Genomic DNA, 222539 nt, shown 5'->3' with positions numbered 1-222539 from the left:
GTTGCCGCTTGGCCTTCTCGCGCAGCGCGTGACCTACGCGCTGGACAGCTTCCCGCTCGTCGCCGTGCCGATCTTCATCTTCGTCGGAAACCTGATGAACCTCGCGGGCGTGACCGAGCGAATCTTCAAGTTCGCAGATACCCTCGTGGGACGGATCCCCGGCGGGCTCGCCCAGGTGAACATCTTCTCGAGCCTCATATTCTCGGGGATGTCCGGCGCCGCGCTGGCCGACGTGGGCGGCCTGGGGCGGATTGAAATCGAGGCCATGAAGAAGCGCGGCTTTGCTGCGCCCTTTTCGGCAGCGGTCACCGCCGCCTCCGCCGTTGTGGGTCCGATCTTTCCGCCGTCGATCCCGCTGATCGTCTACGGGTCGGTGACAAGCGTTTCCATCATCCAGCTGCTGATTGCGGGTATCGTTCCGGCGCTGATCTGCATCGTTCTCCTGATGTCGACCGCGGCTGTAATCGCGATCCTCCACGACATGCCACGTTCCGAGCGGTGGCCCACGGCGCGTGAGCTGGGCGCTTCGCTGCTCCCCGCGCTTCCCGCTCTCATGGCGCCGGTCCTGATGATCTCGGGCATGATGCTGGGTCTCTTCACGCCGACAGAAGCCGCAGCCGTCACGGCCGCGTACGTCCTGCTGGTCAGCGGCCTCATCTACCGCGAGCTCACCTTCGCCCATCTCTGGAACGCGATGCTGATGACGCTGAGGTCCACCAGCGCCATTCTCGTGATTGTCGCGGTCGCCTCGCTCTTCGGCTGGATCCTGGCGGTCGAGCAGATCCCGCAGGACTTCTCGAAGTTCATCCTGCAGTTCTCGAGCGATCCGATGGTTCTTCTCCTGATCGCCAACCTGATCTTCTTCATCGCAGGTATGTTCCTGGATTCCACGACGGCGACCCTCCTCGTCGTCCCGGTCATCGCGCCGCCACTCGTCGCTGCAGGAATAGACCCTGTGCATCTTGGCATCGTCGTGATCTTCAACCTCATGCTGGGACTTCTGACCCCGCCCATGGGCCTGTCGTTGTTTCTCGTCTCGCAGATTGCAGGCGTCACATTGAGACAGCTTCTGCGCGCCCTTCTGCCCTTCTATGTGCCGCTGCTCGTGACGCTCGGCATCATCACCTTCGCGGACGATCTCGTCCTTTGGCTTCCCAGAATGCTCCGCTAACCGAAAGAGGTTTCTATGCGCATCGTCGTCGGATCAGACCACGCCGGGTTCCCCCTCAAGGCATCCGTCATCAAGCACATTCAGGACCTCGGCCACGAGGTCGAGGACGTCGGCAGCTTCGACGACAAGCCCGTCGATTTTCCCGACATCGCCCAGAAGGTCACGCAGGCGGTGACGGCTGGCAAGGCAGAGCGCGGGATGCTGGTCTGCGGGACCGGGGTCGGCGCCTCGATCGCCGCCAACAAGGTCAAGGGCATCCGGGCCGCTGTCTGTCACGACATCCACTCGGCCCATCAATCGGTCGAGCATGACGACGTCAACGTCATGTGCATCGGAGCCCAGATCGTCGGCCCCTGGCTCGCCCACGACCTGGTGGAAGCGTATCTGAAGGCCGAGTTCTCGACCGACGAAGATTTCCGCCGCCGTGTCGAGAAGCTTCACAGGATGGACGACGCCCGCTGAGCCTCCACGCGAACCGGCGCATTCTGCGACGAGGCGAGCCGGAGGATGGTCTGGCAACGTGCTCTCTCTTGAAGGACGCTGGCAACCTGGGCGATCCCTGCCTTTCCACCTGGAAGAAGGTGGGCGGGAGCGCCCCTGCCCTCGCAAAGGTGCGTTAGCCTGCCCCATCGTCGATCAGTGCCTTGCCCAGTCGCGCGACCTCTTCGACCAGAATGTCCAGATCGGACGGTGTCGTCCGGTGATTGTTGATGGCGGCGCGCAAGCTATGGCGGCCCTGCACGGTCGTGTCGGACACGGCGGCGATGCCAGACTCCTGCATCCGCACCATGATCTCGATGTTCAGTCGTTTGAGCGCGTCCTCTGACAGACCGCCGGGATCGTAGCGGAAGCAGACGATGTTGATGACAGTCGGAGCACACAGCGTCAGGTTCGGCGTGGCCGCGATCCGTTTCGAAAGATGGCGTGCATGGGCGAGGTCCTGATCGATGAGCCGCCCGAACTTCTCGAGTCCGTGTTCCTTCAGCGCCATCCAGACCTTGAGCGCGCGAAAGCCACGGGATGTCTGGAGCCCGAAATCGTGCAGCCAGGCGCCCGAGGCAATGCCCCTCGGCGCGGCTTCAAGATATTCCGGCGTGACGGAGAAGGTGGCGAGATGCGCCTCGGCGTCCCGCACCAGCGCGCAGCCGACCTCGAACGGCGCATGCAGCCATTTGTGCGGATCGAGAGCGATGGAGTCCGCGCGCTCGATCCCGCGCACCAGCGCACGTCCTTCCGGCGCGATGGCCAGAAGCGCGCCGATGCAGCCGTCGACATGCATCCAGAGGCCTTCCGCGGTGCAGAGATCGGCAATGGCCTCAAGGTCATCGATGGCGCCCGTGTTCACCGTTCCCGCCGTCGCGATGACGGCGGCCGGGTGAAGGCCGGATGCCCGGTCCTCGGCTATTGCCGTGCGCAGCGCGGAGAGGTTCATCTGACATGCCGCGTCGGACGGCACGCGACGCAGCGCCCGGTTCCCCAGCCCCATCGCTTCGACCGCGATCCGATGACAGGAATGGAGTTGATCGGACCCGTAGAACCGCATGGCTGCCGTCATCCCGCCGACACCCAGTTCTCTCAGGTCGATGCCCGACATCCGGTTTCGCGCAACCGTCAGGCCAATGAGATTTGCCATCGAGCCGCCCGAAACCAGAGTCCCGCTGGCCGACTCCGGATAGCCCACCATCTCCTTCATCCAGCACACGACCTGCTTGTCGATCTCGGCCGCCGAATGGTCGCCGCCACCGAGATTGGAGCCCAGGATGGCGGCGAGAAAATCGCCGAGCGCTCCGGTGAAGTTGCTCGCCCCCATGAACCACATCCAGAACCGCGGATGGATGTTGCCCATCGGGTAAGGCAGAACGTCCGCGACGACCTGGCGGTAAACCTCTTGCAGCGGCTGGCCTTTCTCGGGAACCCCGTCGCGAAATCGCGCGCGCACGTCCTGCGGCATGTCCTGCCAGACGGGCCGAGAACGGACGTCCCGAACATAGTCGACGGCATCATCCACCATCTGGTGCGCAACGGCGCGGTGGGCGTCCCAATCCGATGGATCAAGCGTTTCCGTCGAGTCCGGCATGGCTCACACCAACCGGTAACCGGGTGTCGAACGGGACAGACCGACCTCTTCCTCGGTCATCTCTTCGGGAATTGCCTCGAAGAGCGGTGTGGACATGTAGCGTTCGCCGGTGTCGGGCAGCATGCACAGGATCACCGTGCCGGCGTCCGCCCGCTCGGCGATCTTCATGGCGACGGCGAAGGTCGATCCACCGGAGACGCCAGTGAGGATGCCCTCGGATCGCGCCAGTTGCCGCGCCCAGGCCATGCCATCCGGGCCGGCAATGGGAACCAGCTCGTCGTAGAGCCGGTCGTCCACCGCTTCCTGAAGCACGTACGGAATGAAGTCCGGCGTCCAGCCCTGAATCGGATGCGGCTCGAAGGCCGGGTGGCTTTCGGCGGGCGAGTGATCCGCATTCCGCGCCTGGACATGACCGCTGCCGAGGAGCTGGGCGTTTGCGGGTTCGGACAGCACGATCTTCGTCTCGGGGCGCTCACGGCGAAGCACGCGGGCCACGCCTGTCACAGTCCCGCCGGTCCCATAGCCGGTGACCCAGTAGTCGAGGCGATGGCCCCTGAAATCGGCGAGGATCTCTTGCGCCGTGGTCGTTTCGTGAATTCTGGCGTTGGCGTCGGTCTCGAATTGCCGGGCGAGGAACCAGCCGTTCGCCTCGGCCAGCTCTACTGCCTTGCGATACATGCCCAGTCCCTTTTCAGCCCTTGGCGTGAGAACGACTTTCGCGCCCATCATCCGCATCAGCTTGCGTCGCTCGACCGAAAAGCTGTCGGCCATAGTCACCACCAGGGGATAGCCCTTTGCCGCGCAGACCATGGCGAGCCCGATCCCGGTATTGCCCGACGTCGCTTCGACAACCGTCTGGCCGGGTCGCAGGCTGCCATTCCGTTCGGCTTCCTCGATGATGCTTAGCGCCAGCCGATCCTTCACCGACCCGGCCGGGTTGAAGAACTCGGCCTTGACGTAAAGCTCCACGCCCTTCGGTGCGATGCGGTTGATCCTGATCGCGGGTGTATTGCCGATCGTGTCGAGCAGGCTGGCGTAAAGACGGCCGCGGCCCGTGGTGGTGTGCGCTGTCATGGCATCCATGGCCATTCTCCGGTTCTGTTCAGGGTTGTCGGCAGGCTGTCACGGCACCCGTGCCGGATCAGTGCTGATGATCGGGTGGGGCGAAGAGGATCAGTTCGACCCGCTCGTCCCCATCCACGTAGGCGTCATGACCGGGCGGTATCTCGAAGAAGTCGCCCTTGACGATCGTCGTCTCGACGCCCGACTCGAGCATTCGCACCACGAGCGTTCCTGACATGCAGTAACCCGTGTGGCGCATCGGGCAGGAATCGGGCGATCCGAGCAAGGGCTTCTCGTCGACCTCCCAGGTCCAGCCCTTCTCGAAAATGGCGTGCATCCCGGTGCTGCCATCCGCCATCTGGAGGATGGAGATACCGCCCCGATCTTTCATATCGAGGCGTTGATCCGGCGTCTCGAACCGGCGGGTTTCGATTGCTGCTTGCGGCATGTCTCTTCTCTCCCTCTCTGACTGCTGGCGGGAGATATCCGCCCACTGAGGTCAAGGTTACCGACTGTTGCGCCCCGCGCTTGATGAGACCCTGAAGAACTCCTGTAGAACGCCGCAATTTTCTTGTATTCATGCGTATGGACTGGACTTTTGGAGAGTTTCATCTCGACGCGGAGCGGTTCCAGCTGGTCCGCCGCGGCGTCGCCGTTGCGCTCGAGCCGCAGGTGCTTGTCCTGTTGATTCACCTCGTCAAGAACCGTGACCGCATGGTCTCAAAGGACGAGGTCGTGGAGGCAGTCTGGCAGGGAAAGGCCGTTTCGGACGCCAGCATCTCGAGCCGTATCCGTTCGGCGCGTCAGGCCCTCGGCGACGACGGTGCGCGTCAGGAGATGATCCAGACGGTTCATGGAAGAGGATTTCGTTTCATTGCGGCGGTAACGGAGAAGACACCGGCGCGCGCGGACGCAGCCTCAGCGGCGCCGTCCGTCTCCGATCACCTTCCAGGAATGCCATCGATTGCAATTCTGCCTCTCAGGCAGCTTGGCGCAGATCCGGACCTCGAGGTGCTCGCCGAGGCGATCCCTCACGAGATCATCGAAGCGATGTCCCGGCTCCGTTGGCTCGCCGTGATTGCGCGTGGTTCCTCGTTCCGCTTCGGCATCGGTGAGGCCAATCTCGCTCTGGTCGCGGAAGCCCTGTCGGCGCGCTACATTCTGAGCGGAATCATCGAGAGCCGCGGCGGCGGGGCCGCGGTGAGCCTCGAGCTGCTGGAGGCCGGATCGCGGCAGGTGCTCTGGGCCGACCACCTCGTCTCGCCGCTCGACGCGATAGACGACCTCAGATCGCGGATCGTCGCCCAGCTCATTGCGGCGCTCGAGATGCATATACCGTTCAACGAGGCCCGCATTGCTCAACGGAGCACGTTTGAAAATCGCGATGCCTGGGCCAACTACCATGTCGGTTTGCGGCATCTCTACCGTTTCACCGCAACCGACACGGCGGTCGCGCGGGCGTGTTTCGAACGCGCCGTCGCAGCCGAACCGCACTTCGCCCGCGCGCATGCGGGTCTGTCCTTCACCAGCTTCCTGACCGCGTTCCTGCGCCTCGATCCCGAAACATCCGCGGCGGCGCGTCTCGCCCGGCAACACGCGGAACGCGCGCTGGAACTGGACGCGCTCGACCCGTTCGCGAACTTCACCATGGGCAGATCGTTCTGGCTGACCGACCAGCCGGAGATTGCTGCGCACTGGCTATCGAGGGCGACAACCCTCAATCCGAACTACGCCCAGGGTTTCTACGCTTCGGCCTTCACCGCGATGCTGACGGGCAACGCTGACGCTACGACTGGGGCGCTCGACACGTCGCTGCGCCTCAGCCCTCTCGATCCGCTGCTCTACGGCATATACGGCGTCCGGGCACAGTTGCTGATGCAGCAGGAGGACTACGAGACCGCTGCCGACTGGGGAGACCGGGCAGCGACGCAGCCCGGCGCGCATTACCTGATCGGGATGATCGCTCTTGCTGCCAACGGGCTGGCCGGACGGCAACAGCGCGCGGAGCATCTGCGTCAGGATATTCTTCGGAGCAAGACGGACGCGAGCGCGGCCGATTACTTCGCGGCCTTCCCAACCCGCCACTCGACGTCCCGCGCACGCATCGCGAAGGAACTGACCAGGCATGGGTTCTGATTCAACGCTGCTGTCACAGGGTGACGAGAATTGGCGTTCCGGCCCACTCAATCCCGCCAGCCTAAGCATCTCGAGCAGGAGGAATCGATGACTGACCCCAAACGGGAAGAACTGCACATCGAACGAGAGGAAAACGAGAGCAAGGGACGGTACGTCGTCCGCATCGACGGGGCCGAGGCCGAGATGACCTATTCGCGGGCGGGCGAGACGATGATCATTATCGATCACACGGAGGTTCCCGACGCCATGCGCGGCCGCTCGGTGGGACAGGCCCTGGTACGACGTGCCGTCGAGGATGCACGTACCGAAGGCCGCTCGATCATCCCCCTCTGTCCCTTCGCCAAGGCGCAGATCGCGCGCCACGCGGAATGGCAGGACGTGCTGAAAGGCTGAAGCTGGAGACAATGTTATGAGCTGGAGCCCCTGCCCCGACCCGAAACCTGGCGCGCCCGACACGGTCGATGCCGTCGAGACGCTGATCGTGCCCCGCGCCGTGGACCTTGGCGGGATGGAGGTGCGCCGCGCGCTGCCATCCACCAAGCGCCAGATGGTGGGTCCCTTCATCTTCTTCGACCAGATGGGCCCGGCCGAATTCCTGACCGACGAGGGGATCGATGTGCGTCCGCACCCGCATATCAACCTTGCCACCGTTACCTATCTGTTCGAAGGCAAGATCCGACACCGCGACAGCCTTGGCACGGATCTCGACATCGAGCCTGGGGCCGTCAACTGGATGAAAGCCGGTCGCGGGATCGTCCACTCGGAGCGCACGGACGAAGCGAGCCGGAGGACCGGCCAGCGCCTCTTCGGCATCCAGACCTGGGTGGCGCTGCCTGAGGCCCAGGAAGAAAGCGATCCAGACTTCATTCATCACGGCGCATCGGCTCTGCCCGTGATCGAGGACGGAGGCATGACGGCGCGTCTCATCGCCGGGCAGGCCTTCGGATCGCGCTCACCGCTCGTGACGGCATCCGAGACGCTGTACGCCGACGTGCAACTTGCACCGGGTTCGAGGTTTTCGGTCGAGCCCTCGGTGACGGAGCGCGCGCTCTACACCATCGCGGGCGAGATCGACGTTGCGGGCCAGTGCTTCGGGCCGGCGCAGCTTCTGGTGCTCCGACCGGGCGACCAGATCGTCGTCAAGGCCATGACCGCTTCGCGCGTGATGCTCTTCGGGGGCGAGCCGATGGAAGGTCCGCGCTGGATATGGTGGAACTTCGTTTCCTCACGAAGGGAACGGATCGAGCAGGCGCAGGAGGAGTGGCGACGCGGCCGCTTCGATACCGTGCCCGGCGATGAGGCCGATTTCATCCCGCTTCCCGAGACGGCTACCAAGCCGCGACCAGCGGTCGGCGGCGTACTGTACCCCTAGGCACGGCGAGACTGTCCCGCAGGGACAGGAAGCAACGCTTTCGCAGGTAGAATCTTCCTGTTCTTTCACCAGGCGTGTCCCTTACGTCAGGCTCAGGACTGCCATCAGCATCATGCTCACGCCTCGGGCGAGTTGGCCGTAGGCCGGCGGCCCTTCGTATTTTGCTGCCGATCTCCAGACGCCGACCAGCGCCACCACGTTGTAGGGCACGGAAAGGCCATAGCCCACGAACACCGCGGGCCAGGCAAGATCGGCGCTGATCAGAGCCAGGAAGCCGATGCTCGTCGAGATGTTCACAAGCAGCCCCCCAAGCACTGTCCAAGACCAGAACGCAACGTCCAAAGGGAGATCGCCTCTCCAGAGAGCAAGCATCTTTGACATAACTCGAATGTCGCACGGGAACTAGCGCCGACCAACCAGTTGGCTGCGTGGCCGACGTTACTGGATCAGAATAACCTTGGAGAGCTGTTCAATGCCCGAGGCTCGGGATGACAAAGGTGATGGGCGGGGGGACCGTCGCGGGCCCCCAACTCCATCTGCCGGGTCTCGACTTATCCTTCCGTTGACCTGCCGCAAGGCGCAGCTTCGCCCTTGGGCGCATAGTGCGATGCAGCCAGTGAGACTAGGAGTGCCGTGATGCCTTTCTCGGTCGAGGAGTTCTTCGCCGTATTCGCCGCCTACAACACGGCGATCTGGCCACTTCAGATCGCGGCTTATGTCGGCGGGTTCGCTGTTGTCGCGATGTTGTGGCGTCCGTCGAGGATGGCCGACACGGGCATCTTCCTCGTCCTGTCTGCGATGTGGGTGATGAATGGCATCGGGTATCACTGGATGCACTTCGCCCCGGTCAATCCGGCAGCCAGAGTGTTCGCCGCGCTTTTCGTGGTTCAGGCCGTCCTGCTTGCCGTAGCGCCACTACTCTCCCGCGAGCGCGCAGTGTTCGGACATGCCGGATCGGGAGTCCGGTGGATCGCGGGTGCCCTCATCGTCTTCGCGATGATCCTCTATCCGCTGCTCGGGTTCGCCTTCGGCCATCGCTATCCCGCGATACCTGTCTTCGGGGTCGCGCCCTGCCCGACGACGATCTTCACCATCGGTGTGCTGCTTCTTGGGGACTGGAAGACCGTGCGCTGGTTGCTGATCATTCCCGCCAGCTGGTCGGTGATCGGCGGGTCGGCGGCTGTCCTGCTGGCGGTGCCTCAGGATTACGGGTTGATCGCAGCGGGCTTCATCGCATTAGGCATCGCCTTAGCGGGTCGCCGCCTCCGAGCGAACGGGACCGGCGCCTGACTCCACCGACGACGGGCGTCCAGCAGGGCTCGCCGCCCGTTGTCTTGTAGATCAGCGGCATGTTCGCTGTCGCACTTGCGCCGGAACCACCCACGCTCGCCATCGCAGTCGGCGACGATCTCCCCGTTCGCCAACACAAGGATAGCTAAGGCGGAAACCGCTGCGACGAGTGTCGAGCGCAGCAACCGGGCCGGACTCGGCAAGTCTTCCGGGTTTCAGTTTCTGTGCGCTCAAGCCCTTTCTACCGGTCGCTCGACTCGGCCGTGGTTCGCGTGTCCTCGCCAGGTCTTCTCCGCATCGCCACCCAGAGCAGCGGCACCCCTGTCACAAGGCCAAGGCCCAGCACCGCCCATGTCGCCCGACCAAGGTCTCCGCCCACCGCCACATTCCCGAAGTGGGCGAGAAGGAAGCTCGCCGGGACGATTCCTGCCAGTGTCGCCAAGGCAAATCGCCAGGCATGGAGCCGACTGAGGCCGGCCGCGTAGCTGATCATGTCGAAGGACAGGAAGGGCATCAGGCGGCTGGCAAATACCGTCGCCGTCAGCGCCGTCTGCGACCCGAGCAGTCCCACATCGACGCGGTCGCCAAAGGCCCGCCGCAGGACGTCACGTCCCAGAACCCGGGCGAGGCCGAACGCGACCAGCGCACCAAGCTCAGCGCCGATCACGACCTGCACGGTGCCCCAGAGCTGCCCATAGGCCGCGCCGGCCGCCATCGCAATTGGCGCGCTCGGGATTGGGCTGGCGACGACGGCCAAGGTCATGAGCGCGACGACCACCACCGGCCCCCAGACGCCGGCGCGTGCCACCAGCCTCTCCAGACGTTCCCCGTCCAGAAGGTCACGTGCCTCGTCGAACACCGAAGGCTCGACCGCCCAAAGGCCAAGAAGAACGACCCCGAGTATCGCCAGACCTGCGAGGGTGCGGGCGCGCGAACTCATCTAGATCGCCTCGACGGCCTTCCTCAGCAGGTCTCGGACCTGGCCCGCGACGGCCGTCAGCGCGGCATTCTCGACCGCCTGCATCGATGCCACAGGGTCGATGGCACTGATCTCGACGCCACCCTCGACCTCACGCAGGATGACGTTGCACGGCAGCATCGCGCCAACCCGCGGCTCTATCCCGATGGCCTGATACGCCATCTTCGGATTGCAGGCGCCGAGGATTCGATAGGCTGGCATCTCGACGTCGAGCTTCTTTTTCATCGTCGCCTTTACGTCGATCTCGGTCAGGACACCGAAGCCGTGGTCCGCCAGTGCCTTTCGCGTCCTGGCGTCGACGTCGTCGATCCCAGCGCCGGAGATCGTTCGATCGATAGTGTAGGTCATTGCGCAGTCCTTTCTTTCATTTCCGAAGATACTTGATCAGCGCCGATATGGCCAAGACCACCAGCACAAGGATCAGCAGGCCGAACAGCCAGCCAAACCCCATTTCGAAACCCATTCCGAAGTTCATGTCGTTCCAGTTCATGTCTCATCCTCCTGATTTTCAATCCTAGGATGCGCCTTTTGCACCGACCTCACGACAACATGGGGCAGGACATTACATGATCACTATCGTGAGATCGGGACGCTGGGTCCGAACAACCACTCCGGATCAGGCTGATGCCGTGACTGCCCGCACGGTCATCATGCCGCTGGCAAGGTGCGGCATGTGGTGACAATGCAGCATCCAGCGTGCGGTTTCGCCTGGATCGAGCGACACATCGACCGTCGACTTCGGCGGGACGCAGACGGTGCCTGCAAACGACAGCCGGTGTTGACCCCAAGTCGCCCAGGTGATCGTCCAGACATAGGGCTGCTTCGAGCGCAACGAGTCTCGCCTCCCATGCTACTCGCGCCAAGCTCGTTCGCAGACTGAATAAAGGAAGGTCGCCGACCAGGTCAGCACCATGAATCCGCCCAGGGACTGCATCATGTTGATCATGCGTATCGGTCCGCTGGTCTCGATCTGCGTGTAACCGAGGGTGGCGAAGTTGATGCCGGAGAAGTAGATCAACCCATCCCAACTCGCGTCGTAGCTGCCGCCGAGGTCTCCCAGGCCGCCCCAGCTCAGCAGCACCTTGTAGACTCCGGCGAAGGCCAGGATCTCGATCGTGTGGAGCGCCAGCAGGCCGAGAAACGTCACGATGATCGCCGCCTGCGGTCTGTCGTCCGCATCCGGCTTTATCCCGCGAACGGCGAGCATGCCGTAGTGGTGGCCGATCCCGAGCGCGGCAACCAGCAGGAACCCGTAGACTAGAGCCATTTCTCATCTCCTTCACGAACGTTGCACTGACGCCAGACGAGCCAGTGGCGTCGTCTCGCCCAAGTCTGACACTGAGGCAATCGAAGAACTCATGGATGGACTTCCGTACTGCAACACATGCGGCACAGAAAATCGAACCCGGAACGAACTTGTCCAAAGGTAGCGAGCGTCCGAAGAGCTTCTTCTTGCGGCCCCCGGTCGGGGTTTCGGGCACCAAGCCCCGCGTCAACTCATGCGGATCAATCTTGCGAGGACGTCCGACCGTTCGACGAGCCCGACAATTCCTGTTCCGTCGCTCACCGGAAACACGCGGTGAGGGTGGTTCAGAAACATCTCGGCAACTCTCACAAGCTCGTCCTTTACGTCCACGAAAATGACTTCGCGCGTCATGTGATCCGCAACGCAGCCTTTCCACTCCCGGTAGTAGCTTGCATGGAGCGCGGCGCGGAAGCAGTCCTTTTGAGTAAGGATTCCCATAAGGCGGCCGTCGTCCCCAAGGACAGGAGCGGCGGCGGCGCCGGTTTCCACCAGCAGCGCGGCAGCGCGACGTATAGGCGTGCCCGCAACCAGGTCCGGAAAGTCCCGACGCATGATGGACGCGATGACTTCTTCGGTCATTCAGGCACGTCCCTGTCGGATCGGCGCAAGGGACAATCGGTGCAGCGACCCTCGGGCAGGCAGGACGCGGCGCTGCAACTGGTCAGAGCCGGTCCTCGCCCGAGAAGCAGGCCCAGTCCGAGTCCTGCCACCGCGAAGACCATGACCAGCGTTGCCAAGATGATTTCCATCATGGACGTTTTCCTTTCACGCAAGCACGTCTTTGATGCTGCCCGTCTCGATGCGGCGCAGAGCCATTTCTTCCTCGAACAGGAACAGCGCGGCAATGTCGCGGTCCCGGGCCAGCGCCGGCCCGGCGTCGTCGCCTGCGGCAAACAGGGCCGTGGCCCAGCCATCTGCGGTCATCGCGTCGGCTGCCAACACCGTGACCGAGCGCAAGCGTCCCTGCACCGGAGCGGCGGCAGCCGGGTCGATGATGTGACCCCATATGCTTGCTCCGACCGAGTAGCTTTGCTGAGACAAGCCTGACGTGGCGACAGCCATGCCGTCCGGCAGGTGCAGCAGTGCCGCGGCGGACTGGGACCGCACAGGATGTTCCACGGCGACCTGCCAGTCACGCCCGGAGGGATGGCGACCTAACGCAGAGAGTTCGCCGCCCAGATCGAGCAGGGCAGTCTCGAGGCCGTGCGATCGCGCCAGTTCGGCAGCCCTGTCGAGGGCGCGGCCCTTGGCAATGCCGCATAGATCGAGTGTCAATTCGCCCCGCGACTTGACGATGGTGCCGCCCTCGATGCGAATGCCGCGCCAGTCCGGTCCGCCGCCGCGCAGGATAGGGCCAAAACCCCAGCGAGCGACGAGAGGGCCTACCGTGGGATCAAAGGTGCCGCCGCTGGCCCCGGCAAGTCCAAGTGCAGCCTGCGTCACCCGGAGCATCTCTTCACTCGCCGCTCCGCCTTGCGCGCTGGCATTGAAGCGGCTGATATCGCTGTCGGTTCGCCACGGCGACATTTCCGCGTCGATGCCGGCGAACAAGTCGTCAAGTGCGGGCCTGAGCCGGGCGAGCCCGGCGTCTGACGGGCCGACAATTCGCCAGGTCGTGCCGAATGCATTGCCCTCCAGCCTTTCTGGCGTTGCAGAGTGGGCCAGTGAGGGACAAGCGAGCGCCGCACCCAGCAGTCCGATAGCTTCGCGCCGTGAGAAGTTGGCTCTTTTCATGGTCAGGCTCCGAAATCGTCGTAGAAGATGGCATCAGGCTCCACCCCAAGCCTCTGCAGCGTGGCAAGCACGGCAGAAATCATCACCGGAGGTCCGCAGAGGTAGTATTCGCACTCCTCCGGCGAGGCATGACGGGTCATCTCTGCCTGCAGGATCTCATGTATGAAGCCGGAGGCTCCGGTCCAGCGGTCGCCCGGGGCGGGGTCGGACAAGGCCGGTCTCCAGCTGAAATGTTTGTGCTGACGGGCAAGCGCCTCGAATTCCTCGGAATAGAACAGGTCGGCCGCCGCGCGCGCGCCGTAGAAGTATCGAATGCGCCGGTCGGTGCCGCCCGCAAGTTCCTGATGTATCATCGCGCGCAGCGGTGCCATCCCGACGCCACCGCCGACGAAGATCATTTCCCGCGTGCCGGGCCGGACGTGGAAATCACCGAAAGGGCCGGAGGCCGTGACGCTGTCGCCCGGGTTGACCGTGAACAACCAGGACGAGACAAGGCCTGGCGGGATCTCGGTCTCGCGCCCCGGCGGCGGAACGGCGAGGCGGATGTTGAACACGGCGGTGCCGGCATCCTCGGGCCTGTTGGCGAGAGAATAGGCCCGGGTCACGGCAGCCTCGGAAGAGACACGCATTTCACTCCAGCCCGCGATCTCCCAAGGCTCACGGAACGGCTCCGGCAGCTCCAGTGTCGCAAAGTCCAGTCGATAGGCCGGCGCGGTAATCTGCATGAAGTCACCGGCACGGAACGTCGATAGCCGGTCGTCAGGCATGTTCAGAACGATTTCGCGGATGAGCGGCGCCAGCATCCTGGCAGACGCGACAGTGCAGGCAAAACCGCTTCCGGCGCTGAGGATGCCATCCGGCACCCATACGGCACAATCCCCACTCAGCGTGGTCTGGCAGGCGAGTCGGACATGGGCGCGGCGCTCCCTGGGCGACAGCACGCCGCGTTCTGTGGCTTGCGGGGTGCCCGCACCGTCTCCCAAGACCGTGACGCGGCAAAGTCCGCAGGTGCCCTTCCCGCCGCACGCCGCCGGAATGGGGATGTCGAAACCGTGCAGCACGTCCAGAAGTCTCACACCCCGTTTCGCGCGCAGATGCATCCTGTCGTTGACGTCCAGGCCGATATCGCCGGAAGGAAGCAAACGGGACCGAAAGGCCAGCAGTCCCATTGCAAGGCCGACCACAAGGCCCATGATCACCAGGCTGCCGAGGAGGATCTCGGTCATTGCGACATCGCCATCTGTGCGAAGGAGGCAAAGCCCAGAGACATGAGCCCGGTCAGGATGAAGGCGATGCCAAGCCCCCGCAGTCCTGCAGGCAGATCGGCATAGGCCAGCCGACCGCGAATGGCGCCCAGCATGACGACAGCGACAGCAAATCCGAGCCCGCTACCCAAACCGAAGACCACGGATTCACTAAAGCCATACGAACGGTCAACCATGAAGAGGCTTCCCGCGAGGATCGCGCACTGCACGGTCAGCAACGGCAGAAACACACCGAACGAGGCATGCACGGCCGGAAAGAAGCGATCGAGCAGCATCTCCAGGAGTTGGACGGTCGCCGCAATAACACCGATGAAGGCGATCAGCGACAGGTAGGAAAGATCAAGCTCGGGCATGCCGGCCCAGGTCCAGGCTCCCGGCGCGAGCAGTCCGCGGTAGATCAGCCAATTCAACGGCACTGTCACGCCCAGCACGCCGGTCATGGCAATCCCGAGGCCAAGTGCGCTTTCAGGGCGCTTCGACAGAGCCAGAAAAGTGCAGAGCCCCAGAAACAGCGTCAGCGGCATGTTGTCGACGAAAGCCGCAGACAGGAAAAGGGACCAAAGATCCGTCATTCGACCGTCATCGTTCGCGCAGGCGGCACATGTTCAAGCGCTTCGGTTTGTTCGACACGCCACGACCTGATCGCCCAGACCAGCCCACCCAAGAGAAAGAAGGCCGAGGGTGCCAAGAGCATCAGGCCCAGCGGCGTGAACCAGCCACCGGCATCGGCCAGGGGAAATGCCTGCCAGCCGAACAGCTGACCCCGGCCGAAGAGTTCGCGCACCCCGCCGAGAGTTAGCAGTATAAGGGAATATCCCAGCCCGTTGCCGAAAGCATCCACGGCGGCGGGCACCGGCGCATGGTGGCGCGCATAGGCTTCCGTGCGGCCCAGCACCAGGCAGTTCGTGGTGATGAGGCCGACGTAGATCGAGAGGGCGCGGCTGATCTCGGCGAAATAGGCTTGCAGGATCTGGTCGATCACGATCACCAGCGACGCGACGATGACAATCTGGACGATGAGCCGGATGGTGTCGGGAATGTGACGGCGTATCAGGCTGATGAGAACCGCCGACAGCGTGAGAACCAGGGTCAGCGACACCGACATTGTCAGCGCAGTCGCCAGCGATGTCGTCACCGCCAACGCCGAGCAGATGCCCAGGATCTGCAGCGTCACTGGATTCTGGCGAAGCAGCGGGTCCGTCAGTGTCGCCCAGAAATCTATGCGCGCGGCCATGACTTAGAACTCCCCTCGTTCGATGGCGCGGATCAGCGGACCATAGCCATCGGGCCCAAGCCAGAAACGCACCATGTTCGCGACCCCGCGGCCGGTTCGCGTTGCGCCGGTGATGCCGTCGACCTCGTAGGGGCCCGATGCCTCGCCGCGTGCTACTGCAAAGCGCAGATCCCCCGACGCGTCGCGCAACTCGGTTCCAGCAAAACTGGACTGCCAGGATGACTCCTCGATCCGTCCGCCAAGACCGGGAGTTTCGGAATGTCCGGTGATGGCGATGCCCGCGATGGTGTTCAGGTCACCACGCAGCGCGAGTATCGCGTCAATGCGCCCGCCATAGCCCTGACCGGTGAGAGGCAGAAGCAGCAGCGAGATGTCGCCGCCTTCGCGCAGCAGAAATATCTGGGCAAAGTCGGGTCGCTGCCGGAGCCCCGCGATGTCTGCGCTCGCCTCGAGCGCGGTCCAGTTCGACGTATCGGCCAGCGCGTCGTCGAGCGTGGCGGCTGTGACGTCCGATGCCGCGCGTCCCTTGGCAAGCTCGACCACGACGGTGGAGAGCGCGCCACCCGACTGCGCCAGAAGGTCGGTCATGCCCGGAATGCCGCGGAGCAGAGCTTCGATCCGGGCCTGCTCCTCAGCCGCGCGGTTGGCCGTCTGGATCGGGCGCAGCAACACGGTGGCGCCGCTGACCAGGAGAGCGCAGATGGACGCGACGAGGAACGCGACGATCAGGGTCTTCGCCCGGCTTTCGTTGGGCAAGGCAAGGAACCGCCGCCAGGGGTTCCGGTCAGTTTCGGCCATGTCGTCTCCGTCTCTGTTCATACCAGATCCCCAGCGCCATCTCATCAAGCAGAGGCGCCGCGAGCGAAGTCAGAAGGGCTGCGGCCACGGCGACCTGTACCGGCGCGGCCCCGTGCCAGCCCCCGGCGAACAGGGTCACGAGGCTTGCGTAAAGCGCCCCGTTCAGCCAGCGCCCGAACAGCGTCGTGGCGCTGGTGACCGGATCTGCCACGAGCAGCACAAGCACGATCCCCGCAACAGGCGCGACTGTCGGGGGCAACGCACCCGTCGCCACGGCGCCGACTGCCACAATGGCAGCGCTGGCGACGACACCAAGAGACATCGAGCCGGTTGCCACCCCGATGAGCGCTGCCGGTATGGCGGCCCAGGTCACAGGCGCAGCGAGTTCGGGCCAGGGAAATCCGGGAAAGCCGAAGCCCAGGAACGACAGCGTCACGACCGCCGGGTTCACCACATTGCGGCCCCAACCCCCGAAGACCAGCTCTCCCATCACCGCGCCAAAGCTGATGGCGAGGGCCAACCGAAGCACCCCCAGCCCTTCCGGCGCCAGCATCGCGACCGCCAGGGCCGTGATCAGGAAAGCCAGCGAGATCGGCTGCGCCCGTGCCAGCAGAAAGACAAGGTTCCAGAACGCCAGCACGAGTGCGACAAAACCGAGACGCAGAAGGGCCTCGACGCCGCCGAACCACAACCAGAACAGTGTCAACGGCAGGTAAGACGCCAGCAACATCAGCACGACCGTCTCACGGGTCCAGATGCCGCGAGTCATTCGGCGAACTCCGAGCGGACGCGGTCGAGCATGGCACGCAGAGCCGCAGCGAGATGCATCTCGCCTCCAAGCACATAATCCGCGAGCGCCACGTCCTCCTCGAGAAGTGACAGCAGCCCCATTTTCATTGCCGTTTCTTCGTCGCCGGACATCAACGCCCGGACGAAGGCCACTGCAGGAAGCGCATTGGCAAATGCCTGATCGATGGCCGCGTTTGGTATGACCGGTTTCGGTGCAGCGGATCGGGTCAGTGCGCCAATCAGCCAATGCCGTTGCGGGCCCTTCTTCACGCCCGGCAGAACCGTGACCTGCCGGTGACGCGGTGCGAGCCAACGAGCCGGATGTCCGTCGAGCGGCGATCCCGACAGGACCACATGGGGACCCGGCTTCGTGACGCGGTGCGTCAGGCCTCGGAGGTCCGCGCCGGGTTGTGTGCGCACCAGTCGTCCTTCACGGAGCGCCGCCCCGCCTACACTGACGAGGCGCGACATGGGCAGGGTTCCGGTCGCGATCAAAGCCCCCAGATGAGCGACATCCTCGGCGTGGAGGTCCCAGACCGACGCCTCGATGCTGGCCTGGAAAAGTGTGTGGATGCGAAGACCGGGCGCGCCCTGTGGATGGCGCGGACCGCTGTCGACGGAGCGCAGACGACCGCGCGCGGGTACGCCGTCAAAGAGCGGCGGCCCCGGCTGCTGGCAGACGAAGACGGGACCGTCAGTCAGACGGGTCAGCGCGTGAAGCCCGCGCCCGAATGCCTCCTCCTGCCCTTCGATCGCCATACGCGGGTCGGGCGCAAGCGGGGACGTATCGGTGGCCATGACGAAGATGGCGGCGGGCCGTTCGTCCGCTCCCGGCATTCCACCGAAGGGTCTGCGCCGCAGCCACGGCCAGAAGCCGGCGGTCTGCATCAGTCGGCGCAATCCCGCCTCGTTGTCAGCGCCGGATGTGTCGTGACGGACGGCCTCGTCTTCAGGCTCGCGAAACAACACGATCTCAGCCAGCCTGTGCCCCTGCAACAATTCAATGCGAGCGACGCGCGCCCGCATTGGCGCGACGAAGCAGACGTCCGACGCCTTGTGCAGACGGGCCAACGCTGCGCCCTGCTGCACCAGCGCTCCTTCCGCGACCTCGACGGAAACGCGCGGCGCTTCACCGGGAGACGGGCGAATCCCGGCTTCTTCAGTAATCGAGACCTTTTCTTCCAGCGGTCCAAGAGAAGGAGAAGGGAAACGAGGGGCAAGACCCGAGCGGATAGACAGTGCAGCCATGCAGCCCGTGTAACACACTCCGGCGCGGAGTCATTTGATACGCCTCAAGTCACGGGGAGCGAACTCTGCTAGAGTGGCTAGTGTTATCCCGATGCCGGAGGTTCCAAGATGCCCGATATCCAGAGAGTCATTCGTCCTCTTGTCATCGTCATGGCGGGCTTCGCGGTCTTTGCAGGCGGCCATGCGGTGCTTGGTCAAGCAGAGACCGAAGCGCCGGGCGCAGCCGAAGAGGAAGTGACGATTCCTTTCGCGATTCCGGAAGCGGGACCGTTCAACCCAGCGGAAGTCGAGGTGGAAAACAGCCAGGCGATCTCCGACTGGTTTCGCTCTGCTCATGCCGATGCCGCTGCAGAGGCGTTCCGTCACTGGGACGCGGAAGAGGAAATCACTGCGGTCTGCGCGACGTGCCATTCCGGTGAAGGCTTTCGTGACTACCACGGCCTCGACGGAACCGAGGCCGATGTCGTCAACGGGCCGATCAACACCGGCGGTGTCGTCGATTGCGGCACCTGCCATCACGCCGGTCTGGCAGATGTGACGGAAGTGGCCTTTCCCAGCGGTCTCCTGCATCCGGTGCTGGGCGTCGAGGCGTCGTGCATGACTTGCCACCAGGGGCGCACGGCAGGCAGGGACGTGGTCGAGGCAGTTGCCGGGCTCGACGTCGACACCCCGAACCCCGACCTCCGGTTCATCAACCCGCACTACGCCACTGCCGCCGCGACGTGGCTCGGGGGCTATGGCGGCTCCGGTTTTCACTACGACGGGAAGGACTACTCCGGCCGGTTCTTCCATGCTCGTCCGGTGGCGAGCTGCAACTCCTGTCACGATCCCCACACGCTGGAAATCGCCTTCGAGCCGTGCCTGACGTGCCATCAGGCCGACGATCCGCAGAGCATCCGCATCTCGCGACAGAGTTACGACGGCAGCGGCGACACGTCCAAGGGCATCCGTGCAGATATCCAGGCTAACGCCGCCGCGCTGCTCGAGCTGGTCAAGACTTATTCAGCCGAAGTGGCAAAGGCTCCCCTCGTCTACGACGGCACACGCTATCCCTACTTCTTCGCGGATGCGAACGGCGACGGCGTCATGGATCAGACGGCAAGCGGACCCGCCGCCTACAAGTCATGGACTCCCCGCAGCTTGCGTGCTGCCTATAACTGGAAGCTCGTGACGGCGGACCCCGGAAACTACGCGCACAACCCGCCCTACATGCTGGAATTGCTCTACGATTCCATCGAGGACATGAGCACCGCGCTTGGCAGGGACATGGATGCCATGGGGCTGTTGCGCTAGTGGTCGATGCACGCCGGTCGACGCTCCGCCGGCCCGGACCAGGGCGCCGGTGACGTGGAGCACAGCGTCTTTCTGATCACGCTGGGGATGCTTTTCATGGGCGGACTGGCAGCCGACCAGGTCAGTCGAGCGATCCGGCTGCCGCGTGTGACCATGCTGCTCCTTCTCGGGTTGCTTGTCGGCTCATCGGGCCTGGACATGCTGCCGACATCCACCTGGGCAGCCTCGTTCGAGGCGATCTCGGCGGTTGCCCTGACCATGGTCGCTTTCCTGATCGGCGGCGAATTGACCCGCGAGAACCTGAGCCGTCACGGTCGAGCCATCATGGCGATCTCTCTGTGTGTGGTGGCCGGAACCACTGTCCTTGTCTGGGGAGGACTCGTCCTCCTGGGTCTGGATCCTGGTCTCGCCCTTCTGCTCGGTGCCATTGCGACAGCAACGGACCCGGCAGCCATCGCGGATGTGATCCGCCAGTCCGGCGTCCGCAACAGGTTCACCGAGACTCTGAACGGCATCGTCGGAATAGACGACATCTGGGGTCTGCTGGTCTTTGCTGTCTGTCTCGCTCTGGTCACGCAAACGAGCGGCTGGGTCGAACCACTCGCCGGGGCTGCCCATGACATCGGCGGAGCCATCCTCCTTGGCGCCGCGATGGGACTACCTGCGGCGCTCCTTACAGGGCGACTGGCACCGGGCGAACCGTCTCAGACCGAGGCTGTTGCAGTGGTCTTCCTGACGACGGGCCTTTCGATGTGGTTTGAAGTGTCCTTCCTGCTCGCAGGCATGACCGCGGGTGCCCTGATCGCCAACCTGGCCCGTCATCATGACTACGCCTTCCACGAGATCGAAAACATAGAGTGGCCGTTCATGATCCTGTTCTTCGTGCTGGCCGGCGCATCCCTGGAGCTGGATGCGCTGACGTCGATGGGCTGGATCGCCGTCGCCTATATCTTACTGCGCCTCGTCGCGCGTCTGGCTGCGGGCGAAGTCGGCGCGCGCCTCGGCCGCGTACCGGGATCGGAACGCCATGCCTACGGCCCGGCTCTTTTGCCCCAGGCGGGTGTCGCGGTCGGAATGGCACTTGTGGCGGCGGAAACCGTGCCCGAGTGGGGCCCGGCCATTCTCACGCTGACCGTCGCCGGCACCGTCGTCTTCGAGGTTGTCGGTCCGCCCTGTGCCATGGCGGCCATACGACATGTCGCAAGGGCACCGCTCGATGGGCATTAGGGGCCTGATGCGTCCCGGTTCCCGGGGCTCGATGAGACTATGCGGCGCGCTGCGATGCGCTAGGCCAAGAACGGGACCGGGCACCGGTAGCACGGCCATGTAAGAAGAGCTTGATCTGCCAAGCCCGTCGCGGCTCGGTTTGTTGTCCTCGGCGGCGGTTTGTAAGGCAATTTCCGGAGGTGCACCCATGACGGCCCTGATCCTCGCCCTGCAGGTTGCCCTGCCGCTTGCTCTGATCGCATGGCTGGCCTTCCTGCCCGCCGGCAGTCTTGCCGGTCGCGGGTTGCAAGCGGTGGGCACCGGCGCGTTCCTCTTCGCGCTGGCGCGGGTTGCGTCATGGGCAGTTCCGGTCTGGTGGCTTCCTTGGGTCTATGGCGGTCTCTGGCTGGTGGTCGTTCTGGCCTGGGTCCTGCGCAGGCCTGGCGCGGGGGCGCCGCTGCTTCCCGACGAGCCGAAAGGATACGCCGGCATCGCCCTGTCGGCGATCCTGCTAGGGCTTGGCGGATGGTACGGCGCGCAGGCACTGGCAGGACGCAGCCCCCCGCCCGTCGAGGTCGTCGATATCGCCACCCCCTTCGGACCGGGGCGCTATCTCGTGGCCAGCGGAGGCTCGACCCCGCTGGTCAACGCGCACATGCGCACGCTCGATCCAGGCGTCGAACGCTACTTGCCGTGGCGCGGCCAATCCTATGCGGTCGATTTCATCGGTCTGGGTCGGTGGGGGCTGCGGGCCAGCGGCTGGTCGCCGGCCGACCCGGCTGCCTATGCGATCTTCGGCGCCGAGCTTCGCGCACCCTGCGCCGGAACGGTGGTCGCCGCCGAATCCGGCATGCCGGACTTCGAGGTGCCGCAGCAGGATTCGGTCAACCGACTGGGAAACCATGTGATCGTGCGCTGTGGAGACGCTGAGATTGTTCTGGCGCATATGCGGCGGAACAGCGTCACGGTCGCTCCGAGCGACCCAGTGGCCGTCGGCGACAGGCTGGGCGAGGTCGGCAATTCCGGCGCCTCGGCCGAGCCGCATCTCCACATCCACGCCCAGCGCCCCGTGGCCGAGGGTGCGCCCCCGATCTCAGGCGAGCCGTTGGCGTTGCGCATCGACGGGCGCTTCCTCGTGCGCGGCGACCGCCTGTAGGACGAGAGGAGGAGACCCGCCATCCGTCCGGCTCTCGATCCCGACGCGCGCTGGCCATTCGGCGCAAGGGTGGGCGTCTCCTCGAAAGGTCAGGCGCGCGGTTCCCTGATGAAGGCGCTGATGTCGCGCATCAGGTCGGCATCGTGGCCAAGCCAGATGTGCCCGCCGTCCGGATAGACGACCAGTCGAGCGCCTCGGATGCGACCGGCGAGCAGACGCGCCGTGTCGGCCGTGCCAAAAAGATCGTCTTCGCAGGACAGGATCAGGGTGGGTACGGCGATGCTTTCGAAAGCCGACAGCGTGGGCGCACCTGCCCAGAAGCCGTCGTTACGCAGACCATCCGTCTTGCGGCTGATGGGCATCAAGCCTTCGCGGATGAGATCGGCCCGCCGTCGCTCCTCGGGCGAAGCTCGGTCGAGCAGGGCCGGATCGGTCGCAAGCAGAGTGCGCAGCAGCATGTCCGGTGCGAGAGTGGCGAAGGCCCAGAACCAGGCATCCGAGTTCAGGATACGCTCCACCGCCGCGCGCTGCAGGGCGGTGAACGCCACCGGATCGCGCCCCGTCAGGTTTGCCGCCGGCACGATCAGGACCAGATGGGTGCAACGTTCTGGGTGGCGGAGTGCGAATTCCGCGGCCGTCAATGCCCCCGCCGAGCCGCCCGCGACAGCGATCTGGTCGAGCCCAAGGTGGTCAAGCATTTGCATCAGCACATCCGCCTGACGGGCCGGCGAGGCGTCCTCCGGAAAGCTGCTGCGCAGATACCCGAAGCGCGACGGCGTCACGATCTGGAAGCCGGCTTCCAGCAAGCCATGGCCAAAGAGCAGGCCCTGGTCGAACCCGCCGCCCGTGCCGTGGATCATCATCACTGGCGGCCCGTGGCCCGCTACAGCGAATTCGAGCTGGCCCGCGCTCGTCCGGATGACGGTGCTGCTCCGGGCGATGCGGGCCTCTGCCCCCGCCATCGTAGCGCGGTAGGCACCGGCGCCCCACGCCCCGGTCGCAAGCGCGACGCCGCAAAGGCCGGTTAGCAGCTCACGACGCGCGATCATTGCCAAACCTCGGTCACGGCCGTTTCCCTGGAAAACATCGTGCTGCGGTTCCACCATACGACGAGGAGGGCCACGACGGCGAAGAGGCCCGTATCCCAAGGCTGCGCATCGGGCCAGAAAGGGTTGATGAGTTGCCAGTGAAACAGCATCGGCCAAAGCAGGCTGCCCCGCGCGCTGTTGAAGATCGGCGTAACCAGAACCGCGAGCGCCACGTTTCCTATGAAGAACGGAAGGAAGTCCCAGTCCGCATAAACCGTGCTGGACAGAAAGAACGCGGGCAGGTGCCAGAAGCCCCAGGTCGCACCGATAATGAGGCCTGCCCATAACGGCGCCATGTGCCGCTGAAGAAGGGGCTGCATCACACCGCGCCAGCCGAACTCCTCGATCGGGCCGAGCAGGAGCATCGTGAACAGAAGCGCCACCATCGATCCGAAGCCCTCGGGGGGCATCGGCGCCAAGACAGGCCCGCCCTTGATCAGCGAGCCGGCTACGAAGACGAGAGGCACGAGGATCAGGATGAAGGCCGCCCAGCCGCTCGCACAACGCCACAACACGAGCCGGGAGAGAAACGAGCGGATGCCGGAGGCACCACCGTGAGACGCGACCACCAGAAAGGCAGCGATAGCCGGCGCCCAGGTGGCGAGAAAGAAGAAGGGGTGCGTTCCGCTGATCTCACCCAAGGTCGCGGCAGCTGTCTCTGGGGCGAGGATGTAGATTCCGATCAGTCCCCAGGTGATCAGGAACGTGGTCGCGAGAAAGGGAAAAAGCGCCGAGGCGCGTAATCGGTGCGCGGAACGTGCGCGTAGCTTGATTGGCATCCCAACGAACTCCAGCGCGGCAGATGGGAAGGACTTCGCAAATGACAGCCGGAGCGTCGCTGACATGGATCAACGGGGAGCGTCGGTCTCAGCCGTCGCTCGACGCGGAAGTCTGGCAGCCCGCGAGCCTTTCCTCAGCTCGCAGAGAATGGGGCTTCTGCCGGAACTTGGCAGCCTGCTTTCGGGTCGCGCCGAATGCTCTCGCCATCCTTCCGCGCGAAACCTGCGATCCACTCGTCATGTACGTCGCGCTCCTGCCGCATCGTCAGGATACCGCGCAGCATATGGACGACCGGGTTTGCTACGAGGCCTTCGACCTAGTTCGGCGTTCGGTCGCAAGGGTCCGAACCCGCTCCGCGAGGGCGCGGAACGCACGGCCTTGTTCTTCCAGGATGCCAATCGCAGAGTGGCTTCCGCTCTGCAGGTCCGTCCGCCGAGTAGCCAGAAGCGACCGCATCTCGTTCAACGGCGTGTCGACCCGACCCAGCAGGTCAGCCATCTTCACCTGCTCGCCCGCCAGGATCCCGGCCAGATTCTCTGCGCCGACTCCGAGGGCCGCTTGAGATTGGCAGGAGACCTGCTTCCATCCGCGACAGGCTCCGGTCCAGCGCCTGATGCGTTGTCTGGGCCGATGCTGCGAGGGTTTGCAACTGCAGCGCAGTCTCTTTCAGCGCCAGGCCCTGCGGTCCGAGGTTGGCGCAGGCGATCACGGCATTCATGCCGACCAGTTGCATCTGGCCGCCCAGCCTTCGCACGCCCTCTGCCTGGTCGATGATCTGCCGGTAAGCCAGGCTCAGGGCGTCGGTGCGGGTGCTGAATGCGGACTGGGTGGCCTCCGGCGCCCGGCGCCCTGTCCGAGAACGCACCGTAGAGATCGGCCAGCAGCGCAAGCTTTCCCAGGCCCGTCCGGTCGAGAGCCGTGCAGGCCTCGTCTAGGTTCCGCAGGTGCTCGGCCGAGACGCTGTCGACTTGTCGCCGAGCCAGATCGAGCAGGGCAACCCGGACGCCGGAATCGCAGGCGTCTGCCGCCGCGTCCAGAATGGCGGCGACGTGGTCGAGCCTCTGCCGCGTCGCGTCACCCGACTGCAGCGACATCACGGTCGCCGACATGTCGCCGCGGACCGTCATCACCCGCTTCGACAGCGCCCACTGGACGGCACAGTACGCTTCAGCCAACCTTCGGTCACCTGAAGCCCGCTTTCCAGCTCGTGCAGCCGAGACGAGATGGTCTTGTCGAGCGTCTTTGTGAACACATCCGCCGCGATTCTGTCTGTTTCGAGGTCGCCGAGAGAAGGTCTACTGGAGTCATCATCCGCCTGAGAAGATCGACGGCACTTTGGGCATCCAGTCCCTGGCCGTCGTCGCGCACCTCGATCAGCACCTCGGCCCCGGAATACGCGGCCAAAGCACGATCCGCCCTGCAGCCGGCTTGCCTGCGGCGCGTCGGACCTCGGCTGTCTCGAGCCCGTGGTCGGCCGAATTCCGGAGAATGTGAACCAGGGGGTCTGCCAGCATCTCGATCACGGTCTTGTCGAGCTCGGTCTCTTCGCCGCGGGTCTCGAACTGGATGTCCTTGCCGAGTGTTCCCGACAGGTCGCGCATCAACCGACGGAACCGGCCTGTGATCGATCCGATGGGGACCATCTGCATCGACATTGTCGAATCGCGCAGACCGGCGGCGAGACGTTGGATGTCCTCTGCCACGGCCAGCAACTGTGAAGGCCTACCAAGCATCATTACGCGTTCGCTCCGACGCGGCCGACCAGGCTGCCAACGCCCTCTCAGACTTTCAGTCTAAGCTCGTCAGAGATGGTCAGAGATGGTCAGGCGACCAGTTATCCGCAGCTGGCGAGCCTAGCGAACGCGGCGGGGCTTCTGACATCGCGTGGTGGTGCCTGGACCTCCTCATCGGCTCACCGCGCTCTCAGGCGATTGAGCCGCATAAGTTCGAAACGCTAAGACGACCCGATGCGGGCCTTCACTCAAAGGCTACGATACTGCCTGAAAACGCACCCGCAATTAGAAGTTCTCTGGGAGTGCACAGGCGGCAACTAGGTCGAAGCTAGCAATGCGGAATAAGCGGAGCTTATCGCTTTAACGGTTACGCCTCCCGCGCAGCCGAATCCTTGTTTGTGCCGAGGCGCCTAGGGTGCCCCGGTCGAGGGCGTATGACGACTTATGCCGTCATTTTTGGGCGTGCTCGCAGGATACGTTCGGGTTGAAAGGCATAAGGTCGCCCATCGGGTTCTCCCTGAACAGCCAGACGTGCTGATCGTAATGAGGCATGAAGCCATGTGCTTCGTCTCCCGGCGTGTTTGGATCGTCCGCCATATGATCCCAAGCGCGGCCGTTTAGAACCAATTCCTCGCCCGTCGCGGCCGCAGTCCAAGCCGCCTCAAAAACGAGGTTCTCGACTGCCACGAGTTCCATGGAGCCGTCTGCTTGCGGCTCGTAGATCAGGACACTGGGCTGAGACCAGTCGGTGTAGGTCGACTCTCCATCAACTTTCGGGTCGGTTCCGGTAATCTTGAGCAACGCTGGATGGATGTAGTGGAACCCCATGGCGCCCAAGTCTGCCGGAAGGCCCTCACCTTCGGCTGAAACGCAGTGGTTGTCGGGCGAGATGTAGCCGTCCGCCATGGCCATAGCGATGTCTCGGTATTTCTCGACACTGGCTCGCATCGTATCCAGGTCCACGTCTGCAGCAGACAACGCCAACGGTGCGCAGGCGAACAGTAACGCCGTTATTGCAGTTCTTCTCATTGATGCCTCCCCCAAGGCTGCCTCGCGGGCGAAGTGTCCGCGTCGGCACAATCATGCTAGCGCAGAATCAGCACGAATTGGTGTAGCTTCGGTGCAGAAGCGAAGATGGCAGTCGCGAGGGAGAAATCTCGGTCTCGTTCGGGTTTCAAGCGTCATGAGGCGGTCGGTAGTCAGAGCGCTAGCCGTGACGGCTCTGGTTTGCGGCCACGCGTTGGCGGGCAGCGACGTATCTCCCGGCTGGGCAGAGGTCAGCGCGGTCTTCACCGAGCGCTGTATAATGTGTCACTCGGCGATTGCCGGTGCCTCAAAAGGACTGCGACTGGACGACTACGACGCCGCACTGATCGGAAGTGAACGGGGCGTGGTTCTCATTCCCGGCAAGGCGGAGGAGAGCGAGCTGATCCGACGCCTGCGCGGACAAAGTGTTCCACGAATGCCGTTTCTCAGCCGCCCATTGGCCGAGGAAGAGATCGTCCTGATTGAAGGCTGGATAGCGGCCGGGCTGCCGAAGTAGCGGCAGTGTGATGTGATAGATCCTCTCGCCATCATTTCTATGCGTCCGTCGGGCCTATTCCCTGTTCTTAAACAAAAAAAATCGCTAGTCCACCCCCACCCAAACCCTACGCGAACCCTATAAATACATATGTATTGGCAAGTCAGAGGTCGATCCGCCTCAACCGCAGGGCGTTCGTGATCACCGAGACGGAAGACAGACTCATGGCCGCGGCAGCGATCATGGGAGAGAGAAGAAGACCGGTGAACGGGTAAAGCAAACCCGCCGCAATCGGCACCCCGAGAGCATTGTAGGCGAAGGCAAAGAACAGGTTCTGCTTGATATTGCGCAAGGTGGCCCGGGCGAGCTTCCTCGCACGGACGATGCCCATCAAATCGCCGCCCAACAGGGTGATCCCCGCACTTTCCATCGCCACGTCCGCGCCCGTGCCCATGGCGATGCCTACGTCGGCGGCGGCCAGCGCGGGCGCGTCGTTCACCCCATCGCCTGCCATCGCAATCTTGTGGCCCTCGCGGCGCAACTGGTCGATCAGCTCCTTCTTTGCCTCGGGCAGCACGCCCGCGCGGACCTCGTCGATTCCGAGCTTGCCGGCCACCGCCTGCGCCGTGCGTTCGTTGTCGCCCGTCGCCATGATCACCCGTAGTCCCTGCGCGTGCAGTTCGCGGATTGCCTTTGCAGTGCTGTCCTTGATCGGGTCAGCCACCGCCACGATGCCGGCGAGCGCGCCATCGACCGCGACGAACATGGCTGTCTTGCCCTCGTTGCGCAGAACGTCGGCTTGTGCCTCGGCCGCAGCCGTGTCCAGCCCCATCGCTTGCATCATCGCCGAGTTGCCGAGTGCCACTGCGCGCCCCCCAACGAGACCTTGCACCCCCTTGCCGGTGACGGCATCGAAGTCCACAGCCTCCTGACGCGGAGCGCCCTGCGCCTCGGCACCTTCGACGATCGCCTCGGCCAGCGGATGCTCCGATCCGCGCTCGAGGGCTGCGGCCAGCGAGAGGATGTCGGCCGCCGGCAGCGAGCCGAGGGCAACGGTATCGGTCAGCTTTGGCTTGCCCATGGTCAACGTGCCGGTCTTGTCCACGATCAGCGTATCGACCCCGGCCATGCGCTCCAGCGCTTCAGCATCCTTGATCAGCACGCCGGCCTGGGCTCCTCGCCCCGCCGCCGTCGTGATGGAGATTGGCGTCGCGAGACCCAGAGCACAGGGGCATGCGATGATTAGCACCGACACGGCGGATGCGATGGCGAAGACCAGAGCAGGTTCGGGGCCTAGAAATAGCCAGACCAGGAAGGCAATGATGGCGATTGCCACAACCGTCGGCACGAACACTGCCGAAACGCGATCGGCCAGACCCTGGATCGGCGCGCGGGATCGGCGTGCGTTCGACACCATCGCCACGATTTGCGCCAGCACCGTGTCGGACCCGACCTTGCCGGCCTCGATCACGAGACTGCCGTTCTTGTTGATCGTGGCACCGGTCACTGCATCGCCCGGTCCCTTTTCGACAGGCATGGATTCGCCGGTCAACATGCTTTCATCGAGCGATGACCGCCCCTCGATCACTGTCCCATCGACCGGGACCGCGTCGCCAGGACGAACGCGAAGCCGATCGCCTTCCATGACGTTTTCCAGGGGGGCATCATACTCCGTGCCGTCCTGCAGGATGCGCCGTGCCGTCTTGGGTGCGAGGTCGAGGAGCGCGCGGATCGCATCGCCCGTTCGCTCGCGCGCGCGCAGTTCGAGAACCTGGCCGACGAAGACCAGCGTCACGATCACAACAGCCGCCTCGTAGTAGGTGCCGACGCCGTGTCCCATCCGGTATTGCTCAGGGAAGACGCCCGGAAGGAAGGTCGCGACCAGAGAATAGAGGTAAGCTGCCGCCACGCCTAGGCTGATCAGCGTCCACATGTTTGGGCTGCGGTTTGTCAACGACTCCCAGCCACGCCGGAAGAACGGCAGCGCCGCCCAGAGGATGATCGGCGTCGCGAGAATAAACTCGAGGTAGCTGGCCGTCTGATGCCCGACCCAGTCGCGCACCGGCAGAGCCACCAACTCGCCCATGGTCAGGACGATGAGCGGCACGGCCGCCGCCGCCGATATCCACATCCTGCGCGTGAAGTCGACCAGCTCGTGGCTTGGCTCATCCGTGGGCACCATAGGCTCAAGCGCCATGCCGCAGATCGGGCAGGTTCCCGGCGCGTCCCGCACGATCTCGGGATGCATCGGGCAAGTATACTGCACGTTGGCCGGAGCAGCCTTCTTGTGTTTCCCGGCCCGCCCGGAAGCGTAGAACCAGGGATCCGCCCCGAACTTCGTTTGGCACGACTCCGAGCAGAAATGGAAGGTCTCTCCCTGGAACTCGGCATGACGCCCGTCCGGCTTGATCGCCACCGTCATTCCGCAGACAGGGTCCTTCGCCGTCTCGGACCCTGCCGGGATATCGTGTGCCGCGTGATGATGATCGTGATCCATCGTCTTCCGCCTTTCCATGGTCGCACCTACCTGGGGCTTCCAGTTACTGTAAGCTCAAGCCTTTTCTAGCGGTCGCTGGAATCGGCAGTGGTTCGGGTGTCCTGATGCGCCTTTTGCCCGGACCTCACGACAACATGGGGCAGGACATCACAGGATCGGTATCGGGCGTCGGGGCGCCCCGGACAGGGCGCCCCGTCTGGATCAGACCAACGCCGTGACCGCGAACTCGGTCATCATGCCGGTCGCAAGGTGCGGCATGTGATGGCAATGCAGCATCCAGCGCGCGGCCTCGCCGGCGTCCAGGGCGACATCGACCATCGACATCGGCGGGACGTAGACGGTGTCGCGCAGCGCGCCTGCAACCGCCCGTCCGTTCAGTCCGACGACCTGGAACGCATGTCCGTGCAGATGCATCGGATGGCCCATCATCGACATGTTGTGGAACGACAGCACTACACGTTCGCCGCTGCGCGCGATTATCGGCTGGTGCCGGCCCCAGACGGACCCGTTGATCGTCCAGACATAGGGCTGCATCGAGCCGCCCAACATCAGCATCTGGCTACGGTCCACAGGTCGATCCGGCAGGGCATCCAGCGCGATCAGGCTCGCCTCCTGAGCAAGGTCGGTGTCGAAGGCGGGCGCTTCCACCTCTGCGACACTTTCGATGCGCCGAACTTCTGCACCCGGCGTCGCGAGGATCAGGCCGGTCCGCTCCCGTGCGCCCTCGCGCAGGGCGAGGATCGGCCAGGCTCCGCCTTCGTTTGGCAGGTCGATCTCGATGTCCAGCCGCTGACCCATCGCCAGCCCGAACCGGGTGCCAGAAACGGGCTGAACGGCGTGCCCATCGACGGCGACAAGTCGCCCCCGCGCGCCGCCGGTATCGATCCAGAGCACCGTGGCCGCAGAGGCGTTGATCACGCGAAGCCGGATGCGGCCACCGCGCTCGACCTGCACCACCTCGGGGTCGGAGAGGGTGCGGTCATTGGCGAGATAGGCGTCCCAGTTATAGTCATTCAGGTCCATGGCCATGCCGCCCATGCCCATCATCCCGCCCATTCCCGGCATGTTGCCCATCATCCCACCCATGGCGCCGTGGCTCATCGCGCCATGATCCATGCCGGGCACAGCGCCCACGCCTTTCATGGGCATGCCTTGCTCGGGCGGCGCACCGGAATCTGCGCCATGACCCGCACCGTGCCCGCCGCCATGGCCACCGCTGATGTCCGCGAGAACCTCATCAGGTGACTTGAAGGAGAAATCATGCAGGAACAGCACGACCTCCTGCCTGTCGGCAGCCAGGTCCTCCTGCGAGCGCACGATGAGCGGCGCGGCGAGCAATTGCATCTCTTGGATCGGCACGTGGCTGTGCATCCAGTGCGTGCCTGGCCGCGCCTCGAAGTCGTAGGACCGGGTTTCGCCCGGCGAGAGCAAGGGCATGGGCATGTCAGGCACGCCGTCCTGCGCGTTCGGCGGAATCTGACCGTGCCAATGGATGATCGTGCCGACGTCGAGGTCGTTTGTAAGATCGACCCGGAAACGCTGTCCGGGGTCGAGCACCAGCCCCTGACCGCCGGGACCAGCGAGGCCGAAGACGGTGGCCGCACGACCGTCGATTTCGAGCGTGCGGCTTGCAGCGGACAGGGCGATAGGGGGCAGCGCCTGCGCGGAGGCAAGACGGGGCATCTGTGCCGCACCAACGGTGGCAGCACATGCGGCGATAAAGCCGCGTCGCGAAAGGGTGTTCATGGTCGTCTCCTCGGGACATCTGTCCCGTTCATCAAAGTTGATGGGACGCCGCGGACGTCAGCCCGGGCGCGTTCAGAGGAGACGGAGCTTCGGTGGTCGTTCGTTCAGATCCGGCGCATGGCCGAAGTGGCTTGCCTCCGACGGAAAGCCATGTCGAGCGGGACCGTATGCCGGCCCGGAATCAGCGACCGGCGACGTCAAAAAGGCCGAAAGAGACGCGCAGACGAACTCACACACCCCGGCATCGGCCGATCCACAGTGATCTTCACCTTCACAGGCAAGTTGAGCAGGATCGGGAGAATGCATCGCCCCGCCAACATGGCTTGCGTGCTCCGGACCGGACGCGTAGCTCATGCGCGCAGCGTGCGCAGAGGCCGCCGTTGTCACCACAGTGATCGCGAGTATGGCAAGCATCGTGACGAGGCGATCAAACATGACGCAGAGATAGGCGCTGCTCACGAGAATGTCTATGTTGCCGACGGCGCCCCTCTGGCAGAATGCACCTCTGCTGCGATGGGGACCCAACTCTTGAGAAAAGGCCATCGAAATACCGCGATGATCGGTTCGCTCATCGGAGGCTTGACCGTCCTGATCCTCACCGATGGGGTTAGTGCCGCATCGAGCTCTGTGGCACCGGCGGAGGTCATCGCTGAAGGACGGCAGATCTATGTGGATCAGTGCTCGGCGTGCCACGGTGCGACCCTCGAAGGCCAGCCTGATTGGCGGTCGCCTCTCCCCTCGGGCCGGCTGCCGGCGCCACCGCACGACGCTACCGGTCATACATGGCACCATCCCGACGACGTCCTGTTGCGGATCGTGAGGGAAGGCACGGCCGCGATCGTCGGGGGCGGATACGAGAGCGACATGCCAGGCTTCGGAGATGTGCTGAGCGACGCGGAGATTCGAGCGGTTCTCGAATACATCAAAAGCACTTGGCCGAAACGCGAGCGCAGCTATCAGGAGAGCGTGTCAGCGACAAACTGACTATTCACCTGATCTTCCTATGCTACCCGCGCCAGGCTCGTTCACAGACTGATAGAGGAAGGTCGCCGACCAGGTCAGCACCATGAATCCGCCCAGGGACTGCAACATGTTGATCATCCGTATCGATCAGCTGGTCTCGATATGCGTGTAAACCGAGGGTGGCGAAGTTGATGCCGGAAAAGGAGATCAGCCCTTCCCGACTCGCGTCGTAGCTGCCGCCGAGTTGTCCCAACTCGCCCCAGCCAAGCAGCACGTTGTAGACCACGGCGAAAGCCAGGATCTCGATCGTGTGGAGAGCAAGCAGGACCAGGAACGTGACCATGGCCGCCGCTTGGAGTCTCTCGTCCGCGTTCGGTTTGATGCCGCGAACGGCAAGCAGGCCGCCCGTGGTGATGGCGCACACCAAGCGGGGCAACGAGGACGAATCCGGAAACTGGCGCCATTTCTCAGCTCCATCACGAACGTTGCTTTGCCGCCAAGGGCGCCTGCGGCGCCGTCTCGCCTAAATCTGACCCTGAGGTAATCGAAGAACTCATCGACGGGCTGCCGCAATGCACCATGCGGCACCGAAACCGGAAAGAGGAGAAGACGTTACTCGCCTCTTGGCACCAGAATTCAGGCTGGGTTGAGCCTCGGGTGGGTTTCCTCACCGAGCCAGAAGAGCAGACCGCCCGAGACGAACATCGAGATCGCGACGAACCAGAAGGCGGCCTCGGCTCCACCCGTCAGGTTTGCCGCCAGCCCGAGGCCGAGCGCGCCGATGGCATAGCCGAGGTCGCGCCAGAAGCGGTAGATGCCGATGGCCGAGCCGCGCCAGGCGGGAGGGGTGATGTCGGCGACCGCCGCGGAGAGGTTGGGGTAAAGCAGCGCCATGCCGAAACCCGCCACGCCCGCCGAGACGGACCACCAGAGCACGCCCGAACCCATCACCACCATTGCCACGCCCACGCCGCAGATCCACATGCCCAGCACGTTCGGCCAGAACCGGCCGACGTGGTCCGATAGACGCCCGGTGAAGAGCTGTGAGCCGCCCCAGACAAGACCATAGGTCCCGACGATCCAGCCGACCTCGGTCAGGCTGGCGCCCTGGGCCACGAGGAAGACCGGGAAAAGTGCCCACATGAGAGCATCGACGAACTTCTCGACGAGCCCCGCCTGGCAGATCGCGAAGAGGCGCCGGTCTCGCCAGGTCATCAGCGCGAAGACCTCGCCCATGCCGGGATGATCGGAGACGCCCCGCGGATAGCGAGGCAGAGATTTCGGCGGTGCGGCCCTGTGCGCAGCAGTCTCCGCCTTTGCCCACGGGAGCGTATCCCTCACCCAGACAACGGTGAGAAGCAGCGCGAGCAAGACGACGGCCATGCCGAAGACCAGGAGCCCGACGCGTGCCCCCAGCCACTCCGCGGCATAGGCGGTCAGTATGCCCGCGACTGCGACGCCGACATAGCCCGAGAACTCGTTCAGCCCCATCGTCAACCCGCGTTCATCGGCGCGTGTGATGTCAAGCTTCGCGGTCTGCGTCATCGACCAGCAGAGACCCTGGTTGACCCCCAGCAGCACCGTCGCCGCCACGATCCAGTTCCAGTCGGGCGCATACCAGATCATCATCGGGATCGGCAGCGCCACGACCCAGCCCCAGAACAGGACGCGCTTGCGCCCGATCCGCTCGGACCAGCGCCCGGCTACGAAGTTCATCACTGCCTTCACCGCACCGAAGGCCACCACGAAGGAAGCGAGCAGCAGGAACGAGCCGCGCTCGAGCCCGAACTCGCTTTCTGCCAGGGCCGGAACCACCGTGCGGGTCATGCCGATGGCGAAGCCGACCAGCATGACCTGGATCAGCTGGTGCGTGACCTGGCCTGCATTCTCGCGGAGGCCATGCTGAAGGTCTGTTGCAGTCATTCCGCAGGCTCCTTGGAGGTAAGCCGTGGATCAAATCGGGCCGCAGGTGGCCGGGAAGCGGTCAGGGTTTCGGAACCCTAGGTCAACTCATGCGGATCAAGTAGCCGAGGACGTCCGACACATCCACACGTCCCACGATCCGTGTTCCGTCGCTCACCGGGAACATGGTGAGGGTGGCTTAGAAACATCCCGGCAACTCTTGTAGGCTCGTCCTTTCACGTCCAGTACAACAACTTCGCGCGTCATAGGGTCTGCTACCAGCCTTTCCCTCCCGGTAACAACTTGCATGAAGCGCGGCGCGAATGCGGTCCTTTTGAGTGTGGGTTCCTACAAGGCGGTCGCCGAGACAAACCTGACGTGGCCATTGGGAGGAGGGCTGGTAGTCATTCTCTCCTGCGAGGAAGCAGTCATCTTCTCGCGCGGTGCTCCTTCTGACTTCCGGCGCTCGGCTGAGCGTCGGTTCCTTCGTTTCCCGACATGAGAACATGTTCTCCACATGACGATGGAACCGACGCTCAGTTCCGCCCTCGTGACCGAGAAAGTCGCTTGAGTTTCGACAACCCGACGGGACGAGGACCAAATCTGACTGACAGAGGATTGCCTACGACGCGGAGGTGGACGGAAGCAGGCGTGCCCTCCGGATCTGATCCGGCGCGTCATGGGCAAGACTGTAACACCTAACGAACTCCACGATGTCTGATCCGGCATAGAGTGAGCTTGCGATTCTTCCGAGCTAGAATGCTTGCCAGAGGCTGTGAGCGCCTCGCTGGCAGCGAAGTCGGCCCTCGCTAGGGTCGGAAGCGTAAAAGGCGTCATGCCGCTGTTGGAGCCGCCCAGTTCGGGGAGCGACATCGAACAGGGCTCTCCGAGAGCCGCAGTGCGAAGTTGCTGCCGCCAAGAACTCTACGAGCCGGTGGCGCACAAGACAGGGGACAGGTCGCGGGGTTCTTGGACCGGGGCCTATCAACTCTCGTCTGTTGCAGATCAATGCGCCGGGACGCGCAGGTCGCGCAACGGTCATCGTCTTCATGGCACGCTCACGCGACGCTGGCTCAGGTTGCGACGTCAAAGGAGGCTCCCGGAGGGTAAGATGAGCTCTTGCATGACACCGCAATCTGATGGAGGCAGCCTGCGGCATAGTCTTGCTGAAGGAGGGACAGAGGCGAGAGTCTTTCGCGCTAAGCCGATCCCGCCCGGGTGTCGCGCATCGCGCCGCCGCAATCGGCCTCTCCCTCTCTCACTGGCTCTCTGAAGCGCGCTCGCTGCGCTCACGCTTCACCACTCTCTCACTGCCTCTCGGAAGCGTTCGCTTCGCTCACGCTCCACCCATCACTACCTCCGCTCTCTTAAGTGCTCGCTTCGCTCACGCTTCAGCCATCTATGGGAGAGGAAGAGGCTTCTATGCTCGTTGTTGAACGGTCTGGATGAACACTGACAACACCGAAGCAAAGAGAGGAAGCGCCAGAGGGGAGAAGTAAGGGAGGTGGAAGGAGGATGCGTTGTGGGGAGCGGACGGTGAGCGTCGACGCTCTGATGCGCCCTGCCTCCGCCAAAGCTTCGCAATTGCTCTCATCCGGAGACGGAGATCTTACTCTGCAAAGCTGTGGCGAAGGGTCTTGACCGAAGCGTCGCAAGCGGCCCGTCCCTGCTCACGGCTCTCAGCCGTGGAACTCGCAGTAGATCACCTGGTGGTCAGGCTTCGTTTCGTCAAGGTTCTTGAGGACGTAGTCGATGACTCCGGCATCACGATACGGTTGAACGTCCACGGTTCCAGACGGCACTAGTTCCTCCCAGTCACGCCGTGCATGCACACCCAGCTCCGATCAGCGGTCGGCGTGCTCAGGGTCGACCTCTATAAGGAGGTGCCAGTGAGGGTTCACGTCAGCATCTTCCAGGAATGCGAACCAGAGCATGCGCTCGTCAGGCCGCTCCTTCCAGCGAGACCCAACGAACTCTCGATTGATGCGAGCGTCCCATTCCCGGAGCCGACGTCTCACGTAGGCGACGGAAAGATCGGCGCGGTTCGTCGTAAGAGTAACGTAGTGAGTAAACGCGTGCTTCATCAGCCGTGTCTTCCATGCGTCACGGTAGGCGATGGTCTTTTGCAGCATGTAGGTCTCCGTTCTGGGATGTCGGGTTGGACGTCAGCTATGATGGAAGCCTGCTCCCTGCGACTCCTTCAGCAAAACCGACAGCTGCGGAAAATGCCGATGAGACAGTGGCTTGAGTCGGACTCGCGACGCGATACGCATCCTGACGACGCACCCTCCTGAGGCAGCCGCTTGTTCAAAGTGCCGACGAACTTCCGCCTGCTTTAGGATGGAAGCCGTCGGCATCCGTTTCAGCTTTGTGAAGGACAGCTCAGCATGACCGCGTCCTTCGCCCTTCCGTGCCTAAGCCTGCCGGATGAGGCCGTGACGCATGAGGGCCGCATCATATCGCGGATCAGTCGTGCGTTCCGAAAGGCGCGGGCTGGCAGCACCGCTTCGTCAGGCTGACGGTCTGTTTGATGCTTGGCGCAGCAGGAGGCCGCTGCCAAGAAACAGTCTGAAGGAAAAATTTGGGGCCGATAAAACCGTCGCAAAAGCAGACCCATGAGCGCTTGTAGGCGCGCGCTGGAACCTCATCCGTCGTGCTGTCTGTCCAGCGCCCGACATCTGTCTGAAGAGTAGTTTCAGTTCGGATGGTCCAAGGTGGGCAGCCGCCGGATCGATGGCAGCCCGCCGACCCAACTTCCGGCTTGACGGTCTCTGCCCCAGCCTCTACCTAGCGCCTCGCCTGTGGCGGAGTAGCTCAGTTGGTTAGAGCAGCGGAATCATAATCCGCGTGTCGGGGGTTCAAGTCCCTCCTCCGCTACCATCGCTTCCCTGGATCATTTGCTGGATGTCCGCCCGGCGGACTTCGTGAGCCCGCCGAGCCAGGTTCGTTTTCAGGCGGCTGCGGCTTGGGCGAGGGGCGGCACGAAGCGCAGCGAGAACCGGGCGGCGAGCGCGTCGATTGCCGCCGGCGTCGCGGGAGCCTCGGTCTCGACGGCGGAGAAGAACCCCTCGAACCCGCCGGGCGTCATCATGACCATCAGGCGTCCGGTCGTTTCGCCGATGTTCTGGAAGCGATGCACCGCGCCGCGGGGTACCACGATCAGGCCTCCCTCCTTGAGCTCGACGCGCGCGCCGTTGCACCAGAACGCGAAGCGGCCCTCGAGGACGCGAAAGAATTCCTCCTCGTTCTCGTGGATGTGGGGCGGCGGACCTTCACCGGCCGGCACCTCGGCTTCGAACACACCGAGGCAACCACCGGTCTCATCGGCGGAAATGCGGATCATGTGGGGTCCGAAGCCGAGCGCGAGCGTGCCGGCGCCGGGGGCCGATACGACCGCTTGATCAAAAGTCTTCATCTGTAGCTCCATCAGGATTGTTTGCGACTGGGAGGGCGTATATTCCGAGGGAAACGTTCCGATAAGCCGCCTGCATTCCGAAACATTGTCCGGAAGACTTGACAGATGAAGACGGTCGATCCCCTGCACGGCGTCGCGGCGTTTCTTGCGGTGGCCGAACGCGAGAGCTTCACCGGAGCCGCCGAGGCGCTTGGTCTGACACGATCCACGGTGAGCGCGCAGGTAGCCGATCTGGAGGCTCGGCTGGGCCTGCGTCTGTTCCATCGCTCCACCCGCATCGTCCGGATGACAGCGGCAGGTCAGGCCTATCGCGACCGCCTCGGCGATCTAGCGGAGCGGGTCGACCTTGCCGAGCGTGCGGCGCGGGCGGAGCATTCGGCGCCGGAGGGTCGGCTGCGCATCACCGCGCCGCCCGACCTGGCGCAGAGGTTCCTCCTGCCCTGGGTCGCAGAGTTCCTGGCGGGCCATCCCGGCATCCGCATCGAGCTCGACCTGTCGAACGCGGCACACAACCTGATCGAGCGCCGGCTCGACCTCGCGATCCGCGGAACGATCGCGGTCGAGCCGAACCTCATCACCCGAAAGCTGGGCGTCTCCCCCCTTCTGACCTGCGCGCACCCAGACTACATCGCGCGGCGCGGCCAGCCCGAGACGCCCGCCGACCTTGCCGATCACGACCTCCTGCACTTCGCGAGCCTGCGTCGGGGACGCATCTGGACCATGACGCGGGGCCCAGAACGGGTCGAAGTCCCGATCCTGCCGAGGCTCGAACTGAACGAGGGATGGGCACTGCGGACGGCCGCTCTCGAAGCGACGGGCATCTGCCAGCTTCCGGCCTTCATTGTCGGTGAATTGCTCAGGGCGGGCGACCTCGTCCATGTCCTGCCGGAGTGGAGCGCGGGCGAGGTGCCGCTTCACGCCGTCTATCCGGACAACCGCCTCATCGCCGAGCGTGTGCGAGCCTTCGTCAGCTTTATCGCCCGGAAGGCGAAGGGCGAGCCGGACCTGGGCGGCGGCCAGGCGGCCTAGTCGGTCCGCTCGAGCCGCGCCGCCATCGCACCGAAGCCCAGCCTCTTTGCGTGGTCGAGCGGCGTCAGTCCGTTTCGGTCCGCAAGGGTCCGGTCCGCGCCGGCCGAGAGCAGCACGTCGAGCACGGCGAGGTGGTCGGAGCCCCCGTCGCCGAGCACGACGGACTCCATGACGGCCGTCCAGTGAAGGTTGTTGACGTGGTCGAGCGGCGCGCCGGCGGCGACGAGCCGGCGCACGACCTCGACATGTCCGAGGTGAGCCGCCGCGATGAGCGCCGTGCCGTCGTACGGGCTGGTGACGAGCCCGGGTTCGTTGCCGAGTTCGATCGCGAGCGACATCAGCTCGGGATCGTCCGCCACGGCGGCGATGGTCACGACGTCATAGGCGTCGCCCTCGAGCGCGTTCATGTCGGCGCCGGTTTCGGCCAAGGCATGGAGGGCGTCGTCATGGGAGGCGAAGGCCACGACATGTGCGGCTGTACGGCCCTTGGCGTCACGGGCTTCGAGGTCCGCGCCCTCCGCAACGAGCCGACGGATCGCACTCACGTCGCCGTTGTGCGCGGCGGCAAAGAGCCCGCCATAGCCTGCGATGTCTCCTGCGGACGGCGGCACCTGCGCCCTTGCGGCCTCGGCAGAAAAGGCCAGAAGGAATGAGAAGACGACACGTCGCATGGCTGATCCTTTCCCGCGCGGCTCAAGACACGTTCGTTGTACCCTAGCACACCTCTGGCCGGAATGCCGGTGGCCCCCCGCCCCCGCCTGATGCTAGGTGTGCAGGATACTGGAGGTGCGCCAGGGAGAGCGGCTTGCTTGTCTTCACGATCTGGCCCCTCTTCGCCCTGATCTGCCTCGGCTATGTTCTGTCGCGCAACAGGTTTCCCGACACCGGATTCTGGCCGGCGGCGGAACGGCTGAACTATTTCCTGCTGTTCCCTGCCCTTCTGGTGTCGAGCCTCGCCGAAGCTCCGATACGGGACCCGCAGATACTTCGGTTGGGTCTGGCGGGCGTGGCGACGGTCCTTGTCGCCACCTTTGCATTCTGGATCGCGCGGCGGGTCAGGCCCGTCCCCTCGGCACGCTTCGGGCCGGGTCTGCAAGGCGTGATCCGGTTCAACACCTACCTCGGCCTCGCCACGACGACGGCCTTGGCGGGTGCCGCGGGGGTGGAGAGAGCAGCGGTCTATCTCGCCATCACCGTCCCCTTGGTGAACGTGCTGTCGATCCTCGCCCTTACCGAACGCGGTACGGAGCGTAAGGCCATCGGTCTGGCGAAGACGGTACTTCGCAATCCCCTGATCCTCGCCTGCCTCGCGGGTCTCGCCATCGCGGCGGCGGGGATCGGATTGCCTTGGGGGATCGGGAGATTTCTCGGCCTCGTGGCGCAGGCCAGCCTTCCCCTCGGCCTTCTCTGCGTCGGCGCGGCGCTGCGGCCCCAGGCGGTGCGGCAAGAGATCGGCGTGCTGGCCTTCAACAGCGCGCTGAGGCTTCTCGCCATGCCGCTTCTCGCGCTGGTCGTGGGCAAGGCGTTCGGTCTCGACAGTACCGAGGCGCTGGTACTCGTGGTCTTCTCGGCCATCCCGACCGCGCCCACCGCCTATGTCCTGACCAAGCAACTGGGCGGCGACGGGACACTGATGGCAGGCCTCGTCACACTCCAGACCCTCGCCGCCGTGGCGACGATCCCGCTCGTCCTGCTGCTCTTCGGCTTCGCCTAGGCCGCGGGCAAGGCTGATCGGCGGACGTGGTCAATCCAAGGTCACTTGCCTTGCCAGATACTGAAGCCGCATTCTTGTGGAAGGCCGTGGTTCTGCTTCCGGTTCTTTGATGCTTTTCGCGATAAGCGGCCGGAATTTTGCATTGTCACGATGTAATATAAGCGCGTCTATTGCTGCATTTCTCACGAGGACAGATCGATCGCAAAGACCATTGGCGATTGCCGCGATCAAGTCAGGTTCAGCCGTCAAGGGCCGGCTTCCAAACGCCTCACGCCAAACAGGTTTTCCCATCGGCCCGTCCATCCACACCTTCTTGCGAATGGCAAGTGGCCAGATGACACGCGCCTTGGAAAGGCACGTGAGAGCGGCTGCGCGAAGATGAGGTTCGTGTGCATCTGACGCTATTGCCGTCAGGTGCGTGTCGAAAGCGGGGCTTCGACTTAGAACTCGAAACACGCGGCTTGCGCCTTTGCGGCTGACGCCGAGCAACATAACTGACAATGCATCGACCAAGCCACAATGCTTCACAACGTCCTCGACGAATGGCTCGTAACCACCACTCCATCTATTCCACAGATGTCTTTTGGTCAGGAACGCCCAGACCGCCGGCGCCAGAACGTCCCCGGACGACGTAGAAAAACATCTTGCTAGGGTGGCACTCGCCGCGTCGCGCACTTCGGGTACCCAGTCGTTCAGGCGCGCAAGAAGCCCGAATGCGGCAATTGGGCCGTCCAGAACTTCGATTGAACGGAGTGCCTCCTCTCGGATGAATCCGTCTCTGTGGTAGAGGTATATGTCCGCGAAGCCGGAATTCTCCTTCAACTGCGCTCTAGCAACGCGACGTTGCCAAGCGGCGTTCCCTCGCATGCCGTAAAGGTCGCAGCGGTGCCGCGCGAGTTTTTCGAACCTCTGGATTTCGCCACGCCTCAACAGCGACTCGAGTTCAATCCGAAATTCACTGTCAATTATTTTAAAGCTGCGACGCGGACCCTGCCGCTGCCAGCAGCCGCCAACTAAAGCACGAAGTTTGGAAGCCCACCCAAAGGCGTGCGACGTCCGAAGTCGACTCATGTCGTCAAGCTAGACCAACGGCCTGAGCCCGATAACAATAAAGGCCGACTGGTTTCGTCATGGCACGAAACGGCGACCAAGCCACGTCCTAGGCCGCGACAGCCTCAGGCACCTTTGCGCCGGTCATGAAAGCCACCGCGTCCGACATCGTGTAGTCTTTCGGGTCGATGACGCAAAGCCGACGCCCGAGGCGGTGGATGTGGATGCGGTCCGCCACTTCGAAGACGTGCGGCATGTTGTGCGAGATCAGGATGATCGGGATGCCGCGCGAGCGCACGTCGAGGATCAGTTCCAGCACGCGGCGCGACTCCTTGACGCCGAGCGCCGCCGTGGGTTCGTCGAGGATGATGACCTTCGACCCGAAGGCGGCGGCGCGCGCCACGGCGACGCCCTGCCGCTGGCCGCCCGACAGCGTCTCGACCGCCTGGTTGATGTTCTGGATCGTCATCAGGCCCAGGTCGGAGAGCTTCTGGCGCGCGAAGTCCTCCATCTTCTTCCGGTCGAGCTTGCGGAACCACTTGCCCATGATTCCCTCGGCCCGGATCTCGCGACCCATGAACATGTTGTCGGCGATCGACAGCGCGGGCGACATCGCCAGCGTCTGGTACACGGTCTCGATCCCGGCCTTCCGTCCGTCTATGGGCGAGGTGAAACTCACCTTCTGGCCGTCGAGCCAGATGTCGCCCTCGTCCGGCACCACTGCGCCGGAGATGGCCTTGATCAGGGTCGACTTGCCTGCCCCGTTGTCGCCGATCACCGCCAGGATTTCGCCCGGCATGAGGTCGAAGTCACAGTGGTCCAGCGCCGTGACGCGGCCGTAATGCTTGACGAGGTTCCGGCCCTTGAGAATGGGTTCCATCAGCCCGACACCTTTCTGATCCACTGGTCGGCCGCGACGGCGGCGATGATGAGAATGCCGATAAGCAGGAAGGTCCACTGCGCGTCGGCCCCGAGAAGCCTGAGTCCCAGCGTGAACACGCCCACGATCAGTGCCCCAAAAAGACTGCCCAGGATCGAGCCGCGCCCGCCGAACAGCGAGATCCCCCCGATCACAACGGCGGTGATGCTTTCGATGTTGGCCAACTGTCCGCTGGTCGGCGAAACCGCCCCGATCCGGCCGATCAAGGCCCAGCCAGCGAAGGCGCAGATCAGTCCCGACAGGGCATAGACCTGGATCAGCACCTTGTTGGTGTTGACGCCGGACAGCTCGGCCGCCTCCTTGTCGTCGCCGACAGCATAGACGTGGCGCCCCCAGGCGGTGTGGCGCAGGACGTAGGCGAGGACAAAAATCAGCGCAAGCATGAAGACGACGCCCACGGTGAAGACTGCGCCTCCCACGTTGAACTTGGCGCCGAAGAGCTGAAGGAGCGGCGCCTGGGCTTCGATGTCCTGGGCGCGGATCGTCTCGTTCTTGGAATAGAGGAAGTTCGTCGCCAGCACGATCTGCCACATCCCGAGCGTGACGATGAAAGGCGGCAGCTTCACCTTGGCCACCAGCCAGCCGTTCAGCGCGCCGATCGCGGTTCCGACGGCAAGGCCGGCGAGGATCGAGACCGGCGCGGGAATCCCGTAGCGGAAGGTGAACTGGCCCATCACGACAGACGAGAACACCATGATCGCGCCGACGCTGAGGTCGATGCCTGCAGTCAGAATCACGATGGATTGCGCCGCCGCGACGATACCGACGATCTGCACCTGCTGGAGAATCAGTGTCAGCGCGAAGGGCGAGAAGAACTTCGATCCAAGAAGGAGCCCAAAGGTCACGATCGCCAGCACGAGCACGAACAGCGGAACCAGCGACGGATTCATGTGCAGGATGTGTTGCACCTTGCCCATCAGCGTCGCGTGGCGAGCGTCGTGGAACTCGGCGACCGCTTCGGAACGGTTCAGCGCGCCTTCGTAGTTGTCGGATCTTGCCGTTGTGTCAGCCATGGATCTCCCCTCCCCACGGCAGCACCTGCCGCGCGTGAAAGCCTAACCGCGATGACCTGGAAAAATCAACGAAAGGGAGGCGGGCGACCCGCCTCCCTGCGCGGGGGCATCAGCCCCAGCAAAGTTCCTTGCCTTCGGCGACCGAGATCGACTCGACGCCTTCGACGGGTTCGTCGGTCACCAGCGCGACGCCGGTGTCGAAGAAGTCCTTGCCTTCGGTCGGCTCGGGCTTAACGCCCTCGTCGGCCCATTTGGCGATGGCCTCGACGCCAAGCGAGGCCATCAGCAGCGGATACTGCTGGCTGGTCGCGCCGATGACGCCGGCCTCGACGTCCGCGATGCCGGGGCATCCGCCGTCAACCGAAACGACCAGCACATCATTCTCGCGACCGACCGACTTAAGCGCCTCATAGGCGCCGGCGGCGGCGGGCTCGTTGATGGTGTGGACGACGTTGATCGTCGGGTCCTTCGCGAGGAGGTTCTCCATCGCGCGGCGGCCACCCTCCTGGTTGCCGTCGGTCACGTCGGAGCCGACGAGACGCGGATCCTCTTCGTCACCGATGACGTCGGGGTTGTTCAGCTCGACGCCGAAGCCATCGAGGAAGCCCTGGTTCCGCAGAACATCGACGGTCGGCTGGCTGACGTTGAGGTCGAGTGTCGCGATCTTGGCATCGGTCGCGGCATCGCCCATCTTGCCCTTCGCCCACTGGCCGATCAGCAGACCGGCCTTGTAGTTGTCCGTCGCGAAGGTGGCGTCGGCGGCGTCGATCGGCGAGAGCGGCGTGTCGAGCGCGATCACGAGGATGCCCGCGTCGCGTGCCTGCTGGACGGCGGGAACGATGGACGAGGTATCCGACGCGGTCAGAAGGATGCCCTTCGCGCCGTCGGCGATGCAGGTCTCGATGGCCTGGACCTGGGTCTCGTGGTCGCCGTCGATCTTGCCGGCGAAGGACTTCAGCGTCATGCCGAGTTCTTCGGCCTTGGCTTGGGCGCCTTCCTTCATCTTGACGAAGAAGGGGTTGGTGTCGGTCTTGGTGATGAGGCAGACGGTCGCCCCGCCGTGGGCGGCGGCCATTGCCGACCCCGCCATGGCGAGCGATGCAAGCGCCGTGCCAATCAGAATTTTTTTCATGTGGTCCTCCCAGAAATTACCCACCGTCCGGTTGGGGACGGCTGCGGAATCGTTGCTACACCGCAACGCCGGGTCGGGTCAATAAGTAAATCAATTTGATTTATTAATTGACAGACGCACGCAGCGCGCAGCATTCTCGGTGATCATGGGAGGGTCAAGCCCTTGACAACCAACGAAACATTTATACGCGTCTCTGGGAGCGGCGCAAATCAGTCAGGCCTGCGCGATCAGAACGCGAGGGTCGTGCTGTCATTTATCCGTCGTCATGGCGAGCTTCCGAGCGCCGAAATCGCGCGGCGTTCCGGGCTGTCCGCACAGACGGTTTCGAACATCGTGCGTGCGCTCGAAGCCGAGGGCCTTGTCCGGCGCGGCATGTCCATCAAGGGCAAGGTCGGCAAGCCGTCGGTGCCGATGGCGCTGGAACCTGGCGGCGTCACGTCGCTTGGTCTCAACATCGGCCGGCGTGCGGCCGAGATGGTCCTCGTCGACTTCACGGGCTCCGTCCTCGCCGAGCGAATGACACCCTATTCCTACCCCACCCCCGACGCCGTGCGCGCCTTCGTCCTCGACGCGATCGGCGCGATCTTCGCCGACCGCCCCGGCGACCTCACCCACCTTGCCGGTCTCGGCATCGCCATGCCCTACGAGTTGTGGAACTGGCTCGACTACGTCGATGCCCCTGAAGAGCTGATGAACGAGTGGCGCACCATCGCCATCGGCGCCTATCTGGGCGAGGCGACGGGGCTGGAGACCGTGGTCGAAAACGACGCGACCTCGGCCTGCGTCGCCGAGCATCTTCTCGGACGCGGACACGAATACGCCGACTTCGCCTATTTCTTCCTCGGCGCCTTCCTCGGCGGCGGTCTGGTGCTGAACGGCAAGGTCTATTCGGGCCGAAACGGCAACGCGGGCGCCTTTGGCTCGCTTCTGGTGCCCGATGGGACGGGCGACGTGGCCCAGCTTCTGGACGTCGCCTCGAATCATGTGCTCGAGCGGAGCCTGGCCGAGGCCGGCATCGACGCCAGCGTCCTGCGCACCCGTCCCGACGACTGGAGCGCGCTCGAACCTCACCTTTCCGAGTGGATCGCCGCGACCGGCCGCTACCTGGCGCTCGCCGCCACCTCGATCGCGGCAGTCGTCGACGTCGAGGCGGTGCTGGTCGAAGGTGCCGTGCCCGCCCCCGTGCGCGCCGCTCTCGTGTCCCGGGCGCGAAGCACCCTCGAAACGCTCGACCGCACGGGCATCGCCACGCCCGACATCCGCGAAGCCAGCGTCGGCCGCGCCGCGCGCTCCATCGGCGCCGCCCTCCTGCCGATCCACGCGCGCTACTTCCTGGCCTGACCCGAACGAGTACGTTGCGCTGAACGCGCCAGCCGGCCCCAATTCGCCGGTCCGCAAATATCCCGGGGAGGTCCGGAGGGGCAGCGCCCCTCCGGCGCTCACCCGCCGCGGTCGACCCGCTGCAGAAGCTTCCGCGCTGCATCCTGCTCCGCCGCGCGTTTGGAGGAGGCGCTGGCGCTTTCGCTCTCGCCCGTGGCGAGCCGCGCCTCGACGGTGAACACCGGCGCGTGGTCCGGCCCCTGCCGCGCGGTTTCGGCATAGGTCGGCGGTACCTGCCCGCGCGCCTGCGCCCATTCCTGAAGCGATGTCTTGGGGTCGCGCGCGTCCGTCTCTACGGTGCGGATCCGGTCACCCCAGAGCCGCACGACAAGATCGCGCGCTGCTTCGAAGCCCGCGTCGCGGTAGACGGCGGCGATCACCGCCTCCATCGCGTCGCCGAGAAGCGCTTCTTTCCGCCGTCCGCCCGACATCGTCTCGGACCGACCAAGCTTCAGCACCGCGCCCAGGTCGATCTGACGGGCGACATCGGCGCAGGTCTCCTTCCGCACAAGGGCGTTGTAGCGCGGCGCAAGCACCCCTTCCGCAGCATCCCTGTCGGTCTCGATCAGCGCCTCGGCGATCACGAGACCCAGCACCCGATCACCCAGGAACTCGAGCCTCTGGTTGTCGGGCCTCGTGACGGACGAGATGGAGGAGTGCGTGACAGCGCGGATCAGGAGGTCGGGTCGGGCGAAACTGTGGCCGAGGCGGCGCTGGAAGGCTTCGAGCTCGGCCGAGAGCCGCATCAGTCGATCCGCTTGAAGAACCGGTCGGGCCGCCAGGTCCAGACGAAGAAAAGGCTGCGACCGGCAGAAGAGAACATGACCCGGTCGGCACGTCCGATCAGATGATCGAAAGGCACGAAGCCTACGCCTCCGGCGGCCTGCGGGACCCGGCTGTCGGTCGAGTTGTCACGGTTGTCGCCCATGAAGAAGAACTCGCCCTCGGGCACCGTGTACACGCCGGTATTGTCGAGACGTCCCGCGGTGGCGTCCAGCGTCGAGTGCTGCACGCCGTTCGGCAGCGTCTCGACGGCCTTGTCCTTGGTGCAGGCATCGCCCTCGCGCGGTGCGCGTTCCTGGCAAAGCGGATAGGACCCGATCGGCCCTTGCCGCTCGTAGGTCTCGACGAACTGGCCGTCGGCGACCTGCGGCACGGGACTGCCGTTCAGGAAGATCTGGCCCGACTGCATCTGGATCGTGTCACCGGGAAGGCCGATCACGCGCTTGATGAAATCCTGTCCGTTGACCGGGTGGCGGAAGACCACAACATCCCCGCGCTCGGGCATCTGGCCCATGATCCGGCCCTCGATGGGGCACATCGCGAAGGGACAGGAGAACTGCGAATAGCCGTAGGCCATCTTGTTGACGAACAGAAAATCGCCGATCAGCAGCGTGTCCTTCATCGACCCTGACGGGATCCAGAACGGCTGGAAGAACAGCGTCCGGAAAACCCCCGCGATCAGAAGCGCGTAGACCACCGTCTTGATGGTCTCGACGACCCCGTCCATCAGGGATCCCTCGGTCTCGCCGCCGCTCATGCTGGTCCTGCCTCTGCTAGCTTCGCGTTTCATGGGTGGTGGGCCGGAGAGTGTCAAGTTGGACCCTGGGTCCAACCCTCGGTCCAGAGCTTGCGCAGGCGGGCGCCGTCTCCGCGGAAATGGCCGCCGGCAAGGCGGGCGTCGGTGACGCGATCGGGCCGGAAGTGGCGGATCGCCTGGCGCAACTCGCACCAGGCGACGAGGTTGGCCGTCTCGGAGAAATAGACCAGCGCAAAGGGTCGCAGGACGCGATCCGTCGTCCGCCCTGTCTCGTCGCGGTAGCCGCGCTCGCCCTCTATCGGGATGCGCATCGCCTGAAGCGCGGCCACGTCGCGGTAAACCGTGCGCGGCGTGACCTCCAGCCGCTCGGCGAGATCGGCTCCCGTCATCGGACGCCGGGCCGCCGCCAGCATCTGCACGATCTCGAACAGCCGCGTCATCTTTCGCAAGGGCGCCTCCCTCTACTGACAGGCCGTTGTCAGTTCGACCCTGCTAAGGGACGGCCGAATGACATCGATCTCAACGGAATTCGCCCCGCTGCGATGGAAGAATGCAAGGAGCCAACTGACATGACCTACGCCCACAGCCTTGCAATCTTCTGGCTCCTGATCTTCGGGATCGTCGTCGTACCCGGCATGGATATGCTTCTCGTCCTGTCGCAGTCGCTGACCCGCGGCGTGCGCGGGGGACTGTCGGCCGTCGCGGGCATCATGGCGGCCGGTGCCGTCCACACGCTTTGGGGCGCCGTTTCGGTCGCGATCGTGCTGTCGCTGCCTCCTGCCGTCCTGTCTGCGATGCTGGTCGCGGGCGCGCTTTATCTCGCCTGGATCGGGATCTCCCTCGTCCGGTCTGCGATAACGGTCGCGGCGGAGGACACGCGGGCGGCAGGCGGACGCGCATTCCGGCAGGGTGCGGTGACCGCCCTCCTGAATCCGAAGGCCTATATCTTCGTCGCCTCGGTCTTCCCGCAGTTCGTCCGGCCCGAATATGGCGCGCTCTGGCGGCAGGGGCTGGTCATCGGCGCCATGGTGGCGGCGACGCAACTTGCCGTCTATGGCGGGATCGCGGTGGCGGCGGGGCGGATCAGGGGCTGGCTTCTCGGCTCGCCCGGCGCCACGATCCTGACGGGGCGCATCACGGGCGGGCTGTTCCTTGCCGTCGCAGCCTTGACGCTGGCAGGCGCGATCAGCCGCTGAGGGGACGCGCCTCGATCACGACGAAGGCCTGTGCCCAAGGGTGGTCGTCGGTCAGGGTGACGTGGATGATCGCCTCGTGGCCCGCCGGCGTCATCTCGGCCAGACGCTCACGCGCCCAGCCCGTCACGGTCATCACCGGCTGACCGGTCCGCAGGTTAGATACGGCCATGTCACGCCAGGCGATCCCCATGCGCAGGCCGGTCCCAAGCGCCTTGGAGCAGGCTTCCTTCGCCGCCCACCTCTTGGCATAGGTGCCCGCGGTGTCGCGGCGGCGCTCGGCCTTCCTCTGCTCGATCTCGGTGAAGCATCGGTTCCGGAACCTGTCCCCGAAGCGCTCGAGCGTGCGTTCGATCCGCTCGATGTTGCAGAGATCGGTCCCGATGCCGAGGATCACGAACCGAAGTCCTCGGCCGCGATCTCTCCCGTCGCCTGATCGAGAACGACCTCGAGGATCCCCTCGTCGAACATCGTCGTGTCGGGATTGTAGACCCGCATCGGAACGCCAAGCCGCAGACCCGTCGCAGGATCGTAGTCGGTTTCGAGACCTTCAAGCGACATCGACGCGTAGCCCATCGTGCCGTCGAACGACACGAGGCGGCACTGACGGATCCCAAGCTCGTCGTAGGGCGGCGAGACGATCATCAGGTGGAAGGGCGCGGCGGCGGGCTCCACCGTGTCCATCAGCGCGATGCGCACCGCACCGCTCGCGAAGGTGCGGGTGTTGTCCTCCCAGGGTTCGGCGATGGCTTCCGCGCGCGAGGCATAGCTGTCGTCGCAGGGCCGCACCTCGGCTGCGGCGGCGGGAAGCGCGAGGATGGCCACAAGGGCCGGGGCGGCGAGGCGGCGCATGGGCTGTCTCCGGTAACGGGTTCTTTGTGATCCAGAGATAAACCGGGGCGGCTGGAACACAAAGGGGCTCCTCATGCGCCGTCTCCTTCTCCTCGCCGCCCTGGCCCTCGCCGGCTGTGGCGGGCAGGCCTGGAACACCGCCGTCGCCGATCATCCACAGGTCCGCGAGGCGATGCTGGCCAGCGTCGTTCCGGGTCAGACCACCGAAAAGCGTTTCGTCGCTCAGTGGGGAATGCCGACCCAGAAGATCAACGAAGGGGCGCAGATCTCGTACGTCTATCGAAACATGACGAACCCGCCCGGCTATTACGCGCCGCAGTTCGGGACCAGCGCCGAGTTCGTCGTGGCGATGTTCCAGTACGGGCTCGCCATCGGCGCCTTTTCCTCGGACACGCAGGGCTGCCGCGCGACCTTTGCGCCGCGTCCGCCGGGGCCGAACCTTGACAACCCCTCGACGGTCCACGCCGTCAATTGCGGCGTCGTCTACGACGGATCGACCGAGCATCACCCGATCCGCGAGGGGATCGCATGGATCGTGAACGGCGGTCGCGCCGGCAAAGGACAATCGCCTGTCGCGCGGCCGGCGCCGCCTGCGGGCGTGACCGACGACAGTTACGGCGGTGGCAAGCTGAAATAGCCGCCAGGGGCCTGCGGTGCTGGACAACACCCTGACTTCCTTGGCACACAAGCGCGTCAAGGGAGGCTCGGACATGGTCGACATCGCCGCGCGCGTCTGGAACCACAAGTGGAAGATCGACCCGATCGTCCGCTCCCTGATCGACACCGACTTCTACAAGCTTCTCATGTGCCAATCGGTGTTCCGCAACCGGTCCGACACGCGCGTCACCTTCAGCCTCATCAACAGAACCAAGGACGTCCGCCTTGCCGAGCTCGTCGACGAAGGCGAGCTGCGCGAACAGCTCGACCACATTCGCTCGCTATCGCTGAGCCGGGGAGAGTCGACCTGGTTGCGCGGCAACACCTTCTACGGCAAACGACAGATGTTCCGCCCCGACTTCATGGAGTGGTTCGAGGGCCTGCGCCTGCCGCCCTATGAGCTGGAGAAGAAGGATGGCCAGTTCGAGCTTACCTTCGAAGGCGCCTGGCCCGAAGTGATGATGTGGGAGATCCCGGCCCTGGCTGTCCTGATGGAGCTGCGGTCCCGCGCAGTGCTGAAGGACCTCGGAAAATTCGAGCTTCAGGTCCTCTACGCCCGCGCCATGACGAGGACATGGGAAAAGGTCGAGCGTCTGCGCGCCATCGACGCCCTCAAGCTGGCGGACTTCGGCACGCGGCGGCGACACAGCTTCCTGTGGCAGGATTGGTGCGTGCAGGCGCTGCAAGAGGGTCTGGGACAGGCGTTCATCGGCACGTCGAATTGCCTCATCGCCAAGAACCGCGATCTCGAGGCCATCGGCACGAACGCGCACGAGCTTCCGATGGTCTATTCGGCGCTGGCCGACAGCGACGAGGAACTGGCGCAAGCTCCCTACAAGGTCCTGGCCGACTGGCACGAAGAGCATGATGGCAACCTGCGCATCATCCTTCCCGACACCTACGGTACGGTGCAGTTCCTGAAGAACGCCCCCGACTGGCTGGCGGGATGGACCGGCATACGTATCGATTCCGGTGACCCCGCCGAGGGCGCCGAGACCGCCATCGCCTGGTGGAAGGCGCGCGGCGAGGATCCGCGCCGCAAGCTCATCATCTTCTCGGACGGCCTCGACGTCGAAAAGATCGTCGAGCTTCACGACCGGTTCGCGGGACGGGCGCGCGTCAGCTTCGGCTGGGGCACGATGCTGACGAACGACTTCCGCGGCCTCGTGCCGGGCGACGGGCTGGCGCCGTTCAGCCTCGTCTGCAAGGCGGTCAGCGCGAATGGCCGCCCCACCGTCAAGCTGTCCGACAACCCGCGCAAGGCCATGGGCCCCGAGGACGAGATCGCGCGCTACAAGCGCGTCTTCGGCGTGGGCGCTCAGGACGAGATCGAGGTCGTCGTGTGAGACTTCAGAAGCGCACCCGCGCCTTGATCGGAAGGTGATCCGAAGCGACGCGGGTCACGCGGTTCTCGATCACCGAGGCGTCGGTCAGCGTCACGCCGCCGTTCAGGGCAAACCGGTCCAGGGCCGCGACGGGACGCGAAGAGTGATAGGTCCGACCGGGGGAGTGGACCTCGAAACCCGTCAGCGCTTCGAGCCCGTGCTCGGTCGACCACTCGTTGAAGTCGCCCATGATGACGGTCGGCATCTCGTCCATCGCCTCGAGACGCGTGCGGATCGTGGCAAGCTGCTGTCGACGCGACGATCGCATCAGTCCGAGGTGGACCGCAACGATGCGAAGGCTCTTCCCCTTGCCGGACACGTCGATCGCCAGCGCCCCGCGAGGTTCGATCCCCGGCAGGTGGATAGAATGGCGTGCCGCGACCTTCAGGTGCGGTGCCAGAAGGATCGCGTTGCCATGCCAGCCGATCGAGCAGTCGTGGCCGCCCGCGTCGGCGGGCTCCATGCCGATCTCGCGCTCGACGATGTCGGTGGTCAGCGCAGCCGGACGCCGCCCGAGGCGCTTGTCGGCTTCCTGAAGCGCCACGACGTCGGCCTCGAGACTGGCGATCACCGAGGCTATGCGATGAGGATCCCGCCGACGGTCCAGTCCGATGCACTTCCGTATATTCCAGGTCGCCAGCGTGAGGGACGTCATGCCGCCCTTTTCCTTTCGCTTTCGCGTATCATATCTGAACCATGATCGACCGCAGGGACATTCCCTACACCACCTGGGTTATCTGGGGCGTGCTCGTCGCCTCAGCAACCTGGGGTCTGTTCAGCCTGCACTGGACCAACACCATCGTGTCGATTGCGGCACTTCTTCTGACCGTCCTGCCGGTCACCTTTGCGGAACGCTACAAAATTCGGCTCCCCCTCCCCTTCATGGCGGCGATCTCGATCTTCGTGTTCTCGACGCTCTTCCTGGGCGAGGTCTTCGACTTCTACGAGCGATTCTGGTGGTGGGACCTTGTGCTGCACGGCATCTCGGCCGTGGGCTTCGGGATTGTCGGCTTCCTGTTCGTCTTCTACCTGTTCCAGGGCGATCTCTACGCAGCACCGCCTTGGGCGCTTGCCCTCTTTGCCTTCTCCTTCGCCGTGACCATCGGGACGATGTGGGAAATCTTTGAGTTCGCCATGGACCAGTCGTTTGGCCTCAACATGCAGAAGAGCGGCCTCGTCGATACCATGTCGGATCTGATCGTCGACGCCTGCGGAGCGTTCATCGGTTCCTTCTCGGGTTTTCTCTGGCTCAAGGGCATCCAGCACGGTCTGTCGCCCCTGATCGAGGAATTCGTCCAGCGCAACCGCACCGGCTTTCACAAGCTGCGCCGCCGCGACCGCACGTCCTCCGAATGATGCCGCCGCTCGTCCGCCTCTACGTCCGCGAGACGCTGCTGGGGCTGGCGCTTGGGATCCTGTTCAGCATGGCGCTCGTGGTGCTGAACATCGGCAACCTGCGCCATCTGATCGACACGGTCGAAGGGGGCTGGCTTGCGTTCCTGCTGCTGTCGTTCTTCAACGGCATCGTCTTCGCGGGGGTGCAGTTCGGCGTCCGCGTCATGCTGATGGCCGACCCCGAGGACTGAGCCTCACCCACCGAAGGCCAGACGATAGCGCTCCAGTTCTTCGGGGATGAGGACATAGATCTCCTCGGGCGGCGTCGTCAGTGCGTGCTGCATCAGCAGAGGGTCGACGCCCATCTCCTCGAGGAAGGCCATCACCATCCCCTGCCCCCGCTGCACGTCCTCGACCGCCATGAAGGCGGGCAGAAGGGAATTCTCGCCGAAGTAATACTGATGGACCCCAACGCGGGATGACCTCGGCACGTCGCGCGTGACGCCGCCCGCAAGCATGTAGGGACAGGCCGAAAAGCAGACGCCTCCGGACGCGATAGCGCTCGAGGCGTCGGCCTCGCGGATGGCGCGTCCGATCTCGAGCGCGTCCATGACCGATCCGCCGGGGCTGTCGAGCGTCACGGCCTCGATGCTGCGGGCGGCAAGCGCCTCGGCGACCCGCGCGCCGTCACCGGCGGCAATGGTTCCGCGCAGCGTCAGGCGCTCCCCCTCGGGCAGGATGGACAGACGGTCGGGATAGGTCTCGCCGCCCGGCATGGCTTCGCGTCGCGCGGGATCGCCCGGAACGGCAGAGGGATCGTACTGCCGGCGCTGGTCGCCGGGCCGTATCGGTTGCTCGAGGGAGGGCGCGTCGGCCGAGCGGAAGGGGGACCCCGTATAGGCTCCACCGAGATCGCCGACGACGAGGGCAAGAGCTATGAACGCCTGGAAGCCCAGAAGCCACCTAAGGCTGCGCGAGACGGTCAGTTCCCTCATTCGGGTTTCGTCCGGATCGGAACAGGTGGCGCCGCGGGCCGCGCGGGCGGGTCGTCGGTGTGGTTCAGCACGTCCTCGACATCCCGCGCGGCGCGAAGGGCGGCGCGCAGTTCCGCAAGCGTCAGCGTATCCTCGACGCTAACACGGTCCCGGCCCGCCCGGATCGCCGATTGAACGATGGTCAGGATGAAGACGAGAACCGCCGGCAGAAGGTCAATGGCGATGGCGCCGGCCCAGGACGGGATGAAGTTGCCGGCATAGCGGATCACGGCGTCGGCTGTGGAAACGGGGGTGTAGACCGTCTCCTGCGGCTGCTCCATCGCCATGACCTCGGCGGACGCGGCGCGCAGGGTTTCGGCACGCTGCCCCAGAACGTCCAGGACGCTGGTGATCGTCTCGGCCTGTCCGGTGCGGATGTCGTCGGTGGCGCCATCCAGCCTCGGCATGACGACGGTGGCCGACAGATCCTGCGCCGCCCTCTCGACCAGGGGTGCCACCGACAGTTGACGAAGCTGTGTGACGATCCCTGCAAGGCGCACGGCCTCTTCCGAGAACTCCACTGAACGCGCCTCGACCGGCCCCGGCTCGACCGTCAGGCCGCGCATCCGCGACAGGATCTCGTTGCCCTGCTGAAATGCGGCCTCGACCAGGGGTTCCTGCGCCACGATCTGGGCTTCCAGCGCCTCCAACTCATCGGCCTTCTGGGTCAGGACCCGGAAAACCGCGCCCCGGCCGGCGACGCCAGACAGGTCGCCCGTAGCCTCCTGTGCGCTGAGATCCTCGAAGGACGTCCGGACGCGCTCGACGTCGCGGCTGAGGCCTTGCCCCGAGACCGCAATGGCGTGGGCGCGCTCGAGCGAGGCCTGGTAGTCCTGCACCGTCCGCGCAAGGTGCTGCTCGACCGCAGCCGCGCCGGCCAGCGCCGCCGCATTCAGCCAGGACGACATCGCCACGATTGCGACGCATCCAAGCGCCATCGACAAGAGAAGACCCATCCGAGCCGACGCGCCGCGCACAGCAGGGAGAAGGCGCATCATGTATGACCAGAAGACGAAGATGCCGACCGACACCGCGACCGAATAGGCGAGCGCCGCGAAGGTCGTCAGAGCGCCCGTGTCGTCGAGGAGGCCTCGGACGCCCAGGTAGGTGTAGATGCCCGACGCCGCCGCAAGCACACCGAGCGCCGTGCCGGTGAAGGTGTCGAGCCAGCCGAGATGGCCCTCGAGCGCTTTCGCGTCGCGGGCCGCGCGGGCCTCCGCCTCGCTCATCTTCCTGTCGTCCATGTAAAATCTCCCGACGGGTCCGCTTTATATGGGGCCGGGCCGGCAGGATAAAAGTGACGGGACCACCGCAACCGTAGGGGCAACTAAATTCCCGAGGACCCGTTTTCACAGGTGGGCACCAGGTAGCCGGACCACGGTCCGGTCAGAGCCAGCTCCCTCGGAAGTATTTAAGGCCACCGGAATTTGACCCCGGCACGGGAAGGGCAGTACCCGCCACGGCCGAGATGTAGGCGTCACGCGCGCATCCGGCAAGGGGCTCCTTGGGGCTTGTCAACTGTTTACCTTTTGTTCACACTTGAGGGCATGCCTGACGATCTTCAGATGAAACCCGGACAGCTTCTTGCGCGAGGTGTGTGCCGCCACCTCGTCAGCCACGATTTCGTGACGGTCGAGGAGCTGACGCCCGCGCCTGGACTGCGCGTCGACATCATGGCTCTTGGTCCCCGTGGAGAAGTCTGGATCGTCGAATGCAAGTCCTGCCGAACCGACTTCACCTCCGACGGCAAGTGGCACAATTACCTCGAATGGTGCGACCGGTATTTCTGGGCGGTGGACGAGGCCTTTCCGACCGACCTGCTGCCGGACGGCACGGGTCTCATCATCGCCGACCAGTACGATGCCGAGATCATCCGCATGGCGCCCGAGACGAAACTCGCAGGGGCGCGACGGAAGGTGATGGTGCAGAAGTTCGCGCGCCACGCCGCGCTCAGGTGGCACGCGGTCCGTGATCCGGGGTTCAGCGTTTCCTGGGGCCTCTAGCGGAGGTGTCCCCCTGCGCCCTCGCCTTGGCGGCGGCGGCGCGGATCTCGTCAGCGATTTCCTCGGCCTCTTCAGGCTCGAAATCCATCGGGATCTGGATGCCGTTCCCCTCGATGTAGAGCCGGACCATGCCGAGACTTGTCGGCCCGATCTGGAGGTTCGCCTCGACGTTGCTTTCCTTGTTGATGCCCATGTCGCTGTCTCCGTTCCGCGCGGCAGGTAGCGCGAGGCCGAACGCCCGGCAAGCGCCATTCGCTTGACTCAGTCAAGCGTTCTGATCATCGTCGAGCCATGACACTCGACGCCATAGACCGGATTCGCGCCTTCAACCGAAGCTACACCGCAAGGATGGGGCTTCTCGAACGCGACTACCTTTCCTCCGACATGACCGTCACCCAGGTGCGCGTCCTTTATGAGCTCTGCGAGGACGGTCCGGTCAGCCTACGCGACCTCGCGACCCGGCTGGATCTCGACGAAGGGTATCTCAGCCGCCTCGTCGACCGTTTCGTGCGGCGAGGCTGGGTCCGCAAGCAGACCCCGCGCGACGACGCCCGCCGCCGCGTGATCGTGCCGCTGGACGCCGGCCGCGCCGCCTTCGAGCCACTCAAGGAACGCTCGCGCGCCGAAGTCGCCCGCAGGCTCGGCGGCGCCGAGGCCGGGGAAGTAGCCGCCGCCATCGCCGCCGTGGATCGCTCGCTCGCGGGCATCGACCCGGCGGATGTCTCTCTGCGCGACCTGGCCATCGGGGACGCGGGTTGGCTGGTCCAGCGCCACGGCGAACTCTACGCCCGCGACGAGGGCTTCGACGCCACCTTCGAGGCGCTGGTGGCCGAGATCCTCGCCACCTATATCCGGACCCGAGACGCCCAGGTGGAACGCGCCTGGATCGCCGAGCATGAGGGCAGCCGATTGGGCTCGATCTTCTGCGTCCGGTCCGGCGAACCCGGCGTGGCGAAGCTGAGGCTCTTCCTTCTCGAGCCCCGCGCACGGGGCCTGGGCCTGGGGCAGCGGCTGCTTGATGAATGCGTGGCCTTCGCCCGCAACAATGGGAATCACGCACTTCGCCTCTGGACGCATGAAAGCCACCGTGCGGCCTGCGCGCTCTATGCCCGGAACGGCTTTGCACTGGTCCGCTCCGAGCCGAAAACCTCGTTCGGCGTACCGGTGGTCGAACAGGAATGGGAGCTCGACCTAAGCTGATCTCGCGTCTTGCAATCGAAGGCGACGGGCGCTAGGGAAGCTGTCGTGCCGCCTTAGCTCAGTTGGTTAGAGCGCTGGAATGTGGATCCAGAGGTCCCCTGTTCAAGCCAGGGAGGCGGTACCATCCTCCCCTCTCCGATTACCCGGCGATGATGCCGATCCCATGGAAGATCACAGCCGACAGGATGGCCGCCGCCGGCACCGTGATGATCCAGGCGGCGATGATGGTCAGGAAGTGCGAGCGCCGCACCAGCTTGCGGCGGCGCCGTTCCTCGGGCGCGATCTCGGCGCGGTCGGGCATGGCGACGCGCATCTTGCGCATGCGCCTTTCGGAATGCCACTCGCGGAAGAAACCGACACCGAAGACCGCTCCGACCGCGATGTGGGTCGAACTGACGGGCAACCCCAGCCAGCTTGCAAGGATGACGGTGATTGCCGCCGACAACACGACGCAATAGGCGCGGACCGGGTTCAGCTTGGTGATCTGGCTTCCCACCATGCGGATCAGCTTGGGCCCGAAGAGGAACAGCCCGAACGAGATGCCGAAGGCGCCGATGATCATCACCCAGACGGGGATCGTGACGGCGTGGGTGAAGTCTCCCGTGCCCGAGGCCTGCACGATGGCCGCCAGAGGCCCGACCGCGTTGGCCACGTCGTTTGCTCCGTGTGCGAAGGACAGCAGGGCGGCGGACACGATAAGAGGGATGCCGAACAGGACCTTCAGCGAGCGGTTGCGGTTCTCGAGCCCCCGCGCCTGGCGTCGGGTCACGGGGATCATGCCAAGCCAGAAGGCTACGCCCACAGCAACGCCGATCAGCAAGGCCGCCGATAGCGAGAGGTCGATGAGCGACTTCAGGCCCTTCAGCGCCAGATACGCCGCGAAGGTTCCCGCCATGATGCCGACCAGCACCGGCACCCAGACCCGCGCCGCCGCGATCTTGTCGTCGCGGTAGACGATGCGCGACTTGATGAACCACAGGAATCCCGCCGCCACGGCGCCGCCGAGGACCGGCGAGACGACCCAACTCGCCGCGATGGCGCCCATGGTGCCCCAACTGACCGCACCGAAGCCCGCGGCAGCGATGCCCGCGCCCATGACGCCGCCGACGACGGAGTGCGTCGTCGATACGGGCGCACCGACCCAGGTCGCGAGGTTGACCCAGAGGGCCGAGGATAGAAGTGCGGACATCATCGCCCAGACGAAGACCTGGGGCGACCCCATGCTTTCCGGCGCGATGATGCCCTTGGCGATGGTCGACACGACGTCGCCCCCGGCGAGGAGCGCGCCGGCGCTTTCGAAGATCGCCGCGATGGCGATGGCGCCGCCCATGGTCAGCGCGTTCGCGCCCACGGCCGGACCCATGTTGTTGGCGACGTCGTTCGCCCCGATGTTCAGCGCCATGTAGGCTCCGAACACGGCGGCCACGACGACCACCAGCGTGTTCGACGTCTGACCGAAGAAAAGGGCGGCGGCGAGACCGGCAACGATCACGAAGATCAGGGCGACCCCGGTTCCGACCATGGGCCGTGCGACATAGGCCGTCGCGACCTCGAGGTTCGAGAACCGGCCCAGGTCGCGGTCCAGCGTCTCGAGGTGGCGTGCCTCGAAGTCCCTGCTTTCCATCGTCTAACCCCGCTCGAAAGGTAGGGGCCATGACTAGTCGGGAACGCAAGCCGGATCAACCGGCGCGGGATCAGAGCGCGAGAAGGATCGACTTCAACTCGGGCTCCTGCACCAGGTTCGCGGCCTCTTCCGGGCTGACCCACCTGCGGCTGCGCTGGTGCGCTTCGGGAAAGGATGTGGCCAGGCTTCGCACCTCGACCGGGAAGACCAGCGTTTCGACCGGGACGCCCCAGCCTTCGTCATAGGTCTTGGTATAGGTGTACCGGCCGATCGCCTCATCCCGCGCGTCGCCGTCCGAGACGCCGGCTTCCTCCCACGCCTCCTGAAGCGCCGAGCCGGACGCGTCCTTGCCCGGGATCGGCCAGCCCTTGGGCAGGATCCACCGCCCCGTGCCGCGGCTGGTCACAAGCAGGACTTCGCGCCCGGCATCGCCCGTGCGCCAGCACAACGCGGCCACCTGAAGCCGCGGCGGTCGCCGCAGCATGGGACGGACAAATCCGTCCCAGGCGTGCCTGAGGTGTTGGAGCATCGAGTTACCTGCCATATGTCTTTATTCTGATTGCAAAAAACATATAACATCGGATGAAGAAACGCAAACCGGCGGCCGTCCGACGACGTTCGGGAGTGGCGCGGTTGCACAGCTCCCTTGGGCGAGACCGATGGAACTTCTCTGCGACGGCCCCGAGACGGCTCCCATTACACTGCTTTTCGCCCATGGCGCCGGCGCGGCGATGGACAGCCCCGCCATGACGCTTTTCGCCAATGCCTTCGCCGCTGCCGAGCTCCGTGTCGCGCGCTTCGAGTTCGGCTACATGGCCGCGCGACGGTCGGGCGGCCGCAAGCCGCCGCCCAGGGCCGAGACGCTGATCCCCGAGGTTCTGAAGGCCGTCGACGCGGTCAACGCTTCCGGCAAGCTCCTTATCGGCGGCAAATCCATGGGTGGGCGTGTCGCAAGCATGGCCGCGAACGACCTGTCAGCCTCTGGCGGGATGGCGGGCCTCGTCTGCCTCGGCTATCCGTTCCATCCGCCGGGAAAGCCCGACCGACTGCGAACGGGGCATCTCGAGACGATGGTGACGCCCACGCTCATCTTCCAGGGCACGCGCGACCCCTTCGGCAGCCGGGACGAGGTCGACACCTATGCGCTGTCCCCCGCTATCGAAGTCCGCTGGATGGAAGATGGCGACCACGACCTCAAGCCTCGCAAACGCGAGACGGGCGCCACCCACGCCGACTATGCCGCTCGGATCGCCGGCGCCGTCGCTGTCTGGGCCTCTGCCTTGCCCTAGGCGTTTGCCTTGTCCCAGTCGCGGCGGATCTTCTTCGCCAGCGACCAGCGGTGGACCTCGGAGGGACCATCATAGATGCGGAAGGCCCGGACCTCGCGGAAGATCTGTTCCACGACCGTTTCGTCAGAGACGCCCGTCGCGCCCATGACCTGCACGCAGCGGTCGGCGACCCGCATCAGCGCTTCGCTGACCGCCACCTTCGTCATCGAGCTTTCGACAATGGCCGCGTCGCCCCGGTCGAGCGCATCTGCGCACCAGTCGATCATCAGTCCGCACTGGCGCAGGTCGATCATGTTGTCGGCCAGCATGAAGCCCACGCCCTCGTGGTCGATCAGGCGCTTGCCGAAGGCCTCGCGCCGGCAGACGTAGTCGGTCGCAATCTCCTGTGCCCGCAGGCAGGCGCCAAGCCATCTCATGCAATGCGTCAGCCGCGCGGGTGCAAGGCGGACCTGCGCATAGCGAAAGCCCTCGCCCGGCGCCCCCAGCATCTGGTCCGCTGGCACGCGAAGGCCGTCCAGCGCCACTGTGCAGTGTCCCCCGGGCAGGGAATTATCGATCGTGTTCGGCACGCTTTCGATTCGCACGGCCGGATCGGGCAGATCGATGACGAACATGCAGGCGCCCTCGTCGGCCTTCGCCATGACGATGCCGATGCCTGCCTGCGCGGCCTGCGTGATCCAACGCTTGCGCCCCTCGATCACCCAGTGGTTGCCGTCCTTCCGGCAGGTAGTCTTCATCATCGACGGGTCGGACCCTGCACCGCCCTCGGCGGAGGGTTCGGTCATGAAGAAGGCCGAGCGCACGCGGCCCTCGAGCATCGGCGCCAGGAACCGCGCCTTGATGTCGGCGCTGCCGATGGCGCCCAGAAGGAACATGTTTCCTTCGTCGGGCGAGGCCGTGTTGACGGCCAGAGGCCCGAGCGGCGACAGCCCCGAGGCGATCAGAACCGTGGCGGTATCGCGGTGCGACAGATGACTTCCGTCCGCGCGAATGTGAGGCGTCATCACGCCATGCTCGCGGGCGAGCGCGCGCAGGTCCTCGGTCAGCTCTGGCGCGGGCGCCCCGTGGTGATCCCGCCGGGGATCGCGTTCGAAGGGGACAACGATGCCGCGGACAAAGCTCTCGACCCGCTCGGCAATGGTTTCGGCCTCGGTCACTTCGGCGCCATGCGGATCGCTCCGTCCAGTCGGATGACTTCGCCGTTCAGCATCGGGTTCGTGACGATGGCCTCGACCAGTTGCGCGAATTCGTCGGGTTCTCCCAACCGCGACGGAAAGGGCACCTGCGCGGCGAGCGACGTCTGCGCCTCCTCGGGCAGAGAGGCGAGAAGGGGCGTCAGGAACAAGCCCGGCGCGATGGTCATCATGCGGATGCCGTAGCGTGCGAACTCTCGCGCCAGCGGCAGCGTCATACCTGCGATGCCAGCCTTGGAGGCGGCGTAGGCCGGCTGTCCGATCTGGCCGTCATAGGCGGCGACAGATGCGGTGGCGACGATCACGCCCCGCTCCTCGCCCACAGGATCGGCGTCGTGAAGACGAGCCGCGAACTTGGACAGCACGTTGAAGGTGCCGAGGAGGTTCACGTTCACGATCTTCGAGAACTCGGCCAACGGAAGCGCCTTGCCTTCGCGCGAGATCACCTTGGCGGGTGGCCCGATGCCGGCACAGGAGACGAGGATGCGCTGCTCGCCGGAGAATGCTTCCGCCGCGTCCAGACTCGCCTCGACCTGCGCCTCGTCGGTGACGTCCACACGCACGAAGCGGCCGCCGATCCTCTCGGCCAGCTCCTCACCCATCTCGGCGTTCAGGTCGAAAAGCGTGACCGTTGCCCCCGCCTTCGCCAGACGCTTCGCTGTCGCGGCCCCAAGGCCCGAGGCCCCGCCCGTCACGACCGCGCCCGCACCTTCGATCCGCATTGGCGCTCCTCCCTGTTTCTCCCGGTATAACCGACGGGCACGTCCGGGCAAGCTTGCGGGAGGCATCGTTCCGCGTCAGACATCGGGGATGGCGCTTGCGGTCATCGCGGACATCCACGGCAATCTCTCGGCGCTCGATGCTGTGCTCGCCGACATCGCGCGGCGCGGCGTGTCGCGGACCGTGAACCTCGGCGACTGCCTGTCCGGTCCGCTCGACGCCCGGGGCACGGCAGACCGGCTGATCGCGCTGGACCTGCCCACCGTGCGCGGCAACCACGACCGCCAGCTCGTCGACCGCTCCGCCGACCGGATGGGGCTTTGGGAGCGCTGGTGCATCGAGGATCTCGACCAAAGCCACCTGGACTGGGTCCGAGACCTTCCGCCCGTCCTCGAGGTGGACGGCGCTCTCCTGTGTCACGGCACGCCGGAAAGCGACGAGACGAACTGGCTGGACGAGCGCGACGGAACGGGTCTCGTCCTGCGCCCCGCAGAGGAGATCGCCGTCAAGGTTGCGGGTCTGCCGCAGTCGCTTTTCCTGTCCGCCCACACCCACGTCCCGCGCGTCGTGCGGCTGTGGGACGGACGGCTTTGCGTGAACCCCGGTTCGGTCGGATGCCCCGCCTACGCCGATACCCGCCTCGACCCGCCCTTCAGAATGGAGACCGGCGCGCCCGACGCGCGCTATGCCGTCGTTGAGCGGACCGGCGACACCTGGAGCGCCACCCTGATCGCCGTCCCCTACGACACGACACCGATGGTCACGCTGGCCGAGAAAAAGGGTGCCGACGACTGGGTCCACGCCCTGACCACCGGCCGCGTCCCGCTCTAGTCCGTCTCGACCTCGACCCTCTGCCTGAGCGCTCCGGTGACGCGGTCGTAGATCAGAATCTCGCCCCCATCCGTCACGACGGCAAACCAGCCCTCGCCCTGCGTGAAGGCCGTGGCGGTCGCACCCTCGGGCAGCACCACGTTCGAAGGAACATCGACGCGCGTCGCATCCGCGAACCGCATGACAAACAGCGCGACGATGGTTAGAACGCCCAGGATCATGGTGAGGGTCAGGACCGTCACCAGCCCCTTGAGGAACCTCACCGTTCCTTCCCCTGGAGACCCTGCCCCGCCGATGTCGTCGCCTTCTTCCCGCATCGTCCTCGTCACCATCGCGGCGGATCCTCCGCCGCGACTTGATAAGGCGCTGGCCCGCGATGTGCCAGAGGAGGCGCACCTGTCGCGCTCGCGGCTCGCGCGCCTGATGGCCGACGGAGCCGTGAAGAAAGACGGTGCGACCGTCACCGACATCAAGGCGAAGGTCGCGGAAGGCGAGACTTACGAGATCCTCGTTGAGGAAGCGACCGAGACCGAGATGGTGGCGGAAGACCTTCCGCTAAGCATCGTCTACGAGGACGCCGACCTCATCGTCATCGACAAGCCCGCGGGTCTCGTCGTCCACCCTGCGCCCGGATCGCTCTCGGGCACGCTGGTGAACGCGCTCCTGCACCATTTCGGAGGCGACCTTTCAGGCGTCGGCGGCGAGAAGCGGCCGGGCATCGTTCACCGGATCGACAAGGACACCTCGGGCCTGCTGGTGGTCGCGAAGTCCGACGCCGCGCACCACGGCCTCGCCCGCCAATTCGCGGCACACACCGTCGAGCGAAGCTACCTCGCGCTTTGTCACGGTGTCCCCAGTCCCGGCGATCCGAGGCTTGCCGGTGTGCGGGGCGTGTCCTTCGAAGCGGGCGGCGTCCTGAAGATCACGACGCAGCTCGCGCGCCACAAGACGGACCGCCAGCGGCAGGCTGTTCTGTTCGATGGCGGACGGCACGCCATCACGCGCGTCTCTCTGCGCGAAGCCTTCGGCAGCCACGCCGCCTTCGTCGAGTGCCGCCTCGAGACAGGGCGGACGCACCAGATCAGGGTCCACATGGCGCACGCCGGACATGCACTGATCGGCGACCCGACCTATGGCGGACGACGGAAGCTGCCCCAGGACGCCCCCGGTGCGGCGGAAGCGCAAGCTTTCCGGCGGCAAGCTCTGCATGCTGCGTCGCTCGGCTTCGTCCACCCTTTGACTGGCGAGGCCGTAAGGTTCGAAAGCCCCCTACCTGAAGACCTTTTCACGCTTCTCGCCGCCTTGCGCGGCACTCGCGGCGACTGAAACACTCGACGCAAAATCCGCACAACTGCGTGAGCCCGGACGGATTCGGTGGTCTGCCCTGCCTTGGCGCTACATGCTGTCCCTCGAACGGAGAGGCCGACCTCTTGCAGTCTTCACCCCTTGAACTGAACAGATCAGTTCACTATTTATGTTAAGCGCCCTAACATGGGTGCGGACAGGGAACGGACGACATGGCAAATTACAGCACACTTCCCGCGCCTTCTCCCGAGGGAGGCCTCAACCGGTATCTCCAGGAGATCCGGAAGTTTCCGATGCTTGAGCCGGAACAGGAATACATGCTCGCGAAACGGTGGGTCGAAGACCAGGACACCGAGGCCGCGCATCAACTTGTGACCTCGCACCTGCGTCTCGCTGCAAAGATCGCAATGGGGTATCGCGGCTATGGCCTGCCGCAGGCCGAGGTGATCTCGGAGGCGAACGTGGGCCTGATGCAGGCCGTGAAGCGCTTCGACCCCGAAAAGGGCTTCCGCCTCGCGACCTACGCGATGTGGTGGATCCGCGCCTCGATCCAGGAATACATCCTGCGGTCCTGGAGCCTCGTGAAGCTGGGCACGACCTCGGCGCAGAAGAAACTGTTCTTCAACCTGCGCAAGGCCAAGGCCCGGATCGGGGCACTCGAAGAGGGTGACCTCCGCCCCGAGCATGTCGAGCGGATCGCGAACGACCTGAACGTCACGCACGAGGAAGTCATCTCGATGAACCGCCGCATGTCGGGCGGCGATGCATCGCTGAATGCCACCATCTCGGCCGACGGCGACGGCGCGGCGCAATGGCAGGACTGGCTGGAAGACGAGGATGCCGACCAGGCCTCGGACTATGCCGAGCGGGACGAGTTGGAAATCCGGCGCGAACTGATGGCCGAGGCGATGACCGTCCTCAACGAGCGCGAGCAGGACATCCTGACGCAGCGCCGGCTGATGGACAGCCCCGTGACGCTCGAGGAGCTGTCGGGCCAATACGGTGTAAGCCGCGAGCGCATCCGCCAGATCGAGGTGCGCGCCTTCGAGAAGCTGCAGCAGAAGATGCAGGACCTTGCGAAGCAGAAGGGCATGCTCGAACCGGCGTGATCCTTCTCCAGCGAAAACCAACAGGCCCCCGGATCGCTTCGGGGGCCTGTTGCATATGAGCGGACGGTGGCTGTCGCCGGTCAGAGTTCCGGAACTATCGCTTCGCCGACCGTGTTTTTCCTGAAGCACCGCAAGGAGAGATACGATGACCGAGCAGAAACCCATCGAGGACGAGATCGTTGGTCTGGAGAAATCCTATTGGGATGCGATCAAGCGGAAAGACGGCAAGACGACCGCCAGCTTGTCAGGTAAGACCAGCCTCGTGACTGGCGCCAATGGCGTGATGTCGATCGAGAAGGACAAGATGGGTTCCATGACGGAAGAGGGATCGTGGGAGCTTAAGTCCTATGAATTCTCTGACGTTTCGGTCGTGACACCGTCGCCCGACGTCGCAATCATCGTCTACAAGGTCACTCAGACCGTATCCATGGACGGCACGGACCGGGAATTCACCGCTGCCGACAGCTCGACATGGATTCGCGGCAGCGAGGGCTGGGAATGCCATGCACACAGCGAGACGATCCTGACCGACCAGAAGGCCGCCTGAGCCGTCAAAGATCCTGCGTGAACTCGGCGACAAGCGACGACAGGACGGCGTGCATCGCTCTCGGACGCGACCCTGTCAGCCCAAGCTCACGCTCGTGGATCTCTCTCTGGCGGTCGGCGCTGTTGCCACCCAGAAGGATATCGCGCGCGCCTTCGATCTCGGCGAGGCAAGACAGGGCTTCGGCATCCTCGGAGAGAAGCTCGATCATCTCTTCCAGCAGATCGGCGAAAGGCACGACCTCGCCCCGGCCGAAGTCGATCAGCCCCTCCGTCATGCCATAGCGCTGCGCGCGCCAGCGGTTCTCGCCTACAAGAAACTGGTCGTAGATCCGCCAGCGCTGGTTCTTCACCTTCAGCCGCCAAAGCATCCGCATCAGGCATTGCGTGAGCGCCGCGATGGACAGCGCGTGTTCCATGCGCGGACTCATGTCGCAGATGCGGCTTTCCAGAGTGGGGAACCGGTCCGACGGACGCATGTCCCACCAGACCTTCGTCGCGTCCTCGATGGCGCCGGTCCGCACGATGGCCTCGACCGCGCGGCGATAGCTGCCGTGGCTTTCGAGTCGCGGCGGCAGCCCGGTCCGGGGCAGGTTGTCGAAGACGGTCAGCCGATAGCTGGCCAGACCGGTGTCCTCGCCTTGCCAGAATGGCGAGGAGCAGGACAGCGCAAGGAGGTGCGGCAGGAAATAGGTCGCCTGATTCATCAGGTCGATCCGCAGGTCGTCGTCCTCGATCCCGATGTGGACGTGCATCCCGGAAATCAGCAGGCGACGTGCCACCCCGGCAAGGTCATGGCTGAGCGCGTTGTAGCGGTCCTTGTCGGTATGCGCCTGCGTCTTGTAGTCGGCGGTCGGATGGCACGATGCGGCAAGCGGCACGAGGCCGTGACGGCCGGCGGTCTCGGCCACGGTTGAGCGAAGGCGCTTCAGATCCTCGCGCGCCTCGGCGATCGTCTGGCACACGACGGTGCCGATCTCGACTTGGCAACGCAGGAATTCGGGCGATACCTGGTCGCCGAGGGCGGCGCGGCAATCCTCCATCAACTCGGGCGTCGCCTCGGCGAGGTCGAGCGTGTCCCGGTCGACCAGAAGGTATTCCTCCTCGATCCCCATGGTGAATGTCGGCTCGGTCATGGTGGCCCTCCCCCGGCTCATAGAATAGCCCGCAGCCCTCCACGGCAAGCGTCACCCTCCTGTCATCAAAGCGAAACCCTCGCGTTACGCGGCAGGCGCATCCTCACAGGCGAATGGCCACGAGGGGGAACCGGGACCATGTTCGCTGCCGACGTGTATCTGATCGGGGCCCAGAAGTCGGGCACCACATTCCTTGCCTCGCGCCTGGGCCGCAGCCCGGAGGTCTGCCTGTCCGACCCGAAAGAACCCCAGTTTTTCAGCCTGCACTACCAGAAGGGCTTCGACGCCTATCGCCGGACGTTCCGAGACCCCGGTGCGCGGCTCAAGGTCGATGCCTCGACGACCTATACCTTCCTCCGCCCGGCGCATCGTCTGTCGGACGGCGACGCGCCGGGCCTGACCGCTCCCGTCCCGCAGCGCATCCGCGAGGTCGCGCCGCACGCGCGCCTCGTCTATGTCATGCGCGATCCGGTCGAGCGCGCGATGTCGGCCTGGCGTCACATCCATCGGGGCGAACGCGCTCCGGACGGACCGCTTTCGCTGCCCGACGTCCTGGACGCCGACCCGATGCTCGAGCTGGTGGGACGATACGCCGACCAGATCGAGCGCTACCTCGCCGAGTTTCCGCCCGAGAGGTTCCTGTTCCTGAGGTTCGAGGATCTGACCCTTCGCGCGCCAGAGGTTCTGACCCGGCTGGCGCATTTCCTTGACCTCGATGAAGCGCCGCTTCTGGAACCCCAGCAGACGGATGAAACCCATGCCGCCCACGGCCTCAGCGTTGCCGGTCGGCTCGCGAAGAAAGTGCCGGGCGTCAGGGAGGCCGTTCGCCGCCGCCTGCCGCCCGCGGTGCGAAGCCGCATCGCCGATCTCGTCCTGCGACGGCCAGCGCCAAAAGTGGCCTTCACCGGCCATGACACGGCAGCCGAACGCTTTGCCAGTGACCGCCGCCGGGTGATGGAACTGACAGGCCTCGCAGTCTGACCCCTGGAAAACGAAAAAGGCGCCGCGCGATCCCTCGCCCGGCGCCTTCTGATAACTCTGGCCGGCGGATTATTCGGCCGGGTGAATGCCCTTCTTCTTGATGGGCATCCAGATGCGCTTGTTTGTCAGGTACAGAAGCACGCCGAGCAGGATCAGGAACAGGACGGCGACGAAGCCCGTCTCCTTCCGTGCGTTCAGCTTCGGCTCGGCGGCCCACATCAGGAAGGCGGCGACGTCCTCGGCCTGCTGTTCCACCGATGCCGTGGTGCCGTCCTCGTAGGTCACGCCCTCCTCGATCAAGGGCGGCGGCATGGCGATCCAGCCACCAGGGAAGGCGGTGTTCTCGTAGAAGATCGTACCTGCCTGCTCGCGCTCCTCGCCGGTATAGCTGGTGAGAATGGCACGGATGTATTCCGGTCCGCCGATGCCGCGGAAGAACTGGCTGATGCCGGTGCCGTAGGGCCCGTGAAACGCTGCGCGCGCCTTTGCCATGAGGCTGAGGTCGGGTGCGTTCTCGAGCGCCGACATGGGGAAGTGGTCGTTCGGTTCCGCCGTGCGGAATTCGCCCGTCTCGGCGTCCTCGACCTCGTAGAAGGCCGCATAGGCGCGAACCTGATCCTCGGGCAGGTGAGGACCGCCCTCGTCTCCGAGCGTGCGGATCGGGACGTAGCGAAGTCCGTGACAGCCGGCGCAGACCTCGGTGTAGATCTGCAGGCCACGCTGAAGCTCGAAGGTCTCGTAGGTGCCGAAGGGGCCTTCGAACGAGAAGGCGTGATCCTCAATGTGTCCCTCGCCGGTTTCGGCGGCGAGAGCGGGAACTGCCGCCAGCCCGAGAGCGGCGATCGCGGAAAGGGTGATCTTGCGGATCATGGGTCTTGGTCCTTTCATTCCGCGGGGTTCACGGCGGTGTGTGTGCCGCCGGTCTCGGAGTAGTGGGCGTCGAAGTCGGCCTCGATGGTGGCCGGCCGCGGCAGGGGCTTCTCCATCACGCCGAGAAGCGGGAGAATGACGAGGAAGTAGGCGAACCAGTAGGTCGACGCGATCAGCGCGATGGTCGAATACGGCGGCTCGGCCGGCTGCGCGCCGCACCACATCAGGACGACGAAGTCGACCACCAAAAGCCAGAACCACCACTTGAACATCGGGCGATAGCGGCCCGAGCGCACGGACGAGGTGTCGAGCCAGGGCGCCAGCGCCATGACCACGATCGCGCCGAACATGGCGAGGACGCCGAAGAGCTTTGCGTCGACGATACCGCCGGTCACGAAGTCCGCGATGATCACGACCCACACGTCCGCCGTGAAGGCGCGCAGGATCGCGTAGAACGGCAGGAAGTACCATTCGGGCACGATGTGCGCGGGCGTCGCGAGCGGGTTCGCCTCGATGTAGTTGTCGGGGTGGCCGAGGTAGTTCGGCATGAAGCCCACGACGGCGAAGAAGATCGCAAGGATGATCGCCAGCGCGAAGAGGTCCTTCAGCACGTAGTACGGCCAAAACGGCACGGTGTCCTTTTCCGCCACTTCCTTCGAGTCGCGGCGAACCTCGACCCCGGTCGGGTTGTTGTTGCCAGTGGTGTGGAAGGCCCAGATGTGGACGGCGACCAGCGCCGCGATGACGAAGGGCAAAAGGTAGTGCAGCGAGAAGAAGCGGTTCAGCGTCGCGTTGTCGACCGCCGGTCCGCCAAGAAGCAGGGTCTGGATCGGCTCGCCCACCAGCGGGATCGCCCCGAAGAGGCCGGTGATGACGGTCGCGCCCCAGAAGGACATCTGGCCCCAGGGCAGGACGTAACCCATGAAGGCGGTGCCCATCATCAGGACGAAGATCAGGATACCGATGATCCAGGTCACCTCGCGCGGCTCCTTGTAGGAGCCGTAGTAGAGGCCGCGGAAGATATGGAGATAGACCGCGAAGAAGAACAGCGAGGCGCCGTTCATGTGCGCGTAGCGGATCATGTGGCCGGCGTTCACGTTCCGCATGATGTGCTCGATCGACGCGAAGGCCATGTCGACATGCGGCGTGTAGTGCATCGCCAGCACGATGCCGGTTCCGATCTGCAGAAGAAGGCAGAAGGTCAGGACGATGCCCCAGATCCACATCCAGTTCAGGTTCTTGGGCGTGGGGATCATCAGCGTGTCGTAGAGAAGCCCCACGATCGGCAGGCGGCGGTAAAGCCAGCTCTCGCTTGAGGTCTTCGGTTCGTAGTGGTCGTGCGGAATGCCAGCCATGGTCGTGTCCCCCTCAGCCCAGCACCAGTTCCGTGCCGTCGAAAACGGCAGGAGGAACGGGAAGATTCTCGGGCGCGGGTCCTTTGCGGATGCGTCCTGCGGTATCGTAGTGCGAACCGTGGCAGGGGCAGAACCAGCCGCCGAAGTCGCCGGCCTCGCCCAGGGGAACGCAGCCCAGGTGCGTGCAGACGCCCATCTGGACCAGCCATTCGCCCGTTTCTTCCAGCGCCCGGTTCGCGTCGATCGCGGGCGAGCCGTCCGGGATGTTCGCGTTGCGCGCAAAAGGGTCAGGCAGCGTCGAGACGTCGACGCCTCTCGCCGCCTCGATCTCTTCCGCCGTGCGGCGGCGGATGAACACGGGTTTGCCGAGCCATTTGGCGGTCAGCTGCGTCCCTTCCTCGATCCCCGAGACATCGACCCGGACCGACGCCAACGCCTGCACGTCGGCCGAAGGATTCATCTGGTTCACCAGCGGCCAGACCGCAGCGCCGACGGCGACCGCCCCGGCCCCGCCGGTGGCGTAGTAAAGGAAATCCCGGCGAGTGCCTTCATGGTCTTCTGCGTGCGACACGAGCGTCTCCTCAGTTCTTTCGGGAGTCGATCCCAAGACGACGGGCCGGGACGCACCCGGCCGGTTGGGCGGGTTGATAGCGCCGCACGCGCAAGGCGTCCAGCGGACATTCGACCGCACCTCGCCGGACCGACACGCAAATTTCGCGAGACGGTTGCACGAGCTTCACGTCCGGCGGCTCCAAGAGGTCCGAGCAGTCGAGCCCGCGAGGCACAGTCATGGAGCAGGTCGCATCTGAATCGACCGAGGAGGGCCCGCAGGACAGGCGCCGCCGCCCCGCATCGGTCGCGCCGACGCTGACCGCCGCAGCACTTGCGACCGCCGTCCTGCTGGTCGCGGCCCCCTTCCCGCGCGAGGCCCGCGTCGACGCGGCGAGCGCCGTGCTTCCCCTGGCCGGTCTTGCCTGCGCCGTCGCCTCGGGAAACGGCGGCGGCTACCTTCTGGGCTATGCCGCGACCCTCGGCACAGTTCGCGGCGTCAAGTCCGTGACCGCGGACATGGACCTCGGGCGACGGCCGAACGGGTTCGGCCGCGGCTTTCCCTCCAGTCATTCGGCGTCGGCGGCCTACGGGGCGTCGCGGCTGGTGGCGACCTGTCTCAGCGCCGCGCCCGTCGCACGGACGGTGGCTGCGGGCGTGGCGGCCCTGACGGGAGCGGGCCGGATCGAGGATGACCACCATGACGCGATCCAGGTCATCGCGGGGCTTGTCTTCGGCCTGGGCTTCGAACGCCTGTTCCGCCGCAGTCGGCGGCAAGTGAGAGCCCGGTCTCCGGACCGGCGTCCCGCGTGATCACAGCGCCACATTTTCAAATCAAAGCAGCGACTTCCGGGTGTCGCACGGAACCTTTCGATGTTCCGGGAGGTTACCGGGGCATGAACGCGCCTTCCCTGATCGCCGTCGTGGCGACGCTTCTCGCCCATCCCGTGTCGGCCGGGCCCTGGGAAGCCAGCGTATTCACCGGCGTCCAGAACAGCGGATCGTCCTCCGTCTCGGGCAAAGGTCCCGGGGGCGTCGGCGCCTTCTTCTTTTCGACCGATTGGGACATGGGGTCGCTTGACGGCATGGACTATCTCGGCGTTCGGGCGATCTATTGGGTCGACGCCCGGAACGGACTGGCACTTACCCTCACACGCTCGACCGCCGTCGCGACCGCCACGCCAGTCGCAGGGGTCTCGGATGTCTCGTTCGACGGCACGTTGACGCTCACCGCCGATGCGCTGCACCGCTGGAACGCCAACGGACGCCTCAAGCCCTACATCGGCCTCGGCCTGGGCATCGCCATGCCCGACGCGAGGGTGACTTTCGCAACCGGAGAAATCGAGCGGCCAGACGCCACGGGGTTCGCCGCCGCAGCGACTGCCGGGGCGAGCTACAAGCTCGACGCGCGCACGTCCGCCTTCGCAGAGCTTCACCTCAGCCACGCGCGCTATGACCTGGATCTATCGTCGGGAGGCTCTCTGAAGACCGACATGACCTCTACCGCGATCAACGTCGGACTTAGCTACCGCTTCTAGGCCGCGTCGCGCGGGCGCGTCGCCGCCATCGACGGCCGTTCGTCGAAGGACGCCTGCCAGTCCGCAAGCTTAGGGCGACCCGTCCGCCAGCCCCGCGCGCCGTGACGGAAGTCGAGATATCCCAGTGCCGAGCCAAGCGCGAAATGCGCCACCGTCGGAGGGCCATCCAGCCAGTCGATCCAACTTTCCTCGACGACGTCGAGCGCGCGCGCGATCTTGGTCCACTGTGCATCCATCCAGGCGGCGAACTGCTTTTCCTCGGGCCGCGCGCGCACCTCGTAGGACATCGAGACGCCGGCGTCGCTGATGCCATCGCCCAGCGCTTCCAGGGTCAGCACCTGCCAGAGGCGATGCTCGGGATAGAGATTGGCTCCCGCGAGGGCGTCGAGGTAGCGGCAGATGACGCGGCTGTCGAAGACCGCTTCGCCTTTCGCACCGACCAGCGCCGGGATCTTTCCGAGAGGATTCGTGCCGACCGGCATGGTGCCGGGGGTCACGGGGTTTCCCTTCGACAGCTCGCGGTCGACGCGGGCGTCGAGCCCGGTTTCGATCAGGATCGCCTCGACCTTGCGGCAGAAGGGCGAGGCGGGATTGGTGTAGAGTTTCATCGGGGATCCTCCGGTCCGGTCGTGCAGGAGACTGCGGGATGCGAGAGGCGGCTGCAAACCTGATTTCGCGTCATGACCCGGGGGCGTCGCCCAGGGGCCGTTCCATCAGCCGCGCCAGCGCCTCCGGCTCCGAACCGAAACCGTCCGCCACATGCGACGCGGCGGCAAGTCGCACCTCGTCCGTCTTGTTTTGACCCAGCTTCCAGGTGCCGTCGACCTGATCGACGTGCAACCTGAAAGGGACGATCGCGCGCAGCAGCTTCTCCATCGCCTCCGCCGCCATCTTGTCGGGCATCCAGACCGGCTTCGGCAACAGACGCGCCTCGTAGGCCGCGGACTGGCGATCGAGCATGTCGCGCATTGCGTCGTCCGGCAGTCGCTCCAGCCGTCCGCGCAGGTGAACGGCGACGTAGTTCCACGTCGGCACCTGGTCCGCGATGCCGTACCAGTCGGGCGAGACATAGGCGTCGGGACCCGTGACCGCGATGACGGCGGGCGCGTCGCCTGCGCGCGCGATCGGGTTCGAGCGGACAAGGTGCAGGTCGGCGCTGGTTCCGTCCTCGGTCAGCAGAAACGGAACATGGGACAGAAGCGGAGCAGGATCGGCATTCACGGCCAGCGTGCCGAAGGGCCGGCTGCGCGCGAAGCCGAGGTGACGGTCTCGGCTCTCATTCCTGAAGGCCGGATTCGGGTGCATCAGGCAAAGGCCGTCAGACGCGATCCGTCGTGATCGCCCAGCCGCACGTTGAGAAGCGCGCCCTCCGGCTGGTCCACGTCGAAGGTCACCTCGGCGAAGGTCTCGGTCCGGGCAAGACGCGGCCCCTCGGTCAGGACGGTCAGCTTGCGACCCGAAAGCGCGTCCAGATGGCGGCGCGCGGCGGCGTCCCCCGCGGCGCGCAAACGGCCGGCACGCTCCTTGATGGCGGGGCCGCCGACTTGCGGCATGCGCGCCGCCGGCGTGCCGGGGCGCGGCGAATAGGGGAAGACGTGCAGCCAGGTCAGCCCGCAGTCCTCGACGAGGGCGAGCGAGTTCCGGAACATCGCCTCGGTCTCGGTCGGAAAGCCCGCGATGATGTCGGCCCCGAAGGTCATCTCGGGCCGTAGCCTGCGCGCCTCCTCGCAAAAGGCGATGGCGTCGTCGCGCAGGTGACGGCGCTTCATGCGCTTCAGGATCATGTCGTCGCCCGCCTGGAGAGACAGGTGCAGGTGCGGCATCAAACGTGGTTCGACGGCGATGCACTCCATCAGCACCGGATCCGCCTCGATCGAATCGATGGACGAGATCCGAAGACGCGGCAGGTCCGGGACAAGACGCAGGATGCGCCGCACGAGGTCGCCGAGCCTCGGCGTACCCGGCAGGTCCGCACCCCAGGACGTGAGATCGACGCCGGTCAGCACGACCTCATTGAAGCCCCGGTCGCGGAGGCGTTTGATCTGGTCCACGACGACGCCCGCCGGCACCGAGCGAGAATTGCCACGACCGAAGGGAATGATGCAGAAGGTGCAGCGATGATCGCAGCCGTTCTGCACCTGAACATAGGCGCGGTGGCGGCCGAAGCCGTCTATCAGATGGCCCGCCGTCTCGGTCACCGACATGATGTCGTCGACGAGCACCGGCTCGGTGTCCCCGATCACTGCGCGCGCCCAGGTGTCGGGCCGCATCTTCTCGGTGTTGCCGATCACGAGGTCCACTTCGGGCATCGTGGAGAAACGTGCCGGTTCGGTCTGCGCCGCGCATCCGGTGACGATGACGCGCGCGGTCGGGTTCTCGCGCTTCAGCCGCCGGACCTCCTTCTGCGACTTCCGCACCGCCTCGGCGGTAACCGCGCAGGTGTTGACGATGACCGCATCCGACAGCCCCGCCGCGTCGGCCATCTCGCGCATGGCTTCGGTCTCGTAGGCGTTCAGGCGGCAGCCGAGCGTCGCGAAGGTGGGCACCTTGCGGTCCATCAGCCTCTCCACACGCCGTCGAACACATGCGCGGTCGGCCCTGTCATCCAGACCCCGTCGTCCCGCCAGTCGATCTCTATCCGCCCACCGTCGAGATCGAGCGTGACGGTTCGCCCCGTCAGCCCCCGCCGCGCCGCCGCGACGGCCACCGCGCAGGAGGACGAGCCGGAGGCGAGAGTGATGCCCGTGCCCCGCTCCCAGACCCGCATCCGCAGGCGGTCGCGTCCCGTGACCGAGGCGAACTGCACGTTTGTGCGCTCGGGGAACAGGAGGTGGTTCTCGAGTACCGGGCCCCGCCGGGCGAGGTCCACCGCCTCGGCATCCTCGACGAAGAAGGTGCAATGCGGATTGCCCATGCCGGTCGCCACCGGATCGCCCTCGATCGGCAGGTGCAGCGTGTCGACCTCGCGAGACAGCGGAACCGCGCGCCACTCGGTGTCTGGCTGCCCCATGTTGACCCGTGTCATGCCGTGGCCCGCGTCCTCGCAGGCCAGAAGCCCGCGCTCGGTGCGGATCCTCAGGGCGCCCTGCCCCGTCTCGTCCATCAGGTGCCGCGCGATGCACCGCGTGGCGTTTCCGCAGGCGGCCGAAAGCGAGCCGTCGGCGTTGTAGAACACCAGCCGCACCGCCGCCTCGGGGTCGGAATGCATCACCGCGAGCTGGTCGAAGCCCACGCCCCGGTGACGGTCGCCAAGCGCGCGCGCCACGTCCTCGGTCACCGGCGCTCCGCCCTCGCGGAGGTCGATCACGACGAAGTCGTTGCCAAGCCCATGCATCTTCATGAAGGGCCGGCCGGTGTCGGGGCGAGCGGTCATGGCGCGCGATATAGAGGGTTCGTCGGTCTGTGGGAAGCCTAGCGCCGCGCGCTGAGGATGTTGGTGGCGACGCCCATCCGCTTTGCCTGCACCGCGTCGATGATCCAGAGCCGGTCGTTCGGCACCCGGTAGGCAGCCTCGTTCAGCTCCGGGAACCCCATCTCGAGCCAGTACCGGCGGTCGATCTCGTAGGAGATGTTCGTATCGGTCGCCGCGTGCAGGCCAAGTTCCGCGATTTCCGTCATCTCGCGCGACTTGCCCGCGACGAAGACATCGACGCAGGCCGAGATGCAGTTGACGAGGATGATCGTGTTCATCCGGTCGGCCTTGATCGTGCGGCCGATCTGGTGCGAGGCCAGAAGGCTGCCCCCCGGCGACTGCGCGATGACCAGCCCGTCGACCTCGGCATCGATCGTGACGCGCTCGAAGACGGCAGCCGTCTCGGGCGTGATCTCGCCGTCGAGAACGAGGAACTGCGCCTGCCCGTCGCCCGTGGTCTCGACAAAGAGATTGCCCCCTAGCGCGCGCGCCTTGTCCGAGACCATCATGCCGCCGGTCGGAGCGCAGGCAGAGACGGTCAGAACGGCCAGTCCGGCAACGAGAAATCGGCGCATCATGGGGGAACCTTCGGCTTCGGTTCCCCCACCGTGCCCGTGGCGGCGGAGAGGGTCAAGCGGATGGTCGGTTTTGGCCTTGACGCCCCGGAGAGGCCGCATTAGGTCCGGCGCTCGAGTGGGCCGTTAGCTCAGTTGGTAGAGCAACTGACTTTTAATCAGTGGGTCACTGGTTCGAATCCAGTACGGCTCACCACTGTCACGAAGAACGAGCAAGAGCCTGGCGAACGTGGTGCTCGCCCTCCGGGGCGTTGCGCCCGCGCGAGACGGCGGAATGGCGCCCTAGAGAGGTCCTCGGGTGCCGCGGTCGTCAAAGGGGCCGGCAAGGCCGGCGCGATAGCGAAGGTCGGCTTGGAGCCCAAGTTGGCACTTCCAACTGCGTCCAGTCAGCCGGACACTTTCTGCATCAACTGATCCAACGTGCTTTCAGATTGGCAGAGTGTGCATGGCGCTTGTCCGCTGGACAGATTCAATATGTCACCTTCGGCAAACTCAGCAACAATCGAATCCAGTTCGTCGAAGCGAAGGCATTCGCGTACCTTGAAGTACGTTCCGCCCACGGTGCTGCGCCGCCGCTCTGGAAAGTGAAAACACACACTTAGTAAACGTGTCGATAACTCGCCGCCTTCGGACCCAGGTCTCAGGAGTACAGCGTTTCCTTGTGTGCTCCATGTGCCTCTGGAAACTTGCAGTTGACCTGGGAACCAGAGAGACGCAGTCCTGTCGCCGTTGGCGTAGACAATGCCAGATCCATATCTGTCTGACACGATGCGGAGCGTCTTGTCGCTCAGAAAAGCCTCTGCGGGGTTCGCGAAGGCCGGCGCCTCGATTTCATTCGCCGAAGCGATAGCAGGGTAAGCGATTAGGAAAAGCGCGGTAACGAAGCGAAAAGCATTCCATCCTCCACAGCGACACACATTCATGTTGACGATGGGAAGTTGCATCTATTCTGCCAAAGCTGTTCTACGATCCTTGAAGTAATTTGGTTGGTCCAAGTGGCACCATGATGACTGTATCGTGGTTAAAGTCAGCTTCGTCCGCACAGCGGACTGTCACGCTCCAGGCTGAGCGCCCTCTTAATGGAGCGCGACCGCCTGACCCACCTCACGCCCCCGTCACCCGCCAGATCACGTCGCCCACGTCGTCGGCCATGAGCAGCGACTTCCCGTCCGGCCCAACAGCGACCCCCACCGGACGGCCGTAGGACACGCTTTCGTCGTCCGCGAGAAACCCCGTCAGGATGTCGCGCGGCGAGCCCGAGGGGCGTCCGCCCTCGAACGGGACGAAGATCAGCTTGTAGCCGGACAGCGTCGAGCGGTTCCACGACCCGTGCTGACCGATGGCCATGCCGGCGGGGAAGCCGGGCAGCGTGCCCTCCGGCACCCAGCAGAGCCCCAGGGACGCCGTGTGCCCGCCCAGCGCATAATCCGGCCGGATCGCGCGGGCGACGAGGCTCGCGTCCTGAGGCACCCGGTCGTCGACGATCTGCCCCCAATAGCAGTAGGGCCAGCCGTAGAAGCCACCTTCCTTCACGGACGTAAGGTAGTCCGGCGGCGTCTCGTCGCCCAGACCGTCACGCTCGTTGACCACGGTCCAGAGCGCACCCGTCGTCGGCTCGAAGGCCAGGCCCACCGGGTTGCGCAAACCCGAGGCTAAGACGCGCGCCTTTTCCGACGCGATGTCCATTTCCCAGATCGCGGCGCGGCCCTCCTCGGTCTCCATCCCCTCGTCGGCGATGTTGGTGAGCGAGCCGACGCCCGCGTAAAGCTTCGTGCCGTCCGGCGACAGGAGAAGGCTGCGCGTCCAGTGCCCGCCAGGCTTGAACTCGACCAGCCTCCGGCCCTCGCCCTTCAGGCTCGTGGCGCCGTCCTCATAGTCGAAGGCCACGATGCCGTCGGTGTTGCCGACGTAAAAAGTGCTCCCGGCCAGCGCCATGCCGAAGGGCTGGCGCTGGTTCTCGACGAAGACCTCGCGCCGCTCGGCCACCCCGTCGCCGTCCTCGTCGCGCCAGAGCGTGATGCGGTTGGCACTGTGCCCCAGCGCGCGGGCGCGCCGCATGGTCGCCTGTGCCGCACGGTCGAGGAGGTTCTTCGGTGGGCCCGCCTCCTGCAGCGCCTCAGCGACAAGGACGTCGCCGTTCGGCAGGACCTCGATCCAGCGCGGGTGCTTCAGGTCGCGGGCGAAGGCGTTGACCTTCAGCCCGGGCGCCGCCTTCGGCGTCTGGCCCTCGGACCAGCCCTTCCCGGTCGGCATCTTCAGGGTCATGATGCCCTGCTTCTTCGCGTTGGGAATGGCGGGCGTCGTGCCCACCGCCGGCTCCTTGGGCGCGTTCATCCGCCTCAGAAGGACCATCGTGCCGCCAACGACGGCGGTGGCGCGGGCTAGAAGATCCATGACATGTCCCTCGTGTTTCAGGGCATCGACACTATGCCTGGACCCGCCGGGGTCAAGGCCGGGCCGGCAAAGGAAGGCACACGTTCAGAAGTTTACCCTGTCGCCGCCCTTGAGATGCAGAATCTCCCGCGCCTCGTCCGGCGTCGCGACCTCGCAGCCCAGGTCCTCGATGATGCGCCGGATCTTGGCGACCTGCTCGGCGTTCGACACTGCGAGCTTGCCGCGCGAGATATAGAGCGAATCCTCGAGCCCGACGCGGACGTTGCCGCCCATCTGGCTTGCCGTCGCCGCCAGCGGCATCTGCGCCGCCCCCGCCCCCAGCACCGACCAGCGGTATTGATCGCCGAAAAGCTTGTCGGCGGTCTTCTTCAGGAAGACGAGGTTCTCGACATCCGCGCCGATCCCGCCGAGGACGCCCATCACGAACTGGATGAAGATCGGCGCCTTGAAGAGCCCTTCGTCGAGGCAGTGGCGCAGCGTGTAAAGATGGCCCACGTCATAGCATTCGTGTTCGAACTTCACGTTGTGAGGCGCAAGGCGCGTCGCGGCCTCGCGGATGTCCTTCAGCGTGTTTCGGAAGATGTTGCCTTCCGAGCCTTCGATGTAAGGCTTCTCCCAGTCATAGCGGAAACTGTCATAGCGCCCGGCCAGGCCGTGAAAGGCGAAATTCATCGACCCCATGTTGAGCGAGCACATCTCGGGGCTGAACGCCAGCGCGGCCTCGATGCGTTCGCTGATCTGCATGGTGGGCGCGCCGCCCGTGGTGAGGTTAACCACCGCATTCGTCGACTGCTTCACCCGCTGGAGGATCGGCGCGTAATGCTCTGGATCGACCGAAGGCCGGAAGTCCTCGGGATGACGCGTGTGCAGGTGCAGGATCGACGCACCCGCCTCGGCCGCCTCGATCGCCTGGCGCGCGATGTCGTCCTGCGTCAGCGGCAGGTACTCGGACATCGTCGGCGTGTGGATCGCGCCGGTGACGGCGCAGGTGATGATCGTCTTCCGCTTCTGGCTCATGCCGGACCTTCCTTCTTGTCCCGCACCACCCTGTCGCGCGACGTCGGAATGCTCAATCCCGCAGCGTCAATGAACGGCTTCGGCGGTCACCTCAGACCTCGCGAGATAATCGTCGATCCGGCGTGTCTGGTCGGGCGTCACTCTCAGGCCCAGCCTTGTCCGCCGCCAGAGGAAGTCCTCGGCTGTCCGGACCCATTCCTTGCGCATGGCCCAGTCGAGTTCGCGCGCGGTGATGCCGGCGCCGAAGGCTTCGCCGAGCTCGTCCCCTGTCCGGGCCTTGCCGAAGATGTGCCGCGTGTCGGTGCCATAGTGCCGGACCATCCGCCGCGCCCAGGCCTCGTCGAGGAAGGGATACTCCCGGCGAAGGTCGGCCATGAGCGCTTCGGCACCGTCCACAGGGAAGTCGCCCCCGGGCAGCGTGACGCCCGCCGTCCAGTCGCCAGGCAGACCGCCGAAGACGCGCCCCATCCGATCCATCGCCGCCTCGGCCAGCTTGCGATACGTGGTGATCTTTCCGCCGAAGACGTTCAGAAGCGGCGCGCCGTCCTCGTGGTTCAGGTCGAGGACGTATTCCCGAGTGGCCGCCGTCGCAGACTTCGCGCCGTCGTCGTAAAGCGGACGCACCCCGGAATAGGTGTGAACGACGTCCTCGGGCGTGACGGACTGCCTGAGATACTGCGAAGCGAAATCGCAGAGGTACTGCACCTCGTCCGGGGTCGCCTCGGGCTTCTTCCAGGGGTCCGCATGCTCGACGTCGGTCGTCCCGATCAGGGTGAAATCGTCCTCGTAGGGGATCGTGAAGATCACCCGCCCATCCCTGCCCTGAAAGATGTAGCACTTGTCGTGCGGGTAGAGCCTCCGCGTCACGATATGGCTGCCGCGCACCAGCCGGACGTTCTGGCGCGAGTTGATGCCGAGCGTGCGGTGGATGACGTCGCCGACCCAGGGCCCGCCCGCGTTGACCAGAAGCCGGGCGCGGTGGGTCTCTTCTCCCTCCGGTCCCGCGGTCGTGACGGTCCAGTGGTCCGCGCCCCTCTCGGCCCGCACGACCTTCGTCCGCGTCAGGATGCGTGCGCCGCGTGCCGCGGAATCGCGCGCGTTCAGGACCACGAGGCGTGAGTCCTGGACCCAGCAGTCGGAGTACTCGAACGCCTTGTGGAATGCCGGGTCCAGCGCCGCGCCCTCGGGCGTGCCCTCGAGGTCGAGCGTCCGCGTGGCGGGCAGGATCTCGCGACCTCCCAGGCGGTCGTACATCATCAGGCCGGTGCGGATCAGCCAGGCGGGACGCCGCCCCTTCAGCCAAGGCATCGTCAGGGCCAGAAGGCGGGACAGCGGCGCCTCGCTCTCGAAGGTCATGCCTTTTCGGTAAGGCAGCACGAATCGCATCGGCCACGAGATGTGAGGCATCGCGCGGAGCAGCACCTCGCGTTCCTCCAGAGCCTCGCGCACGAGGCGGAACTCGAAGTATTCCAGATAGCGCAGCCCGCCGTGGAACAGCTTCGTCGACGCCGATGACGTCGCCGACGCGAGGTCGTTCATCTCGGCCAGCGTGACCGACAGGCCGCGTCCCGCCGCGTCCCGTGCGATTCCGCACCCGTTGATGCCGCCGCCGATGATGAAGACGTCCCGGACGTCCCGGTCAGGCGGACTTGAGTCCATGTCTGTTTTCCAAGGTGAGGACCTCTGTGTTCGAACGCCGCGCCGCCTCAAGAAAGGCCAGAGGCGGATCGGCGTCGGTCACGAAGTAGTCGAGATCGCCGACATCGCAAATCCGGACCGGCGCGGACTGGTCGAATTTCGATCCGTCGCACACGCAGATCCTCTGCCGCGAGTTGCGCAGGATCGCGCGCGCCACCGACACTTCGCGCGCATCGTAGTCGAGGATCGCACCATCCGGGTCCAGCGCCGAGGCGCCGATGACCGCGTAGTCGACCTTGTAGCGGGAGATGAACTCGACCGCGTCCTCGCCCACGATGGCGCCGTCGGCCGGGCGCACCGCTCCGCCGACGAGGATCAGCTCTTTCATGCGCGCGGGAAGAAGTTGCGTGATGATGTTGATGTTGTTCGAGATCACGACGAGGCCGGAATGCCCAGACAGCGCGCGTGCCACCTGTTCGGTAGTGGTGCCGATATTCAGAGAGACTGAACAATGGTCGGGGATCAGCGAAGCGGCAAGCGCGCCAATCGCCTCCTTCTGCGGACCCTGGAGCATCCGGCGTTCGTGATATTCGCGGTTGGCCACCGTCTCGAGCCTGCGCGCGCCGCCATGCGTGCGCGCCGCGAGACCGCGGTCGCAGAGTTCCGCCAGGTCCTTGCGGATGGTCTGGCTGGTCACGTCGAAGCGCATCGAAAGGCCCTCGACCTCGACGCGGCCCTCGCTCCGCAAAAGGTCCAGGATCGATTCCTGCCTCTCGTTCAGGTCCATGCGGCCTCTCCTCCCGGGCCATGTCTTCTGTCCCCTATACGGAGACAGCCGTTTCGTTTCCAGAGAATTCTTTTCGTTTGACTTTCGTTTCGGTTCCTTTAGGCATTCCGGCGTGGAGGATTACTACACAAACGAAACCCAGGGAGGTGAAAGATGCGCAAGTATCTTTACTCCGCGGTCGCGGCCAGTGCCGTCATCGCGGGCACGCATTCCGCTTGGGCCGACATGGCGGCCGCGGAAAAGTGGGTCGACGAGGAGTTCCAACCCTCTGTCCTGACCCGAGACGAGCAACTTGCCGAGATGCAGTGGTTCATTGATGCGGCGGCTCCGTTCGCCGGAACCGAAATCAACGTCCTGTCCGAAGGCATCCCGACGCACAGCTACGAATCCGAGACGCTCACAAAGGCGTTCGAAGAGATCACCGGGATCAAGGTGAACCACCAGATCCTCGGCGAGGGCGAAGTGGTCCAGGCCGTGCAGACGCAGATGCAGACGCAACGGAACCTCTACGACGGCTACGTCAACGACTCGGACCTGATCGGCACGCACTCGCGGCTTCAGCTTGCCTACAACCTGACCGAACAGATGGCGGGCGACTGGGCCGACACGACCTCGCCGACGCTGGATCTCGATGATTTCATGGGTATCCAGTTCACGACCGGCCCCGACGGCAACCTCTACCAGCTTCCGGACCAGCAGTTCGCGAACCTCTACTGGTTCCGCAAGGACTGGTTCGACCGCGAGGACCTGAAGGAGCAGTTCAAGGCCAAGTACGGCTACGAGCTGGGCGTTCCGGTCAACTGGTCGGCCTATGAGGACATCGCGGAATTCTTCACCAACGACGTGAAGGAAATCGACGGCGTCCAGATCTACGGCCACATGGACTATGGCAAGCGCGCGCCCGACCTGGGTTGGCGCATGACCGACGCCTGGCTCTCGATGGCCGGTGCCGGTTCTCCGGGCGAGCCGAACGGAGTCCCGATCGACGAATGGGGCATCCGCATGGAAGCGGGGTCCTGCAACCCATCCGGCGCGTCCGTATCTCGTGGCGGCGCGGCGAATGGCCCGGCGGCGGTCTATGCCATCGCCAAATGGGACGAGTGGCTTCGGAAGTACGCTCCTCCGGGTGCTGCGTCCTATGACTTCTACCAGTCGCTTCCAGCCCTTTCGCAGGGCAACGTTGCCCAGCAGATCTTCTGGTACACAGCCTTCACCGCGGACATGGTCGCGCCGAAATCGGCCGGCAACAACACGGTGGACGACGAGGGCACGCCGCTCTGGAAGATGGCGCCCAGCCCGCACGGTCCCTACTGGGAAGAAGGCCAGAAGGTCGGCTACCAGGACGTGGGCTCGTGGACGTTCCTCAAGTCGACGCCGTCCGAACGCGCCCAAGCCGCATGGCTCTATGCGCAGTTCGTGACCTCGAAAACCGTCGACACCAAGAAGTCGCATGTGGGACTTACCTTCATCCGCGACAGCACGGTGCGAGGCGACAGCTTCACCGAACGCGCGCCGCAGTTGGGTGGTCTGGTCGAGTTCTACCGCTCGCCCGACCGCGTGCGGTGGTCGCCCACGGGCATCAACGTCCCCGACTATCCGAAGCTGGCCCAGATCTGGTGGCAGCAGATCGGTGACGTGAACTCGGGTGCCTTCACGCCTCAAGAAGCCATGGACCGTCTCGCCGAGGAGATGGACATCACCATGGCCCGGATGCAGCAGGCGGACGAGCAGGCCAACGTCTACGGAGGCTGCGGCCCGCGCCTGAACGAGCCAAAGGATCCGTCCGAGTGGATCGGCAAGGGCGGCGCCAAGGCCAAGCTCGACAATGAGAAGCCCCAGGGCGAGACCGTCAACTACGACGAACTCGTCAAGCAGTGGGCCGAGAACTGAGACCGGGGCCGGACCGAATCCTCCCGGTCCGGCCGACCTGCCGGGGCCCCTCGCGGGCCCTGGCTCCTTGACAGGCGGATCCTGATGACCATCGAACTTCACAACGTCACCAAGCGCGTCGGCGCGGTCACCCACATCAAGGCGGCCACGCTGACCCTCGAACCCGGGCACTTCAACGTGCTCCTGGGCGAGACCGGCTCGGGCAAGACGTCGCTCATCAAGCTGATGGCCGGGCTCGATCCCGTGGCGTCGGGCCGCATCGTGATGAACGGACGCGACGTGACGAAGCTGAACACGCAGAAGCGCAACATCAGCCTCGTCCACCAGTTCTTCGTCAACTATCCCCACATGACGGTCTTCGACAACATCGCCTCCCCGCTTCGGGTCGCAGGCATGTCGAAGTCCGAGATCGAGGGCCGGGTGGAGGAAGCCGCACGCATCCTCCAGCTCAAGCCCATGCTGAAGCGTCGCCCTCAGGAGCTGTCGGGCGGCCAGCAGCAGCGAACCGCCCTCGCCCGCGCCATCGTCAAGGAGAGCCAGGCCGTATTTCTCGATGAGCCGCTCGCCAACCTCGACTACAAGCTGCGCGAGGAATTGCGCGACCAGTTGCCGGAGTTGTTCGCCGGTCGCGGCGCGGTCGTCGTCTATGCGACCTCCGAGCCCGAGGAGGCGCTTCTTCTGGGCGGCAAGACAACGCTGATGAGCGATGGCAAGGTCGTGCAGTTCGGTCCCACGGCGCAGATCTATCGCCGGCCCGTCAGCCTCGAGGCTGCCCGCGTCTTCTCGAACCCGCCGATCAACACCGCCACCGTCGTGAAGCGCGGCGGAGAGGCCCGTCTGGGCGACAAGGCGTCCTGGACGCTGGCCGGGCCGCACGCGGCGCTGACCGACGGCGCCTACATGATGGCGGTCCGCCCGAACCACGTCGTACCGGCCCGCTCGGACCGTGCCGTCGTCCCGTTGACCGGAACCATCCTCGTGACCGAACTGTCGGGCTCGGAATCGAGCGCGCACTTCAAGATGGGGGCCGACAACTGGGTGTCGCTGTCGCACGGCGTCCACCCCTACAAGGTCGGAGACAACCACCAGTTCTTCCTCGATCCATCGCAGTGTCTCTGGTTCGCGCCGGACGGCACGCTTGCGGCCTGAAGGAGGGGACATGGCGAAGATCACCCTGTCGAAACTCAGACACAGCTATGTGCCGGACCCGCAGCCGGACGACTATGCGCTGAAAGAGATCGACCACGTCTGGGACGATGGCGGGGCCTATGCCCTTCTCGGCCCCTCCGGTTGCGGAAAGTCTACGCTTCTCAACATCATATCGGGGCTTCTTCAGCCGTCCGAGGGCCGCATTCTCTTCGACGAGACGGACGTGACCGACCTGCCGCCGGCGAAGCGCAACATCGCGCAGGTGTTCCAGTTTCCGGTCATCTACGACACCATGAGCGTCTACGACAACCTGGCCTTCCCGCTCAGGAACCGCGGCCGGCCCGAGGATGTGGTGAAGGCGCGCGTCACGGCTATCGCCGAGATGCTCGAGGTCACGTCGATGCTGAAGACCCGCGCCGCGCACCTGACGCCCGACAATAAGCAGAAGATCTCCATGGGCCGGGGCCTCGTCCGCGAGGACGTCAACGTCGTCATGTTTGACGAACCCCTGACCGTCATCGACCCGCACCTGAAGTGGAAGCTGCGCTCAAAGCTGAAGGAACTGCACCAGCGCGTGCGTGCGACGATGATCTACGTCACCCACGACCAGACCGAGGCGCTGACCTTCGCCGACCAAGTCGTCGTCATGGACCTTGGAGTCATCGTCCAGATCGGCACGCCGGTCGACCTGTTCGAGCGTCCGGCCCACACCTTCGTCGGCCACTTCATCGGCTCACCCGGCATGAACGTCCTGCCCGCCGAGTTGCGGGACGGTGGCGCATTCTTCGTGGGCCGCCCGGTCCCGCTCGAAGGCCGCATCGTCAAGACCGGCACGCTTGCGCAGATCGGCGTCCGCCCCGAGTATGTATCGCTCGCCGATCAGGGTCTGGAAGCGGTCGTCACCAAGGTCGCCGACCTCGGCCGCCATATCCTGGTCGAGACCCGCGCGGGCGATACCAAGGTCGCCGCCATCATCCAGGGCGACGCGCCCGCAAAGGGCGAGACCGTGCACCTCGATTTCCGCCGCGATCAGACGCGGCTCTACCTCGACGGCTGGCTCGCCACGGAAGCGGAGACACGCGAATGAAGACCGAAAACCAGAAGGCTTGGTTCTTCGTCCTGCCGGTCTTGATCCTCGTTGCCTTCAACGCCCTCGTGCCTCTGATGACGGTGGTCAACTATTCGGTGCAGGAGACCTTCGGGAACAACCAGTTCTTCTGGGAGGGTCTCGGCTGGTTCGAGCAGATCCTGCGGTCCGAACGCTTCCACGCTTCGCTCGGGCGGCAGTTTTTCTTCACCTTCATGATCCTGATCATCGAGGTGCCGCTCGGCATCGCCATAGCGCTCGCCATGCCGCGCCGCGGCTTCTGGGTGCCGGTGTGCCTCGTCCTCATGGCGCTGCCCATGCTGATCCCGTGGAACGTCGTGGGCTCGATGTGGAACATCTTCACCCTGCCCCGCATCGGCCTGCTCGGCTATTTCCTGAACGATGTCCTCGGCATCCACTACGACATGACTCAGCAGCCCGTCGCGGCCTGGATCACGATCATCGTGATGGACGTGTGGCACTGGACCTCGCTCGTTGTCCTTCTGTGCTACGCCGGGCTCGTGTCGATCCCCGACGCCTATTACCAGGCGGCCAAGATCGACGGCGCGTCGAACTGGAAGGTCTTCCGCTACATCCAGTTGCCGAAGATGAAGACCGTCCTGACCATCGCGATCCTTCTGCGGTTCATGGACAGCTTCAACATCTACACCGAGCCTTTCGTCCTGACCGGCGGCGGCCCCGGCAACTCGACCACGCTACTGTCGATCGACCTCGTCAAGATCGCCCTCGGCCAGTTCGACCTGGGCCCGGCGGCGGCGATGAGCCTGATCTACTTCGCCATAACCCTCTTCGTGTCGTGGCTGTTCTACACGCTGATGACCAAGGACGACCAGGAGTAGGCCGATGCGACCCAGATACCTGATCCCATTCTTCTACATCCTGTTCCTGATGCTGCCGATCTACTGGCTGGTGGCGATGTCGTTCAAGACGACGAACGAGATCCTTGGGGGCTTCTCGCTGTTCCCGCAGCGCTTCACGCTCGAGAACTACCGCGAGATCTTCACCAACCCGACCTGGTACTGGGGCTACATCAACTCGATTATCTATGTCTCTCTGAACACGGTGATTTCGGTCGCCGTCGCCCTGCCCGCCGCCTATGCCTTCTCGCGCTACCGCTTTCTTGGCGACAAGCACCTGTTCTTCTGGCTGTTGACGAACCGCATGGCCCCGGCGGCGGTTTTCGCGCTGCCGTTCTTCCAGCTTTACTCGGCCATCGGCCTCTTCGACACGCACATCGCCGTGGCGTTGGCGCATTGCCTCTTCAACATCCCGCTCGCCGTGTGGATCCTCGAAGGCTTCATGTCCGGCGTGCCGAAGGAACTGGACGAGACCGCCTATGTCGACGGCTATTCCTTTCCGCGCTTCTTCACGTCGATCTTCCTGCCCACGATCAAGGCGGGCGTGGGCGTGGCGGCCTTCTTCTGCTTCATGTTCTCCTGGGTCGAGCTTCTGCTGGCCAAGACCCTGACGGCAGTGGAGGCCAAGCCCATCGCCGCGACCATGACGCGCACGGCGTCCTCGGCAGGCTACGAACTTGGGCTCCTGGCGGCTGCGGGAACGCTCACGATCATCCCCGGCGCCATCGTGATCTACTTCGTGCGCAACTACATCGCCAAGGGCTTCGCCCTGGGGAGGGTGTGATGCGCCGCCTTGTCCTTCTTCTAGCGCTCCTGCCCTCCACCGCCCTCGCGCAGGGCTGGGGCAACGTCGGCAAGGCCCAGGAACCGACCGGCTTTTCCTGGACCGAGCCGCTCTTCGGCGGCACCTGGATGGCCTGGACAGCCGCGACGGCAGCCGTCTTCGTCGGCATCTTCGGCGCGATGGCCGTCCTCACGGCGGTCGAGATCGCCTGGCCCGGCGGCGCAAAGCGGCGCGGCATCCTGGGGCTGACCACGACACGCGGCGACCGGCTGTTCATCACGCTTCTCGGCACTGTCTACATCTTCCTCGCCTGGCTCGGGATCATGGGGATGCCGCTCTGGTGGCCGCTCGCCCTCTCGATCCTCTGGGGCGTATTCTGCTTCTGGAAGGTCTGAGGCGCGCTTGCCAGCCGCCGGCCCTTCGTGGTGAATGGCGGCCATGCGAGCTGACGCGCCACATCCCGAAGCGCTGATCGCCGTCGACGGCGGCGGCACAGGCTGCCGCCTCGTCCTCTGGAGGAAAGGCATACCGGCGACGGCCGAGAGCGGACCTGCCAATCTCTCAAGCGACTTCGAGGGCGCTCTGAGGTCGATCCGTGCCGGCCTCTCCACGCTCTCTGCGCATACGGGGTGCAACCTCGGCGAAGTGCCGGCCTACCTCGCTCTGGCAGGCGCCATCACACCGGATCTGTGCCGTCGCGCCGAGGCGGCTCTGCCGCTTAACCGCGTCCGGGTCGAGGAGGATCGCCGCGCCGCCGTCCGGGGCGCGCTCGGAACCGAGGCGGGCGGGGTGCTTCACGCGGGGACCGGATCCTTCGTCGCGGTGCAGGACCCGCGTGGCAATTTCCGGACGGCAGGCGGGCATGGCCATGTCCTAGGCGACGATGCATCGGCCTACTCCATCGCGCGCGCCGCTTTGTCAGCCTCGCTCGAAGCCGCAGACGGCACCGGTCCCGCGACGGATCTGACCGAGACGCTTCTTTTCCGGTTCGACGGCGCGGCTGGCGTGATTGCCTTCGCCACCGAAGCCGGGCCGGACGAGATCGCCCGCCTCGCCTCAGCCGTCACCGATGCCATCGACGATCCCGTGGCGCGAAGAATCATTACCGACGGCGCGGCCTACTTCGCGCGCATCCTGCCCGCGCTCGGCTGGACCGACGACCTTCCGCTCTGCCTGACGGGCGGCGTCGGTCCGGCATTCTCGACGGTCCTGCCGCATCCCCTCCGCACGGCTCTCCGGCCGGCTCTCGGCACTCCCCTTGACGGGGCCCTCGCCCTCGCCGCCGACTTCGCCCGCGAGCTGCCGGCATGAGCGTCACCTACATCGGCGGCCCGGTCTTCGATGGCGAGACGTTGCGGCTCGGCCTCGCGGTCCGAATGGAACAGGGCCGCGTCACCTGGCTCGGCCTGGACGCGGAGGCGCAGGGCGACATCGAGGACCTGGGCGGCGCCATCCTCGCCCCCGGGTTCGTCGACCTCCAGGTCAATGGCGGCGGCGGGGTCAACTTCAACGACGATCCCTCGGTCTCCACCCTCCGCCGCATCACCGAGGCGCACCGCAGTCTGGGCACGACGCACCTGTTACCGACGCTGATCTCGAGCGAGCCTGAAGTCACGACGGCCGCCATCGCTGCCGTGACGGAAGCCATCGCTCAAGGCATCCCCGGCATTGCGGGCCTGCACCTCGAAGGCCCGCATATCGCACGTCCCGGCGCGCACGACCCCGCCGTCCTGCGCGACATGACTGACGCCGACGTGACGGAACTCGAGGCCGCAGCCCGCGCCCTCCCCGCACTCATGCTGACCGTGGCGCCCGAACGCGTGACGCCCCACCAGATCGCGCGCCTGACAACGGCGGGGGCAGTCGTCTCCCTCGGCCACACCGATGCGGCGTTCGAGACTTGCACGGTGGCAATCGACGCGGGCGCCCATGCCGCGACCCACCTCTTCAACGCCATGAGCCAGATGACGGCGCGCGCGCCCGGCCTCGTCGGCGCGGTTCTCGCGGACAGCCGCGTCAGCGCGGGTCTGATCGCGGACGGCCAGCATGTCCATCCCGCCGCCCTGAGTATTGCGCTGGCCGCGAAGGCCGGGTCCGACGGCATCTTCCTCGTCACCGACGCCATGGCGACCGCCGCCTCCGACATCGACGGCTTTACCTTGGCCGGTCGCCGCGTGATCCGCGCCGACGGCCGACTGACACTCGAGGATGGAACGCTCGCAGGGGCCGACCTCGAGATGACGGGCGCCCTGCGCCTCCTGACGCGCGACCTCGGGGTCGAGACTGCTACTGCGCTGCGCCTCGCGACGTCGGTTCCCGCGCGTGTCGTGGGTCTCGACGCGGGACGGATCGTTCCCGGTGAGGCGGCCATGCTTGTCAAAATTGCACCGGATTTCTCTTCCGTCACGACCCTTTGACCCTGTGTTTCCCATTCGCAACGTCCCTCAGCGACGCTTTGCCGAGGTTTTGGCAACGGGCGTGACGGATGCGGTCCTTCCTGCTATCGGGTGCCCGGAGCGTCCGGAGTAATCATGATCGTCAGTGAAACAGCCCTTCCCGGCGCCCTGGTCATCGAGCCGGCACGACACGGAGACCACCGGGGCTTTTTCTCGGAATCCTGGAGCCGCCGCCGCATGGAAGAGGCCGGGATCGACCTCGACTTCGTGCAGGACAATCATTCCCTTTCGACCGAGGTCTGCACCCTGCGCGGCTTGCACTACCAGGCCCCGCCCCACGCTCAGGCAAAGCTGGTGCGCTGCGGGCGCGGATCGCTGACCGACGTGATCGTTGACGTGCGTAACGGCTCACCGACCTACGGACAGTCTCTGTCTGTCGACCTCAGCTTCGACAACGGGCGGCAAGTTCTTGTCCCGATTGGATTTCTGCACGGATTCATCACGCGCGAGCCGAATACCGAGATCGTCTACAAGGTAAGCGATTACTATTCCGCCGACTGCGACGGCGCAGTCCGGTGGGACTCCTGCGGCATCGACTGGTCCTGCGACACCGACCCGATCATCTCGCCCAAAGACGCCGAAGCTGTGCCCTTCTCGGACTGGCAAAGCCCCTTCGAGTGGACCGGCGCATGAAGATCCTCGTTACCGGAGGCGCGGGCTTCATCGGGTCCGCCGTCGTGCGCCAGGGCATTCGTCGCGGCCACGAGATCGTCAACCTCGACGCGCTGACCTATGCCGCGAACCTTGCCAACGTGGCGCCGGTGTCGAACGCGCCCGGATATGCCTTCGAGAAGGTGTCGATCACCGATCGCGCAGGCCTCGACGACGTCCTCGCGCGCCACCGTCCCGATGCGGTGATGCACCTCGCCGCGGAGAGCCATGTCGACCGCTCCATCGACGGACCCGCGGCGTTCATCGAGACCAACGTGACCGGCACCTACACACTTCTGGAAGCGGCCAGAAGCTATTGGACTGCAGAGGGAAAACCGGAGTCGTTCCGCTTTCATCACATCTCGACCGACGAGGTTTTCGGCTCGCTCGGACCGACAGGCAAGTTCACCGAGGACACGCCCTACGACCCGCGCTCGCCCTATTCGGCGTCGAAGGCATCGTCGGACCATCTGGTCCGCGCCTGGCACGAGACTTATGGCCTGCCGGTCGTCCTGACCAACTGCTCGAACAACTACGGGCCCTACCACTTCCCCGAGAAGCTGATCCCGGTGGTCATCCTGAATGCGCTGCATGGGCGCGCGATCCCGGTCTATGGCGCGGGCGAGAACGTGCGCGACTGGCTTTATGTCGAAGATCACGCTGATGCGCTGCTTCTTGTTCTGGAACAAGGCGTTGTCGGGCGAAGCTACAACATCGGGGGTGAAAATGAGGCGCGCAACATCGACCTTGTCCGCACCATCTGCCGCCTTCTCGACGAGCGCCGTCCGCATGCGGCGCCGCACGATCGCCTCGTCGAGTTCGTCACCGACCGTCCCGGCCATGACCTGCGCTATGCAATCGATCCGTCGCGCATCCGCGAAGAACTGGGCTGGCGGCCGTCCGTCACGCTGGAGGAAGGGCTTGCCAAGACCGTCGACTGGTATCTCGCCAACGAGGAGTGGTGGCGTCCCCTTCTGACCGTCGCGATGGAGCGTCGGGGGAAGGCGTCGTGAGGATCGCGGTCTTCGGCGGCAAGGGCCAGGTCTCGACAGAGCTTCTGAGGCGGGTTCCTGACGGCATCACGGTCGAGAGGATCGGGCGCGAGGTCGCGAACTTCAGCGTGCCGCAGCAAGTCTATCAGGCGGCGAAGGCGCTGGAGGCCGACGCCGCGATCAACGCCGTGGCCTATACCGCCGTCGACACCGCCGAGAGCGAGCCGGAACTGGCGAAGCGGATCAACGGGACCTCAGTCGGTCGTCTTGCCGAGGGCTGTGCCGAGGCAGGGGTGCCGCTTGTCCATCTCTCGACCGACTACGTCTTTCCGGGAGATACCGACGAGGCCCGTGCGCCCGATGCCGCGACCGGGCCGCTCAATGCCTATGGCGCGTCGAAGCTGGCTGGAGAGAAAGCCATCGCGGCGTCGGGCTGCCGGGCCGTGATCCTGCGCACGTCGTGGGTGTTCTCGGCGCATGGGTCGAACTTCGTGCGCACGATGCTGCGGCTTGCCGAAACGAGGGACAAGCTCACCATCGTGAATGACCAGATCGGCGGCCCGACCCCTGCGGCAGACATCGCCGACGCCTGTTTCACGATCGCCGCGGCCCTTGCGAATGGCGCGCCGGGCGGCACCCATCACTTCGCCGGAACGCCAGACGTGAGCTGGGCCGGTTTCGCGTACGAAATCTTCGCGCAGGCTGGGCTGAAGGTCGACGTGGCAGGGATCCCGACGCAGGATTACCCCACGCCCGCCCAAAGGCCGCTCAATTCGCGGCTAGACTGCGCCACTCTGGCAGAGGCATACGGCATCTCCCGCCCGGACTGGCGGCGGGGGCTGTCCGACGTATTGAAGGAACTGACCGCATGACCAAGCGCAAGGGCATCATCCTGGCCGGAGGCTCGGGTACGCGGCTTTACCCGATCACCATCGGTGTGTCGAAACAGCTTCTGCCCATCTACGACAAGCCGATGATTTATTACCCGCTGTCGGTCCTGATGTTGGCCGGGATCCGCGAGATCGCGATCATCACGACGCCGCAGGACCAGGAGCAGTTCATGCGGCTGCTCGGCGACGGCTCGCAATGGGGTCTGAAGTTCGAGTGGATCGTCCAACCCTCGCCCGACGGGCTGGCGCAGGCCTATCTGCTGGCGGCCGACTTCCTGGGCGGCGCGCCGTCCGCGATGGTCCTGGGCGACAACATCTATTTCGGCCACTCGCTGCCCGTGATGCTCCACCGCGCCGACGCGCAGGAGACGGGAGGCACGGTCTTCGGCTATCGCGTGGCCGACCCCGAGCGCTATGGCGTCCTCGCCTACGAAGGCGACCGGGTCACGCAGATCATCGAGAAGCCATCCAAGCCGCCGTCGAACTACGCCGTGACGGGTCTTTACTTCCTCGATGGCACGGCGTCGGAACGGGCAGCCCTGGTGAAGCCCTCGCCGCGCGGTGAGCTGGAGATCACCGACCTTCTGGAAATGTATCTCATGGACGGCGCGCTGACGGTCGAGAAGATGGGCCGCGGTTTCGCCTGGCTCGACACCGGCACCCACGGCTCGCTTCTGGACGCGGGCAACTTCGTCCGCACGCTTACGGCCCGTCAGGGGCTTCAGACCGGATCGCCGGAAGAGATCGCCTTCGAGCAGGGCTGGATCACCAAGGCCGACCTTCTGTCCGCCGCCGAGCCCCTCGGCAAGAACGCCTATGGCGCCTACCTGCGACAGGTCGCGGGGGAGGCTGAGTGAGAACCGCCCTCGTCACGGGATCGGCGGGATTCATCGGCTACCATGTCGCGCGCCGTTGGCTGGAGGAAGGCTGGCGTGTCGTCGGCGTGGATGCGTTCACCGAGTACTACGACCCGAAGCTGAAGCGCGACCGGGCGGCATTGCTGGCCGAATTCCCGGAGTATCACGAGGTCGAGGGGCGGATCGAGACGCCGGGCCTGCTGGCCGCGGTGATGTCCGAACATTCGCCCGAGCATGTCGTCCACCTCGCCGCTCAGGCGGGCGTGCGCCATTCGATCGAGGCGCCGCGCAGCTATGTCGAGGCCAACCTGCAAGGGACGTTCGAGCTGCTGGAAGCGGCGCGGGCCAATCCCGGCGCGCGGCTTCTGATGGCGTCGACCTCGTCGGTCTACGGCGCGAACGAGGACATGCCCTACGCCGAGACGGACAAGGCCGACAGCCAGATGTCCTTCTACGCCGCGACCAAGAAGGCGACCGAGGCGATGGCGCATTCCTATGCGCACCTCTATGGGCTGCCGACCGTGATGTTCCGCTTCTTCACGGTCTATGGCCCCTGGGGCCGGCCCGACATGGCGCTGTTCAAGTTCGTCCGCGCGATGCTGGAAGGGCGCGAGATCGACGTCTACAACCAGGGCCGGATGCGGCGGGACTTCACCTTCGTCGACGACCTCGTCGAGGCGGTGTGGCGGCTGGCGAATGTCTTTCCCGAAGAGCGGCTCGGCGACTTCGACAGCCTGAGCCCGGTCGCACCGTTCAGGATAGTGAACATCGGAAAGGCGGCGCCGGATACGCTGGACGCCTTCATCTCGACCATCGAGACAGCGCTTGGAGTCTCGGCCGTGCGCAACCTGATGGAGATGCAGGCCGGCGACGTTCCGGCGACGTGGTCGGACACGACCCTCTTGAAGGCGATCACGGGATATGCCCCATCCACGGGGCTCGACCGCGGGGTGCCCGCCTTCGTCACATGGTATCGGAATTATTACGGCGTCTGAGACGCCCGACGGATAAGGATTGTGTTTCATGCGTATCGCGATGATCGGAACCGGCTATGTCGGCCTCGTATCTGGTGTCTGCTTCTCGGACTTCGGCCATGACGTGGTCTGCGTCGACAAGGACGCGTCCAAGATCGGACGGCTGGAAAAGGGCGGGGTCCCGATCTACGAGCCGGGTCTCGATGCGCTTCTGGCGCGGAACGTGGCCGCGGGACGGTTGTCCTTCACCCAAGACCTGAAGGCGGCAATCACGGGCGCGGAAGCGGTGTTCATCGCAGTCGGCACGCCGACACGGCGGGGCGACGGTCATGCCGACCTCACCTACGTCATGGCGGCGGCGGAGGAGATCGCGAAGGCGGCGACGGACTATCTGGTGATCGTCACCAAGTCGACCGTGCCAGTGGGCACGAACCGCAAGGTGGCCGAAGTCGTGCGGCGGGCGAACCCGGATCTGGACTTCGACGTGGCGTCGAACCCAGAGTTCCTGCGCGAAGGTGCGGCCATCGACGACTTCATGCGGCCTGACCGCGTGGTCGTGGGGATCGAGACCGAACGCGCCTCGAAGGTGATGGAGGATGTCTATCGTCCGCTCTTCCTGCGCGACTTTCCGATCGTGACGACGGACCTCGAGTCGGCCGAGATGATCAAGTACGCGGCGAACGCCTTCCTGGCCACGAAGATCACCTTCATCAACGAAATCGCGGCGCTGTGCGAGAAGACCGGCGCGGACGTGCGGGAAGTGTCGAAGGGCATGGGGCTGGACGGGCGGATCGGCAACAAGTTCCTGCACGCGGGGCCCGGATACGGCGGCTCGTGCTTTCCCAAGGATACCAGCGCGCTGGCGCGGATCGGGCAGGACTATGCTTCGCCCATGACGATCACCGAAGCGGTGATCGAGGTGAACGAGCGCGTGAAGCGCCGCATGATCGAGAAGCTGCGCGACCTCTGCGGGGGATCGTTCAACGGCAAGAAGATCGCGGTCCTCGGCGTGACCTTCAAGCCGAACACCGACGACATGCGGGATGCGCCGTCGCTGACCATCGTTCCCGCGCTCGTGGGCGGAGGGGCAAAGGTCCATGCCGTCGACCCCCAGGGCCGGCGGGAGGGCGAGACGCTTTTGCCGAATGTGGCTTGGGATGCGGATGCCTATACGGCATCTGAAGGGGCCGACCTCGTGGTGATCCTCACCGAGTGGAACGAATTCCGCGCCCTCGACCTGGGCCGGATCGCTGCCAGCATGGCGAACGCCAGGATGGCCGACTTCCGGAACATCTATTCGGCCAAGGACGCCGAAGAGGCCGGGTTTGCGGCCTACGTCTCGGTCGGACGGCGGCCCTTCCCTGCGGAATAGAAAAAGACGGACCCGAAGGTCCGCCTTGTGTCGATAAACTCAGGTGAGTTTTTCCGGCGGACCGGCTGCCTCAGTAGGAGTAGCCGTAGCCTTCGTCCATGAAGCGGCACTTGTTCAGTACGATGCCGGCGACGTTGGAATATTGAGCAACCTCGCGTTCCACCTCGTCGACCTGCGCCACTGTCGTCATGTCCGCGGCGGCCACGATCAGGACGGCGTCGACCAGTTTGAGGAAGCCCCGCGTCTCGTCGCTGACGAGAACCGGCGGCATGTCGAACAGCATGAGGTCGGGCCGATAGTCGGCCTGGATCTGGTCGAGAATCTCGGAGGTCTGCGAGCGCAGGATCACGCGCGCGGGATCGGCGACGATGCGGGTCGTGACCGAGACCGAGGTGTTCTCATCAAGCCGCATCGCCTGGTCGGCAAAGTCGACGTTGCCGAGGAAGACGTCCTCGAGGCTGGAGCCGGGGGCCGCGCCGAAGAATTTGGCGACGGCCGGGCGGCGGAAGTCCATGTCGAACAGCATCCCGCGCGTCTCGGGCTGGCGGCCCATGCCGGCGATCAGGTTGCAGGCGGTCGTGGTCTTTCCGCAGCCCGCGGTCGCCGAGGTGATGGCGATGCGGGTCCAGTCGTTCCGGCGCATCTCGAGGAAGAGCTTGGTGCGCAGGATGTCGAAATGTTGCGCTTCGACCGAGGCTTCGCTCGAGTAGATGCGGCTGTCGTGCATCCGCTTGGGCGAAGCCTCGAACATGCCGATGGAGGCCCATCTTTCGCCGATGGCGCCATCCTTGGCCGCGCGCCGGGCGCGGTTGCGCGCCGTGACGTCCGTGGTGCGCAGCGGTCTGTCGGTTCCGCCCTCGCGCTTCTCGCGTGCCCGGGCCAGTGCGGCTTGCAGTTTTTCCATGTCTCAGTCGGCTCCGCTCAAAGCCCCACCCGCGCCATCAGATCCTCGATGAGGAGGTCGAGTGGCAGGTAGAAGGTATGCACCGCCCAGAGTGCCGCCGGAACGGCGATCAGCATGGCGATCGTGAAGACGGTCTTGAGGATGCGGCGGCGGCGACGCGCCGTCTCTTCCTCGAGGAACGGGATGGTGACCAGAGGCTGCACACCAAGTGCGCGCGACAGGTCGATCGGCCGCCGGATCGTGCGGTTCAGAAGCTCACCCAGACCAAAGAAGGCTGCGGCCAGCGCGGTGCCGACGAAGACACCGCCACCCGCCACGAGCTTGCGGTTCGGCGAGTTCGGGGCGGAGGGCTGCGTTGCCTGTTCGAGCACCGAGATGCGCTGCCCCTTGGCGGCGGACTCGATCTCGACCCCCTGCCGGGCGGCGGCGCGCGCGGCGACGGCCTGGTTCATCTGGATCTGGAGCGAGGCATATTCGCTTTCCAGCGCCTGAAGCCCGATTGCGACGCTCGGCGTGCGTTCGATGGCGACGCGCAGTTTCTGCATGTCGGCTTCGGTCCGGACCTTTTCCTTTTCGAGGTAGTCGATCCGCGAATCGATCTCGGCGAGTTGCAGGTCGAGCATCGTGCTGGCGACCGACGTGGGACTGCCTTCCGCATCGGTCGAGGGTGTCGTGCCCGACCGCATCATGCGACGCTTGATCGACGCGATCCTCGCCTGAAGGATCGTCACCTTCGGGTTCGTTTCCGAATAGATCGCCAGCGCGGCGTTCAGCTCGTTCTCGAGGTCCGACAACTGCTGCTGGTCGGGCGTCATGTTGACCGTCGGAACGCCGCTGGCTTCGCCCACTGCAAGTAGGCGGGCCCGCTGGTCGCGCAGCGAAGCGAGGTCGCGGTCGGCGAGGTTCAGGCGATCCTGGAGGGATGTCTGCTGTGACAGGCGGTAGGTCTGTTCCTCAGGCAGGGCATCCTTGTTCGCTTCCTTGTAGGCGACGATCTTTTCGCTCTGGCGCGACAGGTCGCCCGAGTAGCGCTGGACCTGCTGGTCGAAGAACTCAAGCGTGTCGCCCGAGCCCGCAATGCGCGTCTCGGCGTCGGCCTTCAGGACGATGGTCACGAAGTCGTTGACCACGTCGGCCGAGGTCTTGGCATCGCCCGACAGAAACGAAACGGTCATGATCGTCGCGCGATCCCGACCCGAGACAAGCTCGATGTCGGTCAGCTCGCGCATCCTCTCGACCACGTCGTCCGGCGTCATCCCGACCTCGCCCGCGAAGACGCGGTGGCGGTTGGCGAGGTCGATCAGGTTCGACCGCGTCATAAGCTGCTTTTCCATGATCTGTAGCTGCTCGGTCGCCTCGGTCTCATCTTCGAAGGCACGCAGGTCGACCGGGATCTTCGAGCCTTCGACGACCAGGATCGCTTCGGCGCGGTAGCGCGGCGGAAGTGTCAGCGCGAGCGCGATGCCGAGTGCCGTGAAGACGGCGAAGATGACTGCCATGACGGGCAGGCGCTGCAGGAACAGCGCATAGTAGAACTTGAGATCGGTATTCATTCCGCGGCTTCTCCGGCAGATTGCACCGTGGGCAGGAAGATGCCGTCATCGAGCACTTCCTCGATGATCGCGGCGTCGACGACGCGTCTCTCTTCCGTTGCGGCATAGACCATAGAGAAATCGCACAGCTTGTTCACAAGGCGCGGGATGCCGTGCGTGTGGTGATGGACGAGGTCGATGGCCTCGGACGTGAACTCGGATCCGGTGCCGCCGACATGGGTCAGGCGGTGCTGGATGTAGCCGGCCACAGCCGCGCGGTCGAGGGAAGGAATGTGATAAGTTGCGGTGACCCGCTGCGCGAACTGCCGAAGCTCGGGCCGCATGATCATCTGACGCAACTCGGGCTGACCCACGAGGATAAGCTGGAGCAGCTCGTCCTTGTTCGAGTTGATGTTGGTCAGCATCCGAAGCTCTTCGAGACCTTCGATGGACAGGTTCTGCGCCTCGTCGATGAGGAGGATCACGCGGCGGCCCGCCGCATATTCCTCGATCACGAAGTCTTGAAGCTGCTGGAAGAGCGTGACGTAGGCCCCGTGGAAATCGGTGTCGACGCCGAGCGAGTTCAGCGCCCACTGCAGAAGCTCGCCACGACCGCCCTGTGCGTTCGACACGAGCCCAAGCGTGATGTCGTCATCGAGAGTCTGGAGGAGCTTCTGGATCAGGGTTGTCTTGCCGACGCCGACCTCGCCGGTGATCACCGTGATCGGCGATCGGGTCATAACCCCATATTCCAGCACGGAAAAGGCCCTGCGGTGCGCCCGGGACCAAAAGAGGAAATCCGGATCGGGCAGAAGCGTGAAGGGACGCTCCGAAAACCCGAAGAACTCCATGTATAGATCGGTACTCGTCATATGTCTCACTAACTCTCGGGGGACATATAGGGCGTCGCCTGCCTCGCGTCTGCATGCAACGCCGATGGGCCGACATCATGTCGCTTCTGCGGCATTTCTGCAATCACTTCACGGGGACCATCGGTGAGCGGCCGTCGAATCGCAAGTGCGGCGCAGGCTCTGGCTGTCCATCGTGCGGGAACAATGTGCACAAATCGAACATATTGTTGACTGACCTAGCGTTAACCCTAACTTACCCTCAGAGCCTCGATTACGGCAGGATGAAGGCAGAACATGGCGAGGTTTTGTTCAAAAGATTAGCACGGGTCTAACGACAGGCTGCTGAAACGGGCAGGCTTGGGCCCGTTTTCATGCGTGAATCGACAATCTTCTTTGATTTCCCCAGAGGCGGGTGCTACAACCAGTCTACACGTTTCGATCCGTCTGCCGGTCGGGAAATGTGAAAATTTTGAGTCTTGTGAGTTCCAGGGGGCCGACCTCGCTCGGTAAAAGGTTATGACGGTACATGCCTCGCGCATCGAAGCTGCTTCAAATGTTCAAGCGCTGCCTCGTTCCGCGTCGCCCCGGTCACGGGGTTTCTACTCATCCTATCTGAAGCGCACGGTTGATCTGGGCCTGGTATTCATGGCCCTGCCCTTCCTTATGCCCTTCATGCTGGTCCTTTCGGCGCTGATCTTCGCGCAGGACGGCAAGTCTCCGCTGTTCCGGCAGGAGCGTATCGGCCGCGACGGGCGGCGCTTCCGCATCTGGAAGTTCCGCACCATGGTCGCCGACGCCGAGGCCCAGCTCGAGCGGCACCTCGAATCCGACCCGACCGCGCGCGCCGAGTGGAACGCGAAGCAGAAGCTTTCCGTCGATCCCCGCGTGACGCCGATCGGCCGCATCCTGCGCCGCAGCTCGGTGGACGAGCTTCCGCAGCTTCTGAACGTACTGGCCGGCGAGATGTCGTTGGTTGGTCCGCGGCCGATGATGCCGTCGCAACAGGCGCTTTATTCGGGCAACGGCTATTATCGCCTTCGCCCCGGGCTGACCGGCAACTGGCAGGTCTCGGCCCGCAACGAAAGCAGCTTTGCCGACCGCGCCAACTTCGACGACAGCTATGCTCAAAGCGTCAGCTTCCTCGGCGATGCGCGCATCGTGGCCCAGACTGTGGGCGTCGTTCTGCGCGGCACCGGCGTCTGATCCGCACAACACTCGCGCTCTCGTGACCTGTCACGGGGGCGCATTATGCTGGTTGCACCTACTCCAAAGCGCTATGACAGGCGGCATTCGGGGTTCAGGAGCAATTTTCGCATGAGCAGGTTTCGCCGCGCCGCCATCATCGCCGTTTCCATCCTGGCGATTGGCGCCTGCGATTCGGCGGAAGAGCGGGCCGAGAAGCACTATCAGAGCGGCCTCGAGCTTCTTGAACAGGGCGACCTGCGACGCGCCCTCGTGGAATTCCGCAACGTCTTCACGCTCAACAAGACCCACAAGGGCGCCCGGCTGGCCTATGCCGAAGCCTCGCGCGAAATGGGCAATCTTGGCGAAGCGTACCAGAGCTATGTCTCGCTGGCCGAGATCGACCCGAACGACATGGGCGTGAGGCTGGCGCTGACCGAGCTGGCGATCCTGTCGCAGAACTGGGACGAGGCCCAACGCGGCGCAGCAGCCATCCGCGCGGCCGGCACCGAGGTGGAGGGGGCGGATATTCCCTTCCTGGCGCTCGAATTCCGCAAGAGCGTGACGGACAAGGACCAGGCCCGCATGCGCGAGTTGACGCGGGATGCCGAAGCCCTAGCCAAGGAGCATCCCGACAGCGAAGTCCTTCAGCGCGTCTTGATCGAGGGCTACCAGCAGGAAGGCGAACTCGACAAGGCCATCGCCGTGACCGACGCCGCGATCGCGGGTTCCCGCCCCCGTCAGGCCCGTGCGTTCTATCGCGTGAAGGCGATGCTGCTGGCGCGCAAGGAAGACTATCCCGCGCTAGAAGCGCACTTGCGCGATACCGTCGAGAAGTATCCCGATGACACCGAAACGAAGGCACTTCTGATCCAGCTTCTGGCTCAGGAGGGCAACACGGCCGGCGCCGAGGATTTCCTGAGGTCCGAGGTGGGCACGACCGAGAACAAGGTCGGGGCACATGTCGCGCTCATCACCTTCCTTCGGCAGACGAAGGGCGACGAGGCCGCGCTGGCCGAAATCGAGACGGCCTTGCCGCTTTACGAGAACGCGCGCGTTCTTCAGGCGCTGAAGGCGGGTGTCCTGTTCGACGCAGGGCGAAGGGACGAGGCCGTGGCGATCCTCGAAGGCGTCATCGACGGTGCCCCCGCGGACGAGGAGACGGACCGCTACAAGGTCACTCTCGCCCGAATGCTGATGGCGACCGGCAACGAGGTCGGTGCGCGGCAACTTGTCGAGGCGGTTCTGGCCCACGACGCCAACCAGGTCGAGGCGCTGAAGATGACTGCCCAATGGCAGATCGATGGCGACCAGGCCGACGAGGCGATCAGTACCCTGCGCCGCGCTCTGGACCAGGAGCCGGAGGACGCCGAGGCGATGTCGCTGATGGCGCGCGCCTATGAGCGGAACGGCGAACCGGAACTGGCGCAGGACCTTCTGGCGCTGGCGGTCGAGGCCTCGGCCAACGCGCCGGACGAAAGCCTGCGTTATGCCACCGTGCTGATGCGCGAAAAGCGTTACTCGGCCGCCGAGAACACAGTGATTTCTGCGCTGCGGCTGTCGCCGGGCAGCCTGCCCCTGCTGCGGATGCTGGGCCAGATCTACCTTGCGACCGAAGACTGGTCGCGGGCCGAGGGGGTCGAGGCTTCGCTGCGGCGACTCGAAGGACCCGCACCGAAACTGGCGGCGGACGAACTGAGGCTTCAGATCATCTCGCGGCGCGAGGGCCGCGAACAGGGCGTGGCCTTTCTCGAGGAACTGGCCGGCGCCTCGGACGACGCCGGCAGCGCCGCGAAGGTCACGCTGATCCAGTCGCGCCTGGCCGAGAACCGGGGCGAGGAGGCGCTGGCTCTGGCGAACGAGCTGGCCAAGGAGATGCCGGACAATCCGCGCGTGACGATGGTTCTTGCCAGCACGCAGCTTGCCGTGGGCGAATTCGAGGCGGCCGAGGCGACGCTTCGTCCGCTGGCCGAGGAAAGCGACGACGCGACTTACGTGCTTCAATACGCTCGCATCCTTGGTGCGCAGGGCAAGATCGACCCGGCGCGACAGGCGATCGACGATGCGCTTCTGCGGATCCCCGACGACGCGGATCTTCTTTGGGCCAAGGCGTCTTTCCTCGAGCGCGAGAACGATATCGACGGCGCAATCGCGATCTATGAGCAGATCTACACCGACCACAGCGACTCTCTGGTGGTCGCGAACAACCTGGCAAGCCTTCTGGCGACCTACCGCGAGGATCCGGAGAGCCTCGATCGCGCGTTCACCGTGGCGCGCCGCCTGCGCGGAACGAACGTGCCGCCGTTCCAGGACACCTATGGCTGGATCCTGTTCCGGCGCGGACAGGTCGAAGAGGCGTTGAGCTATCTGAAACCCGCCGCAGAGGCGCTCGTCTCGGATCCGATTGTCTATTACCATCTGGCGCGTGCCTATGAGGAACTGGGCCAAACAGAAGAGGCGACGGCGGCTTTCTCGGAGGCGGTCCGCATCGCTGGCGAGGACGATCCGCGCCCGCAAATCGCCGAGGCCAGGGAGAAAATCTCCGACCAGCCGGCCAAACCATAGAGTGGCCTAATCGCATCGGTCTGCCATCTGCTGGATCGACAGGGGATAATAGGCTAAGGGTTAGGACGGAAAGAGATTAAAACTGGCCAATGTCGGCACGGAAGTGCTATGTGAACCCAAGGGAAGGTGGGACTATGAAAAAGTTTCTTGTTGCTATCGCTGCAATGCTGTTCGCCACTGTCGCGGCAGCTCAGTCCGGTTATCAGATCAAGCCGGGTGACACGCTTCAGGTCGAAGTGCTGGAGGACCCGTCGTTGAACCGGTCCGTCCTCGTGTTGCCCGATGGCACGATCTCGTTCCCCTTCGCGGGCACCGTGCGCGCCAGCGGCCGCACAGCCAGTGACCTCGGCTCGGCGATCACCTCGGGGATCGCGTCGAACTTCGCGTCACAGCCGAACGTCTTCGTGACCGTTCAGCAACTCAGCGAACCCACTGTCGCGGCGACGGGTGTCGCCACCATCGACGTGTTCATGATGGGCGAGATTGCAGTCCCGGGCGGCAAGGCTCTGCCGCGCGGCACCACGCTGATCCAGGCCTTGGCCGAGACCGGCGGCTTCACGAAATTCGCTGCGACGAAGCGCATTCTTCTTCGCCGCACCGACTCGCGGACCGGACAGCAGTCGGTTTCGCGCATTAACTATAAAGCAATCGCGGACGGGGCAGCGGTTGGCAGGGATATCCGTCTTCAGGACGGTGACGTGATCATCGTGCCCGAGCGCCGCCTCTTCGAGTAGTAGGGCGAATGGCATATTTGCGGACGGGTCTATCTCTTACGGCAACCCTCACGCTTTCGGTTACGGCTCTGGCCGCTCCTGCGTTCGCGCAGGAGGGTCCGGCCCGTCTGGGGGTCCTGAGTTTTTCTCAGGGCCTCGAACTGACGGATAACGCCATTCTGGCGGTTTCCCCCACGGGCGACAGCCTGATCTCGACGACGAGGCTGGGTCTCGACATGGGGACCGAGACCCGGACCGAGTCCCTGCGGTTCAACATCGGCACCGAGCTTATCGGCGACATCTTCGGCGAGACCGAAGACGACTTCGAGTTCGGAAACTACAGCGCGGGTCTGAACTATCGCCGCGAGGGCGCCTCGAGCCTTTTCGCTTTGACGGGCACCTACCGCGAGCGGCAACTCGACGACGAGGTTCTCGACCCGACATCGGCCTTCTTCGGCATCGACCTCGGACCCGACGTGCTGATCATCGACTCCGGAACGGTCACCGCGACCGGTCTCGGCGCACGGCTCCAGACGGGAATCGGCGGGCCGTTCGAGCTTGATCTCAAGGCCGAATACGCGGACCGGGACTACGAGGACGTCGTCGACGCCGACCTCGTCGACAACACCCGCGCGACGTTCGACGCGCTGGCCCGGCTGCGACCGAACCAGGCGCTGACCTACCGCCTGCGGGCGGGCTATGACCTTCTGGAAGAAGATGACCTGACCAGCACCGAAACGACGACGACCTACATTGGTGCCGGCGTCGAGGGCGCGACGGCGGGCGGGCTGAGCTTCTTCGGCGACCTCCTCTACGACCGGGCGGAAATCGACACCGGCACCACGAGTGTGCGTGACGGCATCGGCCTCGACCTGGGTTTAACCCAGGAGCGGAACAACGGAACCTTCGGTCTGGCGGTCGCTAGCCGCATCGATGACGAGGGTCGGCGCACCTCGGCCATCGCTTCGCGCGCCATGGAGTTGCCGACAGGTGCGCTGTCGTTCTCGCTTGGCGTCGTCGACGAGGAAAGCGACGACTCGCTTCGGGTCGCGGGCGGCGTCAACTATCTGAGAGCGACACCGCGCGGCGGCCTGACGGTCGCGCTGTCGCAGGATATCACCGCCTCCGACGGGGATGTTTTCCGCGATACAAGGCTGGAAGTCGGCTTCGTCGAAGAGATCAACATGATCTCGGCTTTCGAGGCGCGGCTCGGCTATGTGATGAGCGACGAACTGAGCGGATCGGACGACGACAAGGAAACTGTCGCCACGCTGACTTATCGCCGCGACCTCACGGAAGACTGGCAGATGCGCGCCGGCTATGAGCGCACCATCCTGTCGACCGAAGGCGGCACCGACCGGACGCAGAACTCGATCTTCCTGAACGTCGAGCGCGATTTCGCCTTCGGATTCTGACGAATTGACACCGGACCCTTCGACTGACGGAGGGTCCGACGCGCCCGCCGGACGCGGACTGACCGCGGCCTGGGTCATCGCCGGCGTCTGTGTCGCGATCGAGCTTGTGCTTCTGGCCGGCGATGCAGGTCTTATCGGCGGGGTTCGCTTCCGGCAGGCGGTCTACGAATACGGCGGGTTCTGGAGTGGTCTTCTGGGCAACTGGCGTCCAAATTATCCTTTCCAGCAATGGGCGATGTTCCTGAGCTACGGCTTCCTTCACGCTGGTCTCATCCACCTCATCCTCAACATGGTGACGCTTCTGTCGTTGAGCCGGTCGGTACTTCTGCGCGTGGGAACTGTGCGGTATCTCTTGCTGTACGGCATGTCGCTACTTGGCGGCGCTTTGGGCTTCGCGCTGCTATCGGATAGCTATCGTCCGATGGTGGGCGCGTCAGGTGCGCTCTTCGGTCTCGCGGGCGCGATCCTAGCCTGGGAATACGTCGATCGCTACGCGACGTCCGAGCGGCTGTGGCCCGTGGCGCGGGCGGTCTTGCTGCTTCTGGGGCTGAACGTGGCGCTCTACTACGCGATGGACCGGCTCCTGGCCTGGGAGGCCCATCTGGGCGGATTCGTGGCAGGTTGGATCGCGGCACTTCTGATCGATCCGCGCCCGTCGCGCGACGACGACTAGCCGCGCAGGATCGCCTCGGCGCGGGCGAAGTCCTCGGCGGTGTCGATGTCCTGCGCCCGATCTTCCGGCATGACGACGGCCCCGATACGGTCGGTGACGAAGCCGCCATTCGCGAGGAACCAGTCCTTGTCGAAGACATAGGCCGCCCCGTTCGGACGCATGACGGGCGGCAGGCCCTGTCGGTTCGCAAAGCAGAACGCCGGGTCGGCCAACGGCACGAAGCGGACGCCGTCCATGCGTCCGTACTTGAGGACGCCGGGATTGGTCGGGGTCACCGTCTTGACGAGGTCGAAGGCGCCGCTTTCGTGAAGAGCGACGGCGGAGCGAATGTCGTCGACCGACCGCAAAGGCGAGGTTGCCTGGAGCAGCACGATGCGCGCCTGCCCCTCGATATGGGCGAGCGCGTGCAAGAGGACGGGCGCCATGGGCGTGTCGTCCCGTGCCAGTTCTGCCGGGCGTTCGAGGAGCGTCAGGCCGGGCATTGGGTCGCGCGAGAGAATGTCGGTGATGTCGGTCGTCACGAGCACCTCCGCCGCCCCTACCTCGCGACCCTGCGCCACGGCGCGTTCCCAGAGCGGCACGCCGGCAAGGGTCGCCAGGTTCTTTCCTGGCAAACCCTTCGAGCCGCCCCGAACTGGAACGACGGCCACGAGTTTCATGCCCGATCCTCCAGGCAGGGACGTATGGCATCGACGATCCGTCGAGATGCGCCCTTGTGAAGGGCGTGAAACGCCTCGGCGCCGGCACTTCCGTCGTCCATGGCGCGCCGCACGGCCTGGGCCAGGTTCGCGGGATCGGAGACGACGGTCAGGACGCCCGCAGCCTTGGCCTCGACGCCCGGGAACTCGATGGTCCAGACGTGCGGGCCGGTCAGCACGGGCTTGCCGAGCGACAGGGGTTCGATCACGTTGTGCGCTCCCTTTTCGACGAAGCCGCCACCGACGACGACGGCGGAGGCCGGTGCGAGGTAGAAGAACATCTCGCCGAGGGAATCGCCAACGATGATCTGTATGTCGCCGAGCGGCCTCGTGGGGACAAGGTCGGCGCCGATGACCTCGCTGCGCCGCGCGACGCGGAAACCCTTGTCGGCGAGACGTGTGGCGGTCGCCTCGAAAAGTTCGGGCGCACGCGGCACCCAGAGGATCAGGGGCGGCTGAGGGTCGGCAAGCAACGCCTTCGCGAGGTCCTCGAACACGGATTCTTCGCCCGCGACCACGCTCGCGAGCGTCAGGACGCGCCTCTCCTGACACAAGAGGCGGCCGGCTTCGATCTGCGCCTGGGGCAGCGGGATGTCGAAGCGCGTCTCGCCCAGGGCTTCGACGCGGGTGACGCCAAGATCGCGGAAGCGGTCGGCCATGCGTGGGGACTTCGCGAAGACGGCCGCGGCGCGCGACGCGGGATGGCCGAAGAGACGGGCGAGACGACGAGCGCGCGGGAAGCTCCGACCCGGCACCTGGCTGTTGACGAGGCAGAGGGGCACGCCGGCCCGCGCCGCGGCCTCGATCATCCAGGGCCAGAATTCCATCTCCATCACCAGACCGGTGCGGGGCCGCGCGCCGTCGAAAAACCGCTCCCAGTAGGCCGGGCGGTCGAGCGGCGCGTAGCGAACGGCGAGACGGCCCGCCGCGATCTCGGGAGCGAAGGCCGCCTCCGCGGCGCGGCGTCCCGCCGGTGTCGCGTGGGTCGTGACGACGCGGCGGCCTTCGTCGAGAAGGAGGCGCACGAGCGGCGCTGCGGACCGCATCTCTCCCATGGAGACGGCATGGACCCACACGTCTACGTCGATGCGCTCTCCCCTGCCCTCGCGCTCTTCCAGGTGCTCGCCATAAGCCGGATCGGCGGCGGCGCGGCGCAGGAAGTAGCGCCGGATCGACGGCTCGGCCAAGGCCATCAGGGCCGCATAGACGGCAAGACAGGCGCGATAGCGCAGGCGCGGCGGCCCTGGAAGTTCGGGTCGGATCATGGCCCGCACGGAAGCCTCAAAAGGCCGGTCATGGCAAGGGCCGAGCCGCGGCTTCGCCTTGCGTGACGAACGTCAGCCCCTTCAAACACGCCTCGAACCCCGCTAGACCGGACCCCGACAGGAGGCACATCATGCAGATCGCGCACAGGAAAATCGGGCCGGACCAGCCGCCCCTCGTCATCGCCGAAATCGGCATCAACCACGGCGGCGACCTCGACGTCGCGCGCCATATGGTGACGCTCGCGGCGAAGGCGGGTGCCGAGATCGTCAAGCACCAGACGCACTTCGTGTGGGACGAGATGACCGAGGAGGCGAAGTCGATCCTGCCGCCGAACGCGGGCGGCAAGTCGATCTGGCAGGTGATGGAGGAATGCGCGCTGTCGCCCGACGACGAGGCGGCGCTGAAGAAGCACACCGAGGACATGGGCCTCATCTGGATCTCGACACCGTTTTCCCGTGCCGCCGCCGACTGGCTGGACGAACAGGGTGTGCCGGCCTTCAAGATCGGTTCGGGCGAAGCCGACCACCTCCCGCTGATCCGGCACATCGCCGCGAAGGGCAAGCCCGTCATCATGTCGACGGGTATGCAGTCGATCGAGAGCATCGGGCGGTCGGTCGCCATCCTCGACGAGGCGGGGATCGACTATGCGCTGCTGGAGTGCACGAACCTTTACCCCTCGCCGCCCGAGATCGTGTCGCTGAAGGGCGTGACCGACCTGCGCCGCGCGTTTCCGAAGGCCGTCGTTGGATTTTCGGATCATTCCATCGGCCCCGAGATGGCGCTGGCCTCCGTGGCCCTCGGCGCCTCGATCCTCGAGCGGCACTTCACCGACACGCGCTATCGGGCGGGCCCGGACATCTCGTGCTCGATGGACCCGTCCGAACTCAGGCACCTCATCGACAGAAGCCGCGAGATCTGGGTGGCGCTTCACAACGAGAAGTCGCGGACCGGGCCTGAAGAAGCCGTCTACCGGTTCGCCCGCACGTCCGTCGTAGCTGACCGGGACTTGCCGGAAGGACATGTGATCGGGGAAGCGGACATCTGGGGCCGGCGGCCGGGATCGGGCGAGATCGCGGGATACGACTTCGAGAAGGTGGTGGGCAAGCGGCTGACACGGGCGGTCGCGCGGAATACGCAGTTGAAGTGGAGCGACCTCGCCTGAGGGCGCGACACGGGGGCGCCGCCCCCGGACCCCCGGAGTATTTCGGCCAAGAAGAAAGGGATGCGATGTTCACCCTGGACGACATCGAGGCGGCGGCAACTACGGTTCATGCCCGGATGCCTCCGACGCCACAGTATGCCTGGCCGGCCTTGTCCGCGCGGCTTGGCTGCGAGGTGGTGGTCAAGCACGAGAACCACACGCCCACGGGATCGTTCAAGGTGCGGGGCGCGCTGACCTTCATCGATTGGCTGAGGCGCGCGCATCCCGAGGCGAAGGGAATAGCCACGGCGACGCGCGGCAATCACGGACAGGGTCAGGCGATGGCCGCAACGGCGGCGGGGTTGCGGGCGGTCGTCGTCGTACCCAAGGGCAACTCGGTCGAGAAGAACGCCGCGATGCGCGCTTTCGGGGCGGAGTTGATCGAATACGGCGAGGACTTCGACACGGCGCGCGAGGAGGCGTTGCGGATCGCAAAGGCGGAGGGGCTGTTCTTCGTGCCACCGTTCCACCCCGCTCTGGTGTCCGGCGTCGCGACCTATGGGCTGGAACTCTTCAGGGCACGACCCGACATTCACACGCTCTACGTTCCGATCGGCTGCGGGTCCGGCATTTGCGGCTGCATTGCCGCGCGGGACGCCCTGGGGCTTTCGACACGGATCGTGGGCGTGGTGAGCGAGGGCGCACAGGCAGCCAAGCTCTCGGCCGAGGCGGGGCGGCCGGTCGAGACAGAGACGGCGCGGACCTTTGCGGACGGAATCGCGGTGCGGGTGCCGGTGCCGGAGGCCTTGGCGGTCTATTCGGTCGGCGCAGAGCGCATCGTGGCCGTGTCGGACGCAGAGGTCGCCGAGGCCATCCGGGTGTTCTATCGCGACACGCACAACCTGGCCGAAGGGGCCGGCGCCGCGGGGCTTGCCGCGCTTATGGCCGAGCGCGAGGCGATGGCGGGGCGGACGGTCGGGGTCGTGCTCTGCGGCGGGAACATCGATGGCGACCGCATGGCGGTGGTTTTGGGCGGGGGTGTGCCGACCCCCTGACGCGCAAAAGGAAAACGGCGGCCCGAGGGGCCGCCGCCTGATCCTGTCAGCCTTGCGGGCGGATCACTCGTCGTCGGCATCCTGCGCGGTTGCGGGAACGTCGTCGGCGTCCGCCTCGTCGTCGTCAGCTTGGCTCGCAAGGCCCGAGGGCGCCTGGATGTTGGCGATGACGAAGTCGCGGTGGATCGTCGGCTCGGCGCCTTCGGGCAGGTCGACCATTGAAATCGTTGCACTATCGCCGATGTTCAGGCCTTCGATGCTGACCGTGATGTGGTCGGGGATGTTGCCCGCCGTCACGATGAGTTCGACCTCGGGGCGCACCATGGTCAGGACACCGCCCTTGCGGATGCCGGGGCAGTTCTCGTGACCCACGACCTCGACCGGGATGTAGAGGTTGACCTTCGAAGTGCGCTTGAGGCGCATGAAGTCGACGTGCCGGGGCAGGTCCTTCACGACGTCGCGCTGGACGCTGCGGCAAATGACGCGGACGTCATCGTGGCCTTCGACCTGCATGTTGAACAGCGTCGAAAGAAAACGACCGTTTTTCAGACGCTTGAACAGCACGTTATAGGGGAGGTTGATCGGAAGCGGGTCAGTGCCGCCGCCGTAGACGATGCCAGGTACGAGCCCTTCTCTGCGAGCTTGACGGGCGGCCCCCTTGCCTGTCCCCGTCCGTACCGTGGCGACGAGATCCGGGATCTCTCCAGCCATGGGTCTTCTCCAATTCTGCGGTTTCGGGCGGCCTCCAAGGGTGTCCGCCCACGAAGCGGCGGCTATAGCGGGGATCGGTCTGGTTGGAAAGAGGGAAAGCGCGGAGGCCCTTCTAGGCCTTCGGTATCACGTCGGTATCGCGTCGGTATTGCGTCGGTGGACGCGACCGCCCCGGCTGCCGCCCTAGCCGAGCCAGACGTCGAGGAAAAGCATCACGACGAGGCCGATGGCAAGACCGAAGGTCGCCTTGTTCTGGTTCCCGGAACGGTGCGTCTCGGGGATGATCTCATGGCTGATGACGTAGAGCATCGCGCCCGCCGCGAAGGCGAGGCCCCAGGGCAGAAGCGGCTCGGAGTAGGTGATGATCCCTGCGCCGAGGAGACCGCCCACGGGTTCGACAAGGCCCGTCAGTGCGGCAATGCCCCAGGCGCGGAACTTGCTGTAGCCCTCGCCCAGAAGCGCAACCGCGACAGCGAGGCCTTCGGGCGCGTTCTGCAAGCCGATGCCGATGGCCAGGGGCAGTCCCCCCGACATGCCGTCGGCGCCGAAGCCCACGCCGACGGCGAGGCCTTCGGGGAAGTTGTGGATGGTGATGGCGATGATGAAGAGCCAGACGCGGCGGAGGGAGGCTGCCTCGGGGCCTTCGCGTCCGAGCGTGAAGTGCTCGTGCGGGAGAAGCTCGTTCATCAGGTGGACCCCGCCCATGCCGAAGAGGATCGAGATGCAGGCGATGGCGGCAGGCAGGGCGCCGTCGCCGAAGATCTCTTCGGCGGCCGCGAGCGAGGGGATGATGAGCGAGAAGAACGAGGCGGCAATCATGACGCCTGCTGCAAAGCCGAGGGACATGTCGCGCACCGCCCGCGAGGGCTGGCGTCCGAAGAGAACGGGAAGCGCCCCCGCGGCCGTCATCAGGCCCGCCACGAGGCTTCCCAGAAAACCCAGCATTACCGGGGACATCGTTTCCATCGTCATCTCGTCTCGCTGCAATGAGCGAGCGAGCATAGCCGCTTCGCCGCCGAGGTGAAGCGCTTTTTTAGAATCGTTCCAATGTAGGAGAGTGCCCTGGCGTCAGTCGAAAAAGGCGTAGTTCGCGTCGATGTCGCCGTAGGCGCAGTTCGCGTCGAGGAGCATCTGGTGCGCGTCGGCGGGGCTGGCGGCGGAGAGGTCGTCGAGCGAGAGGTAGCTTGCGTCGACCTGCTCGAGCACCGGGTTCTCGGTGTCGGAGAGATCCCAGGTGACATAGCCGCAGACGAGGTTGCGGTTACCGTCCCAGGTGCCCATGAAGTCGACGGTGCCGAGGAAGCGGTCGATCGGATACCAGGTGATGCGGTAGCCGGTCAGGTGGCGCACCGGCCCATTCTGCGTCAGCGCCTCGGCCTTGGCGTCGCCGTCGAAGCTGGCGCGGGTCTCGAGCTGCGGGATGCGGATCGCGGGCGCACGGCGACGCTGCGCGCTTTCCGGTCCTTCGACCGAGTCGAAGAGCGACGAGGTGGCGGCGACGATGGCGACCGTCTGGTTCGGGAACTCGGCCTCAGCGGCGATGCTCGACGCAGACTGGGCTGCGAGAGGAGCAGCGGAGCAGAGGGCCGCAACGGCAAGGATCGACAGGGAACGATTACGCTGGGTCATACCGAGAAGGTATGCGCGAAACCGGAATGCGGCAAGATTTGGGCAGGAAACGGGCTGTTCCATGATCATGACCGAGACATCTTTGCATCAACGCGAAACAATGCAGGAAGGGGTCCCGCACTGTTTCGCCGCAGATCTAGCCTCGTCAGTCAAAATCGCCAGAGAAACCTTTGGGGACGCGAAGAATTTCACGATCGACGTCATGAATGTCACGCTTGCCACAGAAGGCCATCGAGAGGTCGAGCTCCTTCTGGATGACCTCCAGCGCGCGACTCACTCCTGCCTCGCCCATGGCGCCCAATCCGTAGACCATCGAGCGGCCGATCATGGTGCCTTTCGCGCCGAGCGCCACGGCTTTCAGCACGTCCTGACCCGACCGGATTCCACCGTCCATCCAGACCTCGGTGCGGTCGCCCACGGCCTTGACGATGGGTTCGAGGGCACGGATCGACGAGATCGTGCCGTCGAGCTGACGCCCACCGTGGTTCGAGACCACGATGGCGTCGGCGCCAAGGTCGGCGGCGCGGATGGCGTCGTCCACCTCCATGATCCCCTTCAGGATCACCTTGCCGCCCCACATGTCCATCAGTTGCTTCACCCGGTCCCAGTTGAGCGAGGGATCGAAGGCCTCGGCCGTCCATGACGAGAGCGAGGCGGGGTTCGACACGCCCGAGGCGTGGCCTACGATGTTGCCGAAGAAGCGGCGCTTGGTCCGCATCATCTCGAGCCCCCAGGGGATCTTCGTCGAGAGGTCGGCCAGTGACGACAGGGTGAACCTGGGCGGCGCGGTCAGGCCGTTCTTCAGGTCCTTGTGGCGCTGGCCCATGATCTGGAGATCGACCGTGATGACGATGGCCGAGCACTTCGCCGCCCGCGCCCGGTCCATGAGCTTGCCCATGAAGACGTCGTCTTTCAGCGTGTAGACCTGGAACCAGAAGGGCTTCGTGGTGTGGGCGGCCACATCCTCGATCGAGCAGATCGACATGGTGGACAGCGTGAAGGGCACGCCGAAGGCCTCGGCGGCGCGGGCGGCCTTGATCTCGCCGTCGGCGCTTTGCATGCCCAGAAGACCCACCGGAGCGATAGCGACCGGCATCGCGGCGTCCTCGCCGATCAGCTTCGTGCGCGTGGTGCGCCCGGCCATGTCGACGGCGATGCGCTGGCGGAGGTAGATCTTGCCGAAGTCGGTCGTGTTCTCGCGGAAGGTCTGCTCGGTCCAGGATCCGCTCTCGGCATAGTCGTAGAACATCCGCGGCACGCGGCGCGTGTAGATGCGCTTGAGGTCGGCGATCTCGGTGATGACGGGCATGGGCGGTTCTCCTCGCGTCACCGGGTGTTAGCAATCCCCTTCCCCCTCGGCAATCGGCGCGGGGCGTGGCGTGACATGAAACCGACATGCGACCGTTACACGGGCGTCACGGGTCGCGGTCTACAGGCGGGACAGGCATCAAACGGGGGACCCACGATGACATCGAGACTTCTTGCGGCCGTATCGGCCCTGTCGCTTTGCGCCGGCGGTGCGCTGGCCGAGACGGCGTTCAACCGCATCGCGAGCTTTCCGGTCGCGTCGAACCTGCCAGAAGGCACCGACGCCGGCCAGGAGACCTCGTCCGAGATCATCGCGGCGACCGAGGATGGCATGACGCTGGTCTACACCGACAGCCCGTTCGGGGTGGTGGGCTTCGTGGACATCACCGATCCCGCGGCCCCTGCCCCTCTGGGCGTGATCGAGATGGGGGGCGAACCGACCTCGGTCGTCGTGGCGAAGGGGTTCGCGCTGGCTGGCGTGAACACGTCGGACAGTTTCGCCAATCCGTCGGGTCAGCTTGCCGTGATCGACATCGCGGGCCGAAGCGTTGTCGCGACCTGCGACCTGGGCGGGCAGCCGGACAGCATCGCTCTGGCACCGGACGGCAGCTTCCTGTCGATCGCCATCGAGAACGAGCGCGACGAGGAGGCGGGCGACGGCCGGGTCGGCCAGATGCCGGCGGGGTTCCTGGTCATGGTGGACCTCGGCGCGGACGGGCAGCCGGACTGCGGGTCGCTGAAGACGGTCGACCTGACTGGCCTGGCAGAGGTGGCGCCGGAAGATCCGGAGCCGGAGTTCGTCGACATCAACGAGGCGGGCGAGACGGTCGTGACGCTGCAGGAGAACAACCACATCGTGGTGGTGGCGCGGGACGGGTCGGTGACGACGCATTTCCCGGCGGGGTCGGTGGACCTGGAGGGCGTGGACACCGGGGAAGAGGGCGCGCTGACTTTCGATGGCGAGATCTCGGTGCCGCGCGAGCCGGATTCGGTGAAGTGGATCGACGCCGACCACTTCGCGACGGCGAACGAGGGCGACATGGACGGCGGATCGCGCGGGTGGACCGTGTTCGCGAAGGATGGGACGGTCGTCTGGGACGCGGGCACGTCGTTCGAGTATGCGGTGGCCGAGATCGGGCACTATCCCGAGGGGCGGTCGGGCAACAAGGGCGTCGAGCCGGAGTCGGTCGGCACGGGCACCTTCGGCGGCACGCCAATGGTCTTCATAGGCTCGGAGCGCGGGTCGGTCGTGGGCGTCTATGACGCGACGGACGCCGCCAACCCTGTCCTGACGCAGCTTCTGCCGTCGGGCGTGGGACCGGAAGGCTTCGTGGCGATCCCGTCGCGCGACCTTTTCGTCAGCGCGAACGAGACCGACCTGGGCGAGGACGGCGCGGCGCGGTCGCATGTGATGATATATGCCTATGGCGAGGGTGCACCGTCCTATCCCATGCTGACCTCGGCCGGGCTGACGCAGGAGAACGGCGCGCCGGTCGGATGGGGCGCAATCTCGGGCATGGCGGCGGACGCGGACGGCTCGATCTGGGCCGTGAGCGACAGCGTCTACGGGATGCAGCCCTCGATCTTCCGGATCGACGCCTCGCAGAGCCCGGCGAGGATAACCGAAGTCATCCGCATCACCCGTGACGGCGCTCCGGCGCAGAAACTCGATCTGGAGGGCATCGCCCTCGACGGCGAGGGCGGGTTCTGGGTCGCTTCGGAGGGTCGGACCGACCGTCTGATCCCGCATGCTCTCTATCACGTCGGCGCGGACGGCGAGATCGAGGAGGAAATCGCCCTTCCCAAAGAGCTTCTGGCGGTCGAGCGCCGCTTCGGCTTCGAGGGCATCGCGAAGGTGGGCGATACCCTCTGGATGGCCATGCAGCGTGAATGGGATGACGATCCCGAGAACCACGCCAAGCTCGTCGCCTACAACATCGAAAGCGGCGAATGGGGTGCGGTCCATTACCCCAAGGCGGCGCCTGCAAGCGGCTGGGTCGGCCTGTCCGAGATCACCGTCCACGGCGACCACGCCTATGTCGTGGAACGCGACAACCTGATGGGCGACCTTGCGGTGACGAAGATCGTCACGCGCGTGCCGCTGGCCGAGATGGTGCCCGCGCCGCTGGGCGGGCCCCTGCCGGTCGTGACGAAGGAGACGGTGCGGGACCTGTTGCCCGACCTCGTGTCGACGGGCGGCTATGTGCTCGACAAGGTCGAGGGTCTGGCCATCATGGAAGACGGGACTGTCTGGGTCTCGACCGACAACGACGGGGTCGACGACCATTCGGGCGAGACGATGTTCTGGTCGTTCAAGGCGGATTGACTGCAGTTCGGACGATGATCGGGCCGCCGGGAGTCCCGGCGGCCTTTTCGTGTCAGGTCAGGCCGATGACGATGGTGCCCTTGTAGCCCTGCGCGGGCGACCCCGAGAGCTTCAGCATCTGCGCCTCGATCTGTTCGGGCGTGTTGTCGGCGAAGATCATGTCGCGCTCGAAGCTCTGGCGGGACAGGTTGCGGGTGCCGTTCACATAGGCCGGATGCGCCTCGTAGACGTCAGCGCATTCAGCGTAGGGCAGCGAGATCTGCGAGGTGAGGCTGCTTTCCCCGCCTGTGATCGCCTGGGCGCTGTCGAAGACCTCCAGGTGGAAATGCGGCCATCGGCCGGGGTAGCAGCCGGGGAACACGGTGGTGAAGCGAACGATGCCGTCGTCGCCCGAGACGCCGACGCCGCGGAGGTAGTTGGCCTGCTCGTCCTCGTAGAGCGAATAGCGCCCGGCGGCGTCGCAGTGCCAGAGGTAGAGCGCCCGGCCCGGCAGGGGGGCGCAGTCGCCGGCCGAGACGAGGGAGAGTTCGAGAGTCAGCGGCACACCGTCGGCCACGGGCGTCATGCCGGCGAAGCTGGGGCGCAGATCCTCGCGCAGGACGCCCGCCTCGGAGAGGACGTCGAAGCTGGCGCGGCCCTGGCTGCCATCGGCCGGGAACGGGCCGGCCGTCTCGTTCGAGAAGCCGACACAGGACAGCGCCTGGGCGGCGGCGGGTCCGGCAACCGCGGCGAGGGCGCCTGAAAGGACTGCCCGGCGGCGGAGAAGGCGGGGGAGATCGGCGCGGAGGCCGCCATCGTGATCGTGCGTATCGGTCATGCGTCTGCTCCTTTCGGGGTACAACGCACGAGACACGGAGGCCCGTCGAAATTTTTCGTGAGGACGGCCAAGGATTGACCGGGCGCGTGCGTCCTACCAACCGTGATGCGCATGGATACCTCGGACGAGACACTGGCGCGCGAGGCGGCGGGCGGCGACGCGGCGGCGTTCTCGGCGCTGGTGACGCGGCATTATGACCGGCTGTTCCGCTTGTGCTTCCGGCTGACGGGCGTCCGGACCGAGGCAGAGGATCTGTGCCAGGACATCTGCGCGGCCCTGCCCGCCAAGGTCAGGGCCTTTCGCGGCGAGGCGCGGTTCACCACATGGCTGTGGCGGGTCGCGGTCAACGCGGCGAACGACCGGCGGCGGCGGGCGGCGACGCGCGCGCGGACGGCGGATGGCTGGGGCGACGTCGAGGACGCGCGGCGGGCCGAGGCGGCGGAGGCGGCGGCGGCGATGGATTGGCTGGCGCGAGCGATGCGCGCGCTGCCGGACGAGTTGCGGGACACGGTGGCGCTGGTGATGGACGAGATGACCCATGCCGAGGCCGGAGAGATCCTGGGCGTGAGCGAGGGCACGGTGAGCTGGCGGATGTCGGAGGTGAAGAAGCGCCTTCGCGCGATGAAGGAGGCCGTGGATGGCTGAAGAACTCGACGACCTGAAGCGCGCCTTCGAGGCGGCGACGCCCGCGCCCGACGAGGCGCGGAAGCGGGAGAATATCGCGCTGGCGCAGAAAAATTTCGCGGACCTCCAAGGATCGCGCGACGCGGCGCGTCTGACTGTTCGGAAAGGCCGGATGTCCCGGCTTCTGGACGGAGTGAAACCGATGTTCCATGCCCTTTCGACCAAAGGCGCCCTGACCGTGACCACCGCCATCGTGGCGGTGGGGCTGCTCGTGATCCTGCCGAAGGACGCGATGAAGTTGCCCGTCGGCGGCGATGTGCTGACGCAGAGCGAGGGCGCGGCCCCGCCCGCCGTCGAGCAGCCGAAGGTGGCCGACGACGCGTCGGGCGGCGCGACGGGTGCGACCTCCTCCATCGTCGCGGCGGAATCGCTGGCCGAGATGTCCCCTGCCCCGGTTCCGGTGGCGCCGTCGGCCGACGCCTTGTCGCGCCAGCGCTCCGAGGATCTGGCGACCCAGGCGCCTGCCGCCGAAGAGTCCGAGGCCTTCGCCGACGGCGACATGGCCGCGCCGGCGCCGAGCGTCGCGATGCGCGAGAAGCGTCTCGTTGCGCCGGGCGACGGCATGATCGTTCTGCCCGAGAGCGACACCGAGGCCTTCGCGAATGCCGAAACCTCGCCCCTGAAGGTGACGGCGGAGGAGCCGGTGTCGACCTTCTCGATCGACGTCGATACGGCGAGCTATGCCGTGGTGCGCTCCTCGCTGATGGTGGGCGCGATGCCGCCGCGCGAGGCGGTGCGGGTCGAGGAGATGGTGAACTATTTCCCCTACGCCTATCCCGCGCCCGAGGGCGACGATCCGTTCCGGCCTACGGTGACGGTGATGGACACGCCGTGGAACCCGGGCACGCAGCTTGTGCATATCGGCATCCAGGGGACGCTGCTCCCCGTGGCAGACCGTCCGCCGCTCAATCTCGTGTTCCTGATCGACACGTCGGGATCGATGCAGGACGCGAACAAGCTGCCGCTTCTGAAGCAGTCGTTCCGGCTGATGCTGTCCGAGCTTCGGCCCGAGGACGAGGTCTCCATCGTCACCTACGCAGGTTCGGCGGGTCAGGTGCTGGAGCCGACGCGGGCGGCGGAGCGCTCGACGATCCTCGCAGCGCTCGACCGGCTGGAGGCGGGCGGCTCGACCGCCGGACAGGAGGGTCTGCAGCAGGCCTATGCGGTGGCGGAAGGCATGGCGGGCGACGGCGAGGTGACGCGGGTGATCCTGGCGACGGACGGGGACTTCAACGTAGGGCTGTCCGATCCCGAGGCGCTGAAGGACTTCATCGAGGAGAAGCGCGAGGCCGGGACGTACCTGTCGGTGCTTGGTTTCGGGCGCGGCAACCTCGACGATGCGACGATGCAGGCGCTGGCGCAGAACGGGAACGGGACGGCGGCCTATATCGATACGCTGTCGGAGGCGCGGAAGGTGCTGGTCGACCAGTTGACGGGCGCGCTGTTCCCGATTGCGAACGACGTGAAGATCCAGGTGGAGTTCAACCCGGCGGAAATCGCGGAATACCGTCTGATCGGCTATGAGACGCGGGCGCTGAACCGCGAGGACTTCAACAACGACCGGGTGGACGCGGGCGACATCGGCGCGGGTCACACGGTGACGGCTCTCTACGAGGTGACGCCGGTGGGATCCGAGGCGGTTCGCAACGGGCCGTTGCGGTACGGCGAGGCGGCGGCGGTGTCGGACGGGTCGGACGAGCTTGGGTTCTTCAAGCTGCGCTACAAGCGGCCGGGCGAGGCGCAGAGCACCCTGATCGAGGAACCGATCCTGGCAGGACAGGGCGAGGTCTCGGACGACGCACGCTTCTCGGTCGCCATCGCGGGCTTCGGGCAGTTGCTGCGGGGCGGCGAGTACCTGGGGTCCTGGGGCTGGGGCGACGCCATCGCCCTGGCGAACGGCGCGCGAGGGGCGGACCCCTACGGCTATCGCGCCGAGGCGGTCACGCTGATGCGGCTGGCCGAGACGATGGATCGGTGAGACGGGCATGCGAGGGGCGCTGCCCCTCGCGCTCCCCGGCGTAATTCGGGCAAGATGAAGGGGGCGGGTTTCCGCCCTCTTTTCGTTCAGAGGCGGGTCAGGACGACGCCGCCGAGGATCAGGACGGCGGCGAGCGCCTTGACCCTGTCCATACGCTCGTGGAAGGCCAGCCAGCCGATGAGGACGGCGAAGAGGATCGAGGTCTCGCGCAGCGCGGTCACGAGGGGGATCGGCGCCTGCGTCATCGCCCAGACGGCGATCCAGTAGGCGCCGTAGGAGAAGATCGCTGCCACCGCGCCGAGACGCCAGGCGGACCAGGGCGCGCGGATGACGCCGGGACCGCGGAGCGCCATCGTCACGGGCGTGAACATCACCGCGTCGAGGATGAAGAGCCAGGCGACGTAGGCGGTGGCGTCGCCCGAGACACGGGCGCCCACGCCGTCGACCAGCGAATAGCCCGCCGTCATCGCCGCCGAGCCGAGAGCGAGAGGGATGAGGCGTCGGGATTCGCCGGAGCGGATTGCGCCGTGGCCCATGGCGAGGATGCCGAGGCCGAGGACGAGGATCGCCACAACGTCGAGCTGACGGAGGGGGTCGTCGAGGACCACTGCGCCGATGGCGAGAACGGCGAGCGGGGCCGCACCGCGCGCGATGGGATAGACGCGCGAGAGGTCGCCGTTCTCGTAGGCGAAGGCGAGGAAGATCTTGTAGCCCGAGTGAAACACGCCCGAGGCGAGAAGCCAGAGCCATGCCTCGGCCTTCGGCACGGGCGAGACGAAGGCCACGATCACAGCCAGTCCCCCCTGCACGAGGGTCATGATGAGCATGCTGGTGACCTTCGCCGTCCCGATGCGGATGATCGCGTTCCAGGTGGCATGGAGGAGCGCGGCGCCGAGGACCGCGAAGAAGACCGTGAGGCTCATGTCCTCCGGTAGCGCCGCGCCGGAAGCGCCGCAAGCGGGGACGATGCCGTGGGCTCTTTTTACCGTCCCGCCCGCGTGATAGCGGGGTCGGCATGTGGGAGATCTTCCTCAAGACGCTGCCGTTCTTCGCGGTGATCGGCCTTGGCTATGCCTCGGGCCGGGCGCGGTTCTTCACCGAGGAAGCGACGGCCTACCTGACGAAGTTCGTCTTCTATTTCGCGCTGTCGGCGATGATCTTCCGCTTCGTGGCGACGCTCGAGATCGGTCAGATCCTCGACTGGACGTTCATCGCGGCCTACCTGAGCGCCACCATCGTCGTGTATTTGATCGCGACGGCGGTCGCATCCTTCCGGGGGATCGGGCTGGCGGTCGGCGCCGTCGAGTCGCAATGCGCGGTGATCGGCAACGTGGGCTTCCTGGGCGTGCCGATGTTCGCGCTTCTCCTCGGGCCCGAGGCGCCGCGGCCGGTCATCATCATGCTGACCTGCGACCTGATCGTGTTCTCGTCGCTGATCGTGATCCTCATCACCGTGTCGCGCGAAGGGCGGCTGTCGCTGGGGATCCTCAAGACGGTGCTGCTGGGGCTGGTGAAGAACCCGATGATCGTGTCCATCGTCCTTGGCATGGTGTGGTCGTCGTGGAAGCTGCCGATGCCGCAGCCGGTGGACGAGTTCCTGGTGCTTCTGGGAGCCGCCGCCACGCCGGGGGCGCTTTTCGCCATCGGCGCCTCGCTGGCGTCTCGGTCGGCCGAGCGGATGTCGGTGGCGCTGTGGCTGTCGTTCTGCAAGCTGGTCCTGCATCCGGCCGCGGTCTTCGTGACCGCAATCCTGATCTTCCCGGTCGACGCCTTCGCGGCGAAAGTCATGGTGGCCGCCGCCGCCCTGCCCGTCGCGGGCAACATCTTCATCCTTGCGCAGCATTACGGTGTTGCGCCGCAGCGCGTGTCGTCGGCGATCCTCGTGTCGACGGCGATCTCGGTCGTGACGGTGGCGGCCGTCATCGCCTGGCTGAGTCCGTTCTGATGATCTGGGTCGATGCCGATGCCTGCCCCGTCAAGGCCGAGGTCGAGCGCGTGGCGACGCGTCGGCAGGTGAAGGTCGCGATGGTGTCGAACGGGGGCATCCGGCCATCGCCCAATCCGCTGATCGAGAGCGTCTACGTCGCCTCGGGCGCGGACGAGGCGGACAAGCACATCGCCGAGCATTGCGGGCCGGGCGACGTGGTCGTGACGAATGACATGCCCCTGGCAGCGAAGTGCGTGGCGGCTGGCGCGGTCGTCCTGAAGCCGAACGGCGAGAGGCTGACCGAGCGGAACATGGGCGAGGCGCTGGCGATGCGCGACCTCGCCGCCGACCTGCGCGCGGCGGATCCGTTCCGTCAGGGCGGCGGCAAGGGGTTCAGCAAGGCGGACCGGTCGCGGTTCCTCGAGGCTCTGGAGCGGGCGCTGCGCTGAATTTCGCGACTCCGGCGAAAAGGCATTGGCGGTTCCTCTCTCTCACATTACGTTTATATCAACGTAATTGACAGGGAGATTCGAAATGGCCACCCCGAAGAACATGATCTGCGTCTGGTACGACAAGGATGCCGAGGCCGCGGCGCGCTTCTATGCCGAGACGTTCCCGGATACGACGGTCGATGCCGTGTACCGGGCGCCCTCCGACTATCCGTCCGGGAAGGCGGGCGATGTTCTGACCGTCCTGTTCACCGTCATGGGCATTCCCTGCATCGGGCTGAACGGCGGGACGACGTTCAAGCAGAGCGAGGCCTTCTCGTTCCAGATCGCGACCGACGACCAGGACGAGACGGACCGCTACTGGGACGCCATCGTCGGCAACGGCGGACAGGAGAGTGCCTGCGGCTGGTGCAAGGACAAGTGGGGCGTCAACTGGCAGATCACGCCGCGCACGCTGACCGAGGCCATGGCGGCGGGCGGCGACGAGGCGAAGCGCGCCTTCACGGCGATGATGGACATGGGCAAGATCGACGTCGCGGCGATCGACGCGGCCCGGCGCGGCTAGGTCAGGCGGGGCCAGGTCAGGCGGGGCGGAGGATCTTCTCCATCTTTCGCCCGTTCGCCAGTTCGTCGACGAGCTTGTCGAGGTAGCGGATCTCGCGCATCGTCGGCTCTTCGATCTCCTCGACCCGGATCCCGCAGATGAGGCCGGTGATCTGCGTCCGCGCCGGGTTCATCGCGGGCGCGCGGTCGAAGAAGGTCTCGAAGTCGGTGCCGTCGGCGATGACCGTTTCGAGCGCCTTCCGGTCATAGCCGGTGAGCCAGCGGATGATCTCGTCGACCTCTTCCTTCGTGCGGCCCTTGCGCTCGGCCTTGGCGACATAGTGCGGATAGACCGAGCCGAAGCTGGCGGTGTAGATCCGGTGTTTCTTCACGACAATCCTCCTCGCCCGCCCGACCTTTCCATTACGCCGCGTCGCAGGACTGCGGGCAAGAGCGAGGTGGGTCTTTTCCCGGACCTCGGAGCGGGCTAGTTGCGGGGGATGCGTATCGATGCCGCCCCTACCCCGGCGCCTTTCGTGGGCGCTCTCTGGGCCATGCTGGCCGTCGCGTGCTTCAGCACGACCGACGTGCTGGTGAAGTTCCTGTCGGACGGATACGCGCTTTACGAGGTGATGTTCATCCGGACGCTGTTCGGGATCCTGTTCCTTCTGGGCGTCATTCTGCCCCTGACGCGGGCGAGCCTTCGGATCTCGCGGGTGTGGCTGCATCTGGCGCGGGGGCTGTGCGTCTTCGTGGCGAACCTGTTCTTCTTCCTCGGCCTCGCCGCCATGCCCCTGTCCGAGGCGACGGCGATCTTCTTCGTCAGCCCGCTTCTGATCTCCGCCTTCTCGGTGTGGTTCCTGCACGAAACGGTCGGGCCGAGGCGGTGGATCGCCATTGCGGTCGGTCTCGTCGGCGTCGTCGTCGTGCTGCGTCCGGGGACGGAGGCGTTTCAGGCCGCGGCCCTGCTGCCGCTCTTCGCGGCGACGGGCTATGCGCTTCTGCACACCATCACGCGGGCGATCGGGGCAACCGAGAACGCGACGGCGATGGCGTTGACGATCCAGTTGACGTTCCTCGTCATTTCGGGGGCGGCGGGGATGTTGCTTGGACATGGTGGATACGATGTCTTCGACCACCCTTCGGCGCATTTCCTTTTGAGAGCCTGGACCTGGCCGGCGACGAGCGATGTCTGGCTTCTGGCGCTTCTGGGCGTCAGCTCGGCCATGGGCGGCTTCTCGATCAGCGAGGCGTTCCGCCGGGCGGAGGCGGCTTTCGTCGCACCCTTCGAATATATCGCATTGCCGATGGCGGTGTTCTTCGACCTGACGGTCTTCGGTGTCCTGCCAGATACCGTTGCCTTCGCGGGCATCGCGCTGATCCTCGTCTCCGGCCTCGTCCTGATCTGGCGCGAGGCAGTGGCGCGGCGGCGCGAGGTGCTGGACGCGCCGAACCGTCTCTGAGACAAGGGCCGAAAGGCAGTCTGGAGGCAGGGATGGTCAGGGCAGTCGTCTGGGACATCGGCAACATCTTCGCGCGTTGGGAGCCCGAGGCGCACTATGACCGGCTGATCGGGCGCGAGCGGCGCGAGAGGCTGTTCGCCGAGACCGCGCTGCACCGGATGAACGAAGCCATCGACCTCGGGACATCGTCGCGGGACGCGGCCTATGCGCACGCCGAGTTGCACCCGGACTGGAGTGACGAGATCCGGCGCTGGAGCGACGACTGGGAAGAGACCTTTCGGACGGCGGTGCCGGGAACGGCCGAGGTCTTTCGCGAGGTAAAGGCCGCTGGCATGCCCTGCGTGTCCCTGTCCAACTTCGGACCCGACACGATGGAGCGCGCGAAGGCGCTGCACCCGGTGCTGCGCGAGTTCGACCGCGAATTCGTCTCTGCGCATCTGGGCGTCGCGAAGCCCGACCCGGCGATCTACGAGGCGCTTGAGGTCGGGATGGGCCTGTCGGGGGCAGAGCTGATCTTCACCGACGACAAGCCCGAGAACCTTGCGGCCGCCGAGGCGCGGGGCTGGAAGACGCATCTTTTCACCGAAGCGGACGGATGGCGCGCGCGGCTCGTGGCGGAGGGTGTCCTGCCGGGCGGCGGGGCATGATCTGGCCTTGGGTGCTGGGCGGCGTCGCGCTGGCCGTGGCGGCCGCGCCGGCCATCGCCGAGGCGATGCGAATGCCGGTGACGACGCGGCGCCGATCCGAGGCGCCGGGCGAGATCGCAGAACTTCCGGGCGGGGCCACGCACTATCGCTGGACGGGCTCGGACGGAGACCCGGTGGCGGTCTGCATCCACGGACTGTCGACGCCCTCCTACGTCTTCGCAGCGACCGAGCGCAGTCTCGCGCGGCTGGGCTATCGCGTGCTGACCTACGACCTTTACGGGCGCGGCTATTCCGAAAGGGCGCGCGGCGCGCAGGGAGTCGATTTCTTCCTGCGGCAGTTGCGCGAGCTTCTGCGGGACCAGGCCGTGACGGGTCCGCTGACGGTCCTGGGCTACAGCATGGGCGGTCAGATCGCGGCGGCCTTCGCGGCCGAGGAGGCGTCGCGCGTCGAGGCGCTGATCCTGATTGCGCCGGCGGGTCTCGTGCCGGCCGAGAAGACGGAGTCGGGCTGGCTGTGGCGCGCGCCGCTGATCGGCGGCTGGCTGACGCGCGTGCTGGGCGGCATCGCGTTGAGACGCGAGTTGATCGAGAACCGCTCGACGCCGACGGTCATCCCCGACTTCGAGGACCGTCAGGCCGCCGAGACGCGGACGCGCGGCTATCTGCCCGCCCTTCTGTCGTCGCGGCGGCATCTTCTGGCCCATGCCTCGCACGGCGATCATGTGCGCATCCGCGACCACGGCACGCGCGTGCTGGCGATCTGGGGGGCGGAGGATCCGGTGATCCCGCTGGCCGCGATGGGCAAGCTCGCCTCGCTCAACCCGCGGGCGCGGCATGAGCAGATCGCCGGCGCCGGGCACAACCTTCTTCAGACCCATCCCGCACAGGTGGCCGAGGCGCTGCGGACGTTCCTGGCGCCCTAGGCCGGCACGACGGGAAGGTCGCGCCGCTCTTCACGGACAGGCAAGTGGATGATCGCGCTGAAGGCGCCGATGCCCACGCCGATCCACCAGACCATCGTGTAGCCGCCGGTGAGGTCGTACATGCGTCCGCCGAGCCAGACACCGAGGAACGAGCCCAACTGGTGGCTGAGGAAGACGAAGCCGTAGAGCGTGCCCATGAAGCGCAGCCCGTAGAGATGCGCGACGAGGCCCGAGGTCAGCGGCACGGTCGCGAGCCAGAGCGCGCCCATGAAGGCCGAGAACAGCAGGACCGACGCCGGCGTGATGGGGGCGAGGATGAAGGCCGCCGCGACGATGGTTCGCAACGTGTAGATCCCCGCCAGCAGGTACTTCTTGGTATAGCGCTTGCCGAGCCAGCCCGCCGTCAGCGTGCCCACGATATTGAAGAGACCGATGAGCGAGATCGCCGCCGCTCCGAGCGCCGAGGTCGTGGTGATCCCGATGGAGTGCAGCACGCCGCCCTGCATGATGGGGCCGCACATCTCGGTCACCAGGGCCGGGAAGTGGGCGGTAATGAAGCCGAGCTGGTAGCCGCAGGAGAAGAAGCCGAGGAAGATCATGCCGTAGGACGGGTCACGGAAGGCGCGGCGCAGGACGGTGCCCATGCTTTCCTCGAGTTCGGCCTTCGACACGGCGGGCGCGCGGATCATCGGCAGGACTGCGAGGGCCGCGAGGATCAGTCCGGCGAAGACGACGAAAACCGACTGCCACGGCATGACGGCGAGGAGGCTTTCCGCCACGAGCGGGCCGACCACCTGCCCCGCCGAGCCTGCGGCGGTGGCAATTGCCAGCGACATCGAGCGGTTCTCGTCCGACGAGGCCCGGCCCACGATGGCGAGGATGACGCCGAAGCCCGTCCCCGCGATGCCGAAGCCGACAAGGACCTCGAGGCTCTGCATGACGTAAGGGGTCGTCGCGACGGACGACAGCGTGAGGCCGGTGGCGTAGAGAAGGGCGCCGAGGATGATGGCCTTCCGGTCGCCGATCTTCTCGGCCATCGCGCCGAAGAGCGGCTGGCCGATGCCCCAGAACAGGTTCTGGATCGCGATGGCGAGCGAGAACTCCGCCCGCGCCCAGCCGAATTCCTCGGCGATGGGGATCTGGAAAATCCCGAAGGACGAGCGGGCGGCGAAGCTGACGAGGACGAGGATGCAGCCCGCGATCAGGACGGGCGTGAAGAGAGGCGCGGGCGGTTTCATGCGTTTCGTGTCTGCGCAATCCCCGGCTGGGTCAAACGCAATTTATTGATGCCAGCGTTGACGGTACGCGATGGATCAGGCGGCAGGGAAGAGGCGTGCGAGCACCTGCCGCGCGGCCTCGGGGATCGGCATGGGACGGTGGGTGCCACGGACGACGTGGACGTGAACGAAGCGTCCGTCCGCGGCGGCCGTGCCGGAGCCTTCGGCGAAAAGGCCGATGTGGTAGACGGCGGAGGTCGTGCCCAGATGCGCGATGCGGAGCCCGGCATCGACCCAGCCCGGGAACGCCAGTTCGGAATGGTAGTGGCAGCCGGTTTCGGCGACGAGGAAATAGGCCTCGGCGCCGGTCTCCGCGAGGAGGCCTTCCTCGATCAGCCAGCCGTTCACCGCCGTGTCGAAGAGCGCGTAGTGGACGGCGTTGTTCATGTGGCCGTATTGGTCGTTGTCCATCCAGCGGGTTTGGAGGCGGCGGAACACCGGATAGTCGTCGCGGCGCGACGCGGGCGTCCGCGTCATACGGCGAGCATCCTCAGCCCCTTTGTCACGTCGACCCGGACGGCGAGGCGAAGTCCCGGCTCGTCTCCCGCGCGGAGGGCGGCGAGGATCTGGCGGTGCGCTTCGGGCGGGGTGCCCTGCCGCATCCGACCGTAGAGCTTGCGCATCGTCGGGCCGAGCTGGAGCCACACGGTTTCCGCCATCTGGAGCATCGCCGGCGCCTGGGCGCGAAGGTAGAGCGTGCGGTGGAATTCGAGGTTGCGGCGGATGTAGGCCACCGCGTCGCCCTTCGCGACGGCCTCGGCCACGGTGGAGTTGATCGCCGTCAGCCGGTCGATGAGGGCCAGGTGCGCGCGCGGCAGGGCGCGGCTGGCGAGTTCGGTCTCGATCAGCGCGCGAAGGGCGGCCAGTTCCTCGATGCGCTCGTTGGTCAGTTCGGGCGTCGAGACGCGTCCCGAGGCCGAGAAGGTCAGCGCGCCCTCGGCCACGAGGCGGCGGACGGCCTCGCGCGCGGGGGTCATCGAGACGCCAAAGTCCTTGCCGATGCCCCGAAGCGTCAGCGCGGCGCCCGGTTCGATCTCACCGTGCATGATCTGGCCGCGCAGGCTGCGGTAGACCTGGTCGTGGGCCGAGGGCCGTGGCTCGATGGTTCGGGTCATGGGCGCGAGTGTGATCACAGCGCCCCCGGCCCGTCAATCGGCCGAGAAGCGGAAGCGATGGAGCGCCGCGCCCTCGCGCCGAAGCCATGCGCGCGGCGCGGCGTAGGTCGGGCAGAGCGCGCAGACCTCTGCCCAGAAGGCGGGTGAGTGGTCCATGCGCGCCAGATGGGCGACCTCGTGCGCCGCGACGTAGTCCAGCACCTCGGGCGGGGCGAGGATCAGGCGCCACGAGTACATCAGGTTGCCGTCGGTCGAACAGGAGCCCCATCTCGACCGGGTGTCGCGCAGGGTCAGGCGGGAATAGCTGCGGCCGAGCGCCCTGGCGTGGCGATCCGAGGCCTGCGCCAGCCGGTCGCGGGCAAGCGACTTCAGAAGCGCCGCGATGGCCGGACCCTCACGGCCCGCAGGCGCGGTTATGGACGACGGCAGGAGACGCGCCGACCGGCCCGTGCCCGGGACAACGCGGCGGGCGATGCCCTCCACCGGCACCTCGGCGCCTTCGGTCACCCGCACCTCGTCCGGTCGCCGCGACAGGGCGCCCGCGATCCAGTCGGATTTCTCCTCGACGAAGCGGCGCGCCTCGCGGTCGGACACGCCGGGCGGCAGCGTCAGCGTCACCTTTCCATCGAGCGAGGACACCCGGAGCGACAGACGCCGCGCACGCCGCGACCGGCGCAGTTCGACCGCCGTCCCCTGCCCGTCTGCCAGTCTGATGAGACCCTCGCCCATGCGCGGCACGCTAGCCGCCCCGCGGTCGTTTCGCCAGAGGTCCCGGAAAGCCTTTGACAGTGCCCCGCCAGTGTGGCAGGTGGCGCGTCGATCCTAGAGACAGACAGGAAAGTGAGCGACAATGCCCAAAGAAGACTGGGGCACGAAGCGTGTTTGTCCGACCACGGGCAAGCGTTTCTACGACCTGAACAAAAGCCCGATCGTCAGCCCCTATACGGGCGAGGTCGTGTCTCTCGAGACCGGCAAGGGCCGGCGCAGCCTCGTGGCCGACAAGCCCGACCGCTCGGCGAAGCCGGAGGAACCGTTCGAGGAAGACGATATCGTCCTGGACGACGAGGATGACAGCGCCGATCTCGGCGACGACGTTCTCGAGGACGACGACGACGAGGACGATGTCTCGCTTGACGACATCGCGGACGTCAGCGCAGACGACGAAGACTGACCGTTTTTTGGCTTGCGCCGAAAGGGCGGAGCCATTAACTCACGCTGGCGCGGAGCGATCCGCGCCAACCCGGATGGGGCCTTAGCTCAGTTGGGAGAGCGCTTGCATGGCATGCAAGAGGTCAGGGGTTCGACCCCCCTAGGCTCCACCAAATCCTCTGAATTCTCCCTTGGCAGCCAGTCGCGAACTGGCCCTTGACGTCGTGATGGCTGCGGGTGGGCGCCTCCTGCGGAATGCGCGCACACCTGTCGATCCGCGCAACCTCCGGCAGGACGAGGTCGGCCGGCTTGTCAGTCCTGACGGCTGTCGCTTTCCATCAGGATGGGCGACCCTCGGTCTGATCGCTGGGGTCCTCGTCGGCTTCCGAAGCGCCGGACAAGCGCTGAGCGAACCAGAAGATGGTGGCCGAGCCGATCAGGGCCAGGCATCCGCTGACGACGTAGATCAGGAAGGCCATCAGGAGGGATGCGCCGAGGATCAGCGCCACGACGGCGGCGGCACAGGCAAAGATCAACGCGATCAGCGCGAAACGCACCATGTCGAAACAGCCGCCCCCGTCAGCCCCAGTACACCTTTCATAGCGCGATACGCCACCAATGGCGATTCCATACTGGTGACGGCGGTTGCGGCGCCCGACGATTCGGGTCCGCCACAATTCGAGCGGTCATTTTCGAATTACGAATACGCTCAAAGCTTCAGCGGAAATCCGCGATGACTTCTGCAAGTCAAGGCATTCGGCGGATCGCGACCTGCGTGAATGATCTTCATTTGCGCTGAATACGGCAATATCAGGGCCGCTCTAGGCGGCTTTTCGCAACTGCAGAAACTTTGGCTGTCGCCTCGCCCAACTCCGCCATAAGCCTTGAGTCGGGTGTGGGATGCATGGTGCGCGAAGCGGCCATGAGGATCGGGAGCGTGTCGATAACCGCACTCCGACAGCCGGGACGAGTCCGCTGTCAGATGCCGCCCCATACCCTCATGTAGCTGCTTCCAATAGAGAATATGACCGGAGGCCGCTTCGCATGAAGAGCCTACGCATGAATGAAGCCATCAAGATGACGCCTGCGGACGGTCAGGCGGGCATTCGTACCGACGCCCACTCGGTCCGGTTCCATCAAGGCGCGCTGAAACGCGCATTCGACCTCGTTTTCGCGTTGATGCTCCTGCCGATAATTGCGCCTGTGATTCTCGCATTGGCCATCGCGGTAAAGCGCGATGGCGGCCCGGCTTTCTTCGGCCATAGGCGCGTGGGTCGAGACGGCAAGTTGTTCCGCTGCTGGAAGATCCGCACCATGGTGGTGGATGCGGACCGGAAGCTGAGCGACCTGCTGGCAAGCGACCCCCAAATCGCGGCGAAGTGGCAACGCGACTTCAAGCTCGACCGGGATCCGAGAACGACCTCCTTCGGTCAGTTCCTCAGAGAGACAAGCCTCGACGAGCTGCCCCAGATCTGGAACGTCCTGACGGGCGAGATGAGTTTCGTCGGACCGCGTCCGGTCGTTCCGGACGAGTTGAAGAAGTACGGCGCGCAGGTCTGGGCCTATCATGCCTGCGTTCCGGGGATCACGGGCCTTTGGCAGGTCTCGGGACGCAACGACATCAGCTATGACGAGCGTGTCAGGCTCGACGCCCTGTATCTGCAGAACAAGTCGCTGATGCTGGACCTCAAGGTCCTTGCAATGACGGTCATTTCGGTCGCCGGCAGGACGGGCAAGTAATGCCGCTCACCGTGACCCGAGGCGTCGACCGGCGCGAGTTCATCCTGGGTGCGACTGCGGCAGGCATCGCCAGTCAGGCCGTCGGTCAGCAGGCGACAGCCCTGGCGCCGGCGCAAGGCCGGTTCGGCGCCCAGACCCACTTCGGGCACATCGACTGGTCCAAGGATGTCGTCGGGACGCTCGGAGCTCGGGGGATCCATCTGACCCGGATCCGCGACGAGCTGTTCTGGAACCTTCTCGAACCCGAGCGAGGCGTCTACGACTGGACCTACGGCGACCGGGTCATGTCCGACCTGGCCGCGACCGGCGCGCGCGTGATCCTTGGCTTCGGCTTCGGAAATCCGCTCTACAACTCGCCGGGGCACTCCTTTCCCGACACCGACGAGGCGCGGACGGCCTTTGCCGACTATGTCTACGCGGCCCTGGACCGCTATGCAGGAGCGGCGGGAAAGTACCCCGGCCTCATCGCGGGCATCGAAGTCTGGAACGAAGCGAACGGCAACTGGAACGGCGGGTACGGGCAGCGAGAGATGGCTTTCCTGCTCGCGGAGCTGACCGGCCGCGTTTTTCAGCGCGTCCGGGCGGATAGCTCGTTCGACGGGATCCCCGTGCTGGGATGCGCCGCCGTCGGTGTGCCGCTTCGCTTCATCGACAGGTGCTTCGCCCAGGGAATCGGCTCGTCGATCGACAAGGTCGTGGTGCACCCCTACGGCTCGCCCGAAGCTTTGCTGAAGGAAGTCACCTGGCTTCGCGACCGCCTCGACCAGAACGGCCACGAGCAGGCGATCTGGGCCACAGAGTTCGGCAATCTCACCTCCGCCGACGACATGGTAAAGACACTGGCGGCAGTGGCGGCCGCTCCGCTCGAGGTCGCGAGTTACTATCTCTCGAAATCGGACGATCACTTCGCCTCGGGACTGATGGATGCCCGAAATCGCCTCACCCGTGTCGGTCAGGCGTGGACCGCTTGGGCGGACATCCTGAGCACATCCACCTTCATCGAACGTGAGACTCTGTCGCGGCGGCTGTACTCGCTCCGGTTCCGCACGGCGGATGGTTCGACGCTGCGGGTCTGCTGGTCAAGGTGGGGGTCTGCCCCGCTTGCCGTCGCCGGAGCGCACGTTGCCCGCGATGCCTTTGGCCGAAAGGTCCCGACGCAACAGCAGTATGACGTCGACGTGGCTCCGCTGATCCTCGTCGGCGACGCCGTCCTGGCCAGCGCCCCGGGCGACAGACGGGTGCTGGCCGAAGCCTTCGACGACTTCGATCTTTCGCCCGGACGCAACGGGTGGAGCTATCACTCCCGCACCGTCGACCGGACCGAGGAGATGGAGCCTGGATACGGAAACGATCGGGGCACGTCATGGGGCCTGGCGGCGGGGGGAGCGGCTTCGCTGACCGCACATGGAGCGCACCCGGGCGTCGTCGGCGGGGTTCCGGTCGAGGCGGTGCGCCGGTGGACCGCACCATGCTCGTGCGCCGCCACCCTTTCTGGCTCGGCCATGCGGGGGGCGGACGGAGACGGTGTCGACGTGTCGATCCTGAAGAACGGCGAGCCGGTCTTCGTGCGGCACGCGCTTTTGGACGGAACCGCTGAGTTCGACGTGGGCCTCGACATCGCCGAGGGCGATCACGTCGATTTCGTCACCGCTCCACGCGCCGACCAGCATTTCGATTTCACGCGATGGAATATTCTCATCTCGACCGCACAACCCGAAGCCGCGCTTGAGGGCGCGGTGCAGGCCAATCAACAAGGTGAGGCTGTCCATGGGACGCTCTGAACCGTACTACTCGGTCCCCTCCGCGCGGACCGAACCCGCCATGACCGGCACACAGGATCTCGAATCGCTCGGCGCGCGGCAGGCCCTGGACGCGCTCTGGCGGGGCAAGATGCTCATCGCCGCCATCGCCGCTGCAGGGGCGATCCTCGCCCTCGCCTTCGCTCTTGTGATGACGCCCACCTACGACGGCAGGGTCCGCATCGCTCTCGAGACCCGCAACATGGCGCAGGACGCGGGGGCCGGCCAGAACGAGGAAACCGAGATCAGCAACGCGACGTTCCTGACCGAGATGCAGGTGCTTCGCTCGCCTGTCCTGCTCGCCAAGGTGGCAGAGGAACTGAACCTCGCCTCGGTGCCCGAATTCGGCGCGGCCGATGCGCCGGCCTTGCCCTGGTTCTCGGACGGCGAGGCGCTGGCGCCGGTCTCTCCCCAGCAGGTCGTGGAGCGTCTCGGCAAACACGTTCAGGTTCTGCGCGACGGAACGTCCTATGTCATCACGATCGTGACGACGTCGGAGGATCCCGAACTGGCCGCAGCGATCGGCAACGAGGTGGCCGAACAATACATCGCGTGGCAGCACGGACGGCGGCAGACATCGCTGCTGCGAATGACGGATTGGCTTGAGACCCGGATCGAAACCATCCGCGCGCAACTGGAGGAGGCGGAAGAGCGCGTCGCCTCGACGAGATCGAGCAACCTCGCCGAAAGCGGCGTGACGCAGGGCGCCCTGGAAACGAGGCTGGCCAGTACAAACGACGAATTGACGCGGCTTCGGACGGAGTTGGCGGCGCATGAGGTTCGGTTCGAGGAATTCGAGCGGCTCAAGGCGGCGGGTTCGGATGCGGCGACCGCAGTGCCCGCTGAAAGCGACACGATCTCGAGCCTGAAGCAGAGGCTCGCGGAACTTGGCGCGAACAAGGTCGACATGATCGCCAACGCGGGAAGCGGCACCGACCGGATCGATCGCATCGAGGAATACGAGACCATCGTCCGGCAGGAGTTGTCGGCTGCGATCGAGACGCAACTCTCGAGCCTCAGGAATATCGCGGTCCGCCAGGTCGAGCTTGCCTCGGCGGAGGTCCGGAACATCGAGGAACAGCTTCAGACACTTTCGGAAGGCTCCCTGGTTCTCAGGCAACAGGAACGCGAGGTGTCGTCGCTTCAGGACGTCTACAGCAACCTCCTTACCTTGAGAAACCAAAGCGACGCGCGGCAGCCGATGCCCGTCGTCGAAGCCAGCCTTCTGGCCACCGCCGACGTGCCGGGCGACCCGAGTTCGCCGAGGACGAAGCTGATCGTGGTGATCGGCGGTCTTCTTGGCCTCTTGATCGGCCTTGGCTGGATCGGGTTCCGGCATCTGACGAACCCGGGCCGGCTTCTGCGCGAAACGGTCGAAAGGGAATTCAGGCTTCCGCTCCTCGCGGAAGTGCCGCGCGGCAAACTGGGCGGGGGTGGCGTGTCGGAGTGGATGCATCGTCCCGAGGGCGTCGCCTTCGTCGAGGCCATGCGGCAGGTCCGGACTTCGCTTCTGTTCTCGGCGACGAGCGAGCCGAAGGTCGTGATGGTCACCAGTGCCGACGCAGGCGACGGCAAGACGACGATGACCATCGCCCTTGCAACGCTCTACGCCAGTGTCGGCAAGCGAGTCCTCGTGCTGGACGGAGATCTGAGGCGGTCGAACCTGACGTCGCTGACGACCAAGAACGAGGAGCAGAACCTGACGGCGCTTCTCAACGGCGACGTGTCGGTGGAAGAGTCGATCGTGCTGGACCCGGACCTGAAGTTCGATGTCCTGACCTTCGCCAACTCGATGACGCCCGCTTCGGTCGACGCCTTGTCGATGCCGTCGTTCGAGGCGTTGATAAGGCGGTTGCGCGCGAGCTACGACCTAGTCCTCATCGACACCCCGCCGGTGTCCTTCGCGTCGGATGCCCTCGTCATTGGCACCCTGGTCGATGCGTCCCTCTTCGTGACGCGCAACGGCGGGACGAGGCTCGACTCCGTGCGGCGTGCGCTGTCCCGGTTGCTGGAAATGAAGATTCCGCTTGCGGGCGTGATCGACAACATGACGTCCGAAACGTCCATGCAGACGCGCTATCCCTCGGACCCACGTCCCGACACCTGGCAGCGCCCGCTCAGCTCGAATGCCGTCCAGTACCGGCAGTCCGTGGCCTACCAGGTCCCGGCGGAGAATTTCCATTCCGCGCGCTCGATTGGTCCCCGCAGGATGGGCAGGCCATGAGCGACGGACGTCAGCCAGTGATTTCGCTCGTGGTCGCGACCATCGGCGAGACGCCGCATCTCGCACGGCTCGCGCGGTCGCTGGGAGCGCAGGAGTTCCGCGATTTCGAGGTGATCGTCGTGAACCAGGGAGCCGAGCGCGCCCTCGACGACTTCGAGGCCGCGCTTCCCGACTGGGTCGCGCTGACCAAACTCCGATCCGCGCGGGGGCTGTCTAGGGCGCGCAACGTCGGCCTGAAGGCAGCGCGTGGGCGGCTCGTCGCCTTTCCCGATGACGATTGCTGGTATCCGCAACACCTCCTCGGTCACGTCGCCTCTTCGTTCGGTGCGGAGGAGGATCTGGACATTCTCACCTGCGCCACGCGTGACGCGGAAGGGGCGCATTCGAACGGAACCTTCCTGGCGCGTTCCGAGCCCCTGACGCATCGCAACGTCTGGAAGGCCGGAAATTCGAACGGCATTTTCCTGCGCCTCGCGCCGGCCCTTGCCGTGCACGGGTTCGACGAGACCCTTGGCGCTGGCTCGGGCTCGCCCTTCGGCTCGGGCGAAGAGACCGACCTGCTCCTCCGGCTGATCCGTGAGGGGTCGCGCGGTCGTTTCGATGCGGACCTCTTTGTGCATCACGATCAGGTGGACCGAACGCCCGACGCCGGCGCCCTGCGGCGCGCCCGCCTCTATTCGACGGGCTACGGGCGCGTCCTGAGGCTGCACAGATACACTCCGGCCTTCGCTGCCTACCGCGCCGTCAGAAGCGTGACGGCGGCACTTCTGGCCGGAGGACGCGGACATGTGAGGGAGGGTCAGCGGCGCCTGATCTGGGCGGCCGGGATACTCAGGGGCTACGCCGCCCCGCTTGAGACGGCGACGGGCTCCATGCGTCCCGATGTCTTCGCTGCCTCTGCGGGAGACTAGCGATGGGATACGCGAGAGATGTCGTGGACAGCGTCCAGTATCTGGCAAACCGGTCACGGGACGCTTTCGAGGCCGGCTGGCGGCGCGAGACAGCGCAGCGTTCGCCCTACCAGGCGTGGAACGACCGGCACGAGGCGATCTTCGTCCACATACCGAAGGCGGCCGGGCAGTCGGTCAAGGCTGCCCTGGGTCTCGAGGACGATCCCAGGTTTGGCCATATCTCGGCGGAAGGGCTGCGTCACGCCGATCCCGACCGCTTTGCGCGCTACACGAGCTTCGCCGTCGTGCGCCATCCCGTCGACCGTCTGCGATCCGCGTTTCACTACCTGACGTCCACGACACCCTACGCCCACGACCGGGCCTGGGCCCGGCGGCATCTGTCCGGCATCCAAAGCTTCCCCGAGTTCGTGGAGCGGCTGAACAACCCGCTCTTCCGGGCCCGCGTCATGCCCTGGATCCACTTTCGGCCGCAGGCTCACTTCGTGACGGACACCGATGGCAGCCTCATCGTGGACCGAATCTTCCAGCTTGAGACCCTGGATACCTCGTTCGCCGAGTTCTGCCGGGAGATCGGTATCCATCGGCCCCTCGGCACGGCGAACGCCAGCAGGCCGCAGGGTCGGGACGGCGGCCTCGACGCGGACCAGAGAAAGATCGTGCAGGGCCTCTACCAGGAGGACTTCGACCTTCTGGGGTTCGCTCCGTGAGCGCCGTCATGAGCAAACGAGCCGTCACGTCCATTGCGCCGGGGCGCCGCTCGACATGACGTTCGAAAGCACCGTCTCTTCCGGCTCCGGCCCCCGCCACACGCGAGCGGGAGTAAGGAAGTACCTGACCAACGCGGGAGCGTTGATCCTCGAGCGCGCCGCATTCGCCGGCATAAACCTCGTCGTCGGCATGTTTGTCGCGCGCTATCTGGGGCCCGGGGACTTCGGGCTGTTCAACGTGCTGATTTCCGTCGTCACCATTTTGGCGGCGGTCGCGAAGCTGGGGCTCGACGGTATCCTCGTGCGCGAACTTCTTGTCCGCGCCGAAGACCGACGGCTCGACCTGAGCGTCGCGTTCTGGCTGATGGCGGCCAGCTCGGTCGTCTTCTCGTTCGGCCTGATCGCCGCGATGGTGATGTCGGGCGTGTCGCAGGATGTCGTGATCTACACCGCGCTCGCCTTGTCGCTCGTCGCGGTTCAGCCGTTCACCGTGATCGACATGGCCTTTCAGGCCGACGTCCGCGCGGGCATCCCGGCGGCCTCGCGCGTCGCCGTCATGCTGGTCGGGGCGGCGCTGAAAGTCCTTGCGGTCGTCTCGGGCGCCCCGCTCCTTGCCTTCTTCGTCATCCTCGCGGTCGAGCAGGTCATCCTCATCCTGTCTTACGTCCTGGCTGCCAGGATCTTCGGCGTCACGGGCTATGTCGCCAGCTTCTCGACAGCGCGGGCGCGGGAGCTGCTTTCATCGTCCTGGCCGATGCTGGTGAGCGCCATCGCGGTGTCGATCAACATACGGATCACGCAGATCCTGGTCGCCGGGCTGATGGATGCGAAGGCTGCGGGCGTCTTCGCCGCGGCCTCGCGCATCTACGAGGCGTGGATCTACATTCCCTACGTCTGCCTCCTGGCCGTCACGCTCGCCCTGGTCAACGCGCGACAGGGCAACCGCGACCTCTACCTCCGCCGCCTCGTGATCGTCACGCGCATCGTCCTCGGCCTTTCGCTTGCCGTGTTCGTGTTCTTCGCGGCCGTCGGACGACCCTTCATCGAGCTGACGTTCGGCGAGGCCTACGCGGCTTCCTACATGCCGCTGTCGATCCTGATGATGTCGACGATACCGGCCGCACTTGGAACCGTCACCGCGAAGTACTTCGTCTTCGAAGGGCGCGAGAGAGCCGTGGCATCGCGCACCATCCTCGCGGCCGCCCTGAACATCGCGCTCTGCGTGCTGCTGATTCCGCTTCTCGGCGAAACCGGCGCTGCGCTTAGCGTCCTCGGTTCGCTTCTTGCTGCGAACTACGGCTGGCTTTGGCTTCGTCGGGCGGATCGAGAGATACTCACCGCCACCCACGATGCGGCCTTCCCCTTTGTGAGAAAGCGGCGCGATGCCTGACGCTGCTTCAGCTTTCGCCGGACGCGACCGCGGCATCGACTGCGCACGCGGTCTCGCCATGATCCTCGTCGTTCTCGGGCACAATGCGGCCTTCGCGATCCTCGCGCCGGGTGTGGTGAGCCTTGTCTTCACCTTCCATGTGCCCGCGTTCTTCGTCATCAGCGGATGCCTGCTCCGGCCCGATCGCTTCGATGCCTGGCGCGCCGCGCGGCGCATACTCGTGCCGTTCCTCCTCGTCGGCATCGCGCTGGCCCTTGCGAAATCCTACCTGCGGGAAACGGACGCCTCGCTCGCATTGCTCGGGTTGTTGTGGGGAACGGGGGCTACCCTGCCATCCTCGCAACTCTGGTTTCTGCCGGCACTTCTGCTGACGCTTCTGGCATCAGTTCTCCTGCTCGATGTCGTGAAGCGATGGTCCGTCCCCCTGCCGCTGGCCCTGTTAGCGCTGCTGCCGATCGCGTGGCTTGCTCTGCAGCTTCCTGCGCCACCCCTCGAAGTTCTTCGACGACCGGGAGAGGCCTCGCCCCTTGGCTGGCCGGGCAACCTGGATCTCGTCCCGATGGCGTGCTTCTTCACCCTCTTCGGGTTTTTCGCGATGTCGAAGGGCCTGCTGCAGCGTTTGCCCGACTGGGGCGTCCTTCCGGCACTGGCGGTTGTCGTCCTGTGCTTCGCCCTGGGCGCCCGGACCGACCTGAACCTGCGCGTCGTCGAGGCTTTCCCACTGGCCGTCGCCGCCGGAATCGCGGGAAGCATCGCGGTCAGCCTGGCCGGCCGGTGGATCGCCAGACACGGGGCGTGGCCGGCGGCAGCGCTCGACGTCATCGGCCGTCATTCGATGGCGATCCTGGCCTTCCACGTCCTTGCCCAGAACACCGCCATCACCCTGGCCACCTGGCGCGGCGCGGGCGTGTCCGAGCTGGTGGTGGCCGCCGGACTGGGGCTCGCGATCGGTCTCGGCTTTCCGCTTCTTCTCGTCCGGGCGTTCGACGTCATCCAGCCCCGGGGCTTCTTCCTGACGGAGGCGCGGAAGTGCAACCCACGTTTCTAGGCCTCCTCGTCGCCGCTCTCGGTCTTGCCGTGCTGTTCCGGCGCGAAGAGGTCGTCGTGAAGACCGCGCTGCTGCTCACCCTCCTCGGATCGGGAGCCGTGGTGAACCCGCCGTCGCTCGGGGGCGCGTCCATCCTGGCCGCTCCGGCCTTTACCGGGTTCATCGCCTTGAGAAACCTGATGACAAAGGGCGGAGCCCTGCGCTTCCTTGCGGCCTTCCGCGTCGGAAGCCCCGGTTTCTGGCTCCTGCTCGCCATCCTCTACGGCGCCGTGGCGGCGTTTCTCATCGGCCCCTTCTTCCACGGCAAGATCGAAGTCTACCCTGTGTCCCGTCCCGCGCCGGAAGGCGAACCGACCTTCCTCTTTCCCTTCGAGCCCATGTCGGGAAACCTGACGCAGACGGTGTATTCCATCGGCCAACTGGTCCTCTACGGCAGCGTGACGGCCCTGATCGCCACGCGCCGCAGCCACCGTGCGGTGCTGGACGGCCTCGTCTTTCTCGGTGTCGCTCACGTCGCCATTTCGCTGATCGACCTTGCGACCTACTACAGCGGGACCGGCGTTCTTCTCGACTGGTTGCGGACCGCCACCTACACGAGCTGGACCGACAACGAGATTGCCGGCTTCAAGCGCATCAGCGGGCTTTTTCCCGAGACGTCGATGTATTCGATCTATGGGATGACCATCCTCGGCATGACGTTGAGGCTGGTGCTCGCCCGCTACCGGACGAGGATCACGCAGCCGGTCTTCTACATGACGCTCGTCCTTCTCATCCTTTCGACGTCCTCCACAGCCTACGCGGCCCTGACGGTGGCCTCGGCGCTGTTCCTTCTCGTGGCTCTCAAGGACGCCTGGCTGCTGGAGCGGTTCCGGACCATGCGGGTCATCCTCGTCTGCGGTCTGGCGCTGTTCCTTGTCGCCGCGACCCTGCTTCTGCTGGCGCCGGGTCTGGGGGACCAGGCGCGCGTCCTGATCGACGAGACGATCACCAACAAGATGAGCTCGACCTCGGGCGCCGAGAGGTCGAACCTGAACGCAGGCGCCTTCAAGACGTTCTTCGACACCCTGATGCTCGGCGCGGGGATCGGCAGCGTGCGGACGTCGAGCTTCGTCCTGACGCTTCTGTCGAACCTGGGGCTCTTCGGGACGGTATGCTTCTGTCTCTTCATCGCCAGCCTGTTCGGTCGGGACACGTCGGTCCGGGACTGTGATCCGGAGACCAGGGTTCTGGCCAACGCGGCGCGGTGGGGCGTCATCTCCGGCCTCATCGCGGCGTCAGCATCCTTCCACGTCTTCGATCTCGGACCGCTCTTCTACACGCTGGCCGCGCTTTCGCATCCCCGGTTGCTGGTGGCGGTCTCGCTGCCTCCCACTCATGCCGCCAGACAGTTTGCCCGGCGGGGCTCCTCCCCGACCGGCACCTTCGCGCGCGGCGCCTGAACAGGACATTTCATGGTTTCCATCCAGATTTCTCATCCGCTCATGGTCAACGCCAGGGTTCTAGGCGTGCCCTCGAACGGACAGAAGCGGGTCGCCGAAGAGATCTCGCGGCGTCTCGCGGGGGTCGAACTTGTGCAGCCGGGGGAGGCGTCATCCTCGGGGCCGAAGGGGCATCTCTGGGAGCAGACGGTGCTGCCGCGCAAGGCGCGGCGGCAGAACCTGTGGAGCCCCTCGACCACCGGACCTATCTATCACCCGAGCCATGTCGTGACCGTTCACGACATCGCCTTCGTCGACGAGCCCGCATGGTTCTCGCGCTCGTTCGCCGTCGTCTACGATCAGGTCGTCTCGCGCTTGGTCCGAAATGCGCGCCACATCGTCACCGTGTCGGACTTCACCCGCGAGCGGCTGATCGAGCACTACGGCGCGCGACCCGATCTGGTGACCCGGATCTACTCCGGCACCTCCGTCGCCTTCCGGCGCACCCAACCGGAAAGCACGCGCGAAACACTCGAACGGTTGGGAATTCCGGACGCCCCATACCTTGTCGCCTTCCTCGGCAACGATCCCCGGAAGAACCTCGCCCGCATCGTGGAGGCCTGGCGCATCGTCTCGGACCGTCACCCGGAGGCCCGGCTGGTGACTTTCGGACGCACATCGAACGCTCGCGTCTTCAAGGCGGCCGAGATCGGGGAGCCTCCGGCATCGATCCTGCACGTCGGACCTGTCAGCGACGACGACCTCGCCTGCCTTTACACCGGCTCCCGAGGCCTCGTCTTTCCGTCGCTCTACGAGGGCTTCGGCCTTCCCGTGGTCGAGGCCGCCGCCTGCGGCGCGCGCGTCCTGACGTCTGCCGTCTCCGCCCTGCCCGAGGTCAGCCCCGCCGACACGCTTCTCGTCGACCCGAACAGCGTTGCCCATATCGCAGACGCGATGGTGGACCTCCTCGGCGGCTCGGACGCTCCGGACGCCATCGCCGCCCGCATCGCATCGTCTCGCCGCTTCGACTGGGACACGACGGCGTCGCTTTATGCCGATCTCTTCGGAAGGGTTTTCGCATGACGGTCACGCGCCCTTCCCTTGGCATAGACCTGATGATTGAAAGCACCGGCGGTGGGTCGGTGCGCCATGTCATGGACCTGTTCGACGCTCTCCTCGCCCGGGGCCACGACGTGCGTCTCATCGCCTCGCTCGCACGAAGCGAGCCGCAATTCCTCGACTGGCTGGCGCGGGTGCCACCGGGACGATTCATCCGTATCGACATGCGACGCGAGCCGCACCCGTCCGACCTCCGGGTTGCCATGCGGCTGCGCTCGCTGCTCGGGCCGAACACGAGGGACCGGATCCTCCATGCCCATTCGAGCAAGGCCGGCCTCATCGCGCAGACCCTGCGTCGCCGTTATCGCGCCACGCTGTTCACCCCCCACGCCTTCCGCGGCATGGATCGGTCGCTTTCCCGAACAAAGGGCCGGGTCATGCGGTGCGTGGACCACTGGTTGGGGCGTCCGCACGACCGGATCATCGCCGTCTCACCCGAGGAACTGGACTATGCCCGCGACATCGGCCTTGCCAAGGATCGGTTGCGCTATGTTCCGAACGGGATTGACCTTGACGCCATTGCAGGAACCGCAGGACAGCCGCGACCGCGGGGCGATGGCCGTCTGAGAGTCGGCTTCGTGGGACGTCTTGTGCATCAGAAGAACCCGATGGCCTTCATCGAAGCCTTCGCATTGGCCCGCCTCCAGCGCGACGACATCCAGGCGGTAGTCATCGGAGCGGGTCCTCTTGAGGCCGACCTGAAGAGCTACATCGCCGCTCACGGCCTCGAGGACAGTGTCAGTCTCCTCGGCCAGGTGAACTTCGTGGAGCACATGCGCGACATGGATTTGCAGGTCCACACCAGCCGGTATGAGTCCCTGCCCTATGTCCTTCTGGAGGCCTGCGCCGTCGGAATGCCAATCGTCGCTGTCCGAAACGCCGGAACCGAGACGGTCTTCGGGCGGGACGCCGATCTCGTCGAGGATTGTACGGACGCGAAGGCCATTGCCACCTCCCTCCTCCACCTGATGTCGAGCAAGGATCGCATGTGTGCATCCGGCCAGCGCTCCCGTTCTGCGGGCAGTCGTTTCTCGATTGGCACGATGGTCGACGAGATCGAGACGCTTTATCGGGAGGCCGGCCTCGGCCACGGCGACCACGGGCTGCCGATGCCTCTTCGAGACCTCGCGCGGATATAGAACTTGCTTTCATTCGGCGATGTTTCTTCATGCTGCACTTGCACAATGCGCGCCGCACTCCATATACCATCCAAGTGGATGGAGAATAGAATGCCGAAGATACACCCGCTGCGGCCTCCCGAGACTGAGAAGATCACGATCAACCTCGGACATGTCGACCTTGGACGCATCGATCTTCTGGTGAGCGAGGGGTTCTATTCGAACCGCACGGATTTTATCCGGACAGCCATCCGCAACCAGATCACGACCGAGCAGGATCAGGTGACGTCTTCGATGAAGCGGCACACGTTGGAGCTTGGCCTGGTCGACCTGACCAGGGCGCAACTGGAGGCGGCGCGGTCCAAGGGCGAACTCCTGGATATCCGGGTCGTGGGTTTGGCGCGGATCGCGTCGGACGTCTCGACCGACCTCGCGCTGGCGACGATCGGATCCATTCACGTTCTCGGCGCCCTTCAGGCGTCGAGGGAACTCAAGGCGGCCCTCAAGGACCGAATGACCTGAGGCCACGGCCTCCTTTCAAGGATTAGAACGATGAACGACCAATTCGCGACGGCCATGGGCCGGGCGCTCGAGCAGACGCGCGCCGGAAACCCCTCCGAGGCGACACGTATCCTTCAGACGGCGCTTTCGGGCGACGGACCCAAACGGCCGCGCCGGCCCCTCGGTGAAGTCATATCCTCTCTGGTCAAGGCGCGGCCCAAGCATCGGGGCGGGTCGGTTCGCCCGGACGTTCCGGATGGCGCGGTCTACGAGACGGGACGGCACGAGAGCCGCTTCGGAGCGCGCGACTACCGTGTCTTCGTGCCAACGCCTCGGGCGGAACCGCCGCAGGGCCTTGTCCTGATGCTGCACGGCTGCACGCAGGATGCCGACGACTTCGCCACGGGCACGCGCATGAACCTTCATGCCGAGCGCGAGAACCTGGTCGTGGTCTATCCCGAGCAGACCCGGCAGGCCAACCAGATGGGTTGCTGGAACTGGTTCCGTCCCGAGGACCAGGCGCGGGACCAGGGCGAACCGGCGCTGCTGGCGGACCTTGCCGGCAGCCTCGCCGCGCAGCATGGCGTTCCGCAGGGCCGGACCTATGTCGCGGGTCTCTCGGCGGGGGCGGCTATGGCGGCGATCCTTGGCGGGACGCACCCCGAGGTCTTCGCTGCGGTCGGCGTGCATTCGGGGCTGGCGCCCGGGTCCGCCAGCGACCTGCCAAGCGCGCTTGCGGCGATGCGAGGCGGACGCGGCGGGACGCGGCGCGCGACACCGCCCGTGCGCAGCATCGTCTTCCACGGAACGGCGGATGCGACGGTCGCACCCGGCAATGCGGACGCGGTCATCGCCGCGTCGCTCGGCGAGGAAACGACGGTGGAGATCGCGTCGCAGGTGCCGGGTGCAACCGTTGCCCTGCACCGCGACACGGCGGGGCGCACGCTGGCCGAGGACTGGCGGCTTTCGGGCATAGGCCACGCCTGGTCGGGCGGTTCGCCTGCGGGAAGCTACACCCACCCCGAGGGACCTGACGCCTCGGCGGAAATGGTGCGCTTCTTCCTCGCCGTGTCGGCGGAAACGACGGCCTGACCACAGCGCCCCTTGGCTCTGCCGGCTTCCTCGCAGATCATCCGGCGGAGCCCACCGACCGATACACTCAAACAGAGACGAGACACCCATGCAGATCGAAGACCGCCTGACGTCCGCAATTGAAATCTGTGCGGAGGCCGGACGACTTGCGCTCGACAAGTTCCGCGACCGGCCATCGCTCGTGGTCGAGGCGAAGGGCAGGCAGGACTGGGTCAGCGAGGCTGACCGTGGCGTCGAGGCGCTGATCCGAGAACGTCTGGCGGACGCCTGGCCGGACGACGCAGTGGTGGGCGAGGAATATGCGGCGTCCGAAGGGCGATCCGGGTTCACCTGGGTCATCGACCCAATCGACGGCACGACGAACTTCGTGCAGGAGATCCCCGCCTGGTGCGTCGTCCTTGCCTGCGTTCAGGGGCCCGAGATCGTTGCGGGGGTCATCCACGACCCCGTGCATGGCGAGACCTTCGCCGCGCGCGCGGGCGGCGGGGCCTTCCTCAACGGACGCCCGATGTCCGTCGCAACGGATACGGCGCTCGACAGCGGGACGGTCGGCGTGGGCTATTCCAACCGTGTCGACGCGGCGAAGACGGTGCCGCTGATCGAGACTCTGATCGGCACGGGCGCCATGTTCCATCGCAACGCCTCGGGCGCGCTGTCGCTTGCCTACGTCGCGTCGGGTCGCCTGCTGGGATATGTCGAGCAGCACATGAATGCCTGGGATTGCCTCGCTGGCCAGCTTTTGATCCGAGAGGCGCGTGGCCGCGTCGAGGACCAGGACGCACAGGCGATGATCGAGGACGGGGGCCGCGTCATCGCGTCGGGCCCTCTCGCCTTCGACGCACTCCGCGACATGGCTATCGAGGCCTGGGCCGACTGATCTCAGGCGATGGGCTGCCACCCGGTCGGGTCGGCAAGGTCGGGAAGCGTCGCGGTCCAGTAGTGCCCCTGCCCCGGCTGGTCGTGGCGACGGTCGATGGGAAGGCCGGCGAGAAGGCAGCGCAAGAGCGTTCCGACCGCGCCGTGCGAAACGATCACGAGATCGCCCCCCTCGTGGTCCTGTACGATGCGGCTGAGGGCGGCGATGACGCGCGCCTGCGCGGCTCGGGCGGTTTCCCAGCCCCGAAAGCTCTCGGAAGGCGCCGCGAAGAAGCGATCCGCCGCCGCCTCGAAGTCGGCAGGCGGAAGGTATCCGGTCGAGCTGCGGTCGTTCTCGCCGAGGTCCGCGATCACCTGCACGGGACACCGGCGGTGTTCGCCGATGATGGCTGCGGTTTCCAGCGCTTTGGTCTCACCGCTGGACCAAAGGGCCGTCATATCGTCCAGCGTGCTGCTGCGCGCGAAGATGTCCGCGCGGCGCCTGCCTGTCTCGCTGAGGGCCCACCCGGTGATCGCCGTGAGCGGATCGACCGTCACCTGCGGATGGGTGACGAAGATCAGCCGCGCCCTCACGCTTCGGCAGGCAGCAACACGGGTCCCCTGCGGGTGAAGGACATGCGCACCTCGCGGCCGACCGGCAACGGATCGTCCACCTCGTCCTGCACCGCGAAGACCTGCCCGAAGGCACCTTCGAGCGTGTACTCCATCCGGACGCCGACGTAGGTCGCCTTGGCCACGGTCGCGGGGACGCCCTCCCCTTGTCCCATGATGATGCGCGACGGTCGAACGGCCAGAGTTGCGGGACCGGGGGGAAGGCCGCGTGACGGGAAGCGGTCGCGAAAGCCTTCTATCTCGATCGTCGCCATGTCGCCCTCGACCGAGACGATGGTGCAGGGAACGAGGTTCGCCTCGCCGATGAAGTCGGCGACGAAGTGGTCGGTCGGGGCGTCGTAAAGCTCGCGCGGGCTGCCCTTCTGCGCGATGGAGGCGTTGCGCATCACGACGATCTCGTCGGACACCGCCAGCGCCTCCTCCTGGTCGTGGGTGACGTAGACGACGGTCAGGCCGAGGTTCTTCTGGATGGCGCGGATATCCTCGCGGACCTGCCGACGCAGCTTGGCGTCAAGGTTCGACAGCGGCTCGTCGAAGAGGAGAACCTGGGGTTCCAGCACCAGCGCGCGGGCCACGGCGACGCGCTGCTGCTGCCCGCCCGACAGCTCGGAGGGCAGGCGCGCGTCGAAGCCCTTCAAGCCGACGAGGTCGAGCCCGTGATGCGCCCTGTCGCGCGCCTCGGCCTTGCCGAAGCCCGAGAAGGTCAGACCGTACATGACGTTCTGAAGGACGGTCATGTGCGGGAAAAGCGCGTAGGACTGGAACACCATCGACACGTCGCGGTCGGTCGCGGGCAGACGCGTCACGTCCCGGTCACCGATGAGGATGCGGCCCGTCGTCGCCATCTCGAGCCCTGCGATCATGCGAAGCGTCGTCGTCTTGCCGCAGCCCGAGGGGCCGAGGAGGGTGACGAGCTTTCCTGCCTCGACGTTCAGGTCGATGTTGTCGACCGCCACGACGGTCTTGCCGAAGACCTTCGAGACGCCTTCGAAGCGGACCGGGGCGGCCTTCGCGCCGAGCGTGAGATCGGTCATGTCGTCGTCTCCGTTCCGTGCTGCGTGCGCCGTCCGATCTGGACACGTCCGACGAGAAGCTGAAGCAGCCCCACCGCCGCCAGCATCACGAAGATCAGCGCCGTCGAATAGGCGATGGCGAGGCCGTAGTCGTTGTTCTCGACGCGGCCGATGATGTAGCTCGTCGCCATGTCGTACTCGGCCGAGACGAGGAAGATCACTGCCGAGATCGCCGTCATCGCGCGCACGAAGCTGTAGACGAGGGCTGCGAGGATTGCGGGTCTGAGAAGAGGCAGGATCACGCGGCGGAAGGTCTGCCAGGAATTGGCGCCGAGCGTCAGCGAGGATTCGTCGAGGCTTCGGTCGAGCTGGCTCATCGAGGCGATGCCGGCGCGGACGCCCACGGGCATGTTCCGGAAGATGAAGCTGACGACGAGGATGATGCCCGTGCCCGTAATCTCGATGGGGGGCACGTTGAAGGCGAGGATGTAGCTCACGCCGATGACCGTGCCGGGGATGGCGAAGGACAGCATCGTGCCGAACTCGAAGGCGTTCTTGCCCGCGAAGCTCTGCCGCGTCAGCAGATAGGCGGTGACGAGACCAACCGCCGCGGTCAGGGGGGCCGCGACGGCGGCGATGATGATCGTCGTCCAGAAGCTGTCCCAGGCGGCGCCCGTCCAGCGGATGCCGTCCTCGCCCATCTGGACCCTGAAGGCCGTGACGTAGTGCTTGAGCGTCAGCGAGTTGTTGACGCCCCAGAGTTCGACCACGCTGCCATAGACGATCATCACGTAGACCACGATCGTGAACAGGGCCCAGGTCAGCGCCGTGACCAGGACGGGAATGGCGAGACCCTTCGGCATCAGGGGATGGACCCCCGCGTCGCCCTTGCCGGTGACGGTGGTGTAGCTTTTCTTCCCCAGCCACATGCGCTGCGCGTAGAAGGCCGAGAGCGTGAAGAACAGAAGCACCATCGCCAGCACCGCCGCGCGTCCCTGGTCGTATTGCGCACCCACGATGGCGAAGAAGATCTCGGTGGACAGCACGTCGAAGTTGCCGCCGAGGACGAGCGGGTTGCCGAAGTCGGCCATGCTTTCGATGAAGCCGAGGAGGAACGCGTTGGCGAGGCCAGGGCGCATGAGCGGCAGCGACACGGTGCGGAAGGTCTGCCAGCGGTTCGCCCGCAGCGTCTGGGCCGCCTCCTCCATCGAGGGCGACACGCCCTCGACCACGCCGATCAGGACGAGGAAGGCAATGGGCGTGAAGGCCAGGACCTGGGCGATGAAGATCCCGGTGAAGCCGTAGAGCCAACGCGTCGGTCGTATTCCCAGAAGGTCGGCAAAGAAGACCGTCACCGACCCGGACAGGCCGAAAAGCAGGATCAGTGCCAGGCCGATGACGAAGGGCGGCGTGATGATCGGAAGCACCGTCAGCGCCCTCAGCGCTCGCTTGTAGCGGAAGCCCGAGCGGGTCACGACGAGTGCGAAGGCAAGGCCCAGGATCGTGGTCGCGAACCCCACGGCGATGGCGAGAAAGAGCGAATTCCAGGCGGCGCCGCAGCGCGCGCCGGACAGGCAGCCCAGCCCCCACAGCCGGTCGTTCAGGAACTTCGACAGGAAGACCTGCGAGGAATAGCCCCCTTCCTCGGTCACGAAGGCCGCGAAAAGCATCTTCGCGATGGGGAAGAACACGAAAGCCGTGACGATGGCGATGACGAAGCCGATGGCGCCCACGACGAAGACGTCGCCGTTCACCGCGCCTCGCGCCGCGATGCCTTGCGTGAACAGGAACAGGAAGGCCGAGGCGGTGATCATCGCGCCGTAGCCCATGCCGAATTGCCGGTCGTCAAGCTCTCCGAACATCGCCGTGAGCCAGTCGAAGGTGAAGCCGCGAAGGCCAATTCCGAAGCCCTGCGCGACGAGCCAGGCCAGGCCGAAGGCGCCCGCGACGATCAGGAGGGCGCCATGCATCGGGTCCGACTTGGGGCGGCCCAGCGCGAAGAGCGGCAGGATCAGCGGCGGGATGAGCGGGGCGAGCCACAGCTTCTGCCCCATCCCCAGAAGAACGGCTGCCGGCGCATGGTCGTCGTCGAAAGGCCAGCCGTCGACGAGCCACTCGAACGTCCAGAAATCCTCCACCCCGTACCAGGGGAGGAGGCAGAAGCCGATCCATCCGGCGATGATCCAGAAGATCAGAACCGGATGGGCGGTGTTCTGGGTTGTGACGACGCGCACCTCTTATTGCGGCAGCGTCGAGACCTCTTCGTCCCACTTCTGGAGAAGGCGCTTCCGCTCGTCGGAGGAACCGTACTTCGTGAAGTCGTAGTCGATCAGCTTGATCGACGACAGATCGGGCGCCTTGTCCGAGGTCTGCGCGCCCTTGTTCGAGGGCACCTGGAAGGCGTCGACCTCAAGCGCCAGGTTCTGCGCCTCGGCCGAGAGCGCCCAGTCGTAGAACTGCTTGGCCTCGTCCATGTTGCGCGCCCCCTTGATGATCGACATCGATCCGATCTCGTAGCCGGTGCCCTCGCAGGGCGCGACCACGGTGATGGGGAAACCCGCTTCGACCTGCGCCACGGCGTCGTGCATGAAGACGATGCCGACGGTGGTCTCGCCCAGTCCCGCCGCCTTGATCGGCGCCGACCCGGACTTGGTGTACTGGTTGATGTTGGCGTGGAGGTCCTTCATGTACTGAAAGCCCTCCTCCTCGCCGAACATCTGCACCATCGTGGCGAGCGTCGTATAGGCGGTCCCCGACGAGTTGGGGTTCGCCATCTGGATGTGGCCCTTGTACTCGGGTTTCAGCAGGTCCTTCCAGCAGGCCGGCTCGGGCAGGTTGTTCGCCGCCAGAAGGTCGTTGTTGTAGCCGTAGCCAAGCGCACCAGAATAGATGCCGATGGTCTGGTTGCCGGCGCTTTCGGCCTGGGCGATGGACCAGTCGTGGAGCTGCTCGCGCATCGGCGAGACGTATTCTTCGGTCAGCCCCTCCTCGGCGGCCTGAAGGTGCGGGTCGCCCGTGCCGCCCCACCAGACGTCTCCCTTGGGATTGGCCTCTTCGGCCTTGACCTGGGCGAAGGTCTCTCCCGACGACTTGCGCGTCATGTCGACGTCGATGCCGGTCGCTTCCTCGAAGCTGCGGGCCATGATCTGGCACCACTCTTCCTGCGCCGAGCAGTACAGCGTCAGGGCCTGCGACGCCCCGGCAGAAGCCGCGAGCGCGACAAGCGATCCCGCCAGAGCTGTTGTCACTTTCTTCATTGTCTTTCCTCCCTTGATGGTTCGGCCGGTTTCCCCGGCTCGGTCGTATGGTCGCGTCAGGACGCCTTGAGCAATTTCCTGATCGCGGGATCCTTCTTCGGCTTGTCGCGGAGGCGATCCAGCAGCTCTCCGAGATCCTTCTCGTCCACCAGCTTCGCCGCTTTCTTGGGCGAGAACCAGCGGCGTCTGCGTTGGCGCCGCTCCTTCCAGTCGCGTTTCAGCTTCTCGACGATCATCGGGTAGACCGTCACGCGGCAGGGCACCGCCTGCCCGCCGGGCAGGCGCTTGTGATAGTCGTAGGTTCCGATGGGTTCGCTGCCGATCGAGCCGATCGCGCCCGCCTCTTCCAGCGCCTCGATTTCGGCCGCGCGCCAGGGCTTCTTGCCGTCCATCGGCCATCCCTTCGGCATGACCCAGCGCCCACTGTCGCGCGAGGTGACCATGAGAACGCGGACCCGCCCCGACCTGTCCCACATGATGGGCAGCGCCGCGATCTGGCTGGCGGTGTCGGTCGCGTCGGTCATGCCGTGCCGTCCGCCGTGGCTGGCCGCGCAAGGCGCGAGTCGAGGAGGTCGCCGGCCTGCTCGGCGATGGGATAGGCGACATAGGTGATGGCCGAATTGACCTGCTTGAGCACCCGCAGCGTCTCCTGGTGGATGTTCGTCGTCTCGACGCTGAGCCGTCCGCCTCCGCCAAGTCGGGCGAGGTGACGTTCCTGGAGGCGGCGTTCCTCGGCGCGGATGTCGTCTTTCTCGGAGACGAGTTGGCGCGCGGCCTCGGCGTCGCCCGTCGTCAGAACGCTGAGAGCGAGTTGCGCATTGGTGACGATCCGGTCGTGGAAGCTTTCGACGTCCGACATCCCCTGCTCGGAGAACGACAGCCCGCCGTCGCGAAGCTTGCGGGCGAGGCCCACGAGATCGACGGCGATGCGGTCGGCGGCGTCCTCGAGGTTGTTGGCGGTCGACACGATCTGGACGGCGTCGAGCGATTGGTCCTCGGTCAGCTCGTTCTGCTGGAGACGCGCGACATAGAGTTTGGTGTCATAGTGCATCCGGTCGACCTCGGTCTCGTGCCGCTCGATCAGGGCCGCGGCGTCTGCGTTCCACTCGCGGAACAGCGGGATGACCTGGGTCAGCATCAGTTGAACCGTCTCGCCCATCCTCAGAAGCTCGCGCTGCCCGCAGGAAAGGGCGAGCCGCGGCCGTTCGAGAACAGCGGGATCAAGAGCGCTGGCGATGGGAAGGTCCGCCGCAAGCGGCGGTGCCAGCCTGTCCGCCGACCAAGCGATGAACCGGGTCAACGGCAGCGCGATGACGAGAACGGCGAGGTTGACGGCGATGTGCGCCGCGATGGCCTGATCGGCGGCGGTCCGGCCGAGGATCGAGGTCGCGGGATCGACTAGAAGGAGAGCGGCGAGGATCGGAAGCGTCACGGCGAGCTTGGCGATGAGGTTGCCGACCGCCATGTTGCGCGCCGCCGCCGGCGCGCGCCAGAGAAGAACGGCGGGCACCGCCGCCCCGCCCACGTTTGCGCCCAGGACCAGGGCAAGTGCCACGGGCGCGCCAAGAAGGCCCACGGACGCGAATGAGGCAAAGGTCAGGACGGCTGCCAAGCTGGAATGCATCGCCCAGGCCAGCAGAGCCCCGATCACGAAGGCGCTCGTACGGTCCGTCGCAAGGTAGCCGACGATGGACTGCACGATGTCGCTGGCGCCGATGGGCTCGGCCGCCGCGCGGATCATGCCGAGGCTCAACAAGGTGAGCGAAAGCCCCGTCAGGATGCGCCCGACCTGTTTCGTCCGACGGCTTCGCGCCTTCAGGAACAGGACGACACCGGCCAGCATGACGAAGGGAACGACGTCCGCGACCGGCAGGAACAGCACGCGCGCCAGAAGGGCAGACCCCACATCGGCGCCAAAGGCTATGGCCAGGGCGCCGGACGCCGACAGGTGGCCCGCCGCCGCGAAACCTGCACCGATCAGGATGACGGCGGTCGAGCTTTGCATGACCATCGCCGCGCCACCGCCGGCGGCCGCCGCAGAAAGAGGATTGCGGCCGAAGGTCTTCAGCGAGCGGCGCAATTCGGGCAGGAAAGCGCGTTCGATCCCGGTCCGGATCAGCCTGATGGACCACAACAGCAGCGCAACAGCGGCCGCGAGGTGCACGGCCAGCGTCAGCACGTCCGGTTGATCGCGTCACATCTCATGTCGATCCTTCCTTTCCAAGGATTTCACCACCCGGCTGTGGGGTATGCAACAGAATTTGTTGCCATGTTGCGGAGATTCCCACACAACTACGTGCAAGGAGCATCCCGAGACCGATGAAGTCGAATGTAGTGCAAGAAAAGAAGCACGCCGCGCAGCACGGCAAGCTGAAGAAGTCCGAGCGGCGTCGGCAGATCCTGCTCGAGCTCAAGCTTCAGCCGCACGTCAGGATCAGCGCGCTGGCCGAACGGTTCGGCGTCTCGACCGAGACGGTGCGCCGGGATTTCGATTTGCTCAGCAAGGACGGCCTCATCTCGCGCGCTCATGGCGGCGCCTCGACGCCGACGCGGGGTCACTATCCAAGCCTCGACGAGCGCGCCCATGCGCGCATCGCCGAGCGCGAGCGGATCGGCTCGCGCGCCGCGAGGCTGGTGAACGAGGGCGAGACCGTGATGATCGACTCGGGCTCGACGACGATCGAGCTGGCGCGCGCGCTGGCCTATCTCGGCACGCCGTGCAGCGTCATCACTAATTCGATTCCCGTGGCCATGACGCTCGGACAGGGAGCGGCCGAGGTGATCCTCTGCCCGGGGGAATATCTGCCCGCCGAGTCGGCCGTCGTCGGTACCGAGACGCTCGAGTTCCTGGAACGCTTCCACGTCGACATCTGCCTGATCGGATCGAGCGGGCTGTCGGCCGAAGGCCCGTCCGAGACGGTGCGGGGCTTTGCGGCGGTCAAGCGCAAGATGATCTCGCGCGCCGCGCGGTCGGTCCTGCTGACCGACAGCGCCAAGTTCGGCCGCACCGGCGTCGTGCGCGTGACGAGCCTGAGCGACCTCACCACCATCGTCGTGGACCGGCGGCCCGGCGGCGATCTTCTGAAGGCCGTCGAGGCCTCGGAGGTGGACATCATCGTCGCCGACTAGTTGATTGAGACCATCGCGGCCGCAAGAGCCGCATCCAAAGGGAGGACACCATGAAACTCGACCTCAAGACCCTTGCCGGCGCCTCCGCGCTGGCGCTGGCCGCCCTCGCGGGGACGGCCTCGGCGCAGGATTGCCCGCGCGGCGATCTCGACGCGCGCTTCTGCGACGCGGATGGCGACCTGATCGCCGACGTTCCCACCGATGAGAGCCAACTCCTCGATCCCGACACACTGATCTTCGCCTATACGCCGGTCGAAGATCCGGCCGTCTACAAGACCGCCTGGTCGGATTTCCTGGACCACATGAAGGAAGTGACCGGCAAGGACATCGTCTTCTTCCCGGTCCAGAACAACGCCGCGCAGATCGAGGCGATGCGGTCTGGCCGGTTGCACATCTCGGGGTTCAACACCGGGTCGAACCCTCTTGCCGTGAACTGCGCGGGCTTCCGGCCTTTCACGATCATGGCCTCGAAGGACGGCCACTTCGGCTACGAGATGGAGATCATCACCCATCCCGATTCCGGCATCAGCACGGTCGAGGACATCAAGGGCAAGCAGCTCGCCTTCTCGTCCGAGACGTCGAACTCGGGCTTCAAGGCTCCGTCGGCAATCTTGAAGGGCGAATACGACCTGATCGCCGGTCGCGATTTCGAGCCGGTGTTCTCGGGCAAGCACGACAACACCGTGCTGGGCGTTGCAAACAAGGACTACGACGCGGGCGCCATCGCCAATTCCGTCATGCAGCGGATGATCGAACGTGACGTGATCCAGCCCGAGCAGGTCGTGTCGATCTACAAGTCGCAGACCTTCCCGACGACCGGCTTCGGCACGGTCTACAACCTCAAGCCCGAGCTTCAGGACAAGATCAAGGAAGCCTTCTTCTCGTTCGACTGGGAGGGCTCGTCGCTTCAGGAGGAATTCTCGAAGTCCGGCGAAGAGCAGTTCATCGAGATGAACTACAAGGACTTCTGGGACGTGATCCGCAAGATCGACGCCGAGAACGGCGTCAGCTACGCCTGCGAGTGATCGCACCATCCGGGCGGGCCGCAAGGTCCGCCCGACGACCTGGACGGGAGCGGCGATGCTGCGGCTGAAGAATCTCACCAAGACCTACAAGACCGGCGACAAGGCCCTGACCAACATCGGCCTCGAGGTGCCGTCCGGACAGGTGCTGGCGCTGATCGGGCCGTCTGGCGCGGGCAAGTCGACGCTGATCCGCTGCATCAACCGGCTGGTCGAACCGACCGGGGGCGAGGTGTGGCTGGACGATCTCGAGCTGACGAAGCTCGGGTCCGCCGGTCTGCGCAAGGCACGCCGGTCGATGGGCATGATCTTCCAGGAATATGCCCTCGTCGAGCGGCTGACCGTGATGGAAAACGTGCTGTCCGGCCGGCTCGGCTATGTCGGCTTCTGGCGCAGCTTCCTCAGGCGCTATCCGCAGTCGGACGTGGACGAGGCGTTCCGTCTTCTCGACCGGGTGGGCCTTCTCCATATGGCCGACAAGCGTGCGGACGAACTGTCGGGCGGCCAGCGCCAGAGGGTCGGCATCTGTCGCGCGCTGATCCAGAACCCGAAGCTTCTTCTGGTGGACGAGCCGACCGCGTCGCTCGACCCCAAGACCTCACGCCAGATCATGCGGCTGATCACCGAGCTTTGTCGCGAGCGTGGGCTGGCCGCGATCATCAACATCCACGACGTCGCGCTGGCGCAGATGTTCGTGCCCCGCGTCGTCGGCCTGAGGTCGGGCGAGATCGTCTACGACGGCCCGCCGACAGGCCTGTCGCCCGACAAGCTGACCGAGATCTACGGCGAGGAGGATTGGGAGGCCACAATCGAGGCGGCCGAGGACGACGACGAGATCGAGGCCGCCGAATGAGGCCGGACGAAGAACGGCGGGAGCTCGACGACATCCTGGGCACCGCCTGGCGGAAGCCGCATTTCGTTCGCCGGCCGCTCTTGCGCTGGGGTCTGATCGCCGGCTTCGTGGCCTACCTGATCGCCGCCTTCCTGACAATCGATGTCGACTGGAACCGGGTCTACGAGGGCCTCGACCGGGGGCTTCAGTTCATCCTGTCCTTCACGCGTCCCGACTTCGTCACCCGCGCCTCGGACATCTGGGGCGGGCTGGTGGAGAGCATCGTCATTACCGTGTCCGCTTCGGTCGTGGGCATCCTGATCTCGATCCCCATCGGACTTGGCGCCGCACGCAACATCGCGCCCCTGCCCGTCTACATGATCTGCCGCGGCATCGTCGCGGTCAGCCGGGCGCTGCAGGAGATCATCGTGGCAATCCTTCTTGTCGCGATCTTCGGCTTCGGTCCGCTCGCCGGCTTCCTGACCCTGTCCTTCGCGACTATCGGCTTCCTGTCGAAGCTGCTGGCCGAGGACATCGAGGCGATGGACCGCACGCAGGCCGAGGCGATCCGGGCGTCCGGCGCGCGCTGGCTTCAGTGGATCAACTACGGGGTCCAGCCTCAGGTCATGCCGCGCCTCGTGGGCCTGTCGATCTATCGCGTCGACATCAACTTCCGTGAAAGCGCGATTCTTGGTCTCGTCGGCGCGGGCGGCATCGGGGCGACGCTCAATACGGCCTTCGACCGCTACGAGTACGACACCGCCGCGGCGATCCTGCTGCTCATCATCGGGATCGTCATGGCGCTCGAATACATCTCCGGCGTGGTCCGGGCGAGGGTGCAATAGGATGCCGGTCCGCGAGCACGAGGGCGTCGCGATCTGGCGCCGCCGCACCGCCGGAGAGGCGCTGGTCCGCTGGTTCGGCTGGCTGGTCGGCCTCGCCATCTTCCTGTTCTGCTGGAAGCAGATCTCGGACGCGACGACGTGGTTCTTCGTCTGGGACGCGCCCACCATCGCGGGCGACATCTGGTCCCGTGCGACCCCGCCGCGGTGGGAATACATCAGCCGGCTCTGGTGGCCGATTTGGGATACACTGAACATCGCCACGCTCGGCACGCTGATCGCGCTGTTTCTGGCGGTGCCGGTTGCCTTCATGGCGGCGCGAAACACCACGCCCTCGCGCTGGCTGATCCGTCCCATTGCTCTTTTCATCATCGTGTCGACGCGCTCCATCAACTCGCTGATCTGGGCGCTTCTCCTCATCGCGATCATCGGACCCGGCGTCTTTGCGGGAGTCATCTCCATCGCCATCCGCTCGATCGGCTTCTGCGCCAAGCTTCTGTACGAGGCCATCGAGGAGATCGACCACGCCCAGGTCGAGGCGATTACCGCGACAGGCGCGTCCCGGTGGCAGGTGATGGCCTACGGGATCGTGCCGCAAGTCATGCCGGCCTTCGCCGGGATCGCCGTCTTCCGCTGGGACATCAACATCCGCGAGTCCACCGTTCTGGGCCTTGTCGGGGCGGGCGGCATCGGCCTTCAGCTCCAGGCCTCGCTCAACGTGCTGGCCTGGCCTCAGGTCAGCCTGATCCTGCTCGTCATCCTCGCAGCGGTCGTCATCAGCGAATGGGTCTCCGCCAAGGTACGCGGGGCGATCATTTGAGCGCGATGACCTTCGCGGAGGCGTTTGCCGCCTACGAAGCCGTCCGCGCAAGGCTGCCGTTGCCGGTACCCGCCATTTGCGCGCCACGGCTGTCGCAAAACCTCGGGGACCTGGCGCAGGAGTACGACGCCTTCCTCCTGGATGCCTTCGGCGTGCTCAATATCGGCGAGACGGCGATTCCCGGCGTCGCCGAGCGCATCGCCGACCTGCGGGCCCTCGGAAAGCGTGTGCTGGTCGTGTCGAACGCGGCCGGATTTCCGCACGACCGACTTGTCGAGAAATATGCGCGTCTCGGGTACGACTTCGACACGGACGACATCGTGACCAGCCGCAAGGCGCTCGCCCGGCAGGTGGACGGAGGCGATGGCCGCACCTGGGGCCTGATGATCAGCGACGGGGTCGAAGCCGCGGAATTCGAGAGCCTGCCGCATGTCCGACTTGGGGACGAGCCTTCGGCCTACGAGGCCGCGGACGGCATCCTGATGATCGGAAGCGCCACCTGGACCGAGGCACGGCAGGCGCTGCTCGAAGCCGCGCTGACAAAGCGCCAAAGGCCGGTCTACGTCGGCAACCCCGACATCGTCGCCCCGCGCGAAATAGGCTTCTCGACCGAGCCCGGACAGTTCGCGCATCGCCTCGCAGACCGCACCGGGGTCGCTCCGATCTTCTGCGGCAAGCCGTTCCCCATGATCTTCGACCTGGCCTTCGAGCGTCTGCCTGATATCGGACGCGACCGGATCCTGATGGTGGGCGACAGCCTCCACACCGATATCCTGGGCGCGCAGGCCGCAGGCATCGCGTCGGCCCTCGTGACCGGACATGGATTCTTCGCCGGACAGGACATCGCGGCAGCCATCGACCGGTCGGGCATCTGTCCCGATCACCTGATCGAGGCGCCTTGAGGCAGCCCTAACGTCTCGACCTCTCGGCGATCGCCCCGGCGGCGGCCGCCGCCGACGACCATGCCCACTGGAAGTTGTAGCCGCCAAGCCAACCGGTCACGTCGACCGCCTCGCCTATGGCATAGAGGCCAGGCACGTTCCGCGCCTCCATGGTGCTGGAAGACAACGCCTCGGTCGAAATGCCTCCCGCCGTAACCTCGGCCTTGGCGTAACCCTCGGTCCCGGTGGGATGGAACGTCAACGCTGTCAGACCCTCCGACACGCGCGCCAGTTCGGCGTCTGAGGTGTTGCCGAGCTCCTGCGCCAGTCCGATGCGATCCGAAAGGACCTCGGCCAGGCGTTTGGGCAAAAGCTCGGACAGCGCCGCCTTCAGATGCGCGCGCGGCATCTTGCGGCGCGCCTCCCGCAGGGCGTCGAGCGCGCCCGGAGCGACGTTCAGGACGACGGCATCGCCCGGCGACCAGTAGGACGAGACTTGAAGGATGGCCGGTCCCGACAGCCCGCGATGCGTGAAAAGCGCTGCTTCCGCAAAGGTCGTGCCGCCGACGCGCGCGGTGACGGGGCAGGACACGCCCGAGATGTCGCGGAATGCGCGGTCGCCCTCGCCAAGCGTCAGGGGCACCAGAGCAGGGCGCGGGGTCACCACGTCCAGGCCGAAGCGTCGCGCGATGTCGTAGGCGATGCCGGTCGCGCCCATCTTGGGGATCGACGGGCCTCCCGTCGCGATGACAAGCTGCGGTGCGGTCTTGCCTGCAACGCCAAACAGGCCGTCGGCATGGCCGATCTCTCCTATTTCCGTCGAGAGGCGTATCTCGACGCCACCCTTTGCGCATTCGTCGAGCAGCATCGCCACGATCTGCCGAGCCGACCCATCGCAAAAAAGCTGTCCCAGCGTCTTTTCGTGCCAGCTAATCCGGTGCGCTTCGACAAGGGCGAGAAAGTCCCACTGGGTATAACGGCTGAGAGCGGATTTCGCGAAATGCGGGTTCTCGGAGAGAAAGCAGTCGGGCTCGGTCCCGGTGTTGGTGAAGTTGCACCGCCCTCCGCCCGAGATCAGGATTTTCTTGCCGGGCTTGTCCGCGTGATCCAGCACGAGAACGCGCCCCCCCGCCTGTCCGGCAAGCGCCGCCGCGAGAAGCCCCGCGCCGCCCGCGCCGAGGATGATCGCATCGTAGTCCATACCCTGCGCCCCGTTCCGGCGGACGGGTGCCCGCCGCGGCGCCTCGTCTAGCCGCTGACGTGGTGACAGGAAAGCCCCCGCACCCCTGATCGGGTGCGAGGAGGTCAGACGAACATGTCGGGGTCGTAGTCGACGAAGTTGCGGAATGTCAGCACATCGTGGTCGTGGTCGAGCTCGACAACGAGGTTGCCGTTCCGCACGAACCACGAGTCCACCGAGGCATCGCCCAGACCGACGCGGTCACCGGCATCGTAATCGAAATCGAGGATGACCTTCTTCTCGCTCGCGCCGTTCGCTACCGACGAGGCGAAGTCGAAGAAGTCGGCCCCGAGGCCTCCGCTCATCTCGTCGCGCGCGCCGCCGAGCGGGTCAAAGGTGTCGTTGCCGTCGGTGCCCCTCAGCCGGTCGTCGCCCTCGGTGCCGAGGATGACGTTCCCGCTTGCCGCGACGGCGACCGAGACGCTGGCGGTGCTGGTGCCGCCCTTCCCGTCCGAGATGGTGTAGGTAAAGCCGTCGATGCCGTCGAAGCCCGCGTTTGGAGCGTAGTGGAGCGTCCCGTTCGGGTTGATCGAGACGATGCCGCCCAAGCCTTGCGTGATCGCCGTTATCGTGTGCGGGTCGCCGTCGGCGTCGCCGTCGTTCGCCGCGACGTCGATGTCGACCGGCACGCCGATCTCGGTCGAGGCGCTGTCGTTGTTGGCTTCGGGCGCATCGTTCACCGAGGTCACCGTCACGCCGACGGTCGCGGTGTCGATGCCCCCAAAGCCGTCCGAGACGGTATAGGAGAAAGTGTCGGCGCCATGATAGTTGGCGTCGGGCGCATAGCGCAGCGTGCCGTCCGGATTGATCGACACCACCCCGTGCGCGCCCTGCGTCACCGCGAGGACCGAAAGCGGGTCACCATCGGCGTCGGTGTCGTTCGCCAGCACATTGATGCTGACGGGCGTGTCTTCGTTGGTAATCGCCGTGTTGTCCCCTGCGACGGGCGCCGTGTTCGACCGGCCGCCTCCGAAGTAGGCATCGTCGAAGGTCGAGACGCCGCGGAGGTTGATCGTATCGCCGTCCCCGTCGAGCGTGATTGACAGGTTGCCGTTTCGCACCACCCAGTTCGCGACGCTCGCCCCGCCAAGACCGATGCGGTCGCCGGAGGCAAAGTCGAAGTCGAGGATGACCTTCTTCTCCGAGATCCCGTTCGAGGACGACGATGCGAGGTCGAAGAAATCCGCCCCGCCTTCGCCCCACATCTCGTCGCGAAGACCGCCCAGCGGGTCGATGATGTCGTCGCCCGAGGTGCCGCGCAGACGGTCGTCGCCTTCGGTCCCGAAGATGACCTGACCGCTCGATCCGACGTTGACCGTGACGGTCGCGGTGTCGGACCCGCCGTTGCCGTCAGAGACGGTGTAGACGAAGCTGTCGGCGCCGGTGAAGTCCGCGTTCGGGCTGTAGGTCACTGTTCCGTCTGCATTGACCGCGACCGAACCGTTCGCGCCCTGCCCCGTCGAGGCCACGCTGGGGGTCTGCCCCTCGACATCGGTGTCGTTGGCGAGGACGGCGATCTGCGCCGGCACACCAGCCGTCGTCGAGGCCGTATCGTCGTTCGCGACTGGCGCGTCGTTCACCGCGTTCACGGTCAGCCCGACGGTGGCAGTGTCCGAGCCGCCCCGCCCGTCCGACACAGCATAGGTAAAACTGTCGGACCCGAAGTAGTCCGCGGAGGGCGTATAGGTGAAGGATCCATCGGCGTTCAGCGTCAGCGTGCCGTGAGAGACGCCGCTCACCAGCGATACGGTCAGAGCGTCGCCGTTCGCGTCGGTGTCGTTCGCTCTCACGCCGGGCGCAGCCACGGTCAGGACGGCGTCCTCGTCGATCGAATAGGCGTCGTCTCCCGCGACAGGTGCCGCGTTCGAACCCACGCCCACGGTGACTGTGGCGCTGGACGTCCCGCCCTTCCCGTCCGAGATGCTGTAGCTGAAGCTGTCGCTGCCGCCGAAACCAGCGTTCGGCGTGTATTTCACGGTTCCGTTCGGGTTGATCGCGACAGACCCGTTGGCGCCCTGGGTGACCGAGGTCACGGTGCGCGGATCCCCGTCGACGTCTGTGTCGTTGGCAAGGACTGCAATGTCCACGGGGACGCCCTGCGCCGTCGACGCGGTGTCGTTGACGGCAACCGGCACGTCGTTGACCGCAGTCACGGTGACATTCACCGTTGCTGTATCGGTGCCGCCGTTGCCGTCTGACAGCGTGTAGGTAAAGCTGTCGGCTCCGCTGTAATTCGCGTTCGGAGCATAGCGCACCGATCCGTCGGGATTGATCGAGACGGAGCCGTGCGCGCCCTGCCCTACGGACTGCACGGTCAGCGAGTCGCCATCGGCGTCGGTGTCGTTGGCGCGGACGGCGATGTTGACCGCCGTATCCTCGTTCGTGGTGATCGCGTCGTCGACGGCGTCAGGGGCGGTGTTCGCCGTAACGGGAGCCAGATCGCCGGGGACGGCGATGTTGTCCATGTCGCTGCGAAACTGGATCGTTCCGAGGATGCCGCCGCCGGCGACGCCCGAATAGTCGATTGTCATCGTCGTGAAGATGTCGGTGCCGCGCTCCAGCCCGGCGCGGATCACACCGTCGGAATAGGTCACTTCAACCGTCCCGGTGACCGGATCGCCACCCATCTCCTCATAGGGGAAACCGATCTTGGTGCCGAGGGTATCGCCGCGCGTGCCGTTGTTCACGCCCTTCAGGGTGTCGAAGACCGCGTTACCGTACTGTGCCTCGAGCTTCAGCGACACGACCCGCAGGCTGGACGTCAGGGTAAACGTCGCGGCCGTCGACATCGTGAGGCTCATGCCCGAGCCGGTGACCCCGCCCGAGGTGCCGCCTGTGGCCTGCCAGGTGAGAACCTCTGTCAGACCGCCCTCGTAGACGACCGTGACGCGCATTCCGGCGGCTTCGTCGCCGTCGACGCTGGTGTTGGTATCGAAGCCTGATTGCGTGACGTGGAGCGTGCCCTCGTCGGTGTCGACAATGACGTTGGCCATATCTGAAATTACCCCTTACCACTCGCCGCGGCAAAATTCCGCGTCGGCCCACAAGCCTGATACCAAATTTCAGGACCCACTTCCAGCCACGCCGGCAGGCTGGTGCAGAGATCCACGTCCGCGTGAGAATGCGCTGATAACACCGATTGCGTCAATCTCGGGGCATATGAGGGGCGGAGACCCATTTGCTTGAGAGACAATCATGGGGTTCAAACCCTGCATTGTTCTCGCAATGTGAGAAATAGAGGAACCCCCGGCCTTCGAAAAGGCTTCGCCGCCGCATCGGGCGACCCCGGCAATCGACATCTGACCGAGTCTCGGGACTCCCCGGCGTGGGCCATCGCGCCAACCGAGCGGGAGAGGCAGAGCAGTCCCTACGCCAGGGACCGGGAGAACCGAGTCCGGCCTCCGTCAGGACGCCGACGGTGTCCTCAATCCAGCGCGCTCGCCACCTCAGTTCAGTTCCAGTTCCGCAATCACCGAGGCCCAGCCTGCGCCGTGCATGTCCCGGTCGTCGTGCCGGCCCTGCACCGTGGGACGCGGCAGGCTGATCTTGATGACGTTCAGCGCCGGAATGTCGAAACGCTTGACCGTCGCCGGATCGACCTTGAGCGCCGCCGCGACCCTCTCGGTCGAGACGCCTCCCGCGATGCGCGCGAAGGCCTCCGGCGAGCCGCAGAAGACGTCGATGGTCAGCCAGAACGGCCCCGCGTTCTTGGAGCGGACCTTGTCCGCCACCTGGCCGAGTTCAGGCATCGACGACCTCGAGCCGGAAGGCCTGCATCGGGTCGTCCAGCCGCATGACGTGGTTCAGGCAGAATTCCCAAGCCGGACCGCGGTCGATCTCGGCGGGCGAGAAAGGGAACGCGAAAGTCGGCTGCTCCTCGTCCCGCGTCAGGGGATGGTGGAGGAGATAGGGGTTCATCAGCTTCCCGATCTCGTTCGCCGTCGCCTGGTCGGCGGCAGTGATGACGCAGAGGACGCCGACCTCGTCGGGGATGGTGTCCCGCGTCTCGAGCGCCCCGAGCGTGCTGTCGACGCCGATGAGACGCAGTTCGCAGGTAAAGTCGACGCCTGCGGTCAGCCCCGTCCGGTCGGCGACCTTGACGGTATGCTTCCGCAGGATGTCGTCGGTCCAGGCGCGGATATTCTCGACGTAGTGGCGATCGCGGACGGTGGTCAGAAGAATCGTCTGATAGCCAGCGATCCGGGCCCCTTCGAGCTTCACGGCGTAAGTGTCGGAGGGCACCCAGGCCGATCCCTCGACCCGGACACGCGTATCGTCGAGCGCGCTGTAATTCGCGCCCGTCACGTCGAGATGGCCGCCCGGCTCGTAGAGGATGAAGGGGTCGGAGTTTTCATAAAGCATGTGCGCAAGGACCGTGCGCGGCGTGGCGCGGGCGCCTTCGGCCAGGGGCGTCACGGTGAATCCTTGCGCGTCGAAATCGACGAGAAGGACCCCGGACTGAGGGTTCGTGGCGCACAGCGCGCCGCATTCGCCGATCTTGGCGCCATGCCACGCGCCGCCGGCGTGATCGCCGCGCTGAAGCGGCAGGGCCGAGATGATCGCGGTGTCGGTCGTTCGGCCCGCGATCACGATGTCGGCCCCGGTGTCGAGTGCCGCGGCGATCTGCTCGGCACCCGCAAGGGCCACGATGTTGGTGCAACTCGCGACGAGGTCCTCGTCGATCTCGGGCGCGGCGGCAAGCGGAAGAAGGTCGCCGGACGTCATGGCGGCAAGGACGCGCTCTGCCGGCTGCTGGCACTTCAGCGTCGCGATGCGCGCGTCCAGGTACAACTCGGCCAGGCATTCGCGGGTGATGTCGAGCAGCCAGTCGACGGTCGAGTCGGTGCCGCAGGTCCCGGCGGTGCCGATGACGAGCGGGCATCCGGCCTCGCGTGCGGCCGCGATCAGACCTTTCCACTCGACCTTGGTCGAGGCACGCGCGTATTTCGACACGCCGCGCCCCAGGTAGGACGGACCGGAATCCGTCGAACCTCCGTCGATGGCGATGAGGTCGGGCTTCATTGCGACGCCGCGGGCCAGCGCCTCGCGGTCGTAGTCGAGGCCCAGGGCCCCGGATGGGATGAGGATACGGGTCATGCGTGAAGCCTAGTCCTGCCCCGTCGGGATGAAAAGCATCAGTCGGTGATCGCCTGGGGCTTGCGGATCACGCGGCGCATGAAGATGGGGGCGACGAAGCCGACAACGGCCAAAATCCACAGGACCACCGCGATCGGTGACGAGAAGAGATAGGACGGGTCTCCATCCGACAGCGTCATGGCGCGGCGAAGCGCGTTCTCCATGTTGGAACCGAGTAGGATGCCGAGGATCACGGGAACCGTGGGGATGTCCATCTTTCGGAAGATCCAGCCCAGAACGCCGAAGCCGATCATCAGCAACAGGTCGAAATAGCTGCCCGTCAGCGAGTAGATGCCGACGAACGAGATCATCGTCACTCCCGGCAAGAGAATCGCGGGCGGAACCATGAGGATCTTCACGAAGACCTTCACCATCGGCACGTTCATCGCGAGCAGGACGAAGTTCGCGATGAGAAGCGTCGCGATCAGGCCCCAGACGACTTCGGGCCTGTCGGTGAAAAGCGTCGGGCCGGGCGTGATGTTGAGCGTCATCAGAAGTGCGAGCAGCACCGCCGTCGTGCCCGACCCCGGCACGCCGAGGGTCAGCATCGGCACCAGCGCACCCCCGGCGGCCGCGTTGTTCCCGGCCTCGGGCGCCGCGACGCCGCGCGGGTCACCCTTGCCGAAGTTGCCTTTCGAGCCGACCCAGGATTTCTCGGCCATATAGGCCATGAACGAGCCGAGCGAGGCGCCGGCACCCGGCAGGATACCCGCCACGAAGCCGATCAGCGAGCCGCGGATCATGGTCCCGAAGGTCTGACCGAGAAGCCGGAAGGGAATGGTCACCTTGTCGAGCTTCACGCCGATCGAACTGGACTTGCCGTGGCTCTCGATGAAGACGAAGACCTCGGAGATCGCGAACAGCCCGACGATGGCGACGAGGAAATCGATGCCGTCCAGAAGGTGCAGGTTGCCGAACGTGAAACGCGAGGTGCCCGACGCGCCCTGTCCGATCGTGGCGATGCCAAGGCCGATCAGCGAGGCCATCGCCGCCTTGGCCTGGTTGTTCGACGCGATGCCGCCCAGGGTCGAGAAGGCGAGCAGGTAGAGCGCGAAGTATTCCGCCGGACCGAACTTGTAGGCGAGCCGCGCGATGTAGGGGGCAAGCAGCATCAGGAAGATTGTGGCGATGAACGCGCCCACGAAACTCGCCACGCCCGAGATGACGAGTGCGTCCCCGGCCTTGCCCTGCTTGGCCATCGGATAGCCGTCGAGCGTCGTCATCAGGGCCGGTTCGTCGCCGGGAATGTTGAGGAGGATGGACGAAATGCGTCCGCCGTACATCGCGCCATAGTAGACCGACGTCAAAAGGACGAGGGCCTGTGTCGCGTCGAAGCCCATCGTGAAGGTGATCGGGATCAGGATCGCGACCCCGTTCGACGGGCCTAGTCCCGGAAGCGCCCCGATGATCGTGCCCAGGAAGCACCCGATCACGGACAGCATCAGCGTGTAGGGCGAAAGCGCGACCGAGAAGCCAAGCGCCAGGTTCGACAAAAGGTCCATCAGCCGAGCCACCCTTTCGGCAACGGCACGAGGCCAAGGCCCAGCGCATAGCGGAAGAGCACGAAGAGACCGACCGACAACCCGATCCCCGACAGCGCCGCCGCCAGGGGTCTCGGCGAAAGCTGATAGCTGAGGATACCCGCCGCAATCGCCGTCGGAACGAGAAAGCCGAGCGGTTTAATGGCATAGGCATAGGCCACCATAACCACCGCCGCGAAGACCAGCGCCGCGAGCGTGCGCATCACGGGCCATTCGGCCTCGGGATCGGGTCGCAGGATCATCACCAGCGACGCGACGATCACGCCGCCTGCTATGAGATAGGGAAAGGCCTTCGGACCCATCGGGTCGGGGAACAGCGGCACCTGGATCGTCGAGGCGCTGAGGATATACCCCAGCGCCAGGAGGATCATGACCGCTCCGAAGATGCGGTCGCCGGTCATTACTGGATCACGCCGATCTCTTTGGAGAGGACGACGGTCTCGGCCACGACGTCGTCGACCCAGGACTGGAAGTCGCTGCCGACCTTGGTGAAGGGCGCGAGACCGTTCGCGGCCATCGCTTCCTGCCATTCAGCGCTGTCGGCCACTGCCTGGAGCTTTTCGGCCCAGGCGTTGAACTGCTCGTCCGAGATGCCCTTCGGCACGTAGAGGCCGCGCCAGTTGACGGCCACCACGTCGAGCCCCTGTTCCTTCGCGGTCGGGATATCCTCGAAGCCCGGTACGCGCTCTTCCGTCAGGACGCCCAGCGCCTTGACCTCGCCCGACTGGATGAAGCCCACGATTTCCGACATGTCGCCCGTCATCGCGGTGGTGAAGCCGCCGATGGTCTGGGTGATCGCGTCCGCGCCGCCGTCGACGCCGATATACTTCACCGCACGGATGTCATCGACGCCGCCGGCCTTCAGGACCTGGAGGACCTTGAGGTGGTCGAAGCCGCCCGCGGCCGAACCGCCGGCGAACGAGACGTCCTCGCCGTTCTTTACGGCCTCGACGAGGTCGTTAAGCGTGTTGAGCGGGCTGTCCTTCGCCACGACGATCACACCGGGATCGCCTGCGATCGCACCAACGAAGCGGACCTGATCGGCGGTCATGCCGGCGAAGGCGTTCTGGGCGAGCCGGGTGGTCGTGGCAGAGGATGCCGCTACGATCAGGTCGCTGTCATCATTGCGTTCGCCCACGACGTGGCTGTAGGCGACCCCGCCGCCGGCACCCGCCATGTTCGTGACCTGCACGGGCTGGTCGACCTGACCGATGTCGTAGAGGATCTTTCCGATCTGGCGGCAGGTGAAATCCCAACCGCCGCCGGGGTTGGCCGGAGCGATGCACTCGACGGCAAAGGCCGCCGTGCCGAATACGGAGATTGCGGCGCTCGCGACGAGCGCCCGGAACGTGATTGTCATGATGTCCTCCCTTGGCATCGGTGAGCCGTCTGTGCGGCCGTCCGGGTTCCAGCCTTACGGAAGGGAAACTATCAAGGCAAGCGCGACATTGCCGTCGCGCACCGTGCCGCAACGCGGCGGAGACTACTCCGCCGCGCCCAGGTAGACCGGCATGGAGCCGCGCCGGGACGACTCATGGAGCCGGGGCGAGGGCTTGTCGTCGATCTGAAGCAGCGTCCGCCAGTCCTCCAGCACGGACGACAGGCGGAAGTCGCTGCGGCCCGAGACCTTGGGACGGCTCTCCCGCCAGCGCCCGATGGTGGCAATCATCGCGTCCATGTCGGTGCAGTCGATGCATTGCTGTCTGGACGAGACGACCTCGTCGTTCGCGCCGAGGCCGCCGTGGGTCAGGACGGGGCAGCCGACGGCGTTGGCTTCGGCGAGAACGATGCCGAAGGTCTCGGCGAAGGTCGTCTGGGGACAGAAGAGGCAGAGCGAGCGCTCCATGACCTCCCAGAGCCGCGCCTTGTCCTGGCGTCCGACCATGCGCACTCCGTCGGGGACCGGGCCGCAATCCCATCGCATATAAGCTGGGTCTGCGACCGCAAGTGTCATCGTCGGGAAGGCGTCCCGCACCGCACGGAAGTTCTGGAAGACCTCGCACAACCCCTTGTGCGGCGCGCTCGCGAAGAACAGGAGGTCCGGGTCGTGAGACAGTCCGAGCGGCCGCAGATCGTCGGGGATTGGGTTGTAGACATGCGTGATCTTCGGCGCGGATCGTCCGAGGAACGCGCGCAGGGACCGCGCGTGAGACGCCGACACGCAGACGATGGTGACGTCCGCCTCCCGCAGTGCCTCGCCCATCCGGCGGTTGTGCCGCCCCGGGACGTTGTGGAGCCACAGCAGCATCCGCGCGTCGGGATTGACCTTGCGGCACGCTACGGCCGCCTTCCAGGAGTTGATGACGACAATGGTCTCCGCCCGGACCTTCGCCTTCCATGCGTAAGGCGTGAACCATACGCCGGAGATGCAGGAGGACGCGGTCCGCGCCGCCTGGTGGATTTCCAGCCTGACGTCGCGCGCGAGGCCATGAGCGACGTCCGCGATCGTCATTTCCGTCCCGCCCAGACCGATCAGGCTCGCCGGATCGGTCGTGTAGGGCCGCGGCGCGTTGGGGTCGAGGATTGCGACACGCATCATGCCACCGAAGGAACGACGCCGCGCTGGCTGCGGACTTCGGCCAAGGCCAGGTCACCTGTCGCCGGGGTCTTGAGGACGTCCGATACGGTGATGAGGTCGCGGTTCCAGATCTCGGCGATGCGAAGGTCGGCCAGATCCAGCGGCGCGGCGGGGACTTCGCGGGTGTGGAACCAGTCCTCGACCATTTTCCAGACGCGCTGGCGGTCGCGCTGACGTCGCTCGCTGTCGTAGTCTGTGTCGGACGACTGGGTGAGGGAATCCGGCGTCTCGATCTTCGTCAGCAGGACCTCCGGGATGACCCAGATGATTTCGCCCGAAAGGATCAGGCGATTTCGGAATTCCCTGTCTTCCTCGATGCAGTCCGAGAACCCGCCGAGCTTGCGGAAGACGGACGAATGGAAGAGGCCCGAGTTGACGTGTGTCCAATCGCCCGGAACGCCCGCCGCCATCTGAAGGTTCGGGAAGACATCGTCGACGAGGGAGAGGGTGCGCCGGATCTCGACCCGCTCGCCGTTCGGCAGGATGAGTTCGTGGTGCGTCAGGACCGCGCCGACCTGGATTTTCGATCCCGGAACGCGGCTGGCGAGTTTCCAGTTCAGGACGGGGTGGGCGCCGATCTCCTCGTTGCCGATCACGCGCGCCTGACGGATGACCTTGTCCCGGTGCGGGACGTCGTCGGAGTCGTGGAAGGTGATGGCGTCCGATGGCGAAAACAGGATGCCCACGTTCTTGGCCTGCGCCGTGCCGCCGTTCTGCGACAGGCGGATGTAGTTGAAACGCGGGTTCGTGCGGAAATCGCTCAGGATCTCGCGCGTCCTGTCCTGAGACGCATCGTCCACGACCGTGACGATGCAATGCGGATGAGACTGTCCCAGGGCCGCCTCCACCGAGGCGCGGATGAGATGGGCGCGGTTGAAGGTGGGAATGACGATGTTGACCGAGGGGATCATGTGGAAACCTCTCCGAGTTGGCGACGATATCTGGCGAGCTCATGCTCGAGGTAGAAGTACGCGACGGCCGGCAGGCAGAGCGCGATACCCCCAGCCGTCGCCACGCGATCGCCGCTGACGGCAGAAAGAACGATTGCGCCTAGCCCCAGGCCGAGTGTCGTTATCATCTCGGGCGGCATCCTGACGCTGATCTCCTCGCGCAGTTTCGATGTACGAAGGAAGGTCTGCTCCCAGCCGCACAGCGCCTCGAAGGTGGCGCTGGCGCTGGAGGGAAGCAGCGCCATGCGGCACGTCGCGGCGCCAAGGGACGCGGTCGCGAACGGCAGGATCGCGGCGAGTAACGCGAGGAAGAGAGTGGCGACACCGAGGCCGACGATCTCGGTTCCGAACCGGAGATCGAAAAGCTCTGACGCCAGCCCCCAAATCAGAAGAATCGCGCCGAACGTCTGGAAATTCACCCAGGCCAGAAGCTGGCGGACCGGGGCGAGAGAGCGTGCGACACCCGGCCGTAGGAGAAAGGTCGCGGCATTGCCGTGCGCCCATCGCCGCCGCTGCGCGCAAAGGCTCTCGGCGGAGAGGGGCAGTAGGCCCCGGCCGACGACCTGCGGCACGAAGTGCCCGCGATACCCGGCCTCGACCAGACGGGTTCCAAGCTCGGCATCCTCGGTCACGGTGACGGCGCGCCAACCCCCGACCGCGTCGAGCGCATCGAGGGAAATCACGCTGAGCGTCCCGGTCAGAAGCGTGGCGCCGCGCCGGTCCCCATGGGACGCGAAGCGGGCGAAATAGTCCCCCAGCTCCTCGGACACGCCCGGCGCTCCGCTGTCACGGTCGTAGGCCTGCGGGAACTGAACGAAATCGGCGCCGGTCTCTGTCAGAGCGGCGTCGGCCCGCGCCAGGAAATCGGAGGTGACGGCATAGTCGGCATCGACGGTGACGACATGCGTCGCATCGGGACGCGCCATGTCGCGCGCAATGGCAAGCGCCCCCGCCTTCGCACCTTCGACGCCGTCGCGGTGGAGGAAGCGAACGCCGTTCCGTCCTTCGCAAAAGGCTGCGACAGGCTTCCACAGCCGCGCATCCTGCGTGTTGTTGTCCAGGACGATGACTTCGTAGGCAGGGGCGCCTACCTGAGCCAGAAGTCCTCGGATGGTGCGTATGACGACCTCGGGCGGCTCGTTGTGGGTCGCGACGTGCAGGGTGTAGACGCGCGGACGCCGGTGAACGGGCTTGTCCCGAGCGATCAGGCGGCCACGGCGCGACGGCATCAACTGGATCGCGCTCAACGCTGCCTGCGCCGCAAAGATGGCGATCGCCATCGTTAATACCGCCCCATTGCCGAAGACGGCGAGGGCGACGAGCGCCGCCAGCCCAAGCATGGTTCGGGTGCCCGGGCCCCCTTTCCGACCCGCCATGGAGGCGCGCGCCGGAGGGACCGGAATGGGGGTGTGAAGGGTCATCGAGGATTCCGCATGGCAACGTCGGAATAATCCGAACGGCGACAATCCGGTTCCCGAGCGATGGACTGTTTTCGCGAGACTTCGCGCATCTCGCTGAAAACCGGGGCGGAGATCTGGCGCGCCGGAACGACCGGCCTAAGTCACGCCCGTGGCGGAGGCGCGGCGTCCGGCGGTCAGAGCAGGCAAGGCGCGCGAGGGACGATGAGCGAACCAGCACGAGAAATGGACGCCGTAGCCAAGGCGGCACGCACCGGCACACCTCAGACAACAGGTCCGAACACCACCAACTTCAACGCCCTGAAGAGCGATCACCTTTTCATCGTCTTTTCGGATACGGGCGAGATTCTCGGCCCCGACGCGCAAGGTGTCGGTATCGAGCGCGAGGGCGTCTATCTCGACGATACCCGGATGCTGTCACGGCTGCGCGTGCTGCCGGCCGGATTGCCTCCGGTCTTCATGAAGGCCTCTGTCGACCGTCTGAACACCACCTTCGAGACGCTCGTGTCCAACGCGCGCTTCCTCGACGGGACCGACGCGGTGGCCGCCCAGTCCTTCACGTTGTCGCACGTTCGGCGTCTTTCGCACGTTCTGCACGACAGGCTCATCTTCAAAAGCTACCACGAGGAGGACATCGAGCTTCCCCTCGTTCTCGAACTGCACGCCGACTTCCTCGATGTCTTCGAGATCCGGGGCGTGCCCCGGTCGGACCGAGGCATCGTGCGTCCGCCGCGCCTCGATGGCCGGGACGTGGTCCTGGGCTACGAGGCTCCCGACGGGCACCGGATGGAAACGCGCCTGACCTTCGACCGCGATGTCGTGCTCGAGGACGGGCGGGTCACCATCCCGGTCGCCCTTGCCGCGCGCGGACAGGTCGAGATGGACTGGTACGTCAGCTTCGACCGCGAGATGCCGAAGGGAAAGCGTCGGGTGCGGCGGTCCTATTCCGCCGAGCGCGAATCCGTCGAGACATCCATCGCCGAAGCCCGTTTCAAGCGACTGGCCTTGGTCGAGACCGACAACGCGGGCATAAACACGTGGCTTTCACGGTCCGCCGCCGACCTCTCGATGCTTCTGACGGAGACGATGGAGGGCCCCTACCCCTACGCTGGCCTTCCGTGGTTCGCGACGCACTTCGGGCGCGACGGCATCATCACCGCCATGCAGACGCTGTGGTGCGATCCGTCCATTGCGAGGGGAGTCCTCGGGTTTCTCTCCGCGCGCCAGGCGACCGAGGCCTCCCACGAAAGCGACGCGCGGCCGGGTAAGATCCTGCACGAGGTCCGCAACGGCGAGATGGCCCGTCTCGGCAAGACGCCCTACGCCCTCTACTACGGAGGCGTCGACCAGACCCTTCTCTTCGTCATGCTGGCCGCCCGCTATTTCGCGCGCACGGGCGATGCCGCTTTCGTCGAGCACCTGATGCCCTCGATCGATGCGGCGCTCGAATGGGCGTCGACCTGGGGCGACGAGGACCGGGACGGTTTCGTCGAATACGGCACCGAAAGCCCCACCGGCCTGAGGAACCAAGGCTGGAAGGACAGCGTCAACGCGATCTTCCACGAGGACGGGTCCATTGCCGACGGCCCCATCGCGCTGGTCGAGGTCCAGGCTTATCACGTCGACGCCCTGCGCTCGGCGGCACGGCTGCACCGTTTCTTCGGCAACGGCGCGATGGCGCAGGAACTGGAAGCGCGGGCCGAGGCGCTTGTCCGGCTCATCGACGAGGCCTTCTGGCTGCGCGACCTCGGCATCTGGGCCATGGCTCTCGACGGCGACAAGCGACCGACGCGAGTGGTGTCGTCGAACGCGGGCCACGTCCTCTTTGCCGGCGCGACGACCTCGCGACGGGCGGAAGAGGCGCTGGCCACGCTCAGGCGGCCGGACCTTCTGTCGGGCTTCGGGCTGCGGACCGTCTCGACGGGCTCCGCACTCTACAACCCGATGGGCTATCACGTCGGCAGCGTCTGGCCCCACGACACCTCCATCGTCTCGGCGGGCGCCGCGCGCTACGGCGACACCAAGTTCGCCTCGACGCTCTTCGGATCCCTGCTCTCGGCGTCATCGCACTTTCCCGAACGGCGGCTTCCCGAGCTTTTCTGCGGCTTCGCCAAAAGCGAGGTGCCACACGCCATCCCCTATGTCTCGGCCTGCGCGCCCCAGGCCTGGGCGGCAGGCTCGCCTTTCCTGATGATTCAATCGCTTCTGGGGATCGAGATCGACACGCTGAAGCGTACGGTCTCGTTCCGTCAGCCGATGCTGCCGCAAGGCGTCACGCTGATGACCATACGGCGCCTTCCCATCGCAGGGCGCAGGGTCGATCTGAACGTCAGGAAGGCCGGCGTCGCGGCGACGCTCGAGGTCGTCTCGGCGCCAGAGGACATGAGCTTCGTCTTCAAGCGCTGACGGCGTCTTTCGACCCTGGGCCTTTTTCCGCCCTGCGCAAAATTCTGCACCTGCGAGAGGGAACTCCAGAGGCGCCCTCCGGTTGAACATCCAGACCGGTGATGACGCACCGGAGGACGACTTTGCTAAAACAGGGGTGTGTCACCATGAAAGTCAGAACCGTAATTCTTCCCGTTGCCGGTAATGGGACGCGGATGCTGCCCGCGACGAAGTCGGTCCCGAAGGAACTGCTGCCTGTCTACGACACGCCGGTCCTGCAGTTCGCCCTGGACGAAGCCATTTCCGCTGGGGCCGAACGTATCGTTCTGGTGTCTCACCGCTCGAAGGTCGCGATCGAGGAATATCTGAGCGTCAGCGAAGGTCTCGAGGCGACGTTGAAGGAGAAGGGCAAGGTTCAGCTCCTCCGTCGGCTTCAAAGCGCGCGCATCCCTGAAAAGGTGGACGTCCGCCTCGTCTACCAGGACGAAGCGCGCGGCCTCGGCCATGCCGTCCTTTGCGCTCGGGACGAATGTCTTCCCGGTCCGGTCGGCGTCATTCTTCCCGATGATCTGATCGTCGGGACATCATGCCTGGGGCAGATGGTCGATGCGTTCGATCCAGAGCGCATGAACAGCCTGATCGCCTCCCTGCGTGTGAAGGAGGACGAAATTTCCAGCTACGGCGTCTTCGATTTCGAGGGCTCCGACACTGTCGGCATGCCGCGTGCGGCCCGTGGTCTGGTCGAGAAGCCCGATCCCGACAAGGCGCCCTCGCTCTTCGCCGCGATTGGCCGTTATGTCCTGTCGGAAGAGATCTTCGTCGCGTTGGAAAACACCCAGCCAGGCGCCGGAAACGAGATCCAGCTGACAGACGCCATTGCAGCGTGCGGCCGGATCTACGGTCTGGCGGTTCGCAGCCCGCGCTTCGATTGCGGCTGCCACGAAGGCCTTTTCGCCGCAGGCCAGTTCATGCGGAAGCTCAAGACCTCACGGTCGAGCGAAGCCATAGCGGCTGAATAACGAACGAGTCCGGCCGCTCGGGCCGGACCGCAGAGGCTCATCGACAGGACGATGCCATGACCGGAGAGACAGACATCGTCCTCGTCGTGGACGACGAGACACTGATCGCGCTCGACCTTGCGGCGACTGTTGAATCCACGGGTCGGACCGTCCTGGGTCCGGCCTTCACGCTTGGCATGGCGCGCAGGCTGCTCGAGACCGACACAGCCACCATCGCTCTTCTTGACATAAATGTGGGAAGCGAGGTCGTGTGGCCGTTGGCCCACGAGCTTCTCGAGATAGACTGCGCGGTCATCTTCATCAGCGGCGATCCCCGCCAGCGTAAGTCGGTTCCCGGCTTCGCCGACGCTACCTGCATCGAAAAGCCCGCGATGCCGAAAGACATCTGTCGGGTTCTGGACGACGCGACCGCCTCCGCTGCCTGAACGTCTTGCCTTGTCCATCTGCCCCTGCCTAGGTGACCGGTACGTGCAGGGAGGACAAAATGACGGCGGCGAGGCGCGCCCTCGGGGTGTGCTACTATCCTGAACACTGGGACGAGGCTCTCTGGCTCGACGATGCGCGCCGGATGGTCGAAGCGGGTCTGACATGGGCGCGGATCGGGGAGTTCGCCTGGTCCCGTCTCGAACCCGAGGCCGGTCGACTGGAGTTCGACTGGCTCGACCGCGCGATCGACACCCTCGGCTCTGCCGGTCTGAAGGTGATCCTCGGCACGCCCACCGCTGCGCCGCCCCGCTGGATACTGGACCGCCACCCCGACGCGGTCATCGTCGATGCTGACGGACGGGCGCGGAAGCATGGGTCGCGGCGCCATGTCTGCTTCAGCCACGCCGGCTACCTCGCCGAGTGCAGGCGCATCGTCAGTTTCCTGGCCGAACGCTACGGGCGACACCCGCACGTTGCCGCATGGCAGACGGACAACGAGTTCGGCTGCCACGATACCGTGATCAGTTACTCCGACGCGGCCCGCCGCGCGTTCCAGGACTGGTGCGCCCGCCGCTACCAGTCGGCCGAGGCGCTGAACCGCGCCTGGGGCAACGTGTTCTGGTCGATGGACTACGGCGACTTTGGACAGATCGACCTTCCGAACCTCCTCGTGGCTCAGGCGAACCCGGCACACATGATGGCCTTCCGGCGGTTCTCGTCCGAACAGGTCGCCCGGTTCAACCGCGCGCAGGTCGAGATCATCCGCCGCCACAGCGACGCGCCCGTCATCCACAACTACATGGGGCGTTTCCTGGACTTCGACCATTTCCAGGTCGGCGCCGATCTCGACGTGGCGGCCTGGGACAGCTACCCGCTCGGTTTCCTCCTGACCCGGCTGGGGGACGACGAGGCAAGGTGTGCCCGGTACCTGCGGCAGGGAGATCCCGACGCCCAGGCATTTCACCACGACCTCTACCGCGCTGTCGGGCGCGGGCGGTTGTGGGTGATGGAACAGCAGCCAGGCCCGGTGAACTGGGCCCCGTGGAACCCGGCCCCCCTGCCCGGCATGGCGCGGCTCTGGGCGTGGGAGGCCTTCGCGCACGGGGCCGAAACGGTGAGCTATTTCCGCTGGCGGCAGGCGCCTTTCGCGCAGGAACAGATGCATGCGGGCCTCCTGCGTCCCGATTCCGCCGACGCCCCTGCGCTGGCCGAGGTCCGGCAGGTCGCCGCGGAACTAACCGACATGCCCGAGGCCGGCACGGCGCAAGCCAGGGTCGCCATCGTCTTCGACTATGCCTCCGCCTGGGCATGGGAGGCGGAACCGCAGGGGCAGGACTTCGACTATTTCGACCTCGTCTTCGCGATCTATCGCGCGCTTCGCCGCAAGGGCCTTTCCATCGACATCCTGCCGCCGGAGACAGCTACGCTCGACGGGTATCGCGTCGTCTTGGTGCCTGCCCTGGCGACGCTGCCGGAGCCCCTGTCCGCCGCTCTCGCGGGCTTCGGGGGAACCGCCATCCTTGGCCCCAGGACGAACGCCAAGACGTCCGAGATGTCCCTTCGCGTTCCTCTCGCCCCCGCACTGCCCGGTCTCGACACCGTCGTCGCCCGCGTCGAAAGTCTTCCGCCCTTCGCCGACGTCCCGCTCGCGGACGGCGGCGCGTTCCGTCGCTGGTTCGAACATCTCGAGGGACGCGCCGAGGTCGTCGAACGCACCCGAGAGGGGCGACCGGCCATGGTCCGTTCCGGCGGCCTGACCTATCTTGCGGGCTGGCCCGACGACGTCGCTCTCGACCGCATCGTGGCGCGCGCTTGCGCCGACGAAAAGCTTGCCACGCTCGATCTGCCCGAGGGCTTGCGCGTCCGGGACACGGCCACCCACCGCTTCGTCTTCAACTATGCGCCCGAGCCGCAGGACTTCGAGGGCGTGGCGCTGCCGCCTGCCGGGGTGAGCTGGCGTCCGCTCTAGGTCTCGTCGCCTTCGTTCAGCATCGCGCGGATAAGGAAGAAACCCGCGATGACCGCGATGGACACCGAGGACACGAGCCCGCCCCAGTCCCCCACGAGACCCGTCAGCACATCGAGCTTCTCGGCGAAGATATACCCCAGAAGAACATAGCCGGTGACCCAGATCGCCTCCCCCGCCGCATCCCAGGCCAGGAAGGTCCCCCACCTCATGCCGGCCGCGCCGGAGATGAAGTTGACGTAAGGCCCGAGAGGCGCCACGAGCCACGTCGAGAAAAAAACGCCGAGCGGCCCCCAGGTCCGCACCGTCTCTTCGGCCCGATCGACCATTACCGCTCGCGCCGGGGCGGCCCGCAGCCGTGCGAGAAGCGGCGCCCCTCCAAGTCGGCCGATGTGATAGCCGGTGTTGTCGCCCGCGATGGCCGCCAGGTAGGCCGTCACGAGGACGGACCAGAGCGTCAGGTCGCCCGTGGCGGCGAAGGCGCCGCCCGCCAGCATCACCGCGAAGGTCGGGATCGGGAAGGCGAGGCACGACAGGAAGGCCGAGGCGGCGACGATCCAGAGACCCCAGTCCGCGACGAGAGCGTATAGGGTTTCTGTCACGGTCTGGGACGCGTTAAGGCCAGGACGCGTTCGACGGCGGCGACAGCTTCTTCAGGCGTCAGACCCTGCATCTCCGCGATTTCGTTCAGGCTGCGGCCCCTGCCCGTGTCGCGGTCGACGCCGAGAGCGGCGCCGATCTCGTCGGGCGGGACCTGCCAGGCGCGTGCGACATAGCGGATGGTCATCCAGGATTCGACCGGCTGTCGTTCCACGACATGGTCGCGGAAGCGGATTGCGTGTACCGCCATGACGGTCGCGAAACCGAGCGCGAGCGTCAGCGCGACGAGGAAGATCGCGGCGAGAACCTTGTGGCGGCGCAGGGTGGAGACGACGCGGGACATGCCGCACTGTCTCGCGCATGGGAAGATGGCGCAAGCCGGTGCGGCAGTCAGGCGCGCCCCAGCCGCCGGTCCTCGTCCGTCAGGTCGGACTCACGCTCGGAGGCCGAGCCGTATCCGCCGCCGCCCGGCGTCCGCACGCGCACCCGGTCGCCCGCGCGAAGCGGGATGTCCTGTTCCTTCGACAGGTGCTCGGGCGCGTACTTCGCACCGTTCCGCCAGACCTCGACTTCGTTCTTCGCGCCGTCCTCGCCGCCAAGCGCGCCCTGCGGGCCGAAGCGCCCGTGATCCATGACGAAGCTCGCCCGCGCGGTTCCGCGCAGCAGTTCGACCTCGTAGTCCAGTCCCAGGCCGCCCCTGTGCCGACCGCGCCCGCCCGAGCCCTCACGCAGCGCGTAGCGGTGATAGAGAACCGGGAAATTCTGCTCCATGATCTCGACCGGGGGCGCTTTCGATATCCCGATGGTCGAGCACCCGTTGGCCAGGCCGTCATGGTCGGCATTGCCGCCGTAGCCGCCCCCTGAAAGCTGATACATGACATAGTTGCGCCCGGTTTCGGGATCGTGGCCACCCAAGGCGAAGTTGCCGCTGGTGCCTGCCGGAGCGGCCGTCACGCGGTCCGGCAAGGCCTCCACCAGTGCCGCGAAGACGGCCTCGGCGATGCGCTGGCTGACCTCGGCCGCGCAACCCGACACCGGCCGGGGATAGCGCGCGTCGAGGAACGTCCCTTCGCAGCCCACGATCGAGAGGGGTTCGAACGCGCCCGCGCTGATCGGAACCTCTGGAAAGATGTGCCGCATCGCGAGGTAGACCGACGAATGCGTCGTGGCGAGGACCGAGTTCATCGGCCCCATGCAGGGTGGACTCGAACGCGAGAAATCGAAGCTGAGGGCGCCCGGCGTCTTCTCGACCGTTAGTCTTATCGCCAGCGGCTCGTTCACCACGCCGTCGCTGTCGATCCAGGCCGTGCTTTCGTATGTGCCGTCCGCGATCTCGTCGATCAGCGTCCGCATCTGCGCCGCCGCACGTCCACGCAGCGCGTCGATGGACGCGCGCACCACGTCGTCGCCATAGCGGTCGAGCAGCGCCGTCAGCCGCTCCTCGCCCACGGTCAGCGCCGCCGCTTGCGCCTTCACGTCCCCGATCCGCTGGTCGGCGATACGAATATTCGAACAGATGATGGCGTAGATCTCGGAATCGAGGACGCCCTCCTTGAACAGCCGCACCGGCGGCAGGCGCAGCCCCTCCTGCTCGACCGACGTGGCGGAGGCCGAGAAGCCGCCGGGCACCGCGCCGCCCGTGTCGGGCCAGTGCCCGGTGTTCGACAGCCAGCAGAAGATTGCGCCGTCCCTGTAGAAGGGTCTCGCGAACCTGACGTCCATCAGGTGCGTGCCGCCCAGGTAGGGATCGTTGACGATGTAGGTGTCGCCCGGCTTCGGCGCCGCCGCGCGCCCGTCGCGGATCATCTCGATCAGCGTCCGCGTCGAATACTGCATCGTGCCGACGAAAACGGGCAAGCCGCCCTGCCCCTGCGCGATCAGGGATCCATCCTCGGCTGAATAGATGCCGTCCGAGCGGTCGTTCGCTTCGGCGATGACGGGCGAGAAGGCGGCGCGAGAGAACGTCAGATCCATTTCGTCGCAGACTTGCTGCAACCCCGCCTGGATGACCGACAGCGTGATCGGATCGACGGTCATGCGGCACTTCCCACGTGGATGACGAGGTTACCGTCCGCGATGCCTTCCACGCGGTCGCCCGGCGGGATGAGGATGGTCGAGTCGAATTGCTCGATGATCCCGGGGCCGTCGAGTCTCACATCCTCCGGCAAGTGGTCGCGCCAGTAGACGGGAGTGTCGTGCGCCTCGCCGTCGAAGATGACCGCTCGGACCGACGCGGGAGCGGCGCGCGCCATGCGGCCCACGGGGTCGATCAGGCCGCCCAGGTCGACGGACGCCGACGCGCCGATGACCGAGCAGTTGGCGTTGACCACGCGCGCCGGGATCTGGGCCAGCTCGACGCGAAACCTGTCCCAGTAGACGCGCTCGAACCGCGTCCGAAGCGTCTCGCGCGATGGATCGGGCGCATCGAGCGGCACGCGGACGACGTGCGACTGGCCCATGAACTGCATGTCGACGCTGAAGCTGTGCGTCACCCCGGTGACTTCGATCCTCTCGCGGTTCAGGGCGGCCTCGCCGGACGCCGCCTGCTCGGCGAAGACCTCGTGCAGTTCGCCCATGTCCAGCGTGTCCAACGGCCGGTTCAGCGTCCGAACGTAGTCGTGCCGCAGGTCGGCCACGACGCAGCCCAGCGCGTTGGTCAGGCCTGGCCGCGCCGGGATCAGGACGCGCGGCACGCCAAGTTCGCTCGCCAGTGCCGCCGCGTGAAGCGGCCCGGCACCGCCAAAGGCGAAAAGGGCGAAGTCGCGCGGGTCAGCACCGAGAGACAGCGACACCATGCGGATCGCACCCGCCATCTTCGCGTTGGCGAGGCGGATGACGGCCTCGGCCGCGCCCTCTGCATTCGTACCAAGCGGACGCCCCAACTCGCGCGCGAAGATCTCAGCTACGGCGTCGCGCGTCACCCCACCGCGCACGGCCAGCTTCGCGGGATCGAGACGCCCCAGAAGCAGGTTCGCGTCCGAGATCGTCGGCCGCGTTCCACCCCGGCCATAGCAGATCGGTCCTGGTTCGGCGCCGGCGCTTTCGGGTCCGACCTCCAGCAGCCCCGCCGCGTTCACACGCGCGATCGAGCCTCCGCCCGCCCCCACGGTGCGGACGTCGACCATCGGCACATGGATCGGCATCGCGTATTCGATCTCGATCTCGTTCGACACCGGCGCCGCGCCGTCGCGGATCAGAGCGACATCGGTCGAGGTTCCGCCCATGTCGTAGGTCAGGAGGTTGCCCTCCCCCACCCGCCGCCCGGTATAGGCGGCGGCCATCACTCCGGAGGCCGGCCCCGACATGACCGTCTTCGCCGCCTCGTGCGCGACGTGGCGGGACGAGACCATGCCGCCGTTGCCGTTCATCACCAGAAGCTCGCCACTGTATCCCCGACCCTCCAGCTCGGACCGAAGGCGCGCGACGTAGCGCTCCAGCAGAGGCTGGACGCTCGCATTCACCGCCGCCGTCACGCCGCGCTCGAACTCGCGCGTCTCGGACAGCAGGCTGTGTCCCATGGTGATGAAGCGGTTCGGCCAGAGAACGCCCGCGATCTCGGCCGCGCGATACTCGTGGACCGGGTTGGCGTAGGCGTGCAGGAAGTGGATGACCAGCGCCTCGCACCCCTTGTCGAGAAGCTCGAGGATCGCTGCGCGCGTCGCGGCCTCGTTCAGCGGCGTCAGGACGCGCCCTTTGGCGTCCATCCGCTCCGGCACTTCGATCCGCAGGTCGCGCGGGATGACAGGGCGGAACTCGCCCTTCATGCCGTAGGCCTGCGGGCGCGTGCGGCGGCCAAGCTCGAGGACGTCGCGGAACCCCCTGGTGGTGATGAGCCCGGTGCGCGCCAGCTTGCGCTCGAGGACGGCGTTGGTGGTGGTCGTCGTCCCGTGGACGATCAGGTCGACCCGGCCCAGCTCAACCTCGGCGGCATCGACGGCGGCAAGAACGCCGAAAGCCTGGTTCTCGGGCGTGGTCGGTGTCTTCGCGATGCGGATCGCACCGCTACCCGCGTCGACCTCGACGAGATCCGTGAAGGTGCCGCCGACATCGACGCCGAGAACTCTTCCGCCCGCCACTTGCGATGTCCGCTCCGATTGCTTGTACACGAATAGAAGGACGGCGGCCCGAAGGCTGTCAATAGCGCCACCGCTTGCCTTCGTCCGCGACCTCGACAAGTCTCGCGCCATGACGCCAGGTCGCCTTGCCTTCTTCCTCTTTGCGCTTCCCGTCGCCGCGTGGAGCCACACCTCCGAAGGTGGCTTCGTCCTCCTCCTCCCGACGCGTGCCTACACCGTGGCGGGCGTGGCTGCAGTCGCGCTGACGGTGCTCGTCCTGTTCGCCGCGCGACCTGCTGCGGTGCGCGCCATCTTCGCGTCGATGATCTTCAGCTTCACCAAGGCGCCTGAGATCCTCCCTGTCATCACGAGCGTCCTGTCCTTTCTCCTCCTCGCCAGTCTTGTCACGCTGGGGGTCGCAGGTCCGCGCGGTCCGCTCGACAATCTCTTGCCCCTCAGCTTCTGGACCATGGGATGGATGGCGCTGGTGCCCCTCGCAGCGGTCGCAGGGGATATCTGGAGGTGGATCAACCCCTGGACCGGTCTCCTGCACCTCCTGTCGCCGATCCGTCCGAGAGTGACCTTGCCGCCTCGTCTCGGTGTCTGGCCGGCGCTCATCCTGCTGGTGGCCTTTGCCGCTTTCCTTCTCGCCGACCTAGCCCCTGACGATCCGAGGCGGCTCGCCGTCGTCGTCGCGGTCTACTGGCTGGTGACGATGGCGGGCTGCCTTCTCTGCGGAGACGGCTGGACGCGACACGCGGAATTGGGGCGCGTCGTCCTGTCGACCTACGCGAGGCTCGCGCCGATCCAGTGGGGACCGGACGGAGGCGCTGGCGGACCGGGCTGGAGGGCGCTCGCCGCCTCGCCCCTACCCGGTCTCGGGCTCTTCGCGCTGACGCTCCTTGCCGTGGGAAGTTTCGACGGGATCAACGAGACCTTCTGGTGGCTGGGCCTGATCGGGGTGAACCCGCTCGAGTTTCCCGGTCGATCGGCGGTCGTCCTCCCGACGATGCTGGGATTGGGCGCCGCGATCCTGGCGCTCTGGGCCGCCTTCGCGCTGACTGTGCGCGCGGGGTTGGCTCTGGCGGGCGGAGGCGCCTTCGTCCCCGCCTTCTCGCGCCTCGCGCTGGCCCTTCTGCCGATCGCGCTGGCCTACCACATCGCGCACTACCTCACCGCGATCCTCGTGGGCCTCCAGTACTGGATCGTGGCGCTCAACGACCCGCTCCACAGCGGCGCGGATCTCCTCGGCCTCGCCTCGTTCCGCGTGTCGACCGGCATGTTCAATCGTCTCGACCTCGTCCGCGTCATCTGGCTGACGCAGGCGGCGGTCGTCGTCGCGGGTCACGTCTGGTCGGTCCTCCTGTCGCATCGCATCGCGCTCGACATCGTCGGGGACGACCACGCCCGCGCCGTGCGCCTGACCCTGCCGCTGTCGGGCTTCATGGTCGCCTACACCTTCCTCGGCCTTTGGCTTCTTGCCGCGCCGCGGGGGGCGTGACCGGGGAAAATGCGTGCAGCCTGACGCTGCGGCAGGAAAACCTCTGGACATGTGGGGGGCGCCCCGCAAATCATCGGCCCGCACAGGAAGCGCCGCGACAAGGGCGCCGAAACAGGGAGTTCCGACCGTGACCTCGCACCGTCTCACCAGCCGCCGCAGCCTTCTGAAGGGCGCCGCCGCGGGCGGCCTCCTCGCCGCGTCTCCGCTTGCCGCGCGCTTCGCCTCGGCCCAGTCCGAGCCCATCCGCATCGGCTTTCAGCAACACCAGACCGGCATCGGCGCCGCCTACGGCCGCTGGTACGGCCGCACCACCGAAGCCGCCGTCAAGGCGATCAACGACGCGGGCGGAATCAACGGCCGGCCGGTCGAAATCGTGGCCGAGGACGACGGCACCGATCCCAAGCGCGGCGCCGAGGTGATCGAGAAATTCGCCACGCAGCACAACTGCGACATCGCGTTCGGCACCCTCTTCAGCCACGTCGTCATGGGCTCGGCCCCTGCGGCGGGAGAGTTGAAGCTGCCCTATTTCGTCGTCTCCGAAGGCCACCACGTCGCGTCGGGCGCGCTGAACCGCTGGACGCTCCAGCCCGGCATCACCGACGTCAAGAGCCAGGTCTCGTCGATGGCGCCCTGGGTGACGGACACGCTCGGCAAGAAGGTCACGATGGTCTTCCCGGACTATGCCTTCGGCCACGACCACCGCGACTTCTTCTCGGCGGCTGTGAAGGCGGCGGGCGGCGACGTCGTCGGCCTGATCCCGATCCCGCCGACCGAGACGACCTTCACCAAGTATTTCCCGCAGATCCCGCGCGAGACGGAGGTCCTGTACCACGTCATGGTCGGTCCCGCCGTTCTCACCTTCGTCAAGGAGCTAGGCGAATTCTTCGGCCCTTCGGCGCCTGCGATCTTCGGCTTCATCGACAGCCTCGAAGCGGTCGATCTGGCGTCTCCCGGGCTCGAATTTCTCGACGGAACATATTTCTGGGAGGGCAACCCCCGCTATGCGCAGGCCGACCAGTCCGAATACGACAAGGCCTTCCGCGCCGCTGTCGGCGTCGATGACACGGGCGCCAGCACGAGCGATGCCAAGGACGTCTCGACCTACGCCCACATGTGGGGCTGCTGGGAGACGCTCTATATCATCAAGGCCGCGATGGAGGCCTCGGGCTATGCCGGGCCCGACGACCGCCAGGCGCTGGTCGAGGCCGTCGAGGCGATGACCGACATGCCCGAGGGCATGGAGCATCCGCAGGGGCCGAAGCTGTTCAACGGGCGCACGCACCAGGTCTTCGGACGGCAGTATGTCAGTCAGGCCAAGGAGGGCCGCCTCGTGAAGGTTCACGCGACCTCGATCGAGGACACGCTCTATCCGGACGAGGTCGATTATACCACGATGAGCTTCTGACGTCGGGAGGGGGCGCTGCCCCCGTCCCGGCACGGGGCCGGAACCCCCCGGAGTATTTCCGCCAAGAAGAAGGCGCATCCGCACGGGCGCAGCCGTTTCGGAGACTGAATGGAGTTCGGACCGCACCTTGTCCTCGCGATCCTCGAAGGCGCGGTCGGCGCGGCGGTGCTAGCGCTGACGGCGCTTGGCCTGTCGCTGGTCTTCGGGGTGATGCGTGTCGTCAACGTGGCCCACGGCGAGTTCTTCATGCTGGGCGCGGTGATGGCCTGGTTCGTGGCGGCCGCCATCGGCGGGCATCCGGCGGTAGGCTTCATCGCCGCGCTGGTCATCGCCCCGCTCGTCGCGGGCGTCATCGCGATGGCGGCCGACTGGCTTGTACTGAAGCGGGTGAACTACGATCCCGAGGCGACCATCGTCGCGACCATCGGGCTTCTCTACATCATGCAGCAATCGGCGCTCATGCTCTACGGCCCCGAGGCGCGGCCCGTCGAGGCGCCCTTCAACTCGCGCATCGCGCTCCCTTGGGTCGAATGGGGCGAGGCCGGCCTTCAGCTCTATTACCCCTGGGGCTTCGGGACGACGAGCTACAAGCTCTTCGTCATCGTGGCCGCCGTCGTCCTACTCCTCGCGTTCTGGGCCTTCCTGTCGCGCACGCGCTTCGGTCTCGTCATGCGCGCGACGCAACTCGACCGCGAGACGGCGCTGGCCTTCGGCATTCCGGTCGAGACGGTCTATGCCCTGGTCTTCGGTCTCGGTGCGGCGCTAGCCGCCCTGGCCGCCGTCCTGATCGTGCCGATCCAGCAGGCGCACTACCTGATGGGGGGCGATCCGCTTCTTCTCAGCTTCATCGTGGTCATCATCGGCGGGCTCGGCTCGATCCGGGGCACCATCGTCGCCGCCCTTCTGATCGGGATGTCGGACGGCGTGATCTCGGTCTTCTTCTCGCCCACGCTCGCGAAGATCCTCGCCACGCTTCTCGTAGCGCTCGTCCTCGTCTTCCGCCCGCAGGGGCTTTACGGGAAGACCGCCACATGAGGCCCGAGACGCGGGCGCTGGTCCTGCACCTCGGCGTGATCGCGGGCCTCGCGGCGCTTTATCCGCTGCTGCCGACCTATCACCAGGGCAACCTGACGCGCATCCTCGTCCTCGCCATCTATGCCACCGGCTACAACGTCCTCTTCGGCTACACCGGGCTTCTCAGCCTCGGCCATGCGATGTTCTTCGGGGCCGGCATGTACGGCCTCGGCCTGCCCATGCAGCACCTGGGCCTGCCCGCGCTGCCCGCCTTCGTGCTGGGAACTGCCTGCGCCGCGACCCTGGCGGCGGCCGTGGCGGCGCTCGCGTTGAGAACGGCGGGCGTCGCCTTCATGATCGTGACGCTGATGTTCTCGCAGGCCGCCTTCCTGACGATCCTCTACTTCACGACCTGGACCCGAGGAGAAGAAGGCTTCGTCCTTGCCCGAGGCGCGCGAAGGATCGCCGGCCTCGACTTCTCGACGCCCGACGTCCGCTTCTGGACGGCCTTCGCCCTGTTCGCCACGGCCCTTCTTCTGACGCTCTGGATGGCGCGGTCGCGCTTCGGACACGTCCTCGTCGCGATCCGCGAGAACGAGGAGCGGACGCGGATGCTGGGCTACGACGTTCAGAGCCACAAGTTCCGAGCAGTGGTGATCTCGGGCGCCTTCGCGGGCGCGTCCGGCGCGGCCTACGGGCTGTTCTTCGGCTATGTCGGCGCCACGTTCGCCTCGGTCCAGTATTCGATCTTCCCGCTGCTCTGGGTGCTTCTGGGCGGGGCGGGCACCATTCTCGGACCTCTCGTCGGCACGGCGTTCATGTTCTACCTCATCAACTGGGCGCAGGATCTGACCTCGGCCTACATGCTGGTCGCCGGTGTCGTCCTCGTCCTTCTGACGCTCTTCGCGCGCGCGGGCATCGTCGGAGAGATCAGGAAGCGCTGGCTCGGGTGGTTGCCGTGACGATCCTGTCCACCGACAAGCTGAACCGCGTCTTCGGCAGCCTCACGGCGGTCAGGGACGTCAGCCTCTCGGTCGATCCGGGCGAGGTCCATGCGCTGATCGGGCCGAACGGCGCGGGGAAGTCGACGCTCGTCGGCATGATCGCGGGACGCATCCCGCCGACCTCGGGGCGCGTCGTCTTCGACGGGAAGGACGTGACAAGCCTGCCCGCGCATCGCCGGATGCAGATGGGCATGGCCTATACCTTCCAGATCACCGCGATCTACGCGCGGCTGACGCTCTTCGACAACCTCGCCTTGGCGCTCGACGACCGGGACCCCGCCCGGGTCGCGGCCGCTCTCGACCGCGTCGGTCTCACTGAAAGATCGGACCAGCTTGCAGGCGATCTATCCTACGGCCACCAGCGGCTTCTCGAGATCGCGATGGGCGTCGCGCAGGCACCGCGTCTCCTGATCCTCGACGAGCCGACGCAGGGGCTGGCGGAGAGCGAGATCGCGGGGTTCGGCGACCTGGTTCGAAGCCTTCGTGGCACCACGACGATCCTCCTCATCGAGCACAACATGAACGTGGTCATGGAGCTGGCCGACCGCATCACGGTGCTCGAGACGGGCGAGGTTCTGGCGACGGGCACGCCCGACCAGATCCGCGCAAACCTTGCGGTCCAGGACGCCTACCTCGGGACGACCCATGCTTGAGGTCCAGGACATCGAGGCGGGCTACGGTCCGGTACGCGTCCTGCACGGTCTCAGCCTCGAGGCACGCGCCGGCGAGGTGCTGTGCCTTCTGGGCCGGAACGGTGCCGGAAAGACCACGACGCTGAAGGCGATCATGGGTCTGCTGCCCCTGACCGCCGGGCGCATCCTCCTCGACGGGACCGAGATCAGCGCCTTGCCCGCGCACCGCATCGCACGGCAGGGGGTCGGCTATGTCCCACAGGGCCGACGGCTGTTCTCAGAGCTGACGGTGGCCGAGAACATCGAGATCGGTCTCATGGCGGGCGGCAAGGACGCCGGGACGCGCGACCGGGTCCTGGACATGTTCCCGCGTCTCCGCGAGCGACTGGCGCAGCGTGCTGGCACGCTGTCGGGCGGCGAGCAGCAGATGCTGGCGACGGCGCGGGCGCTGGCGGTCGAGCCGCGGCTTCTTCTCCTCGACGAACCGACCGAGGGTCTGCAACCCTCGATGATCGACCTGATCCGCGAGACCGTCGTGACCCTGCGCGCCAAGGGGGTCGCCATCGTCCTGGTCGAGCAGAGGATCGACGCCGTCCTCGCCCTCGCTGACCGGGTGACCTTCATCGAGAACGGGAATTCGCGGGAAACGGTGACGCCGTCGGAGTTGAAATCCGACCGCGCGCTGATCCACAAGTACGTGGGCGTCTGAGGCTCAGATGTCCTTCAGCCCGCCCGGACAGAAGAAACGGGTGAAGGCGCCGTAGCAGGTCGCCTCTTTCCCCAGCCCCTCGATGTCGAACCGCGAGAAAAGGGCATAGTCCGTGTAAACCGTGTCGATCTCGGGCCGGACAAGCTCGTAGCAGTCCGAGGGCCGCATCTTGCAGACCGCCAGCGCCAGGTCGCGTCCGGCCGACCCGCTGTCGCCCACGTCGGCCCGGCCGACGGCGAGGATGAGTTGTTCGCGCAGCGTCGCCTCGGCCTTCTCTTCGTCCGGCTTCGTCGCCCAGGCAATGGCGGCGATCACCGCGAGGATCAGGACAAGACGCACCATGTCAGACAAGCTTCTCCAGAAGCGCCTCGAAGGCGCGGGCTTCGTCGGCGTCGAGAGGCGCAAGGGTCTCTTGCCCCGCCACCAGCGCGCGGGCCTGGGCGGCCTCGAAGGCCGCGCGGCCGTCGTCCGTCAACTCAACGCGTCGCAGGCGGAGGTCATCGGGGTCGGGCCCCGAGGTGACGAGGTGTTTGGCCCTCAGCCGCTCGACCACACCCTTGATAGTCGCGGAATCCATGGCCGTCAGGCGTCCCAGCAGGTTCTGCGACAAGGGGCCCTTCTCGTAGAGCCGGGCCAGGGCCGCGAACTGCGTCGGCGTCAGCCCGTCCACATGCGCGGCGAAGATGGCGATGTGACGCTGGTTCGCGCGGCGGAGGTTGAACCCCACCTGATCCGAGAGCCGGTAGTCCGAAGCCTTGTCGTCGCTCATGGCAACTTCATTGACAGCTTGCGGTGCCTCTAGCAACATGTCGCTTGCATACCAACAATCCTTCGGGCGCCATGACGGAAGCCTACCTCAGGCCCGATACGCTTGACGAGGCTCTTGCGGTCCTCGCGGACGGCGAGACGCGGATCGCCGCCGGCTGCACCGATCTCTTTGCCGCGACGGCGCGCAAGATCCTGCCCGGACGCACGCTCGACATCAGCCGGATACCGACCCTGCGCGGCATCCTCCACGACGACAGCGGGCTGACCATCGGCGCCACGACCACCTGGACGGACATCGCCACCGCCGAGCTTCCTCCGGCCTGCCGCGGCCTCCAGCTCGCGGCGCGCGAGGTCGGCGGCCCCCAGATCCAGAACCGCGGCACCATCGCGGGCAACCTCTGCAACGCTTCGCCCGCGGCGGATGGCGTCCCGCCCCTTCTGACGCTCGACGCCCAGGTCGTCCTGCGGACGAAGGACGGTGAACGCAGCCTGCCGCTTGACCAATTTCTGACAGGTCCACGCCGGACGGCACGCGAGGCGGGCGAGATCGTCGTCGCAATCAGGGTGCCCGCCGAGGCGCTGGAGGGCGCGGGCCACTTCCTGAAGCTCGGCGCGCGGCGGCACCTCGTCATCTCGATCGCGATGGTGGCGGTGCGCGTGTCCCTGGTCGAGGGTATCGTGCAGCAGGCCGCAGTCGCAGTCGGAGCCTGCGGTCCCGTCGCCGTCCGTCTGACCCAGTTGGAAAAGGCGCTTGTCGGCCAGCCTCTGGATCCTCACTTGGTGACCGACGATCTCGTGGCACAGGCCCTCTCGCCCATCGACGATGTGCGCGCGGACGCGCCCTACCGGGCCCACGCGTCGGCGGAACTCGTGCGACGCGCCCTGGCGCAGGTGACCGCATGACGCTGTCCTTCACCATCCGCGGCGAACGTCAGGAGGTCGAGACCGACCCGCACAGGCGCCTGTCCGAGGTGCTGCGCGACGACCTCGGGCTGAAAAGCGTCAAGGTCGGCTGCGACGCGGGCGACTGCGGTGCCTGCACCGTGCTGATCGACGGGCGGCAGGCCTGCGCCTGCCTCGTTCCGGCCGGTCAGGCCGACGGCGCCAGCATCGAGACGCTCGAGACCTGGAGCGGCGGCGCGGCGGACCGTCTGAGGGACGCATTCCTCGCCGAGGGCGCGGCCCAGTGCGGCATCTGCACCCCCGGCATGATGATGGCTGCCGCCGAGCTTCTGTCGGCGTCGCCCGATCCGACCGAGGACGAGGTCCGCACCGCGCTGTCCGGCGTTCTCTGTCGCTGCACGGGATACGCCAGCATCGTGGCCGCCGTCCTCAGTGCGTCGCGCCCCCGCCCGGCCGAGACGATGCCCGCCCCCGGCCAGTCAGTCGGCGCGCCGGTCCGACGCCTGGACGGACGGCCCAAGGTCGACGGCACCGAGATGTTCGGCGCCGACGTCGGCCCTCGCGACGCCCTCGTCGTGCGTGCCGTGCGCAGCCCGCACTTCCACGCGGCCTTCACGCTCGGCGACACTGCCGCCTGGGCGGTGGAGCATCCCGGCGTCACCGTCCTGACCGCCGCCGACGTTCCCGGCGTGAACCGCTTCGGCGTCATTCCCCACCTCGCCGACCAGCCCGCGCTCGCCGATGGCATCGTCCGTCACCTGGGCGAGGCCGTGGCCCTCGTCGTGGGCGAGGCCAGTCTCGTCGAGGCGCTGGTTCTCTCGACCTTCCCGGTCACCTGGGAGGCGCATCCTTACAGCCTGACCGAGGCCGAGGGCGCCAAGGATGGGGCGCAGCTTCTTCACGAAGGCCGTCCCGGCAACCTGTTGATCGAGGGCCGCGTCTCGACCGGCGACGCCGAGACAGCACTCGCCGCGTCGGCGCATGTGGCCGATGGCACCTTCCGCACGTCCTATGTCGAACACGCCTATATCGAGCCCGAAGCCGGCATCGCCTGGCTCGAGGGCGACACGCTCATCATCGCGGCCTGCACCCAGGCCCCCGTGATGGACCGCGACGAGACTGCAAAGGTGCTCGGCCTCCCGCCCGACCGCGTCCGGATCATCCCCACCGCGACGGGCGGCGGGTTCGGCGCAAAACTCGATCTCTCGGTCCAGCCGCTGATCGGCCTCGCCGCGCTGAAGACGGGCAAACCCTGTCGCATGGTCTGGGGCCGGGGCGAATCCATGCTCGCCTCCACCAAGCGGCACCCGGGAACGATGACGGCCCGGATCGGTGCCGACGCCGAGGGCCGCATCACCGCCATGCGCTTCGACGGCGCCTTCAATACTGGCGCCTATGCAAGCTGGGGGCCTACCGTGGCGAGCCGCGTGCCGGTCCACGCCTCTGGCCCTTATCGCACGCCAAACTACCGCGCCACGGCGCGGGCGATCCACACGAACGGACCCACCTCGGGCGCCTTCCGCGGTTTTGGCGTCCCGCAGGCGGCCATTGCGCAGGAGGTGCTCTACGACGACCTCGCGCTCGCGCTCGGGATGGACCGCCTCGCCTTCCGGCGCGCGAACGCCTTCGTCGACGGCGACCGCACCACCTGCGGTCAGACCCTGCCGTCGGTCGGTCTGGCTGACTGCCTCGACGCGCTTGCGCCCCACTGGGAGGTGGCGCTGGAGGCTGCCGAGGCCCACAACCGAGGCGGAGGCGTCACCCGGCGCGGCGTGGGCGTCGCCTCCTGCTGGTACGGTTGCGGCAACACCTCGCTGCCCAATCCCTCCACCGTCCGCATCGGCATCACGTCCGCAGGCCGCCTCTGCCTGCACCAGGGCGCCACCGACATCGGACAAGGCTCGAATACCGTCATCGCCCAGATCGCCGCCGATGCCCTCGGTGTGCCGCTCGACGCAATCGAGATCGTGGGGCCAGACACTGCGCTCACGCCCGACTGCGGCAAGACCTCGGCCTCGCGCCAGACCTTCGTGACGGGCCGCGCGGCGCAGGCGGCGGGCGAGGCGCTTCGGGCTCTGATCCTGCGGCAAACGAACCTGCCCGAAACCGCGTCGATCCGGCTCTCCGCCGGACGCCTGTCAGTCGAGGACGGCGGCACCCGCCAAGACATCGATCTCGCCGCCCTGACTTCCGACAGTCACGGCTATGTCCTTGCCGCCGAAGAGACGTACGACCCACCCACGACTGCGCTCGACGCCGACGGCCAGGGCGCACCCTACGCCGTCTACGGCTTCGGCGCGCAACTGGCCGAGGTCGAGGTGGACATGGCGCTCGGCACCACGCGCGTCCTCCACATCGCCGCCGCCCACGACCTGGGCCGCGCCATCAACCCGACATTGGCGCGGGGCCAGGTCGAGGGCGGCATCGCCCAGGGCCTGGGTCTTGCGTTGATGGAGGAGTTCGTCCCGGGCCGGACCGAGAACCTGCACGACTACCTGATCCCGACCATCGGCGACATGCCCCGCATCACGCCGATCCTGATCGAGAAGCCCGACCCCGAAGGCCCCTTCGGCGCGCGAGGCCTGGGCGAGCACGTCCTGATCCCCACCGCGCCCGCGATCCTGAACGCCATCCGCCACGCAAGCGGCGCGCGGATCACCCACGTCCCCGCCCTGCCCCACCGGGTGCTGGCGGCGATCGGGAAGGCGCGGCATGGCACGTAAGCGCCGCGACACCGCGCTGCCCGCGCCCTTCCTCAAGCGGCTGTCGCTGATCCCGGAGCACATGACGGACCGCACGACCTATCCGATGAACCTTCCCTGGCTCGATCCGGACAGGTTCGACCTGGAATTCGCGACGCCCGTCACCATCATCGTCGGCGAGAACGGCTCGGGGAAATCCACCCTGATCGAAGCGATTGCCGCCCTCGCGGGGTACGACGAAGCCGGCGGCGGCAAGGGATATCGCCCGGTCGATCACGACGGCGCACTGGACAGAAGCGGCGCCGGACTCGCCGACGCGCTTCGGGCGGGGTGGCTGCCCAAGGTCACCGACGGCTGGTTCTTCCGGGCGGAGTCCTTCTTCTCGGTCGCGCGCTACCTCGACAAGGTGGCTGTCGAGACTGGCGGAGCCGCCCCCGACTTCCTGTCGTGGTCGCATGGCGAGGGCTTCATCCGCTTCTTCGAAGACCGGATGGACCGGCAGGGCATCTACCTTCTGGACGAACCGGAAAGCGCGCTGTCGCCGACCCGGCAGATCGAACTTCTCCGACTTTTCGCGCGGCTGCAGGAAAGCGCCCTGAGCCAGGTCATCGTCGCCACCCATTCGCCCATCCTCATGGCCGTGCCGGGGGCGACTGTCCTTCAGATCACGCACCGCGGCCTGTCGCCCATCGGGTATCGGGACACCACGCATTTCGAGCTGTACCGGGCCTTCGTGAGCGATCCCGAAGGCTTCATCGCAGATGCCCTGTCAGGCGACCGGCCATGACCGACGCATCGCGCTCCGAGAAGATCCGCTGCGACGCCTGCCCGGTCATGTGCTACATTGCGCCGGGCCGCGCGGGCGCCTGCGACCGCTATGCCAACGACGACGGGCGCATCGTGCGGGTCGATCCGCTGATCCTCCTCGACCGGCGAATCGCGCAGGGCGACGCGGTGAAGCCCTTCCTTGCTGCCGACTGGGACGGGGCGGCCGTGTCGGGCGACGAGGTCGTCGTGACCGCCATCGGCGCGGGCACCACCTATCCCGACTTCAAGCCCGCCCCCTTCATCGTCTCGCGCGAAATCGAGGGCGTCGACTGCGTCACGGTCGTGACCGAGGCGATCTTCTCCTACTGCGGGGTCAAGGTGAAGATCGACACCGACCGGCATCTCGGCGACGAGGCTTCCCCCGTGCGGTACGATGGCGAGGTCGTCGGCCATGTGATGACCGCCGAGTACGGCAGCCAGATGCTGTCCTTGGGCGGCGTCGACCACCTGACCGGCGGCTCAAAGGCCGAAGGGCGCAAGACCTGCGACGCCCTGATGGCGCTTTGCAACAAGGAAGCGGTCGAGTTGTCCGTCGACGGCGGCTCGAGCGTCCTGGTTCAGGCGGGCCGCGCGCCGGTTGTGGACGGCGTGCCCGAGGTCAGGATGCGCGTCGGCTGCGGATCGGCCACCATCGGGATGTTCGCCTCGCAATGGAAGGGTCTGGTGGACGAGGTCGTCGTGGTCGACGACCACATCACCGGCGTCGTTTCGGAACACCAGGCCGGCAAGGTCATCGACTGGCCCGACACCGGCATCCGCATCAAGGGCCACCGCTCGACGCCGGGGCGCTACTTCAAGGTCGCCCAGCCCGGCCTTGGCTGGGGCGGGACGGACATCACCGATCCGCTCGCCATCCTCGGCGACTGGCGCGTCGTCAAGGGGGCGCGGCCGGGGCTGACATTGCTCATGGTCTCGACCACAGGCGAACACTCGGCCTTCTACGAGTTGGACGATGCATTGACGCCGGTCCTGCGGGACATGCCGGACCCCTTGCGCGCCTCCGTGGACCTCATCGCCCAGAACTGCGAGCCAGCACTTTGCACGGTCCTCTTCATGGGCGGGGCGGGCGGATCGCTCCGTTCGGGCGTCACGCGGAACCCGATCAACCTCACGCGCTCGGTTCACGACGAAAGGACCCGCGTGACCGTGGGCGGCGCGCCGGTCTACGTCTGGCCGGGCGGCGGCATCACCGTCATGGTGGACGTCACACAGGTGCCCGACCGCGCCTTCGGCTATGTGCCGACGCCTGCGCTGGTCGCACCTCTCGAATTCACGACGACGCGAGAGGAGTATGTATCGCTCGGCGGGCACGACGGCGCGATCCGGTCGCTCGACGACGTGCTTCGGACAGGCGGCGAATACGGCGACGGCAGCGAAGTCCGCGGGGCGGGACGATGACGGGCCCGCAGATCACGTTCCTGCCGGACGGCCGGCGGCTGCACCTGAACCACGGGCCCATCGACCTGATCGTCGATGCCGAGGGGCCCGGCCGCGAGGCCGCGCTGGCCGACGCCGCGCGCCGCTTCGGCACGATCCTCGACGAACTGGTGGCCGAGCTTCCACGCCTGAGGCGTCCCCTCGACGCCCAGCCCTTTGGGGGCACGACGGCGCAGCGCATGGCCCGCGCCGTCGCCCCCTTCGCCGAGTTCGTCACACCCATGGCCGCCGTCGCAGGGTCAGTTGCGGACGAGATCCTCTCCGCCATGACCCGGCGCACGCTCACCAAGGCCTACGTCAACAACGGCGGCGACATCGCGCTTCACCTCGCGCCGGGCGCCAGCTTCACGGCGGCCTCTCCCGCCGGACCCGTCACGATCCGCCACGGTGACGCCGCCCGCGGCCTCGCCACCTCGGGATGGCGCGGGCGCAGCCACTCTCTCGGCATCGCCGACGCGGTGACCGTCCTCGCACGAACGGCCGCCGAGGCCGACGCCGCCGCCACCCTCATCGCCAATGCCGTCGACCTGCCCGGCCATCTCTCGATCAAGCGTACACCGGCCCGCGACCTCGCCCCCGACAGCGACCTCGGCGACCGGCCCGTCACGACGGGCGTCGGGCCACTTTCACCTGGCGACACGGCCACAGCCCTCGCCGCGGGCCTCGCCGCCGCGCGACGGTATCGCATGCGAAACCTGATCCTCGCCGCCTCGCTCACGCTGAACGGCCAGACCGTCACCACAGAAGAGGTCCTCGCCCATGCCTGACTTCCCCGTCCGCAAGATGCACCTCGTCATCGAGGAGATCCGCCACGACGGCGGGCCGCCGCCCGAGACGCCGCGCCGCCTCGGCGCGATCCTTGCCTGCGTGCGCAACCCCTTCGCCGGACGGCACGACCCGCATCTTCAGGATGCGATGGACGACCTGAAGCCGCTCGGCCACGAGATGAGCGAGCGCCTGATCGCGGCCTTGGGCGGCAAGGAGGCCATCGACGGCTACGGCAAGGGCGCCATCGTCGGCTCGGCGGGCGAACTGGAACACGGCGCGCTTTGGCACGTCCCCGGCGGCTACGCGATGCGCGGGCTTCTGAACGAGTCGAAGGCCATCGTGCCCTCCTGCATGAAGAAGGGCGGCGTCGGCACGCGTCTGGACATCCCCCTTGGCCACATCAACGCCGCCTATGTCCGCTCTCACTTCGACGGGATCGAGGTCGGGCTGTCCGACGGACCCGCGCCGGACGAGATCGTCTTCGCCCTCGCCATGTCCTGCGGCGGCCGGGTGCATTCGCGGATGGGCGGGCTCGAGGCCTGGGACGTCAAGGGCGAGGACGGGCTGCGCTGAGGCGTATCAGCCCGACAGCACCGACGGGAGCCACAGCGTCAGCGCGGGGAACATCACCAGCACCGTCACGCGGACCAGTTCGGCCAGGAAGAATGGCATCACGCCCTTGAACGTCTCGGACATCGGTATGTCCTTGGCGAGCGCCGAGATGACAAAGACGTTCATCCCCACGGGCGGCGTGATGAGACCGAGTTCCACGACGATCAGGGCGAGGATGCCGAACCAGATCTTCAGATCCTCGGTCGACATGCCGAAGCCCGCGCCCTCGGCCGGCTGGTAGAGACCGCCGTTCAGTTCGATCAGCACCGGCCAAAAGAACGGCACGACGAGAAGGATCATCGAGAGCGAGTCCATCAGGCAGCCGAGCAGGATCAGCGCCACCAGGAGGATCACCATGACCGTCATGGGCGCATAGCCCGACTGAAGGATCCACTCCGCCGTGGCCTGGGGCAGGCCGATGCGGCTCATCAGGATCTTCATCAGTTCCGCGCCGAACAGGATCAGGTAGATCATGCCGGTGGTGCCCGCCGTCTCGCGCAGAGAGTCCTTGATGGCCTCCCAGCCGATGGTGCGCTTGACGATGCCGTAGAGCCAGACCAGCACGACGCCCACCGACGCCGCCGGGGTCGGATTGAAGTAGCCACCGTAGATGCCGCCGAGAACGATGCCGAAGATCACCATGACCGGGATCAGGCCAAGCGTCGCCGCGCGGAACTCGGCCCGGTCGACACCGTCATGCGCGGGGCCGGCCTCGGGCCAGATCGTGACATAGACTGCGATGGTCAGAATGAAGAGGACGACGGCTAGCAGGCCCGGGATCATCGCGGCGGCGAACATCGTCACGATGTTCGCCTCGACGATGATGGCATAGATGATGAGGACCACGGACGGCGGGATCAGGATCCCCAGGACGCCCCCGGCGGCAAGCGACCCCGTCGCCAGCGCGCCCGAGTACCGATAGCGCGCCAGTTCCGGCAGGGCCACGCGCCCCATCGTCGAAGCCGTGGCGAGGGACGACCCGCAGACCGCACCGAAGCCCGCGCATCCGGCGATGGCGGCCATGGCCGTGCCGCCCCGCATCCAGCCGAGCCAGGCATTCGCGCCCCGGAACAGGTCCTGACTCAGACCGGCCCGGGATGCGAGCGCACCCATCAGCACGAACATCGGCACGACCGACAGACCGTAATTCGAGAAGATGCCCCAGCCGAGCGTCTTCATCTGGCTGAGCAGGATCGGAAGGCCGTTGACCATCACGATGCCCACGCCGCCAACGAGGATCATCGCATAGGCGATGGGAATCCGGATCGCGATCAGGAGAACGAGGACGACGAGGGCTGCGACGCCAAGCGTGATGGGGTCCATCAGGTCCTCTTGCGCGACATGGCGTGAACGGCCTCGATCAGCGACGCGGCGCTCGCAACGACGAGAAGGACCAGAGAAACAAGACATCCCGCATAGGCAAGCCAGAGCGGAATCTGAAGCGTCGCGGTCGTGGCGTCATAGGTCTTCTGGTCGATCATGCCGGCGTACATGCGCCAGGTCAGAAGCAGGCCGAAGCCCAAGGCGATGATAGCGCCCAGAAGCGAGAAGACCGACAGCCAGAACCGCGAGGCGCGCGCCGTGAAGATGTCCGCCGTGACGTTCAGGTCGGCGATCTGGCAGTAGGGCAGGAAGGCGAAGGCGGCGATGGCGACACCGACCTCGGTCATCTCGAAATCGCCGACGAACGAGCGGTTCAGGATGGCGAACCCCAGCACAGAGGCCACGTTCATCAGCGCCACGGCCAGCAGGACGAGCCCGCCCAGGATCGCCCAGGCGGTCGATATGCGAAGGACGAGGCCGTGAAGCCTCGTCCCGGATGCGTGAGCAGCGCTCATGCTACTGCGAGTTGGCCGCGACTGCGTCCTTGGCGGACTGCACGAGGCCGGCGCCGTCGAGACCCTTGCTCGAGACCTCGTCGATCCAGCGCTGCTGGACGGGCTCGAGCGTGTCGAGGAAGACCTGCGTCTCTTCCGGCGTCAGCGTGACGTGCGTCTTGCCGTTGTCGGTCGCCATCTTGATGCCGAAGTCGTCGCCAGCGCGCCAGGCGTCGGCCACCTGGGCCCACCAGTCGCGACCCGATGCGTCGCTGAACGCCTTCTGGATGTCCTCGGGCAGGCTGTCCCAGCGGGTCTTGTTCATCGAGACCTGGAAGGTGGTGGTGCCGAACCGGGTCTGGTCTGCGCCCTCGATGAAATAGTCGATCTGCTCGTAGAGCTTCAGCGGCGGGATGATCTCCCAGGGCAGAAGCGTGGCTTCCGCGACCTTCTTCGACAGTGCAGCCGGCACTTCCGGCACGGGCATGGCGATCGGCGAGGCACCAAGCGCCTCGATCACCCAGGCGCCGGTGCGCGACGGGATGCGGATCTTCATCCCCGCCAGGTCGGCCGGGGAATGGACCTCCTTGTCGACCGTCATCAGGGCCTGGCCCGCGTGGACGTGCAGCCACATGACCTCGAGCCCCTGGTAGTCGTCCTTCAGGCTTTCCTCGAACATGTCGTACATGGCGAGGTTGGTGGCCTTGATGTCGTTGACGAAGACGCCCGGAAGCTCGAACACCTCAGTCCGGGGAAACTGGCCGGGGGTATAGCCGTTCACGGTCCAGATCAGGTCGACGACACCGTCGCGGGCCTGCTGAACCAGTTCGGGCGGGGTGCCGCCAAGCGACATCGCGGGATAGATCTCGATCTTCACCCGGCCGCCCGAGTTCTCCTCGACCTGCCGCGCCCAGGGCTCCAGCATGTTGGTCTGTGCAGGAGCCTGAGCGCCCAGCAGGTGGTGCAGCTTGAAGGTGAACTCCTGCGCCGAGGCCGTGCCGGCAAAGCCGACGGCAGCCGCAGTCGCGACGAGAGCACCGAACAGAGTGCGACGTTTCATTGGTATTCCTCCCAGTTCAACCGATCGGCTTCGCGCCGTATCGTTCAAGTGTAGCGGTAGAGACCGCTGTCAGATAGCGCCAATCCGAAAGCCGGAGAAGGTATTCAGCCCGGCTTGAGATGTGACGCGGCAAGGTGTTCATGCGGCCGCCTCTCCCCCGGCAGGGGCGAGGAAAGCGTCGAGTGCGGCATGTGTATCGTCCGCCATGGCGGCGGCGATGGCGCCCCGCAGGCGGTCGGCACTGTTCGCGCCGAAACCGGCCATCCGGGCCGGCTCGACGATCCGCGCGCGGATCAGGCGATAGGCCCGAAGCCCGCGCAGGGCGGTGTCGGAATATCCTTTCCGGACGCGCGGCAACTCGGCCAGGGCCTCGGCGAAGGCAGGATCCTGCTTCAGCGCCAGGACCATCGTGTCGATCCACTCGGCGATCTCGGCCTGTTCCTCGGCATACCGCAGCGAACCTTTCCTGAACCGTCCGATCCAGGCCACCGCGCGAAGAAGACGGAAGCCGACAGGTCCGGTCGAGCGGACATAGCGGCCCTTTCCGAGAAACGGCAGGCTACGTCCGGCTTCGGCCCGCGCGCGCAGCCGTCGCCCCATGCCAGTCGGGAGGACGTCCGCGATCTCTTCCAGCCGGGGCTTGAGGTATTCGGTGACCGAAAGGTGCTGGCCCGGCGTCAGCTGGACCTCGGACCGGATTCGGTCGAAGCGCTCGGGCCGCGTCTTCAAGTCGGCGACGCGCGAAATGTCCTCGTAGCACATCCAGAGGGCCAGACGGCGCCCGGCCTCGGAGAGCGCGTGGCGGGACGCCTGATCGTCGCCGGCCTCCATCGACAGGCGCGCAAGGCGTTCGAGGTAAAGGTCCGCGTAGGACTGGTCCTGATAGTCGGCACAGCGTTCGTGTCCAAGGGACGCCACCCCGCGCAGGTGGTCGGGAAGACGCGCCACGCCCTCCGCCTCGTCCGTCGTCAGCGACCCGACCGCGTCGGCCCCCTTGTCGATGTCCTCTGGCACGCCGTCCGTGTCGCCAGGTCCGGCTGCCCGGTCGAAGCCCGCAAGGCTCGCCCGGCCCTCGACGACCGCGCGCGACGCCTCGACGGTCCAGGGCAGCGCGCGCGCCGCCGCCCCGAAGAGGACAGCGCTGATGTAGGTGCCCTCGTCCTCGGCCATCGCGGTGAAGTCGCGCAGATCCGCCTCCTTCGACAAGGCTTCCGCCGCGCCGATCACCCTGTCGGAAGGGTAGCGCCCGTCGCCAAGCTGTATCTTCTCGGCCGTCGTGAAGGTCCGCCCGGTCGAGGCGATCAGCGTCGTCAGCCCCGGCGAGACATACCCCGCCTCGAGCGCGCGCCCGGCTTCCGCCAACTCGCTGGCGATCAGCACATCGACGCGGCCGGGCATGGGCACGAGGTTGAAGACCGGCCGCGTCCCCGCCTCCGCGACTTCGATGTAGTAGGTCGTGGACCCCGTCCGCTGCGCCACGCCCGGCACGCTCGTCGCCTGCACCGGACGTCCCGCAGCGCGCGCGGCGGCGACGATCCAGTTCATCAGGACGCCCCCGCCCTCGCCACCAAGCGCATAGATCAGGATCCGCAGCGGCGCCTTCACTTCGGTCATCGCGTTCATGCGGGCACCCCCGCCAGCCGACCGAGCCGCGTTCTCAGGCGGTCCCACCAGTTCGGGTTCGACACGATGTCCGCGCGCCAGAACGACGGGCAAAGCGTCGCGGCATGGGCGTTCTCGCCGCAGAGGCCGCAGCCGACGCAGCCGTTCGTGACATGCGCCACCGGGTCGGTCTTCAGCGGGTCGGACGACGCCTTCACCGTCAGCGTCGGACAGCCCGAGAGCCGGATGCAGGAATGGTCGCCCGTGCAGGTATCCTCGTCGACGCCGAAGCGCGTGCGCATCACGCGTTCGCCCCGTTTCAGCGCCTCGGCGCGCAAAGGCCGGACGCGGCGCTGGCGTTCGAGCTGGCACTCGCCCTCGGCCACGATGACCTTCAACCCCTTGAATGGACTTCGGAAAGCGTCGATCAGGGTCTTCCTCATCTCACCCACGCGGTAGGTGTGAACGGTGCGCTGCCACTTGACGCCGACGCCCTTCAGCGCCTCCTCGATGGTGCGGTCATCGCCCGTCGCACTCTTCTCCGCCGCAGCGAGCTTCTCGTCCTGCGAGGGCGACGAGACCAGCTCCTGAGTGCCCGTGGCCGAGGTATAGCCGTTCTTCATGATGACGAGGACGCCGTCGCCGCCGTTCAGGAGCCGCGAGGTGACGCCCGAGAGAAGCCCGTTGTGCCAGAAGCCGCCGTCTCCCATCACGGCAAGGGGCGGCCTCTCCTGAAAGGACGAAACCCCTGCGTTGGAGGCAAGGCTCATGCCATAGCCGAGGATCGAGTTGCCGAAGTTGAAGGGCGCGAAGGTCGCGAGCGCATGGCATCCTATGTCGGCGGAATAGTGAACCTTCCCGATGTCCTTTTCCGCCAGCTTCAGCGCCGCGAAGAAGGGCCGCTCAGGACAGCCCGTGCAGAAACCCGGCGGACGCGGCGGGATCGGCTTCTCCAGCAGCGCGCGCGCCTGCGCCTTCAGATCCGCGACTTCTTCGGCATAGGCGGCGTCGGCAACCCGGTTCGACAGCGCGGGGATGTGATCCCGCAGGAACCCGGCCACGCCGGCGAGGATATCCTCCGACCGATATTCCCCCGTCATCGGCAAGCGATCTTTGCCCGACAGCTTCACCTGAAGGTCCGCGCGCCGCAGGATGGTGCCGACCTCGTGCTCGATGTACTCGGGCTGGCCCTCCTCGACGACCAGAAGCGCCGACTTGCCTTCCGCGAAGCCGGTGATCTCCTCGGGCACCAGCGGATAGACGACGTTCAGCACCAGCATCGGGATCTCGGAATTGCCCTCGCCGTCGGCAAGGCCAAGTTCCTGCAACGTGCGGATCAGCGCGTTATAAATCCCGCCCTGTACGATCAGCCCGACCTCGCCGTGCCGCCCGCCCCTCACCTCGTTCAACCCGGCCTCGCGGATGTATTTCCGCGCAGCCGGCATCCGCGTCTCGTACTTCCGCTTCTCATGGCTGAAGGTCACCGGAGGGTGGGCGAGGTGGTCATACTTGTGCGGAGCAGGTTCCTTCAGGACTTGCTTCATCGAGACCTTGGGCGCCACGTTATCCTTCGTCTCGAAGCTCCCCTGAACGTGGCAGGCCCGGATCCGCATCTCGAGCATGACAGGCGTGTTCGAAGCCTCCGACAGCAGAAAGCCATGTTCGACGCACTTCACGATTGTCGGCAAGTCGGGGCGCGGGTCCATCAGCCAGATCGCGGACTTCATGGCGTAGGCATGGGAGCGCTCCTGGATGACGCTCGCGCCCTCGCCATAGTCCTCGCCGATGACGATCAGCGCGCCGCCCATGACGCCGGGCGACGACAGGTTCGACAGCGCGTCGGCCGCGACATTGGTGCCGACGATGGACTTCCACGTCACCGCGCCGCGCACGGGATACATGATCGACGCGCCCAGCATCGCCGCGGCGCTCGCTTCGTTGGTGCAAGGCTCGACGTGGACGCCAAGTTCGCCCATCAGGCCGCGGGCCTGGACCATGACGTCGATCAGGTGGGATACGGGCGCGCCCTGGTAGCCACCGACATACGAGACGCCCGACTGGAGCAGGGCCTTCGTCACGGCAAGGATGCCCTCCCCGTGGAAGACATCGCCCTCCCCGAGGGAGAGCGTCTCGATCTCCCGGTCGAAGGATCGTTCCAAGCGAACCTCCCCTTTCGCACGTTAGTTGACTGTGACAACGATCAACAGGTGAAGCAAGTGGCAATCCCGTGATACGTCCCGCGAAGGGGGTTGACCACCGGGGGCGCGCCGGTCAAAGCACGGACCCATGACGCGCATCGCCCTCATCACCGGAGCTTCGCGCGGCCTCGGCGCGGCCCTGGCCGAGGCACTGGCCCCCGAACACCACATCGTCGCCGTCGCGCGCACCGTGGGCGCCCTCGAAGAGCTAGACGACCGTATCGGCGCGAAAGGCGGTGTCGCGACCCTGGCGCCGATGGACGTTACTCTGACCCCGGCGATGGCCGAGCTCTGCCGGTCGATCCACGACCGCTGGGGCCACGTCGATCTCTGGGTCCATGCCGCGGTCCATGTGGCGCCCCTGTCGCCTGCCGATCATGTCGACGCGAAGGACATGCAGAAGTCCGTCGCGGTCAACGTCACGGCGACCGCGACCCTCATCCCCTTCCTGGCGCCCCTCCTGCGCGCCGCGCCGGACGGCGGAACGGCGCTCTTTTTCGACGATCCTCGCGCGGGGCAGAAGTTCTTCGGCGCTTACGGCGCGACCAAAGCCGCCCAGATCGCGCTGGCGCGAAGCTGGCAGGCCGAGGCGACCTCCGCCGGACCGCGCGTCGTCATCGCATCGCCGCCTCCGATGCCGACCGCGACCCGGGCGCGTTTCTTCCCGGGCGAGGACCGCGCGTCGCTCACACAGCCCGGCGACGTGGCCCGCGCCATCCTCGCGCAGCTCTGACGCTTCATCTTGCCTGAAATACGCAAGGTCTCGACCTTGCCCCCCAGTGCCCCCTCGCCTAATCAGGGGCTGACAGGCTCAAGGGGCGCGGAAAACATGCGCATTCTCATCACGAACGACGACGGCATCAACGCTCCGGGGCTCGAGACCCTCGCTGCCATCGCGCACGAGGTCTCTGGTCCCGACGGCGAAGTCTGGACCGTGGCGCCGGCCTTCGAGCAGTCGGGGGTCGGCCACTGCATCAGCTACACCCATCCCACGATGCTGTCGAAATTCGGCGAGCGTCGCTATGCCGCCGAGGGATCTCCCGCCGACTGCGTCCTCGCCGGCATCCACGAGGTGCTGAAGGACACGAAGCCGGACCTGATCCTTTCGGGCGTGAACCGCGGCAACAACGCCGCCGAGAACGTGCTCTATTCCGGCACCATCGGCGGTGCGATGGAAGGCGCGCTTCAAGGCATCCCCTCCATCGCCCTGTCGCAGTTCTACGGGCCCGGCAACGCGTCCCTCGACAATCCCTTCGAATCCGCCGCAGTTCACGGCGTGCGGACGGTGCGCGCGATCCTCGACCAGGGAATATGGGAAACCCGCGGCTACCAGGTCTTCTACAACGTCAACTTCCCGCCCTGCACGGCGGACGAGACCAGGGACATCCGCATCACGACGCAAGGCTGGCGCGACAAGACCACAATGGGCGTCGAGCCGCACCTGTCTCCCTCGGGCCGTATGTTCCTCTGGGTGCGCGGCGGACCCCAGCACCACCCGACGGGCGAAGGCACCGACGTCACCGCAAACATAGACGGCTACATCTCGGTCACGCCGCTTCGTGCCGACCTCACGGCCTACGACCTGATCGCCGACCTTCGCGGCCGGTTCGACGGATGATGACCGACGAGCAGCGGATGCAGCTCGTCTTCGCCCTGCGGCAAAGCGGCGTCCGGGACACGCGCGTGCTCGAGGCGATGGAGAAGATCGACCGGGGCGCCTTCGTGAAGGGTCTCTTCGCCGACCGCGCCTACGAAGACATGCCTCTGCCGATCGCCTGCGGGCAGACCATCAGCCAGCCCTCGGTCGTCGGCCTGATGACGCAGGCCCTGAAGGTCGAGCCGCGCCACAAGGTTCTCGAGATCGGCACCGGCTCGGGCTACCAGGCCGCGATCCTGTCGCTTCTGGCCCGCCGGGTCTATACGGTCGACCGGCACAAGCGGCTGGTGGCCGAAGCGCAGGAGGTCTTCCACCGCCTCGGGCTCGTCAACATCACCGCCTTTCCCGCCGATGGTACGCGAGGGCTCGAGGATCAGGCCCCCTTCGACCGCATCATGATTACGGCCGCCGCCGAGGATCCGCCCGCTCCCTTGTTGGCAGAGTTGAAAACTGGCGGTATCATGGTACTGCCGGTTGGACAGTCGGATGCCGTGCAGGCGCTGATAAAGGTGACCCGGACCGAGACGGGCTTCGAATACGAGGAGCTTCGGCAGGTTCGGTTCGTCCCCCTCGTCGAGGGTATGGGGCCGGAATGACGGCCGGTACGAAGGGACCCCGCAAGAGGGCCCGAGTGGTGGTGAGGAGCGAGCATATGACCAAAATGGCTTTCCCGGTGCGGCTGACCGTTCTGGCGGTCGGCGCCCTGGCGCTGACGGCCTGCGACAATGCCGGAAACTTCGACTTCGATCTCAGGGGCAACGCCGGGGTTCTCGATACTTCGGACGCGGTGCAGAACGTCACCGGCGAAAGGCCGGCTCCCGACGCACGCGGCGTGGTCTCCTATCCGGGCTACCAGGTCGCCGTGGCGCGACGCGGCGACACGGTCGAAAGCGTGGCGGCGAGGGTCGGCCTGCCAGCCGCCGAGATCGCAAGCTACAACGCCCTTCCACAGGGCGTGACCTTGCGGGACGGCGAGATCGTGGCGCTTCCGCGCCGGGTCAGCGAACCGGCGGCGGGCGGACCCGGAAGCCTCGATGTCACCACCATCGCCGGCAGCGCCATCGACCGCGCCGAAGGTCAGGCCGGGCTGCCGGCTGGGGTGGCAGGCGGTCAACCGACACGGCACCAGGTCGCGCCGGGAGAGACAGCCTTCTCGATCGCGCGTCTCTACGACGTCCCGGTCGCCTCGCTGGCCGAGTGGAACGGGCTCGGCCCCGACCTCGCGCTCCGCGTCGGCCAGTACGTCCTGATCCCGACCCGAACCGCCTCGATCGACACCATCGAGGTGGCCTCGGTCGCGACACCGGGCGTCGGGTCACCGACCCCGCTCCCCCCTTCGGCCGCACAGCCCCTGCCGAAAGAAGATGCGCGCCCCGTCGCGGCCGCCGCCGCTCCCGCTCCGGTCCGGACGCCGGTCGCCACCCAGCAAACCGTCGCCTCCGACACCTCGCGGCTGCGGATGCCCGTGCAGGGCAGGATCATCCGGCCCTTCGAGAAGGGCAAGAACGAGGGCATCGGCATCTCGGCCGCGGCCGGCGCCAACGTGGTCGCCGCCGATGGCGGAACGGTCGCCGCGATCACGCGCGACACCGACCAGGTGCCGATCCTTGTCCTTCGGCACGAGAACAACCTCCTGACGGTCTATGCCGGGGTGGACGACATCGCGGTGAAGAAAGGCGACACGGTTCAGCGCGGGCAGAAGATCGCCGTCGTTCGCGGGGCCAACCCGCCGTTCCTGCACTTCGAGGTGCGCGAGGGTTTCGAAAGCGTCGATCCCGATCCCTACCTGAAGTGACAAAAAAGGGCCGGGAAGGCGTCCCTTCCCGGCCCTTCGTTACGATCCGGTCGGCTCAGGCGCGCTCGGAATATTCCATCGTCTCGGTGTTCACGATGATCTTCTCGCCTTCGCCGACGAAGGGGGGGATCATCACGCGCACACCGTTGTCCAGCATCGCCGGCTTGAAGCTGTTCGCCGCCGTCTGGCCCTTCACCACAGGCTCGGTCTCGGTCACCGTGCAGGTCACCTTCTGGGGCAACTGCGCCGAAAGGGCCTCGGCGTCATAGTATTCGACCACCACCGTCATCCCGTCTTGAAGAAACGGCCGCCGCTCGCCCAGGATGTCGGCCGGGATTTCGACCTGCTCGTAGGTGTCGGTGTCCATGAACACCAGCATCCCGTCCGATTCGTAGAGAAATTGCTGGTCCTTCTGCTCGAGCCGGACCCGCTCGACCTTGTCGGCCGAACGGAACCGCTCGTTCAGCTTTGTGCCCGTGCGGATGTTCTTCATCTCGACCTGGGCGAAGGCGCCGCCTTTGCCTGGCTTGACGTGATCGACCTTCACGGCAACCCAGAGGCCGCCCTGATGCTCGAGGATGTTGCTCGGGCGGATCTCGTTCCCGTTGATCTTTGGCATGAAGTGAACCGATGTTTTTGTTGATTCAGTGGTCCGAGACCCTATATTCCAGCGTCAGTGGGGCTGCAAGCGGCCCAAAATCCCACCCGAGGAAGGCTGGCCATGCGCTGGACGCATAGCAGTCATTCCGAAATAGACAAACAAATGCTGTCGTGAAACCGTCATAAGGGGCGGCACGCCAGTCAGATGCGGTAAGAGCAACAAAAATAGGACACAGCATGGCAGATTTTGTGGACGGCACGGCTTTTAATCACGAGCAGGGCAACCGGGCGCGGAAACTCTTCGCTGCCGTTGTGCTTGCCGCTCTCGACGATGCCATCGCCGATGACAAGAAATATGGTAACGGTCCCGACCAGATCGCCCGCTGGGCGCGGTCGCGGGATGGGCGCGAAGTGTTGTCCTGTGCCGGGATCGACCCGAACGAGCGCGTCGTCAAGGGCCTGATGGAATTCGTGGGCAAGGGTGTCCGCACGTCCGTCGCGCTGTCGCGCGAAGAAAGCGAGCGTCGCCACGCAGCCGAGGCCGCCGCGGCCGAGGAAGCTCGTCGCGCCGCCTGACGCATCCGTTGCGTTATTCAGATCACGCGCCCTTCGGGGCGCGTTTTTTGTTTGGCCTTTCGTCCAGAAGCGGTCGCGCTTAAGTCAGTCGGACAGCCCGAAAGGACCGCCATGACCGACACCGCCCTCCCCTTCGACACCGCGTCCCTCGACCGTCTCGCACAGGTCGTGGTCCGCACCGGCCTGAACCTCCAGCCCGGGCAGGACCTCGTGGTCACCGCCTCGGCGGAAGCCCTTCCCCTGGTGCGCCGCGTGACGGCCGAAGCCTACAAGGCGGGTGCCGGGCTCGTCACGGCGCTCCTGTCCGACGAAGAGATCACGCGGGCGCGCTATCGCCACGGCCACGACGACACCTTCGACCGTGCCCCGTCCTGGCTCTACGAGGGCATGGCCAAGGCCTACGGCAACAACGCCGCGCGTCTCGCCATCGTCGCCGACAACCCGATGGCGCTGTCCGACATGGACGCAGGCAAGGTCGCGCGTGCCTCGAAGGCGAACTCCGTCGCCTACAAGCCCGCCCTCGAGAAGATCTCGGGCTTCGACATCAACTGGAACATCTCCGCCTATCCCGGTCGGGCCTGGGCGCAACTCGTCTTCCCCGACCTCGACGCCGATGCGGCGCAGGCGAGGCTGGCCGAGGCGATCTTCGCCGCCTCGCGCGTCGACCGCGACGATCCAGCCGGCGCCTGGGTCGCGCACAACGCCGAACTCGCCGCGCGCCGCGACTGGCTCAACGGCCAGGCCTTCCACGCGCTGCATTTCCGCTCCTCGGGAACCGACCTGACGGTCGGTCTCGGCGACCGGCACATCTGGATGGGCGGGGCCTCCGAAGCGAAAAACGGCGTCGTCTGCAACCCCAACATCCCGACGGAAGAGGTCTTCACGACCCCGCACAAGGACCGCGTCGACGGCACGGTCCGCGCCTCCAAGCCGCTCGCCCACCAGGGCACCCTGATCGAAGGCATCGAGGTGCGCTTCGAAGCCGGTCGCATCGTCGAGGCGAAGGCCACGCGGGGCGAGGAGGTCTTCCTCAAGCTCATCGACACCGACGAGGGTGCGCGGCGCCTGGGCGAGGTCGCGCTCGTGCCCTACGCCTCGCCGATCTCGGAGTCGGGCGTGCTGTTCTACAACACGCTCTTCGACGAGAACGCAGCCAGCCACATAGCACTCGGCCAGTGCTACAAGGACTGCCTCGGAGGCACCAAGGGACTGTCGGACGACGAGGTCGCGGCGCTCGGCGGAAACTCCAGCCTCATCCACGTCGATTGGATGATCGGCGCGCCGGACACCGACATCGACGGCATCACGGTGGCGGGCGAAAGGGTGCCGGTCTTCCGGGGCGGAAACTGGGCGTAAACCTCGGCAAGGGAGGTCTGGCCGCCCCATGACGTGCCATACGCTTTGCCGACAGGATGCCGACGCTCTGCCGACCTCTCAGAACGGCACGTCGCCCGCCGCTTCGGCCGCCGTCACGAAGCGGGCTACGACCTTCTTGAAGCCCGCCTTGTCGAACGAGATGTCCAGCTTGTCGCCCTCGATGGCGATGACCTCGCCATAGCCGAACTTCTGGTGGAAGACGCGGTCGCCCTCGACGAAGGAGGACAGGGCCGTGGCGTCGATGACCATGTCCCGCGCCTCGCGCGGCTGCGCCATGCCACGGGTCTGCGACCGGCTCTGCAGCCGCTTCCAGCCCGGAGAATTATAGACGTCCGCACGGCTGGCGCGGTTCACGAGATCCGATTCCACCTGCTGCTGGCCGCCGTAAAGTCCGGGCGGCGTCAGCACTTCGATATGCTCGGGCGGCAGCTCGTCGATGAAGCGCGAGGGCAGCGACGAGTTCCACTGGCCGAACACCAGCCGGTTGCCCGCGAAGCTGACCGTCGCCAGTTCCTCGGCGCGCGTCAGCCCGACATAGGCCAGCCGCCGCTCCTCCTCGAGCCCCTTCACGCCGCTTTCGTCCATCGACCGCTGCGACGGAAAAAGCCCGTCCTCCCACCCCGGCAGGAAGACGACGGGAAACTCCAACCCCTTGGCGGCATGAAGCGTCATGATCGACACCTTGTCCTCGGATTCCTCCGAGCTGTTGTCCATGATGAGGGCGACGTGCTCGAGGAACCCTTGCAGATTCTCGAACTGCTCCAAGGCCTTGACCAGCTCCTTGAGATTCTCGAGACGGCCCGGTGCCTCGGGCGTCTTGTCGTTCTGCCACATCTCGGTGTAGCCCGACTCCTCGAGGATCTGCTGCGCCAGCTCGACGTGGTTCTGCCGCGCGTCCAGCGCGCGGCCGTGCCAGCGCCCGATGCCGCCCAGAAGCGCCTTCAGCTCCGCCGCGCCCTTGCCGGTCAGCCCGCCCTCGTCCAGCAGGATCTTCGCCCCCTCGACCAGCGACACGCCATTGTCCCGCGCCGCGCGCTGCATCTTTTGCTGCGCCTTGTCGCCGAGGCCCCGCTTCGGCGTGTTGACGATCCGCTCGAACGCCAGGTCGTCGTCGGGGCTGACGGAGACGCGAAAATAGGCCATCGCGTCCCGGATCTCGAGCCGCTCGTAGAAGCGCGGTCCGCCGATGACGCGGTAGGGCAGACCGATGGTCAGGAAGCGGTCCTCGAAGGCCCGCATCTGGTGCGAGGCGCGCACGAGGATGGCCATGTCGTTCAGCGCGAACGGCCGCATCCCGCGTGTGCCCTGCTGCGCCGACTCGATCTCCTCGCCGATCCAGCGAGCCTCTTCCTCGCCGTCCCAATGGCCGATCAGGCGCACCTTTTCGCCCTCGGTCGCGTCGGTGAAAAGCGTCTTGCCCAGACGGTCCCGGTTCGCCGCGATCACGCCCGATGCAGCGGCCAGGATATGCGGCGTCGAGCGATAGTTCTGCTCCAGCCGCACGACCTTGGCGCCGGGAAAATCCTTTTCGAACCGCAGGATGTTGCCCACCTCGGCGCCGCGCCAGCCGTAGATCGACTGGTCGTCGTCGCCCACGCAGCAGATGTTGCGGTGCCTCTGCGCGAGAAGCCGCAGCCAGAGATACTGCGCGACGTTGGTGTCCTGGTACTCGTCGACGAGGATGAACCGAAACCAGCGCTGATACTGCGCGAGGACGTCCTCGTGGGTCTGGAAGATCGTCACGACGTGCAGGAGAAGGTCGCCGAAATCCACGGCGTTCAGCGTCTTCAGCCGATCCTGATAAGCCGCGTAAAGCTCGACGCCGCGATGGTTGAAGGCCGAGCCCTCTGCCGCAGGCACCTTGTCCGGGGTCCACGCTCGGTTTTTCCAGTTGTCGATCAGATGCGCCAGCTGCCGTGCGGGCCAGCGTTTCTCGTCGATGTCGGCGGCGACGACGAGCTGCTTCAGAAGCCGCACCTGGTCATCGGTGTCGAGGATGGTGAAATTGGTCTTCAGTCCGACCAGTTCGGCATGGCGGCGAAGGAGCTTGACGCAGATCGAGTGAAAGGTGCCCATCCAGGGCATCCCTTCGACCGTCTGGCCCAGAAGGCGCGCCACGCGCTCCTTCATCTCGCGCGCGGCCTTGTTGGTGAAGGTCACGGCAAGAATCTCGTTCGGTCTCGCGCGCCCCGTGTTCAGCAGATGCGCGATCCGCGTCGTCAGCGCCTTCGTCTTGCCTGTGCCCGCGCCTGCAAGCATCAGAACCGGCCCGTCCAGCGCCTCGACCGCCTCGCGCTGTGCGGGGTTCAGGTCGTCGAGATACGGCACACCGCGCGCCGCCAGCGCTTGCTGCGACAACGGCATCCGGTCCGGGAAGTCAGATTCCTCGCCCCAAGTCATCCCCCGAACATAGCCCGAGACCGAAAGAGGTTAAAGAGACGTTTCCTGTTTGTTCCGCCTTTTCGCCGATGCCGCTTCGAAAGCGTTCAGGTGGGGGCCGGTGTCCTGCGTAGCCTATCGTCGCCTTGCGACCGCAGGCAGGGCGAGCAGACCCGCAATAAGCATCCAGCCAGCGGCCGGCAAGGGCACCTCGGGCATGTCTTCGTCCGAGAACGCGACAGTCGTCTGCCCCGTGGCGATCCGGTCGTTTTCCTCGTCCACCAGCACGATCTCGTGCCGGAAGAAACCGCTCGCACCGGGGGCCGACAGCGCCGCCACGACATCGCCGACGGTGACCGGCGCGGCGACGAGAGGTGCGCCGTAGTCGACGCGGAAGCTGTGATAGCCGTCCGGCACCGTGATGGGGAACGAGCCTATATCGACATATGAGGTGTCGCCGTGGGTCGTGAACTGCAGATAGTCGGCCGTCGCAGTGAAGCTCGACAGGAAATCGACAAAGACCGCCTCGCCCGAGAAATATCCAGGAACGGACACGCTTGCCGTGAATACACCCGAGATCGGGCCGGGGTCGAACAGCGGCGCAAGCGGATCGCTGTCGTCGATGGACAGCGTGACGGTCCCGGGTGTGCCGACAGGCGCCACGACCGGATCGCCGGGCGAGGTGCCGCTCTGGGTCAGGCTGTCGACACTTGCGCTGTAGAGGAACGTGGCGGCGTCTGCGGTGCTGGCGCTCAGGACAATGGCGGCTGTCGCAGCGGATCGAAGGAAAATCGACATATCAACCTCTCAAAAGACAATGTCCCAGCCTAGCACGAGATGGGCCGTCCCGATATGAAGCACCGCCGCGATTTCACGCCACGACACGCTGGGCCCCAACAAGCGACGTGAAGGATGCCGCGAACGTCAGAACCCCCTTTCCCCTCCCCGCCAATTTCGCCTAACACCGCGTCATGACCCTCGACACACGCTTTCCGGCCGTTTCGGACCTTCGCGCGCGCGCCCGCCGCCGGGTTCCGCATTTCGTCTTCGAGTACCTCGACAGCGCCACGGGCGTCGAGGATCAGCACCGCCGCAACCAGGCCGCGTTCAAGCGCGTGCGGTTCTGGCCCACGGTGCTGGAAGGAGCGATGACGCATGACCTCTCGACGTCGTTCCTCGGGCGCGACTACCCCTTGCCCTTCGGCTGCGCCCCGGTCGGCATGTCCGGCATCATGTGGCCGCGCGCCGAGAAGATCCTGTCGGCCGCCTGCGCCGAGGCGGGCATCCCCTATTGCATGTCCACCGTCGCGACCGTGGTGCCCGAGCAGCTTGCCCCCACCATCGGCAACCAGGGCTGGTTCCAGCTCTACATGCCGAAGAACCCCGAGTTTCGCGGCGACATGCTGCGCCGGGCCAAGGACGCGGGCTTCCACACGCTGATCGTCACCGTGGACGTGCCGAACGACAGCCGGCGCGAGCGTCAGCGGCGCGCGAACCTGACCATCCCGCCCAAGGTCTCGCCGCGGATGCTGTGGTCGATGGCGATGCATCCGTCCTGGACCGTCGGCACCCTGAAGGAAGGCATCCCCAGCTTGAAGCTCTGCGAGGACTATGCGGCGCAGTCGGAAGACTACAGCTCGGTCGCACACGCTGGCCACGTCATCCGGGGACAGCCCGCCTGGGAGTCCATCGACGAGATCCGCGCGATCTGGGATGGCCCGATCCTGGTCAAGGGCATCCAGCGCCCGGCCGACGCCATCCGTCTTGTCGCCCAAGGCGTGGACGGGATCTGGGTTTCGAACCACACGGGCCGCCAGTTCGACGGCGGACCGGCGTCGATCGAGTGTCTGCCCGCGATCCGTGCAGCGCTTCCCGATATCCCGATCGTCTTCGACTCCGGCGTCACCGGCGGCCTCGACATCCTGCGCGCGCTGGCGCTCGGAGCGGACTTCGTGATGCTGGGGCGGGCGTTCCACTATTCGGTCGGAGCACTTGGCGAGGCGGGACCGCCGCACCTGATCCACATTCTCTCGGACGACATGAGGTCCTGCATGGCGCAAATCGGCGCCCGCGACCTGAGCGACCTGAGCGCGCGGCTTGTCGACCCCGATCCCTTCGCGACAGGTCCGACGCCCTAGACACCGCCGGCGACGGTACTTGCTCCCCGATGCTGCGCCCGCTACGAATTTGCTGCGGGTGCGAAACGGAGGCGTGACGATGGCCGAATTCAAGAAGATCCTGATCGCCAACCGGGGAGAGATCGCCATTCGCGTCATGCGCGCGGCGAATGAACTCGGGAAGCGCACCGTCGCGGTCTACGCCGAAGAGGACAAGCTGTCGCTCCACCGCTTCAAGTCGGACGAGGCCTATCAGATCGGCAAGGGCCTGGGGCCGGTGGCCGCCTACCTCTCCATAGACGAGATCATCCGCGTCGCGAAGGACTGCGGCGCCGATGCGATCCATCCGGGCTATGGCCTTCTCTCCGAGAACCCGGCCTTGGTCGCCGCCTGCGACGCCGCCGGCATCGCCTTCATCGGCCCCAAGGCCGACACGATGCGCGCCCTCGGCGACAAGGCCAGCGCGCGGAAGGTGGCGATCAAGGCGGGCGTTCCCGTCATCCCGGCGACCGAGGTCCTCGGCGACGACATGAAGGCCATCCGCAAGGAAGCCGAAGCCATCGGCTATCCGATGATGCTCAAGGCCTCCTGGGGCGGCGGCGGTCGCGGGATGCGGCCGATCCTGAAGCCCGAGGAACTGGAGGAGAAAGTCCGCGAAGGCCGACGCGAAGCCGAGGCGGCCTTCGGCAACGGCGAGGGCTATCTCGAGAAGATGATCCTCCGCGCCCGCCACGTCGAGGTTCAGATCCTGGGCGATAACCAGGGCAACATCTATCACCTCTGGGAGCGCGACTGCTCGGTCCAGCGCCGGAACCAGAAGGTCGTGGAACGCGCGCCCGCCCCCTATCTCTCGTCCGCGCAGCGCGAAAAGATCTGCGGCCTGGGCAAGAAGATCGCGGAGGCCGTCGACTACGAATGCGCCGGCACCATCGAGTTCCTGATGGACATGGACACGGGCGAGTTCTTCTTCATCGAGGTGAACCCCCGCATCCAGGTCGAGCATACTGTCACCGAGGAGGTGACGGGCATCGACATCGTCCGCGCGCAGATCCTCATCGCGGAGGGCAAGTCGCTGGTCGAAGCAACGGGCGTCGCGTCGCAGTACGACGTCCAACTCGACGGCCATGCCATCCAGTGCCGGATCACCACCGAGGATCCTTCGAACAACTTCATCCCGGACTATGGCCGCATCACCGCCTATCGCGGTGCGACCGGCATGGGCATCCGGCTCGACGGCGGCACGGCTTATTCGGGCGCGGTCATCACGCGTTACTACGACTCGCTTCTCGAGAAGGTCACCGCCTGGGCTCCCACGCCTGAGGCCGCCATTGCGCGGATGGACCGCGCCCTGCGCGAATTTCGGATCCGGGGTGTCGCGACCAACATCGCCTTCGTCGAGAACCTGCTGAAGCACCCGCAATTCCTGAACAACGAATACCACACGAAATTCATCGACCAGACGCCCGAGCTGTTCGACTTCCGCCCCCGCCGCGACCGGGCGACGCGCATCCTGAACTACATCGCCGACGTGACTATCAACGGGCACCCGGACGTCGCGGGCCGGCCCCTGCCGCGCGAAGGGCTCAAGCTTCCCGTCGCGCCCGAAATCGGCACCAAGTCGCCCGAGCCGGGTCCCAAGGCGATCCTCGACAGGGAGGGCCCCGAAGCCGTCGCGCGGTGGATGTCCGAACAAACGCGTCTTCTTGTCACCGACACCACGATGCGCGATGCGCCTCAATCGCTTCTGGCGACTCGGATGCGGTCAGTCGACATGATCAAGATCGCGCCCAACTACGCCCACGACCTGTCGCAACTTTTCAGCGTCGAATGCTGGGGCGGGGCGACCTTCGACGTGGCCTACCGCTTCCTCCAGGAGTGTCCGTGGCAGCGCCTGCGCGACCTGCGCGCGCGGATGCCGAACATGATGACGCAGATGCTTTTGCGCGGCTCGAACGGCGTCGGCTACACGAACTATCCCGACAACGTCGTGCAGTCCTTCGTGAAGCAGGCTGCAGAAACCGGCATCGACCTCTTCCGTGTCTTCGATCCGCTGAACTGGGTCGAGAACATGCGCGTCTCGATGGACGCCGTGCTCGACGCCGGCAAGCTGCTGGAGGGCGCCATCTGCTATACCGGCGACATCCACGACCCCGACCGCGCGAAGTACGACCTGAAGTACTACGTCGACATGGGAAAAGAGCTGAAGGCGGCCGGCACCCACATCCTCGGACTCAAGGACATGGGCGGCCTCGTGAAGCCTCGCGCTGCGACGGCGCTCGTCAAGGCGCTGAAGGAGGAGGTGGGCCTGCCGATCCACTTCCACACCCACGACACGGCTGGCATAGCGCTCGCCTCGATCCTCGCCGCGTCGGACGCGGGCGTGGACGCCGTCGACTGCGCGATGGACTCGCTCTCGGGCAACACGTCCCAGGCCACGATCGGAACGCTGGTCGAGGCGCTGAAGCACACCGATCGCGAAACCGGGCTCGACATCGGCGCGATCCGGCGGATCTCGAACTACTGGGAAAGCGTGCGCGACCACTACGCGGCCTTCGAGTCGGGGATGCAGTCCCCCTCCTCCGAGGTCTACCTGCACGAGATGCCGGGCGGGCAATTCACCAACCTCAAGGCACAGGCCCGCTCGATGGGGCTCGAGGACCGCTGGCACGAGGTGGCCGAGACCTATGCCGACGTGAACCGGCTCTTCGGCGACGTCATCAAGGTCACGCCCATCGCCAAGACCGTGGGCGACCTGGCGCTGATGCTCGTAAGCCAGGGCCTGTCCACGAAGGACCTGATGGAGAAGGACACCGACTTCTCCTTCCCCGACAGCGTCATCACCTTGATGGAAGGCTACGTCGGTCAGGCCCACGGCGGGTTTCCCCCGGACGTCGTCAAGAAGGTCCTGAAGGACGAAAAGCCGATAGACGTCCGTCCCGGCTCGCTCCTCAAGCCCGCCGACATGGAGGCCGAGCGCAAGGCGCTGTCCGAACGCTTCGAGATGAAGATCGATGATGAGGATCTGAACGGATACATGATGTATCCCAAGGTCTTCACCGACTATCTGGAACGTCACGCCATCTACGGCCCCGTCCGCGCGCTGCCGACGCGGACGTTCTTCTACGGCATGGAACCGGGCGAGGAAATCTCGGCCGAGATCGACGCCGGCGTCACGCTCGAAATCCGCTGCCAGGCCATCGCCGAGACCAATGCCGAGGGCGAGGCGAAGGTCTTCTTCGAGCTGAACGGCCAGCCACGCACCGTGCGCATCGCCGACCGCTCCTCCGGCAAGGCCGCCGCGCTGCGCCCCAAAGCCGAGCCCGGCAACGAGAACCACATCGGTGCGCCGATGCCCGGTGTCGTCGCCTCGGTCGCGATCCAGGCCGGCGGAGAGGTGAAGGCGGGCGACCTGATGTTGACCATCGAGGCGATGAAGATGGAAACCGGCCTTCATGCCGACCGCGACGCTCGTGTGAAGGCCATCCATGTCTCGCCGGGCGCCCAGATCGACGCGAAGGACCTATTGGTGGAACTGGAGTAGACCGCACGGCCGAGGATCGGCGACACGCGTTAACCTTTCGGTAACCGCCTGCGGCTAGACCGCAGGAATGCCCAAGTTCCGCGGTTCTCACGCCACAATCCGACGGAATGCTCCGGTCATGGACTTGAGCTGGAAACGTCGCGGCCGCCTCGCCGGCCTTGCCATCCTCGCCGCCGCTTTCGTCGCGGCCAACGCGTTGCCGGACCTCGGCGCCGCGGCCGCTCGCACAGGGGGCGCGACCGGACCGGAGACGCGGTCCTCCAGTGCCCTCGACATCACGCTCGCCCAGCTTCAGGCCCGCGCGCATCTCGACCGCTTCTTCGAAGCGGTCCTCGACGACCGCGGGATCGCGCGCAATGGCGCGGCCCTCAAGGTCGCCCTTCGCGACGAACGCACAGGCGCGGGCAGCATCGTCTGGATCACGCCCTTCGCTCGGCGCGGGGACCTCCTGATGGGAACGCTGGCAGCGGCGCCCGCCCCGGCGCTGCGCATACGCCAGGGCGACCTGGTGCGCTTTAATGCCGAGGATGTGCGCGACTGGTCCTTCACGGGCGCGGACGGGCGGATGTACGGCAACTTCACCACACGCCTCGTCCTGAACGCGATGGCGCCCGATCAGGCCGCGCGCATCGCCGCGATCCTCTCCGACAGTCCCGCCCCTGCAGATTGGTAAGCCGCCGAAAATCTGGGACCACGCCGGCTTTTTCGCTTGCAGCGCGTGCCCGGAGTTTATATCTCCCGCCACGGACGCGGGCGTAGCTCAGGGGTAGAGCATAACCTTGCCAAGGTTAGGGTCGTGAGTTCGAATCTCATCGCCCGCTCCAAATTTTCAAAGCCATACAATGGTCTAGGTTAGCCCTCCGGGGGACTTGGATCAATCGCAACACGCGTTTTCGTGTGAACGTTCACAATTGAGGTGAGTGCGTCTGCGAGGGTTCCCTGCTTGGCAAAGGTGCACGAAGCAAGCTTCGGCAGAATATGCTCTACCCCTGAGCTACGCCCCGCGTCGTCAGTAGCCGATGACGCACAGCGAGTAGTGCATGGTGATCCTTGAGTGCCCGTAAAGGGCGTCACACACCCACACTGCATTGGCATAGTCACGGCTCACTGTGTTCCTGCCACCGCTCTTGTATCGATAGCCAAGCGGAACCGCCAAGAAGAGATAGTTCAGTTCCACCATGACCAGCGCTTGGATCCGGTCGCGATACACCTCATTGCCCATCCAGGCGCGCCCAGCTTCGATCTCCAAGTCGGGGGCCCAGCCGGGATGCCACGCATCGATCTCGTACTGCAGGCTTGGTTTCGAGTTCTCACCGAAGAACACCGGCCTCATTTTATGCTGATCTGCCCGCATCCCTGCCTCGACATCGAATCCGAGAACCTGAAGATCGCTTCCCAAGTGATTTCGAACCTCGTCGCTCGTAAGGCCTTTGCTGCGGTGTTCGATTCCGACCGCTTCAAGATGACGATCGAACACATCGATGACCGCTCCAACAAACTCGGCAGGACGCTGAGTGCGTGGGATTTTGGTTTAGCGAACCCCAATGTTGGTCATGCCGCCTGTTCAATTCACGCACGCCCTGCGGGCCCCCTTAGGGGCCTGGCTCCATACGGGCTGGGCGGCTTCGGCAGTGGCATTCCGAGCCTGGCTGACTACTCGGTGATGCCGGCGAGAAGAAGTCCCTCGACGTAGTTCGCCCGGTCCTCGTTGCTTCGGAACGGGAGCGCGTTGCCCTCGTCGAACGCCGACAGATCGGGAGAAAGCGTGAGGATTTCCATGGCGAGCCAGTCTGCCTCGTCCGCAAGACCGAGATGACCGTAGGTCGCCGCCAGGGTCAGCTTGCCGAGCAGCATTTCGGGGTTCCTTGCGACCACGTCTTCCAGGATCGCGCGGGCCTCGTCGTATCGGCGCAGCTGGAACAGGATGTGTCCCTCCACCCACAGGTAGGCGAAGGTGTATCGAGGGCTGAGCCTTTTCGCGGTGCGAATGGCGGCCAGGGCCTCCTCCTTGTCGCCGCCATAGGCCAAGGTCTGCGCCAGGACTGCGTAGCCGTCGGCACTGCTCGGCTCCAACCTGATCGCTTCCCGGGCGGCGGAGATCGCCGCATCGTGGCGGTGGCGGGACAGCAAGACCACGGCCAGCGCGAACTGCGCCTGCGGCAGTCGAGGATCCAGCGCGACCGCCAGTTCTGCTTCGCTCAACGCCAAGTCCTGACGGTCAGTGTTCTCTCCCAGGCGGAACAGAATCGACGTGGCGTAGGTCAGCGCCAGGTTCGCGTGCGCTCTGGCATAGCGCGGGTCGACGTCGATGGCGCGGCGGAAATAGTCTCGGGCCTCCAGGATGCCGCTGTCCGTGAAGGTTCGCAGCGGCCGGAGACCGCGCAGCAGAAGGTCGTAGGCGTCGGAGTTGACCACTTCCCGACGTTCGAACCGCGCCTGTTCATCGTTCGTCAAACGGATCGCAAGGGATGACACCACGGCCCGGCTGACATCGTCCTGCAGATCGAAGATGCCACCGATGTCGCGGTCATAGCGGTCCGCCCAGATGCTCTGCCCGGTCGCGACTTCGACAAGGGTGGCCGTGACGCGCACCCGGCGCTTGTCTCGGCGTGTGCTGCCGGTAAGTGCATAGTCCGCGCCCAGTTGATGAGCGATCTCGACGGGTGTTCCCATGACGTCCCTCAGCGCGAAGGTCGAGGCGCTGGAGATCATGCTGAGGCCAGACACGCGCGACAGGTCCGTCGTGATATCCTCGGTCAGCCCGTCCACGAAATACTGCTGCGCCGGATCGTCATCGATATTCGAAAAGGGAAGGACAGCGATGACCGGAAGGATGGGTGCGTGATCCGGTCCGGCTCGAAAGACCGTCAGGGCGTAGCCGATGATGGCGACCAGCCCGACCAATGTTCCGAAGACGATTGCCGCCTTGAGCGGCCACCTTCGCTTCCGTCGCTGTGCGTCCCCGGACATGGTTGCGGGCAAAGTCGGCACCAGCCGGTACCCGCGACGCCGGACCGTCTGGACGCAGTCGCGGCCCTCTGGCCCAAGCGCACGACGGATGTCGCCGATACACTGGACGAGGCTGTCGTCGGTCACCGCCACATCGGACCAGATCGCGGAAACAAGGTCTTCCTTTCCGACGATATCGCCAGATCGCTGGACAAGGTAGGCGAGGACTTCGACGGACTGTCGGCGCAGATCGGTCAAGGTGCCGTCCGCCTCGCGAAGCTCGCCAGTGTCCAGATCGAACCAGTGCGCGCCGAGCCAGACGCGTTCGGGCGATTTCGTCCAGATTTCGGGTTCGTTTCGGGACACCGGGGCCCTCGTTGGGAATCCTGACATGGCTCGCACAGATCGGCGAGTCGAGACACCGGCGGGGATGCATGCCGGATTCGCAATGTGTGACACACGAAGTATCGCGGATTTCCCATGCAGGACAAAGCATCTCTCGCCGGTGTCACGGATCCATTGACCGACAGGAGGATACAATGCGCACTTTGAGAGTTGCCCTGATCACGACCGCTATCGGCGTCATCGCCGCAGGATCGGCCCTTGCCCAGAGCAAGGGAGAGTTCGTCGTCACCAAGATGGCGGAGAAAAACGTCAGCACGCTACCCGATGGAGAGCTGTACTGGCATGTCGAGAATTTCGGCAGCGTTGCCGATGCCGAGGCGGCCGCCGGCGAGTACTCTCTTGCCGCCGAATTCGACGACAAGGCGTGGCTTTTCACTCTGGCCGACCGAAAGGCGGGGGAGATGGGGGGTACGCCGGTCGCGGCGATCGGGCCGGTTCCGCGGATCGATTCAGACAGCTTCCTGCTGAGGATCAACAACGCCACCGCGCCGGTCGGCGCCAAGACGACCATCCACAGCCATCCCGGCCCCGAGGCCTTTCTCGTGCTGTCGGGGCAACTGACCCAGCACACGCCTTACGGAATGCACGTGCTGAATGCCGGGGCGAGGATGCCGGGCGTTCCGGATCAGGCGATGGAAATCCAAAGCACCGGAGACGAGGATCTGCGCGAGCTGATCATGTTCATCGTCGACCCGTCGCGCCCCTTCGCCGAGGACGCGACCCTCAACTGAGGTGCGCACCGGTCGGCGTCTCCTCCCAGGCGCCGACCATCCACTGCACCGGATATGTGAGAGAAATCCAATGTCTCAGCATCACGAAACTCTACCTCGACTACCAGCAGCTGACCGGTCAGGACCAAGGCTTCTGACGATCGTAGAGGAGGTCGTTCACACGCCAGGATGTGAACGATGCATCACCCAGCACGAGAAAATCCTAAGGGAATCAAGAAAGAGGCCGTCTTGACACTAACCTTGTGAAGGTAGCGGACAGTTGGTCGGATACTCCAGAATCCACGGAACTCACTTCGCACCCCCCCAACACCGGGGAATAGGGGGGCTTCCATCTTCATCACTGCAACTTAGAAATTTCTGCTGAAAAATCAAGGCACCGGCCCGCATCGACATCCTTTCTGTCTACCAGGGTGGTGAACTCGTGGTTCGGGGTTCGGAGGAGTATTAGGAACACCCCATCCGCTATGTGGACGTATCGATCGAACCAACGGATCTGCCCATTTATCTGGTCTTGGCAGCCCACGAGCCCAGCGATTTCGAGGTCCGCGGTCATCAGTTCCACTATCCCCATGCCGGGGACGCTTTCAGCGCGGTGGTGCCTGCTGAAGCAAAATAGCGAGGTCGCCTAGGTTTGACCTCTCTCGCGCCAAGCACCGATCTCCCTGAGTTAACCAACCGCCGTTACCTCACCTCGGTTACATCGCGGGCCATGATAGTCATGTCGGAAGGTGTAGTGCACACGTTGAGAGCGACAGGTACGAACACGCTCGATCCAGCCCGCTCCACCACACCAGCAAGACGTCAGAAAGACAGCCGTGTTCTTGCGAGCCTGTTCACTCCCAGCTGGTCCAGGATCGGTCGCATGATCCGGCCAGCGACAACGCCCGCCCAGAGGGCGATGGCCACATAGGCGACTGTCGCGACAGGGCCTACGGTCAGTTCGAGGACGAACTCCATCGGCTTGTGCGTCAGGTAGATCATCAGCGCGTTCGCCGAAATTGCGACGACGGCCAGCGACACGACCCGCGGCAACCGGACCGCAGGCAGCGCCAGCACGACCAGCAGGCCCGCGACCCAGAGATATTCGTCCCCGCCGAGCATCAGGGCCACGACCACGGCGTGCGCCGCCATGATCCCCGCGACGACCACGCCCCGACGCCAGGTGTCCGCTTGGGCGGCGAGCATCCCGATCAGGAGAAGCGGAAACAGCGTCGTCGGCCAGCGGCGAAGGACCGCGCTCGCGGACCCGAAATCGTCGAGTGTCGCGCCGGCCCAGATCACCGTCGCGACGGCCACCGCCTCGGCCGCCACGATGACCGCGAGCATCCAGCGCCAGGGGTCGCGCCTCAGCCTCTCCCTGACCGTCCTGAAGGACAGGGCCAGACCGACGACAAGGAATAACTGAAGATAGGCGTGCAGGAACCACAGCCAGATGATGTGATGCCGCGCCGTCGGATCCTCGCCCGCCGCCAGAGCCAGGAAGGGCGATAGGTTCTCGTAGAGCAGGACGGCCGACGGATCGACGTCGCGGCCAAGTGCCACCGTGTGGACGAGGTAGATGACCAGGGCCACCGGAATGAGCGGGATCGCGATCTTTGCCATCAGCGCCCAGACCCGCCCCGTCTGCCCGTCCGCCAGGATCGACGGAAGCTGCAGTCGCCCGAAGGCAAAGCCCGCAAGCGCCACCAGAAGCGTCGATCCCCCGCCGACCGCGGCCCCGTTGCCGTGTTGCGCCACGATCATGATGATGGCGAGGGTCCGCAACAGGATGAAGCTGTCGAGCCGGGCGGCCTCGAGCGGCGCGAACCTCGTGGGGCGGACGGTTTCGGGCCAGAGCCGCCCCAGGTCGGCGATCGACATCCATTCCCACCCCTGGGGAAGGCGCAGCCCGCTCCGTTCCAGATCCATCCGCGTCTCGATGGTTCCAAGACTGTCGGTGCCGAGGTCGGCGAGCGAGACGTCGCGGCGCGTCACCGCAAGCCCCGAGGTGCGGGCATACAGCGCGGCTATGGCGCATTCAGCCGGGGTCGAAGGCGCTTCGCCCCCTCTCTCAGGCGTCGGCGGCGACAGGACGTGGTGTGCCAGCGCCGCCCGGTCGATCTTGCCGTTCCTCGTCACAGGCAGGCAAGCGAGGACGTGTATGCCTTCAGGCCGCATGTAGGCCGGCATCTGGCGCGCGAGGGCCGCACGAACGGCCGGAACGACCGAGGCGTCCCGCGCCGCGACGAAGAGGTGAAGCGCGGGGCGGTCGCCGACCACCAGGCATTCCGCCGCCTCGATGCCCGCGACCTGCATCGCCACGGCGGCAATCCCGACGGGTTCGATCCGGTGGCCGTTGATCTTCACCTGCGCATCGGCGCGCCCGATGGCCGTGACACCGCGTCCGGGCAGCCAGAACCCAAGGTCTCCGGTCCGATGCGACATTCCGTCGTCCGTATTCAGCGACCGGGCGCCGACGACAGGGTCGGGAAGGTCGATGACGATTTCGCCCGACTCTCCGGGACCGACGGGCGCACCGTCCCCATCGACGATCCTGACGCCGGTCCAGGGCATGGGATGCCCGACCGGCACGCGGCGCGACCTCTCTCGGTCATCGGGCAGGAAGGCGATCAGCGCGGCCTGGGGAGTCTCGGTCGCACCGTAAAGGTTCCACTGCCGGGCGTCAGGCGCGATCCGGCGCCAGTCCCCCACAAGCGACGGCGGCAGGGTATCGCCACCCCAGAAGACGGCGCGGCATCCCTCCAGGGCGCCCGCGTCACCGGACAGGGAAAGCAGCAGCGC

217 protein-coding genes, 5 tRNA genes, 1 other RNA gene and 3 pseudogenes (2 of these 226 running past the window's edge) are annotated in these 222539 nt (G+C 65.9%); 112 read left to right on the top strand and 114 right to left on the bottom strand.

The window, feature by feature from the left end; all coding sequences use genetic code 11:
• Both C8D95_RS04025 and rpiB read left to right on the top strand, forming a co-directional pair.
• A protein-coding gene (locus C8D95_RS04025; protein WP_109757816.1) for a TRAP transporter large permease crosses the window boundary here: on the top strand, window positions 1-1171 show its 3' portion. The gene continues 104 nt to the left of window position 1, outside the view; 1171 of the gene's 1275 nt are visible here — the last part of the coding sequence; its start codon lies beyond the left edge, outside the window; it ends in the stop codon at window positions 1169-1171.
• Window positions 1172-1186: 15 nt separating this feature from the next.
• Window positions 1187-1633 (top strand): ribose 5-phosphate isomerase B, encoded by a 447-nt coding sequence (gene rpiB / locus C8D95_RS04020; RefSeq protein ID WP_109757815.1) that lies wholly within the window; start codon window positions 1187-1189, stop codon window positions 1631-1633.
• A gap of 154 nt (window positions 1634-1787) precedes the next feature.
• Here rpiB and C8D95_RS04015 read toward each other — a convergent pair whose 3' ends face one another.
• From C8D95_RS04015 to C8D95_RS04005, 3 genes are all read right to left on the bottom strand, one after another.
• Complete coding sequence (locus C8D95_RS04015; RefSeq protein ID WP_109757814.1) at window positions 1788-3248, bottom strand: pyridoxal phosphate-dependent decarboxylase family protein; 1461 nt, start codon at window positions 3246-3248, stop codon at window positions 1788-1790.
• Between the two features lie 3 nt (window positions 3249-3251).
• On the bottom strand, window positions 3252-4322 hold the full coding sequence (locus C8D95_RS04010) for a PLP-dependent cysteine synthase family protein (protein ID WP_206508495.1): 1071 nt from the start codon (window positions 4320-4322) through the stop codon (window positions 3252-3254).
• Between the two features lie 67 nt (window positions 4323-4389).
• Window positions 4390-4758, bottom strand: coding sequence for a cupin domain-containing protein (locus C8D95_RS04005; protein WP_109757812.1), 369 nt, complete (start codon window positions 4756-4758; stop codon window positions 4390-4392).
• 131 nt (window positions 4759-4889) lie between these two features.
• On the opposite strand from C8D95_RS04005, the pseudogene C8D95_RS22900 reads away from it, so the two are divergent.
• The 4 genes and pseudogenes from C8D95_RS22900 to C8D95_RS03990 all read left to right on the top strand — a co-directional run.
• Window positions 4890-5123 (top strand): annotated as a pseudogene (locus C8D95_RS22900) (winged helix-turn-helix domain-containing protein); the annotation flags it as partial.
• A gap of 198 nt (window positions 5124-5321) precedes the next feature.
• Entirely contained in the window at window positions 5322-6446 is a 1125-nt protein-coding gene (locus C8D95_RS04000) for a hypothetical protein (protein ID WP_241239809.1), read from the top strand.
• Window positions 6447-6533: 87 nt separating this feature from the next.
• Window positions 6534-6839 carry a GNAT family N-acetyltransferase gene (locus C8D95_RS03995; RefSeq protein ID WP_109757810.1) on the top strand — a complete coding sequence of 102 codons (306 nt, stop codon included), beginning with the start codon at window positions 6534-6536 and terminating at the stop codon, window positions 6837-6839.
• A gap of 16 nt (window positions 6840-6855) precedes the next feature.
• Entirely contained in the window at window positions 6856-7818 is a 963-nt protein-coding gene (locus tag C8D95_RS03990) for a pirin family protein (protein ID WP_109757809.1), read from the top strand.
• Between the two features lie 81 nt (window positions 7819-7899).
• Here C8D95_RS03990 and C8D95_RS03985 read toward each other — a convergent pair whose 3' ends face one another.
• Window positions 7900-8115, bottom strand: coding sequence for a hypothetical protein (locus tag C8D95_RS03985; protein ID WP_241239808.1), 216 nt, complete (start codon window positions 8113-8115; stop codon window positions 7900-7902).
• 339 nt (window positions 8116-8454) lie between these two features.
• On the opposite strand from C8D95_RS03985, the gene C8D95_RS03980 reads away from it, so the two are divergent.
• Entirely contained in the window at window positions 8455-9108 is a 654-nt protein-coding gene (locus tag C8D95_RS03980; RefSeq protein WP_206508432.1) for a DUF6064 family protein, read from the top strand.
• A gap of 241 nt (window positions 9109-9349) precedes the next feature.
• On the opposite strand, the gene C8D95_RS03975 is transcribed toward C8D95_RS03980, so the two are convergent.
• The 14 genes and pseudogenes from C8D95_RS03975 to C8D95_RS03920 form a co-directional block, all read right to left on the bottom strand.
• Window positions 9350-10048: a TVP38/TMEM64 family protein gene (locus tag C8D95_RS03975; RefSeq protein ID WP_109757806.1), complete on the bottom strand. Its 699-nt coding sequence runs from the start codon at window positions 10046-10048 to the stop codon at window positions 9350-9352.
• On the bottom strand, window positions 10049-10435 hold the full coding sequence (locus tag C8D95_RS03970; RefSeq protein ID WP_109757805.1) for a DUF302 domain-containing protein: 387 nt from the start codon (window positions 10433-10435) through the stop codon (window positions 10049-10051).
• Between the two features lie 16 nt (window positions 10436-10451).
• Window positions 10452-10577, bottom strand: a complete 126-nt coding sequence (locus C8D95_RS22710; protein WP_277601035.1) for a hypothetical protein — start codon at window positions 10575-10577, stop codon at window positions 10452-10454.
• A 126-nt stretch (window positions 10578-10703) separates the two neighbouring features.
• A pseudogene (locus C8D95_RS03965) lies at window positions 10704-10844 on the bottom strand (multicopper oxidase domain-containing protein); the annotation flags it as partial.
• Between the two features lie 93 nt (window positions 10845-10937).
• A complete protein-coding gene (locus C8D95_RS03960; RefSeq protein ID WP_109757803.1) occupies window positions 10938-11354 on the bottom strand; it encodes an ion channel in 417 nt (138 codons plus the stop codon).
• A 225-nt stretch (window positions 11355-11579) separates the two neighbouring features.
• Window positions 11580-11972: a CBS domain-containing protein gene (locus tag C8D95_RS03955; protein ID WP_109757802.1), complete on the bottom strand. Its 393-nt coding sequence runs from the start codon at window positions 11970-11972 to the stop codon at window positions 11580-11582.
• Window positions 11969-12145 carry a hypothetical protein gene (locus C8D95_RS21910; RefSeq protein WP_164721574.1) on the bottom strand — a complete coding sequence of 59 codons (177 nt, stop codon included), beginning with the start codon at window positions 12143-12145 and terminating at the stop codon, window positions 11969-11971. Before C8D95_RS21910 ends, C8D95_RS03955 begins: the two co-directional genes overlap by 4 nt.
• Before the next feature lie 13 nt (window positions 12146-12158).
• Window positions 12159-13127 (bottom strand): FAD:protein FMN transferase, encoded by a 969-nt coding sequence (locus tag C8D95_RS03950; protein ID WP_109757801.1) that lies wholly within the window; start codon window positions 13125-13127, stop codon window positions 12159-12161.
• A 2-nt stretch (window positions 13128-13129) separates the two neighbouring features.
• On the bottom strand, window positions 13130-14353 hold the full coding sequence (gene nqrF / locus C8D95_RS03945; RefSeq protein WP_109757800.1) for an NADH:ubiquinone reductase (Na(+)-transporting) subunit F: 1224 nt from the start codon (window positions 14351-14353) through the stop codon (window positions 13130-13132).
• Window positions 14350-14964 (bottom strand): NADH:ubiquinone reductase (Na(+)-transporting) subunit E, encoded by a 615-nt coding sequence (gene nqrE / locus C8D95_RS03940; RefSeq protein ID WP_109757799.1) that lies wholly within the window; start codon window positions 14962-14964, stop codon window positions 14350-14352. Before nqrE ends, nqrF begins: the two co-directional genes overlap by 4 nt.
• Window positions 14961-15626: an NADH:ubiquinone reductase (Na(+)-transporting) subunit D gene (locus C8D95_RS03935; protein WP_109757798.1), complete on the bottom strand. Its 666-nt coding sequence runs from the start codon at window positions 15624-15626 to the stop codon at window positions 14961-14963. The genes nqrE and C8D95_RS03935 overlap by 4 nt, the downstream gene beginning before the upstream one ends.
• A 3-nt stretch (window positions 15627-15629) precedes the next feature.
• On the bottom strand, window positions 15630-16424 hold the full coding sequence (locus C8D95_RS03930; protein WP_109757797.1) for an FMN-binding protein: 795 nt from the start codon (window positions 16422-16424) through the stop codon (window positions 15630-15632).
• Window positions 16411-17193 carry an RnfABCDGE type electron transport complex subunit D gene (locus tag C8D95_RS03925; protein ID WP_109757796.1) on the bottom strand — a complete coding sequence of 261 codons (783 nt, stop codon included), beginning with the start codon at window positions 17191-17193 and terminating at the stop codon, window positions 16411-16413. The genes C8D95_RS03930 and C8D95_RS03925 overlap by 14 nt, the downstream gene beginning before the upstream one ends.
• Window positions 17190-18302, bottom strand: coding sequence for a Na(+)-translocating NADH-quinone reductase subunit A (locus tag C8D95_RS03920; RefSeq protein ID WP_249033307.1), 1113 nt, complete (start codon window positions 18300-18302; stop codon window positions 17190-17192). The genes C8D95_RS03925 and C8D95_RS03920 overlap by 4 nt, the downstream gene beginning before the upstream one ends.
• Window positions 18303-18569: 267 nt before the next feature.
• Here C8D95_RS03920 and C8D95_RS03915 point away from each other — a divergent pair, with 267 nt between their 5' ends.
• From C8D95_RS03915 to C8D95_RS03905, 3 genes are all read left to right on the top strand, one after another.
• The gene (locus C8D95_RS03915; protein ID WP_241239807.1) at window positions 18570-19754 is read left to right on the top strand and encodes a cytochrome c3 family protein; all 1185 of its coding nucleotides are present in this window, start codon (window positions 18570-18572) and stop codon (window positions 19752-19754) included.
• A 54-nt stretch (window positions 19755-19808) separates the two neighbouring features.
• The gene (locus C8D95_RS03910; RefSeq protein ID WP_109757975.1) at window positions 19809-20981 is read left to right on the top strand and encodes a cation:proton antiporter; all 1173 of its coding nucleotides are present in this window, start codon (window positions 19809-19811) and stop codon (window positions 20979-20981) included.
• A 187-nt stretch (window positions 20982-21168) separates the two neighbouring features.
• Window positions 21169-22116, top strand: coding sequence for a M23 family metallopeptidase (locus C8D95_RS03905; RefSeq protein WP_109757794.1), 948 nt, complete (start codon window positions 21169-21171; stop codon window positions 22114-22116).
• 89 nt (window positions 22117-22205) lie between these two features.
• On the opposite strand, the gene C8D95_RS03900 is transcribed toward C8D95_RS03905, so the two are convergent.
• The 4 genes and pseudogenes from C8D95_RS03900 to C8D95_RS03875 form a co-directional block, all read right to left on the bottom strand.
• The gene (locus C8D95_RS03900; protein ID WP_164721573.1) at window positions 22206-23165 is read right to left on the bottom strand and encodes an alpha/beta fold hydrolase; all 960 of its coding nucleotides are present in this window, start codon (window positions 23163-23165) and stop codon (window positions 22206-22208) included.
• Window positions 23162-23983 (bottom strand): CPBP family intramembrane glutamic endopeptidase, encoded by an 822-nt coding sequence (locus C8D95_RS03895; protein WP_109757792.1) that lies wholly within the window; start codon window positions 23981-23983, stop codon window positions 23162-23164. The genes C8D95_RS03900 and C8D95_RS03895 overlap by 4 nt, the downstream gene beginning before the upstream one ends.
• A 1342-nt stretch (window positions 23984-25325) precedes the next feature.
• Window positions 25326-25711, bottom strand: a pseudogene (locus tag C8D95_RS03880) (chemotaxis protein CheA); the annotation flags it as partial.
• Between the two features lie 456 nt (window positions 25712-26167).
• Window positions 26168-26746, bottom strand: a complete 579-nt coding sequence (locus tag C8D95_RS03875) for a hypothetical protein (RefSeq protein WP_109757789.1) — start codon at window positions 26744-26746, stop codon at window positions 26168-26170.
• Window positions 26747-26930: 184 nt separating this feature from the next.
• Between C8D95_RS03875 and C8D95_RS21905 the strand changes: the two genes are divergently transcribed.
• Window positions 26931-27260, top strand: a complete 330-nt coding sequence (locus C8D95_RS21905; protein ID WP_164721571.1) for a c-type cytochrome domain-containing protein — start codon at window positions 26931-26933, stop codon at window positions 27258-27260.
• 142 nt (window positions 27261-27402) lie between these two features.
• On the opposite strand, the gene C8D95_RS03865 is transcribed toward C8D95_RS21905, so the two are convergent.
• From C8D95_RS03865 to C8D95_RS03855, 3 genes are all read right to left on the bottom strand, one after another.
• A complete protein-coding gene (locus C8D95_RS03865) occupies window positions 27403-29736 on the bottom strand; it encodes a heavy metal translocating P-type ATPase (RefSeq protein ID WP_109757788.1) in 2334 nt (777 codons plus the stop codon).
• A 201-nt stretch (window positions 29737-29937) separates the two neighbouring features.
• Window positions 29938-31482, bottom strand: a complete 1545-nt coding sequence (locus C8D95_RS03860; protein WP_109757787.1) for a multicopper oxidase family protein — start codon at window positions 31480-31482, stop codon at window positions 29938-29940.
• A 72-nt stretch (window positions 31483-31554) separates the two neighbouring features.
• Window positions 31555-31917, bottom strand: coding sequence for a hypothetical protein (locus C8D95_RS03855; RefSeq protein WP_241239805.1), 363 nt, complete (start codon window positions 31915-31917; stop codon window positions 31555-31557).
• A gap of 144 nt (window positions 31918-32061) precedes the next feature.
• Here C8D95_RS03855 and C8D95_RS03850 point away from each other — a divergent pair, with 144 nt between their 5' ends.
• Complete coding sequence (locus tag C8D95_RS03850) at window positions 32062-32466, top strand: c-type cytochrome (protein ID WP_249033306.1); 405 nt, start codon at window positions 32062-32064, stop codon at window positions 32464-32466.
• A gap of 22 nt (window positions 32467-32488) precedes the next feature.
• On the opposite strand, the gene C8D95_RS03845 is transcribed toward C8D95_RS03850, so the two are convergent.
• From C8D95_RS03845 to C8D95_RS03835, 3 genes are all read right to left on the bottom strand, one after another.
• A complete protein-coding gene (locus C8D95_RS03845) occupies window positions 32489-32872 on the bottom strand; it encodes a hypothetical protein (RefSeq protein ID WP_249033305.1) in 384 nt (127 codons plus the stop codon).
• Between the two features lie 209 nt (window positions 32873-33081).
• Window positions 33082-34368, bottom strand: coding sequence for an MFS transporter (locus C8D95_RS03840; protein WP_109757785.1), 1287 nt, complete (start codon window positions 34366-34368; stop codon window positions 33082-33084).
• Between the two features lie 1823 nt (window positions 34369-36191).
• Window positions 36192-36479 carry a hypothetical protein gene (locus tag C8D95_RS03835; RefSeq protein ID WP_109757784.1) on the bottom strand — a complete coding sequence of 96 codons (288 nt, stop codon included), beginning with the start codon at window positions 36477-36479 and terminating at the stop codon, window positions 36192-36194.
• A 671-nt stretch (window positions 36480-37150) separates the two neighbouring features.
• Here C8D95_RS03835 and C8D95_RS03830 point away from each other — a divergent pair.
• Window positions 37151-37227 (top strand) — tRNA-Met (locus tag C8D95_RS03830).
• 70 nt (window positions 37228-37297) lie between these two features.
• On the opposite strand, the gene C8D95_RS03825 is transcribed toward C8D95_RS03830, so the two are convergent.
• The gene (locus tag C8D95_RS03825; RefSeq protein ID WP_109757783.1) at window positions 37298-37762 is read right to left on the bottom strand and encodes a cupin domain-containing protein; all 465 of its coding nucleotides are present in this window, start codon (window positions 37760-37762) and stop codon (window positions 37298-37300) included.
• Window positions 37763-37867: 105 nt separating this feature from the next.
• Here C8D95_RS03825 and C8D95_RS03820 point away from each other — a divergent pair, with 105 nt between their 5' ends.
• On the top strand, window positions 37868-38791 hold the full coding sequence (locus C8D95_RS03820) for a LysR family transcriptional regulator (RefSeq protein ID WP_109757782.1): 924 nt from the start codon (window positions 37868-37870) through the stop codon (window positions 38789-38791).
• Here C8D95_RS03820 and C8D95_RS03815 read toward each other — a convergent pair.
• Entirely contained in the window at window positions 38788-39462 is a 675-nt protein-coding gene (locus tag C8D95_RS03815; RefSeq protein WP_109757781.1) for an ankyrin repeat domain-containing protein, read from the bottom strand. The two genes, C8D95_RS03820 and C8D95_RS03815, sit on opposite strands and share 4 nt — an antisense overlap.
• Window positions 39463-39596: 134 nt before the next feature.
• Here C8D95_RS03815 and C8D95_RS03810 point away from each other — a divergent pair, with 134 nt between their 5' ends.
• Window positions 39597-40505: an AEC family transporter gene (locus tag C8D95_RS03810; protein ID WP_109757780.1), complete on the top strand. Its 909-nt coding sequence runs from the start codon at window positions 39597-39599 to the stop codon at window positions 40503-40505.
• 30 nt (window positions 40506-40535) lie between these two features.
• Here the strand turns inward: C8D95_RS03810 and C8D95_RS03805 are convergent, their stop codons facing one another.
• From C8D95_RS03805 to C8D95_RS03790, 4 genes are all read right to left on the bottom strand, one after another.
• A complete protein-coding gene (locus tag C8D95_RS03805) occupies window positions 40536-41435 on the bottom strand; it encodes a hypothetical protein (RefSeq protein WP_170121469.1) in 900 nt (299 codons plus the stop codon).
• 229 nt (window positions 41436-41664) lie between these two features.
• A complete protein-coding gene (locus C8D95_RS03800; RefSeq protein WP_109757778.1) occupies window positions 41665-42435 on the bottom strand; it encodes an ATP-binding cassette domain-containing protein in 771 nt (256 codons plus the stop codon).
• Window positions 42435-43508, bottom strand: a complete 1074-nt coding sequence (locus C8D95_RS03795) for an ABC transporter permease (protein WP_109757777.1) — start codon at window positions 43506-43508, stop codon at window positions 42435-42437. Before C8D95_RS03795 ends, C8D95_RS03800 begins: the two co-directional genes overlap by 1 nt.
• A gap of 109 nt (window positions 43509-43617) precedes the next feature.
• The gene (locus C8D95_RS03790; RefSeq protein WP_109757776.1) at window positions 43618-44640 is read right to left on the bottom strand and encodes a sugar ABC transporter substrate-binding protein; all 1023 of its coding nucleotides are present in this window, start codon (window positions 44638-44640) and stop codon (window positions 43618-43620) included.
• Between the two features lie 162 nt (window positions 44641-44802).
• On the opposite strand from C8D95_RS03790, the gene C8D95_RS03785 reads away from it, so the two are divergent.
• The gene (locus tag C8D95_RS03785; protein ID WP_109757775.1) at window positions 44803-45981 is read left to right on the top strand and encodes an ROK family transcriptional regulator; all 1179 of its coding nucleotides are present in this window, start codon (window positions 44803-44805) and stop codon (window positions 45979-45981) included.
• A gap of 98 nt (window positions 45982-46079) precedes the next feature.
• On the opposite strand, the gene rnc is transcribed toward C8D95_RS03785, so the two are convergent.
• The 3 genes from rnc to C8D95_RS03770 are packed head-to-tail and all read right to left on the bottom strand — an operon-like array spanning window position 46080 to window position 48000.
• Complete coding sequence (gene rnc / locus C8D95_RS03780; RefSeq protein ID WP_109757774.1) at window positions 46080-46766, bottom strand: ribonuclease III; 687 nt, start codon at window positions 46764-46766, stop codon at window positions 46080-46082.
• On the bottom strand, window positions 46766-47560 hold the full coding sequence (gene lepB, locus C8D95_RS03775; RefSeq protein ID WP_109757773.1) for a signal peptidase I: 795 nt from the start codon (window positions 47558-47560) through the stop codon (window positions 46766-46768). Before lepB ends, rnc begins: the two co-directional genes overlap by 1 nt.
• Before the next feature lie 53 nt (window positions 47561-47613).
• Window positions 47614-48000 carry a helix-turn-helix transcriptional regulator gene (locus C8D95_RS03770; RefSeq protein WP_241239880.1) on the bottom strand — a complete coding sequence of 129 codons (387 nt, stop codon included), beginning with the start codon at window positions 47998-48000 and terminating at the stop codon, window positions 47614-47616.
• A gap of 129 nt (window positions 48001-48129) precedes the next feature.
• Here C8D95_RS03770 and C8D95_RS03765 point away from each other — a divergent pair, with 129 nt between their 5' ends.
• Window positions 48130-48756 carry a LysE family translocator gene (locus C8D95_RS03765; protein ID WP_109757771.1) on the top strand — a complete coding sequence of 209 codons (627 nt, stop codon included), beginning with the start codon at window positions 48130-48132 and terminating at the stop codon, window positions 48754-48756.
• Here the strand turns inward: C8D95_RS03765 and acpS are convergent.
• Both acpS and C8D95_RS03755 read right to left on the bottom strand, forming a co-directional pair.
• Window positions 48746-49150, bottom strand: coding sequence for a holo-ACP synthase (gene acpS / locus C8D95_RS03760; RefSeq protein WP_109757770.1), 405 nt, complete (start codon window positions 49148-49150; stop codon window positions 48746-48748). The two genes, C8D95_RS03765 and acpS, sit on opposite strands and share 11 nt — an antisense overlap.
• Entirely contained in the window at window positions 49147-49605 is a 459-nt protein-coding gene (locus C8D95_RS03755; protein ID WP_109757769.1) for a hypothetical protein, read from the bottom strand. Before C8D95_RS03755 ends, acpS begins: the two co-directional genes overlap by 4 nt.
• 73 nt (window positions 49606-49678) lie before the next feature.
• Here C8D95_RS03755 and C8D95_RS03750 point away from each other — a divergent pair, with 73 nt between their 5' ends.
• Window positions 49679-50242 carry a hypothetical protein gene (locus tag C8D95_RS03750; protein ID WP_109757768.1) on the top strand — a complete coding sequence of 188 codons (564 nt, stop codon included), beginning with the start codon at window positions 49679-49681 and terminating at the stop codon, window positions 50240-50242.
• Between the two features lie 73 nt (window positions 50243-50315).
• Window positions 50316-51608: a nicotinate phosphoribosyltransferase gene (pncB, locus tag C8D95_RS03745; RefSeq protein ID WP_109757767.1), complete on the top strand. Its 1293-nt coding sequence runs from the start codon at window positions 50316-50318 to the stop codon at window positions 51606-51608.
• Between the two features lie 4 nt (window positions 51609-51612).
• On the opposite strand, the gene C8D95_RS03740 is transcribed toward pncB, so the two are convergent.
• Window positions 51613-52302: an endonuclease/exonuclease/phosphatase family protein gene (locus C8D95_RS03740; protein WP_109757766.1), complete on the bottom strand. Its 690-nt coding sequence runs from the start codon at window positions 52300-52302 to the stop codon at window positions 51613-51615.
• A gap of 41 nt (window positions 52303-52343) precedes the next feature.
• Between C8D95_RS03740 and C8D95_RS03735 the strand changes: the two genes are divergently transcribed.
• Window positions 52344-53003 carry a DUF2238 domain-containing protein gene (locus C8D95_RS03735; protein ID WP_109757765.1) on the top strand — a complete coding sequence of 220 codons (660 nt, stop codon included), beginning with the start codon at window positions 52344-52346 and terminating at the stop codon, window positions 53001-53003.
• Entirely contained in the window at window positions 53000-53233 is a 234-nt protein-coding gene (locus C8D95_RS03730; protein ID WP_109757764.1) for a hypothetical protein, read from the top strand. The genes C8D95_RS03735 and C8D95_RS03730 overlap by 4 nt, the downstream gene beginning before the upstream one ends.
• 3 nt (window positions 53234-53236) lie before the next feature.
• Here C8D95_RS03730 and C8D95_RS03725 read toward each other — a convergent pair whose 3' ends face one another.
• The 3 genes from C8D95_RS03725 to ssrS form a co-directional block, all read right to left on the bottom strand.
• A complete protein-coding gene (locus C8D95_RS03725; protein WP_109757763.1) occupies window positions 53237-53977 on the bottom strand; it encodes a COG3904 family protein in 741 nt (246 codons plus the stop codon).
• Window positions 53974-55260: a hypothetical protein gene (locus C8D95_RS03720; RefSeq protein ID WP_241239803.1), complete on the bottom strand. Its 1287-nt coding sequence runs from the start codon at window positions 55258-55260 to the stop codon at window positions 53974-53976. Before C8D95_RS03720 ends, C8D95_RS03725 begins: the two co-directional genes overlap by 4 nt.
• 55 nt (window positions 55261-55315) lie before the next feature.
• Window positions 55316-55473, bottom strand: a non-coding RNA gene (gene ssrS, locus C8D95_RS22895) — 6S RNA.
• A gap of 90 nt (window positions 55474-55563) precedes the next feature.
• On the opposite strand from ssrS, the gene C8D95_RS03715 reads away from it, so the two are divergent.
• Entirely contained in the window at window positions 55564-56019 is a 456-nt protein-coding gene (locus C8D95_RS03715; protein WP_109757762.1) for an MmcB family DNA repair protein, read from the top strand.
• Here the strand turns inward: C8D95_RS03715 and C8D95_RS03710 are convergent.
• A complete protein-coding gene (locus C8D95_RS03710; RefSeq protein WP_109757761.1) occupies window positions 55997-56212 on the bottom strand; it encodes a DUF6324 family protein in 216 nt (71 codons plus the stop codon). The two genes, C8D95_RS03715 and C8D95_RS03710, sit on opposite strands and share 23 nt — an antisense overlap.
• Window positions 56213-56310: 98 nt before the next feature.
• Here C8D95_RS03710 and C8D95_RS22835 point away from each other — a divergent pair, with 98 nt between their 5' ends.
• Both C8D95_RS22835 and C8D95_RS03700 read left to right on the top strand, forming a co-directional pair.
• On the top strand, window positions 56311-57219 hold the full coding sequence (locus C8D95_RS22835; RefSeq protein ID WP_109757760.1) for a bifunctional helix-turn-helix transcriptional regulator/GNAT family N-acetyltransferase: 909 nt from the start codon (window positions 56311-56313) through the stop codon (window positions 57217-57219).
• Between the two features lie 47 nt (window positions 57220-57266).
• Window positions 57267-57343 (top strand) — tRNA-His (locus C8D95_RS03700).
• A 15-nt stretch (window positions 57344-57358) separates the two neighbouring features.
• Here the strand turns inward: C8D95_RS03700 and C8D95_RS03695 are convergent.
• Together C8D95_RS03695 and C8D95_RS03690 are read right to left on the bottom strand one after the other, a co-directional pair.
• Complete coding sequence (locus C8D95_RS03695; RefSeq protein ID WP_109757759.1) at window positions 57359-58843, bottom strand: inorganic phosphate transporter; 1485 nt, start codon at window positions 58841-58843, stop codon at window positions 57359-57361.
• A 70-nt stretch (window positions 58844-58913) separates the two neighbouring features.
• Window positions 58914-59372, bottom strand: a complete 459-nt coding sequence (locus C8D95_RS03690; protein WP_109757758.1) for an NUDIX hydrolase — start codon at window positions 59370-59372, stop codon at window positions 58914-58916.
• Window positions 59373-59502: 130 nt separating this feature from the next.
• Here C8D95_RS03690 and C8D95_RS03685 point away from each other — a divergent pair, with 130 nt between their 5' ends.
• Window positions 59503-60132 (top strand): alpha/beta hydrolase family protein, encoded by a 630-nt coding sequence (locus C8D95_RS03685; RefSeq protein WP_109757757.1) that lies wholly within the window; start codon window positions 59503-59505, stop codon window positions 60130-60132.
• Here the strand turns inward: C8D95_RS03685 and C8D95_RS03680 are convergent.
• Window positions 60129-61289: an acyl-CoA dehydrogenase family protein gene (locus C8D95_RS03680; RefSeq protein ID WP_206508426.1), complete on the bottom strand. Its 1161-nt coding sequence runs from the start codon at window positions 61287-61289 to the stop codon at window positions 60129-60131. The two genes, C8D95_RS03685 and C8D95_RS03680, sit on opposite strands and share 4 nt — an antisense overlap.
• The gene (locus C8D95_RS03675) at window positions 61286-62047 is read right to left on the bottom strand and encodes an SDR family NAD(P)-dependent oxidoreductase (RefSeq protein ID WP_109757756.1); all 762 of its coding nucleotides are present in this window, start codon (window positions 62045-62047) and stop codon (window positions 61286-61288) included. The genes C8D95_RS03680 and C8D95_RS03675 overlap by 4 nt, the downstream gene beginning before the upstream one ends.
• 88 nt (window positions 62048-62135) lie before the next feature.
• Between C8D95_RS03675 and C8D95_RS03670 the strand changes: the two genes are divergently transcribed.
• Entirely contained in the window at window positions 62136-62876 is a 741-nt protein-coding gene (locus C8D95_RS03670) for a metallophosphoesterase family protein (RefSeq protein ID WP_109757755.1), read from the top strand.
• On the opposite strand, the gene C8D95_RS03665 is transcribed toward C8D95_RS03670, so the two are convergent.
• Window positions 62873-63139: a DUF6476 family protein gene (locus tag C8D95_RS03665; protein ID WP_338143051.1), complete on the bottom strand. Its 267-nt coding sequence runs from the start codon at window positions 63137-63139 to the stop codon at window positions 62873-62875. The genes C8D95_RS03670 and C8D95_RS03665 overlap by 4 nt on opposite strands.
• Before the next feature lie 31 nt (window positions 63140-63170).
• Between C8D95_RS03665 and C8D95_RS03660 the strand changes: the two genes are divergently transcribed.
• From C8D95_RS03660 to C8D95_RS03650, 3 genes are all read left to right on the top strand, one after another.
• Window positions 63171-64202 carry an RluA family pseudouridine synthase gene (locus tag C8D95_RS03660; RefSeq protein ID WP_109757753.1) on the top strand — a complete coding sequence of 344 codons (1032 nt, stop codon included), beginning with the start codon at window positions 63171-63173 and terminating at the stop codon, window positions 64200-64202.
• 191 nt (window positions 64203-64393) lie between these two features.
• Entirely contained in the window at window positions 64394-65290 is an 897-nt protein-coding gene (gene rpoH, locus C8D95_RS03655; protein WP_109757752.1) for an RNA polymerase sigma factor RpoH, read from the top strand.
• Window positions 65291-65435: 145 nt separating this feature from the next.
• Window positions 65436-65837 carry a nuclear transport factor 2 family protein gene (locus C8D95_RS03650; protein ID WP_109757751.1) on the top strand — a complete coding sequence of 134 codons (402 nt, stop codon included), beginning with the start codon at window positions 65436-65438 and terminating at the stop codon, window positions 65835-65837.
• A gap of 4 nt (window positions 65838-65841) precedes the next feature.
• Here the strand turns inward: C8D95_RS03650 and C8D95_RS03645 are convergent, their stop codons facing one another.
• Window positions 65842-66969 (bottom strand): carboxylate-amine ligase, encoded by a 1128-nt coding sequence (locus C8D95_RS03645; protein WP_109757750.1) that lies wholly within the window; start codon window positions 66967-66969, stop codon window positions 65842-65844.
• A 138-nt stretch (window positions 66970-67107) separates the two neighbouring features.
• Between C8D95_RS03645 and C8D95_RS03640 the strand changes: the two genes are divergently transcribed.
• Complete coding sequence (locus C8D95_RS03640; protein ID WP_109757749.1) at window positions 67108-67950, top strand: sulfotransferase family protein; 843 nt, start codon at window positions 67108-67110, stop codon at window positions 67948-67950.
• 69 nt (window positions 67951-68019) lie between these two features.
• Here C8D95_RS03640 and C8D95_RS03635 read toward each other — a convergent pair whose 3' ends face one another.
• Genes C8D95_RS03635 through petA form a run of 3 tightly spaced genes read right to left on the bottom strand, consistent with a single transcriptional unit; the run spans window position 68020 to window position 70746 of the window.
• Entirely contained in the window at window positions 68020-68820 is an 801-nt protein-coding gene (locus tag C8D95_RS03635) for a cytochrome c1 (protein ID WP_109757748.1), read from the bottom strand.
• A 14-nt stretch (window positions 68821-68834) separates the two neighbouring features.
• The gene (gene petB / locus C8D95_RS03630; protein ID WP_109757747.1) at window positions 68835-70175 is read right to left on the bottom strand and encodes a cytochrome b; all 1341 of its coding nucleotides are present in this window, start codon (window positions 70173-70175) and stop codon (window positions 68835-68837) included.
• A gap of 13 nt (window positions 70176-70188) precedes the next feature.
• The gene (gene petA, locus C8D95_RS03625; protein WP_109757746.1) at window positions 70189-70746 is read right to left on the bottom strand and encodes a ubiquinol-cytochrome c reductase iron-sulfur subunit; all 558 of its coding nucleotides are present in this window, start codon (window positions 70744-70746) and stop codon (window positions 70189-70191) included.
• Between the two features lie 218 nt (window positions 70747-70964).
• Here petA and C8D95_RS03620 point away from each other — a divergent pair, with 218 nt between their 5' ends.
• Both C8D95_RS03620 and C8D95_RS03615 read left to right on the top strand, forming a co-directional pair.
• On the top strand, window positions 70965-71537 hold the full coding sequence (locus C8D95_RS03620) for a phosphatase PAP2 family protein (protein WP_109757745.1): 573 nt from the start codon (window positions 70965-70967) through the stop codon (window positions 71535-71537).
• 83 nt (window positions 71538-71620) lie between these two features.
• Window positions 71621-72262: an outer membrane protein gene (locus C8D95_RS03615; RefSeq protein WP_109757744.1), complete on the top strand. Its 642-nt coding sequence runs from the start codon at window positions 71621-71623 to the stop codon at window positions 72260-72262.
• Here the strand turns inward: C8D95_RS03615 and C8D95_RS03610 are convergent.
• The 5 genes from C8D95_RS03610 to C8D95_RS03590 all read right to left on the bottom strand — a co-directional run bounded on the left by C8D95_RS03610 (window position 72259) and on the right by C8D95_RS03590 (window position 76252).
• A complete protein-coding gene (locus C8D95_RS03610) occupies window positions 72259-72870 on the bottom strand; it encodes a glutathione S-transferase family protein (RefSeq protein ID WP_109757743.1) in 612 nt (203 codons plus the stop codon). The two genes, C8D95_RS03615 and C8D95_RS03610, sit on opposite strands and share 4 nt — an antisense overlap.
• Before the next feature lie 70 nt (window positions 72871-72940).
• Window positions 72941-73567 carry an FMN-binding negative transcriptional regulator gene (locus C8D95_RS03605; protein ID WP_109757742.1) on the bottom strand — a complete coding sequence of 209 codons (627 nt, stop codon included), beginning with the start codon at window positions 73565-73567 and terminating at the stop codon, window positions 72941-72943.
• A complete protein-coding gene (gene mtaB / locus C8D95_RS03600) occupies window positions 73567-74820 on the bottom strand; it encodes a tRNA (N(6)-L-threonylcarbamoyladenosine(37)-C(2))-methylthiotransferase MtaB (RefSeq protein ID WP_109757741.1) in 1254 nt (417 codons plus the stop codon). The genes C8D95_RS03605 and mtaB overlap by 1 nt, the downstream gene beginning before the upstream one ends.
• Complete coding sequence (gene dapF, locus C8D95_RS03595) at window positions 74820-75635, bottom strand: diaminopimelate epimerase (RefSeq protein WP_241239801.1); 816 nt, start codon at window positions 75633-75635, stop codon at window positions 74820-74822. Before dapF ends, mtaB begins: the two co-directional genes overlap by 1 nt.
• A gap of 38 nt (window positions 75636-75673) precedes the next feature.
• The gene (locus C8D95_RS03590; RefSeq protein ID WP_126918497.1) at window positions 75674-76252 is read right to left on the bottom strand and encodes a COG3904 family protein; all 579 of its coding nucleotides are present in this window, start codon (window positions 76250-76252) and stop codon (window positions 75674-75676) included.
• A gap of 117 nt (window positions 76253-76369) precedes the next feature.
• On the opposite strand from C8D95_RS03590, the gene C8D95_RS03585 reads away from it, so the two are divergent.
• A tRNA-Lys gene (locus C8D95_RS03585) sits at window positions 76370-76445 on the top strand.
• A 190-nt stretch (window positions 76446-76635) separates the two neighbouring features.
• Here the strand turns inward: C8D95_RS03585 and C8D95_RS21675 are convergent.
• The 5 genes from C8D95_RS21675 to C8D95_RS03565 form a co-directional block, all read right to left on the bottom strand.
• A complete protein-coding gene (locus C8D95_RS21675) occupies window positions 76636-77193 on the bottom strand; it encodes a hypothetical protein (RefSeq protein ID WP_126918496.1) in 558 nt (185 codons plus the stop codon).
• Window positions 77194-77353: 160 nt separating this feature from the next.
• Window positions 77354-78643 carry a PQQ-dependent sugar dehydrogenase gene (locus tag C8D95_RS03580; RefSeq protein ID WP_109757739.1) on the bottom strand — a complete coding sequence of 430 codons (1290 nt, stop codon included), beginning with the start codon at window positions 78641-78643 and terminating at the stop codon, window positions 77354-77356.
• Between the two features lie 84 nt (window positions 78644-78727).
• A complete protein-coding gene (gene kce / locus C8D95_RS03575; protein WP_109757738.1) occupies window positions 78728-79660 on the bottom strand; it encodes a 3,5-dioxohexanoate:acetyl-CoA acetone transferase in 933 nt (310 codons plus the stop codon).
• A gap of 66 nt (window positions 79661-79726) precedes the next feature.
• Complete coding sequence (gene glpD / locus C8D95_RS03570; RefSeq protein ID WP_109757737.1) at window positions 79727-81319, bottom strand: glycerol-3-phosphate dehydrogenase; 1593 nt, start codon at window positions 81317-81319, stop codon at window positions 79727-79729.
• On the bottom strand, window positions 81300-82085 hold the full coding sequence (locus C8D95_RS03565) for a DeoR/GlpR family DNA-binding transcription regulator (protein WP_109757736.1): 786 nt from the start codon (window positions 82083-82085) through the stop codon (window positions 81300-81302). The genes glpD and C8D95_RS03565 overlap by 20 nt, the downstream gene beginning before the upstream one ends.
• 153 nt (window positions 82086-82238) lie before the next feature.
• On the opposite strand from C8D95_RS03565, the gene C8D95_RS03560 reads away from it, so the two are divergent.
• The 14 genes from C8D95_RS03560 (at window position 82239) to C8D95_RS03495 (ending at window position 96065) form a co-directional block, all read left to right on the top strand.
• A complete protein-coding gene (locus C8D95_RS03560) occupies window positions 82239-83975 on the top strand; it encodes an ABC transporter substrate-binding protein (protein WP_109757735.1) in 1737 nt (578 codons plus the stop codon).
• Window positions 83976-84059: 84 nt separating this feature from the next.
• Window positions 84060-85124: an ABC transporter ATP-binding protein gene (locus tag C8D95_RS03555; RefSeq protein WP_109757734.1), complete on the top strand. Its 1065-nt coding sequence runs from the start codon at window positions 84060-84062 to the stop codon at window positions 85122-85124.
• A gap of 10 nt (window positions 85125-85134) precedes the next feature.
• Window positions 85135-86211 (top strand): ABC transporter ATP-binding protein, encoded by a 1077-nt coding sequence (locus C8D95_RS03550; RefSeq protein WP_109757733.1) that lies wholly within the window; start codon window positions 85135-85137, stop codon window positions 86209-86211.
• Complete coding sequence (locus C8D95_RS03545; RefSeq protein ID WP_109757732.1) at window positions 86208-87071, top strand: carbohydrate ABC transporter permease; 864 nt, start codon at window positions 86208-86210, stop codon at window positions 87069-87071. Before C8D95_RS03550 ends, C8D95_RS03545 begins: the two co-directional genes overlap by 4 nt.
• A 4-nt stretch (window positions 87072-87075) precedes the next feature.
• Window positions 87076-87873 (top strand): carbohydrate ABC transporter permease, encoded by a 798-nt coding sequence (locus C8D95_RS03540; protein WP_109757731.1) that lies wholly within the window; start codon window positions 87076-87078, stop codon window positions 87871-87873.
• A 128-nt stretch (window positions 87874-88001) separates the two neighbouring features.
• Window positions 88002-88268 (top strand): DUF2160 domain-containing protein, encoded by a 267-nt coding sequence (locus C8D95_RS03535; protein ID WP_338143063.1) that lies wholly within the window; start codon window positions 88002-88004, stop codon window positions 88266-88268.
• A gap of 43 nt (window positions 88269-88311) precedes the next feature.
• Window positions 88312-89184, top strand: a complete 873-nt coding sequence (locus C8D95_RS03530) for a glucosamine kinase nucleotide-binding domain-containing protein (RefSeq protein WP_164721570.1) — start codon at window positions 88312-88314, stop codon at window positions 89182-89184.
• Window positions 89181-90290: an N-acetylglucosamine-6-phosphate deacetylase gene (gene nagA, locus C8D95_RS03525; RefSeq protein WP_109757728.1), complete on the top strand. Its 1110-nt coding sequence runs from the start codon at window positions 89181-89183 to the stop codon at window positions 90288-90290. Before C8D95_RS03530 ends, nagA begins: the two co-directional genes overlap by 4 nt.
• A 114-nt stretch (window positions 90291-90404) precedes the next feature.
• A complete protein-coding gene (gene rfbC, locus C8D95_RS03520) occupies window positions 90405-90962 on the top strand; it encodes a dTDP-4-dehydrorhamnose 3,5-epimerase (protein WP_109757727.1) in 558 nt (185 codons plus the stop codon).
• The gene (rfbB, locus tag C8D95_RS03515; protein WP_109757726.1) at window positions 90959-91993 is read left to right on the top strand and encodes a dTDP-glucose 4,6-dehydratase; all 1035 of its coding nucleotides are present in this window, start codon (window positions 90959-90961) and stop codon (window positions 91991-91993) included. Before rfbC ends, rfbB begins: the two co-directional genes overlap by 4 nt.
• Window positions 91990-92844: a dTDP-4-dehydrorhamnose reductase gene (gene rfbD / locus C8D95_RS03510; protein WP_109757725.1), complete on the top strand. Its 855-nt coding sequence runs from the start codon at window positions 91990-91992 to the stop codon at window positions 92842-92844. The genes rfbB and rfbD overlap by 4 nt, the downstream gene beginning before the upstream one ends.
• Entirely contained in the window at window positions 92841-93719 is an 879-nt protein-coding gene (gene rfbA / locus C8D95_RS03505) for a glucose-1-phosphate thymidylyltransferase RfbA (RefSeq protein WP_109757724.1), read from the top strand. Before rfbD ends, rfbA begins: the two co-directional genes overlap by 4 nt.
• Entirely contained in the window at window positions 93716-94714 is a 999-nt protein-coding gene (locus C8D95_RS03500; RefSeq protein ID WP_109757723.1) for an NAD-dependent epimerase/dehydratase family protein, read from the top strand. The genes rfbA and C8D95_RS03500 overlap by 4 nt, the downstream gene beginning before the upstream one ends.
• 28 nt (window positions 94715-94742) lie before the next feature.
• Window positions 94743-96065, top strand: a complete 1323-nt coding sequence (locus C8D95_RS03495) for a UDP-glucose dehydrogenase family protein (protein WP_109757722.1) — start codon at window positions 94743-94745, stop codon at window positions 96063-96065.
• 70 nt (window positions 96066-96135) lie between these two features.
• On the opposite strand, the gene C8D95_RS03490 is transcribed toward C8D95_RS03495, so the two are convergent.
• From C8D95_RS03490 to C8D95_RS03480, 3 genes are read right to left on the bottom strand one after another with little or no spacing between them, the layout of a single operon-like run.
• The gene (locus C8D95_RS03490; protein ID WP_109757721.1) at window positions 96136-96969 is read right to left on the bottom strand and encodes a tyrosine-protein kinase family protein; all 834 of its coding nucleotides are present in this window, start codon (window positions 96967-96969) and stop codon (window positions 96136-96138) included.
• 17 nt (window positions 96970-96986) lie between these two features.
• On the bottom strand, window positions 96987-98522 hold the full coding sequence (locus tag C8D95_RS03485) for a GumC family protein (protein WP_109757720.1): 1536 nt from the start codon (window positions 98520-98522) through the stop codon (window positions 96987-96989).
• On the bottom strand, window positions 98519-99373 hold the full coding sequence (locus C8D95_RS03480; RefSeq protein ID WP_109757719.1) for an ExeA family protein: 855 nt from the start codon (window positions 99371-99373) through the stop codon (window positions 98519-98521). The genes C8D95_RS03485 and C8D95_RS03480 overlap by 4 nt, the downstream gene beginning before the upstream one ends.
• A gap of 495 nt (window positions 99374-99868) precedes the next feature.
• On the opposite strand from C8D95_RS03480, the gene C8D95_RS03475 reads away from it, so the two are divergent.
• The 5 genes from C8D95_RS03475 to C8D95_RS03455 all read left to right on the top strand — a co-directional run bounded on the left by C8D95_RS03475 (window position 99869) and on the right by C8D95_RS03455 (window position 105900).
• Entirely contained in the window at window positions 99869-100555 is a 687-nt protein-coding gene (locus C8D95_RS03475) for a sugar transferase (protein WP_109757718.1), read from the top strand.
• Window positions 100556-100666: 111 nt separating this feature from the next.
• Complete coding sequence (locus C8D95_RS03470; protein ID WP_170121468.1) at window positions 100667-103099, top strand: tetratricopeptide repeat protein; 2433 nt, start codon at window positions 100667-100669, stop codon at window positions 103097-103099.
• 134 nt (window positions 103100-103233) lie between these two features.
• The gene (locus tag C8D95_RS03465) at window positions 103234-103833 is read left to right on the top strand and encodes a polysaccharide biosynthesis/export family protein (RefSeq protein WP_109757716.1); all 600 of its coding nucleotides are present in this window, start codon (window positions 103234-103236) and stop codon (window positions 103831-103833) included.
• An 8-nt stretch (window positions 103834-103841) separates the two neighbouring features.
• Window positions 103842-105227, top strand: a complete 1386-nt coding sequence (locus C8D95_RS03460; protein WP_109757715.1) for a hypothetical protein — start codon at window positions 103842-103844, stop codon at window positions 105225-105227.
• A gap of 4 nt (window positions 105228-105231) precedes the next feature.
• On the top strand, window positions 105232-105900 hold the full coding sequence (locus C8D95_RS03455) for a rhomboid family intramembrane serine protease (RefSeq protein ID WP_109757714.1): 669 nt from the start codon (window positions 105232-105234) through the stop codon (window positions 105898-105900).
• On the opposite strand, the gene C8D95_RS03450 is transcribed toward C8D95_RS03455, so the two are convergent.
• Window positions 105897-106559, bottom strand: a complete 663-nt coding sequence (locus C8D95_RS03450) for an acylneuraminate cytidylyltransferase family protein (protein ID WP_109757713.1) — start codon at window positions 106557-106559, stop codon at window positions 105897-105899. The genes C8D95_RS03455 and C8D95_RS03450 overlap by 4 nt on opposite strands.
• Window positions 106556-107863 carry a 3-deoxy-D-manno-octulosonic acid transferase gene (locus tag C8D95_RS03445; protein WP_109757712.1) on the bottom strand — a complete coding sequence of 436 codons (1308 nt, stop codon included), beginning with the start codon at window positions 107861-107863 and terminating at the stop codon, window positions 106556-106558. The genes C8D95_RS03450 and C8D95_RS03445 overlap by 4 nt, the downstream gene beginning before the upstream one ends.
• Window positions 107864-107994: 131 nt before the next feature.
• On the opposite strand from C8D95_RS03445, the gene C8D95_RS03440 reads away from it, so the two are divergent.
• Window positions 107995-109026, top strand: coding sequence for an N-acetylneuraminate synthase family protein (locus C8D95_RS03440; protein ID WP_109757711.1), 1032 nt, complete (start codon window positions 107995-107997; stop codon window positions 109024-109026).
• 65 nt (window positions 109027-109091) lie between these two features.
• The gene (locus tag C8D95_RS03435; RefSeq protein ID WP_109757710.1) at window positions 109092-110060 is read left to right on the top strand and encodes a threonine dehydratase; all 969 of its coding nucleotides are present in this window, start codon (window positions 109092-109094) and stop codon (window positions 110058-110060) included.
• Window positions 110061-110123: 63 nt separating this feature from the next.
• On the opposite strand, the gene C8D95_RS03430 is transcribed toward C8D95_RS03435, so the two are convergent.
• The 4 genes from C8D95_RS03430 to C8D95_RS03415 all read right to left on the bottom strand — a co-directional run bounded on the left by C8D95_RS03430 (window position 110124) and on the right by C8D95_RS03415 (window position 113709).
• Window positions 110124-110771, bottom strand: a complete 648-nt coding sequence (locus C8D95_RS03430; protein WP_109757709.1) for a 50S ribosomal protein L25/general stress protein Ctc — start codon at window positions 110769-110771, stop codon at window positions 110124-110126.
• 183 nt (window positions 110772-110954) lie between these two features.
• Window positions 110955-111737 carry a ZIP family metal transporter gene (locus C8D95_RS03425; RefSeq protein ID WP_109757970.1) on the bottom strand — a complete coding sequence of 261 codons (783 nt, stop codon included), beginning with the start codon at window positions 111735-111737 and terminating at the stop codon, window positions 110955-110957.
• Window positions 111738-111839: 102 nt separating this feature from the next.
• A complete protein-coding gene (locus tag C8D95_RS03420; RefSeq protein ID WP_146202978.1) occupies window positions 111840-112400 on the bottom strand; it encodes a hypothetical protein in 561 nt (186 codons plus the stop codon).
• Window positions 112401-112545: 145 nt separating this feature from the next.
• Entirely contained in the window at window positions 112546-113709 is a 1164-nt protein-coding gene (locus C8D95_RS03415) for an alpha-hydroxy acid oxidase (RefSeq protein ID WP_109757707.1), read from the bottom strand.
• Between the two features lie 156 nt (window positions 113710-113865).
• Between C8D95_RS03415 and C8D95_RS03410 the strand changes: the two genes are divergently transcribed.
• Entirely contained in the window at window positions 113866-116034 is a 2169-nt protein-coding gene (locus C8D95_RS03410; RefSeq protein ID WP_109757706.1) for an esterase-like activity of phytase family protein, read from the top strand.
• A gap of 52 nt (window positions 116035-116086) precedes the next feature.
• On the opposite strand, the gene C8D95_RS03405 is transcribed toward C8D95_RS03410, so the two are convergent.
• On the bottom strand, window positions 116087-116851 hold the full coding sequence (locus C8D95_RS03405) for a dioxygenase family protein (RefSeq protein WP_109757705.1): 765 nt from the start codon (window positions 116849-116851) through the stop codon (window positions 116087-116089).
• 111 nt (window positions 116852-116962) lie between these two features.
• Between C8D95_RS03405 and C8D95_RS03400 the strand changes: the two genes are divergently transcribed.
• Both C8D95_RS03400 and C8D95_RS03395 read left to right on the top strand, forming a co-directional pair.
• A complete protein-coding gene (locus tag C8D95_RS03400; protein WP_109757969.1) occupies window positions 116963-117496 on the top strand; it encodes an RNA polymerase sigma factor in 534 nt (177 codons plus the stop codon).
• Window positions 117489-119513, top strand: a complete 2025-nt coding sequence (locus tag C8D95_RS03395; RefSeq protein ID WP_109757704.1) for a vWA domain-containing protein — start codon at window positions 117489-117491, stop codon at window positions 119511-119513. Before C8D95_RS03400 ends, C8D95_RS03395 begins: the two co-directional genes overlap by 8 nt.
• A gap of 86 nt (window positions 119514-119599) precedes the next feature.
• Here C8D95_RS03395 and C8D95_RS03390 read toward each other — a convergent pair whose 3' ends face one another.
• Window positions 119600-120436, bottom strand: coding sequence for a DMT family transporter (locus tag C8D95_RS03390; protein ID WP_109757703.1), 837 nt, complete (start codon window positions 120434-120436; stop codon window positions 119600-119602).
• Window positions 120437-120528: 92 nt separating this feature from the next.
• Here C8D95_RS03390 and C8D95_RS03385 point away from each other — a divergent pair, with 92 nt between their 5' ends.
• The 3 genes from C8D95_RS03385 (at window position 120529) to C8D95_RS03375 (ending at window position 122454) form a co-directional block, all read left to right on the top strand.
• Entirely contained in the window at window positions 120529-121458 is a 930-nt protein-coding gene (locus C8D95_RS03385) for an AEC family transporter (RefSeq protein WP_109757702.1), read from the top strand.
• The gene (locus C8D95_RS03380) at window positions 121458-121889 is read left to right on the top strand and encodes a YaiI/YqxD family protein (RefSeq protein WP_206508424.1); all 432 of its coding nucleotides are present in this window, start codon (window positions 121458-121460) and stop codon (window positions 121887-121889) included. The genes C8D95_RS03385 and C8D95_RS03380 overlap by 1 nt, the downstream gene beginning before the upstream one ends.
• Before the next feature lie 85 nt (window positions 121890-121974).
• Window positions 121975-122454, top strand: coding sequence for a VOC family protein (locus tag C8D95_RS03375; RefSeq protein ID WP_109757701.1), 480 nt, complete (start codon window positions 121975-121977; stop codon window positions 122452-122454).
• Between the two features lie 16 nt (window positions 122455-122470).
• Here C8D95_RS03375 and C8D95_RS03370 read toward each other — a convergent pair whose 3' ends face one another.
• Window positions 122471-122824: a DUF2200 domain-containing protein gene (locus C8D95_RS03370; protein ID WP_109757700.1), complete on the bottom strand. Its 354-nt coding sequence runs from the start codon at window positions 122822-122824 to the stop codon at window positions 122471-122473.
• 108 nt (window positions 122825-122932) lie between these two features.
• On the opposite strand from C8D95_RS03370, the gene C8D95_RS03365 reads away from it, so the two are divergent.
• Genes C8D95_RS03365 through C8D95_RS03355 form a run of 3 tightly spaced genes read left to right on the top strand, consistent with a single transcriptional unit; the run spans window position 122933 to window position 125465 of the window.
• Window positions 122933-123895 carry a DMT family transporter gene (locus C8D95_RS03365; RefSeq protein ID WP_109757699.1) on the top strand — a complete coding sequence of 321 codons (963 nt, stop codon included), beginning with the start codon at window positions 122933-122935 and terminating at the stop codon, window positions 123893-123895.
• Between the two features lie 32 nt (window positions 123896-123927).
• A complete protein-coding gene (locus C8D95_RS03360; protein WP_109757698.1) occupies window positions 123928-124542 on the top strand; it encodes an HAD-IA family hydrolase in 615 nt (204 codons plus the stop codon).
• The gene (locus C8D95_RS03355) at window positions 124539-125465 is read left to right on the top strand and encodes an alpha/beta fold hydrolase (protein WP_109757697.1); all 927 of its coding nucleotides are present in this window, start codon (window positions 124539-124541) and stop codon (window positions 125463-125465) included. The genes C8D95_RS03360 and C8D95_RS03355 overlap by 4 nt, the downstream gene beginning before the upstream one ends.
• Here the strand turns inward: C8D95_RS03355 and C8D95_RS03350 are convergent.
• From C8D95_RS03350 to C8D95_RS03335, 4 genes are all read right to left on the bottom strand, one after another.
• Window positions 125462-126703, bottom strand: a complete 1242-nt coding sequence (locus tag C8D95_RS03350; RefSeq protein ID WP_109757696.1) for an MFS transporter — start codon at window positions 126701-126703, stop codon at window positions 125462-125464. The two genes, C8D95_RS03355 and C8D95_RS03350, sit on opposite strands and share 4 nt — an antisense overlap.
• 75 nt (window positions 126704-126778) lie before the next feature.
• A complete protein-coding gene (locus C8D95_RS03345) occupies window positions 126779-127219 on the bottom strand; it encodes an acyl-CoA thioesterase (RefSeq protein WP_109757695.1) in 441 nt (146 codons plus the stop codon).
• On the bottom strand, window positions 127216-127857 hold the full coding sequence (locus tag C8D95_RS03340; RefSeq protein WP_109757967.1) for a GntR family transcriptional regulator: 642 nt from the start codon (window positions 127855-127857) through the stop codon (window positions 127216-127218). Before C8D95_RS03340 ends, C8D95_RS03345 begins: the two co-directional genes overlap by 4 nt.
• A gap of 33 nt (window positions 127858-127890) precedes the next feature.
• Complete coding sequence (locus C8D95_RS03335; RefSeq protein WP_109757694.1) at window positions 127891-128586, bottom strand: M48 family metallopeptidase; 696 nt, start codon at window positions 128584-128586, stop codon at window positions 127891-127893.
• Window positions 128587-128707: 121 nt separating this feature from the next.
• On the opposite strand from C8D95_RS03335, the gene C8D95_RS03330 reads away from it, so the two are divergent.
• Both C8D95_RS03330 and C8D95_RS03325 read left to right on the top strand, forming a co-directional pair.
• The gene (locus C8D95_RS03330; RefSeq protein WP_109757693.1) at window positions 128708-129028 is read left to right on the top strand and encodes a TIGR02300 family protein; all 321 of its coding nucleotides are present in this window, start codon (window positions 128708-128710) and stop codon (window positions 129026-129028) included.
• A gap of 75 nt (window positions 129029-129103) precedes the next feature.
• A tRNA-Ala gene (locus tag C8D95_RS03325) sits at window positions 129104-129179 on the top strand.
• 165 nt (window positions 129180-129344) lie between these two features.
• Here C8D95_RS03325 and C8D95_RS03320 read toward each other — a convergent pair.
• Window positions 129345-129566, bottom strand: coding sequence for a hypothetical protein (locus tag C8D95_RS03320; RefSeq protein ID WP_109757692.1), 222 nt, complete (start codon window positions 129564-129566; stop codon window positions 129345-129347).
• A gap of 499 nt (window positions 129567-130065) precedes the next feature.
• Here C8D95_RS03320 and C8D95_RS03315 point away from each other — a divergent pair, with 499 nt between their 5' ends.
• The 13 genes from C8D95_RS03315 to C8D95_RS03255 all read left to right on the top strand — a co-directional run bounded on the left by C8D95_RS03315 (window position 130066) and on the right by C8D95_RS03255 (window position 144950).
• The gene (locus C8D95_RS03315; protein WP_241239800.1) at window positions 130066-130746 is read left to right on the top strand and encodes a sugar transferase; all 681 of its coding nucleotides are present in this window, start codon (window positions 130066-130068) and stop codon (window positions 130744-130746) included.
• Window positions 130746-132527 (top strand): beta-galactosidase, encoded by a 1782-nt coding sequence (locus C8D95_RS03310; protein ID WP_109757691.1) that lies wholly within the window; start codon window positions 130746-130748, stop codon window positions 132525-132527. Before C8D95_RS03315 ends, C8D95_RS03310 begins: the two co-directional genes overlap by 1 nt.
• Window positions 132514-134769: a GumC family protein gene (locus tag C8D95_RS03305; protein ID WP_109757690.1), complete on the top strand. Its 2256-nt coding sequence runs from the start codon at window positions 132514-132516 to the stop codon at window positions 134767-134769. Before C8D95_RS03310 ends, C8D95_RS03305 begins: the two co-directional genes overlap by 14 nt.
• The gene (locus tag C8D95_RS03300) at window positions 134766-135680 is read left to right on the top strand and encodes a glycosyltransferase family 2 protein (protein ID WP_109757689.1); all 915 of its coding nucleotides are present in this window, start codon (window positions 134766-134768) and stop codon (window positions 135678-135680) included. Before C8D95_RS03305 ends, C8D95_RS03300 begins: the two co-directional genes overlap by 4 nt.
• Window positions 135681-135682: 2 nt before the next feature.
• The gene (locus C8D95_RS03295; protein ID WP_109757688.1) at window positions 135683-136387 is read left to right on the top strand and encodes a sulfotransferase family 2 domain-containing protein; all 705 of its coding nucleotides are present in this window, start codon (window positions 135683-135685) and stop codon (window positions 136385-136387) included.
• A gap of 55 nt (window positions 136388-136442) precedes the next feature.
• Complete coding sequence (locus C8D95_RS03290; RefSeq protein ID WP_109757687.1) at window positions 136443-137777, top strand: flippase; 1335 nt, start codon at window positions 136443-136445, stop codon at window positions 137775-137777.
• Window positions 137770-138825 carry an acyltransferase family protein gene (locus C8D95_RS03285; protein WP_109757686.1) on the top strand — a complete coding sequence of 352 codons (1056 nt, stop codon included), beginning with the start codon at window positions 137770-137772 and terminating at the stop codon, window positions 138823-138825. The genes C8D95_RS03290 and C8D95_RS03285 overlap by 8 nt, the downstream gene beginning before the upstream one ends.
• Window positions 138807-140264 (top strand): O-antigen ligase family protein, encoded by a 1458-nt coding sequence (locus tag C8D95_RS03280; RefSeq protein ID WP_109757685.1) that lies wholly within the window; start codon window positions 138807-138809, stop codon window positions 140262-140264. Before C8D95_RS03285 ends, C8D95_RS03280 begins: the two co-directional genes overlap by 19 nt.
• A 12-nt stretch (window positions 140265-140276) precedes the next feature.
• Window positions 140277-141326, top strand: a complete 1050-nt coding sequence (locus tag C8D95_RS03275; protein WP_109757684.1) for a glycosyltransferase family 4 protein — start codon at window positions 140277-140279, stop codon at window positions 141324-141326.
• On the top strand, window positions 141323-142501 hold the full coding sequence (locus C8D95_RS03270; protein ID WP_109757683.1) for a glycosyltransferase family 4 protein: 1179 nt from the start codon (window positions 141323-141325) through the stop codon (window positions 142499-142501). The genes C8D95_RS03275 and C8D95_RS03270 overlap by 4 nt, the downstream gene beginning before the upstream one ends.
• Window positions 142502-142591: 90 nt before the next feature.
• Window positions 142592-143002 carry a CopG family transcriptional regulator gene (locus C8D95_RS03265; protein WP_109757682.1) on the top strand — a complete coding sequence of 137 codons (411 nt, stop codon included), beginning with the start codon at window positions 142592-142594 and terminating at the stop codon, window positions 143000-143002.
• A gap of 30 nt (window positions 143003-143032) precedes the next feature.
• On the top strand, window positions 143033-144073 hold the full coding sequence (locus tag C8D95_RS03260) for an extracellular catalytic domain type 1 short-chain-length polyhydroxyalkanoate depolymerase (protein WP_109757681.1): 1041 nt from the start codon (window positions 143033-143035) through the stop codon (window positions 144071-144073).
• 88 nt (window positions 144074-144161) lie between these two features.
• Complete coding sequence (locus C8D95_RS03255) at window positions 144162-144950, top strand: inositol monophosphatase family protein (protein WP_109757680.1); 789 nt, start codon at window positions 144162-144164, stop codon at window positions 144948-144950.
• Window positions 144951-144952: 2 nt separating this feature from the next.
• Here the strand turns inward: C8D95_RS03255 and C8D95_RS03250 are convergent, their stop codons facing one another.
• From C8D95_RS03250 to C8D95_RS03225, 6 genes are read right to left on the bottom strand one after another with little or no spacing between them, the layout of a single operon-like run.
• The gene (locus C8D95_RS03250) at window positions 144953-145522 is read right to left on the bottom strand and encodes a histidine phosphatase family protein (RefSeq protein ID WP_109757679.1); all 570 of its coding nucleotides are present in this window, start codon (window positions 145520-145522) and stop codon (window positions 144953-144955) included.
• Window positions 145519-146595, bottom strand: a complete 1077-nt coding sequence (locus tag C8D95_RS03245; protein ID WP_109757678.1) for an ABC transporter ATP-binding protein — start codon at window positions 146593-146595, stop codon at window positions 145519-145521. Before C8D95_RS03245 ends, C8D95_RS03250 begins: the two co-directional genes overlap by 4 nt.
• Complete coding sequence (locus C8D95_RS03240) at window positions 146592-148808, bottom strand: ABC transporter permease (protein WP_109757677.1); 2217 nt, start codon at window positions 148806-148808, stop codon at window positions 146592-146594. The genes C8D95_RS03245 and C8D95_RS03240 overlap by 4 nt, the downstream gene beginning before the upstream one ends.
• Window positions 148809-148811: 3 nt before the next feature.
• The gene (locus tag C8D95_RS03235) at window positions 148812-149831 is read right to left on the bottom strand and encodes an ABC transporter substrate-binding protein (protein WP_109757676.1); all 1020 of its coding nucleotides are present in this window, start codon (window positions 149829-149831) and stop codon (window positions 148812-148814) included.
• Window positions 149832-149887: 56 nt separating this feature from the next.
• Window positions 149888-150355, bottom strand: coding sequence for an NUDIX hydrolase (locus C8D95_RS03230; RefSeq protein ID WP_109757675.1), 468 nt, complete (start codon window positions 150353-150355; stop codon window positions 149888-149890).
• Window positions 150352-152010, bottom strand: coding sequence for a Na/Pi cotransporter family protein (locus C8D95_RS03225; protein WP_109757674.1), 1659 nt, complete (start codon window positions 152008-152010; stop codon window positions 150352-150354). The genes C8D95_RS03230 and C8D95_RS03225 overlap by 4 nt, the downstream gene beginning before the upstream one ends.
• 140 nt (window positions 152011-152150) lie before the next feature.
• Here C8D95_RS03225 and C8D95_RS03220 point away from each other — a divergent pair, with 140 nt between their 5' ends.
• From C8D95_RS03220 to C8D95_RS03195, 6 genes are read left to right on the top strand one after another with little or no spacing between them, the layout of a single operon-like run.
• Window positions 152151-152960 carry a DeoR/GlpR family DNA-binding transcription regulator gene (locus C8D95_RS03220; protein ID WP_109757673.1) on the top strand — a complete coding sequence of 270 codons (810 nt, stop codon included), beginning with the start codon at window positions 152151-152153 and terminating at the stop codon, window positions 152958-152960.
• A gap of 50 nt (window positions 152961-153010) precedes the next feature.
• Entirely contained in the window at window positions 153011-153985 is a 975-nt protein-coding gene (gene phnD, locus C8D95_RS03215) for a phosphate/phosphite/phosphonate ABC transporter substrate-binding protein (protein ID WP_109757672.1), read from the top strand.
• A 55-nt stretch (window positions 153986-154040) separates the two neighbouring features.
• Window positions 154041-154835 (top strand): phosphonate ABC transporter ATP-binding protein, encoded by a 795-nt coding sequence (phnC, locus tag C8D95_RS03210; protein ID WP_109757671.1) that lies wholly within the window; start codon window positions 154041-154043, stop codon window positions 154833-154835.
• On the top strand, window positions 154832-155659 hold the full coding sequence (gene phnE, locus C8D95_RS03205; protein WP_109757670.1) for a phosphonate ABC transporter, permease protein PhnE: 828 nt from the start codon (window positions 154832-154834) through the stop codon (window positions 155657-155659). The genes phnC and phnE (C8D95_RS03205) overlap by 4 nt, the downstream gene beginning before the upstream one ends.
• Window position 155660: 1 nt before the next feature.
• On the top strand, window positions 155661-156476 hold the full coding sequence (gene phnE / locus C8D95_RS03200) for a phosphonate ABC transporter, permease protein PhnE (protein ID WP_109757669.1): 816 nt from the start codon (window positions 155661-155663) through the stop codon (window positions 156474-156476).
• Window positions 156477-156481: 5 nt separating this feature from the next.
• The gene (locus C8D95_RS03195; RefSeq protein WP_241239799.1) at window positions 156482-157378 is read left to right on the top strand and encodes a TIGR01459 family HAD-type hydrolase; all 897 of its coding nucleotides are present in this window, start codon (window positions 156482-156484) and stop codon (window positions 157376-157378) included.
• A gap of 7 nt (window positions 157379-157385) precedes the next feature.
• Here the strand turns inward: C8D95_RS03195 and C8D95_RS03190 are convergent, their stop codons facing one another.
• The 10 genes from C8D95_RS03190 to C8D95_RS03145 all read right to left on the bottom strand — a co-directional run bounded on the left by C8D95_RS03190 (window position 157386) and on the right by C8D95_RS03145 (window position 170223).
• Window positions 157386-158558 carry a BaiN/RdsA family NAD(P)/FAD-dependent oxidoreductase gene (locus tag C8D95_RS03190; RefSeq protein ID WP_109757667.1) on the bottom strand — a complete coding sequence of 391 codons (1173 nt, stop codon included), beginning with the start codon at window positions 158556-158558 and terminating at the stop codon, window positions 157386-157388.
• A gap of 104 nt (window positions 158559-158662) precedes the next feature.
• The gene (locus tag C8D95_RS03185) at window positions 158663-161590 is read right to left on the bottom strand and encodes an Ig-like domain-containing protein (RefSeq protein WP_109757666.1); all 2928 of its coding nucleotides are present in this window, start codon (window positions 161588-161590) and stop codon (window positions 158663-158665) included.
• 453 nt (window positions 161591-162043) lie between these two features.
• Window positions 162044-162346, bottom strand: a complete 303-nt coding sequence (locus C8D95_RS03180) for a DUF4387 family protein (protein ID WP_109757665.1) — start codon at window positions 162344-162346, stop codon at window positions 162044-162046.
• Window positions 162339-163694, bottom strand: a complete 1356-nt coding sequence (locus C8D95_RS03175; RefSeq protein WP_109757664.1) for an acyclic terpene utilization AtuA family protein — start codon at window positions 163692-163694, stop codon at window positions 162339-162341. Before C8D95_RS03175 ends, C8D95_RS03180 begins: the two co-directional genes overlap by 8 nt.
• Window positions 163695-163732: 38 nt before the next feature.
• Window positions 163733-165235, bottom strand: a complete 1503-nt coding sequence (locus tag C8D95_RS03170) for a tripartite tricarboxylate transporter permease (RefSeq protein WP_109757663.1) — start codon at window positions 165233-165235, stop codon at window positions 163733-163735.
• On the bottom strand, window positions 165235-165675 hold the full coding sequence (locus C8D95_RS03165; RefSeq protein ID WP_109757662.1) for a tripartite tricarboxylate transporter TctB family protein: 441 nt from the start codon (window positions 165673-165675) through the stop codon (window positions 165235-165237). The genes C8D95_RS03170 and C8D95_RS03165 overlap by 1 nt, the downstream gene beginning before the upstream one ends.
• Window positions 165675-166634 (bottom strand): Bug family tripartite tricarboxylate transporter substrate binding protein, encoded by a 960-nt coding sequence (locus C8D95_RS03160; protein ID WP_109757661.1) that lies wholly within the window; start codon window positions 166632-166634, stop codon window positions 165675-165677. The genes C8D95_RS03165 and C8D95_RS03160 overlap by 1 nt, the downstream gene beginning before the upstream one ends.
• 123 nt (window positions 166635-166757) lie before the next feature.
• Entirely contained in the window at window positions 166758-167813 is a 1056-nt protein-coding gene (locus C8D95_RS03155) for a glycosyltransferase family 4 protein (protein ID WP_109757660.1), read from the bottom strand.
• Window positions 167810-168763: a glycosyltransferase family 2 protein gene (locus C8D95_RS03150; protein ID WP_109757659.1), complete on the bottom strand. Its 954-nt coding sequence runs from the start codon at window positions 168761-168763 to the stop codon at window positions 167810-167812. Before C8D95_RS03150 ends, C8D95_RS03155 begins: the two co-directional genes overlap by 4 nt.
• Window positions 168760-170223, bottom strand: coding sequence for a glycosyltransferase (locus tag C8D95_RS03145; RefSeq protein ID WP_109757658.1), 1464 nt, complete (start codon window positions 170221-170223; stop codon window positions 168760-168762). Before C8D95_RS03145 ends, C8D95_RS03150 begins: the two co-directional genes overlap by 4 nt.
• 201 nt (window positions 170224-170424) lie before the next feature.
• Here C8D95_RS03145 and C8D95_RS03140 point away from each other — a divergent pair, with 201 nt between their 5' ends.
• The 4 genes from C8D95_RS03140 to C8D95_RS03125 all read left to right on the top strand — a co-directional run bounded on the left by C8D95_RS03140 (window position 170425) and on the right by C8D95_RS03125 (window position 176019).
• On the top strand, window positions 170425-172626 hold the full coding sequence (locus C8D95_RS03140; protein ID WP_164721568.1) for an amylo-alpha-1,6-glucosidase: 2202 nt from the start codon (window positions 170425-170427) through the stop codon (window positions 172624-172626).
• Window positions 172627-172772: 146 nt separating this feature from the next.
• Window positions 172773-173624 carry a UTP--glucose-1-phosphate uridylyltransferase gene (locus C8D95_RS03135; protein ID WP_164721567.1) on the top strand — a complete coding sequence of 284 codons (852 nt, stop codon included), beginning with the start codon at window positions 172773-172775 and terminating at the stop codon, window positions 173622-173624.
• Window positions 173625-173680: 56 nt separating this feature from the next.
• Window positions 173681-174049 carry a hypothetical protein gene (locus C8D95_RS03130; RefSeq protein WP_109757655.1) on the top strand — a complete coding sequence of 123 codons (369 nt, stop codon included), beginning with the start codon at window positions 173681-173683 and terminating at the stop codon, window positions 174047-174049.
• Window positions 174050-174108: 59 nt separating this feature from the next.
• A complete protein-coding gene (locus C8D95_RS03125) occupies window positions 174109-176019 on the top strand; it encodes a beta-galactosidase (RefSeq protein WP_109757654.1) in 1911 nt (636 codons plus the stop codon).
• On the opposite strand, the gene C8D95_RS03120 is transcribed toward C8D95_RS03125, so the two are convergent.
• From C8D95_RS03120 to C8D95_RS03105, 4 genes are read right to left on the bottom strand one after another with little or no spacing between them, the layout of a single operon-like run.
• Window positions 176016-176618, bottom strand: a complete 603-nt coding sequence (locus C8D95_RS03120) for a DedA family protein (protein WP_109757653.1) — start codon at window positions 176616-176618, stop codon at window positions 176016-176018. The two genes, C8D95_RS03125 and C8D95_RS03120, sit on opposite strands and share 4 nt — an antisense overlap.
• Entirely contained in the window at window positions 176615-176959 is a 345-nt protein-coding gene (locus C8D95_RS03115) for a hypothetical protein (protein WP_109757652.1), read from the bottom strand. The genes C8D95_RS03120 and C8D95_RS03115 overlap by 4 nt, the downstream gene beginning before the upstream one ends.
• 47 nt (window positions 176960-177006) lie before the next feature.
• Window positions 177007-178653, bottom strand: coding sequence for a hydantoinase B/oxoprolinase family protein (locus C8D95_RS03110; RefSeq protein ID WP_109757651.1), 1647 nt, complete (start codon window positions 178651-178653; stop codon window positions 177007-177009).
• Complete coding sequence (locus C8D95_RS03105) at window positions 178650-180722, bottom strand: hydantoinase/oxoprolinase family protein (protein ID WP_249033304.1); 2073 nt, start codon at window positions 180720-180722, stop codon at window positions 178650-178652. The genes C8D95_RS03110 and C8D95_RS03105 overlap by 4 nt, the downstream gene beginning before the upstream one ends.
• 79 nt (window positions 180723-180801) lie before the next feature.
• On the opposite strand from C8D95_RS03105, the gene C8D95_RS03100 reads away from it, so the two are divergent.
• From C8D95_RS03100 to C8D95_RS03075, 6 genes are all read left to right on the top strand, one after another.
• The gene (locus tag C8D95_RS03100; protein ID WP_109757649.1) at window positions 180802-182172 is read left to right on the top strand and encodes a hypothetical protein; all 1371 of its coding nucleotides are present in this window, start codon (window positions 180802-180804) and stop codon (window positions 182170-182172) included.
• 127 nt (window positions 182173-182299) lie between these two features.
• Window positions 182300-183577 carry an ABC transporter substrate-binding protein gene (locus C8D95_RS03095; RefSeq protein WP_241239797.1) on the top strand — a complete coding sequence of 426 codons (1278 nt, stop codon included), beginning with the start codon at window positions 182300-182302 and terminating at the stop codon, window positions 183575-183577.
• Between the two features lie 108 nt (window positions 183578-183685).
• Window positions 183686-184612 (top strand): branched-chain amino acid ABC transporter permease, encoded by a 927-nt coding sequence (locus C8D95_RS03090; protein ID WP_109757647.1) that lies wholly within the window; start codon window positions 183686-183688, stop codon window positions 184610-184612.
• Window positions 184609-185553, top strand: coding sequence for a branched-chain amino acid ABC transporter permease (locus C8D95_RS03085; protein ID WP_109757646.1), 945 nt, complete (start codon window positions 184609-184611; stop codon window positions 185551-185553). The genes C8D95_RS03090 and C8D95_RS03085 overlap by 4 nt, the downstream gene beginning before the upstream one ends.
• A complete protein-coding gene (locus C8D95_RS03080; RefSeq protein WP_420902658.1) occupies window positions 185550-186248 on the top strand; it encodes an ABC transporter ATP-binding protein in 699 nt (232 codons plus the stop codon). Before C8D95_RS03085 ends, C8D95_RS03080 begins: the two co-directional genes overlap by 4 nt.
• Window positions 186241-186936, top strand: coding sequence for an ABC transporter ATP-binding protein (locus C8D95_RS03075; RefSeq protein WP_109757644.1), 696 nt, complete (start codon window positions 186241-186243; stop codon window positions 186934-186936). The genes C8D95_RS03080 and C8D95_RS03075 overlap by 8 nt, the downstream gene beginning before the upstream one ends.
• Before the next feature lie 3 nt (window positions 186937-186939).
• On the opposite strand, the gene C8D95_RS03070 is transcribed toward C8D95_RS03075, so the two are convergent.
• Entirely contained in the window at window positions 186940-187278 is a 339-nt protein-coding gene (locus C8D95_RS03070; RefSeq protein ID WP_109757643.1) for a hypothetical protein, read from the bottom strand.
• A gap of 1 nt (window position 187279) precedes the next feature.
• The gene (locus C8D95_RS03065; protein WP_109757642.1) at window positions 187280-187705 is read right to left on the bottom strand and encodes a MarR family winged helix-turn-helix transcriptional regulator; all 426 of its coding nucleotides are present in this window, start codon (window positions 187703-187705) and stop codon (window positions 187280-187282) included.
• A gap of 71 nt (window positions 187706-187776) precedes the next feature.
• Here C8D95_RS03065 and C8D95_RS03060 point away from each other — a divergent pair, with 71 nt between their 5' ends.
• The 6 genes from C8D95_RS03060 to C8D95_RS03035 are packed head-to-tail and all read left to right on the top strand — an operon-like array spanning window position 187777 to window position 194915.
• Window positions 187777-188607, top strand: a complete 831-nt coding sequence (locus C8D95_RS03060; protein ID WP_109757641.1) for an FAD binding domain-containing protein — start codon at window positions 187777-187779, stop codon at window positions 188605-188607.
• Entirely contained in the window at window positions 188604-191330 is a 2727-nt protein-coding gene (locus C8D95_RS03055; RefSeq protein ID WP_109757640.1) for a molybdopterin-dependent oxidoreductase, read from the top strand. Before C8D95_RS03060 ends, C8D95_RS03055 begins: the two co-directional genes overlap by 4 nt.
• Entirely contained in the window at window positions 191320-192096 is a 777-nt protein-coding gene (locus C8D95_RS03050) for an AAA family ATPase (protein ID WP_109757639.1), read from the top strand. Before C8D95_RS03055 ends, C8D95_RS03050 begins: the two co-directional genes overlap by 11 nt.
• Complete coding sequence (locus C8D95_RS03045; RefSeq protein WP_109757638.1) at window positions 192093-193535, top strand: 6-hydroxynicotinate reductase; 1443 nt, start codon at window positions 192093-192095, stop codon at window positions 193533-193535. Before C8D95_RS03050 ends, C8D95_RS03045 begins: the two co-directional genes overlap by 4 nt.
• A complete protein-coding gene (locus C8D95_RS03040; protein ID WP_109757637.1) occupies window positions 193532-194341 on the top strand; it encodes a UPF0280 family protein in 810 nt (269 codons plus the stop codon). The genes C8D95_RS03045 and C8D95_RS03040 overlap by 4 nt, the downstream gene beginning before the upstream one ends.
• Complete coding sequence (locus C8D95_RS03035) at window positions 194334-194915, top strand: amino acid synthesis family protein (protein WP_109757636.1); 582 nt, start codon at window positions 194334-194336, stop codon at window positions 194913-194915. The genes C8D95_RS03040 and C8D95_RS03035 overlap by 8 nt, the downstream gene beginning before the upstream one ends.
• A gap of 6 nt (window positions 194916-194921) precedes the next feature.
• Here C8D95_RS03035 and C8D95_RS03030 read toward each other — a convergent pair whose 3' ends face one another.
• The 5 genes from C8D95_RS03030 to C8D95_RS03010 all read right to left on the bottom strand — a co-directional run bounded on the left by C8D95_RS03030 (window position 194922) and on the right by C8D95_RS03010 (window position 201592).
• Window positions 194922-196277 (bottom strand): TRAP transporter large permease, encoded by a 1356-nt coding sequence (locus C8D95_RS03030; protein ID WP_420902657.1) that lies wholly within the window; start codon window positions 196275-196277, stop codon window positions 194922-194924.
• Window positions 196277-196792, bottom strand: a complete 516-nt coding sequence (locus tag C8D95_RS03025) for a TRAP transporter small permease (RefSeq protein WP_109757964.1) — start codon at window positions 196790-196792, stop codon at window positions 196277-196279. The genes C8D95_RS03030 and C8D95_RS03025 overlap by 1 nt, the downstream gene beginning before the upstream one ends.
• A 1-nt stretch (window position 196793) precedes the next feature.
• Complete coding sequence (locus C8D95_RS03020; RefSeq protein ID WP_109757635.1) at window positions 196794-197831, bottom strand: TRAP transporter substrate-binding protein; 1038 nt, start codon at window positions 197829-197831, stop codon at window positions 196794-196796.
• 138 nt (window positions 197832-197969) lie between these two features.
• Window positions 197970-199454, bottom strand: a complete 1485-nt coding sequence (locus C8D95_RS03015) for an indolepyruvate oxidoreductase subunit beta family protein (protein WP_109757634.1) — start codon at window positions 199452-199454, stop codon at window positions 197970-197972.
• Window positions 199451-201592 (bottom strand): thiamine pyrophosphate-dependent enzyme, encoded by a 2142-nt coding sequence (locus C8D95_RS03010; protein WP_109757633.1) that lies wholly within the window; start codon window positions 201590-201592, stop codon window positions 199451-199453. The genes C8D95_RS03015 and C8D95_RS03010 overlap by 4 nt, the downstream gene beginning before the upstream one ends.
• 127 nt (window positions 201593-201719) lie before the next feature.
• Here C8D95_RS03010 and C8D95_RS03005 point away from each other — a divergent pair, with 127 nt between their 5' ends.
• The 4 genes from C8D95_RS03005 (at window position 201720) to C8D95_RS02990 (ending at window position 205083) form a co-directional block, all read left to right on the top strand.
• Window positions 201720-202364 (top strand): SDR family NAD(P)-dependent oxidoreductase, encoded by a 645-nt coding sequence (locus C8D95_RS03005; RefSeq protein ID WP_109757632.1) that lies wholly within the window; start codon window positions 201720-201722, stop codon window positions 202362-202364.
• Window positions 202365-202460: 96 nt separating this feature from the next.
• The gene (surE, locus tag C8D95_RS03000) at window positions 202461-203249 is read left to right on the top strand and encodes a 5'/3'-nucleotidase SurE (RefSeq protein WP_109757631.1); all 789 of its coding nucleotides are present in this window, start codon (window positions 202461-202463) and stop codon (window positions 203247-203249) included.
• A complete protein-coding gene (locus C8D95_RS02995) occupies window positions 203249-203884 on the top strand; it encodes a protein-L-isoaspartate(D-aspartate) O-methyltransferase (protein WP_420902656.1) in 636 nt (211 codons plus the stop codon). The genes surE and C8D95_RS02995 overlap by 1 nt, the downstream gene beginning before the upstream one ends.
• A 56-nt stretch (window positions 203885-203940) precedes the next feature.
• Window positions 203941-205083, top strand: a complete 1143-nt coding sequence (locus C8D95_RS02990) for a M23 family metallopeptidase (RefSeq protein ID WP_206508423.1) — start codon at window positions 203941-203943, stop codon at window positions 205081-205083.
• A 55-nt stretch (window positions 205084-205138) separates the two neighbouring features.
• Here the strand turns inward: C8D95_RS02990 and efp are convergent, their stop codons facing one another.
• Complete coding sequence (efp, locus tag C8D95_RS02985; protein ID WP_109757629.1) at window positions 205139-205702, bottom strand: elongation factor P; 564 nt, start codon at window positions 205700-205702, stop codon at window positions 205139-205141.
• Window positions 205703-205920: 218 nt separating this feature from the next.
• Here efp and C8D95_RS02980 point away from each other — a divergent pair, with 218 nt between their 5' ends.
• Complete coding sequence (locus C8D95_RS02980; protein ID WP_109757628.1) at window positions 205921-206259, top strand: DUF6280 family protein; 339 nt, start codon at window positions 205921-205923, stop codon at window positions 206257-206259.
• A gap of 111 nt (window positions 206260-206370) precedes the next feature.
• Window positions 206371-207615, top strand: a complete 1245-nt coding sequence (locus tag C8D95_RS02975; protein ID WP_109757627.1) for an aminopeptidase — start codon at window positions 206371-206373, stop codon at window positions 207613-207615.
• Between the two features lie 78 nt (window positions 207616-207693).
• Here the strand turns inward: C8D95_RS02975 and C8D95_RS02970 are convergent, their stop codons facing one another.
• Complete coding sequence (locus C8D95_RS02970; RefSeq protein ID WP_109757626.1) at window positions 207694-210036, bottom strand: ATP-dependent helicase; 2343 nt, start codon at window positions 210034-210036, stop codon at window positions 207694-207696.
• Between the two features lie 114 nt (window positions 210037-210150).
• A complete protein-coding gene (locus C8D95_RS02965; protein ID WP_109757625.1) occupies window positions 210151-210813 on the bottom strand; it encodes a VPLPA-CTERM sorting domain-containing protein in 663 nt (220 codons plus the stop codon).
• A gap of 173 nt (window positions 210814-210986) precedes the next feature.
• Here C8D95_RS02965 and C8D95_RS02960 point away from each other — a divergent pair, with 173 nt between their 5' ends.
• From C8D95_RS02960 to C8D95_RS02945, 4 genes are all read left to right on the top strand, one after another.
• The gene (locus tag C8D95_RS02960; RefSeq protein ID WP_109757624.1) at window positions 210987-212153 is read left to right on the top strand and encodes an alpha-hydroxy acid oxidase; all 1167 of its coding nucleotides are present in this window, start codon (window positions 210987-210989) and stop codon (window positions 212151-212153) included.
• Between the two features lie 79 nt (window positions 212154-212232).
• Window positions 212233-215673 carry a pyruvate carboxylase gene (locus tag C8D95_RS02955; protein ID WP_109757623.1) on the top strand — a complete coding sequence of 1147 codons (3441 nt, stop codon included), beginning with the start codon at window positions 212233-212235 and terminating at the stop codon, window positions 215671-215673.
• A 124-nt stretch (window positions 215674-215797) separates the two neighbouring features.
• Window positions 215798-216346 carry a DUF2314 domain-containing protein gene (locus C8D95_RS02950; protein WP_170121466.1) on the top strand — a complete coding sequence of 183 codons (549 nt, stop codon included), beginning with the start codon at window positions 215798-215800 and terminating at the stop codon, window positions 216344-216346.
• 76 nt (window positions 216347-216422) lie between these two features.
• A tRNA-Gly gene (locus C8D95_RS02945) sits at window positions 216423-216497 on the top strand.
• 185 nt (window positions 216498-216682) lie between these two features.
• On the opposite strand, the gene C8D95_RS02940 is transcribed toward C8D95_RS02945, so the two are convergent.
• The gene (locus C8D95_RS02940; RefSeq protein ID WP_146202977.1) at window positions 216683-217006 is read right to left on the bottom strand and encodes a hypothetical protein; all 324 of its coding nucleotides are present in this window, start codon (window positions 217004-217006) and stop codon (window positions 216683-216685) included.
• Between the two features lie 3 nt (window positions 217007-217009).
• Here C8D95_RS02940 and C8D95_RS21670 point away from each other — a divergent pair, with 3 nt between their 5' ends.
• Entirely contained in the window at window positions 217010-217366 is a 357-nt protein-coding gene (locus tag C8D95_RS21670; protein ID WP_146202976.1) for a hypothetical protein, read from the top strand.
• Here C8D95_RS21670 and C8D95_RS02935 read toward each other — a convergent pair.
• Window positions 217327-218988: a winged helix-turn-helix domain-containing tetratricopeptide repeat protein gene (locus tag C8D95_RS02935; protein ID WP_164721565.1), complete on the bottom strand. Its 1662-nt coding sequence runs from the start codon at window positions 218986-218988 to the stop codon at window positions 217327-217329. The two genes, C8D95_RS21670 and C8D95_RS02935, sit on opposite strands and share 40 nt — an antisense overlap.
• A 173-nt stretch (window positions 218989-219161) precedes the next feature.
• On the opposite strand from C8D95_RS02935, the gene C8D95_RS02930 reads away from it, so the two are divergent.
• Entirely contained in the window at window positions 219162-219758 is a 597-nt protein-coding gene (locus C8D95_RS02930; RefSeq protein WP_109757619.1) for a cupin domain-containing protein, read from the top strand.
• Window positions 219759-220095: 337 nt separating this feature from the next.
• Here the strand turns inward: C8D95_RS02930 and C8D95_RS02925 are convergent, their stop codons facing one another.
• Both C8D95_RS02925 and C8D95_RS02920 read right to left on the bottom strand, forming a co-directional pair.
• On the bottom strand, window positions 220096-220311 hold the full coding sequence (locus C8D95_RS02925) for a hypothetical protein (RefSeq protein ID WP_126918490.1): 216 nt from the start codon (window positions 220309-220311) through the stop codon (window positions 220096-220098).
• A gap of 248 nt (window positions 220312-220559) precedes the next feature.
• Window positions 220560-222539, bottom strand: the end of a protein-coding gene (locus C8D95_RS02920) for an AMP-binding protein (RefSeq protein WP_109757617.1). Its footprint extends 2025 nt past the window's final position; 1980 of the gene's 4005 nt are visible here — the last part of the coding sequence; the start codon falls outside the window, past its right edge; the stop codon is at window positions 220560-220562.

It is taken from the genome of Silicimonas algicola, from assembly GCF_003148765.1.
Classification (GTDB): Bacteria; Pseudomonadota; Alphaproteobacteria; order Rhodobacterales; family Rhodobacteraceae; genus Silicimonas; species Silicimonas algicola.
The sequence above is the reverse complement of the archived record's forward strand: the minus strand, read 5'-3'. Positions and strand labels throughout refer to the sequence as shown.

Bases quoted from the DNA above. Each gene is read 5' to 3' on its own strand.
- C8D95_RS03915 (WP_241239807.1), top strand. From the start codon at position 18,570: ATGCCCGATATCCAGAGAGTCATTCGTCCTCTTGTCATCGTCATGGCG.
- C8D95_RS03740 (WP_109757766.1), bottom strand. From the start codon at position 52,302: ATGACGTCCCTCACGCTGGCGACCTGGAATATACGGAAGTGCATCGGA.
- C8D95_RS03470 (WP_170121468.1), top strand. From the start codon at position 100,667: ATGAGCAGGTTTCGCCGCGCCGCCATCATCGCCGTTTCCATCCTGGCG.
- lepB (WP_109757773.1), bottom strand. From the start codon at position 47,560: ATGAGCGGCGGCGAGACCGAGGGATCCCTGATGGACGGGGTCGTCGAG.
- C8D95_RS02955 (WP_109757623.1), top strand. From the start codon at position 212,233: ATGGCCGAATTCAAGAAGATCCTGATCGCCAACCGGGGAGAGATCGCC.
- C8D95_RS03360 (WP_109757698.1), top strand. From the start codon at position 123,928: ATGGTCAGGGCAGTCGTCTGGGACATCGGCAACATCTTCGCGCGTTGG.
- nagA (WP_109757728.1), top strand. From the start codon at position 89,181: ATGAGCGTCACCTACATCGGCGGCCCGGTCTTCGATGGCGAGACGTTG.
- C8D95_RS03030 (WP_420902657.1), bottom strand. From the start codon at position 196,277: ATGGACCCCATCACGCTTGGCGTCGCAGCCCTCGTCGTCCTCGTTCTC.
- C8D95_RS02990 (WP_206508423.1), top strand. From the start codon at position 203,941: ATGACCAAAATGGCTTTCCCGGTGCGGCTGACCGTTCTGGCGGTCGGC.
- rfbC (WP_109757727.1), top strand. From the start codon at position 90,405: ATGATCGTCAGTGAAACAGCCCTTCCCGGCGCCCTGGTCATCGAGCCG.
- C8D95_RS03815 (WP_109757781.1), bottom strand. From the start codon at position 39,462: ATGCGACGTGTCGTCTTCTCATTCCTTCTGGCCTTTTCTGCCGAGGCC.
- C8D95_RS03100 (WP_109757649.1), top strand. From the start codon at position 180,802: ATGACGCCAGGTCGCCTTGCCTTCTTCCTCTTTGCGCTTCCCGTCGCC.
- rfbB (WP_109757726.1), top strand. From the start codon at position 90,959: ATGAAGATCCTCGTTACCGGAGGCGCGGGCTTCATCGGGTCCGCCGTC.
- C8D95_RS03310 (WP_109757691.1), top strand. From the start codon at position 130,746: ATGCCGCTCACCGTGACCCGAGGCGTCGACCGGCGCGAGTTCATCCTG.
- C8D95_RS02925 (WP_126918490.1), bottom strand. From the start codon at position 220,311: ATGACCGCGGACCTCGAAATCGCTGGGCTCGTGGGCTGCCAAGACCAG.
- C8D95_RS03835 (WP_109757784.1), bottom strand. From the start codon at position 36,479: ATGCTGCAAAAGACCATCGCCTACCGTGACGCATGGAAGACACGGCTG.
- C8D95_RS03365 (WP_109757699.1), top strand. From the start codon at position 122,933: ATGCGTATCGATGCCGCCCCTACCCCGGCGCCTTTCGTGGGCGCTCTC.
- C8D95_RS03110 (WP_109757651.1), bottom strand. From the start codon at position 178,653: ATGACCGTCGATCCGATCACGCTGTCGGTCATCCAGGCGGGGTTGCAG.
- C8D95_RS03335 (WP_109757694.1), bottom strand. From the start codon at position 128,586: ATGGGCGAGGGTCTCATCAGACTGGCAGACGGGCAGGGGACGGCGGTC.
- C8D95_RS03315 (WP_241239800.1), top strand. From the start codon at position 130,066: ATGAATGAAGCCATCAAGATGACGCCTGCGGACGGTCAGGCGGGCATT.
- C8D95_RS03380 (WP_206508424.1), top strand. From the start codon at position 121,458: ATGATCTGGGTCGATGCCGATGCCTGCCCCGTCAAGGCCGAGGTCGAG.
- C8D95_RS03320 (WP_109757692.1), bottom strand. From the start codon at position 129,566: ATGGTGCGTTTCGCGCTGATCGCGTTGATCTTTGCCTGTGCCGCCGCC.
- C8D95_RS03400 (WP_109757969.1), top strand. From the start codon at position 116,963: ATGGATACCTCGGACGAGACACTGGCGCGCGAGGCGGCGGGCGGCGAC.
- C8D95_RS03340 (WP_109757967.1), bottom strand. From the start codon at position 127,857: ATGACCCGAACCATCGAGCCACGGCCCTCGGCCCACGACCAGGTCTAC.
- C8D95_RS03035 (WP_109757636.1), top strand. From the start codon at position 194,334: ATGCCTGACTTCCCCGTCCGCAAGATGCACCTCGTCATCGAGGAGATC.
- C8D95_RS03385 (WP_109757702.1), top strand. From the start codon at position 120,529: ATGTGGGAGATCTTCCTCAAGACGCTGCCGTTCTTCGCGGTGATCGGC.
- C8D95_RS03300 (WP_109757689.1), top strand. From the start codon at position 134,766: ATGAGCGACGGACGTCAGCCAGTGATTTCGCTCGTGGTCGCGACCATC.
- C8D95_RS21910 (WP_164721574.1), bottom strand. From the start codon at position 12,145: ATGATGGAAATCATCTTGGCAACGCTGGTCATGGTCTTCGCGGTGGCA.
- C8D95_RS03090 (WP_109757647.1), top strand. From the start codon at position 183,686: ATGGAGTTCGGACCGCACCTTGTCCTCGCGATCCTCGAAGGCGCGGTC.
- C8D95_RS03420 (WP_146202978.1), bottom strand. From the start codon at position 112,400: ATGACCCAGCGTAATCGTTCCCTGTCGATCCTTGCCGTTGCGGCCCTC.
- C8D95_RS03175 (WP_109757664.1), bottom strand. From the start codon at position 163,694: ATGACCCGTATCCTCATCCCATCCGGGGCCCTGGGCCTCGACTACGAC.
- C8D95_RS03005 (WP_109757632.1), top strand. From the start codon at position 201,720: ATGACGCGCATCGCCCTCATCACCGGAGCTTCGCGCGGCCTCGGCGCG.
- C8D95_RS03925 (WP_109757796.1), bottom strand. From the start codon at position 17,193: ATGACTCGCGGCATCTGGACCCGTGAGACGGTCGTGCTGATGTTGCTG.
- C8D95_RS03905 (WP_109757794.1), top strand. From the start codon at position 21,169: ATGACGGCCCTGATCCTCGCCCTGCAGGTTGCCCTGCCGCTTGCTCTG.
- efp (WP_109757629.1), bottom strand. From the start codon at position 205,702: ATGCCAAAGATCAACGGGAACGAGATCCGCCCGAGCAACATCCTCGAG.
- C8D95_RS03375 (WP_109757701.1), top strand. From the start codon at position 121,975: ATGGCCACCCCGAAGAACATGATCTGCGTCTGGTACGACAAGGATGCC.
- C8D95_RS03465 (WP_109757716.1), top strand. From the start codon at position 103,234: ATGAAAAAGTTTCTTGTTGCTATCGCTGCAATGCTGTTCGCCACTGTC.
- C8D95_RS03955 (WP_109757802.1), bottom strand. From the start codon at position 11,972: ATGACCGAAGAAGTCATCGCGTCCATCATGCGTCGGGACTTTCCGGAC.
- C8D95_RS03475 (WP_109757718.1), top strand. From the start codon at position 99,869: ATGACGGTACATGCCTCGCGCATCGAAGCTGCTTCAAATGTTCAAGCG.
- C8D95_RS03185 (WP_109757666.1), bottom strand. From the start codon at position 161,590: ATGGCCAACGTCATTGTCGACACCGACGAGGGCACGCTCCACGTCACG.
- C8D95_RS03770 (WP_241239880.1), bottom strand. From the start codon at position 48,000: ATGACGCGGCTGTTCGAGATCGTGCAGATGCTGGCGGCGGCCCGGCGT.
- C8D95_RS03800 (WP_109757778.1), bottom strand. From the start codon at position 42,435: ATGGAACCCATTCTCAAGGGCCGGAACCTCGTCAAGCATTACGGCCGC.
- C8D95_RS03165 (WP_109757662.1), bottom strand. From the start codon at position 165,675: ATGACCGGCGACCGCATCTTCGGAGCGGTCATGATCCTCCTGGCGCTG.
- C8D95_RS03260 (WP_109757681.1), top strand. From the start codon at position 143,033: ATGAACGACCAATTCGCGACGGCCATGGGCCGGGCGCTCGAGCAGACG.
- C8D95_RS03540 (WP_109757731.1), top strand. From the start codon at position 87,076: ATGCGACCCAGATACCTGATCCCATTCTTCTACATCCTGTTCCTGATG.
- C8D95_RS04015 (WP_109757814.1), bottom strand. From the start codon at position 3,248: ATGCCGGACTCGACGGAAACGCTTGATCCATCGGATTGGGACGCCCAC.
- C8D95_RS03605 (WP_109757742.1), bottom strand. From the start codon at position 73,567: ATGCACCCGAATCCGGCCTTCAGGAATGAGAGCCGAGACCGTCACCTC.
- C8D95_RS03825 (WP_109757783.1), bottom strand. From the start codon at position 37,762: ATGAAGACTTTTGATCAAGCGGTCGTATCGGCCCCCGGCGCCGGCACG.
- C8D95_RS03450 (WP_109757713.1), bottom strand. From the start codon at position 106,559: ATGAAACTCGTGGCCGTCGTTCCAGTTCGGGGCGGCTCGAAGGGTTTG.
- C8D95_RS03480 (WP_109757719.1), bottom strand. From the start codon at position 99,373: ATGACGAGTACCGATCTATACATGGAGTTCTTCGGGTTTTCGGAGCGT.
- C8D95_RS03840 (WP_109757785.1), bottom strand. From the start codon at position 34,368: ATGACTGCAACAGACCTTCAGCATGGCCTCCGCGAGAATGCAGGCCAG.
- C8D95_RS03410 (WP_109757706.1), top strand. From the start codon at position 113,866: ATGACATCGAGACTTCTTGCGGCCGTATCGGCCCTGTCGCTTTGCGCC.
- C8D95_RS03675 (WP_109757756.1), bottom strand. From the start codon at position 62,047: ATGCGGATCGAAGGTGCGGGCGCGGTCGTGACGGGCGGGGCCTCGGGC.
- C8D95_RS02970 (WP_109757626.1), bottom strand. From the start codon at position 210,036: ATGACTTGGGGCGAGGAATCTGACTTCCCGGACCGGATGCCGTTGTCG.
- C8D95_RS03865 (WP_109757788.1), bottom strand. From the start codon at position 29,736: ATGGATCACGATCATCATCACGCGGCACACGATATCCCGGCAGGGTCC.
- C8D95_RS02995 (WP_420902656.1), top strand. From the start codon at position 203,249: ATGACCGACGAGCAGCGGATGCAGCTCGTCTTCGCCCTGCGGCAAAGC.
- C8D95_RS03025 (WP_109757964.1), bottom strand. From the start codon at position 196,792: ATGAGCGCTGCTCACGCATCCGGGACGAGGCTTCACGGCCTCGTCCTT.
- C8D95_RS03650 (WP_109757751.1), top strand. From the start codon at position 65,436: ATGACCGAGCAGAAACCCATCGAGGACGAGATCGTTGGTCTGGAGAAA.
- C8D95_RS03290 (WP_109757687.1), top strand. From the start codon at position 136,443: ATGACGTTCGAAAGCACCGTCTCTTCCGGCTCCGGCCCCCGCCACACG.
- C8D95_RS04005 (WP_109757812.1), bottom strand. From the start codon at position 4,758: ATGCCGCAAGCAGCAATCGAAACCCGCCGGTTCGAGACGCCGGATCAA.
- C8D95_RS03395 (WP_109757704.1), top strand. From the start codon at position 117,489: ATGGCTGAAGAACTCGACGACCTGAAGCGCGCCTTCGAGGCGGCGACG.
- C8D95_RS03610 (WP_109757743.1), bottom strand. From the start codon at position 72,870: ATGAAACTCTACACCAATCCCGCCTCGCCCTTCTGCCGCAAGGTCGAG.
- C8D95_RS03875 (WP_109757789.1), bottom strand. From the start codon at position 26,746: ATGAGAAGAACTGCAATAACGGCGTTACTGTTCGCCTGCGCACCGTTG.
- C8D95_RS03490 (WP_109757721.1), bottom strand. From the start codon at position 96,969: ATGGAAAAACTGCAAGCCGCACTGGCCCGGGCACGCGAGAAGCGCGAG.
- C8D95_RS03545 (WP_109757732.1), top strand. From the start codon at position 86,208: ATGAAGACCGAAAACCAGAAGGCTTGGTTCTTCGTCCTGCCGGTCTTG.
- C8D95_RS03580 (WP_109757739.1), bottom strand. From the start codon at position 78,643: ATGGATCTTCTAGCCCGCGCCACCGCCGTCGTTGGCGGCACGATGGTC.
- C8D95_RS03145 (WP_109757658.1), bottom strand. From the start codon at position 170,223: ATGACCCTTCACACCCCCATTCCGGTCCCTCCGGCGCGCGCCTCCATG.
- nqrF (WP_109757800.1), bottom strand. From the start codon at position 14,353: ATGACCGAGATCCTCCTCGGCAGCCTGGTGATCATGGGCCTTGTGGTC.
- C8D95_RS03295 (WP_109757688.1), top strand. From the start codon at position 135,683: ATGGGATACGCGAGAGATGTCGTGGACAGCGTCCAGTATCTGGCAAAC.
- C8D95_RS03140 (WP_164721568.1), top strand. From the start codon at position 170,425: ATGAGCGAACCAGCACGAGAAATGGACGCCGTAGCCAAGGCGGCACGC.
- C8D95_RS03635 (WP_109757748.1), bottom strand. From the start codon at position 68,820: ATGATCCGCAAGATCACCCTTTCCGCGATCGCCGCTCTCGGGCTGGCG.
- C8D95_RS03755 (WP_109757769.1), bottom strand. From the start codon at position 49,605: ATGCGCCGCCTCGCCGCCCCGGCCCTTGTGGCCATCCTCGCGCTTCCC.
- rpoH (WP_109757752.1), top strand. From the start codon at position 64,394: ATGGCAAATTACAGCACACTTCCCGCGCCTTCTCCCGAGGGAGGCCTC.
- C8D95_RS03620 (WP_109757745.1), top strand. From the start codon at position 70,965: ATGGAGCAGGTCGCATCTGAATCGACCGAGGAGGGCCCGCAGGACAGG.
- C8D95_RS03445 (WP_109757712.1), bottom strand. From the start codon at position 107,863: ATGATCCGACCCGAACTTCCAGGGCCGCCGCGCCTGCGCTATCGCGCC.
- C8D95_RS22710 (WP_277601035.1), bottom strand. From the start codon at position 10,577: ATGAACTGGAACGACATGAACTTCGGAATGGGTTTCGAAATGGGGTTT.
- dapF (WP_241239801.1), bottom strand. From the start codon at position 75,635: ATGACCGCTCGCCCCGACACCGGCCGGCCCTTCATGAAGATGCATGGG.
- C8D95_RS03975 (WP_109757806.1), bottom strand. From the start codon at position 10,048: ATGAGTTCGCGCGCCCGCACCCTCGCAGGTCTGGCGATACTCGGGGTC.
- C8D95_RS03790 (WP_109757776.1), bottom strand. From the start codon at position 44,640: ATGAAAAAAATTCTGATTGGCACGGCGCTTGCATCGCTCGCCATGGCG.
- C8D95_RS03055 (WP_109757640.1), top strand. From the start codon at position 188,604: ATGACGCTGTCCTTCACCATCCGCGGCGAACGTCAGGAGGTCGAGACC.
- C8D95_RS03180 (WP_109757665.1), bottom strand. From the start codon at position 162,346: ATGCCTGAACTCGGCCAGGTGGCGGACAAGGTCCGCTCCAAGAACGCG.
- C8D95_RS03020 (WP_109757635.1), bottom strand. From the start codon at position 197,831: ATGAAACGTCGCACTCTGTTCGGTGCTCTCGTCGCGACTGCGGCTGCC.
- C8D95_RS03930 (WP_109757797.1), bottom strand. From the start codon at position 16,424: ATGGCCGAAACTGACCGGAACCCCTGGCGGCGGTTCCTTGCCTTGCCC.
- C8D95_RS03765 (WP_109757771.1), top strand. From the start codon at position 48,130: ATGACCTACGCCCACAGCCTTGCAATCTTCTGGCTCCTGATCTTCGGG.
- C8D95_RS21670 (WP_146202976.1), top strand. From the start codon at position 217,010: ATGCTGATCTGCCCGCATCCCTGCCTCGACATCGAATCCGAGAACCTG.
- glpD (WP_109757737.1), bottom strand. From the start codon at position 81,319: ATGGACTCAAGTCCGCCTGACCGGGACGTCCGGGACGTCTTCATCATC.
- C8D95_RS03670 (WP_109757755.1), top strand. From the start codon at position 62,136: ATGGCGCTTGCGGTCATCGCGGACATCCACGGCAATCTCTCGGCGCTC.
- C8D95_RS03730 (WP_109757764.1), top strand. From the start codon at position 53,000: ATGATGCCGCCGCTCGTCCGCCTCTACGTCCGCGAGACGCTGCTGGGG.
- phnC (WP_109757671.1), top strand. From the start codon at position 154,041: ATGCTGCGGCTGAAGAATCTCACCAAGACCTACAAGACCGGCGACAAG.
- C8D95_RS03085 (WP_109757646.1), top strand. From the start codon at position 184,609: ATGAGGCCCGAGACGCGGGCGCTGGTCCTGCACCTCGGCGTGATCGCG.
- phnE (WP_109757670.1), top strand. From the start codon at position 154,832: ATGAGGCCGGACGAAGAACGGCGGGAGCTCGACGACATCCTGGGCACC.
- phnE (WP_109757669.1), top strand. From the start codon at position 155,661: ATGCCGGTCCGCGAGCACGAGGGCGTCGCGATCTGGCGCCGCCGCACC.
- C8D95_RS03050 (WP_109757639.1), top strand. From the start codon at position 191,320: ATGGCACGTAAGCGCCGCGACACCGCGCTGCCCGCGCCCTTCCTCAAG.
- C8D95_RS03795 (WP_109757777.1), bottom strand. From the start codon at position 43,508: ATGGCTGACACAACGGCAAGATCCGACAACTACGAAGGCGCGCTGAAC.
- C8D95_RS03550 (WP_109757733.1), top strand. From the start codon at position 85,135: ATGGCGAAGATCACCCTGTCGAAACTCAGACACAGCTATGTGCCGGAC.
- C8D95_RS03270 (WP_109757683.1), top strand. From the start codon at position 141,323: ATGACGGTCACGCGCCCTTCCCTTGGCATAGACCTGATGATTGAAAGC.
- C8D95_RS03530 (WP_164721570.1), top strand. From the start codon at position 88,312: ATGCGAGCTGACGCGCCACATCCCGAAGCGCTGATCGCCGTCGACGGC.
- rnc (WP_109757774.1), bottom strand. From the start codon at position 46,766: ATGCGGCTCTCGGCCGAGCTCGAAGCCTTCCAGCGCCGCCTCGGCCAC.
- C8D95_RS03735 (WP_109757765.1), top strand. From the start codon at position 52,344: ATGATCGACCGCAGGGACATTCCCTACACCACCTGGGTTATCTGGGGC.
- C8D95_RS03255 (WP_109757680.1), top strand. From the start codon at position 144,162: ATGCAGATCGAAGACCGCCTGACGTCCGCAATTGAAATCTGTGCGGAG.
- C8D95_RS03560 (WP_109757735.1), top strand. From the start codon at position 82,239: ATGCGCAAGTATCTTTACTCCGCGGTCGCGGCCAGTGCCGTCATCGCG.
- C8D95_RS03440 (WP_109757711.1), top strand. From the start codon at position 107,995: ATGCAGATCGCGCACAGGAAAATCGGGCCGGACCAGCCGCCCCTCGTC.
- C8D95_RS03195 (WP_241239799.1), top strand. From the start codon at position 156,482: ATGACCTTCGCGGAGGCGTTTGCCGCCTACGAAGCCGTCCGCGCAAGG.
- C8D95_RS03660 (WP_109757753.1), top strand. From the start codon at position 63,171: ATGTCGTCGCCTTCTTCCCGCATCGTCCTCGTCACCATCGCGGCGGAT.
- C8D95_RS03115 (WP_109757652.1), bottom strand. From the start codon at position 176,959: ATGTCCCGCGTCGTCTCCACCCTGCGCCGCCACAAGGTTCTCGCCGCG.
- C8D95_RS03820 (WP_109757782.1), top strand. From the start codon at position 37,868: ATGAAGACGGTCGATCCCCTGCACGGCGTCGCGGCGTTTCTTGCGGTG.
- C8D95_RS03350 (WP_109757696.1), bottom strand. From the start codon at position 126,703: ATGAAACCGCCCGCGCCTCTCTTCACGCCCGTCCTGATCGCGGGCTGC.
- C8D95_RS03355 (WP_109757697.1), top strand. From the start codon at position 124,539: ATGATCTGGCCTTGGGTGCTGGGCGGCGTCGCGCTGGCCGTGGCGGCC.
- C8D95_RS03430 (WP_109757709.1), bottom strand. From the start codon at position 110,771: ATGGCTGGAGAGATCCCGGATCTCGTCGCCACGGTACGGACGGGGACA.
- C8D95_RS03495 (WP_109757722.1), top strand. From the start codon at position 94,743: ATGCGTATCGCGATGATCGGAACCGGCTATGTCGGCCTCGTATCTGGT.
- C8D95_RS03245 (WP_109757678.1), bottom strand. From the start codon at position 146,595: ATGACCGATCTCACGCTCGGCGCGAAGGCCGCCCCGGTCCGCTTCGAA.
- C8D95_RS03590 (WP_126918497.1), bottom strand. From the start codon at position 76,252: ATGATGCGCCGATTTCTCGTTGCCGGACTGGCCGTTCTGACCGTCTCT.
- C8D95_RS03045 (WP_109757638.1), top strand. From the start codon at position 192,093: ATGACCGACGCATCGCGCTCCGAGAAGATCCGCTGCGACGCCTGCCCG.
- C8D95_RS03685 (WP_109757757.1), top strand. From the start codon at position 59,503: ATGGAACTTCTCTGCGACGGCCCCGAGACGGCTCCCATTACACTGCTT.
- phnD (WP_109757672.1), top strand. From the start codon at position 153,011: ATGAAACTCGACCTCAAGACCCTTGCCGGCGCCTCCGCGCTGGCGCTG.
- C8D95_RS02980 (WP_109757628.1), top strand. From the start codon at position 205,921: ATGGCAGATTTTGTGGACGGCACGGCTTTTAATCACGAGCAGGGCAAC.
- rfbA (WP_109757724.1), top strand. From the start codon at position 92,841: ATGACCAAGCGCAAGGGCATCATCCTGGCCGGAGGCTCGGGTACGCGG.
- C8D95_RS03935 (WP_109757798.1), bottom strand. From the start codon at position 15,626: ATGGCCGCGCGCATAGATTTCTGGGCGACACTGACGGACCCGCTGCTT.
- C8D95_RS02975 (WP_109757627.1), top strand. From the start codon at position 206,371: ATGACCGACACCGCCCTCCCCTTCGACACCGCGTCCCTCGACCGTCTC.
- C8D95_RS03125 (WP_109757654.1), top strand. From the start codon at position 174,109: ATGACGGCGGCGAGGCGCGCCCTCGGGGTGTGCTACTATCCTGAACAC.
- C8D95_RS03345 (WP_109757695.1), bottom strand. From the start codon at position 127,219: ATGACGCGGACGCCCGCGTCGCGCCGCGACGACTATCCGGTGTTCCGC.
- C8D95_RS03285 (WP_109757686.1), top strand. From the start codon at position 137,770: ATGCCTGACGCTGCTTCAGCTTTCGCCGGACGCGACCGCGGCATCGAC.
- C8D95_RS04010 (WP_206508495.1), bottom strand. From the start codon at position 4,322: ATGACAGCGCACACCACCACGGGCCGCGGCCGTCTTTACGCCAGCCTG.
- C8D95_RS03015 (WP_109757634.1), bottom strand. From the start codon at position 199,454: ATGAACGCGATGACCGAAGTGAAGGCGCCGCTGCGGATCCTGATCTAT.
- nqrE (WP_109757799.1), bottom strand. From the start codon at position 14,964: ATGACGGATCTTTGGTCCCTTTTCCTGTCTGCGGCTTTCGTCGACAAC.
- C8D95_RS03695 (WP_109757759.1), bottom strand. From the start codon at position 58,843: ATGGAAAGCAGGGACTTCGAGGCACGCCACCTCGAGACGCTGGACCGC.
- C8D95_RS03235 (WP_109757676.1), bottom strand. From the start codon at position 149,831: ATGAAGAAAGTGACAACAGCTCTGGCGGGATCGCTTGTCGCGCTCGCG.
- C8D95_RS03415 (WP_109757707.1), bottom strand. From the start codon at position 113,709: ATGCCCGTCATCACCGAGATCGCCGACCTCAAGCGCATCTACACGCGC.
- C8D95_RS03275 (WP_109757684.1), top strand. From the start codon at position 140,277: ATGGTTTCCATCCAGATTTCTCATCCGCTCATGGTCAACGCCAGGGTT.
- C8D95_RS03950 (WP_109757801.1), bottom strand. From the start codon at position 13,127: ATGAAAAGAGCCAACTTCTCACGGCGCGAAGCTATCGGACTGCTGGGT.
- C8D95_RS03980 (WP_206508432.1), top strand. From the start codon at position 8,455: ATGCCTTTCTCGGTCGAGGAGTTCTTCGCCGTATTCGCCGCCTACAAC.
- C8D95_RS03715 (WP_109757762.1), top strand. From the start codon at position 55,564: ATGCCTGACGATCTTCAGATGAAACCCGGACAGCTTCTTGCGCGAGGT.
- C8D95_RS22835 (WP_109757760.1), top strand. From the start codon at position 56,311: ATGACACTCGACGCCATAGACCGGATTCGCGCCTTCAACCGAAGCTAC.
- C8D95_RS03265 (WP_109757682.1), top strand. From the start codon at position 142,592: ATGCCGAAGATACACCCGCTGCGGCCTCCCGAGACTGAGAAGATCACG.
- C8D95_RS03405 (WP_109757705.1), bottom strand. From the start codon at position 116,851: ATGACCGATACGCACGATCACGATGGCGGCCTCCGCGCCGATCTCCCC.
- C8D95_RS03070 (WP_109757643.1), bottom strand. From the start codon at position 187,278: ATGGTGCGTCTTGTCCTGATCCTCGCGGTGATCGCCGCCATTGCCTGG.
- C8D95_RS03485 (WP_109757720.1), bottom strand. From the start codon at position 98,522: ATGAATACCGATCTCAAGTTCTACTATGCGCTGTTCCTGCAGCGCCTG.
- C8D95_RS03460 (WP_109757715.1), top strand. From the start codon at position 103,842: ATGGCATATTTGCGGACGGGTCTATCTCTTACGGCAACCCTCACGCTT.
- C8D95_RS03555 (WP_109757734.1), top strand. From the start codon at position 84,060: ATGACCATCGAACTTCACAACGTCACCAAGCGCGTCGGCGCGGTCACC.
- mtaB (WP_109757741.1), bottom strand. From the start codon at position 74,820: ATGGACCGCAAGGTGCCCACCTTCGCGACGCTCGGCTGCCGCCTGAAC.
- C8D95_RS03160 (WP_109757661.1), bottom strand. From the start codon at position 166,634: ATGACAATCACGTTCCGGGCGCTCGTCGCGAGCGCCGCAATCTCCGTA.
- C8D95_RS03190 (WP_109757667.1), bottom strand. From the start codon at position 158,558: ATGGACTACGATGCGATCATCCTCGGCGCGGGCGGCGCGGGGCTTCTC.
- C8D95_RS03960 (WP_109757803.1), bottom strand. From the start codon at position 11,354: ATGGCTCTAGTCTACGGGTTCCTGCTGGTTGCCGCGCTCGGGATCGGC.
- C8D95_RS03895 (WP_109757792.1), bottom strand. From the start codon at position 23,983: ATGCCAATCAAGCTACGCGCACGTTCCGCGCACCGATTACGCGCCTCG.
- petB (WP_109757747.1), bottom strand. From the start codon at position 70,175: ATGGCTGGCATTCCGCACGACCACTACGAACCGAAGACCTCAAGCGAG.
- C8D95_RS03425 (WP_109757970.1), bottom strand. From the start codon at position 111,737: ATGGAAACGATGTCCCCGGTAATGCTGGGTTTTCTGGGAAGCCTCGTG.
- C8D95_RS02965 (WP_109757625.1), bottom strand. From the start codon at position 210,813: ATGTCGATTTTCCTTCGATCCGCTGCGACAGCCGCCATTGTCCTGAGC.
- pncB (WP_109757767.1), top strand. From the start codon at position 50,316: ATGGTCGACATCGCCGCGCGCGTCTGGAACCACAAGTGGAAGATCGAC.
- C8D95_RS03565 (WP_109757736.1), bottom strand. From the start codon at position 82,085: ATGGACCTGAACGAGAGGCAGGAATCGATCCTGGACCTTTTGCGGAGC.
- C8D95_RS02930 (WP_109757619.1), top strand. From the start codon at position 219,162: ATGCGCACTTTGAGAGTTGCCCTGATCACGACCGCTATCGGCGTCATC.
- C8D95_RS03690 (WP_109757758.1), bottom strand. From the start codon at position 59,372: ATGCTCCAACACCTCAGGCACGCCTGGGACGGATTTGTCCGTCCCATG.
- C8D95_RS03720 (WP_241239803.1), bottom strand. From the start codon at position 55,260: ATGGACGACAGGAAGATGAGCGAGGCGGAGGCCCGCGCGGCCCGCGAC.
- C8D95_RS03855 (WP_241239805.1), bottom strand. From the start codon at position 31,917: ATGTTTGATCGCCTCGTCACGATGCTTGCCATACTCGCGATCACTGTG.
- C8D95_RS02940 (WP_146202977.1), bottom strand. From the start codon at position 217,006: ATGAGGCCGGTGTTCTTCGGTGAGAACTCGAAACCAAGCCTGCAGTAC.
- C8D95_RS03330 (WP_109757693.1), top strand. From the start codon at position 128,708: ATGCCCAAAGAAGACTGGGGCACGAAGCGTGTTTGTCCGACCACGGGC.
- C8D95_RS03135 (WP_164721567.1), top strand. From the start codon at position 172,773: ATGAAAGTCAGAACCGTAATTCTTCCCGTTGCCGGTAATGGGACGCGG.
- C8D95_RS03220 (WP_109757673.1), top strand. From the start codon at position 152,151: ATGAAGTCGAATGTAGTGCAAGAAAAGAAGCACGCCGCGCAGCACGGC.
- C8D95_RS03065 (WP_109757642.1), bottom strand. From the start codon at position 187,705: ATGAGCGACGACAAGGCTTCGGACTACCGGCTCTCGGATCAGGTGGGG.
- C8D95_RS03640 (WP_109757749.1), top strand. From the start codon at position 67,108: ATGTTCGCTGCCGACGTGTATCTGATCGGGGCCCAGAAGTCGGGCACC.
- C8D95_RS03155 (WP_109757660.1), bottom strand. From the start codon at position 167,813: ATGATGCGTGTCGCAATCCTCGACCCCAACGCGCCGCGGCCCTACACG.
- C8D95_RS03230 (WP_109757675.1), bottom strand. From the start codon at position 150,355: ATGACCGACGCGACCGACACCGCCAGCCAGATCGCGGCGCTGCCCATC.
- C8D95_RS03900 (WP_164721573.1), bottom strand. From the start codon at position 23,165: ATGATCGCGCGTCGTGAGCTGCTAACCGGCCTTTGCGGCGTCGCGCTT.
- C8D95_RS03645 (WP_109757750.1), bottom strand. From the start codon at position 66,969: ATGACCGAGCCGACATTCACCATGGGGATCGAGGAGGAATACCTTCTG.
- C8D95_RS03860 (WP_109757787.1), bottom strand. From the start codon at position 31,482: ATGAACACCCTTTCGCGACGCGGCTTTATCGCCGCATGTGCTGCCACC.
- C8D95_RS03535 (WP_338143063.1), top strand. From the start codon at position 88,002: ATGGCCTGGACAGCCGCGACGGCAGCCGTCTTCGTCGGCATCTTCGGC.
- C8D95_RS21675 (WP_126918496.1), bottom strand. From the start codon at position 77,193: ATGCAACTTCCCATCGTCAACATGAATGTGTGTCGCTGTGGAGGATGG.
- C8D95_RS03725 (WP_109757763.1), bottom strand. From the start codon at position 53,977: ATGAGGGAACTGACCGTCTCGCGCAGCCTTAGGTGGCTTCTGGGCTTC.
- C8D95_RS03305 (WP_109757690.1), top strand. From the start codon at position 132,514: ATGGGACGCTCTGAACCGTACTACTCGGTCCCCTCCGCGCGGACCGAA.
- surE (WP_109757631.1), top strand. From the start codon at position 202,461: ATGCGCATTCTCATCACGAACGACGACGGCATCAACGCTCCGGGGCTC.
- C8D95_RS03970 (WP_109757805.1), bottom strand. From the start codon at position 10,435: ATGACCTACACTATCGATCGAACGATCTCCGGCGCTGGGATCGACGAC.
- kce (WP_109757738.1), bottom strand. From the start codon at position 79,660: ATGAGCCAGAAGCGGAAGACGATCATCACCTGCGCCGTCACCGGCGCG.
- C8D95_RS03390 (WP_109757703.1), bottom strand. From the start codon at position 120,436: ATGAGCCTCACGGTCTTCTTCGCGGTCCTCGGCGCCGCGCTCCTCCAT.
- C8D95_RS03990 (WP_109757809.1), top strand. From the start codon at position 6,856: ATGAGCTGGAGCCCCTGCCCCGACCCGAAACCTGGCGCGCCCGACACG.
- C8D95_RS03060 (WP_109757641.1), top strand. From the start codon at position 187,777: ATGACGGAAGCCTACCTCAGGCCCGATACGCTTGACGAGGCTCTTGCG.
- C8D95_RS02960 (WP_109757624.1), top strand. From the start codon at position 210,987: ATGACCCTCGACACACGCTTTCCGGCCGTTTCGGACCTTCGCGCGCGC.
- C8D95_RS03995 (WP_109757810.1), top strand. From the start codon at position 6,534: ATGACTGACCCCAAACGGGAAGAACTGCACATCGAACGAGAGGAAAAC.
- C8D95_RS03040 (WP_109757637.1), top strand. From the start codon at position 193,532: ATGACGGGCCCGCAGATCACGTTCCTGCCGGACGGCCGGCGGCTGCAC.
- C8D95_RS03150 (WP_109757659.1), bottom strand. From the start codon at position 168,763: ATGATCCCCTCGGTCAACATCGTCATTCCCACCTTCAACCGCGCCCAT.
- C8D95_RS03130 (WP_109757655.1), top strand. From the start codon at position 173,681: ATGACCGGAGAGACAGACATCGTCCTCGTCGTGGACGACGAGACACTG.
- C8D95_RS03170 (WP_109757663.1), bottom strand. From the start codon at position 165,235: ATGGACCTTTTGTCGAACCTGGCGCTTGGCTTCTCGGTCGCGCTTTCG.
- C8D95_RS03435 (WP_109757710.1), top strand. From the start codon at position 109,092: ATGTTCACCCTGGACGACATCGAGGCGGCGGCAACTACGGTTCATGCC.
- C8D95_RS03750 (WP_109757768.1), top strand. From the start codon at position 49,679: ATGCGCCGTCTCCTTCTCCTCGCCGCCCTGGCCCTCGCCGGCTGTGGC.
- C8D95_RS03075 (WP_109757644.1), top strand. From the start codon at position 186,241: ATGCTTGAGGTCCAGGACATCGAGGCGGGCTACGGTCCGGTACGCGTC.
- C8D95_RS03710 (WP_109757761.1), bottom strand. From the start codon at position 56,212: ATGGGCATCAACAAGGAAAGCAACGTCGAGGCGAACCTCCAGATCGGG.
- C8D95_RS03615 (WP_109757744.1), top strand. From the start codon at position 71,621: ATGAACGCGCCTTCCCTGATCGCCGTCGTGGCGACGCTTCTCGCCCAT.
- rpiB (WP_109757815.1), top strand. From the start codon at position 1,187: ATGCGCATCGTCGTCGGATCAGACCACGCCGGGTTCCCCCTCAAGGCA.